The 226,878-nt window shown below is 66.7% G+C and carries 221 protein-coding genes, 3 tRNA genes and 1 riboswitch (2 of these 225 only partly in view); of the genes, 127 read left to right on the plus strand and 97 right to left on the minus strand.

From position 1 onward, the window contains the following. The 3 genes in view from FDK12_RS04725 to FDK12_RS04735 are tightly spaced (at most 50 nt apart) and all read left to right on the plus strand, a layout consistent with a single transcriptional unit that may run on beyond the window. Window positions 1–583, plus strand: the 3' portion of a protein-coding gene (locus FDK12_RS04725; protein WP_137368487.1) for a hypothetical protein. It extends 242 nt beyond the left edge of the window; only the last 583 of its 825 coding nucleotides appear in the window; its start codon lies beyond the left edge, outside the window; it ends in the stop codon at window positions 581–583. Next, window positions 580–2,190 (plus strand): DNA polymerase Y family protein, encoded by a 1,611-nt coding sequence (locus FDK12_RS04730; RefSeq protein ID WP_137368488.1) that lies wholly within the window; start codon window positions 580–582, stop codon window positions 2,188–2,190. The genes FDK12_RS04725 and FDK12_RS04730 overlap by 4 nt, the downstream gene beginning before the upstream one ends. A 50-nt stretch (window positions 2,191–2,240) precedes the next feature. Next, a complete protein-coding gene (locus tag FDK12_RS04735; RefSeq protein ID WP_137368489.1) occupies window positions 2,241–5,660 on the plus strand; it encodes an error-prone DNA polymerase in 3,420 nt (1,139 codons plus the stop codon). A 31-nt stretch (window positions 5,661–5,691) separates the two neighbouring features. Here FDK12_RS04735 and FDK12_RS04740 read toward each other — a convergent pair whose 3' ends face one another. Both FDK12_RS04740 and FDK12_RS04745 read right to left on the minus strand, forming a co-directional pair. Then, window positions 5,692–6,747 (minus strand): M14 family zinc carboxypeptidase, encoded by a 1,056-nt coding sequence (locus tag FDK12_RS04740; RefSeq protein WP_137368490.1) that lies wholly within the window; start codon window positions 6,745–6,747, stop codon window positions 5,692–5,694. Window positions 6,748–6,901: 154 nt separating this feature from the next. Then, window positions 6,902–6,984: transfer RNA gene (locus tag FDK12_RS04745), tRNA-Leu, on the minus strand. A 316-nt stretch (window positions 6,985–7,300) separates the two neighbouring features. On the opposite strand from FDK12_RS04745, the gene FDK12_RS04750 reads away from it, so the two are divergent. Genes FDK12_RS04750 through pknB form a run of 7 tightly spaced genes read left to right on the plus strand, consistent with a single transcriptional unit; the run spans window position 7,301 to window position 16,757 of the window. Then, the gene (locus FDK12_RS04750; protein ID WP_137368491.1) at window positions 7,301–8,041 is read left to right on the plus strand and encodes an FhaA domain-containing protein; all 741 of its coding nucleotides are present in this window, start codon (window positions 7,301–7,303) and stop codon (window positions 8,039–8,041) included. Next, on the plus strand, window positions 8,038–8,526 hold the full coding sequence (locus tag FDK12_RS04755; protein WP_137368492.1) for an FHA domain-containing protein: 489 nt from the start codon (window positions 8,038–8,040) through the stop codon (window positions 8,524–8,526). The genes FDK12_RS04750 and FDK12_RS04755 overlap by 4 nt, the downstream gene beginning before the upstream one ends. 14 nt (window positions 8,527–8,540) lie before the next feature. Continuing rightward, entirely contained in the window at window positions 8,541–10,139 is a 1,599-nt protein-coding gene (locus FDK12_RS04760; RefSeq protein WP_223263092.1) for a PP2C family protein-serine/threonine phosphatase, read from the plus strand. Beyond that, a complete protein-coding gene (locus FDK12_RS04765; protein ID WP_137368493.1) occupies window positions 10,132–11,556 on the plus strand; it encodes an FtsW/RodA/SpoVE family cell cycle protein in 1,425 nt (474 codons plus the stop codon). The genes FDK12_RS04760 and FDK12_RS04765 overlap by 8 nt, the downstream gene beginning before the upstream one ends. Further along, complete coding sequence (locus FDK12_RS04770; protein WP_137368494.1) at window positions 11,553–12,995, plus strand: peptidoglycan D,D-transpeptidase FtsI family protein; 1,443 nt, start codon at window positions 11,553–11,555, stop codon at window positions 12,993–12,995. The genes FDK12_RS04765 and FDK12_RS04770 overlap by 4 nt, the downstream gene beginning before the upstream one ends. Continuing rightward, window positions 12,992–14,770 (plus strand): protein kinase domain-containing protein, encoded by a 1,779-nt coding sequence (locus FDK12_RS04775; protein ID WP_137368495.1) that lies wholly within the window; start codon window positions 12,992–12,994, stop codon window positions 14,768–14,770. Before FDK12_RS04770 ends, FDK12_RS04775 begins: the two co-directional genes overlap by 4 nt. Window positions 14,771–14,807: 37 nt before the next feature. Beyond that, on the plus strand, window positions 14,808–16,757 hold the full coding sequence (gene pknB / locus FDK12_RS04780; protein ID WP_137368793.1) for a Stk1 family PASTA domain-containing Ser/Thr kinase: 1,950 nt from the start codon (window positions 14,808–14,810) through the stop codon (window positions 16,755–16,757). Here pknB and FDK12_RS04785 read toward each other — a convergent pair. From FDK12_RS04785 to FDK12_RS04790, 3 genes are read right to left on the minus strand one after another with little or no spacing between them, the layout of a single operon-like run. Beyond that, entirely contained in the window at window positions 16,754–17,398 is a 645-nt protein-coding gene (locus FDK12_RS04785; RefSeq protein WP_137368496.1) for an aminodeoxychorismate/anthranilate synthase component II, read from the minus strand. The two genes, pknB and FDK12_RS04785, sit on opposite strands and share 4 nt — an antisense overlap. A 3-nt stretch (window positions 17,399–17,401) precedes the next feature. Continuing rightward, complete coding sequence (locus FDK12_RS15020; protein WP_189636264.1) at window positions 17,402–17,563, minus strand: hypothetical protein; 162 nt, start codon at window positions 17,561–17,563, stop codon at window positions 17,402–17,404. A gap of 5 nt (window positions 17,564–17,568) precedes the next feature. Beyond that, on the minus strand, window positions 17,569–18,372 hold the full coding sequence (locus tag FDK12_RS04790; RefSeq protein WP_189636265.1) for a class E sortase: 804 nt from the start codon (window positions 18,370–18,372) through the stop codon (window positions 17,569–17,571). A 181-nt stretch (window positions 18,373–18,553) separates the two neighbouring features. Between FDK12_RS04790 and FDK12_RS04795 the strand changes: the two genes are divergently transcribed. Continuing rightward, window positions 18,554–18,802, plus strand: coding sequence for a cell division protein CrgA (locus FDK12_RS04795; RefSeq protein ID WP_104116566.1), 249 nt, complete (start codon window positions 18,554–18,556; stop codon window positions 18,800–18,802). Between the two features lie 242 nt (window positions 18,803–19,044). Here the strand turns inward: FDK12_RS04795 and FDK12_RS04800 are convergent, their stop codons facing one another. Together FDK12_RS04800 and FDK12_RS04805 are read right to left on the minus strand one after the other, a co-directional pair. Next, window positions 19,045–19,917, minus strand: a complete 873-nt coding sequence (locus tag FDK12_RS04800; RefSeq protein WP_137368498.1) for a rhomboid family intramembrane serine protease — start codon at window positions 19,915–19,917, stop codon at window positions 19,045–19,047. 4 nt (window positions 19,918–19,921) lie between these two features. Beyond that, complete coding sequence (locus FDK12_RS04805) at window positions 19,922–20,464, minus strand: peptidylprolyl isomerase (protein ID WP_137368499.1); 543 nt, start codon at window positions 20,462–20,464, stop codon at window positions 19,922–19,924. A 163-nt stretch (window positions 20,465–20,627) separates the two neighbouring features. On the opposite strand from FDK12_RS04805, the gene FDK12_RS04810 reads away from it, so the two are divergent. Further along, window positions 20,628–21,533 carry a hypothetical protein gene (locus tag FDK12_RS04810; RefSeq protein WP_137368500.1) on the plus strand — a complete coding sequence of 302 codons (906 nt, stop codon included), beginning with the start codon at window positions 20,628–20,630 and terminating at the stop codon, window positions 21,531–21,533. A 72-nt stretch (window positions 21,534–21,605) separates the two neighbouring features. Here FDK12_RS04810 and FDK12_RS04815 read toward each other — a convergent pair whose 3' ends face one another. The 12 genes from FDK12_RS04815 to dnaA all read right to left on the minus strand — a co-directional run bounded on the left by FDK12_RS04815 (window position 21,606) and on the right by dnaA (window position 34,591). Next, window positions 21,606–22,526: a DMT family transporter gene (locus FDK12_RS04815; protein WP_137368501.1), complete on the minus strand. Its 921-nt coding sequence runs from the start codon at window positions 22,524–22,526 to the stop codon at window positions 21,606–21,608. A 91-nt stretch (window positions 22,527–22,617) separates the two neighbouring features. Then, window positions 22,618–22,690 (minus strand) — tRNA-Ala (locus FDK12_RS04820). 45 nt (window positions 22,691–22,735) lie between these two features. Beyond that, a complete protein-coding gene (locus FDK12_RS15185) occupies window positions 22,736–22,852 on the minus strand; it encodes a DLW-39 family protein (RefSeq protein ID WP_223263093.1) in 117 nt (38 codons plus the stop codon). 39 nt (window positions 22,853–22,891) lie between these two features. Beyond that, window positions 22,892–22,965, minus strand: a tRNA-Ile gene (locus FDK12_RS04825). An 86-nt stretch (window positions 22,966–23,051) separates the two neighbouring features. Next, window positions 23,052–23,588, minus strand: a complete 537-nt coding sequence (locus FDK12_RS04830) for a DUF3566 domain-containing protein (protein WP_137368502.1) — start codon at window positions 23,586–23,588, stop codon at window positions 23,052–23,054. Further along, window positions 23,585–26,260 (minus strand): DNA gyrase subunit A, encoded by a 2,676-nt coding sequence (gene gyrA / locus FDK12_RS04835; RefSeq protein ID WP_137368503.1) that lies wholly within the window; start codon window positions 26,258–26,260, stop codon window positions 23,585–23,587. Before gyrA ends, FDK12_RS04830 begins: the two co-directional genes overlap by 4 nt. A 143-nt stretch (window positions 26,261–26,403) precedes the next feature. Continuing rightward, window positions 26,404–28,416, minus strand: coding sequence for a DNA topoisomerase (ATP-hydrolyzing) subunit B (gene gyrB, locus FDK12_RS04840; protein WP_223263130.1), 2,013 nt, complete (start codon window positions 28,414–28,416; stop codon window positions 26,404–26,406). Between the two features lie 268 nt (window positions 28,417–28,684). Beyond that, entirely contained in the window at window positions 28,685–29,209 is a 525-nt protein-coding gene (locus tag FDK12_RS04845; protein WP_137368794.1) for a DUF721 domain-containing protein, read from the minus strand. Window positions 29,210–29,327: 118 nt separating this feature from the next. Then, the gene (recF, locus tag FDK12_RS04850; protein ID WP_137368505.1) at window positions 29,328–30,590 is read right to left on the minus strand and encodes a DNA replication/repair protein RecF; all 1,263 of its coding nucleotides are present in this window, start codon (window positions 30,588–30,590) and stop codon (window positions 29,328–29,330) included. An 11-nt stretch (window positions 30,591–30,601) separates the two neighbouring features. Further along, window positions 30,602–31,498, minus strand: coding sequence for a phosphogluconate dehydrogenase (NAD(+)-dependent, decarboxylating) (gnd, locus tag FDK12_RS04855; protein ID WP_104116557.1), 897 nt, complete (start codon window positions 31,496–31,498; stop codon window positions 30,602–30,604). Between the two features lie 63 nt (window positions 31,499–31,561). After that, window positions 31,562–32,686 carry a DNA polymerase III subunit beta gene (gene dnaN, locus FDK12_RS04860; protein WP_104116556.1) on the minus strand — a complete coding sequence of 375 codons (1,125 nt, stop codon included), beginning with the start codon at window positions 32,684–32,686 and terminating at the stop codon, window positions 31,562–31,564. Between the two features lie 492 nt (window positions 32,687–33,178). Continuing rightward, complete coding sequence (gene dnaA / locus FDK12_RS04865; protein ID WP_104116555.1) at window positions 33,179–34,591, minus strand: chromosomal replication initiator protein DnaA; 1,413 nt, start codon at window positions 34,589–34,591, stop codon at window positions 33,179–33,181. Window positions 34,592–35,042: 451 nt separating this feature from the next. Here dnaA and rpmH point away from each other — a divergent pair, with 451 nt between their 5' ends. From rpmH to FDK12_RS04905, 8 genes are all read left to right on the plus strand, one after another. Then, complete coding sequence (rpmH, locus tag FDK12_RS04870; protein WP_022892375.1) at window positions 35,043–35,180, plus strand: 50S ribosomal protein L34; 138 nt, start codon at window positions 35,043–35,045, stop codon at window positions 35,178–35,180. Between the two features lie 91 nt (window positions 35,181–35,271). After that, window positions 35,272–35,643, plus strand: a complete 372-nt coding sequence (gene rnpA, locus FDK12_RS04875) for a ribonuclease P protein component (RefSeq protein ID WP_223263131.1) — start codon at window positions 35,272–35,274, stop codon at window positions 35,641–35,643. A 20-nt stretch (window positions 35,644–35,663) separates the two neighbouring features. Continuing rightward, window positions 35,664–35,990: a membrane protein insertion efficiency factor YidD gene (yidD, locus tag FDK12_RS04880; protein ID WP_137368795.1), complete on the plus strand. Its 327-nt coding sequence runs from the start codon at window positions 35,664–35,666 to the stop codon at window positions 35,988–35,990. A 14-nt stretch (window positions 35,991–36,004) separates the two neighbouring features. Next, window positions 36,005–36,967: a membrane protein insertase YidC gene (yidC, locus tag FDK12_RS04885; protein ID WP_137368507.1), complete on the plus strand. Its 963-nt coding sequence runs from the start codon at window positions 36,005–36,007 to the stop codon at window positions 36,965–36,967. After that, window positions 36,964–37,524, plus strand: coding sequence for a protein jag (locus FDK12_RS04890; protein WP_137368508.1), 561 nt, complete (start codon window positions 36,964–36,966; stop codon window positions 37,522–37,524). The genes yidC and FDK12_RS04890 overlap by 4 nt, the downstream gene beginning before the upstream one ends. Then, window positions 37,517–38,188, plus strand: coding sequence for a 16S rRNA (guanine(527)-N(7))-methyltransferase RsmG (gene rsmG / locus FDK12_RS04895; RefSeq protein WP_137368509.1), 672 nt, complete (start codon window positions 37,517–37,519; stop codon window positions 38,186–38,188). The genes FDK12_RS04890 and rsmG overlap by 8 nt, the downstream gene beginning before the upstream one ends. A 303-nt stretch (window positions 38,189–38,491) precedes the next feature. Beyond that, a complete protein-coding gene (locus FDK12_RS04900; RefSeq protein WP_137368796.1) occupies window positions 38,492–39,382 on the plus strand; it encodes a ParA family protein in 891 nt (296 codons plus the stop codon). A 482-nt stretch (window positions 39,383–39,864) separates the two neighbouring features. Continuing rightward, complete coding sequence (locus FDK12_RS04905; protein WP_317616712.1) at window positions 39,865–40,932, plus strand: ParB/RepB/Spo0J family partition protein; 1,068 nt, start codon at window positions 39,865–39,867, stop codon at window positions 40,930–40,932. Between the two features lie 2,510 nt (window positions 40,933–43,442). On the opposite strand, the gene trxA is transcribed toward FDK12_RS04905, so the two are convergent. The 5 genes from trxA to FDK12_RS04930 form a co-directional block, all read right to left on the minus strand. Then, on the minus strand, window positions 43,443–43,769 hold the full coding sequence (gene trxA / locus FDK12_RS04910) for a thioredoxin (protein WP_137368511.1): 327 nt from the start codon (window positions 43,767–43,769) through the stop codon (window positions 43,443–43,445). A 28-nt stretch (window positions 43,770–43,797) separates the two neighbouring features. Beyond that, window positions 43,798–44,817, minus strand: a complete 1,020-nt coding sequence (gene trxB / locus FDK12_RS04915; RefSeq protein WP_223263133.1) for a thioredoxin-disulfide reductase — start codon at window positions 44,815–44,817, stop codon at window positions 43,798–43,800. A 208-nt stretch (window positions 44,818–45,025) separates the two neighbouring features. Then, window positions 45,026–46,585, minus strand: coding sequence for an ABC transporter substrate-binding protein (locus tag FDK12_RS04920; protein WP_137368513.1), 1,560 nt, complete (start codon window positions 46,583–46,585; stop codon window positions 45,026–45,028). A gap of 73 nt (window positions 46,586–46,658) precedes the next feature. Then, window positions 46,659–48,386: a murein biosynthesis integral membrane protein MurJ gene (gene murJ, locus FDK12_RS04925; protein ID WP_137368514.1), complete on the minus strand. Its 1,728-nt coding sequence runs from the start codon at window positions 48,384–48,386 to the stop codon at window positions 46,659–46,661. Window positions 48,387–48,444: 58 nt separating this feature from the next. Further along, window positions 48,445–48,975 (minus strand): NUDIX hydrolase, encoded by a 531-nt coding sequence (locus FDK12_RS04930; protein WP_137368515.1) that lies wholly within the window; start codon window positions 48,973–48,975, stop codon window positions 48,445–48,447. A gap of 130 nt (window positions 48,976–49,105) precedes the next feature. On the opposite strand from FDK12_RS04930, the gene FDK12_RS04935 reads away from it, so the two are divergent. From FDK12_RS04935 to FDK12_RS04960, 6 genes are all read left to right on the plus strand, one after another. Continuing rightward, window positions 49,106–50,551, plus strand: coding sequence for a CCA tRNA nucleotidyltransferase (locus tag FDK12_RS04935; RefSeq protein ID WP_137368516.1), 1,446 nt, complete (start codon window positions 49,106–49,108; stop codon window positions 50,549–50,551). Then, window positions 50,548–51,198, plus strand: coding sequence for a histidine phosphatase family protein (locus FDK12_RS04940; RefSeq protein ID WP_223263095.1), 651 nt, complete (start codon window positions 50,548–50,550; stop codon window positions 51,196–51,198). The genes FDK12_RS04935 and FDK12_RS04940 overlap by 4 nt, the downstream gene beginning before the upstream one ends. A gap of 529 nt (window positions 51,199–51,727) precedes the next feature. Continuing rightward, on the plus strand, window positions 51,728–51,961 hold the full coding sequence (locus FDK12_RS04945) for a hypothetical protein (protein WP_137368517.1): 234 nt from the start codon (window positions 51,728–51,730) through the stop codon (window positions 51,959–51,961). Window positions 51,962–52,175: 214 nt separating this feature from the next. Continuing rightward, on the plus strand, window positions 52,176–53,423 hold the full coding sequence (gene mshA, locus FDK12_RS04950; protein WP_137368518.1) for a D-inositol-3-phosphate glycosyltransferase: 1,248 nt from the start codon (window positions 52,176–52,178) through the stop codon (window positions 53,421–53,423). A gap of 31 nt (window positions 53,424–53,454) precedes the next feature. Continuing rightward, on the plus strand, window positions 53,455–54,225 hold the full coding sequence (locus FDK12_RS04955) for a phosphatase (RefSeq protein WP_137368519.1): 771 nt from the start codon (window positions 53,455–53,457) through the stop codon (window positions 54,223–54,225). Between the two features lie 26 nt (window positions 54,226–54,251). Beyond that, entirely contained in the window at window positions 54,252–55,919 is a 1,668-nt protein-coding gene (locus FDK12_RS04960; protein ID WP_137368520.1) for a formate--tetrahydrofolate ligase, read from the plus strand. A gap of 114 nt (window positions 55,920–56,033) precedes the next feature. On the opposite strand, the gene FDK12_RS04965 is transcribed toward FDK12_RS04960, so the two are convergent. Beyond that, complete coding sequence (locus tag FDK12_RS04965) at window positions 56,034–57,119, minus strand: inositol-3-phosphate synthase (protein ID WP_137368521.1); 1,086 nt, start codon at window positions 57,117–57,119, stop codon at window positions 56,034–56,036. A 190-nt stretch (window positions 57,120–57,309) separates the two neighbouring features. Between FDK12_RS04965 and FDK12_RS04970 the strand changes: the two genes are divergently transcribed. The 3 genes from FDK12_RS04970 to FDK12_RS04980 all read left to right on the plus strand — a co-directional run bounded on the left by FDK12_RS04970 (window position 57,310) and on the right by FDK12_RS04980 (window position 61,510). Further along, window positions 57,310–58,803, plus strand: a complete 1,494-nt coding sequence (locus FDK12_RS04970; protein WP_223263096.1) for a glycosyltransferase family 87 protein — start codon at window positions 57,310–57,312, stop codon at window positions 58,801–58,803. 115 nt (window positions 58,804–58,918) lie between these two features. Next, complete coding sequence (locus tag FDK12_RS04975; protein WP_137368522.1) at window positions 58,919–60,028, plus strand: lipid II:glycine glycyltransferase FemX; 1,110 nt, start codon at window positions 58,919–58,921, stop codon at window positions 60,026–60,028. A gap of 42 nt (window positions 60,029–60,070) precedes the next feature. Beyond that, window positions 60,071–61,510, plus strand: a complete 1,440-nt coding sequence (locus FDK12_RS04980) for a phytoene desaturase family protein (RefSeq protein WP_137368523.1) — start codon at window positions 60,071–60,073, stop codon at window positions 61,508–61,510. A gap of 95 nt (window positions 61,511–61,605) precedes the next feature. On the opposite strand, the gene FDK12_RS04985 is transcribed toward FDK12_RS04980, so the two are convergent. Further along, window positions 61,606–62,169, minus strand: coding sequence for a TetR family transcriptional regulator (locus tag FDK12_RS04985; protein ID WP_137368524.1), 564 nt, complete (start codon window positions 62,167–62,169; stop codon window positions 61,606–61,608). An 88-nt stretch (window positions 62,170–62,257) separates the two neighbouring features. Here FDK12_RS04985 and FDK12_RS04990 point away from each other — a divergent pair, with 88 nt between their 5' ends. Together FDK12_RS04990 and FDK12_RS04995 are read left to right on the plus strand one after the other, a co-directional pair. Further along, window positions 62,258–63,742 carry an MFS transporter gene (locus tag FDK12_RS04990; RefSeq protein ID WP_137368525.1) on the plus strand — a complete coding sequence of 495 codons (1,485 nt, stop codon included), beginning with the start codon at window positions 62,258–62,260 and terminating at the stop codon, window positions 63,740–63,742. A gap of 226 nt (window positions 63,743–63,968) precedes the next feature. Further along, window positions 63,969–64,775, plus strand: a complete 807-nt coding sequence (locus FDK12_RS04995) for a response regulator transcription factor (protein ID WP_137368526.1) — start codon at window positions 63,969–63,971, stop codon at window positions 64,773–64,775. On the opposite strand, the gene FDK12_RS05000 is transcribed toward FDK12_RS04995, so the two are convergent. Together FDK12_RS05000 and FDK12_RS05005 are read right to left on the minus strand one after the other, a co-directional pair. Further along, window positions 64,745–65,812, minus strand: coding sequence for a signal peptidase I (locus FDK12_RS05000; protein ID WP_223263097.1), 1,068 nt, complete (start codon window positions 65,810–65,812; stop codon window positions 64,745–64,747). The genes FDK12_RS04995 and FDK12_RS05000 overlap by 31 nt on opposite strands. A 284-nt stretch (window positions 65,813–66,096) precedes the next feature. Then, window positions 66,097–67,128: an LLM class flavin-dependent oxidoreductase gene (locus tag FDK12_RS05005; RefSeq protein WP_137368527.1), complete on the minus strand. Its 1,032-nt coding sequence runs from the start codon at window positions 67,126–67,128 to the stop codon at window positions 66,097–66,099. Between the two features lie 182 nt (window positions 67,129–67,310). Continuing rightward, window positions 67,311–67,412: riboswitch (glycine riboswitch) on the plus strand. Window positions 67,413–67,567: 155 nt separating this feature from the next. On the opposite strand from FDK12_RS05005, the gene gcvP reads away from it, so the two are divergent. The 4 genes from gcvP to FDK12_RS05025 are packed head-to-tail and all read left to right on the plus strand — an operon-like array spanning window position 67,568 to window position 73,766. Further along, the gene (gcvP, locus tag FDK12_RS05010; RefSeq protein WP_137368528.1) at window positions 67,568–70,441 is read left to right on the plus strand and encodes an aminomethyl-transferring glycine dehydrogenase; all 2,874 of its coding nucleotides are present in this window, start codon (window positions 67,568–67,570) and stop codon (window positions 70,439–70,441) included. An 11-nt stretch (window positions 70,442–70,452) separates the two neighbouring features. Next, entirely contained in the window at window positions 70,453–71,583 is a 1,131-nt protein-coding gene (gcvT, locus tag FDK12_RS05015; protein WP_137368529.1) for a glycine cleavage system aminomethyltransferase GcvT, read from the plus strand. Next, the gene (locus tag FDK12_RS05020) at window positions 71,580–72,953 is read left to right on the plus strand and encodes an L-serine ammonia-lyase (protein ID WP_137368530.1); all 1,374 of its coding nucleotides are present in this window, start codon (window positions 71,580–71,582) and stop codon (window positions 72,951–72,953) included. The genes gcvT and FDK12_RS05020 overlap by 4 nt, the downstream gene beginning before the upstream one ends. Window positions 72,954–72,959: 6 nt before the next feature. Further along, a complete protein-coding gene (locus FDK12_RS05025) occupies window positions 72,960–73,766 on the plus strand; it encodes a methylenetetrahydrofolate reductase (protein ID WP_137368531.1) in 807 nt (268 codons plus the stop codon). Between the two features lie 76 nt (window positions 73,767–73,842). Here FDK12_RS05025 and FDK12_RS05030 read toward each other — a convergent pair whose 3' ends face one another. Beyond that, window positions 73,843–74,571 (minus strand): GAF and ANTAR domain-containing protein, encoded by a 729-nt coding sequence (locus FDK12_RS05030; protein WP_223263098.1) that lies wholly within the window; start codon window positions 74,569–74,571, stop codon window positions 73,843–73,845. Between the two features lie 282 nt (window positions 74,572–74,853). Between FDK12_RS05030 and FDK12_RS05035 the strand changes: the two genes are divergently transcribed. Genes FDK12_RS05035 through FDK12_RS05045 form a run of 3 tightly spaced genes read left to right on the plus strand, consistent with a single transcriptional unit; the run spans window position 74,854 to window position 78,106 of the window. Further along, window positions 74,854–75,849: a carbohydrate ABC transporter permease gene (locus tag FDK12_RS05035; RefSeq protein WP_137368532.1), complete on the plus strand. Its 996-nt coding sequence runs from the start codon at window positions 74,854–74,856 to the stop codon at window positions 75,847–75,849. Beyond that, complete coding sequence (locus FDK12_RS05040) at window positions 75,849–76,709, plus strand: carbohydrate ABC transporter permease (RefSeq protein ID WP_137368533.1); 861 nt, start codon at window positions 75,849–75,851, stop codon at window positions 76,707–76,709. The genes FDK12_RS05035 and FDK12_RS05040 overlap by 1 nt, the downstream gene beginning before the upstream one ends. Before the next feature lie 44 nt (window positions 76,710–76,753). After that, window positions 76,754–78,106, plus strand: coding sequence for an ABC transporter substrate-binding protein (locus tag FDK12_RS05045; protein WP_137368534.1), 1,353 nt, complete (start codon window positions 76,754–76,756; stop codon window positions 78,104–78,106). Window positions 78,107–78,213: 107 nt separating this feature from the next. Here FDK12_RS05045 and FDK12_RS05050 read toward each other — a convergent pair whose 3' ends face one another. Together FDK12_RS05050 and FDK12_RS05055 are read right to left on the minus strand one after the other, a co-directional pair. Then, on the minus strand, window positions 78,214–78,657 hold the full coding sequence (locus tag FDK12_RS05050) for a MarR family winged helix-turn-helix transcriptional regulator (protein ID WP_104116523.1): 444 nt from the start codon (window positions 78,655–78,657) through the stop codon (window positions 78,214–78,216). 88 nt (window positions 78,658–78,745) lie between these two features. Continuing rightward, window positions 78,746–79,579, minus strand: coding sequence for an alpha/beta fold hydrolase (locus FDK12_RS05055; protein ID WP_137368535.1), 834 nt, complete (start codon window positions 79,577–79,579; stop codon window positions 78,746–78,748). A gap of 102 nt (window positions 79,580–79,681) precedes the next feature. On the opposite strand from FDK12_RS05055, the gene FDK12_RS05060 reads away from it, so the two are divergent. The 9 genes from FDK12_RS05060 (at window position 79,682) to FDK12_RS05100 (ending at window position 89,458) form a co-directional block, all read left to right on the plus strand. Next, the gene (locus tag FDK12_RS05060; RefSeq protein WP_137368536.1) at window positions 79,682–80,416 is read left to right on the plus strand and encodes a response regulator transcription factor; all 735 of its coding nucleotides are present in this window, start codon (window positions 79,682–79,684) and stop codon (window positions 80,414–80,416) included. Window positions 80,417–80,461: 45 nt separating this feature from the next. Continuing rightward, on the plus strand, window positions 80,462–82,144 hold the full coding sequence (locus FDK12_RS05065; RefSeq protein ID WP_137368537.1) for an ABC-F family ATP-binding cassette domain-containing protein: 1,683 nt from the start codon (window positions 80,462–80,464) through the stop codon (window positions 82,142–82,144). Between the two features lie 188 nt (window positions 82,145–82,332). After that, window positions 82,333–83,553, plus strand: a complete 1,221-nt coding sequence (locus FDK12_RS05070) for an MFS transporter (protein ID WP_223263099.1) — start codon at window positions 82,333–82,335, stop codon at window positions 83,551–83,553. A 33-nt stretch (window positions 83,554–83,586) separates the two neighbouring features. Continuing rightward, a complete protein-coding gene (locus FDK12_RS05075) occupies window positions 83,587–84,576 on the plus strand; it encodes an ATP-binding cassette domain-containing protein (RefSeq protein ID WP_137368538.1) in 990 nt (329 codons plus the stop codon). Window positions 84,577–84,665: 89 nt separating this feature from the next. Then, on the plus strand, window positions 84,666–85,451 hold the full coding sequence (locus FDK12_RS05080) for an ABC transporter permease (RefSeq protein ID WP_137368802.1): 786 nt from the start codon (window positions 84,666–84,668) through the stop codon (window positions 85,449–85,451). A 159-nt stretch (window positions 85,452–85,610) separates the two neighbouring features. Beyond that, window positions 85,611–86,558 (plus strand): ABC transporter ATP-binding protein, encoded by a 948-nt coding sequence (locus tag FDK12_RS05085; protein WP_137368539.1) that lies wholly within the window; start codon window positions 85,611–85,613, stop codon window positions 86,556–86,558. A 2-nt stretch (window positions 86,559–86,560) separates the two neighbouring features. Continuing rightward, window positions 86,561–87,448 carry an ABC transporter permease gene (locus tag FDK12_RS05090; RefSeq protein WP_137368540.1) on the plus strand — a complete coding sequence of 296 codons (888 nt, stop codon included), beginning with the start codon at window positions 86,561–86,563 and terminating at the stop codon, window positions 87,446–87,448. Window positions 87,449–87,480: 32 nt separating this feature from the next. Beyond that, window positions 87,481–88,803: a sensor histidine kinase gene (locus FDK12_RS05095; RefSeq protein WP_137368541.1), complete on the plus strand. Its 1,323-nt coding sequence runs from the start codon at window positions 87,481–87,483 to the stop codon at window positions 88,801–88,803. Continuing rightward, complete coding sequence (locus tag FDK12_RS05100; protein ID WP_137368542.1) at window positions 88,751–89,458, plus strand: response regulator; 708 nt, start codon at window positions 88,751–88,753, stop codon at window positions 89,456–89,458. The genes FDK12_RS05095 and FDK12_RS05100 overlap by 53 nt, the downstream gene beginning before the upstream one ends. Before the next feature lie 12 nt (window positions 89,459–89,470). On the opposite strand, the gene FDK12_RS05105 is transcribed toward FDK12_RS05100, so the two are convergent. Continuing rightward, window positions 89,471–89,917, minus strand: coding sequence for a hypothetical protein (locus FDK12_RS05105; protein WP_137368543.1), 447 nt, complete (start codon window positions 89,915–89,917; stop codon window positions 89,471–89,473). Between the two features lie 90 nt (window positions 89,918–90,007). Further along, window positions 90,008–90,661, minus strand: a complete 654-nt coding sequence (locus tag FDK12_RS05110) for a TasA family protein (RefSeq protein WP_137368544.1) — start codon at window positions 90,659–90,661, stop codon at window positions 90,008–90,010. 291 nt (window positions 90,662–90,952) lie between these two features. Between FDK12_RS05110 and FDK12_RS05115 the strand changes: the two genes are divergently transcribed. The 6 genes from FDK12_RS05115 to dnaB all read left to right on the plus strand — a co-directional run bounded on the left by FDK12_RS05115 (window position 90,953) and on the right by dnaB (window position 96,179). Next, window positions 90,953–92,236 carry a M18 family aminopeptidase gene (locus tag FDK12_RS05115; RefSeq protein WP_137368545.1) on the plus strand — a complete coding sequence of 428 codons (1,284 nt, stop codon included), beginning with the start codon at window positions 90,953–90,955 and terminating at the stop codon, window positions 92,234–92,236. 156 nt (window positions 92,237–92,392) lie between these two features. After that, window positions 92,393–92,698 carry a 30S ribosomal protein S6 gene (rpsF, locus tag FDK12_RS05120; RefSeq protein ID WP_104116512.1) on the plus strand — a complete coding sequence of 102 codons (306 nt, stop codon included), beginning with the start codon at window positions 92,393–92,395 and terminating at the stop codon, window positions 92,696–92,698. 59 nt (window positions 92,699–92,757) lie between these two features. Beyond that, the gene (locus tag FDK12_RS05125; RefSeq protein WP_137368546.1) at window positions 92,758–93,339 is read left to right on the plus strand and encodes a single-stranded DNA-binding protein; all 582 of its coding nucleotides are present in this window, start codon (window positions 92,758–92,760) and stop codon (window positions 93,337–93,339) included. A 107-nt stretch (window positions 93,340–93,446) separates the two neighbouring features. Further along, entirely contained in the window at window positions 93,447–93,686 is a 240-nt protein-coding gene (gene rpsR, locus FDK12_RS05130) for a 30S ribosomal protein S18 (protein WP_005273147.1), read from the plus strand. A 15-nt stretch (window positions 93,687–93,701) separates the two neighbouring features. Further along, a complete protein-coding gene (gene rplI, locus FDK12_RS05135) occupies window positions 93,702–94,151 on the plus strand; it encodes a 50S ribosomal protein L9 (protein ID WP_043442543.1) in 450 nt (149 codons plus the stop codon). 651 nt (window positions 94,152–94,802) lie between these two features. After that, entirely contained in the window at window positions 94,803–96,179 is a 1,377-nt protein-coding gene (gene dnaB / locus FDK12_RS05140) for a replicative DNA helicase (protein ID WP_137368547.1), read from the plus strand. Here the strand turns inward: dnaB and FDK12_RS05145 are convergent. Together FDK12_RS05145 and FDK12_RS05150 are read right to left on the minus strand one after the other, a co-directional pair. Next, window positions 96,176–96,598, minus strand: coding sequence for a MarR family winged helix-turn-helix transcriptional regulator (locus FDK12_RS05145; RefSeq protein ID WP_223263100.1), 423 nt, complete (start codon window positions 96,596–96,598; stop codon window positions 96,176–96,178). The genes dnaB and FDK12_RS05145 overlap by 4 nt on opposite strands. A gap of 218 nt (window positions 96,599–96,816) precedes the next feature. After that, the gene (locus FDK12_RS05150; RefSeq protein WP_137368548.1) at window positions 96,817–97,695 is read right to left on the minus strand and encodes a DUF2382 domain-containing protein; all 879 of its coding nucleotides are present in this window, start codon (window positions 97,693–97,695) and stop codon (window positions 96,817–96,819) included. A 427-nt stretch (window positions 97,696–98,122) separates the two neighbouring features. Between FDK12_RS05150 and FDK12_RS05155 the strand changes: the two genes are divergently transcribed. Next, complete coding sequence (locus FDK12_RS05155) at window positions 98,123–98,398, plus strand: hypothetical protein (protein WP_137368549.1); 276 nt, start codon at window positions 98,123–98,125, stop codon at window positions 98,396–98,398. Then, complete coding sequence (locus FDK12_RS05160) at window positions 98,385–98,978, plus strand: cysteine hydrolase family protein (RefSeq protein WP_137368550.1); 594 nt, start codon at window positions 98,385–98,387, stop codon at window positions 98,976–98,978. Before FDK12_RS05155 ends, FDK12_RS05160 begins: the two co-directional genes overlap by 14 nt. Before the next feature lie 138 nt (window positions 98,979–99,116). Here the strand turns inward: FDK12_RS05160 and FDK12_RS05165 are convergent, their stop codons facing one another. The 3 genes from FDK12_RS05165 to FDK12_RS05175 are packed head-to-tail and all read right to left on the minus strand — an operon-like array spanning window position 99,117 to window position 101,091. Then, window positions 99,117–99,812 carry a DUF3618 domain-containing protein gene (locus FDK12_RS05165; RefSeq protein ID WP_137368551.1) on the minus strand — a complete coding sequence of 232 codons (696 nt, stop codon included), beginning with the start codon at window positions 99,810–99,812 and terminating at the stop codon, window positions 99,117–99,119. Beyond that, window positions 99,809–100,261 (minus strand): phage holin family protein, encoded by a 453-nt coding sequence (locus FDK12_RS05170; protein ID WP_104116505.1) that lies wholly within the window; start codon window positions 100,259–100,261, stop codon window positions 99,809–99,811. The genes FDK12_RS05165 and FDK12_RS05170 overlap by 4 nt, the downstream gene beginning before the upstream one ends. Continuing rightward, window positions 100,261–101,091 carry a hypothetical protein gene (locus tag FDK12_RS05175; protein WP_137368552.1) on the minus strand — a complete coding sequence of 277 codons (831 nt, stop codon included), beginning with the start codon at window positions 101,089–101,091 and terminating at the stop codon, window positions 100,261–100,263. Before FDK12_RS05175 ends, FDK12_RS05170 begins: the two co-directional genes overlap by 1 nt. 282 nt (window positions 101,092–101,373) lie before the next feature. On the opposite strand from FDK12_RS05175, the gene FDK12_RS05180 reads away from it, so the two are divergent. The 8 genes from FDK12_RS05180 (at window position 101,374) to FDK12_RS05215 (ending at window position 107,870) form a co-directional block, all read left to right on the plus strand. Then, the gene (locus FDK12_RS05180; protein ID WP_104116503.1) at window positions 101,374–102,255 is read left to right on the plus strand and encodes a manganese catalase family protein; all 882 of its coding nucleotides are present in this window, start codon (window positions 101,374–101,376) and stop codon (window positions 102,253–102,255) included. Window positions 102,256–102,288: 33 nt separating this feature from the next. Beyond that, window positions 102,289–102,747, plus strand: coding sequence for a DUF4383 domain-containing protein (locus tag FDK12_RS05185; RefSeq protein ID WP_137368553.1), 459 nt, complete (start codon window positions 102,289–102,291; stop codon window positions 102,745–102,747). A 218-nt stretch (window positions 102,748–102,965) separates the two neighbouring features. Beyond that, window positions 102,966–104,000 carry an iron-containing redox enzyme family protein gene (locus tag FDK12_RS05190; RefSeq protein ID WP_137368554.1) on the plus strand — a complete coding sequence of 345 codons (1,035 nt, stop codon included), beginning with the start codon at window positions 102,966–102,968 and terminating at the stop codon, window positions 103,998–104,000. After that, window positions 103,997–104,257 carry a CDGSH iron-sulfur domain-containing protein gene (locus FDK12_RS05195; RefSeq protein WP_317616713.1) on the plus strand — a complete coding sequence of 87 codons (261 nt, stop codon included), beginning with the start codon at window positions 103,997–103,999 and terminating at the stop codon, window positions 104,255–104,257. Before FDK12_RS05190 ends, FDK12_RS05195 begins: the two co-directional genes overlap by 4 nt. A 151-nt stretch (window positions 104,258–104,408) precedes the next feature. After that, window positions 104,409–105,167 (plus strand): LamB/YcsF family protein, encoded by a 759-nt coding sequence (locus tag FDK12_RS05200; RefSeq protein ID WP_137368555.1) that lies wholly within the window; start codon window positions 104,409–104,411, stop codon window positions 105,165–105,167. Window positions 105,168–105,177: 10 nt separating this feature from the next. After that, window positions 105,178–106,803 carry a 5-oxoprolinase/urea amidolyase family protein gene (locus FDK12_RS05205; protein ID WP_137368556.1) on the plus strand — a complete coding sequence of 542 codons (1,626 nt, stop codon included), beginning with the start codon at window positions 105,178–105,180 and terminating at the stop codon, window positions 106,801–106,803. A gap of 291 nt (window positions 106,804–107,094) precedes the next feature. Next, window positions 107,095–107,388 (plus strand): hypothetical protein, encoded by a 294-nt coding sequence (locus FDK12_RS05210; RefSeq protein WP_137368557.1) that lies wholly within the window; start codon window positions 107,095–107,097, stop codon window positions 107,386–107,388. 110 nt (window positions 107,389–107,498) lie between these two features. Continuing rightward, complete coding sequence (locus FDK12_RS05215; protein WP_137368558.1) at window positions 107,499–107,870, plus strand: GNAT family N-acetyltransferase; 372 nt, start codon at window positions 107,499–107,501, stop codon at window positions 107,868–107,870. Window positions 107,871–108,083: 213 nt separating this feature from the next. Here the strand turns inward: FDK12_RS05215 and FDK12_RS05220 are convergent, their stop codons facing one another. The 5 genes from FDK12_RS05220 to FDK12_RS05240 all read right to left on the minus strand — a co-directional run bounded on the left by FDK12_RS05220 (window position 108,084) and on the right by FDK12_RS05240 (window position 112,684). Beyond that, window positions 108,084–109,373: an ammonium transporter gene (locus FDK12_RS05220; RefSeq protein ID WP_137368559.1), complete on the minus strand. Its 1,290-nt coding sequence runs from the start codon at window positions 109,371–109,373 to the stop codon at window positions 108,084–108,086. A gap of 173 nt (window positions 109,374–109,546) precedes the next feature. After that, on the minus strand, window positions 109,547–109,834 hold the full coding sequence (locus tag FDK12_RS05225) for a MoaD/ThiS family protein (RefSeq protein WP_137368560.1): 288 nt from the start codon (window positions 109,832–109,834) through the stop codon (window positions 109,547–109,549). Window positions 109,835–109,847: 13 nt separating this feature from the next. Then, on the minus strand, window positions 109,848–110,942 hold the full coding sequence (locus FDK12_RS15190; protein ID WP_104116007.1) for a WD40/YVTN/BNR-like repeat-containing protein: 1,095 nt from the start codon (window positions 110,940–110,942) through the stop codon (window positions 109,848–109,850). A gap of 230 nt (window positions 110,943–111,172) precedes the next feature. Beyond that, window positions 111,173–111,508: a histone-like nucleoid-structuring protein Lsr2 gene (locus tag FDK12_RS05235; protein ID WP_137368804.1), complete on the minus strand. Its 336-nt coding sequence runs from the start codon at window positions 111,506–111,508 to the stop codon at window positions 111,173–111,175. A gap of 150 nt (window positions 111,509–111,658) precedes the next feature. Beyond that, on the minus strand, window positions 111,659–112,684 hold the full coding sequence (locus FDK12_RS05240) for a sigma-70 family RNA polymerase sigma factor (protein WP_137368561.1): 1,026 nt from the start codon (window positions 112,682–112,684) through the stop codon (window positions 111,659–111,661). 133 nt (window positions 112,685–112,817) lie between these two features. Between FDK12_RS05240 and FDK12_RS05245 the strand changes: the two genes are divergently transcribed. Both FDK12_RS05245 and FDK12_RS05250 read left to right on the plus strand, forming a co-directional pair. Further along, window positions 112,818–113,366, plus strand: a complete 549-nt coding sequence (locus FDK12_RS05245; protein WP_137368805.1) for a dihydrofolate reductase family protein — start codon at window positions 112,818–112,820, stop codon at window positions 113,364–113,366. A 61-nt stretch (window positions 113,367–113,427) separates the two neighbouring features. Next, entirely contained in the window at window positions 113,428–114,315 is an 888-nt protein-coding gene (locus tag FDK12_RS05250; protein ID WP_137368562.1) for a DUF4031 domain-containing protein, read from the plus strand. 57 nt (window positions 114,316–114,372) lie between these two features. Here FDK12_RS05250 and aztD read toward each other — a convergent pair whose 3' ends face one another. Genes aztD through aztB form a run of 4 tightly spaced genes read right to left on the minus strand, consistent with a single transcriptional unit; the run spans window position 114,373 to window position 118,754 of the window. After that, window positions 114,373–115,629: a zinc metallochaperone AztD gene (gene aztD, locus FDK12_RS05255; RefSeq protein WP_223263101.1), complete on the minus strand. Its 1,257-nt coding sequence runs from the start codon at window positions 115,627–115,629 to the stop codon at window positions 114,373–114,375. Window positions 115,630–115,655: 26 nt separating this feature from the next. Beyond that, a complete protein-coding gene (gene aztC, locus FDK12_RS05260; protein WP_137368563.1) occupies window positions 115,656–116,576 on the minus strand; it encodes a zinc ABC transporter substrate-binding protein AztC in 921 nt (306 codons plus the stop codon). Continuing rightward, a complete protein-coding gene (locus FDK12_RS05265; protein WP_137368564.1) occupies window positions 116,573–117,856 on the minus strand; it encodes an ABC transporter in 1,284 nt (427 codons plus the stop codon). The genes aztC and FDK12_RS05265 overlap by 4 nt, the downstream gene beginning before the upstream one ends. Beyond that, window positions 117,843–118,754, minus strand: coding sequence for a zinc ABC transporter permease AztB (gene aztB / locus FDK12_RS05270; RefSeq protein WP_137368565.1), 912 nt, complete (start codon window positions 118,752–118,754; stop codon window positions 117,843–117,845). Before aztB ends, FDK12_RS05265 begins: the two co-directional genes overlap by 14 nt. Window positions 118,755–118,807: 53 nt before the next feature. On the opposite strand from aztB, the gene aztA reads away from it, so the two are divergent. Next, complete coding sequence (gene aztA, locus FDK12_RS05275; RefSeq protein WP_137368566.1) at window positions 118,808–119,491, plus strand: zinc ABC transporter ATP-binding protein AztA; 684 nt, start codon at window positions 118,808–118,810, stop codon at window positions 119,489–119,491. A 254-nt stretch (window positions 119,492–119,745) separates the two neighbouring features. Next, window positions 119,746–120,060 carry a DUF3040 domain-containing protein gene (locus FDK12_RS05280; protein WP_137368567.1) on the plus strand — a complete coding sequence of 105 codons (315 nt, stop codon included), beginning with the start codon at window positions 119,746–119,748 and terminating at the stop codon, window positions 120,058–120,060. 109 nt (window positions 120,061–120,169) lie between these two features. Here the strand turns inward: FDK12_RS05280 and FDK12_RS05285 are convergent, their stop codons facing one another. From FDK12_RS05285 to FDK12_RS05295, 3 genes are read right to left on the minus strand one after another with little or no spacing between them, the layout of a single operon-like run. Next, entirely contained in the window at window positions 120,170–120,907 is a 738-nt protein-coding gene (locus FDK12_RS05285; protein ID WP_137368568.1) for a GntR family transcriptional regulator, read from the minus strand. A 2-nt stretch (window positions 120,908–120,909) separates the two neighbouring features. Further along, complete coding sequence (locus FDK12_RS05290) at window positions 120,910–121,404, minus strand: PTS glucose transporter subunit IIA (protein ID WP_223263102.1); 495 nt, start codon at window positions 121,402–121,404, stop codon at window positions 120,910–120,912. Then, a complete protein-coding gene (locus FDK12_RS05295; protein WP_104116017.1) occupies window positions 121,401–121,631 on the minus strand; it encodes a glucose PTS transporter subunit EIIB in 231 nt (76 codons plus the stop codon). Before FDK12_RS05295 ends, FDK12_RS05290 begins: the two co-directional genes overlap by 4 nt. A gap of 226 nt (window positions 121,632–121,857) precedes the next feature. Here FDK12_RS05295 and FDK12_RS05300 point away from each other — a divergent pair, with 226 nt between their 5' ends. The 4 genes from FDK12_RS05300 (at window position 121,858) to FDK12_RS05315 (ending at window position 125,400) form a co-directional block, all read left to right on the plus strand. Continuing rightward, entirely contained in the window at window positions 121,858–123,123 is a 1,266-nt protein-coding gene (locus FDK12_RS05300; protein ID WP_137368569.1) for a PTS transporter subunit EIIC, read from the plus strand. A gap of 31 nt (window positions 123,124–123,154) precedes the next feature. Next, on the plus strand, window positions 123,155–123,931 hold the full coding sequence (gene nagB, locus FDK12_RS05305; RefSeq protein ID WP_137368570.1) for a glucosamine-6-phosphate deaminase: 777 nt from the start codon (window positions 123,155–123,157) through the stop codon (window positions 123,929–123,931). Further along, window positions 123,928–124,815 carry a protein phosphatase 2C domain-containing protein gene (locus FDK12_RS05310; protein ID WP_137368571.1) on the plus strand — a complete coding sequence of 296 codons (888 nt, stop codon included), beginning with the start codon at window positions 123,928–123,930 and terminating at the stop codon, window positions 124,813–124,815. Before nagB ends, FDK12_RS05310 begins: the two co-directional genes overlap by 4 nt. A gap of 168 nt (window positions 124,816–124,983) precedes the next feature. After that, entirely contained in the window at window positions 124,984–125,400 is a 417-nt protein-coding gene (locus FDK12_RS05315; RefSeq protein ID WP_137368572.1) for a hypothetical protein, read from the plus strand. Here FDK12_RS05315 and FDK12_RS05320 read toward each other — a convergent pair. Next, window positions 125,321–125,914: a hypothetical protein gene (locus FDK12_RS05320; RefSeq protein WP_137368573.1), complete on the minus strand. Its 594-nt coding sequence runs from the start codon at window positions 125,912–125,914 to the stop codon at window positions 125,321–125,323. The two genes, FDK12_RS05315 and FDK12_RS05320, sit on opposite strands and share 80 nt — an antisense overlap. Window positions 125,915–126,073: 159 nt before the next feature. Between FDK12_RS05320 and FDK12_RS05325 the strand changes: the two genes are divergently transcribed. After that, a complete protein-coding gene (locus FDK12_RS05325) occupies window positions 126,074–126,844 on the plus strand; it encodes a metallophosphoesterase family protein (protein WP_137368574.1) in 771 nt (256 codons plus the stop codon). 201 nt (window positions 126,845–127,045) lie between these two features. On the opposite strand, the gene FDK12_RS05330 is transcribed toward FDK12_RS05325, so the two are convergent. Then, window positions 127,046–127,426 (minus strand): VOC family protein, encoded by a 381-nt coding sequence (locus FDK12_RS05330; protein ID WP_137368575.1) that lies wholly within the window; start codon window positions 127,424–127,426, stop codon window positions 127,046–127,048. A 186-nt stretch (window positions 127,427–127,612) separates the two neighbouring features. On the opposite strand from FDK12_RS05330, the gene FDK12_RS05335 reads away from it, so the two are divergent. Both FDK12_RS05335 and FDK12_RS05340 read left to right on the plus strand, forming a co-directional pair. Beyond that, window positions 127,613–128,350 (plus strand): GAF and ANTAR domain-containing protein, encoded by a 738-nt coding sequence (locus FDK12_RS05335; RefSeq protein ID WP_137368576.1) that lies wholly within the window; start codon window positions 127,613–127,615, stop codon window positions 128,348–128,350. A gap of 28 nt (window positions 128,351–128,378) precedes the next feature. Further along, window positions 128,379–129,179 (plus strand): GAF domain-containing protein, encoded by an 801-nt coding sequence (locus tag FDK12_RS05340; RefSeq protein ID WP_137368577.1) that lies wholly within the window; start codon window positions 128,379–128,381, stop codon window positions 129,177–129,179. A gap of 78 nt (window positions 129,180–129,257) precedes the next feature. On the opposite strand, the gene FDK12_RS05345 is transcribed toward FDK12_RS05340, so the two are convergent. Both FDK12_RS05345 and FDK12_RS15195 read right to left on the minus strand, forming a co-directional pair. Then, window positions 129,258–130,451 carry a S1C family serine protease gene (locus FDK12_RS05345; RefSeq protein ID WP_223263103.1) on the minus strand — a complete coding sequence of 398 codons (1,194 nt, stop codon included), beginning with the start codon at window positions 130,449–130,451 and terminating at the stop codon, window positions 129,258–129,260. Window positions 130,452–130,576: 125 nt separating this feature from the next. Continuing rightward, window positions 130,577–130,924 (minus strand): hypothetical protein, encoded by a 348-nt coding sequence (locus tag FDK12_RS15195; protein ID WP_223263104.1) that lies wholly within the window; start codon window positions 130,922–130,924, stop codon window positions 130,577–130,579. Between the two features lie 75 nt (window positions 130,925–130,999). On the opposite strand from FDK12_RS15195, the gene FDK12_RS05350 reads away from it, so the two are divergent. Next, window positions 131,000–132,352 carry an MATE family efflux transporter gene (locus tag FDK12_RS05350; protein ID WP_223263105.1) on the plus strand — a complete coding sequence of 451 codons (1,353 nt, stop codon included), beginning with the start codon at window positions 131,000–131,002 and terminating at the stop codon, window positions 132,350–132,352. 24 nt (window positions 132,353–132,376) lie between these two features. Here the strand turns inward: FDK12_RS05350 and FDK12_RS05355 are convergent, their stop codons facing one another. Continuing rightward, window positions 132,377–132,826, minus strand: a complete 450-nt coding sequence (locus FDK12_RS05355) for a hypothetical protein (protein WP_137368579.1) — start codon at window positions 132,824–132,826, stop codon at window positions 132,377–132,379. 245 nt (window positions 132,827–133,071) lie between these two features. Between FDK12_RS05355 and FDK12_RS05360 the strand changes: the two genes are divergently transcribed. From FDK12_RS05360 to FDK12_RS05370, 3 genes are read left to right on the plus strand one after another with little or no spacing between them, the layout of a single operon-like run. Beyond that, window positions 133,072–133,683 (plus strand): hypothetical protein, encoded by a 612-nt coding sequence (locus tag FDK12_RS05360; protein WP_137368580.1) that lies wholly within the window; start codon window positions 133,072–133,074, stop codon window positions 133,681–133,683. Window positions 133,684–133,729: 46 nt separating this feature from the next. Further along, window positions 133,730–134,107 (plus strand): hypothetical protein, encoded by a 378-nt coding sequence (locus FDK12_RS05365; RefSeq protein WP_317616714.1) that lies wholly within the window; start codon window positions 133,730–133,732, stop codon window positions 134,105–134,107. Between the two features lie 40 nt (window positions 134,108–134,147). Then, the gene (locus tag FDK12_RS05370; protein ID WP_137368582.1) at window positions 134,148–135,656 is read left to right on the plus strand and encodes an AAA family ATPase; all 1,509 of its coding nucleotides are present in this window, start codon (window positions 134,148–134,150) and stop codon (window positions 135,654–135,656) included. Between the two features lie 35 nt (window positions 135,657–135,691). Here the strand turns inward: FDK12_RS05370 and FDK12_RS05375 are convergent, their stop codons facing one another. Continuing rightward, window positions 135,692–136,237 carry a CGNR zinc finger domain-containing protein gene (locus tag FDK12_RS05375; protein WP_137368583.1) on the minus strand — a complete coding sequence of 182 codons (546 nt, stop codon included), beginning with the start codon at window positions 136,235–136,237 and terminating at the stop codon, window positions 135,692–135,694. 89 nt (window positions 136,238–136,326) lie between these two features. Between FDK12_RS05375 and FDK12_RS05380 the strand changes: the two genes are divergently transcribed. Both FDK12_RS05380 and FDK12_RS05385 read left to right on the plus strand, forming a co-directional pair. Then, on the plus strand, window positions 136,327–137,307 hold the full coding sequence (locus tag FDK12_RS05380; protein WP_137368584.1) for an EamA family transporter: 981 nt from the start codon (window positions 136,327–136,329) through the stop codon (window positions 137,305–137,307). A gap of 53 nt (window positions 137,308–137,360) precedes the next feature. Continuing rightward, on the plus strand, window positions 137,361–138,842 hold the full coding sequence (locus FDK12_RS05385; RefSeq protein WP_137368585.1) for an MFS transporter: 1,482 nt from the start codon (window positions 137,361–137,363) through the stop codon (window positions 138,840–138,842). Window positions 138,843–138,860: 18 nt separating this feature from the next. Here FDK12_RS05385 and FDK12_RS05390 read toward each other — a convergent pair whose 3' ends face one another. From FDK12_RS05390 to FDK12_RS05400, 3 genes are read right to left on the minus strand one after another with little or no spacing between them, the layout of a single operon-like run. After that, on the minus strand, window positions 138,861–141,119 hold the full coding sequence (locus tag FDK12_RS05390; protein WP_137368586.1) for a heavy metal translocating P-type ATPase: 2,259 nt from the start codon (window positions 141,117–141,119) through the stop codon (window positions 138,861–138,863). Window position 141,120: 1 nt separating this feature from the next. Continuing rightward, window positions 141,121–141,345: a heavy-metal-associated domain-containing protein gene (locus FDK12_RS05395; protein ID WP_104116054.1), complete on the minus strand. Its 225-nt coding sequence runs from the start codon at window positions 141,343–141,345 to the stop codon at window positions 141,121–141,123. A 39-nt stretch (window positions 141,346–141,384) separates the two neighbouring features. Beyond that, entirely contained in the window at window positions 141,385–141,717 is a 333-nt protein-coding gene (locus tag FDK12_RS05400; protein WP_137368587.1) for a metal-sensitive transcriptional regulator, read from the minus strand. A 134-nt stretch (window positions 141,718–141,851) separates the two neighbouring features. Here FDK12_RS05400 and FDK12_RS05405 point away from each other — a divergent pair, with 134 nt between their 5' ends. The 4 genes from FDK12_RS05405 (at window position 141,852) to FDK12_RS05420 (ending at window position 145,364) form a co-directional block, all read left to right on the plus strand. Next, on the plus strand, window positions 141,852–142,514 hold the full coding sequence (locus FDK12_RS05405) for a DUF305 domain-containing protein (protein ID WP_137368588.1): 663 nt from the start codon (window positions 141,852–141,854) through the stop codon (window positions 142,512–142,514). 127 nt (window positions 142,515–142,641) lie between these two features. Next, window positions 142,642–143,295, plus strand: a complete 654-nt coding sequence (locus FDK12_RS05410) for a DUF3105 domain-containing protein (protein WP_137368589.1) — start codon at window positions 142,642–142,644, stop codon at window positions 143,293–143,295. Window positions 143,296–143,517: 222 nt separating this feature from the next. Continuing rightward, window positions 143,518–144,258 carry a GAF and ANTAR domain-containing protein gene (locus tag FDK12_RS05415; RefSeq protein ID WP_223263106.1) on the plus strand — a complete coding sequence of 247 codons (741 nt, stop codon included), beginning with the start codon at window positions 143,518–143,520 and terminating at the stop codon, window positions 144,256–144,258. Between the two features lie 29 nt (window positions 144,259–144,287). Then, the gene (locus tag FDK12_RS05420) at window positions 144,288–145,364 is read left to right on the plus strand and encodes an alanine racemase (protein WP_223263107.1); all 1,077 of its coding nucleotides are present in this window, start codon (window positions 144,288–144,290) and stop codon (window positions 145,362–145,364) included. On the opposite strand, the gene FDK12_RS05425 is transcribed toward FDK12_RS05420, so the two are convergent. Beyond that, window positions 145,361–146,974, minus strand: a complete 1,614-nt coding sequence (locus tag FDK12_RS05425; RefSeq protein ID WP_223263108.1) for a peptide chain release factor 3 — start codon at window positions 146,972–146,974, stop codon at window positions 145,361–145,363. The genes FDK12_RS05420 and FDK12_RS05425 overlap by 4 nt on opposite strands. Before the next feature lie 126 nt (window positions 146,975–147,100). Here FDK12_RS05425 and FDK12_RS05430 point away from each other — a divergent pair, with 126 nt between their 5' ends. After that, window positions 147,101–148,357: a GAF domain-containing sensor histidine kinase gene (locus FDK12_RS05430; protein ID WP_137368591.1), complete on the plus strand. Its 1,257-nt coding sequence runs from the start codon at window positions 147,101–147,103 to the stop codon at window positions 148,355–148,357. Here FDK12_RS05430 and FDK12_RS05435 read toward each other — a convergent pair. After that, entirely contained in the window at window positions 148,290–149,900 is a 1,611-nt protein-coding gene (locus FDK12_RS05435) for an MFS transporter (protein ID WP_137368592.1), read from the minus strand. The genes FDK12_RS05430 and FDK12_RS05435 overlap by 68 nt on opposite strands. A gap of 61 nt (window positions 149,901–149,961) precedes the next feature. Here FDK12_RS05435 and FDK12_RS05440 point away from each other — a divergent pair, with 61 nt between their 5' ends. The 3 genes from FDK12_RS05440 to FDK12_RS05450 all read left to right on the plus strand — a co-directional run bounded on the left by FDK12_RS05440 (window position 149,962) and on the right by FDK12_RS05450 (window position 151,831). After that, the gene (locus FDK12_RS05440; protein WP_137368593.1) at window positions 149,962–150,507 is read left to right on the plus strand and encodes a TetR/AcrR family transcriptional regulator; all 546 of its coding nucleotides are present in this window, start codon (window positions 149,962–149,964) and stop codon (window positions 150,505–150,507) included. A gap of 108 nt (window positions 150,508–150,615) precedes the next feature. Further along, window positions 150,616–151,035 carry a large conductance mechanosensitive channel protein MscL gene (gene mscL / locus FDK12_RS05445; protein WP_137368594.1) on the plus strand — a complete coding sequence of 140 codons (420 nt, stop codon included), beginning with the start codon at window positions 150,616–150,618 and terminating at the stop codon, window positions 151,033–151,035. 205 nt (window positions 151,036–151,240) lie between these two features. Next, window positions 151,241–151,831: a hypothetical protein gene (locus FDK12_RS05450; RefSeq protein WP_137368595.1), complete on the plus strand. Its 591-nt coding sequence runs from the start codon at window positions 151,241–151,243 to the stop codon at window positions 151,829–151,831. Window positions 151,832–151,835: 4 nt separating this feature from the next. Here FDK12_RS05450 and FDK12_RS05455 read toward each other — a convergent pair whose 3' ends face one another. Beyond that, window positions 151,836–153,320 (minus strand): FAD-dependent oxidoreductase, encoded by a 1,485-nt coding sequence (locus FDK12_RS05455; protein ID WP_137368596.1) that lies wholly within the window; start codon window positions 153,318–153,320, stop codon window positions 151,836–151,838. A 134-nt stretch (window positions 153,321–153,454) separates the two neighbouring features. Here FDK12_RS05455 and FDK12_RS05460 point away from each other — a divergent pair, with 134 nt between their 5' ends. The 5 genes from FDK12_RS05460 (at window position 153,455) to FDK12_RS05480 (ending at window position 157,494) form a co-directional block, all read left to right on the plus strand. Continuing rightward, a complete protein-coding gene (locus FDK12_RS05460; protein WP_137368597.1) occupies window positions 153,455–155,062 on the plus strand; it encodes a cryptochrome/photolyase family protein in 1,608 nt (535 codons plus the stop codon). Window positions 155,063–155,070: 8 nt separating this feature from the next. After that, window positions 155,071–156,054 (plus strand): aldo/keto reductase, encoded by a 984-nt coding sequence (locus FDK12_RS05465; protein WP_137368598.1) that lies wholly within the window; start codon window positions 155,071–155,073, stop codon window positions 156,052–156,054. Between the two features lie 129 nt (window positions 156,055–156,183). Beyond that, window positions 156,184–156,435, plus strand: a complete 252-nt coding sequence (locus FDK12_RS05470; RefSeq protein WP_137368599.1) for a hypothetical protein — start codon at window positions 156,184–156,186, stop codon at window positions 156,433–156,435. A 5-nt stretch (window positions 156,436–156,440) separates the two neighbouring features. After that, entirely contained in the window at window positions 156,441–156,941 is a 501-nt protein-coding gene (locus FDK12_RS05475; RefSeq protein ID WP_137368600.1) for a hypothetical protein, read from the plus strand. Beyond that, the gene (locus FDK12_RS05480; protein ID WP_137368601.1) at window positions 156,931–157,494 is read left to right on the plus strand and encodes a 2'-5' RNA ligase family protein; all 564 of its coding nucleotides are present in this window, start codon (window positions 156,931–156,933) and stop codon (window positions 157,492–157,494) included. Before FDK12_RS05475 ends, FDK12_RS05480 begins: the two co-directional genes overlap by 11 nt. Here the strand turns inward: FDK12_RS05480 and FDK12_RS05485 are convergent. The 3 genes from FDK12_RS05485 to purB all read right to left on the minus strand — a co-directional run bounded on the left by FDK12_RS05485 (window position 157,471) and on the right by purB (window position 161,361). Then, entirely contained in the window at window positions 157,471–158,913 is a 1,443-nt protein-coding gene (locus FDK12_RS05485) for a lipase maturation factor family protein (protein WP_137368602.1), read from the minus strand. The two genes, FDK12_RS05480 and FDK12_RS05485, sit on opposite strands and share 24 nt — an antisense overlap. A 71-nt stretch (window positions 158,914–158,984) precedes the next feature. Next, window positions 158,985–159,860 carry an endonuclease/exonuclease/phosphatase family protein gene (locus FDK12_RS05490; protein WP_137368603.1) on the minus strand — a complete coding sequence of 292 codons (876 nt, stop codon included), beginning with the start codon at window positions 159,858–159,860 and terminating at the stop codon, window positions 158,985–158,987. Between the two features lie 70 nt (window positions 159,861–159,930). Beyond that, window positions 159,931–161,361, minus strand: coding sequence for an adenylosuccinate lyase (gene purB, locus FDK12_RS05495; protein WP_137368604.1), 1,431 nt, complete (start codon window positions 161,359–161,361; stop codon window positions 159,931–159,933). A gap of 123 nt (window positions 161,362–161,484) precedes the next feature. Here purB and FDK12_RS05500 point away from each other — a divergent pair, with 123 nt between their 5' ends. From FDK12_RS05500 to FDK12_RS05530, 7 genes are all read left to right on the plus strand, one after another. Further along, window positions 161,485–161,787, plus strand: a complete 303-nt coding sequence (locus tag FDK12_RS05500) for a hypothetical protein (protein ID WP_137368605.1) — start codon at window positions 161,485–161,487, stop codon at window positions 161,785–161,787. Further along, entirely contained in the window at window positions 161,784–163,073 is a 1,290-nt protein-coding gene (locus FDK12_RS05505; protein WP_137368606.1) for a hypothetical protein, read from the plus strand. Before FDK12_RS05500 ends, FDK12_RS05505 begins: the two co-directional genes overlap by 4 nt. Beyond that, complete coding sequence (locus tag FDK12_RS05510; RefSeq protein ID WP_137368607.1) at window positions 163,070–164,218, plus strand: histidinol-phosphate transaminase; 1,149 nt, start codon at window positions 163,070–163,072, stop codon at window positions 164,216–164,218. The genes FDK12_RS05505 and FDK12_RS05510 overlap by 4 nt, the downstream gene beginning before the upstream one ends. Window positions 164,219–164,356: 138 nt before the next feature. Further along, entirely contained in the window at window positions 164,357–165,574 is a 1,218-nt protein-coding gene (gene pdhA / locus FDK12_RS05515) for a pyruvate dehydrogenase (acetyl-transferring) E1 component subunit alpha (protein ID WP_189636266.1), read from the plus strand. Next, window positions 165,574–166,548, plus strand: coding sequence for an alpha-ketoacid dehydrogenase subunit beta (locus FDK12_RS05520; protein ID WP_137368608.1), 975 nt, complete (start codon window positions 165,574–165,576; stop codon window positions 166,546–166,548). Before pdhA ends, FDK12_RS05520 begins: the two co-directional genes overlap by 1 nt. A gap of 9 nt (window positions 166,549–166,557) precedes the next feature. Beyond that, a complete protein-coding gene (locus tag FDK12_RS05525; RefSeq protein ID WP_137368812.1) occupies window positions 166,558–168,192 on the plus strand; it encodes a dihydrolipoamide acetyltransferase family protein in 1,635 nt (544 codons plus the stop codon). A gap of 9 nt (window positions 168,193–168,201) precedes the next feature. Further along, window positions 168,202–168,426: a hypothetical protein gene (locus FDK12_RS05530; protein ID WP_137368609.1), complete on the plus strand. Its 225-nt coding sequence runs from the start codon at window positions 168,202–168,204 to the stop codon at window positions 168,424–168,426. A 25-nt stretch (window positions 168,427–168,451) separates the two neighbouring features. On the opposite strand, the gene FDK12_RS05535 is transcribed toward FDK12_RS05530, so the two are convergent. The 3 genes from FDK12_RS05535 to FDK12_RS05545 all read right to left on the minus strand — a co-directional run bounded on the left by FDK12_RS05535 (window position 168,452) and on the right by FDK12_RS05545 (window position 171,070). Next, window positions 168,452–168,667: an AsnC family protein gene (locus tag FDK12_RS05535; RefSeq protein WP_137368610.1), complete on the minus strand. Its 216-nt coding sequence runs from the start codon at window positions 168,665–168,667 to the stop codon at window positions 168,452–168,454. Between the two features lie 57 nt (window positions 168,668–168,724). Then, entirely contained in the window at window positions 168,725–170,020 is a 1,296-nt protein-coding gene (locus FDK12_RS05540) for a PLP-dependent aminotransferase family protein (protein ID WP_137368611.1), read from the minus strand. Between the two features lie 81 nt (window positions 170,021–170,101). After that, window positions 170,102–171,070 carry a helix-turn-helix transcriptional regulator gene (locus FDK12_RS05545; RefSeq protein WP_137368612.1) on the minus strand — a complete coding sequence of 323 codons (969 nt, stop codon included), beginning with the start codon at window positions 171,068–171,070 and terminating at the stop codon, window positions 170,102–170,104. Between the two features lie 374 nt (window positions 171,071–171,444). Here FDK12_RS05545 and FDK12_RS15025 point away from each other — a divergent pair, with 374 nt between their 5' ends. From FDK12_RS15025 to FDK12_RS05560, 4 genes are all read left to right on the plus strand, one after another. Then, complete coding sequence (locus tag FDK12_RS15025) at window positions 171,445–171,585, plus strand: hypothetical protein (RefSeq protein WP_181036303.1); 141 nt, start codon at window positions 171,445–171,447, stop codon at window positions 171,583–171,585. 86 nt (window positions 171,586–171,671) lie between these two features. Beyond that, window positions 171,672–172,646 carry a lantibiotic dehydratase C-terminal domain-containing protein gene (locus tag FDK12_RS05550; protein WP_137368613.1) on the plus strand — a complete coding sequence of 325 codons (975 nt, stop codon included), beginning with the start codon at window positions 171,672–171,674 and terminating at the stop codon, window positions 172,644–172,646. Window positions 172,647–172,687: 41 nt separating this feature from the next. Beyond that, window positions 172,688–172,879 (plus strand): hypothetical protein, encoded by a 192-nt coding sequence (locus FDK12_RS05555; RefSeq protein ID WP_137368614.1) that lies wholly within the window; start codon window positions 172,688–172,690, stop codon window positions 172,877–172,879. 233 nt (window positions 172,880–173,112) lie between these two features. Continuing rightward, on the plus strand, window positions 173,113–174,198 hold the full coding sequence (locus FDK12_RS05560; protein ID WP_189636267.1) for a Gfo/Idh/MocA family oxidoreductase: 1,086 nt from the start codon (window positions 173,113–173,115) through the stop codon (window positions 174,196–174,198). 11 nt (window positions 174,199–174,209) lie between these two features. Here the strand turns inward: FDK12_RS05560 and ald are convergent, their stop codons facing one another. Then, window positions 174,210–175,325 carry an alanine dehydrogenase gene (gene ald / locus FDK12_RS05565; RefSeq protein WP_137368616.1) on the minus strand — a complete coding sequence of 372 codons (1,116 nt, stop codon included), beginning with the start codon at window positions 175,323–175,325 and terminating at the stop codon, window positions 174,210–174,212. A 267-nt stretch (window positions 175,326–175,592) separates the two neighbouring features. Here ald and FDK12_RS05570 point away from each other — a divergent pair, with 267 nt between their 5' ends. Beyond that, on the plus strand, window positions 175,593–176,840 hold the full coding sequence (locus tag FDK12_RS05570) for a PucR family transcriptional regulator (protein WP_137368617.1): 1,248 nt from the start codon (window positions 175,593–175,595) through the stop codon (window positions 176,838–176,840). Window positions 176,841–176,872: 32 nt separating this feature from the next. On the opposite strand, the gene FDK12_RS05575 is transcribed toward FDK12_RS05570, so the two are convergent. Then, window positions 176,873–177,295 (minus strand): helix-turn-helix domain-containing protein, encoded by a 423-nt coding sequence (locus FDK12_RS05575; protein ID WP_137368618.1) that lies wholly within the window; start codon window positions 177,293–177,295, stop codon window positions 176,873–176,875. 155 nt (window positions 177,296–177,450) lie between these two features. Between FDK12_RS05575 and FDK12_RS05580 the strand changes: the two genes are divergently transcribed. Continuing rightward, on the plus strand, window positions 177,451–177,714 hold the full coding sequence (locus FDK12_RS05580; protein WP_137368619.1) for a hypothetical protein: 264 nt from the start codon (window positions 177,451–177,453) through the stop codon (window positions 177,712–177,714). On the opposite strand, the gene FDK12_RS05585 is transcribed toward FDK12_RS05580, so the two are convergent. After that, window positions 177,715–178,626, minus strand: a complete 912-nt coding sequence (locus FDK12_RS05585) for a hypothetical protein (protein ID WP_137368620.1) — start codon at window positions 178,624–178,626, stop codon at window positions 177,715–177,717. Between the two features lie 157 nt (window positions 178,627–178,783). Between FDK12_RS05585 and FDK12_RS05590 the strand changes: the two genes are divergently transcribed. Together FDK12_RS05590 and FDK12_RS05595 are read left to right on the plus strand one after the other, a co-directional pair. After that, window positions 178,784–179,566, plus strand: a complete 783-nt coding sequence (locus tag FDK12_RS05590; RefSeq protein ID WP_137368621.1) for a MerR family transcriptional regulator — start codon at window positions 178,784–178,786, stop codon at window positions 179,564–179,566. A 115-nt stretch (window positions 179,567–179,681) separates the two neighbouring features. After that, complete coding sequence (locus tag FDK12_RS05595) at window positions 179,682–180,524, plus strand: DUF1206 domain-containing protein (protein ID WP_223263109.1); 843 nt, start codon at window positions 179,682–179,684, stop codon at window positions 180,522–180,524. Between the two features lie 27 nt (window positions 180,525–180,551). Here the strand turns inward: FDK12_RS05595 and FDK12_RS05600 are convergent, their stop codons facing one another. The 3 genes from FDK12_RS05600 to rhaI are packed head-to-tail and all read right to left on the minus strand — an operon-like array spanning window position 180,552 to window position 185,312. Further along, window positions 180,552–182,036, minus strand: coding sequence for a rhamnulokinase (locus tag FDK12_RS05600; protein ID WP_223263110.1), 1,485 nt, complete (start codon window positions 182,034–182,036; stop codon window positions 180,552–180,554). Between the two features lie 13 nt (window positions 182,037–182,049). Then, entirely contained in the window at window positions 182,050–184,149 is a 2,100-nt protein-coding gene (locus FDK12_RS05605; RefSeq protein WP_137368624.1) for a bifunctional aldolase/short-chain dehydrogenase, read from the minus strand. Then, complete coding sequence (gene rhaI / locus FDK12_RS05610) at window positions 184,146–185,312, minus strand: L-rhamnose isomerase (protein WP_189636268.1); 1,167 nt, start codon at window positions 185,310–185,312, stop codon at window positions 184,146–184,148. The genes FDK12_RS05605 and rhaI overlap by 4 nt, the downstream gene beginning before the upstream one ends. A 221-nt stretch (window positions 185,313–185,533) precedes the next feature. Here rhaI and FDK12_RS05615 point away from each other — a divergent pair, with 221 nt between their 5' ends. The 7 genes from FDK12_RS05615 (at window position 185,534) to FDK12_RS05645 (ending at window position 193,564) form a co-directional block, all read left to right on the plus strand. Further along, complete coding sequence (locus FDK12_RS05615; protein WP_137368625.1) at window positions 185,534–186,565, plus strand: LacI family DNA-binding transcriptional regulator; 1,032 nt, start codon at window positions 185,534–185,536, stop codon at window positions 186,563–186,565. A 125-nt stretch (window positions 186,566–186,690) separates the two neighbouring features. Beyond that, on the plus strand, window positions 186,691–188,238 hold the full coding sequence (locus FDK12_RS05620) for a sugar ABC transporter ATP-binding protein (RefSeq protein ID WP_137368626.1): 1,548 nt from the start codon (window positions 186,691–186,693) through the stop codon (window positions 188,236–188,238). Beyond that, window positions 188,235–189,281, plus strand: coding sequence for an ABC transporter permease (locus tag FDK12_RS05625; RefSeq protein WP_137368627.1), 1,047 nt, complete (start codon window positions 188,235–188,237; stop codon window positions 189,279–189,281). The genes FDK12_RS05620 and FDK12_RS05625 overlap by 4 nt, the downstream gene beginning before the upstream one ends. A 76-nt stretch (window positions 189,282–189,357) precedes the next feature. Then, window positions 189,358–190,458 carry an ABC transporter permease gene (locus FDK12_RS05630; protein WP_137368628.1) on the plus strand — a complete coding sequence of 367 codons (1,101 nt, stop codon included), beginning with the start codon at window positions 189,358–189,360 and terminating at the stop codon, window positions 190,456–190,458. Window positions 190,459–190,518: 60 nt separating this feature from the next. Further along, window positions 190,519–191,580, plus strand: coding sequence for a rhamnose ABC transporter substrate-binding protein (rhaS, locus tag FDK12_RS05635; RefSeq protein WP_137368629.1), 1,062 nt, complete (start codon window positions 190,519–190,521; stop codon window positions 191,578–191,580). Window positions 191,581–191,725: 145 nt separating this feature from the next. Beyond that, window positions 191,726–193,195 carry an L-fucose/L-arabinose isomerase family protein gene (locus tag FDK12_RS05640; protein ID WP_137368630.1) on the plus strand — a complete coding sequence of 490 codons (1,470 nt, stop codon included), beginning with the start codon at window positions 191,726–191,728 and terminating at the stop codon, window positions 193,193–193,195. Window positions 193,196–193,237: 42 nt separating this feature from the next. Continuing rightward, the gene (locus FDK12_RS05645; protein WP_137368631.1) at window positions 193,238–193,564 is read left to right on the plus strand and encodes an L-rhamnose mutarotase; all 327 of its coding nucleotides are present in this window, start codon (window positions 193,238–193,240) and stop codon (window positions 193,562–193,564) included. Window positions 193,565–193,604: 40 nt separating this feature from the next. On the opposite strand, the gene FDK12_RS05650 is transcribed toward FDK12_RS05645, so the two are convergent. Then, the gene (locus FDK12_RS05650; protein ID WP_137368632.1) at window positions 193,605–193,847 is read right to left on the minus strand and encodes a hypothetical protein; all 243 of its coding nucleotides are present in this window, start codon (window positions 193,845–193,847) and stop codon (window positions 193,605–193,607) included. Here FDK12_RS05650 and FDK12_RS15340 point away from each other — a divergent pair. Continuing rightward, window positions 193,846–193,980 carry a hypothetical protein gene (locus tag FDK12_RS15340; RefSeq protein WP_262983271.1) on the plus strand — a complete coding sequence of 45 codons (135 nt, stop codon included), beginning with the start codon at window positions 193,846–193,848 and terminating at the stop codon, window positions 193,978–193,980. The genes FDK12_RS05650 and FDK12_RS15340 overlap by 2 nt on opposite strands. Here FDK12_RS15340 and FDK12_RS05655 read toward each other — a convergent pair. Continuing rightward, window positions 193,977–194,435 carry a Fur family transcriptional regulator gene (locus FDK12_RS05655; protein ID WP_137368633.1) on the minus strand — a complete coding sequence of 153 codons (459 nt, stop codon included), beginning with the start codon at window positions 194,433–194,435 and terminating at the stop codon, window positions 193,977–193,979. The two genes, FDK12_RS15340 and FDK12_RS05655, sit on opposite strands and share 4 nt — an antisense overlap. A gap of 237 nt (window positions 194,436–194,672) precedes the next feature. Between FDK12_RS05655 and FDK12_RS05660 the strand changes: the two genes are divergently transcribed. Continuing rightward, window positions 194,673–195,506, plus strand: a complete 834-nt coding sequence (locus FDK12_RS05660; RefSeq protein WP_137368634.1) for a GAF domain-containing protein — start codon at window positions 194,673–194,675, stop codon at window positions 195,504–195,506. Between the two features lie 15 nt (window positions 195,507–195,521). Here FDK12_RS05660 and FDK12_RS05665 read toward each other — a convergent pair whose 3' ends face one another. From FDK12_RS05665 to FDK12_RS05715, 11 genes are all read right to left on the minus strand, one after another. After that, window positions 195,522–196,277, minus strand: coding sequence for a GAF and ANTAR domain-containing protein (locus FDK12_RS05665; protein ID WP_223263111.1), 756 nt, complete (start codon window positions 196,275–196,277; stop codon window positions 195,522–195,524). Window positions 196,278–196,401: 124 nt separating this feature from the next. After that, a complete protein-coding gene (locus tag FDK12_RS05670; protein ID WP_137368635.1) occupies window positions 196,402–196,665 on the minus strand; it encodes a hypothetical protein in 264 nt (87 codons plus the stop codon). 160 nt (window positions 196,666–196,825) lie between these two features. Next, window positions 196,826–197,788, minus strand: coding sequence for an alpha/beta fold hydrolase (locus FDK12_RS05675; RefSeq protein WP_137368636.1), 963 nt, complete (start codon window positions 197,786–197,788; stop codon window positions 196,826–196,828). A gap of 64 nt (window positions 197,789–197,852) precedes the next feature. After that, a complete protein-coding gene (locus FDK12_RS05680) occupies window positions 197,853–198,959 on the minus strand; it encodes a fatty acid desaturase family protein (protein ID WP_137368637.1) in 1,107 nt (368 codons plus the stop codon). 154 nt (window positions 198,960–199,113) lie between these two features. Then, window positions 199,114–200,004 (minus strand): diacylglycerol/lipid kinase family protein, encoded by an 891-nt coding sequence (locus FDK12_RS05685; RefSeq protein WP_137368638.1) that lies wholly within the window; start codon window positions 200,002–200,004, stop codon window positions 199,114–199,116. A gap of 153 nt (window positions 200,005–200,157) precedes the next feature. Further along, entirely contained in the window at window positions 200,158–200,964 is an 807-nt protein-coding gene (locus FDK12_RS05690; protein WP_189636269.1) for an HpcH/HpaI aldolase family protein, read from the minus strand. After that, complete coding sequence (gene hpaH, locus FDK12_RS05695; protein ID WP_137368639.1) at window positions 200,949–201,734, minus strand: 2-oxo-hept-4-ene-1,7-dioate hydratase; 786 nt, start codon at window positions 201,732–201,734, stop codon at window positions 200,949–200,951. The genes FDK12_RS05690 and hpaH overlap by 16 nt, the downstream gene beginning before the upstream one ends. A 43-nt stretch (window positions 201,735–201,777) precedes the next feature. Further along, window positions 201,778–202,860, minus strand: coding sequence for a 3,4-dihydroxyphenylacetate 2,3-dioxygenase (gene hpaD, locus FDK12_RS05700; RefSeq protein WP_137368640.1), 1,083 nt, complete (start codon window positions 202,858–202,860; stop codon window positions 201,778–201,780). A gap of 31 nt (window positions 202,861–202,891) precedes the next feature. Further along, complete coding sequence (gene hpaE, locus FDK12_RS05705; RefSeq protein ID WP_137368641.1) at window positions 202,892–204,433, minus strand: 5-carboxymethyl-2-hydroxymuconate semialdehyde dehydrogenase; 1,542 nt, start codon at window positions 204,431–204,433, stop codon at window positions 202,892–202,894. Then, a complete protein-coding gene (locus tag FDK12_RS05710; RefSeq protein ID WP_137368642.1) occupies window positions 204,430–205,161 on the minus strand; it encodes a GntR family transcriptional regulator in 732 nt (243 codons plus the stop codon). The genes hpaE and FDK12_RS05710 overlap by 4 nt, the downstream gene beginning before the upstream one ends. After that, a complete protein-coding gene (locus FDK12_RS05715; RefSeq protein ID WP_137368643.1) occupies window positions 205,106–206,572 on the minus strand; it encodes a fumarylacetoacetate hydrolase family protein in 1,467 nt (488 codons plus the stop codon). The genes FDK12_RS05710 and FDK12_RS05715 overlap by 56 nt, the downstream gene beginning before the upstream one ends. A gap of 200 nt (window positions 206,573–206,772) precedes the next feature. Between FDK12_RS05715 and FDK12_RS05720 the strand changes: the two genes are divergently transcribed. From FDK12_RS05720 to paaK, 3 genes are all read left to right on the plus strand, one after another. Then, window positions 206,773–208,677, plus strand: a complete 1,905-nt coding sequence (locus FDK12_RS05720) for an FAD-binding monooxygenase (RefSeq protein ID WP_137368644.1) — start codon at window positions 206,773–206,775, stop codon at window positions 208,675–208,677. Window position 208,678: 1 nt separating this feature from the next. After that, window positions 208,679–209,425 carry an IclR family transcriptional regulator gene (locus FDK12_RS05725; protein WP_137368645.1) on the plus strand — a complete coding sequence of 249 codons (747 nt, stop codon included), beginning with the start codon at window positions 208,679–208,681 and terminating at the stop codon, window positions 209,423–209,425. Between the two features lie 105 nt (window positions 209,426–209,530). Next, complete coding sequence (gene paaK / locus FDK12_RS05730; protein WP_137368646.1) at window positions 209,531–210,862, plus strand: phenylacetate--CoA ligase PaaK; 1,332 nt, start codon at window positions 209,531–209,533, stop codon at window positions 210,860–210,862. Between the two features lie 66 nt (window positions 210,863–210,928). Here the strand turns inward: paaK and FDK12_RS05735 are convergent, their stop codons facing one another. Next, window positions 210,929–211,432 carry a tetratricopeptide repeat protein gene (locus tag FDK12_RS05735; RefSeq protein WP_137368647.1) on the minus strand — a complete coding sequence of 168 codons (504 nt, stop codon included), beginning with the start codon at window positions 211,430–211,432 and terminating at the stop codon, window positions 210,929–210,931. Window positions 211,433–211,734: 302 nt separating this feature from the next. Here FDK12_RS05735 and FDK12_RS05740 point away from each other — a divergent pair, with 302 nt between their 5' ends. Continuing rightward, on the plus strand, window positions 211,735–211,932 hold the full coding sequence (locus FDK12_RS05740; protein ID WP_137368648.1) for a hypothetical protein: 198 nt from the start codon (window positions 211,735–211,737) through the stop codon (window positions 211,930–211,932). Between the two features lie 107 nt (window positions 211,933–212,039). Beyond that, on the plus strand, window positions 212,040–212,594 hold the full coding sequence (locus FDK12_RS05745; RefSeq protein ID WP_137368649.1) for a hypothetical protein: 555 nt from the start codon (window positions 212,040–212,042) through the stop codon (window positions 212,592–212,594). Between the two features lie 50 nt (window positions 212,595–212,644). Here the strand turns inward: FDK12_RS05745 and FDK12_RS05750 are convergent, their stop codons facing one another. From FDK12_RS05750 to FDK12_RS05770, 5 genes are all read right to left on the minus strand, one after another. After that, complete coding sequence (locus tag FDK12_RS05750) at window positions 212,645–213,007, minus strand: DUF6968 family protein (protein ID WP_137368650.1); 363 nt, start codon at window positions 213,005–213,007, stop codon at window positions 212,645–212,647. 677 nt (window positions 213,008–213,684) lie between these two features. Next, on the minus strand, window positions 213,685–214,143 hold the full coding sequence (locus FDK12_RS05755) for a MarR family winged helix-turn-helix transcriptional regulator (protein WP_223263113.1): 459 nt from the start codon (window positions 214,141–214,143) through the stop codon (window positions 213,685–213,687). Window positions 214,144–214,290: 147 nt separating this feature from the next. Beyond that, on the minus strand, window positions 214,291–215,439 hold the full coding sequence (locus FDK12_RS05760) for an alkene reductase (protein WP_317616715.1): 1,149 nt from the start codon (window positions 215,437–215,439) through the stop codon (window positions 214,291–214,293). A 52-nt stretch (window positions 215,440–215,491) separates the two neighbouring features. Beyond that, window positions 215,492–216,232 carry an SDR family NAD(P)-dependent oxidoreductase gene (locus FDK12_RS05765; RefSeq protein ID WP_137368651.1) on the minus strand — a complete coding sequence of 247 codons (741 nt, stop codon included), beginning with the start codon at window positions 216,230–216,232 and terminating at the stop codon, window positions 215,492–215,494. A gap of 124 nt (window positions 216,233–216,356) precedes the next feature. Then, window positions 216,357–217,379 (minus strand): CE1758 family FMN-dependent luciferase-like monooxygenase, encoded by a 1,023-nt coding sequence (locus tag FDK12_RS05770; protein WP_137368652.1) that lies wholly within the window; start codon window positions 217,377–217,379, stop codon window positions 216,357–216,359. A gap of 205 nt (window positions 217,380–217,584) precedes the next feature. Between FDK12_RS05770 and FDK12_RS05775 the strand changes: the two genes are divergently transcribed. The 3 genes from FDK12_RS05775 to FDK12_RS05785 all read left to right on the plus strand — a co-directional run bounded on the left by FDK12_RS05775 (window position 217,585) and on the right by FDK12_RS05785 (window position 220,501). Next, window positions 217,585–218,166 carry a CE1759 family FMN reductase gene (locus FDK12_RS05775; protein ID WP_137368653.1) on the plus strand — a complete coding sequence of 194 codons (582 nt, stop codon included), beginning with the start codon at window positions 217,585–217,587 and terminating at the stop codon, window positions 218,164–218,166. Window positions 218,167–218,297: 131 nt separating this feature from the next. Then, window positions 218,298–219,998, plus strand: coding sequence for an MFS transporter (locus FDK12_RS05780; RefSeq protein ID WP_137368654.1), 1,701 nt, complete (start codon window positions 218,298–218,300; stop codon window positions 219,996–219,998). Between the two features lie 83 nt (window positions 219,999–220,081). Beyond that, window positions 220,082–220,501: a hypothetical protein gene (locus FDK12_RS05785; protein WP_223263114.1), complete on the plus strand. Its 420-nt coding sequence runs from the start codon at window positions 220,082–220,084 to the stop codon at window positions 220,499–220,501. A 443-nt stretch (window positions 220,502–220,944) separates the two neighbouring features. On the opposite strand, the gene FDK12_RS05790 is transcribed toward FDK12_RS05785, so the two are convergent. Beyond that, window positions 220,945–221,430, minus strand: coding sequence for a MarR family winged helix-turn-helix transcriptional regulator (locus tag FDK12_RS05790; RefSeq protein WP_137368655.1), 486 nt, complete (start codon window positions 221,428–221,430; stop codon window positions 220,945–220,947). A 114-nt stretch (window positions 221,431–221,544) separates the two neighbouring features. On the opposite strand from FDK12_RS05790, the gene FDK12_RS05795 reads away from it, so the two are divergent. Continuing rightward, window positions 221,545–222,336, plus strand: a complete 792-nt coding sequence (locus FDK12_RS05795) for an SDR family NAD(P)-dependent oxidoreductase (protein WP_137368656.1) — start codon at window positions 221,545–221,547, stop codon at window positions 222,334–222,336. Between the two features lie 412 nt (window positions 222,337–222,748). On the opposite strand, the gene FDK12_RS05800 is transcribed toward FDK12_RS05795, so the two are convergent. Next, window positions 222,749–223,855 carry a spore photoproduct lyase family protein gene (locus FDK12_RS05800; protein ID WP_137368657.1) on the minus strand — a complete coding sequence of 369 codons (1,107 nt, stop codon included), beginning with the start codon at window positions 223,853–223,855 and terminating at the stop codon, window positions 222,749–222,751. A 135-nt stretch (window positions 223,856–223,990) separates the two neighbouring features. Between FDK12_RS05800 and FDK12_RS05805 the strand changes: the two genes are divergently transcribed. Next, window positions 223,991–224,824 (plus strand): amino acid-binding protein, encoded by an 834-nt coding sequence (locus FDK12_RS05805; RefSeq protein WP_137368658.1) that lies wholly within the window; start codon window positions 223,991–223,993, stop codon window positions 224,822–224,824. Between the two features lie 80 nt (window positions 224,825–224,904). On the opposite strand, the gene FDK12_RS05810 is transcribed toward FDK12_RS05805, so the two are convergent. Together FDK12_RS05810 and FDK12_RS05815 are read right to left on the minus strand one after the other, a co-directional pair. Further along, window positions 224,905–226,551: a thiamine pyrophosphate-binding protein gene (locus FDK12_RS05810; protein WP_137368659.1), complete on the minus strand. Its 1,647-nt coding sequence runs from the start codon at window positions 226,549–226,551 to the stop codon at window positions 224,905–224,907. A 300-nt stretch (window positions 226,552–226,851) separates the two neighbouring features. Beyond that, window positions 226,852–226,878: the final stretch of an MFS transporter gene (locus tag FDK12_RS05815; RefSeq protein WP_137368660.1), read on the minus strand. 1,344 nt of this gene lie beyond the right edge of the window; 27 of the gene's 1,371 nt are visible here — the last part of the coding sequence; its start codon lies off the right edge, out of view; its stop codon occupies window positions 226,852–226,854.

Here is a 226,878-nt window from a genome sequence, read left to right on the forward strand (position 1 = left end):
CGTCCGGAACTCCACCACCCTCGCCATGGCCCTGCTCGCCGGTCCTTCCGCCACGGGGGCCTGGTGCAGTGTCATCGGCATGCCGGACTTCAGCGTGGAAGCGGCCCAGGGTTTCGGCATCAATCCCGATCGCCTCATCCTGGTTCCCGATCCTGGATCCCAGTGGCTCACGGTCACGGCAGCCCTCGTGGACGTCGTCTCGATCGTCCTGACGCGCGCCCCGGAGCACCTCGCCCCTACCGAGTGGGCGCGGCTCAAGGCCCGGTTGCGCCAGCGCGGAGCCGCACTGGTCACCCTGGGCGCCTGGAAGCAGAGCGATTCGACGCTCGGAGTGGCAGAGAGCGCGTGGGAAGGCCTCGGCTCGGGGTCCGGCCACCTACGGGCCCGCCGCATGAAGATCACCGCAACGCAGCCCTCGGGCAGGCTCCGCCATGCCTACGTCGGGCTGACGGACCTGCAGGGCACCGCCGCGGATGACGTCGCGTTCCACAACTCACCGGGCCCCCAGGGACTCCCGTCGGGTACCGCTCCTGCCACTACCCCCGGAACCCTGTTCGAACCCCAGCTGATGAAATCCTCATGAGCCCCACCCTGTCCGCCGTCCCCGCCGGCACGGCCCCCGCAACCCGGACCATGATGCTGTGGTGCCCTGATTGGCCCATTACCGCTGCGCTGCGCGAGCACGCACTGCCCGCCGATGCGGCCCTCGCCCTCGTGGACCGCGGGGAGGTCTTCGCCTGCTCTCCCGCAGCACGCCAGGACGGCGTGAGAAGGGGCTTGCGTATCAGGGAGGCCCAGGCCCGCAGCACGGGACTGATGTCCCTTCCGTACGATCCCTCGCTCGATGAACGCACCTTCGAACCCGTGACGGCCGCGGTGGAGACCATCATGCCCGGCGTCCAGGTCATCCGGCCCGGCTTATGCGCCGTTCTGGTCAAGGGGCCCTCGCGTTACTACGGGGGCGAGGACAAGGCAGCGGACGTGGTCTTCGGAACACTGGCGGCGATGGGCCTCACCGATGTGCGCATCGGCATCGCGGATGGTCCGTTCGCCGCCGAACAGGCCGCCAAAGCGACTGATCAGCTGGAGGACCCCGAGGCCGAACAACTCGTCATCATCCCACGTGGCAGCTCGCCCATGTTCCTCAGCAGCTACCCCCTGGAGGTCCTGGAGCTGCCGAAGCTCACCGTGCTGCTCAAGCGTCTCGGCATCCGGTCCCTCGGTGACTTCGCTGCGCTCAAGGCATCCGATGTCCGCAACCGCTTCGGTCTGGAAGGAGCTATCGCCCACCGGCAGGCGAGCGGACTCGACCACAGGAACGTCGTCGCCCGGACACCACCGCCGCACCTCGACACCGTGGCCGACTTCGAGCCACCCCTCGCCCGCATCGACCAGCTCGCCTTCGCGTTCCGGACAAGGGCCGGCGAATTCGTCGACACACTGCGGGAGGCGGGACTGGTCTGCACCGCACTCCACGTCTCACTGCACACGGAGTCGGGTGAGGTGTCGGAACGCCGGTGGCAGCACCCACGCTGGTTCGATGCGGACGACGTCGTCGACCGCGTGCGCTGGCAGCTCCAGGGCACCCAGGCATCCGACCACGGCCTGACGTCCGGCATCTCGCGGGTCCATATCGTGCCGGACATCGTCGAGGATCTCGCTGACCACGCTGACGGCTTGTGGGGAACCGGACCGGATGAGGGAATCCACCACGGCCTCGCCCGCGTACAGAGCATGCTGGGACACGGCGCCGTGCTCACCGCGATCATCGCCGGAGGGCGGCTCCTGGCGGACCGCCGCGTCTTCATCCCCTGGGGGGATGCACCGTCGTCCCCCGCGAAAGTGCCCGTCAAGGACCGCGACCAGCCCTGGCCCGGCCGCCTGCCCGGTCCGGCGCCGGCCACCGTCTTCGCCGATCCCGTACCCGCCGCGGTCGTCGACTCCAGCGGTAATCCGGTGGACGTCGATCCCCGCGGCCTCCTGAGCGCCGACCCTGCCTTCTTCAGTACAGGGTCCGACGACGGCCGGCGGCCCGTGCACTCCTGGGCCGGCCCCTGGCCCATCAACGAGCGGTGGTGGGACCCGAAGGGCCGCGTCCTGAACCGTTTCCAGTTGGTGGACCAGTCGGGTTCTGCCTGGTTGTTGCTGCTCGAGAACCATTCATGGTGGGTCGAGGCCAGCTACGACTGATCACGCGGAAATGCCGCACGACGACAACAGCAGGACAGGAAGGGAACACCATGGGCTGGAACAACCCACCCATTCCGTGGTCCGACTTCGAGCGGAACCTCTCCGGCACCCGGCCCGGCGCTCCGCCGCTTGGCGCCGATGGTGGGGACAGCCCCGCCTGGTCACGGAAGCGGCAACCCTACGCGGCTCCGGCGGAGGTCTCGGCCCCCGAGGGACCCGTGGTTCCGTACGCGGAACTGCATGTGCACTCCAACTTCAGCTTCCTCGACGGCGCCTCGAGTCCGGAACACCTCGCCGAGGAAGCCCAGCGGCTCGGCCTGTCCGGCATGGCCCTGACCGATCATGACGGACTGTACGGAGCGGTGCACTTCGCGGAGGCAGCCGAGAAATACCCCGGATTCTCGACCATGTACGGCACCGAACTGTCCTTCGGTCTGTCCAAGCCACAGAACGGCGAAGCCGATCCCGAGGGCCGGCACCTCCTGGTGCTCGCCCGCGGATCGGCCGGCTACCACCGGCTGTCCAGGGCCATCACCGAGGCCCAGCTCACTACCGACGCTGAGAAGGGAAAGCCCCGCTACGACCTCGAGAACCTCGCCGGGCATGCTGGCGGCCACTGGATGATCCTCACGGGCTGCCGGAAGGGGACGGTGCGCTCGGCCCTGGTCAGCGACGGTGAATCCGCAGCGGAGGCAGAACTCCGGAAACTGGTCGAGCTGTTCGGCAGGGACTGCGTCGCCGTCGAACTGATCAATCAGGGCAATCCGCTGGACACCGCCCACAATGACGCCCTTGCCACCATCGCGGGACGCCTGAAGCTGCCTACCGTGGCCACCAACAACGTGCACTACGCGGCCCCGAAGCAGCACAGGCTCGCTTCCGCACTCGCGGCCGTCCGCGCCCGCCGTAGCCTCGACCAGATGGATGGATGGCTGCCGGCCGCTGGATCCGCCCACCTCCGCAGTGGAGCCGAGATGGCGAGACGGTTCAGGGACTATTCCGGAGCCGTGGAACGTACCGTGGACATCGCCGCCGATCTCTCCTTCACCCTGCGTAGCGTCACACCGGGCCTGCCGAACATCGAATTGCCGGAGGGCCACACGCAGATGAGCTACCTCCGGGAACTCGTGTGGAAGGGGGCCGACAAGCTCTATGCGGGCCGGAACGATGTCCGAGAGCGTATCGAGCGCGAGCTGGAGGTCATCGAGAGCAAGAACTTCCCCGGATACTTCCTGATCGTCCACGACCTCGTGCACTATGCACGCCGCAACGGCATCCTGTGCCAGGGGCGGGGATCCGCAGCCAACTCGGCGGTGTGCTACCTCCTGGAGATCACCGCCGTCGACTCCATCAAGTACCGGCTGCCCTTCGAGCGGTTCCTCTCGAGCCTGCGCGACGAGGAACCCGATATCGATGTGGACTTCGATTCGGACCGCCGTGAGGAGGTCATCCAGTACGTCTATCGCAAGTACGGACGCTTCAACGCCGCCCAGGTCGCCAACGTCATCACCTACCGCCCCAAGTTCGCCGTCCGGGACATGGCGAAGGCACTCGGGCACAGTCCGGGCCAGCAGGATGCCTGGTCGAAGCAGATCGAACGGTGGGGTGGGCTGGTCTCCAGCGATGACCACGACATCCCCGAGTCCGTGGTGAGTCTCGCACAGGAAGTCCTGAAGTTCCCACGGCACATGGGTATCCACTCCGGGGGGATGGTGCTGACCGACAGGCCGGTCGGCGAAGTATGCCCTATCGAGCATGGACGAATGGAAGGCAGGACCGTCCTCCAGTGGGACAAGGACGACTGCGCATGGATGGGACTCGTCAAGTTCGACCTCCTGGGCCTCGGGATCCTCGCCGCCATCCAGTACAACTTCGACCTCGTGGAGCGGCACTTCGGGGAGAAATGGGAGCTGCACACCATCCCCAAGGAGGAACAGGGGGTTTACGACATGCTGTGTCTCGCGGATTCGGTGGGAGTCTTCCAGGTCGAGAGCCGCGCACAGATGGGCATGCTCCCACGCCTGCAGCCCCGTCAGTTCTATGATCTCGTCATCGAAGTGGCCCTCGTGCGGCCCGGTCCCATCCAGGGTGGAGCCGTCCATCCCTACATCAAGCGAAAGATGGGCGAGGAAGAGGTCCGGTACATCCATCCCGACCTCAAACCCGTGCTCGAGCGGACCCTCGGCGTACCACTCTTCCAGGAACAGCTTATGCAGATGGCCATGGTGGTGGGCGGCTGCACCGGGGCCGATGCCGATCTGCTGCGCCGCGCCATGGGGTCCAAACGCGGTGAGGAACGGATCGACTCGCTCAAGGCCAAGCTGTACAAGGGCATGGAATCCAACGGGATCACCGGCGCACTGGCGGACACCATTTACAACAAGATCCACGCCTTCGCGAACTTCGGGTTCGCGGAAAGCCATTCGATCAGCTTTGCCCTGCTGGTCTACGTCAGCGCTTGGTTGCGACTGCACTATCCCGGAGCGTTCCTCGCCTCGCTCCTACGCGCTCAGCCCATGGGGTTCTACTCACCACAGACACTCGTGGCGGATGCCCGGCGGCACGGCGCCGTCGTCCTGCGTCCGGACATCCTGCACTCCGGCGTGCATGCGGACCTGGAACCGCTGGAGGGCTTCGAACCTCCGGACGATCCTGGTGGACGCACCACCGGAATGGATTGCTGCACGGAGGACGAGCAAGCTCCGGTGGGTTACTTCGACCGGGACACCCCCTTCGATTCGACGGTGCACCGCCGTGACGGCAACTACGCGGTGAGGCTCGGCCTGGCCAGCGTGGAATCCCTCGGGGTGAAGCTGGCCGAGAAGATCGTCGCCGAACGTGAACGGCACGGACCCTACGAGGACATGCCTGACCTGGCACGGCGCACGGGTGTGAATGCAGGGCAGCTCGAGGCACTGTCCGCGTCGGGGGCCTTCGACTCCATGGGCCTGAGCCGGCGCGAAGCACTGTGGAATGCAGGGCCCGCATCCGCCGAGCAGGAAGGACAGCTCAAGGGGACAGCCGTCTATATCCAACCTCCGCTGATGCCCGAGCTCTCGGACATCGACAAGGTGGGATCCGACCTCTGGTCTACCGGCATCACCCCGGACGACCACCCGGTGCGCCACGCCAGGAACAGGCTGAAACGCCGCGGCGCCCTCACGGCCCTGGAACTGAGGACGGCGGAATCCGGCAGGCGGATCGAAGTCGCGGGCGTCGTGACACATCGGCAGAGGCCGGCGACCGCTAGTGGCATCACCTTCATGAACCTCGAGGACGAGACGGGGCTCGTGAACGTCATCTGCTCGGTGGGCGTCTGGCAGCGCTACCGCCGCGTGGCGCGGGAAGCGAGCAGCGTGATCGTGCGCGGCCTGCTCGAACGGTCCTCCGAGGGGATCGTCAACGTCGTGGCAGACCGTATCGAGGTGCTGCAGCTGAAGGCCACCACCAAATCACGGGACTTCCGCTGACGGGCACGGGCCCGCCAGCGGAAGCCCTGTGTCACTCGGTGTCGCGCGTCGTCTGTTCCGCCAGCGTGTCCCAGAAGGAGGTATCGGCGGAATCGATCGAACCATCCGCGATGGCCCTCGCCGTGGCGTCGAGGGTCGTCACCGTCTGCTTGATCAGGTAGCCGTTGCTCTTCTGACCGAGTACGGCTGATTCATTGCTGTGGTCCGACATCCCGCGCATCTCGAACAGCAGCGTCGAGATGCCGTACTCGACGGCGATACCGTTGCGGCTGATCGTCTCGGCGGACCCACCGACGTAGCGCCCGAGATGTCCCCAGCCCGTCGAGTCCACGGCATCGAAGACGACGGCCCCGAGCCGCTTCGATCCCTCCACCACGGCGGGTGACGCATTCTGCGTCGTCGGGTACAGGATCGAACCTGAGACGAGTTTGCCGTCCCGTTCGCTCTGCGTGCCCTGGTGGTGCAGGTCGATCATGTAGTCGATGTCGTAGGCGCTCATGACGTTCTCGTGCAGCGCCCGCGTCTCGGGCTGCACCTTGCCGACGTGATCCCGGTTGAGGTCCACCCCCACCGCGTTCGCCCGCGTCAGGTGCCTGCCCCCATCAGCGATGTAGTCGTCGAGCGGGAAATCGACATCACCCATCGCTCCATCGGGGTTGAGCATCGGCACGACCAGGATGTTGACGCCGTCCAACACGCCCTTCGTCTTCCCGGAGCCGAGATGCTTGATGAATTCGAGCGCGCCCTCGGTGGTCAGTTGCTCGTTGCCGTGCTGCTGCGTCAGGTAGAGGATGGTCGGGTTGTCCGGGTCAGTGATGTACTTCGCGAGGTAGAGGTCACGGCCCTTGACCGATTGCCCGATCACCTCCAGCTCCATCGCCTGCTGCCGGGCGTCCTGCTTCTGGAGCTCGGCGACCATCTCGTCGTAGGTGTGCAGGATCGAGGTGTTGATGGTCTCGTTCCCGCCGTAGTTCGGACCCTCACCCACCGCGATCGCGGGTGCTGCGGCCGTTCCCGATGCCAGCAGGGCTGCAAGCGATAGAGCGGCGATCGTCCTGGAACGGCGGGTGGCCCTGGTTGTCCTCATGCTCGGTCTCCTTCGAAGTGCGGATGCGATGGAGACAGCTAAACGGCGGCCGTTGCTTGTGTCAATCAAATACTTCGCATACTGGCTTTTCGGAGTGGGTGAGGATATAGGGAAGGACCCCCACCCAGTGGAGGCCCTTCCATGTACTGCACCGTGCGCGAGGGGGGATTTGAACCCCCACACCCTTTCGGATACTGGCACCTGAAGCCAGCGCGTCTGCCGTTCCGCCACTCGCGCAATTCGAGATTCCAACTCAGCGCACCAGGCGCATGAGATGTGAACAGCAGAAACAAGCATAGCCGAGCGCAGGCGCAATTACCTAAACCGCACCGCGAACACGGCTCGAGGGTGATCCGGGGCAACCCGACGAGGCCTCGATCGTTAGGACAAAGTAATGCTCCGAATGGTCGCTTGGAGCTCATTACCAGACGCTCCCAGTAGTATCGGATGGAAGATGCCCGGCTGGACCATGCCGTCCGGAGGACCGGGAGAAGCCCCGCCGCACACCGCGGGCTGGGCCCGAAACCGATGTGCGACAGGGGGAGGAGGCGAAATGGGCATTCTCGACAACGTGGAGCGCGGACTCGAAAAGCTGGTCCGCGGTGCGTTCTCCACGGGCTCCCGCTCCGAGGTGCAACCCCTCGAGATTGCCAGCGCGCTGCGCAAGGAACTCGACAACCGCTCACTCGTCCTCTCGCAGGGCCGCACCCTCGCACCCAATGTCTTCACTGCGCGCTTGTCCGACTCCGACTTCGAGCGTGCCCAGCAATGGGGCTCCGCCCTGGCCGAGGAACTCTGCGACGTCGTCATCGCCCATGTGAACGGCCAGCAGTACAGTCTGCAGGGCCCGGTCCGCGTCTCGTTCGAGCACGATCCCGAATTGAAAGCCGGAATCTTCGAGATCGATTCATCGATCGAGAAGCAGGCCGCCCCCCGGAGGCCTGCCGGCCCCGCAGCACCGGCAGCACCACGCCGTCAGCCCACCCGGTACCAGCCCATCCTCGAGATCGACGGCCGGCGATACTCGATCAACTCGGGGTCCATCGTGCTCGGGAGGTCGTCGGAGGCGGACATCCTCGTCGACGACACGGGTGTGTCGAGGCGCCATCTGGAGATCCGTGCGCAGGAAGGCCGGGTCTATGCCGTCGACCTCGGTTCCACCAACGGCAGCTACGTCAACGGGCAGCGCGTGAATGGGCAGGCCGAGTTGACGGACGGCTCCGTCATCACCATGGGTCGCTCCCGCCTGACCTTCCGTCTCGTGCCGGCGCAGAACGGGGGTGTCCAGCGATGAGTGAGGCCGGAGAGCTGACCGTCACGCTCCTGCGCTTCGGTTTCCTGATCCTGCTGTGGGCCCTCGTCCTCAGCACGGTCGGAGCGCTGCGTCGCGACCTCGCGGTCGGACGCCGCAACAAGGTCGGTACCCCTACGGCGCGCGAGATCCGGAAGAACCCCGATCTGGGGGAGGAACCGGCGCCCGCGCGGACTCCCGCCCGAAGGCTGGTCGTCACGGAGGGTCCGCTCACCGGAACCATACTGGACCTCGCGTCGAGCCCTATTCTGCTCGGCCGTGCGCAAGAGGCCACCCTCGTCCTCGAGGACGACTACGCATCCGGCCGCCACGCGCGTCTGTTCCCGCAGGGCAGCCGCTGGTTCATCGAGGACCTGGGCTCCACCAACGGCACCTACCTCGCGGGTACGCAACTCACGCGCGCACTGCCGGTCGAGCCCGGCGTCCCCATCCGGATCGGTAAGACGGTCATCGAATTGAGGCCGTAGGCGTGCCGCTTGCCATGAGGTTCGCCGCCCGCTCGGACGTGGGCATGGTGCGTGCGAAGAACGATGATTCCGCCTACGTGGGGCGATACCTCGCTGTCGTAGCCGACGGCATGGGCGGGCACGCCGGCGGTAATGTCGCCTCCGCCTCGACAGTCCTGGACCTCGTACACCTCGATCACGCCGAGCACGCCGGAGCCGCCGCGACCCATCTGGCCGACGAGATCCAGACCGCGAACTCGTTGCTCTCCGAACTCGTGGCCGCCAATCCCCAACTGGCGGGCATGGGAACCACCGTGACGGCCATCCTGCTCGAGGACGCAAAGCTGCAACTCGCGCACATCGGCGATTCACGGGCATACCGCCTGAAGAACGGGATCTTCGAGCAGATCACCAAGGACCACACCTTCGTCCAGCGGCTCATCGACGAGGGACGGCTCCGGCCCGAGGAAGCGGAGATCCATCCGCACAAGAACGTGCTGATGCGCGTCCTGGGAGACGTCGACGCGAGTCCTGAACTGGACCTCGAGGAGTTCGACGCCGAACCCGGAGAGCGCTGGCTGCTTTGCTCCGACGGCCTCAATGCTGTCCTCAACGATCGCGTGGTGGAGCAGGTCATGCGCGAGACCACGAGCATCCGTGACTGCGTCAACACGCTCGTCGACCTCACCCTGGCCGGTGGTTCGCCGGACAACATCACGATTGCCGTGGTCGAGGTCATCGAAGCGGACGACGACGGCGACGACGCGCCGCCGGCGTCGATGCCCCCTGCCCGAGAGGCGGCGGGCGAACGAGAGAAGCCTCCGGCCGACGGTGCGGATGCTGTCTCCACCGAGATCGACCAGAAGGGCGACTTCCCCGGCACCGCCATCCGGGCAGACATCATCCGACAGGACCTCCTGACAAGGCCCCACATCCTGGTCGGATCCGCCGCGCTCGCCACCGAGACGGGCCAGATCCCGATCGTGACGCAGCGATCCGCAGAACGCCGGGCAGCGATGATGCTCACTCACCGGGCCGATCCGGACAAGCCGGACGACGGCGAGGACGACACACCCGCCCGGAAGCGGCGCTGGCTCATGCCTGCGTTCCTCTCGCTGATGGCCCTGATCCTGATCACCGTCCTCGGTCTCGGCTACACCTGGACCCAGACGCGGTACTACGTTGCCGAGACGGACAACAGGGTTGCCATCTACACCGGCGTTCCCCAGCGGATAGGACCGGTCAGCCTCAGCGAGCTGTACGAGACGACGGACATACCCGTCTCGAACCTGCCCGAGTACCAGCGGTCCCAGCTGTCGAGCACGCTGCCCGCGGCCAGCCTGGAAGAAGCCGAGCGGATCGTCGGTGACCTCCGCTCCGAGCTGCGGGCCGTCTCCTGCGATCCCGAAGGCAGCGGTACGGCGTCCCCCACGGCTGTCCCCACGGCCAGCGCCTCTCCCGCTGCGGGCCCCAGCCCGTCGGCCAGCGCACCCCCCCCGGCGGATCCGACGGGAGAGCCGAGCGCCGACGCGTCCGCGGCTGCCTCCCCGGATTCCAGCGCATCGGCCGGCGCCACGCCTACCGCTGATCCCCCATCCCAGGCCATCGAGTGCGGAGGTGCAGCACATGAGTGACGTCCTGACGGTCCCTCGGTCGAGGCGCAACATCGAGCTCCTCCTTCTACTCCTCGCGCTGGCCGTCGCATTCGTCGCCAACTACCTGGCGGGAAGCGGTCGCGAGGACGGCCTCGGTGACTACTTCTGGTCGCAGGCCCTGACCCTCGGACTCATGGGTCTGTTCATCCACATCGTCCTGCGGGTGCGGGCAAAGTATGCCGACCCAGTGATATTGCCGATCGTGATCGCGCTCAACGGCATAGGGCTGGCGATGATCCACCGCCTCGATCTGTCCGCCGCCATGGCGAATCCGAACTTCACACCCGTCGCGCCGCAGCAGGTCCTGTGGACCGCGGTTGCGATCGGCGCTGCGGCGATCCTCCTCATCCTGTTGCGAGACCATCGGATTCTTCGGCGGTTCACCTACATCTCGCTGATCGTCAGCGCCATCCTGCTTCTCCTGCCACTCACTCCGCTCGGCCTGGAGATCAACGGTGCCCGCATCTGGATCTCGGTGGGGATCGGCACGTTCCAGCCGGGAGAGGTCGCCAAGATCACCCTCGCTATATTCTTCGCGGGGTATTTGTCGACCAACCGTGACCTCATCCTCCTCGCGGGGAAGAAGATCGGTCCTCTCCAGCTTCCGCGCTTCCGCGACCTCGCGCCAATGGCGGCAGCCTGGCTCGTCAGTATCGGCGTGCTCATCTTCCAGCGTGACCTCGGTTCCTCCATCCTCTTCTTCGGGCTCTTCATGGTCATGATCTACGTGGCGACGAGCCGGGTGAGCTGGGTGTTGATCGGACTGGCGATGATCGGCGTCGGCGTCTTCGTCGCTCTGGAACTGTTCAGCCACGTCGCGCTCCGGTTCGACTCCTGGATCAACGCCTTCGCACCCGAGGTCTACAACAGGGCGCCGGGCGGTAGCGCGCAGGTGGTGCAGGGCCTGTTCGGGCTCGCCAACGGCGGCCTCATCGGCACCGGACTCGGCGAGGGGCGGCCGGACCTCGTCACCTATGCCAACAGCGACATGATCATCGCCGCGCTCGGCGAGGAGCTGGGGCTCATCGGCATCGTCGCGATCGTGATGCTCTACGTCCTGCTCGTGTCACGCGGCATCCGCGCCGCACTCGGTACCAAGGACGGCTTCGGCAAGCTCCTCGCGTGTGGCCTGTCCTTCACCATCGCCCTCCAGTGCTTCGTGGTGATCGGTGGAATCACCCGACTGATCCCCCTGACGGGCCTCACCACGCCCTTCATGTCCGCCGGCGGTTCCTCGCTGCTGGCGAACTGGCTCATCGTCGCCCTGATCCTGCTCATCTCGGAGACGGCACGACGACCTGCGCCTTCGGGGCCGATGAAGGATTCGTTCCCCGAGGCCCTCGGTATGAACGGGAAGCCCGTGAAGAAGACCGCCGCCGAGGAGGCCACCCGATGAACCAGGCCATCCGCAGCGCATGGGTCGTCGCCATCGCGATGTTCGCCCTCGTCCTCGGCTCTCTGACCTACGTCCAGTTCTTCCAGGCGCAGGAGCTCAATGACAACGACTGGAACAGCCGACAGTTGTACCAGGACTTCGGCCGGCAGCGCGGGGCCATCCTCGTCGACGGTCGCGCCATCGCCGAGTCCGTCCCGTCGAACGACGAGTTCAACTACCAGCGCGTGTACAACGAGCCGGAGCTGTACGCCCACCTCACGGGCTATTACTCGCTGTCCCTGTCATCCACGCAGCTGGAGGCCGAACAATCGGAGATCCTGGCCGGCACCAGCAGCTCGCTGTTCTACGACCGCGTCGTACGAATGTTCTCGGGTGTCGACGCACAGGGCGCTTCCATCGAACTGACCATCGATCCCGAAATCCAGCGGCTGGCCTTCGATCTGATCCCCGAGGGCCAACGCGGTTCCATCGTGGTCATGGAGCCCTCCACCGGCAACATCCTCGCGATGGTCTCCAAACCCTCGTACGATCCCAACCTCCTGTCGGGCCATGACACCGCGATCATCGAGGAGAACGCTGCGAGGCTCTCCGAGCAGCCCGGTCTGTCGATCTACACGAATCCCGCGACGCAATCACTGGTTGCCCCCGGCTCCGTCTTCAAGCTGATCGACGCCGCTGCGGCTCTCGAGTCCGGTCAGTACGACGCCGATTCCGAGATCCCGAACCCACCCGCCCTGGAGTTCCCCGGCACCGGTTACGCCCTGCCGAACTTCGTCACGGGCGGTTGTGCAAGCAGGAGCACCGCAGACCTCGAGTTCGCGCTGGAACAGTCCTGCAACACCCCCTTCGCGCAGATCGCGCTGGAACTGGGGGAGGAAGCGATCCAGGATCAGGCCGCCAAGTTCGGTTTCGGCGAGGCACTGCAGATCCCCACACAGGTCGTAGCCAGCGACTTCCCATCGGACCTGGCGGATACCGAGCTGGCGCAGTCCGCCATCGGGCAGTTCGATACCCGGGTGACGCCGCTCCAGATGGCGATGGTGGCCTCGGCCATCGCCAATGGCGGCCAGCAGATGAAACCCCAACTGATCAAGTCCATCCGCGCGGCGGATCTCCAACTGATCGAATCGCCCGAACCGGAAGTGCTCCGCCAGTCGGTCAGTCAGGAAACGGCCGATCAGCTCACGGACTGGATGGTCAATGTGGTGGACAACGGGACCGCCACAGCAGCACAGGTCCCGGGTGTGCAGGTCGCCGGGAAGACCGGAACGGCCGAGGTCACCGAAACCGGTGACAACGCCTGGTTCACCGGCTTCGCCCCGGCCGACAACCCGCAGGTAGCACTTTCGATCGTGATGGAGAACGTGGACATTCCCACTGGTCAGCAATTGACCTCACCCAGTGCCAAGAGACTCATAGAGGCGGTGTTGAGCAGATGAGGCCCACGTCAGGAATCACTCTGGGCGGCAGGTTCGAACTGACCGAGCGCATCGCCATCGGCGGTATGGGCGAGGTCTGGAAGGCACGTGACCAGATCCTCGGTCGGATCGTGGCGATCAAGATCCTGAAGGAGGAGTACTCGGGCGACCCGGCGTTCCTCAACCGCTTCCGTGCCGAGGCGCGCCACACGGCGCTGCTCAACCACGAGGGCATCGCCAACGTCTTCGACTACGGCGAGGAGGGCGGATCGGCCTACCTGGTCATGGAACTCGTGCCGGGTCAGCCCCTCTCCGCCGTGATCGAGAAGGAGCAGGTGCTCTCTCCCGACCGGACGCTCTCGATCATCGGGCAGACCGCCACGGCTCTCGCCGTCGCACACCGCCAGGGCCTCGTCCACCGCGACGTGAAGCCGGGGAACATCCTCGTGATGCCCGATGGTCGGGTCAAGATCACCGACTTCGGCATCGCCCGGCTGGCTGATCAGGTCCCCCTGACGGCGACCGGACAGGTCATGGGTACCGCCCAGTACCTCGCGCCCGAACAGGCGACGGGTCAGCCGGCAACCGGCTCCTCGGACATCTACGCCCTCGGTGTCATCGGGTACGAGCTGCTCGCCGGGCGCCGTCCGTTCTCCGGCGAGTCCCAGATCGCGATCGCCCTCGCACAGGTCAATGACGCACCTCCGCCCCTGCCGGAATCGATCCCGCGTCCCGTGCGGGCCCTCATCGCTTCCATGCTGGCGAAGGACCCCGCGGACCGACCGGCCGACGCCGAGTCGCTGGCACGCGCTGTGGACGCCATCCGCGCCGGTGACATCCGGCAGGCGGAAGCAGCAGTGCCGGGCATGCTTGCGTTCGCCGCCGGTGGCGACGCTGCAACCGCGGCGGTGCCGCGCCAGGACACACAGGCGACGACGGCGGTTCCGGCGCCGACGACGTCGGCCCTGCCCACGGTTGCCGCACCTGCCGCAGCCGGCGCCGCGGCCGGTATCGCCGCATCCCGGGACTGGTCGGAAGAGGACGTCGACGCCGCAGATCCCGCACCGGCATACGGCCGGGAGGACGAAAACAGGCGGAGCCCGTGGCTCATTCCGCTCATCGTCCTGCTGCTGTTGGCCCTGATCGCCATCGCCTTCCTGGTCCTTCAGCCGCTGTTGGCCGGAGATGATAGTGACAACGCTCCCGCGACGACGACATCCGCAAGCGCCACCCCGTCCCGGTCACGGACGCCCAGCCCTTCCCCGTCGTCCTCATCGGCGACGCCCTCGCCGTCCCCGAGCACGGAGGACGCGGACGAGGTCATCATCACGCCGAGCCAGTACCTGGGCCGCCCGGAGGCACAGGTCGCCGCGGAGCTCGGAGCCCTCGGCTTCCGGGTGGTGACCCAGCGCGAACCGTCCGCCGAGTACGCGGCCGGACTCGTCTTCGCCATCGAGCCCGTCGGTACGCTGCGGACCGGTGAGACGATCACCATCACGTCGTCGACCGGCCCCGAACAGGTAACCGTACCCGCAGGGCTGCAGGGACGGTCCGCCGCCGAGGTGGAAGCCATCCTCGTGGAACTCGGACTCGTGCCCGTCAACACCGGCTCGCAGCAGTCGACGGAGCCGGCCGGCACTGTTCTCGCCCTGAACCCCGGTGCCGGGTCCGTCCTGCCGGCGGGTTCGAGCGTCGGGTACACGGTGTCCTCCGGTCCACCTCCCTCGCAACCTCCCGCGAGTCCCACGAGCCCAAGCAGCCCGACCCCTTCGCCGACCACGACGTCCGGACCATGACCCGTCTGGAGAGCCCGCGCCGGAAGGATAGGCGATGATGGCGACAGAGCGCATCCTGAACGGTCGCTACGAGGTCCGCGAGCTCATCGGCCGGGGAGGTATGGCGGACGTACATCTCGGTCACGACCTCCGGCTCGGTCGGTCGGTGGCCATCAAGGTACTCCGGCAGGACCTCGCCCGTGATCCCCTCTTCCAGTCGCGCTTCCGTCGGGAGGCGCAGGCCGTGGCCGGCCTGAACAACCCGAACATCGTCGCCGTCTACGACACCGGCGAGGAGGAGATCCCGGACCGCCCGCAGCATGAGGTGCGTGTGCCCTTCATCGTGATGGAGTACGTCGAGGGCCGCACGCTGCGTGACCACGTCAAATCCGGAGACCTGACGCCCGAGGCCAGCATCGCGTACCTCACCGGGGTCCTCGGCGCGCTCGAATACAGCCACAAGGCAGGGATCGTCCACCGGGACATCAAGCCCGCCAACGTGATGATCACGCCCGACGGTGCGGTCAAGGTCATGGATTTCGGCATCGCGCGCGCGATGGCCGACTCGCAGGCCACGATGACGCAAACGCAGGCCGTCCTGGGCACGGCACAGTACCTGTCGCCCGAGCAGGCCCGCGGCGAGACGGTGGATGCCCGCAGTGACCTGTACTCGGCGGGGTGCCTCCTGTTCGAGCTGCTGACCGGGCGCCCGCCGTTCATCGGGGACAGTCCCGTGTCCGTCGCGTATCAGCACGTGCGCGAGGAACCGCCCGTGGCGAGTAGCCTCAACCCGGCGGTCACACCGGCCCTCAATTCCGTGCTCGCGAAAGCGCTGCAGAAGGACCGCGAACACCGCTTCCAGGATGCGGCCTCCTTCAGGAAAGCGTTGTCGGACGCCGCACGGGGCGTCGTCGTCGCGGGCGGTGCCGGAGCAAGCACCGATGCGTTGGACGTAGCTGCTCCCCGTACGCGTGCTGCAGCTGTCGGCGCTGCACTGTCGACTGCGTCCCCCGACTCGGAAGCAACCGGACCGCACACACGGGCCATGACCAGTATCACGGCCGGACGCGTCGGCCAGCAGGACGTGCACGACGACCGGCTCGACCTCCTGCACGCGTCCGACGAGGCCGACCGCCACCAGGATCGGCGCCGCACCTCATCGAGGATCGCCTGGATCACGGTGTTCTTCGTCGCCGTGCTGCTCGTCCTCGCCGGGGGCTACTTCGTCCTCAACAACGTCGCCGACAACCAGCCTGCGGCGGAGGTCACCACCGTCGTCGTCCCCGACCTCGCGGGCATGACCGAAGCCGACGCCCGCAATGCGATCGTGGACACGGGGTTGGTCCCTTCCACGGATGAGGCGTACAACGCGTCGGTCGAGGCCGGCGACGTCATCAGTTCCGACCCGTCTGCGGGTGCTTCCGTGGAAAGGGAGTCGCGCGTCAACATCACGGTGTCCCTCGGACCCGCCAACGTGGTGCTGCCCGACAGCCTCGCCGGGCTCACCGAGTCTTCTGCCCGTGACGCGCTCGAGGAACTCGGCCTGCGTGGCGGCGAGATCACCGAGGAGACCAGCGCGGACGTCGCGGAGGGAAGGGTCATCACCACAAGCCCCCAGGCGGGGCAGACCGTGCCTGTCGGGAGTGCAGTGGATCTTGTGTTGTCCAACGGCAAGGTGACCGTTCCGCTGCTGACCGACCTGACCGTCGAACAGGCGCAGGCCCTCCTCTCCGATCCTGCCGTGCAGCTCCCGTTCACCGTCCGTGAGGTCGAGAACAGCGTCGTGGCACCCGGTATCGTCACTGCGCAATCCGCACCAGCGAGGTCCGAGGTGGACCAGGGAACGGAGATCGTGCTCACCGTGGCGAAAGCGCCCGCCGTCGAGCCGTCACAGGAGCCGGCGGAGAGCCCGAGCAGCGAACCCACCGAGGAGTCCGCCGGTTCATCGAATCCCCGCTCGACGCAGGGCGCCGAGAACCAACCCCGACCCACGGAGGGCAGGGACTAGCGCGCGATGAGCGGGCTGAGTCCTTTCGCCTTGGTTGCTGCACCCTCGAGGCCGAGCGATTCGAGCCAGTTCCCCAGCATCTGGTAACCGCCCTCGGTGAGGACGGACTCCGGGTGGAACTGCACGCCGCACAGGGGCGCGGTCTTGTGTTCGAGGCCCATGATGATGCCGCTGGCTGTCCGTGCTGTCACCGTGAGGTCGGCCGGGACGTCATCACTGACTGCTGCGAGCGAGTGGTACCGCGTGGCCGTGACAGGCGAGGGAAGCCCTGCGAAGACGCTGGTCGCATCGTGCTCCACGAGGGATGTTTTGCCGTGCATGAGCTCGGGAGCGTGGGTCACTGTGCCGCCGTATGCCTCCGCGAGTGCCTGATGACCCAGGCAGACGCCCAGCATCGGCTTGGCATGCGCGCCGCACCACTTGATGAGGTCCACGCAGACGCCTGCCTCGGCGGGGGTGCCCGGCCCGGGGGAGATCAGCACCCCGTCGCGCGAGGCAGCCATGTCCGCTGCCTCGGCCAGGGTCACGTCGTCGTTGCGGACCACGGTCGTCTCCGCGCCGAGTTCCTGAAGGTACCCGACAAGCGTGTAGACAAAACTGTCGTAGTTGTCGACGACGAGGATTCTGGTGGTGTGAGCCATGAGCTACGGGGAACCAATCGTTGAATCTGTGAGCGGATTGAACTGCGAGACCCAGGGAAACACGAAGACCATCAGCACTGCGACGGCCGCGAGAACGAGGATCAGCGAGAGGATGACGCGCATCCAGAGCGGACCGGGGAGGGCCCGGAATATCCATCCATACATCGCGACTATCCCTGTCCTGCTGCGCGTGCTACCTGCTCTGCGATCTCGGGTGGCGGGCCTGCATCCGAAGGACGCCATGACTCCATGACCGAATAAGCAATAATACGCTCCTGCGCACCGAAGCGCGGATTGCAGCTGGTCAGGGTCAGGATCCTGTCCACGGGCTCAGCGGCCGGATCGGTGGGGACAGGCGCGATGACGTCGGCGCGATCCGGCAGGACGATCTCGGTGTTGCGGAATACATAGGTATAGAAACCGTCCCGCGTCTGCACGTAGATGCGGTCGCCCGGGACGAGCGTGTGGATCTGGTCGAGTACCTGGCCGTGGGTCTGCCGGTGCCCGGCAAGCGCGAAGTTCCCGACCTCACCCGGAGCGCCGGTGCCGGGGTAGTGGCCGAGACCGAGGTTGTCGAGGACGTCCGTCCCTACTCCTGCCGACACCGGCCGCGAGTATTCGGCGCCGAACCGGGGTATGTAGACGACTCCGAAAGTTCCCTCGAGATCGGTCGGGGAGAGAACGACGGGCTCACCGAAGTCCCGGACCTCGACGTCGTCAGTCGCCTCGAGTCCGGAATCGATCGCGGGCGCATCGGCGAAGAATTGCTCGAGGGCCTGCTCCTGCTTGATACCCGAGTCGATGTTGGTCCACCACAATTCCCAGCCGACGAAGAGCAGGAGGACGATCCCTGCGGTGATCAGCAGCTCTCCCAGGACCTGGATGATCGACTGGAGCACCGACCGGCGACGCCTCGCCGCCCTCGGGCGCCTGGTCGCGTGTCCAGGTGCCGGATCAAGGGTTGACCTGACCACTGCCGCTCCTGCCACTCGGGATGCACGGGTATCCGGCGGTTCTTGGCTAGAATCGTTCGGAAAGCCGGGCCGCCGGATGGTGTTGTTCCCTCAGGATAGCCTGCGGGAACAGATGCCCTGCGGCAGCCCGCGAGACCACCGGCGCTGCTGATCAGCAGTCGTGCCCTGTCGAGGAGAAGTCGTGCCCGAATCGAAGCCCCGCAAGAGAGCCACCTCCGCTGCACCTGCTGCAAAGTCGTCGCAGCCCAAGCCGAACCCGGTCTGGTACAAGCCGGTCATGTTCGGCCTGATGATCATCGGGCTTCTGTGGATCATCACCTTCTACATCTCGGAGTCCACTCTTCCGGTGGCTGCCTGGGGATCATGGAACATCCTCGCCGGTTTCGGGATCGCGATCGTCGGCTTCCTCATGACGACCCGCTGGCGGTAGTCGGTACTGCTGCCCCGGAACCAGTACTGATAGGGCAAGCGCTGTGCACACGCTGTGCATGAGGTTATCCACAGATGTGCACAGAACTGTTGATGGGTCAGGAACAGGGCCGAGATTCCGGGCCACGGATATCCACAGGTGTGGAATTACATGTGTGTAAGTTATCCCCTGTGTGGATAACTGGTGTGGATAACGCAGTGGGGCCGGTACCAGGTACCGGCCCCACTGTCGCTTCGAGCAGGCTAGAACGGTAGGAGTGACACTCCCACGAAGGTGGACAGAGCCAGGAGTACGACGACGCCCCCGAGTCCGAGCCACTGCACCTGAGCCTGGCGTGCACCTTTCGGCGCATACGCGATCACGGCAGCACAGGCCGCACCGGCGAGGAGACCACCGAGGTGTGCCTGCCACGCGATGTTCGGCACGAGGAAACCGACTACTGCATTGATCGCTATCAGGACGACGATCTGCCGAACGTCGCCGCCCCGCCGGCGTTGAACGATGAACAACGCTCCGAACAGGCCGAAGACAGCACCGGATGCACCGACGACGTACTGCATGGGTCCGCTGAGCAACAGGACGCCGACAGATCCTCCTACCGCCGAGATGAGGTACAGCGCAAGAAATCGCGCGCGGCCCATGGCGGGCTCGAGCACCTTGCCCAGGATGTAGAGCACGTACATATTGAGCGCGATGTGCAGGAAGGATCCCTGCGAATGGAGGAACGCCGCGGTCACCATGCGCCAGGGTTCAGCGGGAATGACTCCCCCTGCGCCCGCGGTGAACACGGGCGCGTAGGAAAAGCTTCGGGTGATCCCAGGCAGGACGAGCTGGAGCAGGAACACCACGACGCATAGACCGATGAGCGTGTAGGTGACGATCATGGTGTTCCCGCGCGCGACGCCCCCGAACGCGTTCTTGTATGCAGGCGCACTCGCCGCCTGTTCACGCACGCAATCCACGCACTGGAATCCGACGGCGGCCGGCCGCTGGCAGTCCGGGCACGCGGGACGGCCACACCGCTGGCATCTCACATAGCTGACGCGGTCCTGGTGCCTCGGGCACACCGGAGCCTGCTGGCTGCCTGCGTCAGGCGCGGGCACACCGTAGGACATTCGGCTAGAGCTGTTCCACGGTGATGCTCTCGATCACGACGTCGTCGAGGGGCTTGTCCCTCATATCGGTCGCGATCGCATTCAGCTTGTCGACCACCTTGCGGGACTCCTCGTCCGTGACATCACCGAAGATCGTGTGCTTACCCTGCAACCAGGTGGTCGGCACCGAGGTGATGAAGAACTGGGATCCGTTGGTGCCGCGACCACCCTGGAGCCCTGCGTTGGCCATCGCAAGCTTGTAGGGCTCGTTGAAGGTGAGGTCGGGGTTGATCTCGTCGTCGAACTTGTAGCCAGGCCCGCCGATGCCCTGGCCCAGCGGATCCCCGCCCTGAATCATGAAGTCCTTGATGATGCGGTGGAAGATCGTGCCGCTGTAGAGGGGGGCGTTGCTCTCCTCGCCGGTCTGCGGGTGGGTCCAGGTGATGTCGCCGGTGGCGAGTCCGACGAAGTTCTTCACCGTCTTCGGGGCGTGGTTGCCGAAGAGGTTGACCTTGATGTCGCCCTGGTTCGTGTGGATGGTGGCTGTGGCAGTTGGGATAGCAGTCATGGGGCCATTCTTCCACGCGGCTCCTGACAATAAGCTGGAGGAGACCTATTCCGCGCACAGTGAAAGGTCCGCGAAACAGAGTATTTGCGCACTGAGCTGATAGCACCCCCTGCCCATGCAACGTAGGCTGATCAGAACGAGCAACCATCCCCTGGAGGTCTTTGTGAAGAAGAACGTACGTGTCACCCACGAACTCGAGGAGAGCGCCGCTCTTGCAGCAGCATTCGCTGCTGGAGTGGTGGCAGCCCGCGAGTGGGCATCCCCTCACGTCGACGCCGCCTACGGCTGGGCGAAGCCCCGCTGGGAGAAGGGCATCGAGACCGCCGGACCGGCTCTGCAGGAGACCGTCCGCAAAGCGGCCGAAGGTATCTCAAGTGGCATCGCCGTCGTCACCCCCAAGATCCAGGACGGAATCGACAGCGTCGGCCCGCGCATCACGCAGGTCATCGACGAGACGACTCCTCGGATCCAGGAAACGCTCGACAAGGCTACTCCCGTGCTGAACTCCGCGAAGGGCAAGGTCGTCGACGACTACCTGCCCGCGTTGTCGAGCAAGCTCGGGGAAGCCGCCGACACCGCCTCGCGATCGCTGGCTGCCGCCACTGTGCCTCCCGTCGTCGAGAAGGCAGTCACGAAGGTGACCGGCGACAAGAACACCGTCAAGAACGCACAGAAACGCCTCGTCGCCGCGACCCTGCAGGCGTCCAAGGAGCTCAACCGGAGCCAGGCGAAGAAGTCCGGCAAGGGCTGGTTGATCTTCGGCATCATTTCAGCTGCGATCGTTGCAGGCGTCGCCGCCTGGCGGGCTTCCAAGCCAGTCGAGGATCCCTGGAAGACACCGGCCCCGATCAGGACGACGCCTGCGGGATCCGGCAAGAACTCGCAGGACGCAAAGGACGTCGTGTCGAGCATCAAGGAGGCGGCAGAGCGTGCCGCGACGTCCGACAACGAGACGGGTGAGTCCAAGGACAAGCCCGCCCACGCTGCGGAAGCAGTCGCTGACCGGGCGAAGGATGTCACGGAAACCGCCAAGCATGCCGCGAAGCCATCCGACGGCACTCAGGCCTGACAGAACCGAGCATCGCGACGACGAGGACCCCCGGGCAGACGCTCGGGGGTCTTCTTGTTCCCGTACTCCGCGCTACTCACCGCCGAGAACAGGCGGGGGAGCGGCGATGCCCTCCTGGCCGAGCGTTCTCCGGCGGCTGCGCCGCCTCTGCTGTCCACGGATCACGACCGCCAGACCGACGAGAATCAGTGCGAGCCCACCGTAGGTACCGGCTGGTAGTTTCTCCCCGAGGAAGACCGCTGCCAGGATCGCGGCACCGGGTATCTCCAGCAGGATGATCATCGACACCACGAGCGGGCTCATGACAGCCAGCAGGTGGTTGAAGACCGAGTGGCCCATGATCTGCGCAAGAAGCGTCACGGCGAGGATGCCGGCCCAGGCCGCTGGGGTGAACCCGATGATCGGCTGGTTGGTCACCGCGCACATACCGAGAAGGATCACGGCGCATGCCCCGTAGCACAGGGTCGTGTAGGTGCCGGTGGACAAGGTCCTGCGGGCAGCGGCACCTGCCATCTGGTAGATACCGGCCAGCGCGCCTCCCGCCAGAGCGAGGATGTCCCCCAGCAACGCCTCACGCGACAGGGAGAGATCGAATCCGGTGATGATGACGACGCCGACGAAGGCGACAGCCAGTCCCGCAACCACCGTCCCCTGGGTCCTCGACCCGAGCAATGCGTCGAAGAGCGCGATCCACGCCACCTGGAGGCAGACGAGAGCCGTCGCCGCGGCGACCGAGGTCAGCTTGAGAGCCGTGATGAAGCAGGCGAAGTGAAGCGCGAGTGCTGCCGCTGCGATGGCGAGGCGCCGGCAGTCCGCTCGAGTCAGTGCCGCGAACTCCGCCCGCTTGCACACAGCGGCGGGTCCGCCCATCAGGACGGCCCCCAACAGGTTGCGCCAGAAGGCGATGGCGAGCACGGGAGCAGCTGTCGCAGCCATGATGGGCCCTGAAGCGGACACACCGATGACGCCGAGGATCGAAAGGAAAACCGTCACCGGGCAACCCTATTGCACACCGTTCCGGGGTCACCGACACACGTCTTAAAGCAGGGAAGTCCCGGTCGTATGACCGGGACTTCCCTTTCGGTGGAGGCACGGGGACTCGAACCCCGAACCCCCTGCTTGCAAAGCAGGTGCGCTACCAATTGCGCCATGCCCCCGAAATGAACCTCGTCCAGTATAACTGCACCGGACAACCGTTCTGGCTACGCGACGTCGTCCGTCGCATTGCTCCACACGCTCTTGCTCTTCTCGGCATCCTGCCACCGCTTGTACACCAGGACACCTGCTGCAGCAGCTGCCGCAATGAGCAACTTCTTCACAACAGTCCTCCTTGCAGGTACCTGCGAGTGGTGGATCCGTGGGCGTACCAGGACTTGAACCTGGGACCTCTTCGTTATCAGCGAAGCGCTCTAACCGCCTGAGCTATACGCCCCGATACCTCTTCGGGCCGAGATACGACTTTACAGTAGTGTCTCGCCATTCTTCAAATCGCTCTCAGGCGACGAAGAGGCCGGTCTCCTAGTCGTCGGTCAGCGTCACGCCGATTCCGCCGACCAGGGTGGACGAGATGTTGTAGAGCACCGCGGACAGCATGGCCAGCGCGGTCAGGAGCACCACATTCACCACAGCGATGATCGTGGCGAAGGACAATACCTGCGGCAGGGAAGCGAACTGGCGGAGATCGAACCCGCCACTCTCCGAACCGGCGATCTCCCGCAGAAGCTCGTTGACGCCGTCGAAGATCCCCGTCAGGTCCAGGACGGTCCAGATGACGAAGGACGCCACCACGGTCACGATCCCGAGTGCCACCGACAGCAGGAACGACATCTTGAGGACGGACCACGGGTCGACTTTGCTGACAAGAAGCCGAGCCTTGCGGGCTTTTGCCTTCGGAGCCGGCTTGACCAGTCCAGGACGCTGTCCCTGACGGGCTCCCTGTCCTCCCGCTGACGCAGGGCGCTGGGCGGGACGAGCGGGAGCATTCACCCGCGGAGGAGCAGCGGACGTCCGCACTTGTCCACTGGGACCTCGCGGGTTGGTGTTGGCCGAGCTCACTCGCTACCTCCGTGTTCCGGCGACTCAGCGTCAGGCTCAGCCGTTTCCTCTGTCGACAACCGTACTTCATCGTCTGTGAACTCCGCAGGTTCCTCCTGCGGCGTGACCGTATCGATAACGTCAACGTCGGGGCTCGCTTCGGAGGGATCCTCGATCAACCCCTCCTCGACGGCAACGCTACGCTCACTGTTGCGGGCCACGGCGATGATGCGGTCGCTCTTGTCGGGCTTGGCGAAGATGACGCCCATCGTGTCACGGCCCTTGGCGGGTACGCCGGCAACGGCGGAACGGACCACCTTGCCACCTCCCATGACCACCAGCACCTCGTCTTCCTCCTGCACGACGAGCGCGCCGACGAGGTCACCGCGTTCCTCGGCCAGCTTGGCCACCTTGATTCCGAGCCCACCACGGCCCTGGACGCGGTAGTCGTCGACCTTCGTCCTCTTGGCGAAGCCACCCTCGGTCACGATGAAGACATAGGAGTCGTCGGTGACCACGCTGGCGGCGAGCAGCTCGTCGTCATCGCGGAACTTCATCCCGGTCACGCCGGACGTGGCGCGACCCATCGGCCGCAGCGCGTCGTCGTCCGCCGTGAAGCGAAGCGACTGTCCCTTGCGGGACACAAGCATGATGTCGTCATCACTCGCGACGAGCTGTGCCGACACGAGCTCGTCATTGTCGCGGAGATTGATCGCGATCACCCCGGCGGACCGGTTGGTGTCGTAGTCCTCGAGCCGTGTCTTCTTCACGAGTCCCCGCTTGGTGGCGAGCACCAGGAACGGTGACTGCTGGTAGTCGCGCAGGTCGAGGACTTGGGCGATGGTCTCGTCCGGTTGGAAGGCCAGGAGGTTGGCGACGTGCTGGCCCTTGGCATCCCGCGCAGCTTCGACGAGTTCGTACGCCTTCGCGCGGTAGACCCGACCGAGGTTCGTGAAGAACAGCAGCCAGTGATGGGTGGTGGTGACGAAGAAGTGCTCGACGACGTCGTCCCCGCGCAGTTGCGCGCCCTTGATACCCTTCCCTCCACGCGCCTGCTGGCGGTAGTTGTCGCTGCGCGTGCGCTTGACGTACCCGCCGCGGGTGATGGTGACGACCATCTCCTCCTCCGGGATCAGGTCCTCCATGCTCATGTCGCCGTCATAGCCCATGAGGATCTCGGTGCGCCGATCATCGCCGAACTTGGCCACGATCTCCGACAACTCCGTACTGACGATGCCGCGCTGGACATCCTCGGAAGCGAGGATCCGGTTGAATTCGGTGATCATGGATTCGAGTTCGGCGTGGCGGTCCTGGATCTTCTGCCGCTCGAGCGCCGCGAGGCGGCGGAGTTGCATGTTCAGGATGGCGGTCGCCTGCAGCTCGTCGATGGACAGCAGACCCATGAGCCCGTCGCGGGCCTCATCCGTGGTCGTCGAGGCACGGATCAGGGCGATGACCTCGTCGAGTGCGTCGAGCGCCTTGAGCAGTCCGCGCAGGATGTGCGCTTCCTCCTCCGCCTTCCGCAGCCGGTACCGGGTGCGGCGCACGATGACTTCGAGCTGGTGCGTGACCCAGTGACGGATGAAGGCGTCGAGGCTGAGCGTGCGCGGCACGTCGTCCACGATCGCCAGCATGTTCGCGCTGAAGTTGTCCTGCAGCTGGGTGTGCTTGTAGAGGTTGTTCAGAACGACCTTGGCGACGGCGTCGCGCTTGAGGACGATCACGAGGCGCTGGCCCGTGCGTCCCGAGGTCTCGTCGCGCAGGTCCGCGATACCACTGACCTTGCCGTCCTTGACGAGTTCGGCGATCTTGATCGCCAGGTTGTCCGGGTTCGCCTGGTAGGGCAGCTCCGTGACAACGAGGCAGGTACGGTTCTGGATCTCCTCGACGTTGACGACGGCGCGCATGGTGATCGAACCACGCCCCGTCCGGTAGGCATCCTCGATGCCCTTGTGGCCGAGGATCTGCGCTCCGGTCGGGAAGTCGGGACCCTTGATCCGGGCGATGAGGGCCTCGAGCAGCTCCTCCTTCGAAGCGTCCGGGTGCTCCAGGTACCACTGGACGCCGTCGGCGACCTCCCGAAGGTTGTGCGGAGGGATGTTGGTGGCCATACCGACGGCGATGCCGGACGATCCGTTGACGAGCAGGTTCGGGAAGCGCGACGGAAGGATCGTCGGCTCCTGGTTCTTGCCGTCGTAGTTGTCCTGGAAGTCGACGGTCTCCTCATCGATGTCCCGCACCATCTCCATGGCGAGCGGAGCCATCTTCGTCTCCGTGTACCGGGGGGCCGCCGCGCCGTCGTTCCCGGGTGACCCGAAGTTGCCCTGTCCGAGTGCCAGCGGATACCGCATGGTCCAGTCCTGGATCAGTCGGACGAGGGCATCGTAGATGGCCGAATCACCATGCGGGTGGTACTGCCCCATGACTTCGCCGACAACGCGGGCACACTTGTTGAACGAGCGGTCCGGGCGGTAGCCGCCGTCGAACATCGCGTAGAGCACCCGGCGGTGGACCGGCTTCAGGCCGTCGCGCACATCGGGCAGGGCGCGACCGACGATGACCGCCATCGCGTAGTCCAGATAGGACCGCTGCATTTCCGTCTGCAGGTCGACCTGCTCAACGCGGTCCGTCAGGACCTCGCCCTCGAGGGGTACGTTCGGTCCGTTGCCGTTACCGGTGATGTCGTCACTCATAAGTCAGTTCCGTTCATGAAAGGTTCTCGACCACAAGAGATCACGCGGTCGCGGGCCGGTACCCGACATCTTGTGTAGGCGCTTTGATATCTGCGAGGTACGAGCAAATCTCGTTGCGCCGGCAAGATGCCGGGTAGCGGCACTCAGATATCGAGGAAACGCACGTCCTTGGCGTTCTGCTGGATGAAGTTGCGGCGGGACTCGACGTCCTCACCCATCAGCACCGAGAAGACCTGATCGGCGGCCGCGGCGTCGTCCATGGTGACCTGCAGCAGAGTGCGGTGGTCCGGATCCATGGTGGTGTCCCACAATTCCGTGTAGTCCATCTCGCCGAGGCCCTTGTAGCGCTGGATGCCGTTGTCCTTGGGCAGGCGCTGGTTCTTGGCGAGGCCGATCTTGATGACCTCGTCGCGCTCACGGTCGCTGTACACGTAGTCGTGCTTCGCGTTGGACCACTTGATGCGGTACAGCGGCGGCTGCGCCAGGTAGACGAAACCGTTCTCGATCAGGGGCCGCATGTAGCGGAACAGGAGTGTCAGCAGGAGGGTCGTGATGTGCTGGCCATCCACGTCGGCATCGGCCATCAGGACGATCTTGTGGTACCTCGCCTTATCGACGTTGAAGTCCTCGCCGATCCCCGCACCGAAGGCGGTGATCATGGCCTGAACCTCGCTGTTTCCGAGGGCACGGTCGAGGCGTGCCCTCTCCACGTTGAGGATCTTGCCGCGCAGGGGCAGGATCGCCTGGGTCTCGGGGTTCCGCCCACGGACCGCAGAACCACCGGCCGAGTCACCCTCGACAATGTAGATCTCCGAACGGGCAGGGTCCTTGGACTGGCAGTCCTTCAGCTTTCCGGGCATGCCTCCCGATTCGAGAAGTCCCTTGCGGCGCGTGGACTCACGCGCCTTGCGGGCGGCGAGACGCGCCTGCGATGCCTGGATCGACTTGCGGATGACGTCGCGTGCCGGTCCCGGGTTGCGCTCGAGCCAGTCACCGAGCTGGTCGGCCACGACGCGCTGCACGAAACCCTTGACCTCGGAATTGCCGAGCTTCGTCTTGGTCTGGCCCTCGAACTGCGGTTCGGACAGCTTTACCGAGATGACAGCCGTCAATCCCTCGCGGATGTCGTCACCCGTGAGGTTGTCGTCCTTCTCCTTGATGATGTTTTTCTCGCGCGCATACTTGTTGATCAGCGTCGTCATGGCTGCGCGGAAGCCCTCTTCGTGTGTTCCACCCTCGTGCGTGTTGATCGTGTTCGCATAGGTGTGCACGCTTTCGGAATACGCCGAGGTCCACTGCAGCGCGACCTCGACTGCCATTCTCTTGTCCGTGTCCTCGGTCTCGAACGCGATGACGTCCTCATGGATCACATCCACGCGCTTCGAGGAATTGAGATGGCGGACGTAGTCCAGGAGCCCGTTCTCGTACAGGTACTCCACGGCCCGGTGCTTCGGCTGTCCGTCCGACTCCTGTGCCTGCTCGATCTCGACCACCTCGTCGGTCTCGACCGCGTCCGCGCGCTCGTCCGTGAGGGTGATGCGGAGACCCTTGTTGAGGAAGGCCATCTGCTGGAACCGCGCACGGAGGGTCTCGAAGTCGAACTCGGTGCTCTCGAAGATCGCGTCGTCGGGGTAGAAGGTCTGAGTGGTCCCGGTGTCGGTCGTCTCCTCACCCCTCCTGAGTTCACCGACCGGCTTACCGCCGTCCGCGAACGACTGGTGCCATACATACCCCTGGCGGCGCACTTCCGTCTCGACCCGCTTCGAGAGTGCATTGACGACGGAGATACCGACGCCGTGCAGCCCGCCGGATACGGCATAGCCGCCACCGCCGAACTTTCCGCCGGCGTGGAGGATGGTCATGACGACCTCTACGGTGGGTCGTCCCTCGGTGGGGTGCATGTCGACGGGGATTCCGCGGCCGTTATCCATGACCTTGACGCCGCCATCGGCCTGCAGCGTGATCTGGATGTGGTCGCAGTACCCGGCCAACGCCTCGTCGACCGAGTTGTCCACAACTTCGTACACAAGGTGGTGGAGCCCTCGCGGTCCCGTGGACCCGATGTACATACCGGGACGCTTGCGAACCGCTTCGAGGCCCTCCAGGACGGTGATCTCGCTGGCACCGTATGCATGTTCGGTGGCTGCTTCGAGGATCGGGGATTCGCCCTCGCCGATCAGGACATCACTTGCATTCAACTCGTTCTCGTGTGCCACAGGCGTAGAAGGCTCCTCAGCTGGATAGACCAAAACAATCTGTCTCCATTCTACCCTGTGGAGGGCTACAATCCGTCACCAACAGCCCCTCATTGGCCACTAAAGCGGCTCCAGAGCCGATAGAGGGACCTTCCATGAGGACGGATACGCCGGGCGGACCCCCGATTGCGCTGAAGGCCGTCCAGCGGGGCAGTATCCGGTCGCGGTCCTACCCGTAGGTATCGCGCGGCCCGCGGCCCTTGACCGATCGTCCACCCTTGCGCCAGCTCGGCGCGGCCGGACCGATGACGGACAGGCGCGTGACGACGCCGGCCCCGAGTTCGGCTTCGAACCTCTGCAGCACCTGGGGGGTGATGAGGCGCAGCTGGGTGGCCCAGGCCGTCGAATCGCATCTGACGAGGACGGTGTCGGCATCGAAACTCTCCGGAACGCAGTGAGCCGCGATGTCGGCACCCACGATCTCGTCCCAGCGGGCGAGAACCGATCCGATGGCCACCGGCGACTTCCACCCACGTTCGGCGAGCATCTTCGAGAAGACGTTGCCGACTCCCTCGGGATCCCGTCCCCCGTACACGGGTTCCGGGGAATAGCGACGCCGCGCGGTCTTCCCCACGCGCTTCGACTGAGCCTCACGAGGGGTTCCCCTGGCTTGGGAAGCACTCCGTAGCCTGTTGAGGAGTGCGCGGGGTGCATCCTGCTCGGGGAAAGCTCCGTCGCCGGGAGACTGCTGGATTTCGTCACCCGCAGGGCCATCGACACGCTGACCGACCACATCAGCAGGGGGCCCGGTCAGCGGTTGATGCTGTCCGCGCGGCCGGCCGTCGGACTCGGGGTCGTCTGCGGATCGTTGCTCAGGCACTGGTCGCTGTCTCCGTACCCGAGGTGGCACTCACCCCGGGCGGCTCACCCGCGCCCTCCGGCTGTGAGTCTGCGATCGCACCCGACACCACGCGGAGTTGACGACCGAGCAGGGCACCGGGGATATCGTCACCCACGGCCGCAGTGACGAGCACCTGCTCGGCAGGCGCCACGATCGCTGCCAGGCGGGTGCGCCGCTGCGCGTCGAGCTCCGCGAAGACGTCGTCGAGGATCAGCACCGGACCTCCGCCCGGCGTCCGGTCCTCTTCCAGCAGGAGGTAGTAGGAGGCGAGCCTCAGGGCCAGCGCCATCGACCATGTCTCACCGTGCGAGGCGTAGCCCTTGGCCGGCACCAGTCCCAGCAGCAGCGCGAGCTCGTCGCGGTGGGGACCGACGAGCGAGATCCCTCGCTCGAGTTCCTTCTTACGGTGGCGCACCAGGGATTCGACGAACAACTCGGTGAGTGCCGGCAGGGACACGCTGCGCAGTAGCCCTTCGGGCGCGCTGCTGGTGGCTGCTGTGTCGTCATCCACATTCAGGAGGTCCGACGACGAGGACACGGTCGAGATGTAGGAGATGTCGGCCTGCTTCGAACCGTCGGTCAGTTCGGCGTAGGCGCGCTGCACGTGGGGACGGATCTTGTCGACAAGGACGATGCGGGCCGATAGCAGCCGTGCACCCGCTTCAGCGAGATGCTGATCCCACACATCGAGAGTCGCCTCATGCGCGGAGGAGAACCTGCCTCCCGCCCGAGCGGACTTGAGCAGCGCGTTCCGTTGCTTCAGGACGCGCTCATAATCGGCACGGAGGGCTGAGTGGTGCGGCAGCAACGACACCATGGCGTCATCCAGGTAGCGACGGCGGCCCGACGGGTCCCCTTTGACCAACGCAAGGTCTTCCGGAGCAAAGAGCACCGTCTTCAGGATGCCGGCGGCATCCCTCGCGCGGACGGGATTGGACCTGTTGATCCGGGCCCGGTTGGCTGATTCGGCGTTGATCTCCACCTCGACGCTCGTGCGCTGGGATCCGCGCACCAGCTTCCCCCTGATGATCGCCCGTTCCTCGCCGAATGCGATGAGCGGCTTGTCGGTGCTGACACGGTGCGAGGACAGCGTGGCGAGGTACCCGATGGCCTCGACGATGTTGGTCTTGCCTATGCCGTTGGGCCCGACGAACACGGTGATACCCGGCTCCAGCGCCGTATCCAGGTGCGCATAGCTCCGGAACCCGGTGAGCGAGAGGTGCTCAACGTACACCCGGTGCCCACTTACTCGGATGTCGGCTGTGCGGGCTTCACTGCGTGGCCGCCGAACTGGTTGCGCAATGCCGACACCATCTTCATCGACGGCGAGTCCTCCTGGCGTGATGCGAAGCGCGCGAAGAGTGCCGCCGTGATCGCAGGAGCGGGCACGGAATTGGCGATCGCTTCCTCGACGGTCCAGCGGCCTTCACCCGAATCCTCGACGTAGCCCGCGATACGGGAGAGTCCTGGGTCCTCCTGCAGCGCCTTGACCAGGAGGTCGAGCAGCCAGGAGCGGACGACCGTGCCCTTCTGCCAGGCGGCGAACGTCCCGTGGACGTCCTTGACAATGTCCTTCGCCTCGAGCAACTCGTAGCCCTCTGCATAGGACTGCATCAGGCCGTACTCGATGCCGTTGTGCACCATCTTGGCGTAATGACCCGCTCCGACGTCGCCGACATGGACGAAGCTCTCTGCGCGCTCACCCTCGGGACGAAGAGCATCGAAGATCGGCATCGCGAGATCGACGTCGTCCTGGCTACCGCCTGCCATGAGGCCGTACCCGTTCTCCAGCCCCCACACCCCGCCGGAGACGCCGCAGTCCAGGAAGCGGATGCCCTTCTGCGCGAGCAGGGTGGCATGGATCTGGTCATCGGTGAACTTGGAGTTGCCGCCGTCGATGACCAGATCACCTTCGGACAGGACCTCGGACAGGTCCTTCACGACGGCGTCGGTGATCTGCCCGGCGGGCACCATCACCCACACGATGCGGGGCGACGGAAGGGCAGCGACCAGATCGGTCAGGCTCGGCACATCGGTCTTATCGGGATTGCGGTCGAAGCCGGTGACCTCTACGCCCTTCTCACGAAGGCGCTCCCGCATGTTGAATCCCATTTTTCCGAGTCCGATGAGGCCGATGTGCATGCGCTTCTCTTTCTGACGATGTGTCCGACGGCCGGTCGGGCCGGTCGATATCCTGCCGGGAGGTTACTGGTTGGGCAACCGCACGGGCATCAGCAGGTACCTGTAATCTTCCCTGTCTTCGCCCGATGCGTCCTCCTGAGCCGACAGCACGGCCGGTTTCGGCGGTGAGGTGAAGGAGAAACGGACGAACGGGCTGTTGAAGGCGCCGAGTCCCTCACTCAGGTAATGCGGGTTGAACGCGACGGTGATGTCGTCGCCGTCCAGAGTTGCCTCGATTGCTTCGGAAGCCTGCGCGTCCTCACCCGTACCGGCGTCGAGAGTGACCTGGCCCTCGGTGAAGGCGAGCCGGACGGGTGTGTTGCGCTCGGCGACGAGCGATACACGCCGCACGGCCTCCACGAGCGCCCCGGTCTGGACCGTCGCGTGGATCGGGGTGTTGTCGGGGAAGAGCGACCTGATCTTGGGGTAGTCGCCGTCGACCAGCAACGACGTGGTGCGCCGGCCTCCCGACTCGAAGCCGATGAGCTCGGAGTCCTCGGAGAAGGCGATGTTCAGGTCTCCCGCACCGCCCAGGGTCTTGGCGACCTCGTTGAGCGTCTTCGCCTTGACCAGCGCACTCGTCGACATTCCGGGAGTCGTCGGCTTCCAGGAGACTTCGCGCAGTGCGAGCCGGTACCTGTCGGTGGCCAGGAGTGTGATGAGATCGTCCTCGATCTCCATGCGGACGCCGGTCAGGATCGGCAGGGTGTCGTCCCGGCTGGCTGCGATGATCACCTGCGAGACGGCCTGGGCGAAGGCATCTCCGTCGACCACTCCGCTGACGGCCGGAAGCTTCGGGAGCTCGGGGTACTCACCCTCCGGCATCGTCGCCAGGTTGAAGCGGCTGTTGCGGCATGTCAGGGTCACCTTCGACCCATCGGTAGCGACCTCGACGGGTGCTGACGGAAGGCTCCTGCAGATGTCGGCGAGGAGGCGCCCGGAGACGAGGATCGTGCCCTCTTCCAGGACGTCGGCAGCGATCTCGAGCCGCGCCGAGATTTCGTAGTCGAAGCTGGCGAGGCTGAGGGAACCACCCTCGGCCTTGATGAGGAGTCCTGCCAGGACGGGCACGGGAGGTCGCGGTGACAGGGAACGAGCGGTCCAGGACACAGCCTCTGCAAGTACATCCCGCTCAACTCTGAATTTCACGGAGCAGTGCCGCCTTTCGCCAGATCAAAAAACAGCCACCGGCGAAACACCGGCGGATGGTCGGTACATGTGCTGCAGCGTCGTCCACGGGGGTACCCGGGCACGGGGAACTACAACCCTACTGGCTCACAGCTTAGCCGGACAGTGGAGCGGAGCAGCAGGCGCCGTGGAGGTGGGCGAGGGTCGGCCGGAACACAGAATGTTATTTGACGAACTTTTTGAAGTTTAAGGTTCGTAGTGTTAATAACTGCTGTGGATTCTGTGGATAAGTGCCCTCACCCGGGCGTTGATGCGGATCCGCCCTGTGGACAAGGTGTGTGTCCGGAGAGCCGCGCACAGGAGCTGGTTGTGGGCGCCGCCCGTGTGATTTCGGGGATCCACAGGCAGGAGGCCGGTTTTCCTCAGGCTGACCCTCGATGTTCCCCCAGTTATCCACAGCTGTGTCCACACCTGTTAATTACGGCCCCGCAACCAGGCGGTGCCGTTGCGCTGTCAGGCCTCGCGCTGCTTGTGCTTGATCCGGTTGGTCAGTTCGGTGACCTGGTTGAAGATCGCTCGCCGCTCCGCCATCAGTTCACGGATCTTCCGGTCAGCGTGGATGACGGTGGTGTGGTCCCGTCCCCCGAGTTCGGCTCCGATCTTGGGCAGCGACATGTCTGTCAGTTCGCGGCACAGGTACATGGCGATCTGACGAGCGGTCACGAGAGTCCTGGTCCGCGACTTGCTGCACAGTTCCTCCATGCTGATCTGGAAGTAGTCGGCCGTCTGGGCCATGATCACCGTCGAGGTGATCTCCTGGGCGCCGTCGTCGGAGATGAGGTCCTTCAACACGATCTCGGCCAGGTTCACGTCGACCTGCTGCCGGTTGAGGCTTGCGAAGGCCGTCACCCGGATCAATGCTCCCTCGAGCTCGCGGATGTTCGTGGCGATCTTGGAGGCGATGTACTCGAGGACGTCGTCGGGCGCGCTGAGGCTGTCGCTGATGGCCTTCTTGCGCAGGATGGCGATGCGCGTCTCCAGCTCAGGCGGCTGGATGTCCGTCAGAAGTCCCCACTCGAAGCGGGAACGCATGCGTTCCTCGAATCCGATGAGCTGCTTGGGCGGCAGGTCGGAGGTGATGACCACCTGCTTGCTGTGGTTGTGCAGGGCGTTGAAGGTGTGGAAGAACTCCTCCATGGTCCGGTCCTTGCCCGACAGGAACTGGATGTCGTCGATCAGCAGGATGTCGACGTTGCGGTAGGTCTGCTTGAAGCTCGAGCCCTCGTCGTCGCGGATGGAGTTGATGAAGTCGTTGGTGAACTCCTCGGAATTCACGTAGCGCACGCGGATACCGGTGTAGAGATGCCGGGCGTAGTGGCCGATGGCGTGCAGGAGGTGCGTCTTACCGAGACCGGAATCCCCGTAGATGAAGAGCGGGTTGTAGGCCTTGGCCGGCGCCTCGGCCACGGCCACCGCCGCAGCGTGCGCGAACCGGTTCGAAGAGCCGATGACGAAGGTGTCGAAGATGTACTTGGGATTGAGCCTGCCGAATTCGTGCGAGTTGCTGGGAGGCGTCGGGGACGGTTTGACCTCACCCTTCGGCTCCGGAGAGATCTCCTCGGGTTCCTGCTCCGAGATCTCCTCGTCGACGGGCGTGAGTTCGGGATCGATCACGAACGCGCACTGGATGTCCTCCCGGAACACGTCCCGCAGCGCTTCATCCAGCGCTCCCTTGAGCTGGGTCTGGAGTACTTCGCGGGTCAATTCGTTCGGCACCGCGATGAGCATCGTCGTTCCGATGAGGCCCTGCGCCTGGGCAAGGACCATGAATCCACGCTGCCGAGGGGTGACGCGATCGTCCTGTTCGAGGGTCCGGATGACTTTACGCCAGGAGCTCCCGACGTCGTTTACCTCATCTGTACCCACAAAGACCCCTCTTGGCTGTGCCGTCCACGCTCGAAAAGGTCCGTCATCCACAGAGTTGTACACAAGGCGTGGATAAACGGACCATGGCCAAGACTAGAGGATCAAAACTGCGGAAGATAGCGGACTGGAGCGCCGAACACTGCCCCGTAAGAGGCCTCACTCGGTGCTGTCCGTATGCGTGTAGTGTGTTTTCGACCCCGGTTGTCCACAGGTCTGTGCCCACAGGCGGACGACGGCGAGTTTGACGCCCCTGAGCCGCGTCCCCTAACGTTATGTAGTCCAACATGTCTGCATTTCGCATGCCATCACAGATGTTCCCGGGTACTAAGAGGCCTCGGGATGTGACAGCTCCAACGCGAATGTCGGATGTACACCTTCATCGCGTCAGTCTGTTCTTCCCCCTTGTTGCAATGGGCCGGACGCATCTCAAGATCGTTCTGGAGTAACTACAGTGAGCAAGCGGACTTTTCAGCCGAATAACCGCCGTCGTGCCAAGAAGCACGGTTTCCGACTTCGCATGCGCACCCGTGCTGGTCGCGCCATCCTGTCGGCGCGCCGCGGCAAGGGCCGTACCGAACTCTCGGCATAAGCGGTTCCTCCCTCGCCATGCATCCTTCGGGTGATTGCGCCGGCACGGGGTTCCTCACGTCAGCAATGAACAGGGACCCGCAGTGCTTCCGATGATCCACAGGGTGCGAACGGCAGCGGATTTTGCACGTACCGTACGTTCCGGTGCCCGGTCAGGGCGCCGGAACGTCGTGCTATACGGGTCCAGGACCGCCGATTCCGAGCCTTCCCGAGTAGGTTTCATCGTCGGGAAGAACGTGGGGAACGCGGTCACCCGGAACCTCGTTAAACGGAGGCTGCGTCATGCCTCGGCGGAGTGGATCAGTGCACATCCCTACGGCTACGACGTCGTGGTCCGGGCGTTGCCACGAGCCGCTGAGAGCGACTGGGTTGGCCTGCAGAAGGATTTCACCGGCTGCATGGTGACCGTGGTCCGCCGGCTCGATCGCTCGGAGGCACCGGAAAGGGTAAGCGGAGTATCGTGAGGAAGGTCGCTGTCAGCGTGATGAAGTCCCTCATCGGGTTCCCTCGTCTGGCTGTGATCGGACTCCTGATCGCGTACCGGAAGGTCATTTCTCCGCTGTACGGACCGGTGTGCCGGTTCTATCCGAGTTGCTCGGCCTACGCGCTCGAGGCCGTCACCGTCCACGGGCTCGTTCGGGGAATGTGGTTCGCTGCCAGGCGGTTGGTGCACTGCCACCCCTGGAACGCTGGTGGAGTGGATCACGTACCCGCCGGTTCCAGAACCTTCCCCTCCGGGAAGGTCCCCTCGATTGTTGTGTTGAACCATCCGGTCATCCCGGCCGATGACGAAAGCCGCCCGGCGGCTTGAGGAGCTAACTGATTATGGGTTTTTTTGAGACGATCCTGGCGCCGTTCAGGTGGCTCGTGTCGTGGATCATGTTCATGTTCCACGAGGGGTTCTCCTTCCTCGGGATGGATCCCGCATCGGGCTGGACCTGGGTGCTGTCGATCGTCGGCCTCGTCGTCGTCATCCGTGCCGCGTTGATCCCCGTCTTCGTGAAGCAGATCAAGGCGCAGCGAGGCATGCAGGCTCTGCAGCCGGACCTGCGGAAGCTCCAGCAGAAGTACAAGGGCAAGACGGACCAGCTCTCGCGCCAGGCGATGACGCAGGAACAGATGGCCCTGTACAAGAAGCACGGCACCAATCCTTTTGCTGCATGTCTGCCGATCCTCATCCAGATGCCGTTCTTCTTCGCACTCTTCACTGTGCTCAACGGCATCTCCCGTGCAAGCGAGGAAGGCGCCGAGATCGGTGCGTTATCGCCGGAATCGGTTCGCCAGTTCGATGATGCGACGATCTTCGGTGCTCCCCTCTCCTCGACCTTCCTCGGCAGCTTCGGTGCCAACGGCAACATCAGCGTCATCATCCTGTCCGTGATTATGATCATCGCGATGACGGCGTCGCAGTTCATCACGCAGAAGCAGATCATGGCGAAGAACATGTCCGAGGAGGCCATGCAGAGCCCCTTCATGCGTCAGCAGAAGATCATGCTGTACATCCTCCCGTTGGTGTTCGGTGTCGGTGGTATCAACTTCCCGATCGGCGTGCTGGTGTACTGGACGACCACCAACGTGTGGACCATGGTTCAGCAGTTCTACGTCATCCGCCGTATGCCGACGCCCGGCTCGCCGGCGGCGAAAGCCCTTGCCGAGAGGCGAGCGAAGAAGGGCCTGCCGGTGGTGCCGCTCCTCGGTGAGCGGAAAACCGAACCTGCGATCGAAGCGGTACCTGAGCCCCGCGGCCAGCGAGTCCAGCCCCAGCGCAAGAAGAGGAAGAGGCGATGACGGTAGACAACGAAGAGCAGACCCCGGAGCTTGGTGATCCAGAACCTGTTGCCGAGGCCGAGGCAGTCGGAGGCAGCAAAGCTGCACGGCTGGACGAAGAAGGCGATGTCGCAGCCGATTACCTCGAGGAGTTGCTCGACATCGCTGACATCGACGGCGATATCGACATCGAGGTGCGCAGTGGACGCACGTACATCTCGATCGTGTCGGAGGATCCGTCGAACTCCGGCCTCGGTTCACTGGTGGGGAACAACGGCGAGGTGCTCGAAGCTCTGCAGGAGTTGACGCGGCTGAGCGTCCTTACTGCTACCGAAACCCGCTCGCGCCTGGTGCTCGACGTGGACGGGTATCGCGACCGACGCGGACGCGAGTTGACGAAGATCGCGCAGGACGCCGTTGAGACGGTCAGGGAAACGGGCGACGACGTCGCGCTTGCGCCCATGTCCGCCTACGAGCGGAAGATCGTGCACGATGTCGTCGCTGATCTGGGCTTCGTCAGTGAGTCCGAGGGCGAGGGCCAGGCGCGGCATATCGTCGTATCGCCCAGTGATGACTGAGACCGTTCCCTCTCATCCGGGCGGAGCTCCGGAGCCCTCGCCGGAGGAACGGACGGCCGCACAGGCTGTTTTCGGTGGTCGGTTGGATCTGGCTCGTGGATTCGTCGGGCATCTGGCTTCCTCGGGTATCGAACGAGGCCTCCTGGGGCCGAGGGAAGTCCCGCGTCTCTGGGGGCGCCATGTTCTCAATTGCGCGGTGGTGGCGGAACTCATGAGCGAGAACGCATCCGTCGTCGACGTCGGTAGCGGTGCCGGCCTTCCCGGGCTTGCCATCGCGATCGCACGCCCGGACCTCCAGCTGCAGCTCGTCGAGCCTCTTGATCGACGGGTGATCTGGCTGAACGAGGTGGTGGCAGACCTCGGGTTGTCGAATGTCAGCGTTCACCGGGCTCGTGCTGAACAAGTGGTCGGTAGGGTGTCCGGACGTTACGTGACCGCTCGCGCCGTCTCGGCTCTGAGCACGCTCGTAGGCTGGACACTGCCGCTGGTCGAACCTGGCGGGGAGGTCCTGGCGATTAAGGGACGGAGCGCGGCGGAGGAGATCGAAAAGGCGCGCAAGCTGATCCGCAAACTCAGTGGAGGAAGTGCGGAGATTGTTTCGGCAGGCGCGGAAGTGCTCGCCGAGCCGACGACTGTTGTCCGGATTCCGCTCCGCTCGGCCTGAATGCTCCGGGGGCGTGCTCGGCACGCCAGGCAGGTACGCCGGTCGCTTGCGGCTACCCTTGTAGGTAATGACGTCTGGCATGTGAGAGTGAGTTGCTGAGTGACCATCAAGGACGCCCCCGCGAAGAAGTCCGAGCCTTTCCGAGTGGCAGGATCCCCGCTCGCCGTCGGTCTCCGAGAAATACAACCAGGCGTGTTTGCGGACCCGGCGAATACAGGTGTGGTTTCACGTGAAACCACGGAGGTGCCTGCAGCAGGCGGGAAGGCGCCGGCAGCGGGTAGGCCGAGCAAGGGAAAAAGCGTGATGGAAGCGATGGACGACTCATCACCCCTCGGCCGGGAGTTGGCAAGTGAGGCAAGGCGTCGGGAGAAGCTACTCGGCAAGACCCTTCCCAAGCCCAAGAACACCAGGATCATGACCATCAGCAACCAGAAGGGTGGAGTGGGTAAGACGACCACGACGGTGAACATCGCCGCCGCACTTGCGAGTGCTGGGCTTCACGTGCTGGTGATCGACATTGATCCACAGGGCAATGCCTCCACTGCCCTCAACATCGATCATTACGCTGACGTGGACTCCATCTATGACGTCCTGATCGACGACGTACCGCTCGGTGAGGTCGTTGCTCCCTGCCCGGATGTGCCGAACCTGATCTGCGCTCCGGCAACCATCCACCTTGCCGGTGCCGAGATCGAACTGGTGTCGCTGGTGGCGCGGGAGCAGCGCCTTCGTCGAGCGATCGATGTATATGCGAAGGAACGCGAGGAAAAGGGCGAACCACGCCTGGACTTCGTCTTCATCGACTGCCCGCCGAGTCTTGGGCTTCTCACGGTCAACGCGTTCGTCGCCGCCAAGGAAGTGCTCATTCCGATCCAGTGCGAGTACTACGCGCTCGAGGGTCTCAGTCAGTTGCTGAAGAACATCGAGATGATTCAGAAGCACCTCAACGCAGAGCTCACCGTCTCCACGATCCTTCTGACGATGTATGACGGACGGACGAATCTGGCTGCACAGGTAGCGGCCGAAGTCAGGGAGCATTTCCCGCAGCAGGTGTTGAAGGCTGTTGTACCCCGGTCCGTGCGCATCTCCGAGGCCCCGAGTTATCAGCAGACCGTGATGACGTATGACCCCTCATCCAGCGGTGCGCTCTCCTACCAGGAAGCGGCGGCCGAGATCGCTTCTCGGTCCCAGTAGTCAGTACTATCGGTCCTCCAAGGACCATCACGATGTAGCAGTGGAGGTTTGCTCCACACTGTGGAAGGAAAGACATGGCAGAAAAGCGGCGCGGACTCGGTCGAGGGTTGGGAGCCCTGATCCCGAGTGCCCCTGCTGAGGATGTCTCCGAGACAGCGGAGGTTCTCCCCGCCGAGGAGGATCAGCCGAAGTCCGTTGGTGGAGGCCCTGATGACTCTCGCAAGCCTGTCGGGCGCCCTGTCGACCTGTTCTTCGAGCGCGTCACGGAGGACGACGTGGCGGAGCAGCCTCGCTCCTACTCCACCGCATTGCGGAATGGAATCAACAAGAATGTCACGGCTGCGCAATCGAAAAGAGCTGCGACTCGAGGTACCCGCAAAACTGCTGGCGCAGACGGCGGAGAGGCTCCGTCTACTCCGCGGAGTACCAACAATGCGGTAGTAGGTAAGGGCGCCTCTGGCACTGCCGCGTCCGTACCCGCAATGGATTCTCCTGGTCTGACGGGTGATGACGGTCGTGTCGTCGAGCCTGACACCACCGTTGCTCACCCCGATGCGAGCGTTACCGATGGAGACACGAGTGCCGCCGCCCATGGTGGTACTCCGAAGGGTGATCCCTCTGGAAGCACCGTCGAAAGTGATCAGGACAATGCCGTTTCACGTGAAACGACAACAGCAGAGCCGCGCCCGCCGCTTGATAGCGTGCCACGAGGCGACCAGGCCGCGCTCGTTGATGTACCCGGTGCGACCTTCGCTGACCTGCCCTTGGACAGCATCCATCCGAATCGGAAGCAGCCTCGTGTCGAGTTCAATGAGGATGAGCTAGCCGAGCTCGTCCATTCGATCCGGGAGATCGGCGTCCTGCAGCCGATTGTCGTACGTCCGTCTCAGGAGGGCGGTGATGCGAAGTACGAGCTCGTAATGGGTGAGCGGCGGTGGCGCGCTTCTCGTGAGGCGGGCATGGAGAACGTGCCGGCCATCATACGATCCACCCTCGACGATGATCTGCTGCGCGACGCCCTCCTTGAGAACTTGCACAGGAGCGCCCTCAACCCGTTGGAAGAAGCTGCCGCATATCAGCAGCTCCTCGAGGACTTCGGTTGCTCCCATGACGAGTTGGCGGGTCGCCTTGGCCGTTCACGTCCCCAAATCTCAAATACCCTCCGTTTGATGAAGCTGCCCCCACTCGTGCAACGCCGTGTGGCAGCGGGCGTTCTGTCGGCGGGCCACGCGCGTGCCCTGCTCGGCCTCGGTGAGCCCGCAGAGATGGAGAAGCTTGCTCAGAGGATTGTCTCGGAGGGCCTGTCCGTTCGATCGACGGAAGAGATCGTAGCCCTGAGCGGTGGACTCCGAAGGGCCAGCAAGCCCTCCGCTCCTCGCGATGGTGCTCGTCACGAGCGTCTCGACTACCTGGCAACATCGCTGTCAGACCGATTGGACACCAATGTGAAGATCACCTTGGGAGCCAAAAAGGGACGAGTGAGCATCGAGTTCGCTAGCGTCGATGATTTGAACCGAATCGTGGGAGTTCTGTCGCCCACTTCTGAGTAGCGGCGCGTAATGCCTCAGCAGGGCAAGGATGTTGCATGTGGAACGCTAGGCGACGTTCGACGTTAGTGGCTCGCCTAGTTAGCCGGATCGGTCGAGCTTTCGTCGTTCGGCAGACACCTCTTACTGGAGGGAGGGTGATGCCCGGGTGGTTGCAACTCGAGCCTGACGTCTGGTGAGCCGTCCTGCGGAGCAAACCGATGCTATAGCCTAGAACAGCGGGATCCCTGAAAGCCATAGGCCCCGGGAGTCATCGGTCGCGAGCGTGTGCGTGCTGAGCTCTACTGTCCTCACCAAGCGCTCGGTTGCTAGGACAGTTGAATTATTGGAGCCCTCGCGCTGATGTTCAGACAGAGCGCTGCTCTTCAGCTCGATGCAGATGATAGGAGCAGGGAGTTGCGCCAGGTGGAGGGCTGGTTCCACGTGGAACGGTACTCGCACGAAATTGCCAGCAGGTGCCGCTTTCTGGGTTCATCGGGTCCGCTGGCAAGCCATCCGCTCTGTCTGTCTCATGGCGCTGCAGAAGTTTTGTCTCTGCGGTAGCGATTTGATGAGTAGGCACTCATGCCACGAATGATGGCCTGTATCTCACCATTGACCCTCGATGTCCTGGGGACCCGTATTTATGCACTGCCGCGTCTGCGTTCCCCACGTTGTCCCATCACTTGGGGTCTGTGGGTGACCTGCGTATACGTACGAGACTGTTCGCGCCGAGGTTCCGCGCCGGTTGCTGGCTTCGCTTCGTCGGGCAGCTGGGATAGCGAACTCCGTAGAAGTCAGCAGCCCTGATCCGAGGTGGCGAAGCGTCGGTGTCTACGAGTTGTTTGCGCCATCGAATTGAGATGGTGGCGCACCCCTCCTCCGTGAGATGGGCGCTGAATTAACCAAGCGGAGGGTATGTGCTGCCATCCTCGACCTTCGCCGCAACTCAAGCGAATGAGGGCTTCTCCTGCCAACGCGGCTCATCAATCCGAGTCTGACTTCGAGTTCTCGTCCGAGTCCTAGTCCGAGCCCTGGACCGCGTCCGGGCTGAGGGGCGGCGGTAGCCTTATCCGAGACGGTGGTCGCCTGGGCGAATCTTTGAAGCGTCCCCGATGCGCAAAGCGCATAGAAGTGTTTCACGTGGAACATGAGGGTTTGATTCGGGCCTTGCGCACGCGCCTGGCGCATAGGGATCGTGTGGAACAGCTAGCGAAATCCGGCCATAACTGGAAGCAGGCTGAACAGAGCGGTTTGTCTCGTCAGGCTGCTTCCTGAAGCAGATACCCCTTCGAGCCCCTCGATCGACGTGTGCACCTTTCGGAGGTACTCCGGCCAGGAGGTGAGAATGCAAGGAGCGCGGTGTACTCCCGTCCGGCCGGGTGGCGACAGAACCGCACTACAGCTTTGGACCGGCGTTACTACTAGCTGCATTTGATGCAGCACTATCGCGATCGGCGAGAAGGCATTCCTGCTGAAGGCCCCGAGTAGTCGAAACACCGACTCGAGCGCAGGTCTGCCAGAGCCTCCGCGACTGGTCCCGGTACTCGTCTCGCGTTCACCGGTTCGTTCCACGTGAAACACCGCAACCCGGAAGGAGGCGTGTCTTGCAATAGCAGTGCGACCGCTATCACAGCAGCTCCGCAGGTCATTATGGCTCTCGCAGCAGCCGTGATGATCCCTGTGCTCTTGAAGGCGCTGCGGCCGGTGTCGTGCCGATAGCCGGAGTTTCCCACTCCCACGAATTGTCGAACCTTCTTTCATCCGTTCCGGTTGCGTCGTCACAAGCGGCCACGGCGATTTTGGAGCACAGGCCGAGGCCGAGGAGATCAGGCAGGGCGCTCTTAGAGCAGATGCTTTCAGAATCGGCGCTGACTATCCTTTGACTCCTCCAGCCTTTGGACGGGGCTCGCCTGCTGTCCTTGCACCCTAATTCGCCACGGCGTCAAGGAGCAGCGGTCCCCAAGGGCTGGGCGCGGCAGTCAGGAAGAACTGCAGAACAGCCATACGGGCGGTTGCCCCACGGGTCCGCGAGACGCGGCTGTCCGGAGGTACGCCAAGGGCCGTCCGGTCGACGGTGCGTTTCCAAGGTCGACGGTGCGGTTCCAAGGGGGTGAACGCGGCCCTGTGAGGCCCTGCTATGTGAGCTGGGGCGAGAGGCGGCGGCCAGAAGAGGGCGTAAGTTCGAACCAGGCCTCGCGGCTGCACCTTCTACTTGGAGCATTGCACAGAAGAATCAACACCGCACTTGCCCCACTCCGTTTCACGTGAAACGACCGCATCCGAAGGCCGTGCCGATAGCAGTCCATCCATTATGCGAGAGACAAGAACAGAAGGAACACCAAGGCGTGCAGCAGGTTTACCCTGATGTTCTGCGCGTACGCAGGAATGAGGGCTCCCTGGATCGGTCATGATTGCCGGCGTGTTTTCAACAGCGCCGGTACACGAGCGAATCATACCTACTGGCGGTCTCCAAACGATTCTGAGACATGAAAATGGGCCCGTCGATACCGACGGGCCCCTTTTCATCGTCTTCAGTTGATGAAGGCGGCGAACTCCTGCTCGAGTACGTGCTTGGGCTTCGCCCCGATCGACGTGGCCGCCACCTCTCCACCCTGGAACACGTAGACCGCGGGGATCGAGGTGATGCCGTACTTGGCGGCGATTGCGGGGTTGTCGTCGACGTTCACCTTGACGACGTCGACCTTCTCCGAGTGTTCCGTCGCGATGTCGTCGAGGATCGGGGAGAGCATGCGACAAGGGCCGCACCACTCAGCCCAGAAGTCGACGATGACAGGCTTGCTGGCCTTGAGGACGTCCGCGTCGAAGGACGCGTCAGTCACATCCTTTGCGTTGCTCATTCGAGTTCTCCTTGTAGTTGATGATCAATCAGAGGGAAGCAGTTTCGGAGACGGCTTCAGCCGGCGGGGTGGGCACCCGGGCAGCCGTCTGTGCTGCGCTCACCGTGTCAGCCAGATAGTGCTCGACATCCAGGGCTGCTACGCAGCCGCTACCGGAGGCGGTAATAGCCTGGCGATAGGTCGGATCGATCACGTCCCCGGCCGCGAAGACGCCGGGCAGCGAAGTCTTGGACGTGCGGCCCAGCACCGCGATGGTGCCTTCGCTCGTGAGTTCCAGCTGATCCTTCACGAGATCGACCCTCGGGTCGTTGCCGATGGCGACGAAGATGCCTGTCACGTCGAGATCGCTGGTCGTTCCGTCGACTGTGCTCGCCACCTTCACGCCGGTCACCTTGTCCGTGCCGTGGATACCCACGACCTCGGAATTCCAGAGAAACCGGATCTTGTCGTGGGCGAAGGCGCGATCCTGCATGATCTTAGAGGCACGAAGGCTGTCGCGACGGTGGATGACCGTGACCGAGCGGGCAAACTTCGTCAGGAAGAGTGCTTCTTCCATGGCTGAGTCCCCACCGCCCACGACGGCGATGTCCTGGTCGCGGAAGAAGAAACCGTCACAGGTTGCACACCAGCTGACCCCGCGACCCGACAGCCGCTTCTCGTCGTCGAGGCCGATCTCGCGGTACTCCGAGCCGGTCGAGATGATGACCGCGCGGGCCAGGAACTCCTCGCCTGTCGCGATGGTGAGTTTCTTGATCTCACCCGACAGCTCGGCGGTCACCACGTCCTCGAAGAGGATCTCGGTACCGAAGCGACGCGCCTGCTTCTCGAACTGTTCCATGAGTTCCGGTCCCATGACGCCTTCAGGGAATCCGGGGAAGTTCTCGACATCGGTGGTGTTCATGAGTTCGCCGCCGGCCTTCACCGAACTGGCGAGCATGACCGGCTTCAGGTTTGCGCGTGCGGTGTACACCGCAGCGGTGTAGCCCGACGGCCCGGAGCCCACGATGATGACGTCATGGATCTTCTGCTCGCTAGCAGAGCCATTGATTGTAGGCGTGTCCAGCTGGACACCGGTTTGCGTTGTCACGTTCTCGAAAGACCTTTCTGTCTTTTCATGCGCTGATACGGCCGAGCTGGACATATCCGCGGACACTTCCGTCAACGGGCGCACGAGGGATGTTATTCCGTCGCCCCGGTGTGTCCGTCACCTGTGCGATTGCGCGGCCCCGCTGGGCGGGGGCGCTGCCTCACTGCATCTATTCGATGCGGATCTCCGCGATCCTGAGGCCGAACGGATACTGGGCCTGGATATTGGAGAGCCGTGGCAATCGGGTGATGTTGACGATGACGTAGCGACCGCTCGCGGGACCGTCGGTGCCGGCGGGGATAGGCAGGGTGACCGTGGGTGCGGTGAAGCTTCCCTGCGCGATCTGGACAGCGCCGTCGAGGGTTGGCTGGTCGTTCACCAGGACGGAGAAGCCGCCCCCTGCCCCGTTGAGCTGATCGATAGTGACGCGAGACACAGCGGATTGCTGCTCGAGCTCGACGACGAGAGCGAGGTTCGTGGCCAGCCCGCCGAACGTGTCACTGGCGTAGACCTGGTTGCCCCAGAACGTGGCGGGATTCCCGTCGATGATGAGCGGCAGATTGACGTCGTTCGCTGCGTCGAGGGCCTGATTGTCAGGAACGAGCCGGGTGATCCCGGTGACGACGGGTGGTACTGCTTCGGGTGTCGGTTCTGCCGAGGGAGTGGGCGGCGCCACCGATTCCTCCGGCGCCGGCTCGCTCGTGGCCTGCTCGGTCCCGCCGCCCGCGAGGTCGGTTCCCCCGGAGATCTTTCCCAGTTGTGTCGCCGCGAGGACGACAGCCACCACGAGCACGATAGTGAGGACGACGCCGACCAGCACGCGGCTGAACCTGCGCCCCCCGGTGTCGGTGTCGTCGTAGTCATCCCCGTAGCCGTCGTCGTCATTCCGGCCATGGCCATCAGGGTGCTGTGTGCCAACGGACGCACTCTGGTGTCCTGACAGCGGAAAGCGGGACGCCGCCCGTTCGGGCTGCTGCGACGCCATGGCGGATGCCGCGCCGGCTGCCCCGGCACCTGCGGCTCCTGCTGCCGCTGCCGCGCGCAGGGGACGCGCGTCATCCTGTTCGGGTCCGCCGTCGCGCCCGGACGGTTGCCCGGCCGGAGGACCGCTCGGTTTCCTGCTGGGCGGCGGTGGTACGAGGTGAGGTGTGCGGCGGGGCTCGGCCACCGGCGAGGCCACGACGGGTGGGAGATCGGATGTGTCGTCCTGGCGTTCCTGGTCGGACCTCTGGCGCCCGAATCGCCGCGTCAGGCCGGAGAGGCGTGACTTCCGGTGGGGCTGCTCGTCGTCGTACTCGTCGTACTGGTCGTCGTCGTCCTCATAGGTCTCGGGTTCCATGGACCGGGGGCGGCCGAAGATCTCCGAACCGAGGGTGTCGGTGAAGAAGGGCTCGACATATGGCGCCTCCTGCGCGGGCGCGTCCTGCTGCACGATCAGGTCGAGCATGTCGGCAGCCGGTGCCCGATTGGTGACCAGGTAGGTGCCCGCTTCGGTGATCCCGAGGTCGAGGACCTGGATGTTCCCGCTGCGGTCGCCGGTCGCCAGCTCACGGGCACTCGTTGCTACCTGGGAAGCATTCCCTGCTGATGCGACGAGGATGCTCACCGAGCGGTTGAGCACCTGGTCGACGCCGTCGAGCACGAGATCCTTCTCAGCAGATGCCAGCACATAGGCGGTCACCTTGTAGCGGCCCCCCAGCACTGAACCGACGTCTACTGCTTCTGGCACGTGTTCCTCCCGGCAAACCTGGCTGATTTCTCACCATGCTACCGGTCGGTCACGCCTTTCCCGGGCTGGGACGTCAGGCGGCGCTCCGGCGGAATCGCGCCATGAGCGGCTCCAGGAACTCGCTCAGTTCGGTGATGCGGAGCAGTTTGAGCATGCCCAGGTACACGGCGGACATCAGGACTCCTCCGATCGCGAGGACGAGGAGGGCATGAAGTTTCGATTGCCAGAGGTACCCGCCGGCGTCGTATCCGCCGAACGCCCAGGACAGGGCCGTCCCCGCGAGCGCCGAGACCAGGCCCGCGATGATGAGCCGCACGTGGACGTCGAAGACGTGCCCGGCGCCATAGGATCCGATGGCGCGCTTGAGGAAGACGTGGCTGATGACGACGGCGATCACGTTGCCCAGCGTGTATGCCACTGCGAGCATCGGCACGATGAGCCGAGGATCGAACATGGCGGCGAGGAGCGCGAATGCGACCCCGACGACGGACAGGATCAGCTGGATCTTGAGGGGGGTCCTGACGTCCTCGCTGGCATAGAAGACGCGATTGAGGAAGAAGTTCGCACTGAGGAACGGCGCTCCTACGGCGAGGATCGCGATGATCACGCCGTTGATGGCAGCGACCTCGGCGGATTCGCTGAAGAGCATCCCCAGGGGTCCGGCGAAGGTGAGCAGCGCGGCAGCACCGAAGACGGTGGCAACACCGATGATGCGCAACCCCTGGGACAGCGTTGCCCGGACGGCGGCGAGGTTGTCGTCCGCATGTGCGGACGCCAGCTGGTTGAACATGACCGTCGCCAGGGACAGCGCGATGACCGCGTGCGGGAGCTGGTACACCATCGACCCGAATTCGAGGTTCGTCGAGCCCGCGATCTGCACCGGTGGATCCTGGGCGAGAAGGCGCGGCCGGGCATCGGCGGCGATCGTCGCCACACGCAGGTTCACGAGGTAGAGGCCGTTGCCGATCAGCATGGTCACGATCGTGACGGAGGCGAGCTTCCCGGTCCGACCGAGCCCGGTGCCGCGGACCCCGAATTTCGGCCGCAGGCCCAGGTTCAGACGCTTCAACGGGACGAACAGCACGACCGCCTGGATGATGATGCCGAGCGTGGTCCCGCCGGCGAGCAGCACCGTCTGCTCCGTCGTCCACGTCTCCGGGCTGTGCCGCTCCACCTGCTCGGTCCCCATGAGCATGATGAAGACCACCAGGAATGCGATGGACACCAGGTTGTTGACGACGGGCGCCCACATGTACGGCCCGAACGATCCGTTGGCGTTGAGGATCTGCCCTGTCACCGCGTACATGCCGTAGAAGAAGATCTGCGGAAGGCACCAGAAGGCGAAGGCGGTGGTGAGCGCGAGGTTGGCTCCCGTGAAGCTCGTGGTCAGCCCGACGATGACGGGAGCGGCGAGAGTCACGAGCACCGTGAGGACGAGGAGGGCCGCGGCGGCGAGCGTGAGCAGTCTGCTGACATAGTCCGCGCCCCGGTCGGGCTGCCTGCTCGCACGGATGATCTGCGGTACCAGGACAGCATTGAACACGCCGCCGGCCAGCATGAGGTAGATGAAGTTGGGAAGGTTGTTCGCGGAGGTGAAGAGGTCCGAGACCTGCCCCGAGGCTCCGATCGCGGTGGCGAGCAGTCCCACGCGGACCAGGCCGAGGATCCGCGAGACCAGCGTCCCGGCGGCCATGATCGCGCTCGAGCGTGCGGTGGAACCGCTGCTCGGGGTAGGGCGGGTCTCCCGTAGGGGCTGCCCGGCATCCTGCAGTGGTATCGAGGCTGTGTTCGTTTCAGACATCGCTCCCCATCGTCTCACCCGAGGAACGACGACGACGTCCGCGCCCTCGGCGAGTGGCTCAGAGGTGCTCGGGCAGGACCTCGCGCGCAAGGTCGGCGATGCGGCGTTCGTTGGGGAAGGACAGGCGGCGGCCCAGTTCCTGGAGAGGGACCCAGGCGACGTCGACGGCTTCGTGGTCCGGATCGTTCTCGATGGTGAGGTAACCGCCGGTGGCGATCAGCAGGAAGTGGTGCACCGTCTTGTGGACGCGGTGACCGCTGACGGTGAACCAGTAATCGATGCTGCCGAGGGCGGAGACTATCCGCCCCTCGATCCCGGTTTCCTCCGCGATCTCACGGATGGCTGCCTCTTCGCTGTTCTCGACGCCCTCCGGGTGGCCCTTGGGCAGGCACCATTCCAGGCGGCCGCCGCGGTTCAGACGAGCGATGATGGCGACGTCCAGGGAGTCCTTCGTGGTGTCGACGACGATCCCACCAGCCGAGACCTCCTCCACCGTGGGCAGCTGGTGCTGCACGGCAGGCATACCCGTGGTTCCCATTGACACTGTCAACGGGGTGCGCTTTGGAGCACTTGGAACGGGTCGGTCCATGGAGACCACTCTAACGATCTTTAAGGAGCGGCGATGACGGTGCGACGCGCTGCGCACCGGCCTGTGTACCAGCCGCGGGGGCCGGCACCGGTGTGGGAAACACGGGCTGATCTGGCACCCTTAAGGGACTATGGCGCACCTGCTGGACACTTCGACCCTTACCGCACCCCTCCCTCCCGTAGTCCTCGAGGTCGGTGAGCTCTTCGATGCAGCGGGCCATGAGCTCTCCCTCGTCGGCGGGCCGGTGAGGGACCTGTTCCTCGGCAGGGTCTCGCCCGACCTCGATTTCACGACGAGCGCCGACCCCGACCAGACCCTCGCCGTCATCAGGCGCTGGGCCGATGCCTACTGGGAGATCGGCCGGGCCTTCGGCACCATCGGGCTGCGGAAGGACGGGTTCCAGATCGAGATCACGACCTACCGCGCCGAAGCCTACGACCCGGAGTCCAGGAACCCGACGGTCGCCTTCGGAACGAGTCTCGAGGACGATCTCTTTCGCCGTGATTTCACGATCAACGCCATGGCGCTGCGGTTGCCGTCGCTCGAACTCGTCGATCTGTTCGGCGGTGTCAGGGACCTGCACGCCGGGATGCTGCGCACCCCGGGAACTCCGTCGTCGTCCTTCTCCGACGATCCACTGCGGATGATGCGCGCGGCGCGTTTCGTCTCCCAGCTGGGGGTCGCCGTCGCGCCCGACGTATCGGAGGCGATGACGGCGATGGCCGAGCGCATCTCGATCATCTCCGCGGAACGCGTCCGGGACGAACTCGTGAAGCTCATCCAGGGGCGGTCGCCCGACGCCGGGATCGACGTTCTGGTGGACACCGGACTTGCCGATCATGTGCTGCCGGAGGTCGCGGCGCTGCGCCTCGAGACGGACGAGCACCACCGACACAAGGACGTCTACCAGCATTCGCTGACCGTCCTGCGCCAGGCGTGCGAGCTCGAGACGGACGACGACGGCCCGGTACCTGCGCCCGACGTCGTCCTGCGCTTCGCCGCGCTGCTGCACGACATCGGCAAGCCCGCGACGCGGAAGTTCGAACCCGGCGGTGCGGTCAGTTTCCGTCACCACGATGCCGTCGGCGCCAAGCTGGCAGCCAAGCGGCTGCGGGCCCTGCGCTTCGACAACGACACCATCAAGGCCGTGGCTCGCCTCGTGGAGCTGCACATGCGTTTCTACGGCTACGGAGAGGCAGGCTGGAGCGACTCCGCCGTGCGGCGCTACGTGAACGACGCCGGCCCCCTGCTCGAGCGCCTGCACCGCCTCACGCGCTCGGATGTCACGACGCGCAATCGACGCAAGGCCGAGCGTCTCGCCTTCGCCTACGACGATCTCGAGGCCAGGATCGCCGATCTCGCCGAGCAGGAGGAGCTGGCTCAGATCCGGCCGGACCTGGACGGGGAACAGATCATGGCACTCCTCGGCATCCGCCCCGGCCCGGTGGTGGGCCGCGCCTACCGGTACCTCCTCGAGGAACGCATGGAGCACGGACCCCATGACCCCGCCGACGCCGAGACCAAGCTCCGCCAGTGGTGGACCGAGCAGCCCGAGTCACAGGAGAGCACACCATGAAGCCCATGACAGGCGCAGCAGCGCCGGATCTCACTCCGGCCGGGACACCGCTGCCCAGGCTGTGGCTGCTGCGGCACGGCGAGACGGAGTGGTCGAGGGACGGGCGCTACACCGGGCTGACGGATCTTCCGCTGACCCGGCACGGCGAGCAGCAGGCGCTGGCGGCCCGCGAGCACCTCCAGGACGTCGAGTTCGATCTCGTGGTCACCTCGCCCCTGCAGCGCGCGGTCCGTACGGCCGAACTGGCAGGGTTTCCCGACGCGGAGGTACTCCCGTTCGCCCACGAATGGGACTACGGGGACAACGAGGGCAGGAACAGTGCGACAGTCCGTGAGGAGAACCCGGGCTACCTGATCTGGAACGACGGCGCCCCGCACGGCGAGACCCTCGACCAGGTGTCCGAGCGGGCGGACCGTGTCATCGCGCGGGTGCAGGCCGGGTGCGGCACGCCTGCCGACAGGGATCCCGAGGCGCAGCCCGTGCAGAACGCCCTGCTCGTCGCCCACGGTCATTTCCTTCGGATCGTCGCGGCTCGCTGGCTGCAGTTCGGCGGGATCGAAGGGAGGCGGTTCGTCCTCGGCACAGCCGCGGTCTGCGCCCTCGGGTGGGACAAGCGCACCCCCGCGATCGTGCACTGGAATTTGTAGCCGGCTCCGAACCGGTTGTACGAAATTGCACGCAAAGTCCCGTCGAGGGAGAATCCATCGGCAAATTTTTCCGTGGGCTATGCCGATCAGCATTTCATGAGGTAGCTTTATCTACATGCCATTGGGCCTTCCCAACCGATCATCTCGGGAACGTCGTGGCTGGACATCAGTAGGTGCACTCAGCGAAATGGAGGTGGAGATTGTGAATACCATGCTCAGCGGAGCCTTTGCCCGCGGCGCCAATCCCGCCTTCGTCATCCGTTCGCACTAGGAAGTCAGCGCACCGGCTCCAGCCGGCTGATCCACCCATCACCCCGCGCCCGTGCGCGACTTCCTTCCGTGATTCTTGCGGCCTTTCCTTTTCAGGAATTGCCTTTTCCTGGGCTTCATCGTGCCCTTCACCATCCACTGAGAGTTTGTCATGTCCAATTCACGGGGCATTCCTGCCCAATTCACCGAACCGTCAGCGATGTCCCCCACCACTAAACCTCCTCCCGCCGGTAGGGGGTCCGTGCAGGGGGAATTCATCATGAGCGGATCACTGACACCCTCCCTGCAGGACACCGGGACAGTGCAGGACGACCCAGCTACCCCTGCCACCGCCATGCCCGGATTCCACCGCAGGAAGAAGGTGCAGCGCATGCTGAAGAGGTGGCGTCGCGGGCTGTCGTTCTGGGGCCGGATCCTGTCCAGTCCGTCCCGTGGTCCATGGGACGACTGCCATCGATTCCGGGATCCCCACCACACCATGTTCATCAAGTAGGACGCCGTGCATCGATGAACGTCGCACTGGCCGAGACAGTCGCCAGCGATCAGGTCAGCGGTCCTGGCTCGTCATCGGCCCTGCGCCCTCCGGTGGCCGGGAGAGGGGCAGTCTGCTCGGGGCGGCGTCCGGAATGTGGGGCGGGAACATCGCGTTATAGGGTCATGGGGTCAATCGACCGGGCCATCCGTCGGCCCGTCGGAAGGGAGAGGGTGTGTCCGGCGTCAGGCGCGTGGCCATGCTGTCCCTCCATACCTCGCCGCTCGAGCAGCCCGGTGCGGGCGACGCGGGAGGCATGAATGTCTATGTCAGGAGCGCCGCGCTCGAATTGGCCAGGGTAGGCATAGACGTCGAGATCTTCACGCGCGAGGCCGGCGAGGGACGCCCCCGCCGGGAGGTGCTGGGTGACGGTGTGATTGTGCATCACCTCGATGCCGGGCCCCGTCACCGGATCCCGAAGGAAGCCCTGCCGGGCCTGAGGAATACGTTCGCCGATGCGATCACCGACGTCGCCGATGCCCTCGCCGATGGACATTTCGACGTCCTGCACTCCCACTACTGGGTCTCCGGCACCGTCGGGCTCACCCTCAGCCGGGAGATGCGCCTGCCCCTGGTCCACTCCATGCACACGATGGCGAAGGTCAAGAACCTGCACATGAAGGCGCTCGGCTCCCCGGAGCCGGGCGAGAGGATCGCCGGCGAGCAGGAGATCGTGGCCGGCGCGGCACGCCTCATCGCCAACACCCGTACCGAGGCCTCCGAGTTGGTCTCCCTCTACGGGGCGGTCGCGGATCGCGTCGACGTGGTGGCCCCGGGAGTCGATCTCTCGACCTTCCATCCGGGTGACCGCGCTGCGGCCCGCGCTGCGCTCGCCTTCCCCCCGGAACGGTTCCACGTGGTGTTCGCCGGCCGAATCCAGAAGCTCAAGGGCCCGCAGGTGCTGGTGGCAGCTGCGGCGGAACTCCGCCACCGCAGACCGGACATCCCGCTCGACGTGAGCATCCTCGGGTCGGGCAGCGGTTCGGAGGCCCTCGCACTGCAGCCCCTCATCGATGCTGAAAGTCTCTCCGATGACATCCGGCTCTACCCGCCCGTCACGGCAGCGCGGCTGGCCCAGTGGTTCAGGTCAGCCGACGCCGTCGTCATGCCCTCCTTCAGTGAGTCCTTCGGGCTCGTGGCGCTCGAGGCGCAGGCCTGCGGCACACCCGTCGTGGCTGCCAACGTCGGAGGCCTCCCGCAGGCGATCAGCGATGGACGCACCGGGCTCCTGGTGGATGGTCACTCGGCGACGGGCTGGGCGGCCGCCCTCGAACGCCTGTACGACGACGTCCCCCTCCGGAAGAATCTCGGCCGGGCGGCCGCGACCCATGCGCTCGCCTTCGGTTGGCAGCGCACTGCCCTGCTGACAGCCCAGAGCTACCGCACAGCCGTCGAGCGCTTCTCCGCCGCCACCGCACACTGAGGCACGCCCGCAGGGCCCCTAGGATGGGAAGGTGAACCCGACCGAGCTCGCCGAGTACCTCGATTCCGTCCGCATCACCGGCCAGGTTGCCACTCCCCGGCAGGACAACCTCAGGCACATGCAGCTGTTCCTGGAGGGGAACGAACACCTCGAGTTCGGCGTCACCCGCACAAGGGAGTGGACGTACGATGACGTCTTCGACCTGATGCACGAGCGCGTGGGAACGAGCGCGGACCGCAGCCATACCGAGGGCCAGGACACGATCGACGCCGGCAAGTGCGTGGCTGCCCTCGACCGATTCGCCGACCGGCTGGGTTCCTCGGCCCGTCGTGGTGAGCGGATACTCTTCGCGACGGGCCATCCGGCCGGCCTGCTGCCCGTCCACGCGGCCTTCGCACGTGCGGTCGCCGCCGTCGGTGCCACGGTGGTGAGCGTCCGGGAGGGCCGGCGCTTCGGTGCCGGCGACATCCGGCAGGTCTTCGGCGTCCTCGTGTGGCATCAGCACGGCGGGCTCATGCACACGCACTTCCCAGAGCCCATGCGCCTCAGTCTCGAGACGCTCGCCGAGGCCGGACAGGGGTTGCCCGACCTCGTGGTGGCGGATCACGGGTGGGCCGGGCAGGCTGCCAGCTCGGGCATCCCGACCATTGGGTTCGCCGACTGCAACGATCCGGGATTGTTCGTCTCGGAAGCGCAGGGACAGGTGGACGTCGCCGTGCCGCTCGACGACAACGTGTGTCCGGGCCTGTACGAGCCGCTCATCGCGTACGTCCTCGAGCGCGCCGGTCTGCCCCGCCCCTGATCCCGGAGCGCTGGTAGGTTTTCCCCATGAGCGATCTCGAGATTGCCCGCGCTGCCGCGGTCAGGCCCATCGGGGACATTGCCGACGCCGCGGGTATCCCGCGGGAGGCGCTCGAACTGCATGGGCGCTTCAAGGCGAAGATCGATCCCCGCCTTCTGCCGGACGATGGCCGGATCCCGGGAAAGGTGGTCCTGGTCAGTGCCATGAGTCCCACACCCGCGGGAGAAGGGAAGTCCACCTGCACCGTGGGCCTCGCGGACTCGCTGGCCCGTGCCGGGCAGCGCGTCATGATCGCCCTGCGCGAGCCCTCGCTCGGACCCGTGTTGGGGATGAAGGGCGGTGCGACGGGCGGCGGGTATTCGCAGGTGCTGCCGATGGACGAGATCAACCTGCATTTCACCGGCGACTTCCATGCGATCACGTCAGCCAACAACGCTCTCGCTGCGCTGATCGACAATCACATCCACCAGGGCAACGAACTCGGCATCGACCCGCGGCGGATCACGTTCAAGCGGGTACTCGACGTCAATGACAGGGCCCTCCGCGAAGTGGTCGTCGGGCTCGGGGGGCCCGCGCAGGGCACGCCGCGCCAGGACGGTTTCGACATCACGGTCGCGTCCGAGATCATGGCTGTCTTCTGCCTCGCCCGGGATCTCGATGACCTGAAGGAACGGCTGGCCGCGATTACCTTCGGGTACACGTATGAACGCAGGCCCGTCACGGTGGGCGAACTGAGGGTCGAGGGCGCGCTCGCCCTGTTGCTCCGGGACGCCATCAAACCGAACCTGGTGCAGACCATCGCGGGTACTCCAGCCCTCGTCCACGGCGGTCCGTTCGCCAACATCGCCCACGGTTGCAACTCGGTGATCGCTACCAGGACTGCCCGGCAGTTGGCCGACATCGTGGTCACTGAGGCGGGCTTCGGGGCGGATCTCGGCGCGGAGAAGTTCATGAACATCAAGGCGCGGGCTGCCGACCTTGCTCCCGACGCGGTCGTCATCGTTGCGACGATCCGCGCCCTGAAGATGCACGGCGGGGTCGCGAAGGCCGACCTCGCCGCCCCCGACGTCGAAGCGGTCGGACGTGGTGCGGCCAACCTGCTCCGGCACGTGCGCAATGTGGAGAAGTTCGGTATTCCACCCGTCGTGGCCATCAACCGGTTCGGCACGGACACGCAGGAGGAACTCGACTGGTTGGAATCCTGGTGCACGGCGGAGGGAATCGATGCGGCGGTCGCCGATGTCTGGGGGCAGGGCGGTGGGGGACCGGGCGGCGACGAACTCGCGGCCAGAGTCCTCGCTGCTCTCGAACAGCCCGTCCGCTTCTCGCACCTCTACCCGCTCGATCTCTCGATCGAGGACAAGATCCGGACGATCGTGCAGGAGATCTACGGCGCCGACGGCGTCGAGTTCTCCGTTCCGGCGCTGAGACGGTTGAAGGAGATCGAGGACAACGGGTGGTCAGGTCTTCCCGTCTGCATGGCGAAGACGCAGTATTCCTTCTCCGACGACGCGAGCCTGCTCGGAGCGCCGAAGGGCTTCACGGTCCACGTGAGGGATCTCATCCCGAAGACGGGCGCAGGATTCATCGTGGCCCTGACCGGGTCGGTCATGACCATGCCGGGCCTGCCGAAGGAGCCGGCCGCGCTGCAGATGGACGTCGACGCAGAGGGAAACGCCGTCGGATTGTTCTAGCTCTGCCCGACGGCGGCGGTGGTGTCCGCCGTGATCGGCGTCAGCACGCAGAAGGGCCGGGACGGCGATGCGTCCCAGCCCTTCGATGAATCGGACTGGCGGCTACGGACCGGACTAGCGGTCGAGGTCGCCCCGGATGAAGGCTTCGACCTTCTCGTGGGCGATGTCGTCGGCGTACTGCTCGGGCGGCGACTTCATGAAGTAGCTCGACGCCGAGAGGATAGGACCACCGATGCCGCGGTCCAGGGCAATCTTGGCGGCGCGGATGGCGTCGATGATGACACCGGCCGAGTTCGGGGAATCCCACACCTCGAGCTTGTACTCCAGGGAGACGGGAGCGTCGCCGAAGTTGCGGCCTTCGAGACGAACGAACGCCCACTTGCGGTCATCGAGCCAGGCCACGTAGTCCGAGGGGCCGATGTGCACGTCGTTCGCGTGCAGATCCGCCTTGACGTTGGAGGTCACAGCCTGGGTCTTGGAGATCTTCTTGGATTCGAGGCGGTCGCGCTCGAGCATGTTCTTGAAGTCCATGTTGCCGCCGACGTTCAACTGGTAGGTGCGGTCTAGGGTGACGCCGCGGTCCTCGAACAGCTTCGCCATCACGCGGTGGGTGATCGTGGCACCGATCTGGCTCTTGATGTCGTCTCCGACGATCGGCACTCCTGCCTCGGTGAACTTGTCCGCCCATTCCTTCGTGCCGGCGATGAACACCGGAAGCGCATTGACGAACGCGACGCCCGCATCGATGGCGCACTGCGCGTAGTACTTCGCAGCGTGCTCGGATCCGACGGGGAGGTAGCAGACGAGCACATCGGCCTTGGTGGCCTTGAGCTGGCCCACGATGTCCACGGGCTCCTCGTCGGACTCGACGATGGTCTCCCTGTAGTACTTGCCCAGGCCGTCCAGGGTGTGACCCCGCTGAACGATGACACCGGTCGGGGGTACGTCGGTGATCTTGATGGTGTTGTTCTCGCTCGCACCGATCGCCTCGGCGAGGTCGTGACCGACCTTCTTGCCGTCGACGTCGAACGCCGCCACGAACTGCACGTCCCCCACGTGGTACTTGCCGAACTCGACATGCATCAGGCCCGGAACGCTGCCTGCCGGATCCGCATCACGGTAGTAATGCACACCCTGCACGAGCGATGCGGCGCAGTTGCCGACTCCAATGATTGCCACGCGAATGGGGTTCTGTCCCACAGTTCTCCTCGAAAGCCCGTTGAATATGCCCCGGCCGTCATCGCCCTGGGCGCGGTCGGCAGGAAGTGCCAGTCTACGTTCAGTTCACAACGCCGGCGGAAGCAGGTCCATTCCGTGCCCGTCACGGCCGTCGCGTCAAGCCCGCCCGTCCCACGGCATCGGGATCGGTCCCGAGGGTTAGGCTCGATGAATGACGTCGGGTACGGGAAGGCGCGGACCGTACCGCATCAGCATCCCGAGCCGGTCGGACCCGCTCCTCCGACAGTTCGTCGAGGGCGTCGGCGGCCCACTCGGCCGCCACGCGGACCCGGGCCGCGTCGCCCCGCAATGGTTCACGGTCCAACGGGTCCTCATCCTCATCACGGTGTGCTCCTCGATCCTCGCCGTCGCGGCCAAGAATCGCTGCCGACTGGGTGGGTGGTCCTCCCCGGACTACTTCTATCGCGCCTGCTACTCCGATTGGGCGGAGCTCTACCAGAGCCGCGGCTTCGGCGAGGGCGTCCTCCCGTTCGTCACCCCCGGAGCCTTGTTCGAATACCCGGTGCTGCTCGGCCTGCTGGCGTCGGGCACGGCGGTTCTCGTCGAACTCGCGGCCCATGGAGTTGCACCAGAGGCGAAGTCGCTCCTCTACTTCGACCTGAACGCCGTGGTGGTGGCCGGCGTCTGGATCATGACGGTGCTCGTCACCATGCGCCTGTCCCACCGGCGGCCGTGGGATGCTGCGATCGTGGCCTCGGCTCCTGTGATCATCCTGTCCGGGACGATCAACTGGGACTTGTGGGCGGTGCTGTTGGCGACGGCCGGGATGCTGGCCTTCGCGCGGGATCGGCCGGTCCTGGCGGGCGTGCTGTGGGGACTCGGGACAGCGGTCAAGCTCTACCCTGTCCTATTGCTCGGCGCCGTGCTGGTGCTGGCCATCCGTACGGGCCGGTACCGGCCGTTTGCAGCCGCTCTCCTGGGTGCCGCGGTCACCTGGCTCGTGGTGAATCTGCCCTTCCTGCTGCGCGATCCGAACGGATGGGCGTACTTCCTCACCTTCTCGGGCACGCGCGACGCCGGTTTCTCATCCGGCTGGTACGTCTTCAACGCCCTCGCACGGGAAGCCGGTGCCCCCGTGCTCTCGCCGGGTGCGATCAATGCGGGCGCAGGAATCCTCTTCGGCGCGTGTTGCGTCGCCGTCGCGGTGTTGGCCCTCCAGGCGCAGCGCAGGCCCCGGCTGGCGCAACTCGCCCTGCTGATCGTGATCGCTTTCATCCTCTGCAACAAGGTCTACTCACCGCAGTACGCTCTGTGGCTCGTGCCGTTGGTGGCACTTGCCGTCCCCCGGTGGCGCGTGGTCGTCGCCTGGCAACTGGTGGAAGTACTCCACTGGGCGGCTGTCTGGCTGTACCTCGGCGGACAGACCAGCGGCGGTCCGCCGGAGAACAACCTGGGGCTCGGCCTCTACGTCTGGGCCGTCGTCGCGCATATTCTGGCCACTGCATGTGTTGCCGCGGTCGTGGTGGTCGAGATCCGTTCGCCGTCGCTGGACGCTGTGCGGCGCATCGGGATCGACGATCCACAGGGTGGTCCCTTCGACCGGTCGCCCGACCGCTTCACCCTGCGCTCGGGACGGGTTCGTCGTCGAATCGGAGGCGCCCTGCCCCGCCGCCGGTACGGGCGTCGGGCGGCCAGGCTCCGATAGGCTGGCGGGACGGCGTCGACGCCACGCACTCCGGAGCGGCCGACGCAGGCGAGCCGGAGTCGCTGCCAAGTCGATCCGTCCGTGCGCCGTCGACACCTCCAGCGGAAGATCATCAGTGAGAGCAGCATCCCTTACCTACAGCAGGCTCACCAGGAGCGGCTTCGACTCGATCGCAGACGCGCACCCCGGCGTCGTGATCCCGATCGAGCAGACTCCGGACTGGGTCGAGTTCGAGCACGCGCTAGGACGGGCTCCGCTGGGTATCTGGGCGTACACGGATGCGGCCGGGAACCTCGTGGCGACCGCCAGCTATATCCGCGTGGTGCGTCGCTTCAGGGAGTCGGTCGTCGTCGTCAACGGCCCTGTGTGGTTCGCGGAGCGGACGCCGGCAGCAGAGCGGCTGCTGATGGAGACGGTACGTGAGCAGTTCCGCCACGATCCTTCCGTACATCCCCTCTACGTCCGGATGCAGGTCGCTACGCTGCAGCCCCCCGCCACCGGACCAATCGAGCACGGCTGGTACGAGCGCGAGATCGTCGTCGATCTGGGACCGTCCGAGGCAGAGCTGCTGAAGAGCTTCCGGCCGAACGCGCGGAACAGCATCCGGAGGGCACAGCGGAGCGGCGTCGAGGTGAGGCATATCCCTCGTGAGGAATGGACTGGAGTCTTCGCCACGCAGTTGTACCCGATCATGCAGGAGACCGCCGATCGGGACGGGTTCCAGTCGTTCGATTCCTCGTACTACGAGACCCTGCTGACGGTGCTGGGTGACCACGTGCGTCTTCTCGTCGCCTACAGCGATGGAGTTCCCGTGAGCTGGCTGATCACCACGGAGTATCGCGGGTACGCCGTCTACTACTTCGCGGGAAGCACCCTCGAGGCCCGCAAGACGTTCGCCCCGTACCTGCTGCTGTGGGAGGCCTTCAGGACGCTGAAGGCCGCCGGCAACACCGCGTGCGGGCTCACGGGTATAGAGAGCGAGAACTACCCGGGGCTCGCTAACGTCACCACGTTCAAGCGGAACTTCTCGAAGAACGTGGTGGTGGTGCCGACCACGTACGACATCCCGCTGCGTCCGGCCCGTTATGCAGCGGTGGCGTCCCTCCTCTCTGCGCGACGATCAGTGCCGACGGCTGGACGAGCGGCCCTGCGCTGTGCTGGTGTGCTCGTGCGGCGGGGCAGGGGTGCGCGGTCCGCAGCGGGTGTACAGAAAGCCGATACATAGTCGGAGGGGAATGGGTCCCAACGGCATAGGAGAGGAAGCATCATGGCAGATGTCGAAGTCGTCGGAGCTGGACCGAACGGCCTCGCCGCGGCCGTCGTCATGGCGCGCGCGGGCCTCTCCGTCAGGGTCCACGAGGCCGCTCCTACGCTCGGTGGCGGGTCGCGGTCGCTCGAACTGATGGAGGAGGGACATCTCCACGACTTCTGCTCCGCGGTCCACCCCATGGCGCTGGCCTCGCCGTTCTTCCGCGCCTTCGAGCTCAGCCGACGGATCGGGTTCGCAGTCCCCGACGTGTCCTTCGCCCACCCGCTCGACGGCGGCAGGGCAGGAATCGCCTACCGCAGCATGGAGCAGACCGTGGCGGGGCTGGGCGCGGACGGCGAGGCGTACCGGCGCCTGCTGCAGCCGCTGAGTGACCGGGAGCAGGACATCCTCGCGTTCACCCTGAACCATGTGGTGCGCGTCCCCGCGAAACCGGAGGCTGCTGTGCGCTTCGCCCTCGCGGTCCTCGACCAGGGTCTGCCCTCCTGGAACCGCCGTTTCAGGACGGACGAAGCGAAAGCGCTCGTCACCGGCGTGATGGCGCACCCGGTCGGGACACTTCCATCGATCACGGGAGCCGGAGCCGGCCTGGTGCTGAATCTCCTGGCGCACACCGTGGGATGGCCCATCCCGGTCGGCGGGTCACAGTCCATCGCGAATGCCCTAGCGCTCGATTTACGGGAGCACGGCGGAGAGGTGGTCACCAACAGCAGGATCGGGACACTGGCCGAGGTGTCCGATGCCCGCGCAGTGCTCCTCGATGTGGCTCCGAAGACCTTCCGGACGATGTCCCGTGGCCGCCTTCCATGGGGGTACGACGCGGCGCTGTCCGCCTTCACCTACGGGAATGCTGCCTGCAAGGTCGACTTCATCCTGTCCGCCCCCGTTCCATGGACGCATCCGGACCTGCACAGGGCCGGGACGGCGCATCTTGGCGGAACGAGGGAGGAGATCGCTGCCGGGGAGAGGCAGGTCAACCAGGGCAAGCATCCCGACAGCCCGTACGTGCTCCTCTCGCAGCCGTCGTCGTTCGACCCGACCCGCGCTCCGGAGGGTCGGCACACGCTGTGGACCTATTGCCATGTGCCACGCGGGTCCACGCGGGACATGGCCGGGGCGATCACCGCGCAGATCGAGCGCTTCGCTCCCGGCTTCCGCGACGTCGTCGTCCGCAGCCATACGACGACGGCGAGCGAGCTCGAGGCCTACAACGCCAACTACGTGGGCGGGGACTTCAGCAGCGGGGCCGTCAACCTGCGCCAGATCGTCGCCCGGCCCGTGCCGTCCCTGCAGCCGTGGGCTACGCCGATCAAGGGCGTGTACCTCTGCTCGCAGTCGACCCCTCCCGGTCCCGGCGTGCACGGCATGGCGGGATTCAACGCAGCACGGCTGGCGCTCAGGCGCGAGTTCGGTCTTCCCGTGCCTGTCCTCGGCGTCTGAGGACAAAGCCGGTCGTCCGACGAGGGTCGGGGCGAGGGTCCTGAAGCACCCGTGTGGAAGCTGCGCGCTCCGGGCGCTGACCTCGGCGGAGCCTTCTACGGCGTTGGGCGAAGGATCCGACGTGCGGCTTCGACCGCTGACGTGCGGTGGGCGGCCCGGGGGGTGTCCTGCGCGTTGAGATGTGCGACCAGAGGAGCCTGGGCCCACGCCTGCGCGACGCCGAAGAGGATGGGCAGGAGTTCCTCGGGCGCCCATGTCGGGTCGACGAGACCGAGCCGTTGCGCCTCGCGGAGAGCCGTCAGTTTGACGTCCGGGGCGGGCCAGTGGCCCGGCAGGTCGTAGTCGATGCCCTCGAGTCGCGCCCAGGTCAGCATCCGGAGGATCTCAGGGTGCTCGTGCGTATGGTCGAAGACGAGGCCTACGAAGGCTGCAACATCTGCGGGATCAAGCACGGTCGCCTCATGGAACTCGATGGCATTCACGTCGAGCACGGCCTGGAAGAGGGCTGCCTTGTCGACGAAGTGGGCGTAGAGGCGCTCCTTGCTGGCATTCGCGGCCTTGGCGATCCGATCGATGCGGGCACCTGCAAGGCCGTAGGCAGCGAATTCGCCGCGGGCAGCCAGAAGGAGGCGGGTCCGTACGTCCGTCGTCGAAGACATCCTGCCAGTATACCCAAACGAACTAGTTCGTTTGACTCCGTTGCAAGGCTGTCCTAACCTCGGAATCCACCTGTTCTTGAGGAGATCCATGACCGTCCCACCCTCGGGCCCCGCCGGCACGTCCACCCCGGGCGATGCTTCCGTCGAGGCCCCCGCGAACCGCTGGCTCGTGCTGGCGATCGTCGCGCTCGCCCAGCTCACCGTCGTGCTCGACGGCACCATCGTCAACATCGCCCTGCCGCAGGCGCAGGCGGAACTCGGTATGTCGGACAGCGATCGCAGTTGGGTCGTCACCCTGTACGCCCTGACCTTCGGTGCCCTCCTGCTGCTGGGTGGACGCATCGCGGACTTTTGGGGCCGCAAGCGCTCGTTCCTCGTGGGAATGGGAGGCTTCGCCCTCGCGTCCGCCCTCGGCGGCATCGCGACGACGGGAGAACTGCTCCTGGTGGCCCGCGGGCTGCAGGGCGCCTTCGCCGCCCTGCTGGCGCCGGCTGCGCTCGCCATCCTGTCCGTGACGTTTCCCGGCGGCAAGGACCGCGTGCGGGCCTTCGCGGTCTACGGGACCATCGCCGGAGGAGGTGCAGCCGTCGGACTCCTGCTCGGTGGGGTGCTGACCGAGTACTTCAGCTGGCACTGGTGCCTGCTCGTGAACGTGCCCATCGCGGTCGTCGCGATCGCGGTGGGTGTACCTGTCCTGCGCGAGAGCCGCGCCGAGGGAAGCACCCAGTACGATGTCCCCGGTGCCGTCCTCGTCAGTCTCGGTCTCGCCTCCGTGGTCTACGGGTTCTCCCGGGCCGAAGCAGGCTGGGTCCGCGTGGACACGCTGGGCTTCCTCGCCCTCGGCGTCGCGCTCCTGGCGCTGTTCGTCCTCGTCGAGGCCCGATCGGCGCACCCCTTGCTTCCGCTGCGCATCATCACGAATCCTGCGAGGGCCGGCGCATACCTGGCGTCGATCGCGGTGGGAGCCGCACTGCTCGGTGCGCTGCTCTACCTGACGCTGTACTTCCAGATCGTGCTGGGGATGAGTCCGCTCGTGTCCGGCCTGGCATCGTTGCCCATGACGGCAGCGATCATCGTCTGCGCCGGAGTGGTCTCGCGCCTGCTGACGACGGTGGGACCCCGCATCCTCATGACGGTCGGTCCCCTGATTGCCGCGGCGGGGCTGCTCCTGCTGAGCCGCATCACCGTCGACGGATCCTACGTGCTGGAGGTCCTGCCGGCGCAGATCCTGCTGGGCATGGGTCTCGCGTTCATCTTCGTGCCACTGCAGAACGTCGCGCTCCTCGGGATCGCTCCCCGTGATTCAGGGGTGGCGAGTGCCGCGGTGACGGCGACCCAGCAGATCGGCGGATCGATCGGTACGGCAGTCTTCACCGCGCTCTACACCGTGGGCGCAGGAACCGGCACGGCAGAGGGAGCCGCAGGCGGACCCCAGTCCCTCGTCGATGGCTACTCGGTCGTGTTCCTCGCCGCCGCCGTCGCCCTTGCGCTCGCAGCACCGATCTCATGGTTCATGATCAGGGTCGCCAGGAACGAGTTCACGACGTCGGGCGAAGCGGTCCATCTGGGCTAGGAGCCCGCTGCTCGTGGTGGCCCCGGTGCCTCCCGCTGGGGGATCCGGAGACCCTCGCCCCCGATGCCGACCATTCCCATAATTCAGCGGGTGACACGGCGGGTGACGCAGCCACCACAGCCGACGGCAGTGCTGATCGCGTGTCCGACGAGCGGATCAGCCAAAAAATCGACACAACAGTGCTGATGCACTCGGCCGTGCTCCGAACATCTGGCACTGTGTAATCATGACTTCCGACCCCGATTCGCGTGTTGCCCTCGTCATCGAAGATGACGCCGCCGTGCGGCAGCTGCTGGTCATGACTCTGGGCATGAACGGCTTCACCACCCTCGAGGCCGAGACCGGGCGGCAAGGTGTCGCACTCGTGCGCGACCGCCAGCCCGACCTCGTGACCCTCGATCTCAATCTTCCCGACATCGACGGCGTCGAGGTGTGCCGTCAGATCCGACCGCTCACGGACGCCTACGTCATCATGATCACCGCGCGTCAGGACGAGATCGATCGCCTGATCGGCCTGGAGATCGGAGCCGACGACTTCGTGGTGAAGCCCTTCAGCCCGCGTGAGGTCGGTGCACGGGTCAACGCGATGTTCAGGCGCCCGAGGAGCACCGTGCGGAACGTGTCGCAGCCCCTCCTGGGGACCGGGAGCGGTGAGGAGACCGAGGTGACGCAGCCTGCGACGGGAAGCACGCTGGTCGCCCCCCGGGACGAGCAGGTCGAGGGATCGCTGCTGCACGGACCGATCAGCATCGACACGGAGGGGCGGATCGCCATGCTCGAGGGTGTGGAACTGCCGCTCACACGCATCGAGTTCGACCTCCTGGCAACCCTCGTCTCGGGGCCGCGGCGGGTCTGGCAGCGGGAGACGCTGCTGTCGCGCATCTGGGGCGACGGGTGGGTCAATGACCAGCATCTGGTCGAGGTGCACATCCGCAACCTGCGGAAGAAGTTGGGCGAGGATACCAAGGCCCCGCGCTTCATCCGCACCGTACGCGGTGTCGGCTACCGCATGATCCCGCCGAGCGCCGACTGAAATTCGTCCCCGAGGCTGTAAAGCCGAGCAATGAGGCCCGGGTGGGCCGAGGGGTCCTCGATCTGGCGGAGTGCTGCGGACGTCGAGTCCTCGAGCCGGCTGGCGCCGACCATGGATGCGCTCACATTGAGGCTGAGCAGCGCGACGACGGCGGCATCGGTGTCCTCGGCCCTGAACGCGGACTCCACAGCCGCGATGCGCTGCGGCAGCAGCTGGACGAACGTCTCAGCGAAGTGGAGCGCTCCGGCGTGACTGGAGAGTTCGACGCCGAGGTTCTGCAGGACCTCCCGGTCCAGGACCGGGAGGAGTGGGACGTCGGTGCCCCCGGCCGTGGGCATGAGGGGTGAACCGGGACGGTCCTCGGCCGTGGCAGGCGCGGCCGAGGCGTCGTCGTCCTCCTCCTTGGGGCGTGACCAGATCATGAGGAGCAGGCTGCCGACGAGCACGGCCGGCACGCCGTACACGAGGGCCTGGCTGACGACGGGTGTACGGAGGGCGCGGATCACGTTGCCGACCTCGGGGATGGTGGCCGTTGCCTCGTAGACGTAGTCCCCCTCGAGCGTGGCGGTCCAGGGATCGGCGGCCTGGTTGGCGTCACCCTTGGTGCGCACGGCCGTGCTGCCGTCGGTTCCCCTGATGACCTCGATCACGCGGTGTGTCTCGACGCGGTGGTCCTCGACGGGGATGTGGTAGCTGATGACGTCTCCCACAGCGATGTCACTCACCGGCTGCACCGTGGTGACGACGACATCACCGGGCATGATCTCGGGGGCCATGCTGCCGGTCAGCATCGTCGCCGTCTGGTAGCCGAGGAAGCGCGGACCGATCGCGAAGAACAGGACGGCCGCGATCGCGAGCACCATGAGCAGTGTGCCCAGGAGGCTGGCGATGCGCTGGGCGACGGACGGGCGATCGAAGGTCGCACGCACTGCCCCGGGTGTCGCCGTGGTAGCCGTCGTCGCACCGTCCGTGTGCTGCCGGTTACGAGCGCTCGCTCGGAACCCGGGACCGATGGACGAAAGGTCGATCGTGGTCACGCCTGCTCCTCTTGTTGCTGCTGGTTGCCTGATCGACCGGACTCCTGCCCGGCTGAGGCTACCCGCCGGCTCCGGTGGACGGTGCGGAGCCGGCGGGAAGAGTGTCGAACTTCTGATTACTACTCTGGCGCGGGTCGCTCAAAAGTGGAGTGGCGGAAGGGCGAAAAGAAACCGAAGAAAGGGCGAAGGCGGAATCGAGGGGTCTCGTCGAGCCATGCGACGAGAACGCAGAAGTCCCCCGCACCGTCCTGGCGGACAGTGCGAGGGACTCGGGCGGGATGGTCCTAGGAGAGCATCTCGCGGACCATCGGGATGACCTTCGTACCGTAGAGCTCGATGCTGTGCATGAGCTTCTCGTGCGGCAGCGGACCCGCGCTGTATTTCATGTCGAAGCGGTCGATGCCCAGCGTCTGCGCGGTCGCGGCGATCTTCTTCGCAACGGTCTCCGGCGAACCGACGTACAGGGAGCCGAAGTCGGCCTCCTGGTCGAACTCCGCGCGCGTCGTCGGGCCCCAGCCGCGCTCACGGCCGATGCGGTCCCGCATGATGCGGTTGTCGGGCCACAGCTCCTCGCGGGCCTGTTCGTCCGAGTCCGCGACGTAGCCCGGCGAGTGGACGCCGATCGGCAGCGTGGGCTGGCCGAGCTGGGTCAGCGCCCGGTGGTACAGATCCACGTAGGGCGCGAACCGGGCCGGATCACCACCGATGATCGCGAGCATCAGGGGCATCCCGTAGCGTGCGGCACGCACCACCGACTCGGGACTTCCACCGACACCGATCCACGTCTTGAGGCGACCGCCGTCGGTCTTGGGGTACACCTCGTGGTTGTCGAGGCCGGGGCGGGTGCTCCCGGACCAGGTCACGGGGCCCTCCTTGATGAGCTCCGCGAACAGATCGAGCTTCTCCTCGAAGAGCCGCTCGTAGTCGGACAGCTCGTAGCCGAAGAGGGGGAACGACTCCGTGAAGGATCCACGGCCGAGGATCACCTCGGCGCGACCATTGGACGCGGCGTCCAGCGTGGCGAAACGCTGGAACACGCGCACGGGGTCGTCCGAGCTCAGCACTGTCACCGCGGAGCCGAGGCGGATGCGCTCGGTCTGGCCGGCGATGGCGGCGAGGACGGTCTCGGGGGCGGAGATGGCGAAATCGTCACGGTGGTGCTCGCCGATCCCGATGAAGTCGACGCCGACCTCGTCGGCGAGGACCGCCTCGGCGATGACGTTCCGGATGACCTGCGGATAGGGAACAGGGTTGCCGTCCTGTCCGCGCGTGACGTCCCCGAAGGTGTCCAGTCCGAGTTCCAGTTCGCGTGCCATGGTGCAACTCCCCGTGCTTGCCGTTCCGGCCCACCCTGGGCCTGCTCATAGAACGGAGGGCAGGACGGCGTTATTCCATGCAAAGGTATCTATCTCGGGTGGCCGAGCTTTGCCTCACGTCCCGACCGCGCGGTAAGCTGTGGGACGGCTCACACGCCGAACACCTCAACTGAATACGCCAATGATCTGCAGCGGGAGAGTTCTGCCGTCGAGACACAACCGGCAGGCGCCGTAGGAGCAAATCCTCCCCAGGAATCTCTCAGGCCCAGTACCGCTACGGATAGGCAACTCTGGAAAGCAGCATCGGGCAGGCCCGGCGCTCACCGACGGTGCAAGCAGGCGCGGAGCCCTGCGGAAACTCTCAGGTCCCACACAGAGCGGGGAGGAACCCGACCAGGCACGCGCGCACGCGCCCCCTTTCTGACCTACGGAGTTCCCCATGACCGCCACACCCGATCAGGTATCCGGCATCGTCGCGTCCACCTTCGCCGATCGACACATCGGTCCCCGATCCGCTGACGCAGCGCATATGCTCGAGGTTCTGGGCTACCCGAGCCTCGAGAAGCTCGTGGACATGGCCGTTCCCGCGAGCATCCGCCTCGACCGGGCACTCGACCTGCCCGGAGCCCTCACCGAGACGGAGGTGCTGGCGCAGCTGCGGCGCATCGCGAACCGTAACCGCACCGCCGTCCAGATGATCGGCCAGGGCTACTTCGACACCGTCACACCGCCGGTCATCCGCCGCAATGTCGTCGAGTCGCCCGCCTGGTACACGGCCTACACGCCCTACCAGCCGGAGATCTCCCAGGGCCGGCTCGAAGCCCTCCTGAACTTCCAGACGATGGTGCAGGACCTCACGGCCCTCGACATCGCCAACGCCTCTCTGCTGGACGAGGCCTCCGCCGTCGCCGAAGCCGTGCTGCTCATGCGACGCTCCGGCAAGAACAAGGGCCGCACCGTCATCGACGCCGACGCGCTCCCGCAGACCGTCGCCGTCGTGCGCGGCCGGGCAGAGGCGCTCGGTTTCGACATCGAGGTCGCTGACCTCACGGACGGCCTGCCCGACGGCGACATCAACGGTGTGGTCCTGCAGCAGCCCGGCGCATCGGGAGCGCTCCGCGATCATGCGGCCGTGATCAGCGCGGCCAAGGACCGCGGCGCCCTTGTCACGGTGGCAGCCGATCTCCTGGCGCTCACGCTCATCACGCCACCGGGCGAACAGGGCGCGGACATCGCAGTCGGTTCTGCCCAGCGCTTCGGCGTCCCCCTCTTCTTCGGCGGCCCCCATGCCGCCTACATGGCCGTCCGCAAAGGGCTCGAGCGCATGCTGCCCGGCCGTCTGGTGGGCGTCTCGAAGGACGCGGACGGCGCACCCGCCTACCGCCTCGCCCTCCAGACCCGCGAGCAGCACATCCGCCGCGAGAAGGCGACGAGCAATATCTGCACCGCGCAGGCGCTCCTGGCCATCGTCGCGTCCATGTACGCCGTCTACCACGGTCCCGAGGGCCTGAAGGCGATCGCTCGCGCCACCCATGAGCGGGCCGTCGAGCTCGCCGCCGCACTCGAGGGGACCGATGCCGCCGTCGTGCACGACGCCTTCTTCGACACGCTCCTGGTCCGCGTCCCCGGCAGGGCCGCTGACGTCGCCGACAAGGCCGAGGCCCTGGGCTACAACCTGCGGCGCGTCGACGCCGACCACGTGGGCATCTCCTGTGACGAGACGACGACGCGGGAACACGTCGCCGCGGTGGCGGACGTCTTCGGGGGTTCCACGGCGGAATCGGGAGCCGGCGGGAACCGCATCCCCGACGCACTCCACCGCAGCTCGGCGTTCATGACCCACCCCGTCTTCTCGCTGCACCGCTCCGAGACCGCGATGCTCAGGTACCTCCGCCGGCTCTCGGACAGGGACCTCGCGCTGGACCGCACGATGATCCCGCTGGGATCCTGCACCATGAAGCTCAACGCGACCGTCGAGATGGAGTCGATCTCGTGGCCCGAGTTCGCCTCGATCCACCCCTTCGCGCCGGAGAGCCAGACCGAGGGCTGGCGTGAGCTCATCACCGATCTCGAGGAGCGCCTCGCGGAGATCACAGGGTACGACCGCGTCTCCCTGCAGCCCAACGCGGGGTCGCAGGGAGAGCTCGCCGGCCTCCTCGCCATCCGCGGCTACCACCGCTCGAGGGGCGACGAGAACCGCACCGTCTGCCTCATCCCCTCGTCCGCGCACGGCACCAACGCGGCGTCGGCAGTACTCGCCGGCATGAAGGTCGTCGTCGTCGGCACCGCGCCGAACGGCAACATCGACCACGACGATCTGCTCGCCAAGATCGAGCAGCACGCGGAGAACCTCTCGGCCATCATGATCACGTACCCCTCGACGCACGGTGTGTTCGAGGAGGATGTGCGGTGGGTCTGCGAGAAGGTGCACGCAGCCGGCGGCCAGGTGTACATCGATGGCGCCAACCTCAACGCACTCGTGGGTCTGGCCCAGCCCGGGGAGTTCGGCGGGGACGTCTCCCACCTCAACCTGCACAAGACCTTCTGCATCCCGCACGGCGGAGGAGGACCGGGCGTCGGTCCCGTCGCCGTGGCCGAGCACCTCGCCCCGTTCCTGCCCGGTGACGCGAACCGGGACATCGCGACCGACGGTGGTCCGGAAGCAGCGGGCGGCACCCCGGTGTCGGGATCGATGTACGGCTCGGCCGGTGTCCTCCCCATCTCCTGGGCGTACATCGCCCTGATGGGTTCCGACGGCCTCACGAGCGCGACGGCACACGCATTGCTCGCGGCCAACTATGTCGCCGCCCGACTGACCGAGCACTTCCCCGTGCTCTACACGGGCGTCCAGGGACTCGTGGCACACGAGTGCATCCTCGACCTCCGTCCGCTGACCGCCGCCACCGGTGTCACGGCCGAGGACGTGGCCAAGCGGCTCATCGACTACGGCTTCCACGCCCCCACGCTGTCCTTCCCCGTCGCCGGAACGCTCATGGTGGAGCCCACCGAATCCGAGAACCTCGCCGAGCTGGACCGTTTCGTCGACGCGATGATCGCGATCAAGGGCGAGATCGACCGGGTCGCGGACGGTGAATTCAGCATCGAGGAGAGTCCGCTGCGCCAGGCGCCGCACACCGCACAGGTACTCGTCAGCGACGAGTGGACGCAGGCCTACCCGCGCGAGCTCGCCGCCTACCCGCTGCGATCCCTTCGCCACGACAAGTACTTCCCCCCGGTGCGCAGGATCGACGGCGCGCATGGCGACCGCAACCTGGTGTGCTCCTGCCCGCCCATCGAAGCCTTCGAAGACTAGGACCGGACTCCATGAGCGAGCAGAGCAAGCACACAGCGCTGTACACGCAGCACGAGGCGCATGGCGCCTCCTTCACCGACTTCGGGGGCTGGCAGATGCCCCTGAAGTACCGGAGCGAACTGGAGGAACACCACACGGTCCGGCGGGCAGCCGGCCTCTTCGACCTGTCCCACATGGGCGAGGTCCTCGTCAGTGGTCCCCAGGCTGCGGAGTTCCTCGACTACGCGCTCGTGAGCAACCTCGCGATCATGGCCGTGGGGAAGGCGAAGTACTCTCTCATCTGCAACGCCGAGGGCGGCGTGATCGACGACCTCATCACGTACCGCCTCGCCGAGGACTCCTTCCTCGTGGTGCCGAATGCCTCCAACGCTCCGGCTGTCGCGGAGGAACTGCGCCTGCGCGCGAAGGGCTTCGACGTCGCTGTGGAGGACCAGTCGGAGGTGACCGCGCTGATCGCGGTGCAGGGTCCCAGGGCCGAGGCGGTGCTGCTCGAGCTCTCGCGCCCCGAGGACGCCGATGCCATCCGGACCCTGAGATACTACGCCGCGGTGGAGCTCGAACTGGCAGGGCTCCCTGTCCTGCTGGCGCGCACGGGTTACACGGGCGAGGACGGCTTCGAGATCTTCGTCGGCACCAACCTCGCAGTGCGCCTCTGGGACGCCGCGCTGCAGGCAGGAGAAGCGCACGGGCTCCGACCCTGCGGACTCGCCGCCCGCGACTCGCTGCGCCTCGAGGCGGGAATGCCGCTGTACGGGCACGAACTCGGCCTCGATACCAATCCCTTCGAGGCCGGCCTCGGACCGGTCGTCAGTACCAAGAAGGCGGCTGACTTCGTGGGCCGGTCGGTGCTGGAGCCGCTCAAGGCGATCGAGCCCTCCCGACGTCTCGTCGGTCTCCGGGCGGTGGGTCGCCGGTCAGCGCGTGCCGGCTACGACGTCGTCGTCGACGGGGCCCGAGTGGGTACGGTCACGTCCGGACTGCCGAGTCCCACGCTCGGATACTCCGTCGCCCTGGCGTACGTGGATTCGGCCCATGCCGCCGTCGGCACCGAGGTGCAGGTGGATCTTCGAGGGCGGCCGGAACCCTTCACCGTCGTCCCCACCCCGTTCTACAAGCGCCAGCCCTCCGAGCCCGCGCCGTGACGATCAGCGCGTTCGACCTCTTCAAGATCGGCATCGGTCCCTCGAGTTCCCATACCGGCGGACCGATGACCGCCGCCTACCTCTTCACGGAACTGCTCCGGTCCGACGCCATTCTCGATGCCGTACGGCGTGTGCGGGTGGACCTCTTCGGTTCGCTCGGCGTGACCGGCCACGGGCACGGAACGGTCAAGGCCGTCCTGCTCGGACTCGAAGGCGAGCAGCCCCACCTCGTCGATCCGACGACGGCGGATGCGCGTGTCGCGGACATCGGCGCGGGCAGGTCCCTGAATCTCGGGGCCGAACGCCGGATAGCCTTCGATCCGGCAGCCGATGTGGTGCTGCACCGGGGCCAGCGCCTCGACTATCACACCAATGGCATGCGCTTCTCGGCATATTCGGCCGATTGCGAGCTCGTGCGGACGCGGGAATACTTCTCCGTGGGCGGCGGATTCGTCCTGGACGAGGACCAGATCGGCTCCGAGACGGCTGCGCTCAAGCCCGTACCGGTGTCCCACCCCTTCGGGACCGCGGACCAGTTGCTCGAGATCTGCCGCTCCACCGGGTGGTCGTTCTCCGACGTCGTGCTGGCGAACGAGATGTCGTGGCGCTCGCGGGACGACGTGCGGACCGGCCTGCTGGAGATCTGGTCCGTCATGCAGGACACCATCCGGCGAGGCACCACCACGGGCGGGATCCTTCCGGGCGGACTGAGCGTCCGGCGCCGCGCCGAACGGCAGCGGCAGTTGCTCGAGAAGGCCGACGACCCGAACGACCGCCTCGGAACCATGGAGTGGGTCACGCTCTTCGCGCTGGCCGTCAACGAGGAGAATGCCGCCGGTGGACGTGTGGTCACGGCGCCGACGAACGGCGCGGCCGGTATCATCCCGGCGGTTCTGAAGTACTACGTCGACTTCGTGCCCGGTGCCGACGATGACGGCGTCGTGCGCTTCCTGCTCGCAGCCACCGCGATCGGTTCGCTGTTCAAGAAGAATGCCTCGATCTCCGGCGCGGAGGTCGGCTGCCAGGGTGAGGTCGGCTCCGCGTGCGCCATGGCCGCGGGAGCGTTGGCGGAAGTTCTCGGTGGGACCCCGGAGCAGGTCGAGAACGCCGCCGAGATCGGGATCGAGCACAACCTGGGGCTCACCTGCGATCCGGTCGGCGGGCTCGTCCAGATCCCCTGCATCGAGCGGAACGCCGTGGGTGCGATGAAGGCGATCACGGCCGCCCGCATGGCCGTGCGGGGCGATGGCCAGCACCACGTCTCCCTCGACGTCGCCATCAAGACGATGCGCGAGACCGGCGCGGACATGATGGACAAGTACAAGGAGACCGCGCGGGGCGGGCTCGCCCTCAACGTCGTGGAATGCTGACGCGCTGTGGGTGACCCCTCGATCCACGTCGAAGTCATCCCGAGCGAGGGTCTCCCGGAGCGGCTGCGAGCCCATCTGCCCGCCCCCGCCGTCGTGACCGTCACGTGCCTGCCGCAGCATGGGCCGAGCGAGGCCGTACGAGCGGCGGTGGAACTCGCCGGTGCCGGGTACACGGCGATCCCGCACCTGGCAGCACGATCCGTGCACAGCCGGCAGGAGCTCGGGGAGTACGTGGACCGATGCCTGGGCGCCGGCATCACCGACGTGTTCGTGGTCGGCGGGGACGCGGCGGATGCCGCGGGACCGTACCGGTGGGGTGGGGCCCTGATGGAGGACGTCGCGGAGCTGTCCGGCGGGGCCCTCCGGATCGGGATCGCCGTGTACCCGGAGGGGCATCCGGGGACGGACGAGGAAGAGTTGGCCAGAACTCTGCTGGGGAAGCAGGAGCTGGCGTCGTGGTGCGTCACGCAGCTCTGCTTCTCGCCGGACACCCTGCGCCGCTACCCGTCGCAGCTGCGGAGGCAGGGCATCACCCTGCCGGTGTGGGCGGGGATACCCGGACCGGTGCGCATGAGCCGCCTGCTACGGCTCGCAGGAAAGATCGGAGTAGGTCCGTCCCTGGGGTTCCTCCGCCGGTCGGCGGGAAGTGCCAACGCGGGCTCCGTGGTCCGGCAGCTGCTCTCCAGCGCGTCATACGATCCGTCACCGCTGGTGGCAGCGCTCGACGACGCCGGTTACGCGGGCCTGCACGTCTACAGTTTCAACGACCTGGCAGAGCTCGCAGCCTCGGACGTGACGTTCCCCGCCCGCTGACGTCCACGACTGCCGCGGAGCCGCGGGGCCCTGATGACTCCGTCCCGGAGGCGGGTCGCCAGCGGTGACGGGACTGTCAGGCGAAATGCGTTCGGGTCGGTTCCGCTGAGATGCCGGTGACGATGCGCTCCGCGATGTCGCGGAGCTTCTTGTTCTGGGCGTTCGAGGCGCGGTGCAGCATCGCGTAGGCCTCCGCCTGGGTGCAGCGGTTCTGCCCCATGATGATGCCGATCGCGATATCGATGGTCGTTCTCGACTCCATGGCCGCCTTGAGGTTGGTCGACGTGTTGGCATGCCTGGAGACGCGGAGCACCATCTGGAGTGCCTTGGCGGCCTGGGTGGCGAAGCCCTCCGCGAGGAGCTGCGTGCTGCTGGTGAAGGTCCGTGGGCGGGCGGCGTAGAAGTTGAGGGCTGCCCCACCCTCCGATCCCAACACGAGGGGTACGCCCATCATGGCGAAGTATTCGTGGTCCGCGACGGCGCGGAAGTAGTCGGGCCAGCGGCTGTCGGTGCGCACGTCGTCGACGATCACGGTGTTGCCGGTGCTGATGGCGTGCAGGCACGGCCCGTCACCGAATCCGTACTGCAGCTCATCGAGGATCCTCGCTTCGTCGCTGCTGCAGGCCACGGTCGTCGCCAGGTTCTGGTGCCGGTACGTGACACCGCACTGCACCTCCACGGAGCCGCCGAGGATCCGTGAGGAGAGGCTCGCCAGGTCCTCGAGGAACTGGTCGACGCTCTCGTTGCTGAGCATGAGGTCCTGCAGTTGGGCTACCGACTGCGCATTCGGGTTCTCCTCGTTCACCCGGTCATCTTACGACGGTTAGTTAGATTGTCTAGCAACGCGTTGCTCCCGCGCTCGTGGCGCCTGCCGGTCGTCCGGCACGTGTCCCCGTGGGCTCCAGCCGGGCCTCCTTCGGGTGCGCTGCACCGCGGGCGGCAACGGGCAGGGAAACAGCAGATCGCCCGACTTAATGACGCGTGAACTCTGACGCACAAGTCGGCTCAGAAGCCGGATCCGGGGCTTATGGGACGGATCGCGCCCCTAGCCTTGCAGAGGTTCAGGAGGCCGAGCGAAGGGCGATCGATGGAACAAGTGGCGGACATCCCCGTGCTTCAAGGGGCGCGGGCGAATCGGACGGCGGACCAGGCACCGCCGTCGTCACCCGGGCGGGGCCCGAGCGGAACCGCTCCCGCCCGACAGCGCCGGCGGACCCCCTGGAAATCGTGGCTGCTGTTCCTGCTCTTCGCGGGACCCAACGTGGCACTGCTGGTGATCTTCACCTACAAACCCCTCATGCAGTCGCTCTACTACTCCACCCTCCAGTGGAACATCGGGTCACCCGTCGCGATGCCGGTAGGCCTCGACAACTACGTCGACTGGTTCACGGACCCCACGACGCCGGGGATCGTCAGCGTCACCGTGCTCTTCACGGTCGCGACCGTGGGCGGCGGGATGGTGATAGGCCTCCTCCTGGCACTCGTCCTGAACCGGAGGCTGCGCGGGACCGGTGTGGCGCGGACCGTCGTCGTCGCACCCTACGTCCTCTCCGGCGTCGCCGTCGGCCTGCTCTGGCTCTTCGTCTTCGATCCGAACTTCGGTGTGACCGCGGCGCTGTTGCGGTTGGTAGGCCTGGCCTCGCCCGACTGGTACAACGATCCGCAGTGGGCTCTCGTCATGGTGATCGTGGTCTACCTCTGGAAGAACGTGGGCTACGTGGCCCTCATCTACCTGGCCGCGCTGCAGTCCGTACCCCGCGATCTCGTGGAGGCGGCATCAATCGACGGCGCGTCGTCGATCAGGTCGTTCCGGTCCATCGTGCTGCCGCTCCTCGGGCCGACCACGTTCTTCCTCGCCATCACCACGCTGCTGACGTCGCTGCAGTCGTTCGACATCATCCAGGCCATGACCAAGGGCGGCCCGCTCGGCGGCACCACCACGATGATGTACCAGATCTACCAGGAGGGCTTCCAGAGTGGCCGCGCGGGGTACTCGTCCGCCGTCGCGACCATCCTCTTCGTGGTCCTGCTCCTCGTGACATTCGCTCAGGTGAGGTACGTCGACAGGAAGGTGCATTACTGATGGGTTCCGCGATCGTGCAGGCAGCGGCGACGACGCGCCGCCCGACCCCCACGCCCTGGGGCAGCTACCTGACGCTCCTGGTCGCCGTCGCCGTCATGGTCCTGCCGCTGGTATGGATGGTGCTCGCGGGGTTCAAGGAGCGCGACGAGATCTACACCTCGCCCATCCAGTGGCTGCCCGCGGCGGTGGACGGCTCGAACTACGAGACCGCGATGAGCGCCGTACCGTTCGGTAGCTTCTTCATCAACAGCGCCATCACCACGGTCATCGGAGCGGGCTTGAAGATGCTGCTGGGACTGACGACGGCGTACGCGCTCGTCTTCCTCGAGTTCCCCTTCAAGAAGGTGGTGTTCGGCGTCGTGATCTTCGCGCTGCTGGTGCCGCAGCAGATCGTCATCATCCCCAATTACACGCTCGTCGCAGAACTGGGCTGGGTCAACACGTACCAGGGCATCATCGTCCCCGGTCTCGCGAGCGCCTTCGGCACCTTCCTGTTCCGCCAGCACTTCCTGACGTTGCCCGTCTCGATCCTCGAGGCGGCAGCGCTCGACGGGGCCGGGCACTGGACGCGCCTGTGGCGCTTCATCGTGCCGATCTCCGCGCCCACCATCGCGGCAGTCGCCCTCGTCTCGATCGTGGCCGAGTGGAACGAGTACCTGTGGCCGCTGCTCGTCGTCGACCGTGCCGACATGATGACCCTGCCTGTCGGGCTCACGCTGCTGCAGAACAACGACGGCATCGCCGACTGGAGCGTGCTCATGGCCGCGACCGTCCTGGTGACCGCACCCGTCCTGCTCGCGTTCTTCGCGCTGCAAAGGCGCATCGTCTCCGGCCTCACCGCCGGTGCCGTGACAGGCTGACCAACCTCTTCCTCCCCTCAGTTCCCTACCATCAAGGAGTCCCCATGTCCCCGCGCCCGCAGTTCGACCTCGACCGCCGCCAACTCATCCAGCTCACCGCCATCTTCGGCGGCGCAGCAGCGCTCGCAGCCTGCGGAGGCCCTTCCGTCGGATCCGACGTGGCGGGAGGCGCGGCGACGGACGCCGCGACCGACTGGGCGTCCGTGACCCCGGCCAAGGAGATCACCTGGTGGAGCAACCATCCCGGCGCCTCACGCCCGGTGGAGGAGGAACTCATCAAGCGCTTCACCACGGAGAGCGGAATCAAGGTCAACCTGGTCACGGCGGGCGCCAACTACGACGAGGTCGCGCAGAAGTTCCAGGCGGCGACCGGCACCGACAACGGGCCCGATGTCGTCGTCTCCAGTGACGTGTGGTGGTTCCGCTACATGATCAACGGGCAGATCCTGCCCATGGACCAGCTGGCGGAGCACCTGGAATTCGACACCGCCGACTACAACGAGACGCTCTACAGCGACTACAGGTACGACGACGCCCACTGGGCCGTGCCGTACGCCCGCTCGACCCCGCTGTTCTACTACAACAAGGACGCCTGGGCCGCAGCCGGCCTGCCGGACCGCTCACCGAAGACCTGGGACGAGTTCACCGAATGGGCTCCGAAGCTGGCGTCGGCGTCCATGATTCCACTGGGCCTCGGCAAGGGCACGTCCTGGACCGCGTGGTGGTTCTGCAACTTCCTCTGGGGCCGGGGTGGCGCCTACTCCGACGAGTGGTCCATGACGCTCGATTCCCCCGAGGCCCTGGACGCCGCGAAGTTCGTGCAGTCCATGATCTTCGACGACAAGATCGCGGCCGTGGCGGCCACGGACAACGTAGCCGACTTCGGTGCGGGACTGACGGCGTGCACCATCGGCTCCACCGGCTCGCTGACGGGCATCCTCGAAGCGGCGAAGTTCGGGGTAGGGACAGGCTTCCTGCCGGAGGGGCCCGCCGGACCCGCCTGCCCCACCGGCGGCACAGGAGTGGCCATCAGCTCGAACCGCTCCCCGGAACAGCAGCTCGCCGCCGGCATGTTCCTCAAATTCCTCACCAGCACCGAGAGCACGGCGTACTTCTCCTCGAACACCGGGTACATGCCCGTGCGCACCTCCGCGCGGGACAGCGACATCATGGCCGAGGTCTACAAGACCTCACCCCAGTTCCGCACCGCCGTCGACCAGCTCGAGACCACGCGCGTCCAGGACTGGGGCCGCGTGTTCGTTCCGGGTGGGGACAAGGAGCTCACGACGGCCCTGGAGAGCATCATCCTGCAGCAGGGCGATCCGGCCGAAGCCTTCGCGACGGCGAGCACGGCGATCCAGCGATCGTACGAGCAGAACGTAGAGCCGTACCTCTGAGGCAGGACCACCGAGGCCTTCGTCATTAAGCCGTAACGCTGAGGAGCGGCCACCCCCGGAGGGGTGGTCGCTCCTCATGCTCGCGAAACGTCGTCGATCGGCAGGGGTCAGACGACGACGGCCGCGCTCTTCTGCCGCTGGGGGGCGAGCTCACCGACGATGCCACGAAGCAGACTGCGCAACTCGAAGGATTCCAGGCCCTCACCCACCATGAGCGTGCGCTCGATGTTCTCCGCCTTGGCAAGCGCTTCGACGCCCGCCGGAGTGATCGTGATGCGCTGACTGCGGCGGTCGATGCTGTCGCGTATGCGGGAGATGAAGCCCTGCCGCTCCAGCTTCTCGATGGTCTTGCCGATGGTCTGCGCCTGGACGTGCACCGCTACGGCGAGCTTCGCGCCCGTCATCGTGCCCTGTCGGGAGAGGACGCCGAGCGTCGTGTAGCCGGCGTGGGTGATCCCGATGTCGAGCAGGCGCTCGTTCCAGGCATGGTCGACCAGACGAGCGGCCGTCGTGAGCAGGCGGCTGGTTGACCACTCTTCCAGTTCAGACATGTGATCTTCCTCCCGAAGTCTTGGAACACCCGGTCGGTACTGGCCTACAGCACCGGCCGGGCGTCGTGCAATAGCTCCACTATGCTCTTCAATCTTCAAGTTTTACCGTTGCCCCGTCCGAAGCTTCAGGAAAGAGATCCCCGCCACGGTGGGGACGTGAGCCGAATGCGATAATTTCGGCAGCGACCTCGGCGGCCGCCGAGTGCTGGACCACATGCGGTTGCCCGGGGATCTCGACGAGGGAACCGTGCTTGGCGCGCCCTGCGATTTCCCGGCACCAGTGACGCCGGGCGACCGGGTCACGCCCGCCGCGCACCACCAGGACGGGACACTCGACGCGCTCGATCGCGCGTTCCAGCGGGTAGCGCATCATGGGCAGTAGCTGGCGCAGGTACCAGCGCACGCCGGTGCGCAGGTAGTCCGTATAGACGATCGCATTGGCGGATGCGCTCTCACGGAAGGTATCGAGGCCCAGGGAGACGGCCTGCTGGATGACGGTGCGGCGGCGCCGATCCACCACGGGCCCGATGAGGACCAGGCGCTCCACGAGTGCCGGTGATTGGATCGCGGCAGCCGTGATGAACTGCACGCCCATGGAATGCCCGACGAGCGTGCACTTCCGGATCCCCATGGCGCCGAGTGCATCGATGATCAGAGCAGCGTGGTCCTCCACTCCGAGGTGGATCCGGGGCCGGGGATCAGGTCCGAAACCGGGGAGGTCGACGAGATGCACGACGGCGTCGGCCGCGAGCTCCGCCGCCAGACGGTCGAGGTAGCGATGGGTCATGCCCAACCCGTGCACCAGGACGTACGGGCCGCGCCGAGGGTCGGAAGGAGCGACCGGCGCCGGCGTCGTGCGGATGCGGACGGTCCAGCCCCGCGCCTGCACCGTGCTCAGGGTGCTCAGGGAGATCGGCTGCATCCGGGCATTCTACGGGGGCAGGGTACCGCACCAGCAGGATTCGATCACGGCAAGTTCCCGCGTCGGGCCCTCGCGGGCGCCGATCTATGAAAGTCTTGCACCATGTCCGTTTCCGCGCCGCAGCGCACTGCGCTGATCGTCGAAGACGACCCGGATATCCGTGAGCTGCTCGCCACCACCCTGCGCATGAACGGCTTCACCGTCGTCGAGGCCGCGTCAGGGCACGACGGCCTGGCCGCGCTGAAGGAGCACCAGCCGGACCTGATCACGCTCGACCTCAATCTGCCGGACCTCGACGGCGTGGAGGTATGCCGTCAGTGCAGGGCCATCAGCGACGCCTACATCGTCATGGTCACCGCGCGGCAGGACGAGATCGATCGCCTGATCGGGCTCGAGACCGGCGCGGACGACTTCATCGGTAAACCCTTCAGCCCGCGCGAGCTCTCGGCGCGCGTCTCGGCGATGTTCCGCCGTCCCCGCACGGGCCCGGCCCCGGCTGTGCAGGAGCAGCCCGCCGGCAACGAGATGCTCCGCCACAACGACCTCGTGATGGACGTCGAGGGCCGCGTCGTCACGCTGCACGGGCAGGAGCTCGCCCTGACGCGCATCGAGTTCGACCTCCTCGAGACACTCCTGACCGGCGCCCAGCGCGTCTGGACGCGGGAGGCGCTCCTCAATCGGGTGTGGGGGGACGGCTGGAGCCAGGACCATCACCTCGTCGAGGTGCACATCCGCAACCTGCGCAAGAAGCTCGGCGAGGACATGAGCAACCCCCGCTTCATCCGGACGGTACGCGGCGTGGGGTACCGCATGATGCCGAACGATCCCCGGTCCTGAAATCCGTCGACGCAGCGGGTCCGTTCCGGATGGAACACTGGACTCGTGGCACATCTCGACGTATCAGGTATCGACTACTTCCTCTCCGACGGGAGGCAACTGCTCAACGGCGTCGCCTTCAAGGTCGGTGACGGCCATAAGACGGCGTTGATCGGGCCGAACGGTACCGGCAAGACGACGCTGCTGCGGATCATCTCCGGCGACCTCGCGCCCGACGAGGGTTCCGTGAGCCGGTCGGGAAGCATGGGTATCATGCGGCAGTTCGTCGGCCAGGTGCGCGACGACACCACGGTCCGGGATCTCCTGGTCACCGCAGCCCCGCCGGTCCTGGCCGCGGCCGCGCAACGCGTCGAGGACGCCGAGCTCGCCATGATGGAGGCCGACGACGAGCCCACGCAGATGAAGTACGCGCAGGCCATCGCCGACTGGGGCGACGCCGGCGGCTACGAACTGGAGACCACGTGGGACGAGGTCACGATGGCGGCCCTGGGAATACCCTTCGACCGCGCGCAGTACCGTGCGGCGTCGTCGCTCTCCGGTGGAGAGCAGAAGCGGCTCGTGCTGGAAGCACTGTTCTCCGGGCCCGATGAACTGCTGCTCCTCGACGAGCCCGACAACTACCTCGACGTCCCGGGCAAGCGCTGGCTGGAGGCAAAGCTCCGCGAGTCCAAGAAGTCCGTCCTGTTCGTCAGCCACGACCGGGAACTGCTGGCCAACGCCGCGACGCGCATCGTGACGCTCGAACCCGGAGTGCTGGGAGCGTCGTCGTGGACCCACGGAGGCGGTTTCGAGACCTACCTGAAGGCGCGCGAGGACCGGAACGCTCGGTTCGAGGAACTGCGCAAACGCTGGGACGAGGAGCACATCAAGCTCAAGGAACTCGTCAACATGTACAAGAACAAGGCGGCATTCCGGTCCGACATGGCCAACAGGTACCACGCAGCGCAGACCCGCCTCGCGAAGTTCCTCGAGGCAGGGCCACCCGAAGCGATCCCGCTGGAGCAGAACGTGTCCATGCGCTTGCAGGGTGGCAGGACCGCCAAGCGTGCCGTCGTCGCCCAGAAACTCGAACTCAGCGGCCTGATGAAGCCTTTCAGCACGGAGATCTGGTTCGGGGACCGTGTGGGTGTGCTGGGCTCGAACGGCTCGGGGAAGTCACACTTCCTGCGGCTCCTGGCGGCCGGTGGGTCCGATCCGGACAAGGAGCACATGCCGGTGTCGGAGGTCGACATCGCCCACGTGCCCCACGAGGGTTCGGTGAAGCTCGGGGCCCGCATCCGGCCCGGGTTCTTCGCTCAGACACACTCGCGTCCCGACCTCCTCGGGCGCACCCTCATCGACATCCTGCATCGTGGCGACGAGCACCGGTCGGGCCTGGGCCGCGAAGCCGCATCAGCGGTGCTGGACCGCTACGGACTGGCACCGCAGGCGGAGCAGCCCTACGACTCCCTGTCCGGTGGCCAGCAGGCTCGCCTGCAGATCCTGCTGCTCGAACTGTCCGGTGCGACCCTGCTGCTGCTCGACGAGCCGACCGACAACCTGGACCTGCATTCGGCGGAGGCCCTCGAGCGTGCGATCGGCGCCTTCGAAGGCACGGTCATGGCCGTCACCCATGACCGCTGGTTCGCGCGGAGCTTCGACAGGTTCCTCGTCTTCGGGTCGGACGGCAAGGTCTACGAGACCAAGGAGCCCGTCTGGGACGAGAACAGAGTCGTCCGGGCACGCTAGGGGCGCCGCTCGTCCACAGTCCTTCCACAGCCTTGTCCACAATCGGTGGATAACTTCGCGGCGGTTGGGGCGTCGATGCTGTTCCTCGGTGCCACGTCGTGTCTCCAGCCCCAGGGCAGCTGCCGTCCCGCGGGGCTGCTCGTAACGGGCGTTTGTGGTGCGACGTCACGCCCGCCTACGGTTGCAGGGTGAAGCCACCCGTCCGATCCGCCGTGTTCGCCACCTATGCCATCTTCGGACTGAATGGCCTCGTCTTCGCCAGTTGGGCCGCCCGCATCCCCGCCGCCTCCAGTACGCTCGGCCTGGGATCCGGGCAGATGGGGAGCCTCCTGCTGATCGGCGCCGTCGGCTCCGTGCTCTCCCTTCCGCTGGCCGGCGTCGTTGCCGCCCGCTTCGGTACCGCGAATACGGTCCGCCTCGGTGGAACCGCTGCCGCTCTGGGCGCGATCGCCGTCGCGTCGGGACTGGGGGCGGTCTCGGTGCCCCTCGTCGCCATCGGCCTGTTCCTCTTCGGGTGCGGCATAGCCCTCTGGGACGTGGGCCAGAACATCGAGGGAGCCGACGTCGAACGACGGCTCGGGCGCACCATCATGCCGCGGTTCCATGCGGCGTTCAGTGGAGGGGCCTTCGTGGGCGCGCTGATAGGCGCCGGCCTGTCCGCTCTGGAGGTCGGCCTGCCCGCCCACCTGGTGGCCGTCGCCGTGCTCAGCCTGGTCGTGTCGCTGTGGACGCCGCGATACTTCCTGCCCGAGGAGAAGGAAGTGCCCCAAGCCGTCGGAACGGAGCAGCAGGGGTCCAGTAGCAGGGGATTCGGTGCGTGGGCAGAGCCGCGTACCCTCCTGATCGGGCTCGTGGTCCTGGGGGCGGCACTGACAGAGGGCGCAGCGAACGACTGGGTCGCGAAGGCCAGTGTGGACGGTCTGGGGACCACCGAGAGTACGGGTGCCATCATGTTCGCGGTGTTCGTGGCCGCCATGACCTCGCTGCGATTCGTGGGCGGAGGCCTGATCGACAGGTTCGGCCGTGTCCGGGTGCTGCAGGCCAGCCTCGGCTCGTCCCTCGCGGGACTCGTCCTGTTCGTCGTGGCCCCGACCGTTCCGCTCGCCGCCGTCGGCGCCATCCTCTGGGGTGCGGGGGCGGCACTCGGGTTTCCCATGGGCATGTCCGCCGCAGCGGACGAACCCGAGCGCGCAGCCGCGCGTGTGTCCGTGGTGTCCACCATCGGCTACACCGCATTCCTCGCCGGCCCACCCCTCATCGGTTTCCTCGGAGACGTCGTAGGCATCCGCAACGCGCTGCTCGCCGTCGGGGTCGCCGTCCTGGCGTCCTTCCTGGTCGCTCCAGCCGCCCGGGAGCGCTCCGACCATGCGCCCGAAGCATTGCGGACAGGTTCTGACCGAAGTCCCTAGGAGAGCCGCCGTGCTGGTCCTACGCTGTGCAGCATGGCAATCATCGAGGCAGAAGGTCTGAAGAAAACCTACTCGTCGAAGAGCGGGCCGGTCCACGCTCTCGACGGCATGGATCTCTCCGTTCCGCAGGGCACGGTCAAGGCCCTCCTGGGGCCGAATGGCGCGGGTAAGACGACCGTCGTGAAGATCCTGACCACACTCATCCAGCCCACGGCGGGTACCGCACACATCGACGGTATCGACGTCGTCCGTGACCCCAAGGCAGCCCGTCGCATCATCGGTGTCTCCGGCCAGTACTCCGCCGTGGACGAGAACCTCACCGGTTTCGAGAACCTCGACATGGTCGGCCGGCTCTACCACCTGGGTGCTCGCGAGTCCCGGCGCCGTGCGCAGGAACTCATCGACCAGTTCGAACTCACCGAGGCCGGCAACCGCCCGGTCAAGGGCTTCTCCGGTGGCATGCGGCGGCGGATCGACCTCGCCGGGGCCCTCGTCATCAACCCGAAGATCCTCTTCCTCGACGAGCCGACGACGGGCCTGGACCCGCGCAGCAGGCTCTCGCTGTGGGGCATCATCAAGGAGCTCGTCCGGGACGGCACCACACTGCTCCTCACTACGCAGTACCTCGAGGAGGCGGACCAGCTGTCCGATGACATCACCGTGATCGACGGTGGCAGGGCCATCGCGGGAGGTACGGCGGACCAGCTGAAGGCGCAGATCGGCGGGCACCGCGTCGTGGTGTCCCTCGTCGATGCCGCCGACGCCGCGTCAGCACGCGAAATTCTGGGACGCCACGGTTCCGGGGATCCGGTGGTCGGCGGCGACGGCCGCAGCATCGAGGTGACCGTCAACGAGGGCCCACGGGCCCTCCAGTACATCCTGTCCGAGCTCGGCGAGCGCGGCATCGAGCTGCACGACGCCGGCATGAGGCGCCCGAGCCTCGACGACGTCTTCCTGCAGCTGACCGGACACCGCGCGGAGGACAACGAGGAAGCGTCGCACCAGAAGGAGCCTGCAGCATGAGCGTCCTGGCGCCGAACGACCGGCAGCCCGACAACCAGCACTCCCGCCCTGCAGGGGCCGGTGCTCCGCAGCAGCCGTCGGACGTGTCGATGTGGTTCTCTGACGGATGGACCGTCACCAAGAGGAACCTCATCAAGCTCAAGCGATCGCCGGACATGCTGGTCTTCGCCGTCCTCCAGCCGATCATGTTCGTGCTGCTCTTCAGCCAGATCTACGGAGGTTCCATCCAGGTCGAGGGGAGTGACTACACGCAGTACCTCATGGCGGGGATTTTCGCGCAGACCGTGATCTTCGGATCCACCTTCTCCGGTTCCGCCATGGCGCAGGACCTGAAGGACGGCATCATCGACCGCTTCCGGACGCTTCCCATGAGCTCCTCCGCCGTACTCGTGGGCCGGACGAACAGCGACCTCGTGCTGAACACGCTCTCGGTGGTCATCATGATGGGCACCGGAGCACTGGTCGGCTGGCGCGTCAACACCTCCCCGGCAAGCATGGTCGCGGGGATAGGGCTCCTGCTCCTCTTCTCCTACGCCTTCAGCTGGGTCATGGCGCTCCTCGGCATGTCGGTGAAGTCACCGGAGGTCATCAACAACGCGTCCTTCATGATCCTGTTCCCCCTGACCTTCATTTCCAACGCCTTCGTCCAGGCCCAGAACCTACCCGGGCCGCTGGAGGCCTTCGCGAACTGGAATCCCGTGTCGGCGTTGGTGCAGGCGGTCCGAGAGCTGTTCGGCAACACGGGCACCGTTCCCGTCCCGGATGCGTGGCCCATGCAGAACGCGGTCCTCACGGTCCTGGTCGGAGCGATCCTGATGCTGGTCGTCTTCGTGCCCCTGTGCATCAGGAAATTCGCATCGATCAGCAGCCGCTGACGAGCCGTCCTGCCCCGGCAGCAGTCGTCCGAAAGACGTACTGCTGCCGGGGCAGTGATCATCCCTGGGGGCGGTGACCGGCCGCAGTCCCCGACCTACTGTTGATGACAGGAGCCGCACCAGCGGCACGGAACGACGTCGACAGGCAAAGGACGCACCATGATCGAGGCACAGGCCCTCTCGAAGCGCTACGGCGCGAAAGCGGCGGTCGACGCCGTCTCGTTCACCGTCAAGCCCGGAAGGGTGACGGGCTTCCTCGGCCCGAACGGAGCCGGCAAGTCCACCACGATGCGGATGATCGTGGGCCTCGACAACCCCAGTGGCGGGCACGTCACCGTCAACGGCAAGCCCTACGCCCAGCACAAGGCCCCTCTGCGCGAAGTGGGCGCGCTCCTGGACGCGAAGGCCGTCCACACCAAACGCTCGGCCTACAACCACCTCCGGGCCATGGCAGCAACCCACGGGATCCCGAACAGCCGCGTGAAGGACGTCATCGAGCTCACCGGCCTCGGTCCCGTGGCGAAGAAGCGGGTCGGCGGCTTCTCCCTCGGCATGGGCCAGCGGCTCGGTATCGCAGCCGCCCTGCTCGGTGACCCCCACACGGTGATCCTCGACGAACCCGTCAACGGGCTCGACCCGGAAGGCGTCCAGTGGGTCCGCCACCTGGCTAAGGGCCTGGCAGCCGAGGGCCGCACCGTCTTCCTGTCCTCGCACCTCATGTCGGAGATGGCCCTCACGGCAGACCATCTGATCGTCATCGGCCGCGGACGCATCATCGCCGACGCGCCCATCCAGTCGATCATCGACGGACAGGGCAGGGCCCGCGTCCGCGTGCGCGCCGACCGACCCCAGGACCTCCTCGCGAGCCTCGCGGGAGAGGGCGTGACCTCGCAGGTGCTCGAGCCCGAGCTGATCGAGATCACCGGAGTCGACGCCCGCCGCATCGCGGAGGTCGCGCTGCGCGACCGCGTGCTCGTCTACGAGCTCACTCCGCTGCAGGTGTCCCTTGAGGACGCCTATATGCAGCTCACCCAGACAGAAGTCGAGTACCACTCACACTCCCTGCCCGACGCCTCCGAGGCCGTGGCTCCACTGGAAGGACGCTGACCATGGCAACGTCGACATCAAGCGCGCCGGCTCCGTCGCGGCCGCGCCAGCACCGCGAAACCGGCCCGGGCGTGAACTTCGGCCGCGTCGTGAAGTCCGAGTGGATCAAGGTCACGACGGTTCCCTCGACGGTCATCCTCATCGTCTCCACCGTCGTCGTCATGGTGGGCCTCGCGGCGCTGTTCGCCTGGTCGCTCACGATCATGGCCCAGTCCATCAACGACCCGAGTGTGCCGGCAGAGTTCCGCACACCTACCGAGGGCCCCCGCAGTCCGGGCTTCCAGGCGTTGACCACGCCGTCGTCGGGGCTCGCCTTCGGTCAGCTGCTGATCGCGTCCCTGGCCGTGGTCCTGATCGCCTCCGAATGGACCACCGGAATGATCCGGTCCACCATGGTCGCCGTGCCGAAGCGCGTCCCGGCTCTCCTGGCCAAGACGGTCATCATCGCAGTCGTCGCCTTCGTCGTGGGATTCGTGAGCGCGCTGATGTCCTACCTCGTTGCCCAGCCCATCCTGCGGGGTGAGAACCTGGACTTCGCGCTGAGCGAGGACGGCGTCCTGGCGAGCGTCATCAACACCGGTACATTCCTGGCACTCGTCGCGGTGATCTCGATGTCCATCGGCATCCTGCTCCGCAACACCGCCGGTGGCGTGGTCACCGCCGTCGGCATCTTCTTCGTCCTGCCGATCATCGTTCAACTCCTCTCCGGCATCGCAGACTGGATCCCGGACGCCGCGCGATTCTTGCCGGCGGACGCGGGGGAACAGATGGTTGCCGTCGAGGTCGCCGAGGACGCCCTGACCCAGTGGCAGGGCGGGCTCGTCATGGCCGCCTGGGCCCTCGTACTCCTGGTCATCGCACTCGTGGTCGCCAAGAAGCGGGACGTGTGAGAATCCCCGAACACCTCTCATGACTCCAGCCCATGAGTAACAGACTCTCGGTGGAGGGAATCGCGGAACGAACGGCCGCGGTTTCCTTCACCGAGCTCAACGCCCGCCGGCTGGGTCCCGTCCGGCGGTTCTTCCGCAGTCACCCGAGGGCTATGGACGCCGTCGTGGTTCTGGCGTTCCTCCTGGTGGCTCTTCCCAATGCGCTCTTCCTGATCCTCGAGGACGGCAGCTGGCTGGGGCTGCCGGGAATCATCCTCGCGGCGGGCGCCCTGGTGTTCCGTCGGCGCCATCCGATGTTCGTCCTGGCGTTCGTCGCGCTGCTCGATCCACCCGTCAGCTTCCTCACCGATGGTGCCGGCAGCGTAGCGGTCGCCACCATGATCGCGCTCTACACCGTGGCAGCGACCTATCCACTGAAGAAGGCACTGCTGGCGGCGGGCGCAGCGGTGATCCTCTCGGTGGGGGCACTCTTCCTCATTCCCGTGGGGATCTTCGCCGATGCCCCGGGAGTGATCTGGCTGCTGAGCGGGTTCGTCGTCATGTTCCTCGCGATCGCCGTCGGAGTCGGCGTCACGGTGCGGCGCGATCGCGAGCACGAGAGCGAGTTGCGGGAGTGGGCGGCCCGCAACGCCGAGCTGGCCTCGGCGGGCGAGCGGAACCGCATCGCCCGCGAGATGCACGACGTCGTCGCGCATTCGCTCACCGTCATGGTGGCGCTCTCCGACGGAGCAGCCGTCGTCATGAAGCGCGACCCGGGCCGCGCGGTCGCGGTCCTGCGGGAGCTGTCGGGCACCGGACGTACGGCGATCGCAGACATGCGACGCGTCCTGGGTGTACTCCGGGCCGAGGCGGCCAGTGAGTCGCTCGAGCCGCTACCGGCGTCGAGCTCCCTGGCGCAGCTCCTCGACGGCTTCCGTGCCGCGGGCCTGCCACTCCGGGTGACCACCAGCGGCCCGCGGCTGCCGGATGACCCGGCGTTCCAGCTGACGGTGTACCGAATCCTGCAGGAGTCGCTGACCAACGTACTGCGCTACGGCAAGGGCGTTACGCTGGTGGACATCTCGATCGCCAGAACCGGCAACACCGTCTCACTGCGCGTCGCCGACGACGGTCGCGGGGCCATGGGGCCGGTCGTCTCCCTTGGCTCCGGGCAGGGCATCGCCGGCATGCGCGAGCGGGCCGCGATCTACGCGGGCGCGGTCGAGGTCGGAAGCCGTCCCTCGGGTGGGTGGCTCGTCGAAGTGGATCTGACAGTCCCCGACAATGACGACGGGTCGGGACACGAACGGGGGAAACAGAAAGATGACAGCGCACGACATCACGCCGGATACGCCGATCAGGGTCCTGCTCGCTGACGACCAGCCGCTGCTCAGGATGGGATTCCGGCTGATCCTCGAGGGGGAGTCCGACCTGGAGATCGTGGGCGAGGCCTCGACCGGTACCGAGGCCGTTCGCCTTGCCGCTGAACTGCTGCCGGACGTCGTGCTGATGGACGTGCGGATGCCCGAGGGAGACGGGATCGAGGCCACACGCCAGATCACCGCCTCGGGGTCCTGCTCACGCATCATCATCCTGACGACGTTCGACCTCGACGAATACGCCTTTGCGGGCCTTCAGGCGGGTGCTTCCGCGTTCCTCCTCAAGGACGTCGCCCCCGAGGACCTGGTGCACGCGGTACGTGTCGTCGCCAGCGGGGATGCCGTCGTCGCCCCTCGCGTGACGCAGCGCCTGCTCGAGACGTACGTCAGGTCGTTGGCCCCGGCACACCCGGCCAGGGTGCCTGACCGCCGGCTCGCCGAACTGACGCCGCGGGAGCACGAAGTGCTGGAGGCGATCGCCGAAGGGCTGTCCAATGCGGAACTGGCCGCTCGCTTCTTCCTGTCCGAAGCGACGATCAAGACGCACGTGCGGCGGATCCTCACCAAGCTCGATCTCCGGGACCGCGTGCAGGCTGTCGTGTATGCGTACGAGAACGGGATCGTGGTGCCCGGTCCTGCCGGTCCGCACTGATCCTTTTCCTGATCATGGACAGGTGAGCACGCGCTCGAGGTTCTGTCCTGTCCAGGTGCCCACGTTCGCCCGGATCCGCAGCGTGTAGTTGCCGACGGTGCTCGACGAGCGGGTGATCGCCGTGGAGCGGGTGTTCGCCGCGAGGTTGTTGGTGGTGACCTGCCCGTTGGGTGCCGTCAGGGACACGGTGTAGCCGGTCGCGCGATTGACGGCACCGAAATCCGTCAGGTTCACCGTCATCGACAGCTTGTTCGTGGTACAGCTGAAGTTGCCCGTGACACCGGCCGGAGCTGGAATCGCGTAGGTGCCGACCGTGACCGGAGCCACTGTAGCGCCGGAGAACGCGGCCTGCGCGACCGTGGGCGCCCAAGTGAGGACGATGACTCCGAGGAGCACCTGGACGACGAAGCGAACCAGGCGCAGTGGGCCCAGCCGGCGTACGGTGCGGTGCTGGCTCATGCTCGTCCTTCCTGGTGCGGTCTCGGTCCGGCGGTGTCGTGCACGTGGCCCGGGGTCCTGGTGGGGGTCAGGACACCGGGCCACGTCTGGCTAGCGGCTGGTTGCTGCGCGCTGGGTAGCCGTGAAGGCGAAGTCGACGGTGCTGGTCAGGCCCTGGAAGGTGTTGTCCGCAGCGGTGGGCAGAGTGGCGGTGATCCGGAGGTTGTCGGCCTTGCTGCTGTTGGGGTTGGTGATCGACGCCAGGTTGGAGAGTACGACATCCGTCCCGATGATCGGGCGGGTCGGCAGAACCGAGGTGGTCACGCCGGTGCAGGTGTAGGTGTAGGCAGGCGCCGTGCCGGCTTCGGTCCAGGGCACGCTGCAGGCATCGACGGCGACCTGCAGGCCGTTGACACCGTCCGTGGTGAGCTTGGAAGCGGGAGCCGCGGCGGTGGTGCTCAGCGTCACGCCGCCGAAGTTCTGGTTGCCGGTGTTCGACAGGGTGGCAGCGCGCTGGATGGTGTCGCCGGGGATGACGCCGACGGCGGGGACCGAGAGACGGTTGGCGGCGGTGCCGGCCGCGCCGAGCTCGATCTTCACGGAGCCGGCTGTGACGGTCTCACTGGCGGACGTCGTGGACGTGAAGGAACCGTAGGTCCCGAGACCCGCAACCGAGGCAGCCACACCGAGGAGGGCGACGGAGGCGAGGACCTTACCGGAGGTGGACTTCATGTTGATTCGTGAGCTGCGGGCGGTGCGTGCCATGAGGTTGACCCTTTTCGTGAGTGCTGCGGTGGTTGGTATGCCTTCTCCGGTCTCCTTCGGATCCCGGTGCTTCTGGTACCAACTCTGGAACGCGCAGCTAAACCTGGCCCTGCGCATGCTGCGAACCCTTGCCGAAAGAAAACCGAAGACCGTGCGGAAACCGAAGGGAAAGAGAAGAAATACCGTGCCGGACATCAGAGAGCGCCGGACGCGGGACCACGGGGGCCCGAGGCCGTTGCTCGGGCGGGAGGTATCTCCGGTGGTGCGGACCCCATCTGGTTGAATCGGGGGATGAGCCCATCCACAGCGCACATCCAGGACCTCGCGGCCTATGTCACCGCGTCACCGTCGAGTTTCCATGCCGTGGCGGAAGCAGGCCGGCGCCTTGCCGCCGCCGGGTTCCGTCGGCTCGAGGAGCGGGACGCCTGGGACGCCTCGATCGGGTCCTTCTACGCCATCCGCGACGGCGCGCTCATCGCCTGGGTGGTTCCCGAGAGCGCTGGTGCCACCACGGCTTTCCACATCCTGGGTGCCCACACGGATTCCCCGTCGTTCAAACTCAAGCCCAAGCCGACCACGGGCAAGTACGGCTGGCTGCAGGCCGGTGTCGAGGTGTACGGCGGGCCGTTGCTGAACTCCTGGCTGGACCGCGAGCTCGCGCTCGCCGGCCGGCTCACGTTGCACGACGGAAGCGAACACCTCGTGGCCACCGGGCCGTTGCTGCGATTCCCACAACTGGCCATCCACCTGGATCGTGCGGTCAACGACGGCCTGGCGTTGGACAAGCAGCGCCACCTGAATCCTGTCTGGGGGTTGGGAGAGCCGGCAGACGCCGATCTCCTCGGGATGCTAGCCGGAAGCGCAGGTGTCCGTGCTGAGGACATCGGCGGATTCGACGTCGTCGTCGCCGACACTCAGGATCCTCGGGTCTTCGGCGCCCGGGGTGAGTTCTTCGCGTCCGGGCGGCTCGACAACCTCTCCTCGGTGCACGCCGGGCTCACGGCGCTCATCGACACGGCGTCGACCGGCCCTTCGGACGGGCCGATCGCAGTCCTCGCGGCATTCGACCACGAGGAGGTGGGCAGCGGCTCGCGTTCCGGAGCAAGTGGCCCGTTCCTCGAAGACATGCTCCTGCGGATCGCCCTGGGTCTCGGCGCAGGGACCGAGGAGCGCCTGCGTGCCCTGGCGTCCTCGTTCTGTGTCTCGGCGGACGCAGGACACGCGGTACACCCGAACTACGCCGAGCGGCACGACCCCGTCAACCTGCCTGTGCTGAACCAGGGCCCACTGCTGAAGATCAACGCGAACCAGCGGTACACCACGGATGCGCCGGGCGCCGCCTACTGGGCTGCACTGTGCCGGGCCGCCGGCGTGCCGTACCAGGAGTTCGTGTCGAACAACGTGATGCCCTGCGGGTCGACCATCGGGCCGCTGACCGCGACCCGGCTCGGCATCCGGACGGTCGACGTCGGGACGCCGCTCCTGTCGATGCACTCGGCCCGCGAGCTCTGCGGCGTGGAGGACCCCGGCCACCTCGCGACGGCCACGACGGCGTTCTTCCGCGCTGGACAGTAGCTCGGACCCGCCTCCATCGAATCGTCCGGTACCATTGATACGTCTGTGCCACAACCGGTCGGCGGTTCATACCGCGACGGCGGCCGGACCAACGCTAAAGAACCTCCTGTTGCGGAAGGACCGCGACCGTTTAGCCCAGAGGAGGTGGGTTCACACATGCGTGCATATGAATTGATGGTAATCATCGACCCCGACGTCGAGGAACGCTCCATCGACCCAACACTGGACAAGTTCCTGAATGTCGTCCGCAACGGCGGCGGCACAGTGGACAAGGTGGATATCTGGGGACGCCGGCGCCTCGCGTACGAGATCCAGAAGAAAACGGAAGGCATCTACGCCGTCGTCAACTTCACCGCGACTCCGGCCGTGGCTGCTGAGCTCGACCGCCAGCTGAGCCTCAACGAGACGATCATGCGCACCAAGATCATCCGCCCCGAGGAGCAGAAGGTTTCCGCCGAGTAGATTCGGCAGATTCCTCATCCACCCATCCCGCTCCTGCGGGAAGTGACTAAGGAGGCACCATGGCAGGCGAAACAGTCATCACGGTGATCGGCAACCTCACCAACGACCCCGAATTGCGGTTCACGCCGTCGGGTTCGGCGGTTGCCAACTTCACCATCGCGTCCACTCCCCGCACCTTCGATCGCCAGAGCAACGACTGGAAGGACGGCGAAACGCTGTTCCTCCGTGCGTCGGTCTGGCGCGAGGCTGCGGAAAACGTTGCAGAGACCCTGACCAAGGGAACCCGCGTGGTGGCCCAGGGCCGACTCAAGTCACGTTCGTACGACACCAAAGAAGGCGAGAAGCGCACCGTCATGGAGCTCGAGGTGGACGAGATCGGTCCATCCTTGCGCTATGCGTCGGCGAAGGTCACCCGTACCCAGCGCTCCGGCGGCGGGAACAGTGGCGGTTTCGGCGGCAACTCCGGTGGCAACGCCGGCGGTGGCGGTTTCGGTGGCAACTCCGGCGGCTCGAACTCCGGTTCGGGCTGGGGCGGTGGTGGCCAGCAGGCCCAGCAGCCCGCGGATGATCCCTGGGGCGCTCCTGCGGGTGGTAACTCGCAGGGCTGGGGCAACGGCCCCGACTCCGAGCCTCCCTTCTAGGCAGCAGGGTCCCGTTCCCGGGACCCCTGCCGCAGTTCCTCGTGGAACTGGCAATTCCCATCCCGCAGAATCGTTCTGCGGGCTCCAACAGAAAAAGGAGCACCACGATGGCTAAGGCTGAACTCCGTAAGCCCAAACCAAAGTCCAACCCCTTGAAGGCCGCTGACGTCACCGTCATCGACTACAAGGACGTAGCACTGCTGCGCAAGTTCATTTCCGATCGTGGAAAGATCCGCGCCCGTCGCGTCACCGGTGTGACGGTCCAGGAGCAGCGCAAGATCGCCCAGGCAATCAAGAACGCCCGCGAAGTCGCTCTCCTGCCGTACTCCGGCGCTGGCCGCGGCTAGGGAAAGGGACACACTATGTCGAAGCTCATTCTGACCCAGGAAGTCACCGGACTCGGTGCCGCAGGCGACGTCGTCGAGGTGAAGAACGGTTACGCACGTAACTACCTTCTGCCCCGCGGTTTCGCCCTGATGTGGAGCAAGGGTGGCGAGAAGCAGGTCGAGTCGATCAAGGCTGCCCGCTCCGCCCGTGAGCACGCATCGCTCGAGGACGCCCAGCGCCAGGCAGCCGCACTGTCGGCGAAGCCTGTCACCCTCACCGTCAAGGCGGGTGGCTCCGGCCGCCTGTTCGGCACGGTCAAGGCCGACGATGTCGCGAAGGCTGTCGAGGCTGCTGGTCTCGGCAAGATCGACAAGCGCAAGGTGGAGCTCCCGGCTCATATCAAGTCGGTCGGTTCCTACCAGGCCAACGTCCGTCTCCACGAGGACGTAGCAGCCGTCATCGATCTGGACGTCGTCGCGAGCTAGCGCTCGTTGCTCTGCCAGATCAGAACCACCAGAGAAAGCCCCCGCACAAGCGGGGGCTTTCTCTGGTTAAGGACTCTGCTCCCGCCCGCATGAGGCCGGAGCCGGATTGCTGTCCATGCCTTGTCGCGACTACTCGCGGGGGTACTCGAGCCGCCGGCGCTTTCCTCAGCCTCCTTTCAAGTACTGCTTCGTGCATACGCCCACGTCCACCGGTTCTGGTGCTGGGTAGCGCCCGGGACGGAGTGTGGCGTTGCGGCGATATGTGCGGCTAGGGAACTTAGCGAAGTGGTTTCCCGAGAGTTGTCAACAGCGCGCCTGTGGATGAGAGTCGATCAGAACTAATTCCGCTCCACAGGCGGGGGATAACGTTTCCGCAGGTCAGGGGCTACTTCGAAGCTACTGAAGATACTTGTCCACAGAGTTCTCCCCATCCTGTGCACAATACTTCCTGCTTAATCCACAGCTTATTCACACTTACCCACACCCCCTGTTGGCACCGCGCTTTGTGGTGCCCGGCAGGAGGGCTAGCGTTGCGGGAGATTCCCAATAGTGAGGGTGTCGGGTGATAGGCATGTCCTGTCGGACCCGGCCCGGGTGTCCGGCGGTGCGTTACGGCGACCGTCGCTTCGACAGTAGGAGAGAGGCCCTTCAGTGTCCCTGGCACATGCAGATTCATCATCGGACACACGCGCCCCGGAGTTCTCGCGCACGCCCCCTCAGGACCTCGTCGCGGAGCAGTCGGTACTCGGCGGGATGATGCTCTCGAAGGACGCCATCGCGGACTGCGTCGAGGTTCTCCGGGGTATCGACTTCTACCGGCCGGCCCATGAGAGCATCTACGAGGCGATCATCGACCTGTACGGGCGCGGGGAGCCCGCCGACGCCGTCACGGTCTCGGACGAACTCACGAAACGCGGGGAGATCTCGCGTATCGGCGGACCCGCCTACCTCCACACGTTGATCCAGTCCGTTCCGACGGCGGCCAACGCCGGCTTCTACGCGGAGATCGTCCGTGAACGGGCAGTCCTCCGCCGCCTCGTGGACGCGGGTACCAAGATCGTCCAGCTCGGCTATTCCAACGACGGCGAGGTGGATGACCTCGTCAATGCAGCCCAGGCCGAGGTGTACGCGGTAGCCGAGCGCCGGACAGCCGAGGACTACGTGGCCCTCAAGGACATCATCGAGGGAACCGTCGACGAGATCGAGTCCGCCGGGCACCGCGGGGAAGGTATGACGGGGGTGCCCACCGGTTTCTACGAGCTCGACGAGCTCACCCAGGGGCTTCATGGTGGTCAGATGATCGTCGTCGCGGCCCGTCCCGCGATGGGGAAGTCGACCTTCGCCCTGGACTGGGCGCGGTCGGCAGCCATCAAGCACAACATGACCACCGTCTTCTTCTCCCTCGAGATGGGGCGGAACGAGATCGCGATGCGCCTTCTGTCCGCTGAAGCCACCATCGGTCTCCAGGACCTGCGGAAGGGGACTATCAAGGATGAGCAATGGGGGAAGATCGCCACGACCATGGGTCGTATGAACGACGCTCCGCTCTTCATCGACGACAGCCCGAACATGTCCCTCATGGAGATCCGGGCGAAGTGCCGGCGCCTGAAGCAGCGGCATGACCTGAAGCTCGTGGTCTTGGACTACCTGCAGCTCATGTCGTCCGGCAAGCGCGTGGAGTCCCGCCAGCAGGAGGTGTCGGAGTTCTCCCGCGCCCTCAAGCTGTTGGCGAAGGAGCTGAACGTGCCCGTGGTCGCCCTGTCCCAGCTCAACCGCGGTTCCGAGCAGCGAACGGACAAGCGCCCGCAGGTCTCGGACCTTCGAGAGTCGGGATCGATCGAGCAGGACGCCGACATGGTCATCCTGCTGCATCGCGACGACGTCTACGACAAGGAGTCGGCCCGTGCCGGCGAGGCGGATGTGATTGTGGCCAAGCACCGAAACGGACCCACCAAGACCCTGGTGGTGGGCTTCCAGGGGCACTACTCGCGCTTCAACAACATGGCCGCCGACGGCGGGGGCTACTAGTCCTTCTTCGGACCGAGCTCCTGGATGACCGTCTTCAGCCGGTCGCGCAGGTCTTCGGACGCAAGGCCGTCCTCGGCCATGAGTTCATGCTCGATGTTCTTGGCGCGTTCCAGAGCCTTGAGCCCCGCCGAGGTGATGGTGATCCGCTGACTACGCCGGTCGGCGGTGTTGCGGAGCCGTGTCACGAGACCGCGCTTCTCGAGGCGGTCGAGGGTCCGCCCGACTGTCTGCGCCTGTACGTGGACGAGCTGCGCCAGACGTACCCCGGTAAGGGTTCCTTCCCGCTCCAGTACTCCCAATGTCGTCAGCCCTGCGTGCGTGATGCCGATGCTCAGGAGCTTCTCGTTCCATGAATGCTCGACGATGCGGGCCGCGGTCGTTAGCAGGCGGCTGGTCGACCAATCGTTCAACTCCGGCACGATGGCGTTTCCTTCCCCTCGGTTGTACGCGGTGGATGCGCTTGTTCCTTCTACTTACTCTAGACAACTTCGCCCCAAATAGACAGCAGGCTTATTATCGGGTCGCAGGGCAGTGAATGCTGCCGTCACGACCGGCGCGCGCGGCAGCCCGGCGGCGCGTCACACGGGACGACGAAGGGCCCGGAGCTGTGCCCCGGGCCCTCTACGGCATCAATCGATTACAGGTTGTTGCCTCGGCGGGTGTCATCCGCGCCCTCGATCTCGATCTCTTCCTTGCGGACCTCGCCGCTCACCGTCTCGTTCGTCGTCACGGTCTCCTTGTCCAGGCGAACGCGCTCGACGGGAACCGCCTCCTTCTCGACCACGGGGCGCTCGGCGTGGAGCGTGACCTCGTGCTCCTCCTCGCTGATCGCGGGGCCGTCGTAGGCGTCGCCGCGGTTGGCATCCGTGATGGGCTCGCGCTCGACGCGGACCTCCTCGCGGCTCACGGGTACGGTCTGGGTGACGTTCTCGCTCACAACGTACTTGCGCAGGCGGGCGCGGCCAGCCTCGCGGCGTTCCGTGCCGACATGGAGCTGCTCCTCGGAGCGCGTCATGGCGTCATCGGTGGTGGGGCCGGAGGTGTCGTGACCGACCGTGCCACGGTCAGTGCCCGAGTAGGTGCTTGTGTCGGTGTCGGTGACACCGGCGTGGCGGCCCGAAGTGGTGTCGATGTCGACGTCGCGCTCTCCGTGGCCGACGGTGCCGACCGTCGTCGTGTCGCTGTAGTCGGCGGTACCGCCGCCGATCTCGTAGTGGCGGTAGAGGCGATCCTCTTCCTCGGGGCTCAGGCTGCCGTCCGAGTCGATCCGGGGAGCGTCCTTGACCTGGTGCTTCGTGTAGGGCACGCGGACGTCGTGGCCTTCGATGTCCGCACCCTGCAGCGGGATGAACGACTCCGATGTTCCGAACAGGCCCGTCTTCGCCGTGACCCAGCTGGGCTCGCCGGTCTGGTCGTCGAGGTAGACCTGGCCGATCGAGCCGATCTTCTCCCCGTCGGAACCGAGGACGTTGCCGCCGTTGCCGAGCAGCGTGTCGATGTTCTCCTGAGCGATCATTACCTTCTCCTTCTGAGCATTCTCACTGTGAGGGGTATGGGATTCTCGGCTATAGGTTCCATGGGACCGAAGCCCCTCGAACCACCGGTCTCTAGGGTAAGCACACTTAGTAGTTAATTGGAAGCATGCTTATCGTTCCCTTCCGGATCTCGCCACGGCAGGATGGGTGCTGCGCCGTCCGCTGCCGGAGCCTGCGGCTTTCGTCGTGATCAGGGCTTCCGTATGATGGCGACAAGGTCCAGCAAGCGGCCGAATGTTCCCTGGACGAACTAGGTTCTACACCGGGGCCGTCATGCAGATTCTTATGGAACGACGATTACCGGCCGAGCAGGATGGCCTGCGCCGGGTTGACGTCCTTCGCGAAGATCACGCTTCGGGCCCGGGCAGCGCGCCTGGTTCCGTGCCCGAGCCCACCGAAAGGGCAGACATGTCAGCTACTCGTCCATCCACCATCAGCGACGTGATGGTGGCCGCTGCGGATCTGGAGGATGCCGAGTTCGAGCGCGACAGGCTCGCCATGGCCTTCGGAGAAGCCATCAGGCAAGCGCTGGCCACGGGCCATACGCACGTTCAGATCGCCCGCGCCGCGAACCTGCCCGAGGCCGAGGTTCGTCGCCTCGCGGATGTGCCGCCGACAGGAGCCGAGCCAGTCCCTGACGGCCTGTCATTCCCCACTCCGAGGACGTCCGATGCGGCAGTCTGACCTCAGCTCCGGGGCTGGCCGGACCACGCGCGGCACGGCCCTGCTCGTGATCGACATGCAGAACGCATTCTTCGAGGACGAGAAGCTCGGCGCGGCACAGGACACGCTCGTTGCCGCGTGCAACGGCCTGATCACGGCGGCCCGCGCCGGCGGCGTACCCGTGCTGCTGGCGAGGACCGAGCACCTGCGTGACCGGTCGACGTGGACCCTGTCGATGCTCGACGACGACCAGGGGTTCATCTTCCGGGGCACCCGACAGGCGGAGTTCGTGGAGGGCCTCGATGTCGAGGGAATCGAGACAGTCACGAAGACGCGCGACAGCGCTTTCTTCGGCACCGACCTCGCTGAGCGTCTTCGAGCCCAAGGTGTGGAGAGCGTGGTGCTCGCGGGAGTGTCTACGCACAATTGCGTCGCTCACACGGGAGCCGACGCTTTTGCCCAGAACTTTCGGGTGAGCTATGCGCTCGACGCCATCGGCAGCACCAACGACGATTACGCCGCTGCCATGCTGGAGATCCTCTCCGTCGAGTACAGGCAGCCAATCATCGGCCAGGAGGAGGCGGAGGCGCGGTTCGGCTGACCTCCCGCGGTCGAAAGCAGCGCTTCGCTCAACCGAGGGCTGCTTCCGCTCTGCGCCGGCGGCCGCCTGCGGAGTTCCTACCGACAACAGCGGAGGCCGCCGGGTCGTCCCGGCGGCCTCCCTTCAATCGATCCGGTATCAGCCCTGCTGAACGCTCGACTTCGCGTCCTGCGCGCTACCCTTGACGTCACTGGCTGCGTGCTGGCCCTCGTCCTTCACCGTCTGAACCGACTCGGCGGCCGTATCCTTCACGGACTGGACGGCCTCCTGCGCGGGCTCCTTGATGTCCTCGACAACCTGCTTCGCGGCTTCGGTCACCTTCTCCTTCAAGGGGGCTGCCTGCTCCTTGAGCTGGGAAGCGGCCTGCTGCTCCTTCTGGCTCGAAGGGATGAGCGAGGAGACGAGCAAGCCGGCGCCGAATGCGATCAACCCGGCGGCAAGCGGGTTGCCGGCGGCCTTGCTCGAAAGCTGGCGGGGCGCACCCTGAACCGCGTGACCGGCCTGCAGGGCCTTGTCCTTCGCGGTTCCGGTGGCCGATTGGGCGGCTCCCTTTCCACTGCCGGCTGTGCTCTTGAAGCTGTCTTTCACGCCGCCGGCCCTGTCGGACACCGAGTCCTTCACATCTCCGGCCGTTCCCATGACGGAATCCTTGACGTCCTCGGCTTTGCCCATGACGGTCTCCTTCACATTGCTGAAGCTGTTCTTGACCTTCTCGGTCTGACGGTGGGCGATGTTGGCGGGGTTCACCTTGTCCGCCACCGCATCCACGTCTGTACCCAGTTCCATGCGGGTGCGTTCGATATCTGCGCGAATCTCATCTGGTGTCTGGCTCATCGTGTGTGCTCACCTGGTTTCAGTGTCGGCGGAATCTCTTTGACGGTCTCCGCTGTCTGGGGGAGACCCTTGACCTTCTTCATTTCCTTCTTGCCCTGCATGGCCAGCACCGCGGCGATGATGCCCCAAATGACAGCTACTATGACGGCAGCCCAACCGATCGGCATGAGCGCGTCGAGGCCCCACATGAGGGCGAGAGACAGGAACAGGAGGACGAAGTGACCGCCGACCGCGGCACCGGCGAACATGCCGGCACCCTTTCCGGCATCCTTCGCCGACTCGGTGGCCTCGGCCTTCGCCAGTGCCACTTCCTGACGCATGAGCTTCGAGAGGTCCTTGGTCACCTCCCCGAGCAGCTCGCCCACCGACGCGTTGGCAGAGCGCTGCTCGGCCTCCGACGGCAGGGGAGCGGCGGCCTGGTGGGAGCCGCTCGTGTATGCCTCACTCATCAGCGCAGGCTCCCGTCATTCGGGAGGGTGCCGACGGGAGGGGTTCCCGGCGGGATGGTGGGGTAGTCGTCAGCGGGGTCCACGAAGGCAGGAGTCGGCTCGGCGACGTGCTGGCCGCGAGTGGTCTCACCGAAGGTGGCGGTGGCGGGGGTGCCGCTGTAGAGGCCGGAATCCGACTCGGAGTAGGTGGGGTAGTTTCCGGTTGCGGTCGAGTCCTGAGTGCTGCCGGAGGTGCTGGTCGACTCCCGGTTGCCCGTGAGGCCCTTCGTGAGGCGGCCGACCACGAGGCCGGAGCCTGCTGCAATGGCGAGGAAAGCTCCCGGCTTCCGGCGAGCGAAGGCCTTGACGTCCTCGAGGATGTCAGCGGCGTCGCGGCCCTCGAGCCAGCTTGCGGCGGAGCTTGTACGCTGGGAGGCCTGCTGGACGATGCTGGACACCATCTGGTTGTCCGACTTGTCCGCCATCGACTTCAACTCATCGGAGATGCTCCGGATGCCCTCGGTGATCTTCTGCTGCTGCGTGCCGGCCTGGTTCTTGACCTCGGAGGTCACCGTGCCGAACAGGTTCTTGGCCTGCGAGCCGGCTTCGGCTGCAACATTCTTCGCCTCTGAGGCGGCCGTGCCTGCCACGTTCTTGGCAGCTTCCTTGCCGTCCTGGCCTACCTGCTTGGCCTGGTCCTTCGCGACCGACGCCTTCGAGTCGCCGGAGCCCGTCGAGCCACCCGTGAACTCCGTGGTGCCGAGCTCGTGGGTTCCGAGGTCCGAAGTGGACGACTCGGTTCCGGTGGTGGAGGGAACCAGGGGATCCTGCGGCCAATTCTGCGTAGTCATGTTCATTCCTAACGTTGATATTGCCGTTGTAGCGGACGCTCCATCGTGATGTTGCGCGATGGTCCGGCATCTCGTGCTGGACTTATCTCTGAAGCTAAGCATGCTTACATTCCCCGATGCAAGCTCTTCCCGGAAATACTGCAACATCTAAATAAGTACGCTTAGTATCTTCCATAGATCCTAGGTGCGCGGCTAGCGTCGGATCAAGAGGACCCTCGGTGGCCGCTTCCAGAAGGAGCGGGGATCACCCCGGGTGGTCGCTACGTGGGGAGGTAACCACCCGTGTTTTTCCACAAGCAAGAACTTCAGTACAAGGCCAGCCCGGACAAGCCCGATGCCATCTACGCGCGCAAGCTCCAGGAGGTGCTCGGCGGACAGTACGGCGAGATCACCGTCGCGCTCCAGTACAGCTTCCAGGCCTGGAATGCCCACATCCCCGGGAAGTACCGCGACCTGCTCTTCGGGATCGGTGCCGAGGAGATGGGCCATGTGGAGATGCTTGCGACCATGATCGCGCAGCTGCTCGAGAAGGCGCCCCTGGGCATCACGGAGGATTCCATCCAGGCTGATCCCGCCATCGCTGCCGTCATCGGTGGCACGGACATGCAGCAGGCCATCGTCGCCGGAGCCGGAGCGCGCGCCGCGGACAGCAACGGCAACCCCTGGCAGGGCAGCTACATCACGGCGAGCGGAAATCTGCTCGCGGACTTCACCGCCAACGCGAACGCCGAGATGCAGGGTCGGCTCCAAGTGGCCCGCCTGTACCACATGACCGACGACCACGGGATCCGCGATATGCTGTCCTTCCTCCTGGCTCGCGACACCATGCACCAGAACCAGTGGATCGCAGCGGCGAAGGAACTTCAGGAGGCGAAGCTGGAAGAGCTGCCCGTGCCGAGCAACTTCCCCATCAAGAAGGAAGCACGCGAGGTCTCCTACCAGTACCTCAACTTCTCCGACGGCAAGGCCGCGTCCGAGGGCAGCTGGGCCTCCGGCCCGACCCCTGACGGCAAGGGAGAATTCACGTATCACGAGGGTCCGACGACGAGTGCCCCGATGCCGCCAGCCACGCATCCGGACTCACGCTTCTACGGCACCACGGAGATCCCCAACACCGTCGAAAAAATGGCGGGAACAATCCAAGATAAGCTGAACCGCGAATAACTGCACGACCAACCCGAAGAAAAGGAGATCGTCATGACAAGCACGAACAACCGTACGGTGGACCACGGCCGCACGAAGGTACAGCGCGCTGCACAGGCAATGGGCATCGTATTTCTGCTGGTGGGAATCCTCGGGTTCATTCCGGGAATCACCTCGGACTACGACACGATGCAGTTTGCCGGCCACACGTCCGAGGCCAAGTTGCTCGGCATCTTCCAGGTGTCGATCCTCCACAACATTGTGCATCTGCTCTTCGGTATCGCCGGCCTGGCGATGGCGAAGACCGTCTCCGGTGCGCGCAACTACCTGCTCGGTGGTGGCATCATCTACGCGATCCTCTGGATCTACGGCCTCGTCATCGGCCAGGATTCCGCTGCGAACTTCGTTCCCCTGAACGGCGCGGACAACTGGCTGCACTTCCTGCTGGCCGTCGCAATGATCGCGCTTGCGCTCCTGCTCACCCGCAGCGACCGCACGAAGGCCCGCGCCTGATCCAACCGGAAACCCGTTCCGAGGAGCGGATCCGAGCGGCACGAGTGCTGCTGAAATGACATGACGACGCCGGACCGGCGGTCGCCCATTGGGGCTCGATCGGTCCGGCGTCGTCGTGTTCGGCCCCTGAAGGCTCGCTCCACAGTATGGAGATACGAAGTACGCTTAGCATCAATGCCCCTCCCAGTGGGGCGCGCAGCCGAGAGAGAAGGACCTCGATGAAGCAGCCGTCACCCCGAGGAGATATCAGCGCCCTCGTCCTGGCCGTGATCAGCGGTACCGTGGAATCGCAGCAGGAACCGCTTCTCCGACTCGATCGGCTGGTCGAGAGCGCCGTCGCCGCGACGGCTGACATCCTGCACGACGACAACCTCCAGCTGGCGCTCTTTTGCCTGTACGAGCTGCACTACAGCGGGATCGACGGGGCCGGCGACGACTGGGAGTGGAATCCCGACCTCCTGCGGGTGCGGCACCGGATCGAGGCGGCCCTCGAGGCCAGGGTGCGGGACGAAGTCGTCCTCGGCAGCCTGCCCGAAGCAACGAGCGAAGCGGTCTGCCAGGAGCTGTTCCGGATGACCGGAGAGGACTCGGGCCCCAGCATGTCCCGCTTTGTAGCGAAGTCCGCGACGGAGGAGCAACTGCGTGAGTTCCTCGTGCATAAATCGATCTACCAGCTGAAGGAAGCCGACCCGCACACCTGGGTCATCCCGCGGCTGGCAGGGCGTTCGAAGGCCGCGATGGTCGAGATCCAGGCCGATGAATACGGCAACGGCCTGCCGGCCCGGATGCATTCCGCGCTCTTCGCCCGCACCATGCGTTCACTCGGTATGGATGACTCCTACGGCGCCTACCTCGATGCGGCCCCTGCAATCACCCTGGCCGTTAACAACCTGATGTCACTGTTCGGCCTGAACCGTCGGCTTCGGGGCGCGGTAGTCGGTCACCTTGCTGCGTACGAAATGACCTCCTCCCAGCCCAACCGCCTCTACTCGCGCGGGTTCAAACGCCACGGGTACGGCGAGGACGCCACGGAGTACTTCGACGAACACGTCGAGGCCGACGCCGTGCACGAACAGATCGCGGGAAGGGACATGGCCGGCGGCCTCGTGGAATCCGAACCACGCCTGCTGCAGGACGTCCTCTTCGGCGCAGCTGCCGGACTCGCCGTCGACACCCTCATGACGGTCCACATCATGGAGGCGTGGGAGTCGGGACGCTCGTCGCTGCGTCCCTCGGAATCGATGGCCTCGTGAGCGACGAGTCGCCGTCCGACGGTGCCGGCCCGGCACCGATGCGTTCCCTGAACTCGGGCGAGGCCGCCCCCGCCTCCGTTGTCGCCTGCCCGAACGGGCCGCTCCTCATCCGCGGCGACTTCGAGCTCGTCGGCCCGGACGGCGAGGAACTGCCGCGCACCCGGCGCACTGTGGCGCTGTGCCGGTGCGGCGCGTCGGTGCTGAAGCCCTACTGCGACGGGTCCCACAAGCTGATCGGGTTCAGATCCGAACCGTGACAGACCGCGCGCCGGAGCGCCGTCCTTCGACACCTCGCGTCCGCACCTGCGATGCAGTGCCGCCCGGGTGCGGCAGGAAAACCGTAGGTGCGCCCTGTTGGACAATGCGGAGCGGTCGGGCAAGCTTGGAGGCACACGGGAGGGAGGCCGGATGGCGGCGATCGATCTGAACAGCGACGTGGGGGAGTCCTTCGGTCATTGGACGTTCGGGGACGACGCCCGCATCATCGAGTCCGTGTCCAGCGTCAATGTGGCCTGCGGCTTCCACGCCGGCGACCCCACCGGTATCCGGGCGACCTGCGCGGCGGCTGCTGCCGCCGGTGCCACCGTCGGAGCCCACCCGGGATACCTGGACCTGGCGGGCTTCGGGAGGAGATTCATCGACGTCGACCCCGTCGAACTGACGAACGACGTCGTCTACCAGATCGGCGCGCTCCAGGCGCTCGCACACGCAGCCGGCACCTCCGTGCGGTATGTGAAGCCCCACGGAGCCCTCTACAACGCGATCGCGGTACACGAGCGGCAGGCCCGCGCCGTGGTGCAGGCCGTCCTCGAGGTGGACGAGTCCCTGCCACTGCTCGTGCTGCCCGACACCGTGATCGAGGAGCAGGCGCGCTCGGCAGGACTACGCACGGTGGTCGAGGCCTTCGCCGACCGCGCCTACACGCCGGATGGTGCCCTCGTGTCCCGGCGCGAGCCGGGTGCAGTCCTCCACCGCGAGTCCGACGTCGTCGATCACGTGCTGCGGATGGCGACGGAGGGAGAGGTGGTCGCGATCGACGGAACCCGGATCCGGATCGCAGCCGAGAGCATCTGCGTTCATGGAGACACTCCGGGTGCCGTCGCGATGGCCGCAGCAGTGCGGCAGGCGCTGGTCTCGGCGGGTGTGACGGTCGGTGCCTTTGCCTGAGCCTGCCGACGTGAGCCGCCCGGCGGAGCTGGTCCTCCGGCCGGTCGGTGATCGCGCGCTACTGGTCGAGCTCCCCGGCCTGCCGGAAGTGCTCAGCCTGCAGGCCCACCTCCAGGAGCATCCGGTCGAGGGTCAGGCGGATGTCGTCGCTGCTGCCTGCACCGTGCTCGTGACCGTCCGGGAGGCGCGGCAGATCGACGCCCTTGCCGCGCGCCTGCGATCCATCGATCCTTCCCTGCCGTCCGAGCAGGGGGACTCGCTCGTCACCATCGAGGTGCAGTACGACGGCGTCGACCTCGCCGACGTCGCCCGGCGTACCGGCCTGAGCGAGGAAGCCGTGGTCTCAGCCCATACCGGCACGCCGTGGGTGGCAGCCTTCGGGGGCTTCGCCCCTGGTTTCGCCTATCTCACCGGGGGCGATCCACGGCTCGAAGTGCCCCGGCGGCACTCGCCGCGGACGGCGGTCCCGGCCGGTTCTGTGGCACTCGCTGGACCGTACTCCGCTGTCTACCCGCGTGAATCCCCCGGCGGATGGCAATTGATCGGGCGGACCGCTGCTGTGCTCTGGGATACGCACCGCGCCGAACCAGCGCTCATCCGACCCGGCACCACGGTACGGTTCACGGCGGTGCGCGAGCTGGTGCAGATTTCCGCGCAGGGGATGCACGACGGGGGGCTGTCTGCCGCTCCCGGTACGGCGGATGCATCGGTCGTTCCTGGCTCCGCAGCCTCAACCCGGCCGGCCGGCGCGCAGGGAGGCCTGACCGTCGTCGATCCCGGCCTCTACAGCACCGTGCAGGACCTCGGCAGGCCAGGACTGATGGACCTCGGGGTCGCCGGGGCCGGTGCTCTCGATCGCGCAGCCCTGCGGCAGGCCAACCGGCTCGTCGGCAACCCGGCCGGCTCCGCGGTCATCGAAAGCCTCAACGGCGGTCTCGCGCTCGAAGCGGAGGAGGACCACGTCCTCGCCGTCACCGGGGCCGAGGTGGACCTCACGGTCAGCACGCCGGACGGCGTCGAGCACTCACCGTCCCTGTGCGCGCCATTCCTCCTGCGAAGCGGTGAGGTGCTGCGGCAGTCCCCGCCGGTGGCCGGATTGCGCGCCTACACGGCCGTGCGCGGCGGATTCGCCGCGGAGCAGGTGCTGGGTAGCCGATCGACGGATTCGCTGTCCGGCCTCGGGCCGCCGGCCCTGATGCGGGGAACCGCCCTGCCGGTAGGTCAGGAACGGCCCGGATCCGCCGTGGGTGGGCCGGAGGCTCCGAGGCGTGCCGGGTCCCCCGAGGTGCTGCGAGTGGTCCCCGGTCCGCGGGACGCCTGGTTCGACGACGGCGCCGTCGCTCTCCTGTGCGGCACGGATTGGGCCGTTTCAGCGCAGTCGAACAGGATCGGTCTTCGGCTCACCGGTCCTGCCCTGACGAGGATGCGCGAAGGCGAACTGCCGAGCGAGGGGACAGTGCGCGGTGCGCTCCAGGTGCCGCCGTCGGGCCTGCCGCTGCTGTTCCTCGCGGACCACCCGGTCACGGGCGGCTACCCCGTCATCGCCGTCGTCGTCTCCGCGGACCTGGACCGCGCCGCCCAGTTGCCCCCTGGAGCGCTGATCCGATTCGCCCTCGCCGGTTCCGGGAGCGCCTAGCGGGCCTGGTGGTTCCGGCCCGCGCCGCGCTCGTCGTCCCCCGCTCTCCACAAGCAATGCGAGAGGCACGGGCTGCGCGGCTACCACCGGCGACGTGATGGCGATTCCTGGTTCACCCGGCGGGGCGATTGGTACTCGACGGAGGAGCCAGTAGCCTCGGTGCATCGGGTGCGCTCGCAGCCGTGGGCGTCCATCGGAGGGCACCCCAGGCCCGTCCCCTCGTCGGATTCGCGGTCGCCTCGCGTGCAGTAGGAGAAGGGGCGGAGAGCCTGCCCCGACAAGGGAGCCGCTGTGAATAGATCGTCATTGCAGAAGAAGACCCTCGTCGCCGGGGTGGTGGTCGGCGTCGTCGGGTTCGTGCTCCTGCTGTCTCCGTACCCGCTGCTCGACGCCGTCCACCAGGATGCCCGTGTCCCGAACACGCTGTACCACTCCTGGGCGGCCCTCGTCTCCGCGGTGACCTCGTTCTGCCTGCCGTTCGGCGCCGTCCTGATCGGAGCCTCCCTCGTCATGCGGCATGCAGAGCATGTCAGGCAGGGAGCACAGCGAGCGGACCGTGCGGCGGAGGGGAACACGGGCCCGTAGGCGGGGGTGGACTGTGGGGGTCCGGGCACACGGAGTTTCGCCACCGGAAACGCTGCCGAAACCGCTGCTCCGTAGCGTGGTGACCTACACCACTTCCACAGGAGGTCGCGATGCAGACGCTGAGGGTACGACGGGTCCCCTGGACCAACCCGGTCGGCATGGGGCTGCGTGATGCGCTGCGGGCCGAGAACGACCGAGGGCAGCTGCCGGAACTCCGTCCGACCACCGACGACGGCGAATCCATCGCCGTTTTCCTGATCGCCTACGAGCTCGCGACCGGTCAGCCGGTGGGTTGTGGTGGCCTGCGGCTGCTCGACGACTCGCGCGCCGACGTCGACTACATCTACGTGCTGCCGTACGCGCGGTGGTCCGGCGTGGCCGCTGCCATCACGGAGGAACTCCTGTCCTGGGCGCGCGCGCACGGCATCGCGACGGTCGGCCCGATGGACGCTGTTGCGCAGCTGACCACGCTGAGGCTCTAGCCACGCCTGGTGCGCCGGCGCTCAGCCGATTGCCGGCCTGCGCGCCCCCGCACCGGGTTCGAGCCCTGAGTCCCATCCCGCACGCGGTGGAAGCCTCAGCGACGACGCCGGATGTCCGCCAGAGCAGACCGACGACGAGGGCACCAGGCGACCCGCCCGCAATGGCGGGGGGGGCGCCCGGTGCCCTCATGGCTGCTGCCGGGTGACGTGCGGTTACCTGCGGGGAGGAGCCCCCAGGTCCACGGGGTCTTCATCCGTCAGGTAGGCGAACTCGGAATGCGCGGAGATGTCGATGCCGCGGAGCTCGTCCTCCTGCTCGATACGGAGGCCGACCGTGCGCTGGATGACCTGCGCGATGACCCACGTGACGACGAAGGAGTAGGCGAGGACGGCCACCGTTGCGAGCGCTTGGACACCCAGCAGGTCGAAACCGCCACCATAGAACAGCCCGGAGACACCGTTCGGGGCGTCCTCGGTGGCGAAGAGCCCGATCAGGAGCGTACCCAGGATGCCGCCGATGAGGTGAACCCCGACGACGTCGAGTGAATCGTCGAAGCCCAGGCGGAACTTGAGCTCGATCGCGAGGGAGCAGACGGCACCTGCGATGGCCCCGATGGCCAGAGCGCCCATGGGGCTGACCGCCCCGCATGCCGGTGTGATGGCCACCAGTGCAGAGATCAATCCTGACGCGGCGCCCATGCTGGTGGCCGCGCCGTTGCGGATCCGCTCGACGAGAGCCCAGGCCAGCAACCCGGCGGACGCGGCAACCGCCGTGTTCAGGAAGACGACCGACGCGGAATGCCCTGCCGAGAGCGCGGACCCTGCGTTGAACCCGAACCAGCCGACCCAGAGGAGGCCGGCGCCGACGAGAACCAGAGGGCGGCTGTGCGGCTTGGCGTGGTCCGCCTTCGGCCAGCCGTGGCTGCGGCCGAGGACCAGTGACAACGCAAGGGCCGCGATGCCGGCGTTCATGTGCACCGCCAGTCCGCCCGCGAAGTCGATCGCACCGAGGTTGTTGGCGATCCAGCCGCCCACGACCGAGCCGTCCTCCGAGCTGAAGGCGAAGACCCAGTGGGCGATGGGGAAGTACACCAGCGTGGCCCAGATCCCCGCGAAGATCATCCAGGCACCGAACTTCATGCGGCCGGCAGCGGCACCTGCGACGAGTGCCGTCGTCACGCAGGCGAAGAAGAGCTGGAAGGCTGCGAACAGGATCGGAGGGAGGGGGGCGGCAGGGTCCTCGGTGAGCAGCTGGCCCATGCCTGCGTACTCCGCGATGTTCCCGATCAGCCCTGAGCCGCCCACCGAGTCACCGAAGGCCATCGAGTAACCGAAGAGGGCCCACAACACGGCGACCAGGCTCGCCCCGCCGAAGCACATCATCATCATGTTGAGGATGCGGCGGGACCCCACCATTCCTCCGTAGAACAGAGCCAGGGCCGGGATCATCAGACAGACGAGCGCGGCGCTGGCGAGAATCCAAGCGACGTTTCCTGAATCCATGGGAAGTCCATTTCCGTGAAAGCGCTTGCACGTGCCGGAGGGATCTGAGCCCGGGATCGCACTGGGGGTGGGTGGGAACCGGGAGTGGTACACCGCGCTGAGCAATGGTAGACAGCGGCACGTTTCAGCCCTCGGCGGTCGCCGTTAACTCTGTGTTACGCCTCGTTCCGGCTCTAGCCCCCGGCGACCGACTGGATGATCATGACGGTGGCCCCCGATGGAACGAGGGTGCGAAGGCCGTTCAGGCGGCGCACGTCCTCACCGTCCACATAGATGTTCACGTAGCGCCGCAATGCCCCGGTCTCCTCGCGGATCCGCTGATCGAGCAGCGGCCGACCGGCACCCAGTCCATCCAGCAGCGCGGAGACGTCACCGTCGTCGGACACGGTCATGCTGACCTCGCTCCTGCCGTCGACGTATGGGCGCAGGAGGGTCGGGATGAGCACCGTCACCGAGGACATCAGGGTCCTCCCGTCAGGCGGGGACGACGGCGGCGCGCACCGACAGCACGTCCGGCAGGTGGCTCGCGACTTCCTGGAAGGTACGGCCCTCGTCCGCGCTGGCGTACACCGCACCACCCCTTGTTCCGAAGTACACCCCTGGAGTCTCTGCCGTGTCGACGCAGGCCGCATCGCGCAGCACGGCGTTGTACTCCGCTGCGGGCAGCCCGGCCGCGCTCGCCTGCCAGGTCGCGCCGCTGTCGTCCGTCCGGTGCACCTGCAGATGCCCGTCCGGAGGGATGCGCTCGCCGTCGGCCTTGAGCGGGATGACCCACGCCGTGCCGCTCCGGTGAGGATGAGCCAGCATCACGAAGCCGAAGTCGGCCGGTAGGCCGTCGGCGATCGACTGCCAGGAATCGCCGCGGTCACTGCTTGCGTAGACGCCGTGGTGGTTCTGCGCGAACAGGCGGTCCGGGTCCACGGCGTCCCGGGCGACCTTGTGCACGCACTGACCGAACTCCGGATTCGGATCCGGCATGAAGTATGCACTGATGCCACGGTTGCGGGGCTGCCACGAGGCGCCGCCGTCGTCGGAACGGTAGACCCCGCCGGTGCTCATCGCGACGTGGACGGTCTCGTCGGCGGGGCTCGGGAGGACGGTGTGGGCCGCAGCCCCGCCGAAGCCGGCACCCCACTCGCTACGATGGGGATGGTCCCAGAGCGCGCGATTGAGCTCGAAGGTCTCGCCGTGATCCGTCGACTTCCACACCGAGATGGGCTGGCACCCGGCCCAGACCACCCCGGGACGATTCTCCGCATCCGGCTGGATCTGCCAGACCCGCTCGAGCGCCGTGCCGTCGTCCGGCCCGAAGCGGATGCTGCCCTCCTGCGGCTCCGCCCAGGTTTTCCCGAGGTCGTCCGAATGGGAGATGCACGGGCCGAAGTGCCAGGACATCCTGCCGGCGAACAGGCGCGTCCGTCCACCACGCGTGTCGATGCCCACGCTCGGGATCTCCTCCATGAGGAACTTCGGCTCCGATACTGACCAGGTCTTCCGGTCGGTGCTCGAGGCGAGCCACAGCCCCTTCTTGGTACCGATGGCAAGGAGGGTGGTTTCCGTTGCTGACATGGCTGCCCCCGTTGGCGTCAGTCCGGCGCGATACCGGCTCGAGTGGTGTCGATCACTTGGGAGAATGCCACCCGCCCTCCCGTTTGTATAGGCTCCACTACCAGTTCCTGTCCGCATCGCCGCGAAGGCCGCATCGCCGCGAAGGCCGTATTCGTCGACCAGCGACCGGGTTCACCGGGCTGCCAGAACCGCCACCAGTAGTGCAATCGCCGGACGTCGGCGGCCGGGGGCTACCGGCTCTCGTTAAAGGCGTCGATGATGGACTGCGTGATACGCCCACGGGAGCTCGGGTTGTACCCGTTCTCCTGGGCCCACTGCCGGATCTCCTGGGTATCCTCCCGCTTGCTGCGGGAGGAGCCCGCCTTCGGGCTGGGTGCCGGCTGCCTGCCGGAACCGGCCCTGCGCCCCTTGTCGACATAATCAGCGAGGGCGGCGCGCAACGAATCGGCGTTCTGTTGCGTGAGGTCTATTTCGTACTGCGTGCCGTCGAGGGAGAAGCGCACTGTTTCCTGCGCTTGTTCACCGGTGAGGTCGTCGACCAACTGAACCTGTACGCGCTGAGCCATCATGATCTCCTGTGTCGTCCGAACGAATTCATGGACCCCCGGTCACCGACCTTATCCTGCCGATCTTCTGAAGCGCCGTACCTTTCCGTCACTGTGGAAAATCGCTGCCCTTCCGCTGATCGATGCCCGCCGCGGCCCCGTGGAGGGGCGTCAGCGCTCGTCCGCGACCTGTGCGTCACGCTCGTCGATCACGAGGGGTAGCCCGAATGCTTCGAACATGTCCGGGTACAGGAAATTGTGATGCCCGATGATGCGCTCGCCGTCGGTCTCGATGACCTGGAGGGCGAACGCCTCCCACAGGCCCGGCTCCACGAGGTGGTAGTTCGCGAATCCTCCCGCACCGTTCACCGGCAGGGGGAGAAGGCGTCCGCCCTCGCACACCCTGCCTTCGCCGACGAACCACGCGCGGACGTCGTCGGGACCCCTGAGCCAGAGGTTGAAGGGTGGCATGGACAGGACGACGTCGTCCCGGAGCAACGAGACGAGCGCCGCCATGTCGTAGGCCTCGAAGGCACGCAGGTATTTCGCCAGCAGGTCCTTGTGCGCCGGATCCTCGAGCGGCATGGATGCGCTGGGCTCGTATCCGGCCATGGTCTTGCGTGCCCGCTGGAGGGCGCTGTTGACGGAGGCCGTGGTGACCTCGAGCAGTGTCGCCACCTCCGCGGCCGACCATCGGAGCACCTCGCACAGGATCAGCACGCTGCGCTGGAGCGGCGGGAGGTGCTGCAATGCGGCCACGAACGCCAGCCGGATGGTGTCACGCGCTTCGGCGACGACGGCGGGATCACCCGAGGTGTCGATGACCCTCTCGTCAGGGATCGGCTGCACGAACACGCTCTCCATGAGCGGAGTACCGAGCACCGCATCCGCCGTCCGCGTGGAGGGGCCGAGGTCCATCGGCCTGGCGCGGCGCTGGGGACTGCGGAGCATGTCCACGCAGACGTTGTGCGCGATGCGGAAGAGCCAGGTGCGCAGCGAGGACTGACCCGCGAACGATTCCTGCCGGGACCACGCCTTGATCATCGTCTCCTGCACGGCGTCCTCGGCCTCCGATGCCGCCCCGAGCATCCGATAGCAGTACCCGGTGAGGTCGCGCCGTGATGCCTCCAGAAGCTGATCGAAAGACCCTGTTCCTGGGTCGGTGACCTGTACATCGTTCGCTGCGGCGGGCTGCATGCATCGAGCGTAGCGACCGTGGCCGCCGCGCGGGAGGAGTGGGCAGCCACAAAAGCCGCCGACATCGATGAAAACCCGTCCCCGATACCGTCTACTGGTGGGACAGCAAACCACCGATCGTCGGGAGCACTCGATGCGCAGACTCACAGCAGGCCTCTTCTCCTCCGTGGACGGAGTGGTCGAATCCCCCCATCTGTGGCAGCTGGACAGCTTCGACGCCGAACTCGGCGCTGGGATGGGCGCGATGATCAGGAGGGTGGACACGGTCCTGCTCGGACGGCACGGCTATTTGGAGTGGGCGCAGTACTGGCCGGCGGCCGAACCCACCGACCCGTTCGGGTCCTTCATCAATCCCGTCCGGAAGTTCGTGGCGTCGCGCACCCTCGAGGGAGATCTCGGCTGGACCAATGCGTCACTCATGGATGCGCCGCTCGAAGAATTCGTGAGGACCCTCAAGCAGACCGACGGCGGGGATATCGCCGTCTGCGCCAGCATCTCCCTGGTCCGGCAACTCATGTTCGCCGGGTTGCTCGACTCACTCACCCTGATGATCCATCCCGTCGTCGCCGGCGCGGGCCGCCACCTCTTCGAAGGAACGGATCCGATGACCAGTCTCGAACTGCAGGAGGTCAGCACCACCAGCAAGGGCAACGTCCTGGCCTCCTACGGTCTTCGTCGGTAGTGTCCTCGCAGGAGGCGCGGGGGAAGAGTGAGGCCGTAGCCCGAGCCCTAGACTGCTGATCATGGCCGTCCTCATCGACCCACCGTCCTGGCCGGCACATGGAACGGTCTTCTCCCATCTGGTCTCGACGACGTCGCTCGAGGAACTGCACGGTTTCGCCGATCATGCGGGTGTCCCGCGCCGTGCCTTCGACGAGGACCACTACGACGTCCCTGCCCATCGCTACCAGGAGCTCGTGGACCGTGGTGCCCTGGAGGTCAGCGGTACGGAACTCGTTCGCGCGCTCATCGCGAGCGGACTGCGGGTTCCGGCGAGGCGACGGGCGCCGAAGCTCCGCATCGCCCTCCTGTCGCGCTGGGAGGCCCTCCTGCCCAGTGACCCCGAGCTGGGGCGGGAGCTACTGAACCGCTGGAGCGAGCCGCACCGCAGGTACCACACCACCTCCCATCTCCTGGGAGTCCTCGAAGCGCTCGACCGGCTGCTGGAACCGGACGACGCCGCGGTGCGGGAGGCCGTCCTGCTCGCCGCCTGGTTCCATGACGCCGTGTACCAGGGTGCAGCGGGGGACGACGAGCGTGCCTCGGCGGCCCTCGCCGTCGAACGGCTGGGGCACCGGACGAGCGGGGCGACGGCGCGCGAGGTCGAGCGGCTCGTCCTCCTGACCGTGCACCACGATCCGGAGCCGGGTGACCGCGCCGGTGAACTCCTCTGCGACGCCGACCTCGCGGTGCTCGGCGGTCGGGCGGAGGACTACGCGCGCTACGTGGCGGCGGTGAGGGAGGAATACATCCACATCCCCGACGAAGCCTTCCGGGTGGGTCGACGGGCCGTGCTGGAAAGGCTGATGGCACTCGACCCGCTGTACAGGACGGCGCGAGCCGAAGCCCTGTGGAGCGGGAACGCACGGAGGAACCTGACCGGGGAGCTGGGGTTGCTCGGCCAGGCCTGAACAGCAGCAGGGGCCGGCGCCATCGACGGCGCCGGCCCCTGGCTGGTCAGGTCGGGATCAGCCCTCGACGACCGCGATCTCGTTCGGCGTACCGGGCAGTTCCTCGGACGAGATGATCTTCCCTGTCGCGAGGTCGACCGCGTGGAGCTTCTTCGTGGCGGGTTCCGTGACGTACGCCGTGCCACCGACGACCTTGAGGGCCGGGTGCGGATCCTGCCACTCGACAGGGCCTTCCCAGGCGTCGATGACTGGCAGGGAGTCGGTGATCTCGCCGGTCTCGGGGTCCATGGAGTGCAGGGCTCCGTCGGAGGCGAGGATGAGCACCTCGTCGTTCGGGCCGCGGGCGACGTCGCGGAAGGTGTACTCGACTCCCTCGGGCAGATCGATGACCTTCATGGTCTTCGTCTCGGTGTCGATGAGCGTGAGCTGATGCAGGAGGTAGCCCTCGAGGTCGGGGTCCGACTTGTAGTCGCCGGCGATGATGGGGCTGGTCTCGCTGACGTACGCGTTGCCCATGCGGCCGAACTCGTCGGGGGCGTCGATCTTGGTGATCTCGCCGTTGTCGTAGACGAGTGCGCCGTCGCTGCAGCCGAAGACGACGACCTCGTTCTTCGCCGTGCCTTCACCGTGGACGGAGGGGCACTGGTCGCTGGTGGCGACCTCGTTGCCGTCGGCGTCGAGAACCTTGATGCCGGAGCGGCTCTCGGAATTACCGACGGTGGTCAGGAAGGTGCCGTCTTCAAGGACGATCGAGACGCCATGGTGGGCCTCCTCGCCCTCGATGGTCTCGGTCGCCGGAAGGCTTTCGGGATCCTCGAGGAGATCATCGGTCGTGTAGATGGTGGTGTCGCTGGTGCCGTCTGCGTAGAGGATGGTCTTGTCGCCGTGCTGCACCACGTGGCCAGCGGTGTCGGCCTCGAACATCAGGTCCGTGAGCTTCGGTTCCGCCTGCTGGGAGCCGGAGGAATCGGTCCACGTGCCGAGGTCCAGGACCTGGAAACCCTCGGGCACGGTGACGAGAGCGTGACGCCCGTCGCCTGCGGGATTGAGGCGCGTGAAGCCCTCGATGGGCATGTCTCCCTCGAGCTCCATCGTGGTGCCGTCGAGGACGACGATCCCGCCATCGTAGGTCAGGGCAACACGGGGCGTCTGCTTGCCGGCCGCAGCAGCCGACGTGCTGGTGGCCGGTGCAGCGGAACCTTCGGCTGCCGGTTCGGAGGAGGAGCCGCAGGCCGTCATGAGCAGGGCGGATGTGGCGACCGTGGCGGCAAGGGCAAGGCGCCGTGGGCGTTTCGTCAGAGGAATCGCTGTCATCATCATTCTTTCTGTGTTCTGGACCCTCAAGGAGAGAGCCCGGTGGCGATGCGTTCGGTATTGGTGCGCATCATGGCGAGGTACGTGTCCGCACCCTCGCCCGGGTTCGTAAGGGATTCGGTGAAGAGCTCGACGACGTCGACGTCGATGTTCGCGCCGTCCGCGAGGACCTGGACGAGCCGGTCCGGCTGGGAGGACTCGGCGAAGATCGTGCTGACGTTCGCCTCCTCGATGGCCGCGACGAGGTCGCGGAGATCTGAGGCACTGGGGGAGGCAAGGGTAGTGCCGCCCGGAATGACGGCGCCGATGATGCGGAAGTCGTACCGCTCGGCGAGGTAGCCGAACACGTGGTGGTTGGTCACCAGGTTCCGCCGGTCGGCAGGGATGGCTCCGAAGGCGTCTGCCATGGACGTATCGAGTTCGGTGAGCTCTGCCCGATATGCATTGGCGGACGTCTCGATGGCTGAAGTGTCGACGCCGTCGATTCCGGCGACGCGCTCCTGAAGTTCGTCGACGACGTTGACTACCAGTGCCGGGTCAGTCCAAAAGTGAGGGTCCAGTGCGCCCTCGGATTCGCCTTCCGTGTAGGCGAGGGGCTCGATGACGTCACCGGCGACGAGCAGTGGCACGTCTTCGGACTGAGCGCTGTCGATGTGTTGCTGCAGTCCCTCCTCGAGTCCGAGGCCGTTGGTGACGATGAGGTCGGCCTGCCGCATCATCGCGCCGTCCTGCGCCGAGATCTCGAAGGAGTGCGGGTCCGCGTTTGCTTGCATGAGAACCCGCACGTCAGCTTCCTCCCCGACAACATTCGAGACGACGTCGCCAAGAATGTTCGTGGTCACCACGATGACCGGCTCGTCCGACCCTGCGGCGGCGCATCCCGAAGTCTCGAGGAGAGTCGTGGCAGCCAGGATGAGGGCCAGATACTGCCGGCGCGTCCTGTTCATCGGCCGACCTCGACCATGTGCGCCGGGACGGTGTCGGTGTCGAAGGTGCGGGCGATACGGGCGTTGTCGGCGAAGTCGATCTCGAACAGGGTTCGCTCCGCGGGGGCGTTGAGGTATGCGCGCTGCTGGTCAGTAGTCAGCTCGATCCCGGCCAGGAGCGCAGGGTTGGCCAGGGTCTGTGGCAGGAGTGGTTCGGTAGCGGCGATTGTTGCACCGGTTTCGGCGATCAGGACGAGGACACGGCCGTCGTCGGCGAGGGTGACGACATGCCCTTCTCGGTCATCGACGGCCGAGACCTGCAGCAAGGGGACGTCGGTGGGAATGAACTGCCAGGAACGCTCCCGGGTATCGAGCAGCCATGCACCCTGGTTTCCGGCGACGGCGGCGACGGTGGGGCGGCCTTCGCGGGCCCGGAACTCCGTGGCTTTCGGAGAGCTCATTTCCGCCGGGTACGGGATGCGTTCGTAGACGACCTCGTCGGCTTCGAGCGTCGCCAGGAGCGCGCCGTCGTCGCAGCCGATGACGGCGCCGACCGATGTCGTGATGCTGCCCTGGGCGTCCGCGCAGTCAGCGGTCGCCCCGTCGATGGCTTGGCCGTCCTTGTCGTACGCCTGCACGGACGCCGCCGTCCCCGTGCTGTCCGGTTCGGTAAGGAGGGTGACGTCCGAGAGGGGGACGAGGACCCCGGGGTGCGGGTCTGTGGACAGTTCGGCGCGGACACTGATCTCGCCCTTGGCGAGAGCGTCGTTGTCGAGCACGGTCGCCTTGCCGCTGTCGGGGAAGTAGACGCCGGTGGCCGACGAGCCGGCGGTGACGATGGCTTCACCTTCACCCTTGATGGTGCCGATGGTCTTGGGCTCACCGCTGTAGTAGTGGAAGTGGTCCTCGTGGTCCCAGGTCCACATGCCGCTGTCGACGATCGTCATGGTGCCGGTGGTCGCGGACGAGGCGAAGAGGTACCGCCCGTCCGTGGAGGTGGCGCTGACCTGCGGCACGTCGCCGACCGAGGTGGTTGTTTCGTCGGCCAGGTTCAGCAGATCGATTCGGCCGTCGGTGTCCACGCTCATCAGGTGAAGCTGTGGTTCGGCGACCTCGGTGGATCCTTCGAGAGTTCCGTGGCCGTCCCCGATCTCGGCGGAAGCGGAACTGGACGCGATTGACGGATTGCCCGTCGCGTCCTTCGCGAACTCGGACTGACTGGCCGGATCGGCGGTCGAGCAGGAGGTGAGGGACAGGGCGAGCAGGGGGAAGCAGAGCAGGAGGGTTTTAGGCGTTCGCACGAAGGGCTTTCTGTGATGGACGTACCGGCACAGGACCGGCGGAACGATCGACGTTCTGTGAAGAACGGTCAAAAGAGGTGGTGCGTCGACGGGTGATACCGCGGATGATGCTCGACAGGGCTGCGCACGCGATGGCGGCAAGGGCTATCGACGCGCCGGCCGCCGAGCCGTAGTGCCAGGACGCGAGCAGCCCGAGAAGCACTGACAGCGCGCCGATCAGGGCTGCGAGTGCCATGGTGCTCGGGATGCGGGAGGTCCAGGGGGCGGCTGCGACAGCCGGGGCGAGGAGCAGCCCGATGACCAGCAGCGCGCCTACCGCCTGGTAGGAGGCGACGACGGCGAGCGTCACGAGTCCCACGAGGAGCACCTGGGCCACGCGTGGCCTCAACCCCATGACCTGGGCGATCCGGCGGTCGAACACGAGCGCAACGAAGGCCCGGTGGAACGTCGCGGCGACGAGGATCGTCAGGAGGAGTGCTCCTGCCAGCAGCCAGACGCCGGCGGACTCGATGGCGAGGACGTCGCCGAACAGGATCGCGGTCGCATCCGTGGCGAAGCTGCGTGAGTGCGAGATGATGATGACGCCGGCGGCCAGCATGCCGACGAAGAAGAGACCGATGCTCGTGTCGTGTGACAGCCGGCCCCTCCGTGCCAGGACGCTGACCCCGAGGCTCATGACGATCGCGCTCGCCGCCGCTCCGAGGATGACGGGTACGCCTGCGAGAGTCGCGAGGGCGACGCCCGGCAGCATGCCGTGGGCCATGGCCTCGCCGAGGAAGGCCATGCCGCGAATGACGACCCAGGTTCCCACGACGGCGCAGATGGCAGCGCACAGCGATCCTCCGATGAGGGCGCGCAGCATGAAATCTGCGGAGAAGGGTTCGAGGAGCGGGGTCACGAGGCAACCCTAGACGTAATTGAGTCTCATTCTCAACATGCTAGATTCGGACCATGCTCCTCGCCCGATCACACCCCGTCCTGCCACCAGCAGGGGAAGCGTGCCCGCTCGTCCTCGACGATGTGTGGTTCGACCACGACGGCGTCGAGGCACTCCGGGGCGTCTCGCTGACGGTCGATGCCGGTGCCGTCACTGCCGTGGCAGGAGCGAACGGCTCCGGCAAATCGACGCTGCTGGCCCTGCTCGCCGGGCTGCTCGTTCCACGCAGGGGCACCGTCGTCCTTCCTCGGGAGCGCAGCACGGCACTGGTGGTGCAGCGCAGCGAGGTATCGGACCGCATGCCGCTCACGGTCCGTGATGCTGTGGCGATGGGCCGCTGGGCGGACGCGGGTTTGTTGAGGCGCCTGCGCCCGGAGGACCGGCAGATCATCGACGAGTGCATCGGGCTCGTCGGGCTCGACGGTCATCAGGGGCGCCCGCTGGGGGCGCTCTCGGGCGGACAGCGGCAGCGTGCGTTCCTTGCGCAGGGGCTCGCCCGGCGTGCCGATGTCCTCCTCCTCGACGAACCCACGACAGGACTCGACGCGGCTACGCGGTCCGTGGTCGCCGACGTCCTGGTGGCCGAGAGGGCCCGCGGGGCGACCGTCGTCTGCGTATCGCACGACGACGTCGCCCTGGGTGTCGCCGACCGCCTCGTCGTGCTCGACGCCGGGCGCGTGGTCCCGGGCTCTCCCTAGGCGCTACGCCTTGACGGAGCGGCGTGCAGTGCCGCCCCTGGTCGTAGGGTGCAGGCGCATGGAGAGCCTTCACCGGGTCGACAGCCTGTTCACCCGACCTTCATCCGATGGTTCCCGGACGATCCCGGATGGCCACGTTCCCGGCCTAGATTCGGGGCTGGTGCTGGTGGAACCTCGCTTCCGGGGTGCGCATCACACCCCGTCCGGGCGACGAAGCGTTCCCCCGGTTCTCGCCGGATCGGTGGAGGAGACGAATGCCGCTGTCGGAAGAAGAGCGTCGCGCATGGGCCCAGCTCGAGCGCTCACTGGTCGAGGGTGTCTCCCGTGATTCCGGCCCCCTTGTGCAGGAGCCGTGGACCCTGACAGTTCCGTCGGAGACCTACCGGTACCTCATGCCGAGACTTGTCGTCGTGGTCGGCATCGTCGTCGTCCTGATCGGAGTGCTCCTCGGTGTACCCCTCGTCGTCATGACCGGAATCGCGGTGCTGGGCATCTGTGGTGCTCGCGCACGCCGTGCCCGAACCGCGGATGGAGCCGCTCGCGGACGCCGCCCACGCGTGACCTCCTGAGCTCACCCGCTGCCTGCCCCGCCACGAGTGATGGTGCCGGAAGCGCCGATCCCGCGTGGCACGAGCGATCACTGCGTCAGGAATGGCCGTCGCGTGGTGCAGTGGGCGACTACTGCGGACCCAGATGCATGGAGATCTGGTACCGGTCCGAGCGATAGGTGGAGATGGAGTACTCGATCGCCGTTCCGGGTTCGCCCTGCCCGCTGAAGGAACGCCGGTGGAACAGCAGGACCGGCGCGCCCGGCTCGATGTCGAGCAACCTCGCGACGGGCTCGGGCGCCGCCGCGGCCTGGACGGTCTGCTCCACGCGCTCCACCGGGTAACCACTCGCGGACAACACCTTGTACAGCGAGCCGGTGAGGTCGTGGGAAAGGAGATCGGGCAGGGGTGCAGGCGGCAGCCAGGACTCGTCCACGCTGACGGGTGCACCGTTCGCCAGTCGAAGCCGTGCCACGAGGTGGGCACGGTCGCCGGCTGCCAGCCCGAGGTGCTCGGCCGCCTCGGGGGGAGGGACGTCCCCACTGGCCGTGATGACCCGCGTGCTCGGTTCGAGGCCGGCGGCGCGCATGTCCTCGTTGAAGGAGGCGAGGTGGAGGGTCGAACGCACCATCCCGTGGGATACGAAGGTGCCCTTGCCCTTGATGCGTACCAGCGCGCCGTCCTGCACCAGGTCGGCGATGGCGCGGCGGACGGTGATCCGGGAGACGCCGAACTCCTCCTCGAGCTGGCGCTCGCCGAGCAGTGCGTCTCCGGGCCGGAGGCCTCTCGCTACGAGTTCCTGGATCTTGCGGCGAACCCAGACATGCTTCAGTTCGCCACTGCTCGCACCAGGGGATCCGGCAGCCACACCTAGGCTCCCGCGGCCGGAGCCGGGAGGGTGAACAGCAGCGACCCGGCGTCCACCGCCGTACCGGCGACGCTCGAGCCGATCGCTCCGGCCTTGGTGTCGAGGACGACGACGGGACAGCAGGGATCGAGGCCCTTCGACCTGATGAACGCGAGGTCCACGCTGACCATGGGGGCCCCGGTCGAGACGACGTCTCCTTTGGCCGCGTGCACGGTGAAGCCCTCGCCCTTGAAGTGCACGGTGTCGATGCCCACGTGCACCAGGACTGCCGGCCCGGTCGCGTGCTGCACGATGAACGCGTGCGGCATGACCTTCACGACGCGTCCGTCCAAGGGTGCGACGGCGGTGAGGACCGTGGCGTCGTCGTGCGGCACGACGGCGACGCCGTCACCGACGAGTGCCGACGCGAACACGGGGTCGGGCACGTCCTCCAGGGCGATCACGCGGCCGGGCAGGGGCGAGGCCACCTGCAGGAGGCCTCCCTCGCCTGGGCTCACATCAGATCCTGGATGTCCTCGGCGAGGTTCTCCGCCTCCGGCCCCACGACGACCTGCACCACGGTTCCGGCCACCATGACGCCGTGGGCCCCGGCTGCCTTCAGGGCCGCCTGGTCGACGAGTGATGCATCCACGACTTCTGTGCGGAGACGCGTGATGCAGCCCTCGATCTCATCGACGTTCGCTGCTCCACCGAGTGCGGCGAGGATGGTTTCGGCCTTCGACATGTCTGCTCCTTCTGGTCCGGGTCACGGTGATTGCTCGTTCGTCACCATCGCAGTTCGCTGCTCCTGTTGACAGATCCGCGCCCGAGGCTTCACAGTGATCACACTCACTGGTTATAACCAGCTGCAGCAGACTCTACTGACTCCGCCGCACCGTCACAAGTACGCCCCCCCGGACGCGGCCCCAGCACCATCCGGCCTTCCACCAGCCCCCGAAACGAGGACCACGATGACCACGGACCAGACTCCGCTGTCCGGAGGTGGCGGCGCATCGCCGGCGCCCGCCGCCACCAAGAAGAGTGACAGCAAGGCCCTGCAGAACCTGCAGCGCTTCGGTCGGAGCCTCATGCTGCCGATCGCCGCCCTGCCCGCGGCGGCACTCCTGCTCCGCCTCGGCCAGGACGATCTCCTCGGCAGCTTCGAATCGCTGACCACCGTCGCCGCAGTCATCGGAGCCGCAGGTAACGCGCTGTTCGCCAACCTCCCGCTGCTCTTCGCCGTCGGCATCGCGTTCGGCTTCGCCCGGAAGGGGGACGGCTCGACGGCACTCGCCGCCGTGGTCGGCTACCTCGTCATGACCGGCGTCTTCGAGGCCATGGCACCCGTGGTGCTCGGAGCGCCCGCGGACGGCGAGGATCCACCCGTCATCAACTACGGCGTGCTCGCCGGCATCATCATGGGCCTCACGACCGCGCTGCTGTGGCAGCGCTACCACCGCATCAAGCTGCCGGACTGGCTCGGTTTCTTCGGTGGGCGCCGCTTCGTACCCATCATCACGTCCTTCGCCGCCATCATCATCGGCGTCGTCCTCGCGCTGGTCTATCCGATTTTCAACAACGGCCTCACGGCGGTCGGCAACTCCGTCGCCGAGAACACCGTCGTCGGCAGCGGCGTGTATGGTTTCCTGAACCGGATGCTCATTCCGCTGGGCCTCCACCACATCCTCAACTCCGTCGTCTGGTTCATCCTCGGTGACTATGAGGGCACCAGCGGCGACCTCAACCGGTTCTTCGCCGGGGACCCGTCGGCCGGCGTCTTCATGACCGGCTTCTTCCCGATCATGATGTTCGCCCTGCCCGCCGCGGCGCTCGCGATCTGGCAGGAGGCCCGCCCCGGGCAGCGCAAGATCGTCGGCGGCATCATGCTCTCCACCGGTCTCACCGCCTTCCTGACGGGAGTCACCGAGCCCCTCGAATTCTCGTTCATGTTCGTCGCCTGGCCGCTGTACGTCATCCACGCCGTCCTCACCGGCACCTCGATGATGCTCGTCAACGCCCTCGATATCCACCACGGGTTTGGATTCTCCGCAGGGGCCATCGACTACCTGCTGAACTTCGGCATCGCGGAGAAGCCGCTGTGGCTCATCCCGATCGGACTGGGATACGCAGCCGTCTACTACGTGCTGTTCCGCTTCGTCATCCGGCGCTGGAACCTGAAGACGCTGGGCCGGGAGGACGAGGGCGCACCGTCCCTCGCCACCCCCGACGCCGGCTGACGGTGACCGTCGGAACCAGGAAGGACCACGCGTGCAGATCATCCTCTGTGAATCGGCGGAGCAGGTAGGGCGGCGGGCCGCCGACATCATCGAGGCCCGGGTGCGGCAGGACCCCGCCGTCCTCGGCCTCGCGACCGGCGGCTCACCGGCGTCGACCTACGCGGAACTCATCCGTCGGCACCGGGAGGAGGGGCTCCGGTTCGGCGACGTCACGGCCTTCACGCTCGACGAGTACGCAGGACTGCCGGCCGATCACCCGCAGTCCTACCACTCGACGATCCGCCGTGAATTCGTGGACCACGTCGACCTCGACCTCTCGAACCTGCACACGCCGAGGGGCGACGCCGAGGACCTCGTGGCCGAGGCCGCGCGCTACGACCGCGCGATCGTCGGAGCGGGGGGTGTCGACGTACAGCTCCTCGGCATCGGGGCCAACGGACACATCGGCTTCAATGAGCCGACGTCGTCGCTGCGCTCCCGGACGCGCGTGAAGACGCTCGCCGTGGCCACGCGTACCGCCAATGCGCGGTTCTTCGAGGGCGACGACGAGGAGGTGCCGAAGCTGTGCCTCACGCAGGGCCTCGGCACCATCGGCGAGTCCCGGCAGGTCGTACTCGTGGCACTCGGCAGTGCGAAGGCAGCCGCCGTGCAGGCGATGGTGGAAGGACCCGTGAGCGCGTTCTGTCCGGGCTCCGTGCTGCAGCTGCACCCCCGGGCCACCATCGTCCTGGACCCCGGAGCTGCCTCCCAGCTGACGATGCTGGAGTACTACCGCGATGCCCAGACCCTGAACGACGGGCTGCAGTGACAGCTCCCACGTACCGCTGGTTCCAGCCGCAGTCCCTCTCCGTACCCGGCGCCCTCGTCAACGAGGACGCGGTGGCGGTGTCGGCGTCGTCGCTCATCATGATCGACGGCGCCACCGGCCTGGCCGCCGGACGGCGGACGGGATGGCCGAGCGACGCGCAGTGGCTCGCGCACTCACTGGCCACTCTCCTGACGGAACGGCTCGACGGTGATATCTCGATTGCGGACGCGCTGGGACAGTGCCTCGACGAGCTGCGCATCGAGTACGGGGACGACGACGACGGGGGCCTCGGCCCGTCCGCATCCGTGCTGATCGCCCGCATCACCGGATCGGAACTCGAGGTCTATTCGCTCGGGGATTGCCTCGCGCTCGTCGGCATGGCCGACGGATCAGTGGCGTCGATACGGGACGGTGCGGTGGGAGAGCTCGACGCCGCCGTCCTCAGCCGCCTGCAGGAGCTCCGCCGAGGCACCGACCTGGCGATCGACCAGGCACGCGCGTTGGTCCAGGACCTCCTCATCGGCAACCGGAAACTGCGGAACCGGCCCGAGGGCTACTGGATCGCTGACCTGAGCGCTGCCGGCGTCGGGCACGCGCTGACGCGTACTCTCCCGGCGGCACAGGTCCGCGACGTCGCGCTGATGACGGACGGCTATGCAGCAGCCCTCGACGTCGCCCGGCTCGTCGGGACGGCCGGCGCATTGCTCCAGGAACTCCGTCGGAGCGGTCCGGTGCCACTGATGGGCGCCCTGGTGGCCCGGCTGTCCGACGACCCCAGATGCACGGCATTCCCCCGACTCAAGCCGATGGATGATAGCTCGGTGGTCATCGCTCGTCTCCTGGGAAACACAGATGCCGTCGATGAGGCGACAAGTCTCCCCTGAGCTGCGCGTCAGTGCCAGAATGGTCGGAACGAGGGTGCACGGCGAAGCCGGTGATCCTCCAGACAGTCAGGAAGCCGGCCGCTGGAGGTACCTTGTTGCGCTGCCCACCGGGTGGTGGCTACCGAGCGGCTTCCCGCCCACGTCCGGGCCGCCCGAAGGAAACTCCAGATGCAAGGCTTGCACACCCACACCGCGATGACGCACGCGAACCTCTCCCTGACGATCGTCCACGACCACTTCCTGAACATGGGAGGGGTGATCGGGCACCTCGAACTCGACGCTTACCTCCACGGCATGCTGACCCTGCCTGACGACGAATCCGACTTCGTGGCGCAGGCGGTGAACGAACTGCTCGACGACGGCGCCAGGAACGGAGACGTACCCTGCTGCCGCGCTCCCTATAGCGCCATGTGCTCCGACGAGCCGCACAGCCCCATCGCGGTGCGTGCGTGCACGGCTAGCGGGCGTGGCCGCGTCCTGCAGGCACCCGGCGGAACGGATGGACCTACCGGGACTGCAGGGCGTCGAGTGCCACGGCCATCGCCGCTGCTACCCGCCCATCGATCCGTGCGCCGGGAACGGTGACGAGGTACCTGTCCCGCAGCGACTGCCCACGCTCCGACGTCAGCACGACCTCTCCCGCCTGGTCGACGAAATCGAAGTGGAAGCGGAACGGCGAGGGGATGGCTTCGAGAACCGGGAGCATCTCCCAGAGCCGACGGCCGAGGGCCACGCCCATGCTCCGCTCGCTGCCCGTCGCCCGGACGCCTGGAGCATCGAGATGCCACGTCGATCGCAGCAGCGAGGCGCCGAAATCCTTGCGGAAGCTTCCGATCGGCTGGCCGGCAGCGTCCAGGACGTCGTACGTCGCTCCGATGTCGAGCCGTTGCCGTGCCGTGAAGGAGAACAGGGGCATCGCCCTCGACTCGTCGCTGTAGAACGTCACGTGTTCCCTGAAGGCGGTGCGCTTCTGCTGGGCGAAGGCCAGAAGAACGCCGGGCCTGCCGTCATCGCCCGCGGTCCGTATCTCGTAACGGTTCACCATCATGGTGATCTTCTGCGTCACCGTGAAGATCTCGACGCCCTGTGCCAGATCCATGCTGTCCTGTCCCTCGTGTTCAGGCCGGCCTGATGCCCGGCCTGCTCCACCGAGCGTATCCAGCGGCCGGCCTGCGCACATCGCCCGCAGGAGTGATGCTCCTTCAGCCGATGTGATGACGGGGAGATCAGGAACCAGAGCCTGCGATAGCCTGACGGAATGGAACGCGTTGCGGTGATCTCCGACCTCCACGGAAATGCCACGGCGTTCCTGGCCGTCCTCGAGGATCTGCGTCGCAGGGGTGTCACCACGGTGTACAACCTGGGCGACGTGGCCGGAAAAGGCCCCCGCGGTTCGGAATGCGTGCGATTGAGCCGCCTGCACTGCGCGGTCACGGTGCGGGGCAACTGGGACGACTTCCTGCCCAGCGAGACGCCGGAGTGGCGGGACGACGCCGGCTGGTGGTGGCACAACGAGCTGACTCCGGAGGACCGTTCCTGGCTGCAGTCGCTTCCGCTGTCCCACGACATCATCCTCAGCGGGCGGCGCGTCCGGATGTTTCACGCGTCGGCGAAGAGCGTCTACCACCGCGTGCATGCCCGCCACGATGACCGCGCCTTCGAAGGCATGTTCGCGGCGACGGCCCTGACGGGCAACGGCCCGCCGCCGGACGTCGTCTGCTACGGAGACATCCACGACGCGTTCGTGTCGACCTATCGCAGCCGGACGCTGATCAACGTGGGAAGCGTGGGCAACCCCCTGGACGAACCGCAGGCGTCCTACGTGGTTCTCGAGGGGGAGCCCGACGGCGAACGGAGGGATCCGTTCGGAATCCAGTTCGTGCGGGTGGCGTACGACATCGAGGCGGAGATCGCCGTCGCCCAATCGCTGGGCATGCCTGCCCTGCAGCCCTACGCCATCGAGTTACGAACGGCGGTCTACCGCGGGCAGCACGCCGCCCTCGGCCTCCTCGATGGCGTTTCGTCGTAGCAGTCGGTCGGGAGCCGGCTGCTTGACCCCTGGCCGACGACCCATGTCCGTGCGAGCACGTCGATGTATTCAACGTCGGTCCCCGACGGGTCCGGGACGGACGTTGCGTCCTTCCAGTGTGCGTCGCGCTACCCGGTGCGCGGGGTGAACAGCGTGCGCCGACCCCGGGTTGACTTCGCGGGTCGCGGCGGCAGGGTCCGCCTACTGCAGGAACAGGCAGAAGGGGTGGCCCGCCGGATCGAGACAGACGCGCACGTCGTCCTGAGGTTGGTAGCCCGCGAGGTCGGCACCCAGGGACAGGGCGAAGTCGACCGCTGCCCGGAGATCGTCGACCGCGAGGTCGAGGTGCATCATCATCTGCTGGTGGTCGGGTTCTTCGGGCCAGGTCGGCCGCGTGTACCGGTCCTCCGTCTGGAAGGACAGGCCCGCCCCGCCGTCGGGGGGCCCGAGGACGACCCACCCGGGCTCGTCCGTCCTCGTGTTCCACCCGAGGAGCCGCTGGTAGAACGCAGCCAGCTCCTGGGCATCGGGCGCACCGAGCACGGTGGATGACAACGAAAGAGCGGGACGTTCTGTGGCCATGTGCTTTCCTCTCGGGGTGACGGCACGGATGTGTCCATCCAAGACGCACCGGACGTCCACCACAAGGGCCCCGACCTCCGTCCGATTGGGTAATATCATCTAGGTCGTTTAGCAGCAGGCGGCACTCACCTTCCCCTTGCCCGCATTACGCGTCATCGGCATCGGGTTGATGCAAAGGCTTATCCGTTGGTTGATCATGAAAACGACAAGAGCCCGGCGGTTCCGGGCTTGCTCCAGGACGTCGTCCTCGACAGCCAGGACGTCGAGGAGTTCCTGACGAAACTGGTGACGATCGCCGGTCACACCCTGTCCGCCGAACACGACGAGGTCCTGTGCGGTGTGACGCTCCTGAGGGCGCGCACAAAGACCACGGTCGCGAGTAACAGTCCGGATGCCCAGAAGATGGACGAGGTCCAATACGAGTACAACGACGGCCCCTGCCTGCGGGCGGCCCGCCTGGGGACTGTGCACTACGTCTGTGACTTCGATGCCGAGGAGCGCTTCCCGGAGTACAGCCGTGCGATCGCGGACCACGGCATCAAATCAGCCCTCGGAGTTCCCATACCGCTGGAGGGAGAAGCAACGGCCGCGCTGAACTTCTACTCGCCTCTCGTGGACGCGTTCAAAGAGGACGCCATCGAGGCCGCGCAGCATTTCGCCGAGGAAGTGTCGGCGTCACTCCGGCTCGCGGTGAGGATCGCGAAACTGACCGAATCGAGCGAGGACATGAGGGCCGCGATGGAGAGCAGGACCACCATCGACCTCGCCGTCGGCGTGATCATGGGCCAGAACCGGTGTTCGCAGGACGAGGCGATGTCGATCCTGAAGACCGCGTCGAGCGCGCGGAACATCAAGCTCCGTGACGTTGCGGCCTCCGTGGTGCAGTCACTGGGCCAAGGACCTGCGAAGACGCACTTCGAGTAGGACCCGCTCCAGGGAATCAGGAGGAGCCATGGACGAGTTAGGCCTGCGGGACCGTATCGCCGGAACGATGCGGCAAGCTGATCTGTCCCTCGCTGAGGTATGGATCGAGTATTTTGCGATCGGCGGTTCGCTGTCGGAGCTGGAGATCGACGCCTATCTTCGCGGACAGGCGGAGCTGCCAGTGCTCGAGGGCGAACTCCTCGCGGAAGGTGTGCGGTCAGCCGCGGACGATCTCGAAGCGATCAGCGACCCTGCAACGGCGGATCCGTCCTGCGACCAGCCTCCGTCCGAGATCGTTCGGCAACTGGGCGCGGCGGGTGCGGTCCTCCTGGACGCGACGACGGCCGAACGCGAGCGGCTGTGGTCGCTCGAGCAGCTGGCATTGGTGGGTACACCTCCGGAGCACCGGTTCGATCGCATCACCCGACGTGCTGCTGAGCGCTATGACTGCGAGGTCGCCACGCTCGCCTTCATCGGCGACGACCGCCAGTTCATCAAGTCGGTCGTCGGCGAGGCGCACCAGGGACTCGAGCGCGCCAAGGCCTTCTGCAATGCGACCATCCGGTCGGCTGGTCCGCTGGTGTTGACCGACGCGAGCCAGGACGATCGCTTCCGATCCAATCCCTTCGTCGCCGGGGAGCCGTACATCCGGTTCTACGCCGGCTATCCGCTGCGCGGGCCCGGCGGATGGACCGTGGGCACGCTCTGCGTTATGTCCACCTCGCCCCGGACGTTCGGCGATACCGACCTCAGGGATCTCGAGTCGTTGGCACAGGAGATGCAGCACGAGGTGTATCCGGGTTGGAAGGCGTGGAGCCTGCTTCCCTAGACGGCGGCCTACGGCGGTCGACGCGCCGTCACTGTGGGCTACGAGCTTCGAACGGACCTCCTGCGTGCGGCCGACCGATCAGCCGCGCGCGGCGGGGCGGTCAGTGAGCCGGACGTCCACGCTTTTCGTGTCGGAGCCCCTCCTGGTCTCGACGGAGACCGTCTCGCCAGGCTCCCGCTGGCGCAACGCGGCGAGCAGGTCTTCCGGCGCTGACAGTTCCTCGTCCCCGATCCTCGTGATGATGTCGCCAGGCCGGATCCCGGCGGCATCGGCGGGTCCGCCCTCGGAGACGGACAGCACCACGACGCCGGTGGTGTCACGGAGGTTCAGCTGCTCGGCGATCTGCGGCGTGATGGCACCGGGGCCTACACCCATGAAGGCGTGTTCCGCCGTGCCGTCCTCCCGCAGCTCCTCGGCAATCTCGGTCGCCGTGGGAGCCGGGATGGCGAAACCGAGTGCGACTGCGCCCTGCGAGGGCGGAATGTACGCCTCGCTGATGCCGATGATCTCGCCCTGGCCGTTCACGACGGCGCCGCCCGAATTACCCGGGCTGATCGCCGCGTCGGTCTGGATCAGGTCGACGAGCGACTGGCTCGTCGACGCCGAGCCGGGAATCTCCCGGTGCAGGCCGGAGATGATGCCCGACGTCGCGGTGTTCTCGAAACCGAGCGGTGACCCGATGACGACGGCGAGCTCGCCGATACGCGGAAGACCGGACTGGAAGGTCGCCGCGGGAAGATCGGTGCGGTCCGCCTGCACGAGTGCGAGATCGGACACCGCGTCCACCGCCTCCACCGTCCCCGACACCCGTTGTCCGTCGGCGAAGGCGACTTCGACGTCGTCGTTCCCGCGCACCACGTGTTCGTTCGTGAGGATCAACCCGTCCTCGGTGTAGATCACCCCGCTGCCGAGGCCGCCCTCGGTGAAGATGGTGACCACGGAGGGCTGCACCGCTTCGACGATGTCCGGAATGCTCATGTCGCCCGACTGAGAGCCGGACTCCCCTGATACCCCCTGCGAGGACCGATCCGACGGCTCCGACGACGGCTCCGACGACGCCGTGCTCCCGTCGCCGCCCTGCACCTGGGCGGGTGCGCTCGATCCCGCATCGCTCGTGCCGGTGTCCGTGCACCCCGTGACGGCGAGGAGGAGGACACCGATGAGTGCGGCAGGTGTCGCGATCCGGGCTTTCGGCATCATGATCGGGTCCTCCTGGGCTGGTTGGTCATCGGGAAGCATCGTGACCGTAGGACCAGGGGTGCGTGCAGTCACTGTACTGACCGTACGAAGCACGGAGACGGCAGGACAAGGAGGAGCAGCGGACCGATCAGGGGTGGACACGCGCGGCGAGCGGCGTAACCATGACGCCACCGCGGACGCCGTGGAGTCTCAGGAGGTCACTCCGTGTCGCGCTCCGGACGGCGCAGCGGGTGCTTCCGCCACGAGTCCTGATCGGAAGGACCGGGCCCGTACCCGGGCCGCATCAGGGGCTCGTCCGGGTCGTCCTCGGGATTGCGCTTCCGGGGCGCTCCCCGTCGGTGCGTGAGCCAGTAGCCCCAGGCGATACACGCTGCCGCGGCCAGGATGATGAGCAGACCGATCGCCAGGAGCAGCGGCGCCTCGGCGGACGCCGGGGTACCCGTGGATTCCGCCCTGGCGAAGTCGGACACGGCCTGGGGGACGAAGAGGGTGCTGATGAACAGCAGGACCAGTCCTGCAAGGTACTGCCTGACGCCGAGTTTCATGTCTCCCCTGGGGCCTTGCGCTTGTCGGATCCTTTCCAGCTTAGGCCCCGCCGCCGACGCGCCTACGCTGGACGGGTGCACGAGACACTGCCCACCAACCGTCAGCTCAGCCGCAGCATCCTGCGACTCGCCGTCCCCGCCCTGGGAGCCCTTGTCGCCGAGCCACTGTTCCTCCTGGCCGATTCGGCGATCGTCGGGCACCTCGGGGTCGATGAGCTCGCGGGCGTCGGCCTCGCCTCCACCGTCCTGCAGACCGCCGTCGGGCTGATGGTCTTCCTCGCCTATTCGACCACTCCGGCGGTTGCCCGCCTGCTCGGTGCTGGGCGGCTGCCCGATGCCCTCGCGGCCGGCCGGGACGGCATCGGGCTCGCCGTCGTGCTCGGCGTCCTCCTGTCCGTGGTCGGCTGGGCTACGGCGCCCCGTCTGGCCTCCATCATGGGCGCAGAGGGTCAGGTGCATGCTTTCGCCGTCGATTACCTGCGCTGGTCCATGCCCGGTCTGACCGCGATGTTGATGGTGCTCGCGGCCACCGGAGTATTGCGTGGCCTGCAGGACACCCGGACCCCGCTGATCGTCGCGGGCGCCGGGTTCGGCGCCAACATCGTCCTCAACTACCTGCTCGTCTACGGAGCCGGCATGTCGGTGGCGGGGTCTGCACTCGGAACGAGTCTCGCGCAGTGGGGCATGGCGGCCGTGTACCTCGTGATGATCGTGCGTGCTTCCCTGCGTGAGCAGGTTTCCCTGGCACCGTCGTTCCGGGGCATCCGGAGCACGGCGAGCGTGGGGTCCTGGCTCATGCTGCGCACCCTGTCGCTCCGCGTGGCGATCCTCGCCACTGTTTTCGTGGCGACGGCGCAGGGTCCACTGGGTCTTGCCTCGCACCAGCTGGTCATGACCGTCTTCACCTTCCTCGCCTTCGCGCTCGATGCACTCGCCATCGCAGCCCAGGCCCTCATCGGCAAGGAATTGGGATCGGGCAATCGTCCGCTTGCACGCGCCCTGACTCGGCGGATGGTCATCTGGGGTGTGGGTTTCGGCGTCCTCACCGGGTGCCTGCTGGCCGCCGTGGCACCGTTCATCGGCTGGGTCTTCACCACGGATCCTGACGTGCAGGCGGCGTTCGCCGCCGGCCTGTGGGTGCTCGCCGCGTCGCAGCCGGTATGCGGCTTCGTGTTCGTGCTCGACGGCGTTCTGATCGGCGCGGGTGACGCTCGGTACCTGGCCATCGCCGGCGTCGTGAATCTCATCGCCTACCTGCCGCTGCTGGCCCTGGTCGGTCGGGCGGAACTGACCGGCGGCGAGGGCATCGTCTGGCTGTGGGTCGCGTTCGGGATCGGGTACATGGTGGCGCGGGCTGTGACCCTGGGGTGGCGCGTCCGCGACGACCGCTGGATGGTGACGGGAGCGACGCGGGACCACGCTGGGTGACTCGACGAGGAACACCATGAGCCTCTACATCAAGGGCTCGCAGAGAGCAATGACCTCCTTGCTGGCGGACTTGAAGCGTTCCGGGTTCAGGCTGAACCTCCTGCCGTTCTCGTAGGCGGCCTCGAGGTCGTGGAACGGTTCCTGCATCACCGTCAGGAGGTTCCGGAACCGCGCAGAGGAGGTGTCGGCAACGCCTTCGAGGGTGCCTGCAAGGCGTGCTGCTTCCGTGGCCGTCGCAGCGTTCATCTCGGACACGTTGGTGAGGAACTCGGCGGAGTCGGAGATCAGGCCGCCATCGGTGCCGATGAGAGTCTGACATGTCGCTGCGTCAGCTTCCTCGACGGCAGTCCTGGGTGGAGCCGACGTCGAGCTGGCAGCCTCGGACTGGTTCGCGCCCTCGACCGCGCCGTCGGAGGGAGTGGTCGTGCAACCCGTGAGGAGGAGCGCGCAGGCGAGGAAACTCAATTTCTTCATCTTCAGTCCCGGCTAGATATGAAGAGACCTACCACCACCGTCGCTTCCCCTGGTGCGTGACGGCTGTCACTCACCATCCTACCCACCACCCGTGCGGGGCGAACAGGAGTCCGGTGTGGGCGGCACGCGACGGGAGCGCCCTCGAAGAGCTACCGCAAGAGCTTGTTGCAGCACGCCCCCGATCCTCGAGGTCTACACTGGACACGCCGGAATCCGCCCGGCCACTTTCAGTCAGGGAGGCCTTGATGGCTGCCGCGTCGCCCGCCGCCGGAACCGGTTCCGACTCCACCGAGCTACAGCTGTGGAAGCCGTTCCTGGTCCGCGCCGTGGTCAGTGCCCTCTTCGGTCTGCTGACGATCTTCTGGCGTGAGCCGTCCACGCTCGTGATGTCCCTCGCTGGAGGCCTGTACCTCCTGCTGGTCGGCAGTGCGTATCTCTGGACGCACCGAATGGCGCACTGGGGTTCGAGTTCGAGATTGCTGACCGACATCGGCGGCGGCCTCCTGCTCGGCGCGGGTGTCGCAAGTCTCGTGTTCATCGACGACCGCAGCTTCGCCTTCGCCGGCGCCGTAGCACTGATCGTCGCGGGCCTGGCCGAACTGGTGCGCGGCCTCGCCGTGCACGGTCATCCGGCGGCGCGTGACCTCGTGATCGTCGGTGTGGTCGGCACGGCCACCGGAGCCATCCTTCCCTTCGTGGAGCAGCTCGGCGCGCATGCGCTGCTCGGCGTGACCGGGGGAGGAGCGCTGGTCACCGCCGTCGTGCTCGGTATCGCGGCCCTGAGCTACCGGCACGATTCCGCGCTCGGCGCATCGCCCACTTCCGGCGTCCGCGGCGAGCCGGACCCCGTAAACTAGGTGCTCTACGTTCCGTAGAAATATCGCATCACTGGAAGGAGTGCCCGTGGCCAAGCGCCAACCGGGGAAACCCACACAGGGACGATTCCGCCACGGCATCAAGGCTCCACTCGTCTTCTCCGCCGTCCTCGCGGTAGTGGCGGGAGTCGCCACGTCCATCTTCGCCACCGGAGGCGGTGCCAGGGAGCTGCGCGTCGATCTCGGACTGACTGCCGCGGGGATCGCCTTCATCACATCCCTCGTGATCTGCGCGATGCTCATGATGGCTGAAACGCCGAACGCGGAACATCTCAGCAAGGGTTCCGGCATCAATCGCTCGTCCGCCAGACCGGACGTCCAGAAGCGGCCTGCCAAGCCTGAGCGGGATCCGGAGGCCGACGACGAGCCCCGCTACGGACAGCGCCTGCCGAAACAGGACACCTAGACCGCTGAAGACCTCTTGACGCCCCTGCTAGCCTCCCCCCATGGGGGAAGAACTAGCAGAATTCGTCAGGAACTTCGGCACGATGGTCCGTCTCGCACAGGAAGCGCAGCAGGGTTCTGCAGCCGGACGCGAGCTCGCCGATACCCTCTCCGCGCATCTGGGTGCCACCGCCGACACGGTGCCCATCGTCGTGGAAGAGGTTCCGGCCCACCGCTTCATCGATGCGGACATCGTCCTCGAGGGCATCACGGGTCAGGACGCGCGGCTCGTGGGCATCGGCGGCGGCGACCAGCGCCACCACATGTCCCTCAGCGACATGCTGCAGCACTCCCAGGTGTACCCGAGCTTCCCGCTCTCACAGCCGGACTATGCGAACCTGCCCATAGGGCCCGACGAGCAGCGCCAGACAGTCGCGCTCGGACTTCGGCTGTTCCGGCGCGACGGCGTTCCCGTCGCGCTCCTCCAACGCTCCGCAGAGCCTCGCTACGGTCGGCAGACTGCATCGGTGGAGGTCCTGTGCACGGAGGCCGAGGTCACCTCTGCCTTCCTTGCCGACTTCCGGCGGCGCATGCAGAGCGAGAGCGTCCTGAAGGGCCAGATCCTGTCCTACAGCACGGACGCCTTCGGGCCGAGCAGCGCGGGCGTAACCTTCCACCATCGGCCGAGCATCAGTGCTGCGGACGTCATCTTGCCCGCGGGGTTGCTGGACAGGGTCGAGAAGCATGCCCTCGGCATCGCGGCACACCGCGAAGCGCTCGTCGCCGCCGGCCAACACCTCAAGCGCGGCATCCTCCTGTACGGTCCGCCGGGCACGGGCAAGACCCACACGGTGCGGTTCCTGCTGAGTGCGAGCGAGGGCACGACGGCGATCCTGCTGTCCGGCGGCACTCTCGCCCATGTGAGTGAGGCGGCTCGCATGACACGGGCCCTCCAACCATCGATCGTCGTGCTCGAGGACTGCGATCTCATCGCGGAGGACCGCAGCTTTGGGCACGGCCCGCAGCCCCTGCTGTTCGAGGTGCTCGACGCGATGGACGGGCTCGACGACGACGCCGACGTCACCTTCGTCCTCACCACGAACCGCGTCGACATGCTCGAGCGGGCGCTTGCACAGCGCCCCGGTCGAGTGGACCTGGCCTTGGAAGTGCCGCTGCCTGCGGAGGCCGAGCGCGCAGCGCTCCTTCGGCTCTACGCAGGCAGCCTCCCGTTCAGCAGGGAGACGATCGGAACGGTCGCCGGCCGGACCGAGGGCACCACTGCGTCCTTCACGCGCGAACTCGTGCGCCGGGCCACGCTCGCCGCCGCCCTGGAGCAGGTGCCGGTCGCGGATGAGCACCTGCTCGCCGCGGTGGATGAATTGATGTCGGACGGCGCCTCCCTGACCAGGAGCCTGCTCGGCAGTAACGGCCCGATCGAGGACCTCCGTGCTGGGGGCACCGCGATATCGCCCGGTTATGGTCCGACCGCGACGACCTACGGCCCCGCGTCCCCCTACGGATCCACCCTGACGCTGTCATCCGACGAGCAGGAGCCCGACGACCAACGCTAGTGCTGCCCCGCTCGGTCCTGCGCGATGCCGCCGCGTCAGGCGCCCATGGCCTTCCGCGCGCGGTATGCCTTCACGTGGGTGCGGTTCGCGCAATTGCCCGTGTCGCAGAATCTCTTCGACCGGTTGCGGCTGAGGTCCAGCACGACGCCGTCGCAGTCCTCCGCGGCGCAGGACCGCAGGCGGTCGAGCTCATGTCCGCGGATGACGTCGGCAAGGGCCATGGCCGCCTCCGTCGCCATCCGCTCCTCCAGTGGCGCTTCCGGTGCGGTGGCGTGCAGGTGCCAGTCCCACTCATCGTGGCGCACGAGCTGGGGAAGGGCGTTGGCCCTGCGCAGGATCGCATTGACGAGCGCCACGGCGTCGTCCTCCTCCGCGAACCAGATCACCTCCAGTTCCGATCGGAGCGCCCGGACCGACTCCAGCTCCGACTCCGTGTGCGTGCGGGAGCCGGAGAATCGCTGCTCCGTCAGGAACCGGTCGAGGCCGTCGAGTGTGTCGAGCGGGTCGACGTCCTCCTTCCCGGTGTTGATCAGGGCAGCCGCGGACGAGAGTGCCACCTCCGTGTCATAGGTGAAAGACATGTTGACTCCTGACATTCCGCACCACTAGTGTCACGACCATAACCACTTGTCACCCCTGACACCAATCATCGACCCCGAAGGGAACGGACGTGACCCTGCGACCCGCCACCGGCTTCTGGATTGCACTCCTCTCCGCTGCGACCTTCGGCGTCTCCGGACCCTTCGCCAAGTCGCTCCTCGAGATTGGCTGGAGCCCAGGAGCGGCCGTCGGGCTCCGCATCGGCGGTGCCGCCCTCGTGCTCCTGATTCCGGTCCTGATCGCTCTGCGTGGCCGATGGTCCACGATGCGCGGTAATGCGCTGACCGTCACGATCTACGGCACGACGGCGATCGCGCTGTGCCAGCTGTTCTACTTCAACGCGGTGCAGCGCATGTCCGTCGGTGTGTCGCTGCTGCTCGAGTACCTGGCACCCGTGCTGATCGTGGGCTTCCTCTGGCTGCGCTCGCGGAAGGCGCCGAACCTGCTCACGATCATCGGGTCGGTCACCGCGATCCTCGGACTCCTGCTCGTCCTGGACCTCGCCGGGGACGCTCGGCTGGACCCGGTCGGCGTGCTGTTCGGCCTCGGCGCGGCCGTCTGCCTCGTGGTGTTCTTCCTGATGTCGGCGAAAGTCGACGAGTCGCTCCCGCCCCTCGTGATGGCAGGCGGCGGGATGGTGGTCGGCGCACTCACCATCCTGGTGCTCGGCCTGGTGAACATCATGCCGTTCCGGTTCGTCTTCGCCGACGTCTCACTGGCGGGCAGGACCTACAGCTGGATCGTGCCCGTCGCGGTCCTCGTCCTGGTGGCGACGGTGGCCGCCTACGTGACGGGCATCCTGGCTGCGCAGCGACTCGGGTCCAAGGTGGCGAGCTTCGTCGCGCTGACCGAGGTGATGTTCGCTGTCCTGGCCGCCTGGCTGATCCTCGGTGAGCTCCCCGGCGTCGTGCAGCTGCTGGGCGGCCTGCTCATCGTCGCCGGCGTGGTGTGCGTGCGTCTGGACGAGGTCCGCTCCGCGAGCGACGACGACACCGTGACTCCGGCGGCTCTCGGTGGGGCGAACCCCGTGGAGCCGGTTCCGCGCGCCTGACCGACCGGTCGCCCCCCTGTAGCCGGCCGACCGATGTCAGTACACTGGGGCGCATGACCGGGCAGGATCCGGCCCCACCCGGGGCCGCTGCGGGTCCGCGCGGCAGTGCGGGCCCGTCCGAGAGCGCCGCTGTTCTTCAGCCCGGTGACGACGGCGGTCCGCGCGAGGAGTCGGCGGCCATCGACCCGGTGCTGCGTAGTGCGGCGGAACGGTCCCGCACCTTCCGCGGCATCCTGGTGAACACCGGCGTCGCGAACATCACCACGAGTTATCTGTGGTTCGCACTGACGTTCTGGGCGTACCTCCAGACCCGCAACGTCATCGCCACGGGAGTGATCGGCGGCGCATACATGCTGCTCATCGCCCTCTCCAGCATCAGCTTCGGGACCTTCGTCGACCGCTACCGCAAGCTGGCCGTGATGCGCTTCGCCGGCGGCTTCACACTGGTGATGTTCGTGCTGTCCGGGGTGATGTACCTGCTGACACCTGCCTCCGTCCTGCTGGACCTGCGACAACCGTGGTTCTGGGTCTTCACCCTGATCATCCTGATCGGCGCGGTGGTGGAGAACATGCGCAACATCGCCCTGTCCACGACGGTCACCATCCTCATCGAGCCGGACCGACGCGCCAACGCCAACGGTCTGGTGGGCATGGTGCAGGGATTGATGTTCATCATTACCTCGGTGCTCTCCGGCCTGTCGGTCGGGCTGCTCGGCATGGGCTGGACGATCGTCGTCGCGATCGCGCTGACGGCCCTGGCCTTCACGCATCTGCTCACGCTGCGCATGCCCGAAGAGGTGCGGGTAGCCACCACGGACGCGCACGGAGGGTTCGACCTGCGTGGCTCCTTCGCAGCGGTGCTGGCGATCTCGGGGTTGTTCGCGCTGATCCTCTTCTCCACGTTCAACAACTTCGTGGGCGGCGTCTACATGGCGCTGATGGATCCCTACGGTCTGGAACTGTTCTCCGTGGAACTGTGGGGAACCTACTTCGCGCTGGGTGCCACGGGGTTCATCGTGGGCGGCTCCCTGATCGGCAAGTTCGGGCTGGGGTCGAATCCGCTGCGCACCATGCTGCTCGCCGTGATCCTGATGGGAGTCGTGGGGGCGGTGTTCACGGTGCGCGAGTGGGCCTGGCTGTATGTCGCCGGGATCTGGCTCTATCTGGTTCTCGTGCCATTCGTCGAGGCCGCCGAGCAGACGGTGATCCAGCGGGTGGTACCGCTGCACCGGCAGGGGCGCGTGTTCGGCTTCGCGATGGCGTTCGAGTCCGCGGCCGCGCCGATCACCGCGTTCCTCATCGCGCCGATGGCCCAGTTCTGGATCATCCCCTACGCGCGGTCCACGGACGGCGCAGCCCATCTGGCGCCGCTGCTGGGCGAGGGCACGTCCCGCGGCATCGCCCTGGTGTTCCTGGTCGCCGGCATCATCATCATCGCTGCCGCGGCGCTGGCTTTCATCACCCCGGTCTATCGCAGGGTCTCGGCGTCGTACGCCCAGACGGCTGCAGAGGTCGGGACGACGGCGACTCCGTAGCCTCGTCCCCCACGGGAACTACCTGCCGAAGCTGCGGAGCCTGAGCGAGTTGGCGACGACGAGCACCGAACTCGCCGCCATGGCAGCGCCGGCCAGCATCGGATTGAGCAGGCCGAATGCGGCTATCGGTATCCCTACGGCGTTGTAGAAGAATGCCCAGAAGAGGTTGCCCTTGATCGTGCCGAGGGTGCGGCGTGAGAGTTCGATGGCCTGGGCCACCTGCTCCAGGCTGTTCCCCATCACCGTCAGGTCCGCGGCTTCGATCGCCACGTCGGTGCCGGACCCCATCGCGATACCGAGGTCCGCCTGGGCCAACGCCGCCGCGTCGTTGACGCCGTCGCCCGCCATGGCGACGGTCGCCCCTGCCGCCTGCAGTTGGCGGACGGCGTCGACCTTGCCCTCCGGAGTCACGCCGGCGCGGACGTCGGCCGGGTCGATGCCCACGGTCGCGGCCACCTGCAGCGCGACGGCGCGGTTGTCCCCGGTGAGCAGCACGGGGCGTAGCCCCAGCGCGCGAAGGCGCTCGATGGCGGCGGCCGAGCCGTCCTTGACGGTGTCGGACAGCGTGATGAAACCCGCGATCACGCCGTCGACTGCGACCCAGACCGCCGTCGCCCCCGCTTCCTCGGCCGCAGTGAAGGATTTGACCTGCGGGGCCGTGGCGCGGACCGAGTTCCGCTCCAGCCAGGAGGCCCGCCCAGCCACGACGACGGCGCCGTCCACCTCTCCCCGGACACCGCCGCCCGGAGCACTCGAGAAAGCGGTCGCATCAGGGAGCTCACCCTGACCGGCGGCCCGCTTGACGATGGCCTGGGCGATCGGATGCTCGCTGGCCGCCTCGACGGCGCCCGCGAGGCGCAGCACCTCCGCTGCGGGAAGGTCGGACAGCACGACGACGTCGTCGACCGCCATGGTGCCGGTCGTGACCGTCCCGGTCTTGTCCAGGACGATCGTGTCCACGGTCCGGGTGTCCTCGAGGACCTGCGGTCCGCGGATGAGGATGCCGAGCTGGGCGCCCCGGCCGGTACCGGTCAGCAACGCGGTGGGCGTGGCGAGGCCGAGGGCGCACGGGCAGGCGATCACCAGGACGGTGACGGCGGCCGTGAAGGCGGCGTCGAGGTCGCCGGCCAGCACGAGCCACAGGATGAAGGTGATGATCGCGAGGACGAGGACCACGGGCACGAAGACGGCGCTGATGCGGTCGGCGAGCCGGGCGATCCTGGCCTTGCCGCCCTGGGCCTGGCTGACCAGGCGGCCCATCGACGACAGGACCGTGTCGGATCCGACGCGGGTCGCCCGCACGACGAGCCGGCCGGAGGTGTTGATGGTCGCGCCCGTGACGGCGTCGCCTGCGGCCACCTCGACCGGGAGGCTCTCGCCGGTCAGCAGTGCGGCGTCGACGGCGCTGCTGCCTTCGAGGACGACGCCGTCGGTCGCGATCTTCTCACCGGGCCGGACGACGAACTCGTCGCCGGGGATCAGGGCGTCGGCAGGCAGGGTGACCTCGACGCGCCGGCCGTCCACGGAGCGGAGCACGTTGGCTTCCTTCGCTCCGAGGCTCAGCAGCGACTTCAGGGCGTTGCCGGCGCGTTGTTTGGCGGACGCCTCGAGGAAGCGGCCGAGCAGCAGGAAGGTCACGACGACGGCGGCCACCTCGAAGTAGAGGGAATGCTCCGTCATGTCCATGCCCGCCATCCCGGCATGCTGTGTCATGGCTGGATCCACGATGAGTTGCCAGGCCGAGAACAGGAAGGCCGCCGTGACGCCGATCGAGACGAGGGTGTCCATGGTGGAGGAGAGGTGGCGCGCATTGATGGCCGCGGCCCGGTGGAACGGCCAGGCCGACCACGTGACGACGGGCAGGGACAGCGCGAGGACCACCCAGCCCCAGTTCGCGAACTGGAGGGCGGGCACCATGGAGATCAGCAGCACCGGCACGGACAGGATGGCGGCGAGGAGCAGCCGGACTCCGAGCAGGGAGGGCGTATGGTCGTGTTCGCCTTCTGCGGGGTGCCCTGCATGATCGGGATGCACGACGTGCGCCCCGTACCCCGTCGCGACCACGGTGTCGACCAGGTCCTGATCGGTGATGGACGCGGGAACCCGCACGACGGCGCTCTCCAGTGGCAGATTGACGCTCGCCTCGACGCCGTCCAGCTTGCCGAGCTTCCGTTCGACGCGGCCCACGCACGAGGCACACGTCATGCCCTGGATGGACAGCTGAACGACGCGTTGCTCCTGCTCGATGCCCTGTGCCGGCACCTGCTGTGTGGTCATGTCAGGACCTCGCGGGAACCACGGTGTAGCCGGCTTCGGTGACGGCGTCGCCGATCGCTGCGGGGTCCAGCGGCGCGGAGGACGAGATGGTGGCGGTGGAGGTGCCGCCCTTGACGAGGTCGACGTCGACGGAATCGACACCGGGCAGCCCGGACAGCTCATCGGTGACGGCACTGACGCAGTGGCCGCACGTCATGCCGGCGATGGTGATCGTGGTGGTGGTCATGATGATCTCCTCAGGGTGTGATTGTTCTGGGGATCCGGGTCAGCGGAGCAGGCGACCGATGGCCGCCGTCGCTTCCTGGACCTTCGTCTGCACTGCCTCGGTGTCGCCCGAAGCACTGGACTCCTGGGCGGCTCCGACGACGCAGTGCGCTATGTGTTCCTCGAGGAGTCCCATCGACACGGCGTGGAGTGCCTTGTTGACGGCTGCTACCTGCGTGAGGATGTCGATGCAGTACTTGTCATCGTCGACCATGCGGGCGATGCCGCGCACCTGGCCCTCGATGCGGCGCAGGCGCTTGAGGTAGGCCTCCTTGTCCGCGGTGTAGCCGTGCGGTGCGCTGTTCTCCGGGTGATCGTGTGCTGTGGTGGTCATGATGTGGCTCCTCGCATGGAATTCACTATACCCCCCGGGGGTACCGTTGACCAGGCCACCGATGGTCTCCAAGCAAACATCCAGCGGAATGCCGTAGGTTGGCTCATCGGTACACTTCCACTCCAAGGACCTCCATGACCCTCTCCCTGCCCGGTTGGCAGAAGCGAGTCCTCCTGATCCTCGCCGGGATCGCGGTACTCGCGCTCTTCGCGCTCGCGTTCACCGCCGGACGCGTCTCGGCCGGCCCTTCCTACCCCGCCTCCAACAGCGCCGACGCCGGATTTGCCCGCGACATGCAGGTCCACCACAACCAGGCCGTCGAGATGTCCATGATCGTGCGCGACAACGTCGAGGACGAGACGCTGCGCGCGATCGCCTACGACATAGCCCTCACCCAGCAGCAGCAGGCCGGCCAGATGTACGCGTGGCTCGAGGAGTGGGGGCTGCCGCAGAGCAGTGCCGAGCCGCGCATGGAATGGATGGCATCCGGAGCGGGCAACCATGACGGGATGGACATGGGTGCGGGGAGTGGGGCCGGCTCCATGCTCACCCCCGAAGGGCTGATGCCCGGGATGGCGACCGAAGGGCAGCTCGACGAACTGCGCGCCGCCCGGGGCGAGGACGCCGAGCGGCTCTACCTGAATCTCATGATCAGCCACCACGAGGCCGGCGTCGAAATGGCCGAGGCAGGTGCGGAGCTTGCGGACACGGAGCAGGTCCGAACGCTGGCCGCTAAGATCCAGTCGGGCCAGCAGGCCGAGATCACGCTCATGCAGACCATGCTCGACGCCCTGTAGATGGCACTCCAGCCCACCGTTCCGGCGACCGGTTGAAGGACCGAGGGCACCCACCGGTACATTTGTTTCCGGCGCACCCCGAATCGCGGCGACCGCCGCAGCCACTCCAGCACTGAAGGACACCTCGTTGAACAAGAAACGGTCACAGGAGAACCAGGACCGCCAAGCGCGCCTGGCTGCCATCCAAGCCCAGCAACGGGCCGGCGAGCGCAAGCGCAGCGCCCTGATCTTCGGCGGCATCGGTGCCGTCATCCTGGCGATCATCATCGCGGTGACCCTCGTGATCGTGAACCAGGTGCAGGTGAACCGGGATCGCGAAGCGGCCGCCGCCGAGCCGATCCAGGACGTCCAGGAGTTCCCCGACGTCACGTTCAACCACGTGGAGGCTCCGGTGCAGTACGAGCAGTCGCCGCCCGTGGGCGGGGACCACAATCCTGTCTGGACCAACTGCGGCGTCTACACGGAACCTATCCCGAACGAGAACTCCGTCCACTCGATGGAGCACGGTGCCGTCTGGGTCACCTACAACCCCGACATCGGCCAGGCCGAGATCGACAAACTGACCGACCTCGTCGGGAGCCGCTCCTACGTGCTCCTCAGCCCCTTCCCGGGCCTCGACTCGCCCGTCGCCGCAAGCGCGTGGGGCCTGCAGCTGAAGGTCGACTCCGCCGACGACGAGAGACTCACCACCTTCCTCGACAAGTACATCCAGGGTGAGCAGACCCGCGAGCCGGGTGCTGCCTGCTCCGGCGGGCTCACGCCGGCCGGTCGCGCCTCCTAGATCCCCGCACCGCGTCGAACGGCGCGATGGGCCCTCCGGCCTGTCGCGTCGTCGTCGTTCCTGCTGCACCGCGTCCTGTCGCGCTTCCCGCTCGGTCCGCCACTTTCCGCGCGGTCCGTTTCCCTCCGCGCCGTCCGCCGCTTTCCGGGCCGGGCGCCGGGCCGGTAATGTGGGACCACGGGCCGCTTGCTGCGGCCCTCTACGAGCAGAAGGTGGAAAGCTGTGGCTGACAGCCAGATTCTCGGCGAAGTGTCCCTTCCGGGGATGCTGCAGGACATGGTCCTGGACAGTGCGGACGTGAACGAGTTCCTCGAAGGATTGGCCAAGGTGGCTGCCAGTGAGCTCTCGACCGAGGGCCGCGAGGTGTTCAGCGGCATCACGCTCCTTCGGCCGCGGTCGAAGGGCTCGGTGGCGAGCAGCTCGGAGCAGGCGCAGCGGATGGACGAGGTGCAGTACCAGTTCGACGACGGCCCCTGCCTGCGTGCCGCACGTGAGGGCCAGGTCTACACGGTGTCGGACTTCCGCACAGAGCCGCGCTTCGGCAACTACACGAGGGCGATCGCCGAGCACGGCATCCGCTCCGCGCTCGGAGTTCCCATCCCGCTCGACGGGCTCGCGGCCTCCGGGCTGAACCTCTACTCGACGAGACCCGATGCATTCGACGACGCGGCGATCGCCGAGGCCGTCGAGCTCGCCAGGGAGGCCTCGAAGTCGCTGCGGATGGCCGTGCGGATCGCCCACCTCGCCGACACCGCCTCGAACCTCAAGGCCGCGATGAACTCGCGGACCACCATCGACGTCGCGGCCGGCATCATCATGGGGCAGAACCGGTGCAGCCACGAGACGGCGATGACCATCCTCAAGGCTGCCTCGAGTGGTCGCAACAAGAAACTCGCAGACGTCGCTGCGGCAGTGGTGACGTCGATCGGCCAGCAGGTGCCCGAGACGCACTTCGACGCCTGAGCGGGCTCGTGGCTCCGATCCTGACCGGTGTGCCCACGCCGGCCGTGGTCGTCGACGCCGATGTCCTCGGGCGCAACATCAATGCCATGGCCCGCTCGGTGCAGGAGCGCGGACTAGTTCTGCGGCCGCACGCCAAGACCCACAAGATCATCGAGATCGCCCACCACCAGATCGCAGCGGGCGCCATCGGCCTGACGGTCGCGACCGTTGGCGAGGCCGAGGTATTCGCCGCCGCCGGAGTCGCCGATATCTTCATCGCCTATCCGCTCTGGGTCGACGAGCGTGCCGCCGGGAGGCTGTTGACGCTCGCCGACCATGCGCACATGACGGTGGGCGTGGATTCAGCCGAGGGGGCGCTGCGGCTGGCGCGCAGCCTCGGCGCGTCGGCGTCGCGCGTCGATGTGCGGATCGAGGTGGACAGCGGTCACCACCGCAGCGGAGTTCCACCGTACGAAGTGCCCGAGGTGGCAGCAGCGGCGTCTGCCGCCGGCCTCCCCGTCGTCGGCATCTTCACCTTTCCCGGCCACAGCTACGGACCGGGAGCCGCGGAAGCCGCCGTCGCTGACGAGGACAGAGCCCTGTCCGTTGCCGTCTCTGCCCTCGAGGACGCGGGCTTCCGTGACCTCGAGGTGAGTGGTGGCTCGACGCCGTCGGCCCGTCTCTCCTCCGGCAGCATCATCACCGAGCTCCGCCCGGGAGTGTACGTCTTCGGTGATGCGCAGCAGTGGGAGCTCGGCCACTGCCGCCCGGAGGACATCGCCCTGACGGTCGAGGGCACGGTCGTGAGTCATCGGCGCGGCGCGCCGGAGCAGCCCGGGCGCTTCATCGTCGACGCGGGCAGCAAGGTCCTCGGCAGCGACCGCGCGCCCTGGGCGACCGGCTACGGGCGCCTCCTCGATCACCCCGAGGCGCGCATCGTGGCGTTGTCCGAGCACCACGCCACCGTCGAATGGCCGTCCGGTGCCCTTCCGCCGCTCGGTGCACGGCTGCGGGTCGTCCCCAACCACGTGTGCCTGGCGGTCAACCTCGTCGATGAGGTGCACGTGGTGCGCGACGGCGTCCTGAGGGAGCGCTGGACCGTCGCCGCGCGCGGAAGGAACAGCTAGACGTCGACCGCGGCGCCGATCGGCTCGAGCACGACGTCGGGGTAGTCCTTCCTGAAGTGCCCGACCTTCCACTTGTCACCGAAGACGGCCACGATCTCGCCGTCGGACCGGAACAGGATCTCGCCGCCACGGAAGGTCTCCGGCACGCCCTGGCTCTCTGGGGCCACGCGCATCGCGAGTGTGTAGGACAGGTGGTCGAGCGAGGTGGGCGCGTTGAACTCGGTGCCCAGCCGCTCGGCGGCGACCTCGAACTGCAGGGCTCCGACGGCGGCGAGGACGGGCGCCTGGTCGCCACGCAGATCGGAGCGCAGGACCTGCACCACGCCCTCGTGCTCGAGCTGCTCGATGCCCCGGCGGAACTGCTTGTACCGGCCCGGATCCTTGGCACGCGCGACGGCGAACAGCTCGGGTGAGAAGCGCGGGATGTCGGGGAACTGCACGGGCTGCTCGGCGAAGAGGCTGTCGCCCACACGGAGGCTCGTCGCGTTCACCAGCCCGACGACGTCGCCCGGCCATGCGGTGTCCACCACCTCGCGGCTCCGGCCGAGGACACGGTGCGCGTACTTCGTGGCGAAGGGCTTGCCGGTGCGCTGGTTCGTGATGACCATGCCGCGCTCGAAGGTGCCGGAGCAGATGCGCAGGTACGCGATGTGGTCGCGGTGCGCGCTGTCCTGGCCCGCCTGCACCTTGAAGACGAACCCGGACATGGGCGCCTCGATGGGCCTCGGCTCGTCCTCCTTCGAGGGCCGGGGGGACGGCGAGGGGGCCACGTCCACGAGGATGTCGAGGAGTTGCGAGACACCGAAGTTCTTGGCCGCCGCCGCGAAGAGGACCGGCGTCTGGCGTGCGGCCTCGAACTCTTCCCGGTCGAAGGAGCCGTTGGAGGAGATGACGAGGCCGGACTCCTCGCGGGCGTCGAGCCAGGCACCGGCGTCCCGCGGGTCCAGCGCGTCGATGTCGACGGTCGTCTCCTCCGCAGCCTGCGCCCCGGCCTCCACGGCCTCGAGCGAGATGGCGCGCTCTGCCCGGAGGTCGATCAAACCCTGGAAGTGACCGGCGATACCGGCGGGCCATGTGAGCGGCACCGGGGTCATGCCGGTGCGCTCACCGACGTCGTCGATCAGGCCGAGCGCGTCGAGGCCGGGCCGGTCCCACTTGTTGATGACGGTGATGATCGGGATGTTGCGCTGCTTGCAGACGGCCAGGAGCTTCACGGTCTGCGGCTCGAAGCCTTTCGCGGCATCGATCAGCATGACGGCCGAGTCGACGGCGGCGAGGACGCGATAGGTGTCCTCGGAGAAGTCGGCGTGCCCAGGGGTGTCGACGACGTTCAGGATGGTGTCCCGGTAGGTCAGCTGGAGGGCCGCGGAGCTGATCGAAATGCCGCGTTCCTGCTCGATGCCCATCCAGTCCGAGACGGTCGCGTGCCGGCTCGACTTGCCGTGGGTGACCCCGGCGTCCTGGATGGCCCGTGCAAGGAGGGCGAGGGCTTCGGTCAGCGTCGACTTTCCGGCGTCGGGGTGCGATATGACGGCGAAGGTACGACGACGCCCGGCCTCACGGCGGACGGCATCTGCGTCGAGGACGGGGGATTCGGTAAGCAGGGCCACACCACCATTGTCCCCGATCATAGAGACCAGCAGTCCGGGGGAGGCACGTGTTCGCTGTGCGCGTGGGCGTTGGCGATTACCCTAGGAGGCAGATCACAGCAGGTGGGCACCGGGAGGACGAGGCGCATGACCGATCAGGCATCCGTTCGACGAGTGGGGCGGGGCTCTGATCACGCGGAACTGCTCTCGCAGTACGGGCTCGGCGTGGCCCTGGGTGAGGTGGCGCCCGCCGGTTCCACGCCGCAGCCGGCCGCAGCGGCCGACGCGCCCGCCGCGCTGCAGAACCTGGTAGCCCTCGCGGTGCAGCTCTGCAACGCGAAGTACGGTGCGATCAACGTCATCACCGAGGACGAATTCCACCAGATCGCGGCGCTGGGGCTCGAACCACTCATGTGCGCGCGCGACGATTCCCTGTGCGGACAGGTCTTCCAGTACGGGCACACCGTGGTGGTGCCGGATTGCAGGGAGGACCCGCGGTTCCGTTCGAACCCCTTCGTCGACGGACGCTTCGGCGAGGTCCGCTTCTACGCGACCACTCCACTGCTCACGAGGGACGGTGTGCCCCTCGGCACCCTCTGCATATTCGACGAGGTGCCGGGGGACCTCACCGAGCAGCAGGTCACCGGGCTCGAGACGCTCGCGGCGCAGGTCGTCGACGTCCTCGACCTCCAGTTGCGCACCCGGCAGCTGGACGCCACGGTGTCCGAGCTGCGGCGCAGCAATGAACTCCTGGGCGAATTCGCAGGACGCATCAGCCACGACCTGCAAGGGCCCCTGACCAACGTCGTCGGCCTCGCCGAACTCGCGGAGGACGAGCCCGCGCTCCAGGAGGGCCCCGCGGGCACCTACTTCAAACGCATCGGCGCGAGCGCCCTGCGCATGGCTTCGATGGTGGAGAACCTGCTCGGGTACTCCCGTGTGGGCGGGGCAGCGCACCCCCGAGTCGTCCCGCTCGCCGAAGTGGTCGGGGCCGCCGTCGACGATCTGGGTCACTCCGTCGACGGCGTTCGGATCACGGCGGATGACTTCGAGGGGAAGGCCGACCGCGAGCAGCTCCGTGTCCTGATCCAGAACCTCCTCACGAACGCCGTCGCCTATGCGCGGCCCGGGGTGCCGCCGGAGGTGCGCATCACCGGAACGGGCACACCGGAATCCTGGCGGCTGGACGTCGCGGACAACGGCAAGGGGATACCGCCCGAGGACTACGATCGCGTGCTCGAGCCGCTGGTCCGCCTCGAGCGTGAGGGGGACCCTGCGGGTACCGGTATCGGCTTGGCGACGTGCGTCCGGATCGCCCAGGCGCACGGTGGGCGCCTCACGTTCGATCAGACGCCCGGGGGCGGGCTGACAGTGCGGGTCTGGTTCGGCTCACGCCCGAGCTGAGGCTCCACGCCGCCAGCACCGATGCGCCGATCATGAGCAGCGCGGCGATGCCCGACGTGACCGTGACACCACTGTCGAATGCATGGAACGCCGAATCCCGCAGGAGCGAAGCGCCGGTCGCGTCAAGCTGTGCGGCGACCTCGACGGCCCCGCCGAGCGTTTCCGTCGACCTCCCGGCCTGTTCTGTGTCGAGGCCTGAGGGAAGCACGAGGTTCCGCTGATAGGACGCCAGGAGGATGCTGCCGAGTACGGCGGTCCCGAGCACGGAGCCCACCTCGTACGCGGTTTCCGACACAGCCGATGCCGCCCCTGCCTTCGCTGCAGGCACCGTCGACAGGATCAGGTCGTTGGACACCGTTTCGGAGGCGCCGACCCCGACTCCCAGAATGACGAAGGCCACCATCAGGAACCCTGCGGACCCGCCCTCGCCCAGAAGGGCGATCATCGCGTAGGCGATTGCCGAGAAGAGCAGTGACACCGAGACGACGGCGTGTGGCGGTAGCCTGCGGGCCAGTGGAACGACGGCGAGCCCCGCGACGATCGTCACGAGGAGCCCCGGGAGGAGCACGAGGCCCGCGTCGAGCGGCGAGTAGCCGAGTACCAGCTGCAGGTGCTGCGACACGAAGAACAGGAAGCCGACGAGCGAGAAGATCGCCAGCAGGTTCACCAGGACAGCGCCGCTGAAGGCCCGGACGGTGAACAACCGGACGTCGAGCATGGGGTCATCGCGTCGGAGCTGACGGACGACGAAGACGACGCCGGCGGCAAGGCCGATGAACGCAGCCGTCACCGAGACCAGCAGCGGTCCACCCTTCGCCAGGTTCTTGATGGCGTAGACGACCGGGAGCATGGTCGCGATGGACAGGACGATACTGGCGTAGTCGACGCGTCCGGGATGCGAATCCCTGGACTCGGGCACGACTGCGGGAGTCAGGGCCAGCATGAGGATCAGGACGGGCACCGCCAGGAGGAACACGGATCCCCACCAGAAGTGCTCGAGCAGGACGCCACCGAGGAGGGGCCCGAGGGCGGCTCCTGCAGAGAAACCTGCTGCCCAGACCGCGATCGCAACCCGGCGCTGGTTGCGATCGGTGAAGATGTTGCGGATCAGCGAAAGCGTCGAGGGCATGAGCATGGCGCCGAAGACGCCGAGGCCCACGCGAGCGGCTACCAGGGAGGCGGCAGTGGGGGCGAAGGCGGCGACCACGGAGAAGGCCGCAAAACCGGCCGCGCCGATCATGAGCAGACGGCGTCGACCGAAGCGGTCACCGAGACTCCCCATGGCGACGAGCAGGCCGGCGAGGACGAGGGGGTAGCTGTCGACGATCCAGAGCAGTGTGGTACCGCTCGTCGCGAAGTGCCGGGAGATCTCCGGCAGGGCGAAGCTCAGCACCGTGTTGTCGACGGAGACGAGCAGCACCGGCAGCATCAGCACGGCGAGGGCGAGCCACTCGCGGCGGCCGGCAAGGGAGGAGCGGGAGGAAGCAGCGGCTCGCGGGTTCACCCCGGACACGCCTGCGGAAGCGGAAGGTGTTGTGGTCATCCATCCAAGCTATACCGTCCAGCCGGTACAGTACAACAAAAGTGACCGGTATCATCAGGAGGTGTCCAGTTCCCGCGAGCGCATCCTCGACAGCTTCGAAGACGCGTTGATCCGCGACGGGGAGCGGGCCGCAACCATGGAGGCGGTCGCTGCGGCGGCAGACGTCTCCAAGGGAGGCCTGCTGTACCACTTCCCTTCCAAGGAAGCCCTGGTCGATGCCCTGGCCGAACGACTCCGCGGACTGGCCGAGAGGGATCGCGAGATCATGGTCTCTGCCCCCGACGGAGCAGCGCGCTACTACGTCCGCACCTCCGTGTTCGAGGACAGCGCCCTTGACCGTGCGCTCGTCTCGATGGCGCGTCTCGCCCAGCAGAACCACCCGACGGCGAAAGCCTCGCTCGCGGAGATCCAGGAACGGTGGCTCGACGCGCTCGAGTCCCAGCTCGGCGATCGCACGACCGCGCGTGCCGTCAAGCTGCTCGGCGACGGCCTCTACTACGACGCCGCGTTCTTCGCATCGGCAGACACGGGCCGCACGAGTGCCGACGACATCGAGGAACTGCTCGGTGTCGTGGACCTGATCGTCGCCGGTCGACCGCTCCGGTAGGTCCTGGGTGCCGTGGTCGATGCAGGCCCAGTTCCGCGGCGCCCCCGCTGCCTCATGCGGGTTCTTTCTTCCACCACGTCCGTACGACTACAGATCGGGAGATGATCGATGATCAGGGGTTTCAGGGATTTCATCATGCGGGGCAACGTCATCGAACTCGCCATCGCCGTCGTGATCGGCAGCGCCTTCACCGCGCTCGTCACGTCCTTCACGAACAGCATCATCAAGCCGATCATCGCTTCCGCCGGCGAGATCGACGCTGCCGGTCTGGGTTTCCAGATCCGGCGGGGCAATGAGGCGACGTTCGTGGACATCGGCGCCGTCATCACGGCGGCGGTGACCTTCCTCATCACGGCAGCCGTCGTGTACTTCCTGTTCGTGCTCCCGATGAACCGCGCCAATGAGCGGCTCCGTGCGCTGGCTGCTCCCCAGGAGGCGGCGGAGACCCCCACGCCGGTCGACATCGCCCTCCTGACCGAGATGCGGGACCTCCTGAAGGAGATCTCGGCGCGGGACGCGCGCCCGTAGGTCGGTGCGTCCTCCGTCCTGAGCCCGACCACCATCACCCGCCCCGATGCGGTCACGCTCCCTGCCCCACCTTCCGGTGCGTGAGGCGAAGCACGGTTCCGGCGGTCCGGGCGGGGCGTCACGGTCCGCACAAGTACTGGCCCGCTGGCTCCGGTACCTCTATCCTGTGCGCAAGGAGCATTGCGCGCTCCTGAGGCGGTGCAGGGTGTTGGTCTTCAAGGTCGATGTCGAAGCAGTTGAGGACGGGTTCGTCGTCAAGTGTCCAGACCTCCCTGCGCTTCGTCTCGGTGTCGGCTCGCTCTGGGACGCCTGCGCAGTCCGCTCCGTACTCGCCGCCCGCGCGCGCGTCCCGGACGACCTCGTCTGGTTGCAGATCCGGGCCCGCACCGGTGCGGTCTCGGTCATCTCGGACATCCATCCGCTGCACTGGGTGGCATTCCATACCGTGACGTGTCCGGCACATCCGGCGTTCGACCGATCGAACCTCGTCTTCGACCACGCGCTCAATGCCCTCCAGCACGAGGCGAGCCACGCAGAGTCGCAGCAACGCCCTGACCCGCAGGTGAAGTTCATCCTGTCCTTCCTCGACGGCACCAAGGCGCAGGTGCCCCGCGTCGGAGGCTACTTCCTGCGGGACGTCGTCGAGGGGGCACGTTCCTCGGAGGGCCTGAGCCCCTGGCTGAAAACGAAGCTGATGCGCGACGTGGTGCCGGGAGCGCCGTGGCACGCGCCCGTCATCGGCCTTCAGGTCGGCATCTACGGCCCCGAGACCTCGTCGTCACGGCGGTACCGATAGCCGACTAGCGGCGCGTGTCCGCCAGGTCCGACGTCGACGGGCCCTCGAGCAGCTTGCCGTCGGCGGTGAAGCGGGACCCGTGGAGCGGACAGTCCCAGGAGCGCTCGGCGTCGTTCCAGTTCAGGATGCCGCGGAGATGCGGACAGACGGCAGAGACGCGGTGCTGTACGCCGTCGACCGTGCAGATCCCGATCGGACGGGCGCCCTCGCGGACGACGTGTCCCTCTCCCTCGGCGGGTGCGGAAGCGCCCGTTCTCGCAAGGCCCGAAATCCATCCGGTCACCAGGTCCATCCCGACGACGGCATTCGCCTGCGCCGTCTGCAGCGCGTCGGTGGCGCTGACCTTGGTGCGGTAGAGGGTATCGGCCCACGGCATGTTCCCGCCGAGGATCTCGCCCGCGAGGGCAAGGGAGGCCGCGACGGCGTTGGTCATGCCCCACTTGTTGTAGCCGGTTGCCGCGTATAGGTGGCCTCCGCCCGCGGGCACCTTGCCCACGTAGGGCACAGCGGCGGCCGGGGTGTAGTCCTGGGCAGACCACGCGTAGGCGGGCCGCGCCGTCGGGAAGTATTCCTGCGCCCAGCGCGTGAGGTCGTCCACCTTCGCCTGGGTGTTCGAGCTGTGCCCGACCTTGTGGCCGTTGCCGCCCACGATCAGGTACTTCGTACCATCAACGAATGCGGTGCGCAGTGACCGGGTGGGGGAGTCCACGCTGAGGTACATGTCCTCGGGGACGTCGTCGTCCACCGTCAGCGCGACACAGTAGGAGCGCATCGGCTGCAGGACGGCGAAGTATCCGCCCCGGTCGAGGATGGGGATACCGGTGGCGAGCACGACGTTCGACGCCGTCACCGCGCCCGCGCTCGTCCTCAACTCGACGCCGTCGGCCCCGGTCTTGGCGACGCCCTCGACCCGGACGCCCTCGATCAGGGTGCCGCCGTGGCGACGCAACTCGGAAGCCAGCCCGGCAAGGACCTCGAGGGGGTGGAACTGCGCCTGGTTCTTCAGGCGCAGCGTCTTCCGGACGGGGAAGGGGAGGGTTGCCGCGCTGCCGAGCTCCGTGTCGAGCCCGGCCTCGGTGCAGGCCTCGTGTTCGGCAGTGAGGGTGCGGGCACCCGTGTCGGTGGTGGCGTAGTTGACGGCATCCCTGGTCTCGTAGCCGATGCCGTGGTCGTCGCAGAAGCGGAGCAGCCAGCTCTGCCCTTCACGGTTGCCGGTCACGTAGGCCCGCGCCAGGTCGGCGTCGTGGTGCTTGAGGATCGTCGAGATGCTCGTGCCCTGCAGGAGCGAGAGCTTCGCGGTCGTGTTTCCCGTGGTCACCGCTCCCGTCGTCCGCGACTCGAGAACTGCCACGCGATGGCCGGCCCGCGCCAGCAGGAGCGCCGTCGTCAGGCCTGTGAGCCCTGCGCCCACGACGACGGAGTCGAAATCCCGTCCCTGCAGGGTGTCGGACGGTATGGGCGGAGCAGTGGCGAGCCAGAGCGATCTCATGGTGGTCCCTTCGCGAGCCGGTCGGTGCTCCCCACGGAACCACTAAGCATGCTTACAGTCAAGCGGCGGGTCGCGTGTCGGTGGCGGGGGCTAGGGTGGCCGGACGGTCGTCCCCGCTCAGGAAGGCACCCCTCGTGCACGTCCAACTCGTCCTGCCGCACCAGCTGTTCGAAGAGCACCTCGACGCGCCACCGGAGACCCGCTTCGTGTTCCTCGAGGATGATCTCCTGTTCCGCAGCCTCCGGTTCCACCAGCAGAAGCTCGTTCTCCACCGCGCGGCCATGGCCGTCTTCGCGCAGCGGGTCTCGGATGCGGGCCATCACGTGGACTATGTGGAGACGTCGGCGGAGCACACGAGCCAGGACCGCCTGCGTGACGTGCTCGGGGACCGCGGCGCAACCGTCGTGAGCTTCTACGACGTCGTCGACGACTGGCTCCACCGGCGGCTCACCCGCACGATCGCCGATGCCGGTGCGGAGGCGCGCGTCCTCGAGACGCCGCAGTTCCTGACACCTCGGAGCGTCGTCGACACCTACTTCTCGTCGTCGAACTGGCGCATGCAGACCTTCTACGAGTGGCAGCGCAAGCGGCTCGGGATCCTGGTCGAGCCGGGCGGCTCGCCCGTCGGCGGGAAATGGAGCTTCGACGCCGACAACCGCAAGAAGCTGCCGAAGAAGATCGAGCTGCCGGATCTGCCGACCTTCGAGCGGTCACCCGAGGTGGAGGACGCGATCGCCTGGGTTCAGTCCGCCTTCCCGGACAATCCCGGCAACGCCGAGTCCTTCAACTGGCCCGTGACCCACCGGCAGGCGTTCGACGCGCTCGAAGCGTTCCTCACGGAGCGGTTCGAGCTCTTCGGGCCCTATGAGGACGCGATCGCAGAGGGCCGGACCTACCTTTTCCACTCCGCCCTGAGCTCGAGCATGAACACGGGGCTTCTGAGCCCGGCCGTCGTCGTGGAGCTCGCCCTCGACTTCGCTGAGCGCCATGACACCCCCATCGCGAGCGTGGAGGGGTTCATCCGGCAGGTCATCGGGTGGCGCGAGTACATGCGCGCGTCCTACGTGCTCCGGGGGCGCGAGATGCGCACGGGCAATACGCTCCATCTGACGGCCGACCTGGCCGGCGGGTGGTGGACCGGCGAGACCGGGCTCGAGCCCGTGGACTCCGTCGTGACGCGCATCCTCGACACGGCGTACGCGCACCACATCGAACGCCTCATGGTGCTCGGCAATGCCGCACTGCTCGTGCGGGCGAGGCCCGACTCCGTCTACGAGTGGTTCATGGAGATGTTCATCGACGCCTATGACTGGGTGATGGTGCCGAATGTCTACGCCCTGAGCCAGTACGCGGCCGGGACCATGATCACCACGAAGCCGTACGTGAGCGGCAGCAACTACATCAAGAAGATGAGTGACTTCAAGGACGGTCCCTGGCGCTTCAGCTGGGATGCGCTCTACTGGGAGTTCATCGGCGACCACCGGGAGCTCTTCGCGCGCAACCCGAGGTCCCGTATGAGCGTGGTGCTCTTCGACCGGATGGACGCCCAGCGTCGCTCGGAGCTGCGGCAGGAGGCCTCGCGGTGGATTCCTCGCACCGGTTCGACGGCGGCCGGGCGTACCCCGATGGCAGCTGGACGGACCTCCCTCGAGCAGCGGGCGCCGCTGGAGGATCAGCCGTCCGGGACGAATGAGTCGGCCGTGACGGCGCCGATGCCGCAGCCGACCCTGCCCGGCTTATAGTCGGAAGTATGGAACAGAGAACCCTTGGAAGAACCGGCCGTCCCGTCTCCGTCGTCGGTCTCGGCACCTGGCAGCTCGGCGCGGACTGGGGCGAGGTCGCGGACAAGGACGCCGTCGCAGTCCTCGACGCGGCCGTCGAAGCGGGTGTCACCTTCTTCGACACCGCGGACGTGTACGGCGACGGGCGCAGCGAGACCACGATCGGGTCCTTCCTCGCCGACAACCCCGACCTCGACATCCTCGTGGGCACCAAGATGGGCCGCCGGGTCGACCAGGCGCCCGAGAACTACAGCCTGGCGAACTTCCGGCAGTGGATCGACCGCTCACGGAAGAATCTCGGCGTGGATGCCCTGGACCTCGTGCAGCTGCATTGCCCACCGACCGCCGTCTACAGTTCCGACGAGGTGTACGACGCCCTCGACACACTGGTGAGCGACGGCGTCATCAGGAACTACGGCGTCAGCGTGGAGCGGGCCGACGAGGCACTGGCCGCGATCGCTCGGGGAAATACCGCGAGCGTGCAGATCATCCTGAACGCCTTCCGCCTCAAGCCGCTCGACGAGGTCCTGCCGGCGGCGAAGGCCGCAGGCGTGGGGATCATCGCCCGCGTTCCGCTGGCGTCGGGCCTGCTGTCCGGCAAGTACACCAAGGACACCGCATTCGCCGAGAACGACCACCGGAACTACAACCGGAACGGCGCTGCATTCGATGTCGGCGAGACGTTCTCCGGTGTCGACTACGAGACGGGGTTGCAGGCGGCCCGCGAGTTCGCCGAGCTCGTGCCCGAGGGCGTGAGCACCGCCCAGGCCGCGCTCGCGTGGATCATCGCGCAGGACGGCGTCACCACCGTCATCCCGGGTGCGAGGAACCCGGAGCAGGCGCGATCGAACGCAGCGGCAGCAGATCATGTGGCGCTGGGCTCCGAGATCAGTTCCGCCGTCACTGCGATCTACGACCGTCATTTCAGGGCCACCGTCCACCCGAAGTGGTGACGTCCTGAGGGGAACCCGCCCGTGCCTCGGGCGGGTTCCCGCGCCGTTCCATGGCGGCTAGGGTTGGCTCTGTCGGGCCCGTACGTCCGACGGGATGGCATGCAGGCAGCGCACGACGGAGGGATCGACATGACCGACGACACCCGGCGCGTTGTTGCCGACGACTCCAGCCCCCGGGGGAGCTGGGTCGATCTGGCGGACGAGGTCTGGTCCTACCTGACCACCAGGGGCGCTTCGATCGACTACACGCTCCAGGACATGACGGTGGAGGTGCCGCGGGATGTCGGGCCGGACGCTCCCCGCGCCACCTGGAGGCTCAACGGCACGTTGCGCATCAGCACGAACGACACGGCCAGTGGGCCCGACTCCCCGACCCGCTGACGTCCATGCATTCTCTCCGGCTCGACATCGACCTCCAGTTCTCGCTGCGCGAGCCGGATGCCGGAGCAGGGCCGGGAGCAGGGTTGCGCGGAACCGTCCGTGCCGCAGGAACGGTCATCGATGTCTTCGTCGACAACCCGGCGTCCTACCGCGGGGTGCTGCCTACCCTCGATCAGGCCCGCGTCCTCGCCCGGGAACTGGCGGTGCGCGGCATGACCGTCTCGGTCATCGGGCCCCGCGGTCTGCTGGTGAGCCTCGGCCGGGTGAAATCCTCCTTGGCTCAGCGATTGGTCACGGGCTCGCCGCACATCCGCCTCGGATCTCCGGCCACGCTGGCGCCCTTGCTCGACGTCGCCCGCCGTGCGCTCGAGCAGGGTCGATCTCCCTCGTTCCCGCCGTCCACGCCGTTTCCGCCGGCACCGACCGTGGGGTGGGGAGGACTGCGAGCCCGATCCGGTCCGCCGGCATCCGACCGAGCAGGCGAGGGCAGCCGGCATGGCCGATAGCGTCGAACTCCTGCTGGATCCGGCGTCCGACCTCTTCATCCTCGAGGACTGGGCGGCGCTGGAAGCCGAGGGCGTGCCCAACCAGTCGCGCCATCACTCCTCGAGCAACGCTCCGCACATCACCATGGCCGCTGCCGCGAGGATCGACGACCGGTACGACGCCGGCCTCGCCGCTGCCGCGGAGGGCGGTCCGCTGGAGCCGGTGACCGCGGGCTTCCTCGTCTTCCCGACGAGGCGGAAGTTCGTGCTCGCCCGGCAGGTGGTGGCCGACACGCCCCTGCTGAACCTGCATCGGCGCCTCTGGTTTGCGCTCGAGGGCGTGCCGGACGCGGTGCCTACGACGGTCCGGGGAGCGTGGACGCCGCACATCACGCTCGCCCATGGACTCACCGCCGACGAATTGGCCGCAGCGCTCGGCATCCTGCGGAATCGGCCGCCAGAACGACTGGCCGCAGGCATCGTGAGGCGCTGGGACGCGCGGGAGAAGCGGCTCATCCTGCTCGGCGGTGGCGGGGTGGAGTGGCCGGGCTCAGGAGGCGTCGGCGCGCAGTGACGCCGGATGCACCAGCACCCCCTGCGGTTCGCGGATCCACCACAGCCCCGTCTCGCGCTTCTCCTGCCGGGTCGTGAACCGGTAGAGGAAGATCCGCGCACGGACGTACCGCGGGCGGGCGCCGTCGAAGGGATCGACGCGCAGCAGCTTCAGGATCAGGGGATCAGCCTGCAGGAGCTTGACCAGGAACGGCGTGAACCAGCCGCCCTCGGAGCCGAGGGCGAGGAACCACATCATCCAGTCCAGCCGCAGGTGGTACGGCGCGAACTGCCGTGGCATGCGCGCCGGGTCGCCGGGCTTCCCCTTGAACTCGTACTCGTGCCAGCGCGCACCCGGTCCGACGTCGTCGAGCGTTCCTTCCACGATCACCTCGTATCGCACCTTCGTCACGCTTCCGAACGCGCCATAGGCGTTGCCCAGGTGCCAGCGATTGAAGCTCGCGTTCATCAGCTGGTGACGGGCGAACAGGTTCACGAGTGACGGCCAGCTCAGGTAGGCCAGGAGCAGCATGGCGAGGACGACGACGATGGTGAAGTACAGCGGGGTCGGCTGGTAGGCGCCGGAGGCGTCGAGGGCTGGGAACACCGCTGCGTAGAACGAGTCGGGAACGGCGCCGAAGGCCAGGACGATGGTCAGCGTATTGAGCCAGGCGAAGTTGCCGGAGAGCACCAGCCAGCCCTGCGTGACGATCATGACGAGTGCGGCGAAGCCCGCGACAGGCTGCGGGGCGAACAGCAGGAACGGCACGACGAGCTGCGTGACGTGGTTCCCCGCAACCTCCAGTCGGTGCAGGGGCTTCGGCAGGAGGTGGAAGAAGCGGCTTGCCGGGTTCGGCATGGGCTGGGTCTCGTGGTGGTAGTACAGCGCCGTGAGGTCGCGCCAGGACCGGTCACCCCGCATCTTGATCATGCCCGCGCCGAATTCGAGTCGGAAGACGAGCCAGCGGATCATCAACAGGACGAGGAACGGCGGAGCGACCTCGTTGGACCCGAGGAACGCGACGATGAATCCCGCCTCGAGGAGGAGGCTCTCCCAACCGAACCCGTAGAACGACTGGCCCACGTTCACGATCGACGTGTAGAGCCAGAAGATGGCGAGGAACGCCACGAGCGGCACCCACGGCGGTCCGGCCTGCGGGAGCCCGAGCACGAGCAGCGCCGCGATGAGGGCGCCCGACCAGGCGACGATGAGCAAGAGACGATTGGAGTAGTGCCTGTGGAAGAGCGACGGTCCGGCTCGCCTGCCCGCACGTTCGAGGAACACCGGGACGGGCGTCAGTCCCTTCTCGCCCAGGAGCGCAGGGAACTGCGCGACTGCCGACAGGAAAGCGACCAGGTAGACGGCCGCGACCCCCCGCTGCAGGATCTGCCGGCCCACCTCGTACTCCTCGGCAGTCAGGACACCGGTCAACCACTCCATCGGTCCAGCGTCGTGTCGCCGTGGAGCCGGCGTCAAGGAACCGCCGGAGAGCCACGCCTGCGTGCGTCGTGCTAGCGGCCCCCGACCGGATGCAGGACGGCCGGCCGCGACGCAATGTCGACGAGGGCCTGCACAGGCACGTGATCACTCGCGTACCTGCCGTCGAGCGTGGACGTGTTCACCGCAGCTTGCCGGACCAGAACGTCCGGGGTCGTCAGGATCCAGTCGATCCGGCGTCCCCCCTCCACGGGACGCCCGTAGCGCGGGAAGGTCCCGAAGCCCGGGGTGAGGTGCTCGTCGGCGAGAACCCAGGCGTCGCCGAGGACTCCGGACGTGACGAAGCTCCGATAGGCCGGGGATGATCCCGCTTCCGAATTGAAGTCGCCCATTACGATCGCGGGCAGGCGGGGACTGAAGAACCGCACGAGATCGAGCACGGCCGCGGCGCTGCGGGCTCGTGCGACGTCGGACTCGTGGTCGAAGTGCGTGTTGGCCAACAGCATCTCGCGATCGGTCGCGGTGTCGCGGAACCGGCCCCAGGTGACGATGCGCGTCACGCCGTTGCCCCACGTGGAGGAGCCGATCAGCTTCGGCGTGTCCGAGAGCCAGAACTGATCCCATTCGAGGAGCTGAAGGCGGCCGGCGTCGTAGAAGATCGGCGAGTACTCGCCGCGGCTGCCGCCCTCCCTGCCGGCGCCGATCATCCGGTATCCAGGAGGCAGGGCCACCTCGATGGCCGCCAACTGGTGATGCAGGGCTTCCTGCACGCCGAGGATGGATGGCACCTCGCGGCGCAGGAGGGCCTGCAGGGGCGCGATGCGGTCCGGCCAGTAGTCGACGTCGCCGGGTCGCGAGGCCGGGCGGTCGTACCTGATGTTGAAGCTCATGACGTGCAGGAGCGTCGAACTGGTCCTGATGAGGGGAGGTGCTGCTGACGTTCGTGGCATGACGCCTTCCGGTGCTGCAGGTGGTTCGGGGCGGCTGCTCGGCGCTGCCGCCCCGCGCTGTGGGCGCAGGTCAGCCCAGGTGGTCCACGAGGCGCGATGCGATGCCCGTGTAGCGTGCCGGGGTCAGGGCGAGAAGCCGCTGCTCGGCCTCGGCACTGAGCCCGAGGCTGCTGACGAACTCGCGCATGCGGTCGGCGTCGACCCGGTGGCCGCGCGTGAGGTCCTTCAGGCGCTCGTAGGGGTCGTCGAGGCCGGGCACGCCGGCAATGGCCTCGGCCCGCATGACCATCTGCACGGCTTCGCCGAGGACCTCCCAGTTGCCGTCGAGGTCCGCCGCCAGCACCTCGGCCGCGACGTCGAGGCGGGCCAGGCCCTTGGCGACGTTCGAGATGGCCAGCAGGGAATGGCCGAGGGCGACGCCGATGTTGCGCTGGCTCGACGAGTCCGTGAGGTCGCGCTGCCAGCGGGAGGTCACGAGGGTGGCCGCCAGGACGTCCAGCAGCGCGGAGGAGATCTCCAGGTTGGCCTCCGCGTTCTCGAAGCGGATCGGGTTGACCTTGTGGGGCATGGTGGAGGAGCCTGTCGCCCCTGCCACCGGGATCTGCGCGAAGTAGCCGATGGAGATGTAGCTCCACACGTCGGTGCAGAAGTTGTGGAGGATCCGGTTGAACCGCGCGACGTCGGAGTACAGCTCCGCCTGCCAGTCGTGTGACTCGATCTGCGTCGTCAGTGGATTCCAGGTCAGGCCGAGGCCCTCCACGAAGGAGCGGGAGATGTCCTGCCAGTCGGCCTGGGGTGCGGAGGCGTAGTGGGCCGCGTACGTTCCGGTGGCGCCGTTGATCTTGCCGAGGAATTCGGTGGCCGAGATGCGGTCGAGCTGCCGGTTCAGCCGGTGCGCGACGACGGCCAACTCCTTGCCGAGGGTCGTGGGAGTGGCCGGCTGCCCGTGGGTGCGCGACAGCATCGGGGTGTCCCGGGAGGTCCGTGCCAGGTCCGCGACGGACGCTACGAGGTCCCGTGCCGCGGGGAGCCAGATGTCCAGGACGGCGCCCTTGATGCCGAGGGCGTAGGAGAGGTTGTTGATGTCCTCGGAGGTGCACCCGAAGTGGACGAGGGGCTTGAGGTGGTCGATGCCTATGCCCTCGAGGCGCCGTCCGATGTAGTACTCCACGGCTTTGACGTCATGGACCGTGACGGCCTCGATCTCGCCCAGTTCCGCCACCGAATCCGCGTCGAACGTCGCGACGATGGAGCGGAGGGCGGCCTCCTGCTCCTCGGTCAGGGGCTCCGTCCCGGGGAGGACGGCCCGCCGGGTCAGGTGGAGCAGCCATTCGACCTCGACGTGCACGCGGTCCCGGTTGAGGGCGGCCTCGGAGAGGAAATCGATGAGGGGGGCTACCGCCTCGCGGTATCGGCCGTCGAGGGGACCGAGGGTCAGCGACGTTCCCTCCCCTCGGGACAGTGCAGCGAATTCAACCCGGGGGAGTGCGGAGTCAGCCATTGCCCCATCATTTCATGAGCCGGGTCGGACATCTCACGCCGCTGTCCACATAGGTGTCGGCCCGCCCGGGCCGCACCACACGCACTCCTAGCGTTGCAGCATGGCCAGGAGAGGGGAAGGCTGATGGACAGCCGGATGGAAGCCGATGCCGGGCCGGTGTGGCCCCCTGCGAGTTCGGACGTCGCAGCGATGGTCGCTGCCCTTCAACGGCACGCTCGTCGGCTCGAGGACATCCACCGGCACGCGCTGTCGGTCACCCTGCTTCCCTGGGACTCCCCGGCCGGAGCGAATTTCAGGTCCTACCTGTCCGAGCGATGCGCCGAAGTGTCCCGGACCGCCGACCTGCTGGAGTCCGCGGCCCGGCAGCTCGCCGACTACGGGCGACTGATCCAGGACGCCGAGATGCAGCGTCAGGCCGGCCTGTGACGGACCGGCTGCATCCGGTGGCGGGCGACGACGGTCTCCTGGTCGTCCGCGGCGGTGTCGGCGGCATCCGGTTCCAGTGGGAGGAACTGGAGGAGGCCGCCACGGTGCTTGCGGTTCTGGCGGCCGACACGGGGGACGTCGCCGTCGCCCTCGGGTACCTCGACCACGATCTCGGCGAGTTCCCCTGGCGGATCATGCACCTGCAGCCGACAGGAGGAGTCGCGGGGCCGCTGTACCAGGCCGCGCGCGCCGACCTCGACGCCGCGTGGACGTCGGCGCTCGACAGCGGCCGCACCCTGGCGACGACCGGAAACCGGCTCAGGGCAAGCCTGCGCGCCTACCGGGCGGCGGACGGCGCGGCCGTCGCGGCGACGGAGGCGGCCAGGGCCACCAGCGGGGCCACTGCCCGTGCTGCGGCGCGTGCAGCCATCGAACGCGGTGTTCTCGACGTCGGGCCCATTGCGCTCCGGAACCGATCAGCCGGCGCGGTGGTGCCTTTCGACGGAACGGTCGCGGGTGTCGTGGGACGCCTGGCGGCGGTCGAGTCCGAGGAGCCGGGCACCTTCGAGGTGCTGCGCGCCGGGACGGACGCGGCACCGGTGTACGTCGTCGTTCTCCCGGGCACCCAGTCGGGACTGGTCGACGGGGCGGCTGGAAGCAACCCCTTCGACGCGGGTGGGATCGCCGAGGCACTCGCCGCCGAGAGCCGCTTCACCGAGGGCGCCGTGCTGGAGGCCCTCAGGAGGGCCGGGGCCGAGCAGGGAGACCCCCTCGTGATGGCGGGATACAGCCAGGGCGGCCTGCACGCCGTCAACCTCGCAACCTCCGAAGGGCTGGGAGGACGGTACGACGTCCGGGTGGTGCTGACGGCAGGTTCTCCCACGGGGTGGCACGAATCCGGATCCGCCGAGTACCTCCACCTGGAGCACCATGCCGACGCTGTTCCCGAGCTGGATTCGACGGACAATGCCGACGGGCGCAACCGGACCACCGTCACGCTGGGTCATCCGGTTCCCGTCATCGGGACGAGGGAGGACGGGTCACGCGAATCATGGGGCCTCGGTCCGGCACACAAGCTGGAGAACTACGCGGAGGGGGCGAGGCTCATCGACGACAGCCAGGCACCATCCCTTGCGCCCGCAGCAGCCCTCCTCGCGACAGCAGGCGCGTCCGGTACCGCCCGGCGCTACTCCTTCACCGCTGTCCGGAACCCGCAGCCGGCGGAGGGTCCGGGAGCCAGGGGCACGCGCGGGGTGCAGCAGGGCGGGTCTAGGCTACTGCCATGACGTCGATCGATGACCTCCCGGCCACACCTTCCGATGATGCTGCCCGCGCTGACGCCGGCGTTCGTCCACGCGGAGTGCTCGGCAGACTCCCACGCTACGCAGCGGGCAAGCCGCCCGTCGTCGTGCAGGGTCTCGAGAGTTTCAAGCTCTCGTCCAACGAGAATCCGCTACCGCCCCTTCCGGCCGTGCTCGAGGCGATCGCCTCGGAGACCTCCATCAACCGTTACCCGGATCCGATGACGACGGCGCTCCGGACGGAACTGGCCGGGTACCTGGGCGTTCCCGCCGGCGACATCGTCACGGGCGCGGGGAGCCTCGGCGCACTGAATCAGATCCTCGCCACCTTCGCGGGCCAGAACGACTACGACGCTCCGGACGAGGTCGTCTACGCCTGGCGATCCTTCGAGGCCTATCCCATCAGTGTCGGGCTCGCCGGTGCTGCCGGCGTGCAGGTGCCCGTCCGTGCGGATGGCACACACGACCTCGACGCCATGGCGGCCGCCATCACCGACCGGACGCGTGTCGTCCTGCTCTGCACTCCCAACAACCCGACGGGGCCGATCCTCACGCGTGAGCAGGTGGTGGAGTTCCTCGCGAGGGCGCCGGCGAACGTCGTGGTCGTCATCGACGAGGCATACCAGGAGTTCGTGCGGCGCGCCGACGCCGTCGACGGTATCGAGCTCTACCGGACGTACCCGAACGTCATCGTGCTGCGGACGTTCTCGAAGGCCCACGGACTGGCGGGGCTCCGCGTGGGGTACTCCGTGTCGCAGCAACCGCTCACCGAGCACCTGAGGGTGAGCGCCGTCCCGTTCGCCGTATCGCAGGTCGCCGAGCATGCCGCTGTCACTTCGCTGCGGCATATCGACGAGGTCGAAGCGCGGGTCCAGTCGATCGTGGACGAGCGCATCCGTGTCGTCGGGGGCCTGCGCGAGCTGGGCTGGGCGATCCCCGAGGCCGAGGGGAACTTCGTCTGGCTGTCCCTCGGGGAGCATACGCAGGACTTCGCCGCCAAGGCCGCTGAGGAGGCCCTGTCCGTGAGGGCCTTCGGCGCGGAGGGAGTGCGCGTGTCCATCGGTGAAGAGGCCGCGAATACGCGTTTCCTCGAGCTGTGCCGGGGCTATGCGCATCGCCCGGCTCTGTGAGCAAGGAGTCTTAAATAGGCCTGCACGCGCGCGCTGACTAGTCTTGACCAGTATGTCGCCGGAACATATGTTCACCGGTGTATGACTTCCAGCATACATTCCTCGAGCGGAATGTACAGCGTCGGGTGAGGAGCAGGAATGAACAGCAGCCGTTTGCCGGCAGCAGAGTTCGAGGTCGAGGAGGTTCTGCGCGCCGCGCACGCAGCGGAGGAGGGCAGCCGCACGGAGCCTGACCTCGACATGCTGCAGGTCCTGGCCGCCGACGGAACCATGGCGAGCCGGCTGGCCGCGGAGATCGCCGGGACCACGGTCGATCTCGGGCCCTACCTTGTACAGGACGCAGACCACCTGCGCTCGCTGTACCACGACATGTTCCTCATCCGTCGCTTCGACCAGGAGTCGACGGCGCTGCAACGCCAGGGCCAGCTTGCGCTCTGGGTGCCCCTCACGGGTCAGGAGGCGGCACAGATCGGCTCCGGACGGGCCCTGCAGCCCCAGGATTATGCCTTCCCGACCTACCGGGAACACGGCGTAGCGCTGACCCGCGGTGTCGAACTGTCGCAGATCCTCCGCCTGTTCAGGGGCGTCACCAACGGAGGGTGGGATCCGCGGGAGCGGAACTTCCACCTCTACACGCTGGTCCTCGCGGCGCAGTCCCTCCACGCCGTCGGCTACGCGATGGGCCTGCAGAGGGACCAGCTGGCCGACCCGTCCCTGCCGCCGGCGGCGTCCATCGCCTATTTCGGCGATGGAGCGAGCTCCGAGGGTGACATCCACGAGTCGATGGTGTTCGCGGCGTCGTTCAACGCCCCTGTCGTGTTCTTCTGCCAGAACAACCAGTGGGCCATCTCCGTCCCCTCGAGTGTCCAGACCAGGGTGCCCCTGGCCCAGCGGGCGGAGGGCTACGGCTTCCCCGGCGTGCGGGTCGATGGGAACGACGTCGTCGCCGTCGAGGCCGTGACGCGCTGGGCGCTGGAGCACGCCCGATCGGGCAGGGGGCCCGTCCTGATCGAGGCCTACACCTACCGCATGAGCGCCCACACCACCGCGGACGATCCGACGAAGTACCGGTTGTCCCGCGACGAGCAGGAGTGGCAGCCGCGGGATCCCCTGGTGCGTCTGGAGACCCACCTCCGGTCAGCAGGCATGGCCGACGACGCCTTCTTCGAAGAACTCGCCGCCGAAGCCCGCGCCATGGCATCCGAGCTGCGCGAGGCAGTGCTGTCGATGACCGCCCCGGAGCTCGCCGAGCGCTTCGCCACCGTGTACGCGGAGCCGCACCCGCTCGTGCAGGAGGAATTGCGCTTCTTCGAGCAGTACGAGGCCGGTTTCGCCGAAGAAGGGAAGCACGCCTGATGGCGACGATGACTATTGCGCGGGCGATCAACGAGGGACTGCGCGCATCCCTGACGAACGATCCGAAGACCCTGCTGATGGGCGAGGACATCGGTGAGCTCGGGGGCGTGTACCGCGTGACCGACGGTTTGAAGCGCGACTTCGGGGCCGTGCGGGTGGTCGACTCCCCGCTCGCGGAGTCGGGCATCATCGGAACCGCCATCGGATTGGCGCTCCGCGGATACCGTCCCATCTGCGAGATACAGTTCGACGGTTTCGTCTTCCCCGGTTTCAACCAGATCACCACGCAGCTCGCGAAGCTCCGCACGCGGAGCGACGGCATGCTGAGCGCTCCGGTCGTCATCCGTATCCCGTACGGCGGCGGTATCGGTAGCGTCGAGCACCACTCGGAGTCACCGGAGGCGCTCTTCGCGCACACGGCCGGCCTCAGGATCATCACACCCTCGAATGCCCAGGACGCCTACTGGATGATCCAGCAGGCGGTGACGTGCGAGGACCCGGTGATCGTGTTCGAGCCCAAGCGCCGCTACTGGCTCAAGGGCGAGGTGGATACGTCCGCTCCCGCGGGTGACCCCTTCTCCGCCCAGATCCTGCGTCGGGGAACGGACGCGACCATCGTTGCCTACGGGCCGCTGGTACCCGTCGCCCTGGCAGCTGCGACCGCAGCGGAGGAGGACGGCCGCAGCGTCGAGGTCATCGACCTTCGCTCCATCTCGCCGATCGATTTCGACACCGTCACCGAGTCCGTGACCCGTACCGGCCGGCTGGTCGTCGCGCACGAGGCTCCGACATTCGGTGGCATCGGCGGTGAGATCGCTGCCCGGATCTCCGAGCGTGCGTTCCTGTCGCTCGAAGCTCCCGTCATGCGCGTGGGCGGATTCCACATGCCGTACCCGGTGGCGCGGGTGGAGGAGCAGTACCTGCCGGACATCGACCGCATCCTCGAGGCACTCGACCGTGCCTTCGCATACTGAAGGACCATGATGACGCTCAATACGTTCAATCTGCCGGATGTCGGTGAGGGCCTCACGGAGGCCGAGATCGTGCAGTGGAGGGTCGCACCCGGGGCAACGGTCTCGGTCAACGACATCATCTGCGAGATCGAGACCGCCAAGTCCCTCGTCGAGCTGTCCTCGCCCTACGCCGGAACCGTGTCCGAGCTGCTCGTGGCCGAGGGAGAGACCATCGAGGTCGGCACGCCGATCATCTCCGTGGAGGATGCGCTCGCGAGCGCTGCTGGAAGCGGGGACGACGGCGCGGGTGCTGGGGCGAATCCTGACGGCGGAAGCCCCCGTTCCTCCACGCCGGCGCGAGGCGCCAGCAGTCCGGCGGTCGAACCTGACCCTTCGAATGGAAGTGACGACGCGCCGGTGCCGGTTCCCGAGATGCCCGGGGAACTCGCCGGGCCCCGGGGCGAGGACGCCGTCGGTGCTGCCGCGCCCGGCGCGGCCGCTCCCGAAGGCACACCCGGTCCGCTCGTCGGCACGGGACCGAAGGCTGACGCCGTCAAGCGCCGCCCGCGGAGGGCTGTCCCAGGTCCGGACGCTCGCGCGGGTGGGTCCCCGAGCACGAACGGTGTGCATCCGGGCGCGACCGTCACCGGCGCCCCGGACCATGCAGGTTCCCTGACCGCAGCGTCCCGCCAGCGGGCGGGGCACGCGCCAGCGCCTGCACAGGCGCACGCACCCGCGGAGGCCCCGGAAGGTCCGGCCCGGACCAGCCCGCTGAACCAGCTGATCAACCGCGTCCTGGCGAAGCCTCCGGTGCGCAAGGCAGCGCGCGACCTCGGCATCAACCTCGCCGACGTTCCGGCAACCGGGTCCGCCGGTGAGGTCACCAAGCAGGACCTCATGAGCTACCAGTCCCAGCGCGACGCCGAGCAGGACGGCGCTGATTCCTTCTGGGCCGATCGCAAGCTCCTCGGTGGAGACCGCATCGAGCGGATCCCCGTGAAGGGCGTCCGCAAGGCCACGGCGAAAGCCATGGTGCAGAGCGCCTTCACGGCGCCGCACGTGAGCATCTTCGTGGACGTCGACGCGTCCCGCACCATGGAGTTCGTCAAGCGGCTCAAGGCTTCCCGCGATTTCGAGGGCGTCAAGGTATCGCCGCTGCTCATCCTGGCGAAGGCGGTCATCTGGGCGGCGGCACGCAATCCCTCCGTCAACGCTACCTGGACCGACGACGAGATCCTCGTGAAGCACTTCATGAACCTCGGTATCGCAGCGGCCACTCCACGCGGCCTCATGGTGCCGAACATCAAGGACGCGCAGAACCTCTCGCTGAAGGAACTGGCGCTGGCGCTGAACGACCTCGCGACCACGGCGCGGGCGGGCAAGACCCAGCCGGCACAGATGCAGGGCGGCACGCTGACCATCACCAACATCGGCGCCCTCGGCATCGACACCGGCACTCCGATCATCAACCCGGGAGAGGTCGCGATCGTGGCGTTCGGCACCATCAAGCAGAAGCCCTGGGTGCTCGACGGCGAGGTCATTCCCCGCTGGATCACCACGCTGGGCGGATCCTTCGACCACCGGGTCGTGGACGGCGACCTGAGCGCGCGGTTTATGGCCGACGTCGCGTCCATCCTCGAGGAGCCCGCCCTGCTGCTCGACTAGGCTGAGGGCATGGATCGCCAGCCACCCGGCGGGAGGGCCGAGCACAGACCGCGTCCGCGCTATCCCCTGGGCAGGCTCCTGCTCGTGGTGGTGATCGGCTTCATCGCGTCGAGCGTCCTGCAGCTCGCTTTCCCCGGGCTGGGCACGATTGCGCGCCTGTCCCTCCTGGTGATCGTGGCCGCACTCATCTCGATAGCGGTGACGATGCACCAGCAGAAGCGGCCACCGCGCTGACGATCAGGGTGCGGGTGGGTCCGGGCTACTGCTTGCCGTACTTTCGGTGGACTGCCTGCTTCGTCACACCGAGGCACTGGGCAATGGCCTCCCACGAGAGCCCTGCCTGGCGGGCGCTGCGAACGAGGGCCGCCTCCGTGCGTCCGACCTCCCGATGGAGCTCGGCGACCAGCTGCAATGATTCCGCGGGCCCCTTACCGTCCATGGATCCTACGAGTGTCTTCAATCGTCCCACCTCCATTCGTCAACTGTAGTTGACGAGCAGAGGTGGGACAAGAGCTGGACGCCGGTCCTCGGGCTACGCCCGGTTCTCCTCGATCGCCGTGCGCAGGATCGGTGCGAGACGCTGCACTCCCTCGACGATATCCTCGGGTGCTACCGCGCTGAAGGCCAGGCGCAGCTTGTTCGACGGATCATCGGACGGCGTGAAGGCGGCGCCGGGGATGAACACGACGCCGGCGTCGATCGCCTTGTACAGCAGGGGGTAGGTGTCGATGCCCTCGGGCAGCGTGACCCACACGAAGAACCCGCCGTCCGGGGTGGTCCAGTGCACCCCGTCGGGGAGCTCCTCCGCGAGGGCGCCGAGCATCGCGTTGCAGCGCTCCCGGTAGAGGCTGCGCATGGCGTGCAGGTGTCCGCGCCAGTCGTACTCCGTCAGGTACGCGGTCACGAGCATCTGCGTGAGCGGCGACGGGCACAGCACAACGGCCTCGCATGCGAGGTAGAACCGACGGTAGAGGTGTTTGGGCACCAGCGCCCAGCCGAGCCGCACGCCCGGGGCGAAGATCTTCGAGAAGGAGCCGAGGTAGATCACGTCGTCCGGGTTGTCCGCCCTCATGGGCTTGAGTGGTTCACCGTCGAAGCGCAGCATGCCGTACGGGTTGTCCTCGAGGACGAGGATGGTGTGGTCACGGCAGATGTCGACGACGCGCTGGCGGCGGTCGGCGGTGAGCGTGATGCCGCTCGGGTTGTTGAAGCTGGGGATCGTGTAGAGCAGCTTGATGGAGCGGCCCTGGGCCTCGAGCTCGCCGATGATCCGCTCGAGTTCCTCAGGGATCAGTCCGTCGTCGTCCATCGGGACGGTGACGACGTCAACCTCATAGGCCTCGAAGGTGTTCAGGGCCCCGACGTAGGTCGGGTCCTCACACAGGATCACGTCGCCCGGATTGCAGAACACCTTGGCTGCGACGTCCTGGGCCGATTGCGAGCCCGTGGTGATGACGATGTCGTCGGGGCTGGCGCCCTCGATGCCCTCGGCCGCCATGACGTCGCAGACGAGGCGGCGGAGCTCCTCCATGCCCTGGCCGCCACCGTACTGCAGGGCTTCGAGGCCATGCTCGGCAATGATCTTCTGCGCAGTGCGCCCGAGGTCCTCGAGCGGGAGGGACTTCAGATAGGGGCTGCCGCCGGCCAGGGAGACCAGCCCGGGACGGATCGAGATGTCGAAGACGTCGCGGACGGCGGATTGCTTGATGTTGGCTGCGCGCAGCGAGAACAGCGCGTCGTGTCGGTTGGCGGAATCGACTGCTCGTTCGAGGGCGGCTTCGGTCTCGGCGGGCAGGAAATCGGCGGAGGCTTCGCTGGAGGACGTCACGCCCAGAGTCTAGGCGGGGGTTGACCAACAGGCAACAGGTGTTGCCCTTCGGTGCTTCCCGAGGGAGCGCGGTCGGTACGCCTAGACCCAGCCGGCCTCCCGGGCCTTCAGCGCCGCCTGGAAGCGGCTGTCAGCACGCAGCGTCTCCAACATCCAGGCGATGTGGCGGCGACAGGTCCTCACGTTGATATCGAGGCGCCGGGCGATCGACTCGTCGGACAGCCCGTTGGCCAGGCCCTGGATGATCGATCGTTGCAGGCTGCTCAGGGGGGATTCGACCCGATCGGGTGCGAGGAACGACTCGCTGATCTCCCAGGCGATGTCGAAGAGGTGCGTGAAGATGTTGATCAGGCTGTGGTCGCGGATCACGAGGGCGGCCTTGTCGTCGCGCGTCAGCTGGCGCCCGACCAGTGCGAGCTTCTCGTCGAAGATGAGCATGCGCAGCGGAATGAAGGGCAGCACCCCGAACTCTCCGCCGCCTGCCGCAATCGCTTCCACTGCCTTGCGCGTCGGGACGTGGTCGCGCGTGCTCGTGTCGTAGAGCGTCCGCCGCCGCACGCCGTTCTCCAGCAGCTGGAGGTCCTTCCGGACGCTCTCCTCGTGGACGTCCGCCGTGGAGCCCTGCCCGGGCTGCGCTATGTAGACCCTCTCCGTCACGTCCCGCCCGTAATCGATCAGCACACGGTGGATGAGGTGGGGGTCCTCGAGTGTCTCCACGGAGGTGCTGGCGAGGACGCTCTTGCGCGCTTCGAGGAACGTGGGAAGGAGGCTGGACAGTTCGCGCCGCTGGCTGCTGATCCGCGCCTTGAGGTCCTGAACGGCGCGCTCGTCCGCGTCCACCAGGTCGGCGAGGGCGACGTCGGGCGAAACGGCGATCAGGCCGTCCTGACTGCCGGCCTGGGGGCTCAGCAGGCGGCGGTCGGACAACGCGCCGATGGCCTCGTCGATGCGCCGCAGGGTCAGACCGAGTGCGTCCGAGGCCTCCGCGCGGGTCCAGCCCGGGTGCCCGACCGCGTACCGGTAGACCTCGAGCGACACCGCATCCAGCATGAGCAGTCCTTGTCCCGTCCGCTGGTTCAGCTGCGGATCGCTTGCACGACGATGAAAAACATGACATGTCCAGTTAATGACAGAACCGCAGGGCATGCAATCCGTCGACGACGGAAGCACCGGATCTCCCCGAAACAGGCCCGATTCCGGGCCACGACGGGGCTATTCTCCCGCGCAGGCCGTACGACGGCGTCCTTTTGACGCCATGTCCGCAAACGGCCAGCCCTACTGCTGGACACTACCTGCTGGTGCCCGACATTCTGGTGAAGCCGGTTCAGCGGGAACCTCGAAAGGGCTTTCCCGGACACGGGCGCTGCGGATCAGCAGTGCGGAACAGCTCGACCTCCCGGACGCCGGGCAAGGAAAGGATCGCCATGAAGAAAGTATTCGGCGCAACTGCAGGCCTGCTGATCGTGGTGGGAGCTGTTCTGCCGGCAGGACAGTCCGTCGGCGCAGCAAGCTGGGACTGGCCCAAGGGTCAGCCGACAGCGAGCAGCTGGGACTGGCCGAAGTAAACAGGAGACCACCGGCCGAGAGCCCCGGTGGTCCCGCCCAGAGCCCGCCCCAGCGGGGGTAACCACAAACCCTGAAGGAGAGAGCCATGAGTCAACTGACAGCCGTCCGAACCGCCTCACGGGCGGTCGTCAGCACTCGCTGGTGGCACCTCTCCTTCTCCACGGGTGGCTTCGATGTAGCGGACGGCATCATTGAAGAGCTGGTTACCCCGCTGGTGGCGCAGGCACAGGCACTCGGCGCGAAGCGATGGTACTTCACACGGTGCGCGGACGCGTCGACGGGAGTGGTGAGTCAGGTCAGGCTCAGCATTCACGCCCATCCGCGGGTGCTCGAGAGACTGCGCTCGTTCCAGCGGGCCCTGCAGGTGCGCAGCACGCAGACCCTGCCCCTCCTGGCAATCCGCCAGCAATTCACCGCACCCGCGAACAACACGTACTACTCCGGCGGCCAGGAGATGGCCGATCCCCAGCTCGAAGCGAACCTCGTGAAGTACGGCGGGGTGGAGGGCCTGCACCTCGCGGAGGAAGTCTTCGAACTCAGCTCCGAGCTGGCCATCTGGGCCAATCAGCGATTCCCGCGCATGCAGAGCCGCTCGGCGCTCGGGGCGCTCGTCCTGTTTGACGCCGCGCAGAGCATGATGCGCGGTCCCCGCTCCGCCGGATGGCCCGATCGGCGCCGGCTCTCCTGGGACTATTACTGGGAGAGCCACCTGCGCACCTGCACCGCAGACGTCGGTCCCCGTGCATCCGCAGTCCGTGAGGCGATGGCCGTACAGGTAGCGTCCAAATCGACCGGGTTCCACGCCCTCATGGCTGCAACGGCCTCGGAATCGGCGGTACAGAACTGGCGACGTCGCTGGTTCCGCGCACTCGACACCTACCTGTATCGGGCGGACAAGGTACGCGTCAGCCGCAGCGCACAGCACCTCACCGTCTACCAAGCCCACATGACGCTCAATCGCCTCGGGTTCGTGGCTCGTGAGGAGGCGGCGCTGGGACTGTATGCACGGAGCTGGCGCCCGCAGGCAGTCCTCGTCAGCGGAACCCGGAACCCTCGGTAGGCCCGCGACCCGTAAGTGCACCCCAAGCAAAGGACCGCACCATGAACGCCAGGAACACCATCGTGCTAGCCGTCGATGATGCCGACCTCTCCAGGGCGCTCGGCTGCTCGTCCGAGGCCGTCGAGTCCATGCAGAACGACGGCGTGCTCGAGTCGCAGGGCCAGTTGTGGGAGATCGGCCCGGCGCGCGACTACCTGCGGGACGCCGCCTGGGCCGACAGCCTCTGGCACTGATCACCCTCTGGCACTGATCGGACTGACGGGGTGACGGAGGGCGCGACGACCCCCGTGCCTCTCGCGTCGTCTCCCGGACGGGATCTCTCGCCTCTCCCGGACGGGATCGGGGTGCTCGAACGGTCGGCTTGTACACTGTGGGGCAATCGCTGGCAGTCCGGCCACGTGGTCGTGAGGTGGTGCGCGGTGCGGAAGCCAGGGCAGGCAACTCCCGGTGTCGAGAGGTCGCGGCTTTGATCGTCCGCGACAGGACGCCCGCCACTCCCGCCAGGCCGGTGAGGACCGTGCTGATCGGGTTCGGCCACGGGGGCCGAGTCTTCCACGCCCCGCTGCTCCACCACGATCCGCGCTTCGACCTCGCCTCCGTCGTGACCGGCAGCCTCGAGCGCCAGGACGCGGCGCGCGCCGCGTACCCGGATGCCGTCGTCGTCCCGGGACTCGATGAAGCACTGCAGGCCGTCCCCGATGTGGAGCTGGCCGTGATCGCCACTCCCAACGCGACGCACGCAGACCTGGCGAGCGCCGCACTCAGCAGGGGACTGCACGTGGTCGACAAGCCCCTGGTCGTGCGCTCCGGCGAGGGCGAGCGCCGGATGAGGGAGGCGCGCGCCGCTCAGCGGCTCCTCGTCCCGTTCCACAACAGGCGGTGGGACGGCGACTTCCTCGCCGTGCGCTCCATGATCGGCTCGGGGCAGCTGGGCCGGGTCCGAGTGTTCGAGTCCGCGATGGATTCGTGGAAACCGACCATCACGAAGCAGTGGAAGCGGGAGGCGGGGCCGGGCGATGGCGGGGGAGTCCTCTACGATCTCGGTCCGCACCTCATCGACCAGGCCCTTGCCCTGTTCGGTCCAGCCACTGCCGTGTTCGCGGAACTACGCCGCGACCGCCGCGGTGCCGTCGCGGATGACAACGTGTTCCTGGTGCTCCAGCATGCGGCGGGAGTGACCAGTCACCTCCACGCCGGGACCCTCGTTCCGCAGGCCCGGCCCCGGTTCCGGGTCACCGGCGACGCCGCCGGCCTGACGATCGACGGGACGGACCCCCAGGAAGCGCTGCTGGCAGCGGGAGTGGCGCCCTCCGAGATCCCAGCGACGGCGAACTCGCGCTCGGAGCGGGAGGGCCCGCGTGGGCTGCTGGGGCGCGACGGCGACACGGAGCCGATTCTCATCGGACCCGGCGCGTACACGTCCTTCTACGCCGGCCTCGCCTCGGCGATCGACAGTACAGGGCCGGTCCCGGTTCCGGCGGAGGACGCCCTCGCCGCCGTGCGCATCATCGAGCAGGTGCACGCGTCCTTTCCGGTCCTGCCGCCGACGTAGGCCGGCCGCGTTCAGTCGACGAGCGCGGACCAGTCCTCCGCGAGCTCCAGCCCGTGTGCCTCGGAGACCGAGTGGTGGGCGACCGCGCCCGCGGCAACGTTGAGCCCGTGGGCGAGGGCGGCATCGGCCTCGAAAGCGCCGCGGACGCCCCTGTCGGCGAGGGCGAGGGCATAGCGGAGCGTCACGTTGGTCAGCGCGTAGGTCGACGTGTTCGGGACAGCGCCCGGCATGTTTCCCACGCAGTAGAACAGCGAGCCGTGCACGGTGAAGGTGGGGTCCTCATGGGTGGTCACGTGTGAATCCTCGAAGCAGCCGCCCTGGTCGACGGCGATGTCGACGAGGACGCTCCCGGGCTTCATCCGCGCCACGAGGGCATTGGTGACGAGCTTCGGTGCCCGTGCTCCCGGAATGAGGACGGACCCGATGACCAGATCGGCCTCGAGGACGGATTTCTCGATCTCCAGCGCGTTGGACGCGACGGTCTTGATGCGTCCGGCATACAGGGCATCGAGCTCGCGAAGCCGCGCGATGTTGATGTCGAGGATGGTGACCTCCGCGCCTGTCCCGACGGCCATCGCCGTCGCGTTGGTGCCCGCGACACCGGCTCCGAGGACCACCACCTTGGCCGGACGGACGCCGGCGACGCCGCCGAGCAGCAGCCCGGGCCCGCCCGCCGGGGCTGTCATCACCTGGGCGCCGACCTGGACCGAGAGTCTGCCGGCCACCTCGGACATCGGCGCGAGCAGGGGCAGGGCGCGCCCGTCCTGCACGGTCTCATAGGCGATCGCGATGACGCCGGCGTCGAGCAGCGCCCGGGTCAGTTCGGGTTCCGCCGCGAGGTGCAGATAGGTGAAGAGGATCAAACCGCTGCGGAAGCGGTGGTACTCGGCAGCGATGGGTTCCTTCACCTTCAACACCATGTCGGCGCGGGCCCAGACGTCGTCGGCCGCGTCGACGAGTTCCGCGCCGGCTGCCTCGTATTCGGCATCGGTGATGCTCGAACCCACGCCCGCGCCTCGCTCGACGAGCACGGCGTGTCCATGCGCCCGGAATTCGTGGACACCGGAGGCCGTGATGGCGACGCGGTACTCGTTGTTCTTCACTTCTTTGGGGACGCCGATGATCATTGGGTTCTCCAGGGTGCGATCGGGCGGACGGGGATAGCTCCAGAATAGGGACGGCCTTCGGGCACGGGGAGGATTTTCTGCGCGGCCGTCGAGGGGGCGGCATCTCCTTCGGGACCGCCCGCCTGCCCGACCCCTGATGTTTCAGCGGTTGACGAGGGGTGTGAGCTGCGCCACTAGCAGGCGTCGTCACATGCCGCTATCGACAAGTGTCGAGTTCAGCAGCGTCAAGTGTCGGCCTGAAGGGATCGGCCCATCTACTGTTGGGGTGTGCAGAACCAGGTCATCGAAGACGTCGTCGAGTCGATCGCGCAGGCGGTCGGTCGCGGCCTCTCGCTGGAGGACCCCGACGGCGTACTCCTCGCCTACAGCAGCCACCAGACATCTGCAGACCGTGTCCGGGTGAACTTCCTGCTCAGCAAGAAGGTGCCCCCGGACGTCAACGAGTGGCAGTTGCGCCACGGGATCGCCCAGGCCGTCCGCGCCGTCGCCGTGCCGGCGAACGAGGAACTGGGCATGCTGGGCCGGATCTGCGTGCCGCTGCTCGTGCGCGGCTTCCGCGTGGGCTACCTGTGGGTGCAGCAGCGCTCGGGGGAGGACCCGGCGGCCGGCATCCTCGCCTCCCTGGCAGCGGTCCGCCCGTCGATCGATCGCCTTGCCGAACTCCTCCTCGAGACGGACTCGGCGTCGTCCGAGCGCCGGACGCAGCGGGAAGCCGCGTTCCTTGCGGCCTGCCGGGGAGCAGCGCCCGCCGTGGAGGAGCTGCGAGGCTGGCGTGATTTCGGAGCACACGGACCATGGCGGGTCGCCGTCGTGCATGAGGTGTCGGATGGGGGCGGGCAGGCACGGCCGGACGCGACGAGTGACGCCGAGGATCCACACGAGGCAGCCCTCCTGCACCGGACCGTCGCGCTCCAGGCGACCGTCGGCGTCGTGCCGGTCCTGTTCAGCGCGGGCGCCTCGGCCTTCTCCGTCCTGCTGTGCGCTCCGGGGATCGGGCGCAGCGCGCTGCAGGAGGTGCTCGACCGGTACGGCGCCCAGATCGCCAAGCGCGCGGGTCGTGCGGCAGGCCGTCTCGTCGTCGGGCTGAGCGAACCCGCGCCCGATGTCCGCGATCTGGCGACGGCCTTCGTGCAGGCGCAGCATGCAGTGCAGGCCGCCGTCGTCGACCCGGGTCTGGGCGAGGTCACCGCATATGCGGGGATCGGGGTCTACCAGTTCCTCGGCGCCCTGGGCTGGCAGGCGCCGAGGCATGGCAGCGTGCACTTCGGCGAGTTGAGCGAAGCGGAGCGCGTCGATGAGCTCCTGCCCGTCCTCGAACTGCTCTACGACAAGAACGGTTCCGTCCAGGACGTAGCCGCGCAACTCCACCTCCACCGCAGCAGCGTGTACAACCGGCTTGCCCGGGTCCGGTCGATCATCGGAGTCGATCCTCTCGCCGGATCGGTGCGGCTGGAGCTCCACCTGGCCCTCAAGGCCAACCGCTGGCGACGACGTCCGCGCTTCGAGCAGACGTAGCCCGATGCCTGGCAGGCAGGCCGCCCTGCAGCCTAGGAGGGGTCGGGCAGGGGGCTGGGTGCAGGTGCTGGTTCGGCGGAGGAGGACTGGCGGCGGAGCTGGCTGCGGAGCCAGTCCTCGACGTCGGCTCTGCGGATACGTCGATGCGAGCCGCGGTACTCGACAGGGAGGATGCCCGCGTCGGTGAGCTTGCGCAGGTAGCTGTGCGAGATGCCCGCCAGTTCTGCCGCCTGCGACGTGGTGAGCAACTCGGCGACAGAGGTCACCTGTACGGCATCACCGTCGGACAGGCGGGCGAGGAGGTCGACGACGGCGGCCCGCGCCTCGGACGGCAGGCGGTGGGCGGTGCCGTCCACGAAGACCGTCACATCGGCGCTGCCCGAGAGTGCGCGCCGCAGGGGCCCTGCCTGCTCGGGAGGAAGTGCTGCGGTGGATTTCGGGGGTCTGGCCGTCATGGGCCCATTCTGTCAGCCCCGGTGTGCACTCGTGCCGGGCCTGGCTTCCACGACCGCCGTCCTTCCGCGAGCCCTGGCCGAGGTCTATATTTGAGGTATAAGTACCCTTACTACCTGCGTCCGACGTCGGCTGCAGGACGGAAACGGTGATTCTCATGACAACAATCGATCACGGGAGAAGCCTGCGCACGAGCAGCTTCCCCATCTCGCTGGCGGAAGCGGGCGAAGCACCCTTTTGCCCCCAGTGCCGTACCGACGAATACCTGATCTTCGAGGAGTTCGTTCCAGCGCGGCAGGCGGAACACTCGACCGACCTCATGCCCGCCAGCGCCAGTTACACCTGCTCCGAGTGCGGCACGTTCAACGCGCACGCGGTCCCGGCGTCGTGGCGTCCGCCGCAGTGGTTCTGGTACAGCTGACTAGCTGACGGACGGCGCGGAGCCGCCGGTCCGCCCGCCCCGGCGGTTCCCGTCCCCATCCACCCCGGCAATCCCACTATGGACGTCCCTACCAGGTTCGAGTTCGTCGTCGCGGAGGCTCGGTACGCCCAGCGGTGACGCATCCGCTCTCGGCGGTTCCCCACCCCGGTCCGCCGGGGTGATCCGGTAGGCCGTGCCGCCGTCCACCCTGCGGTACTCGAGGAGACTGAGGAGCGAGGCCACGCAGAGCGCGAGGCCCGACATCTCGAGGGTCTCCTCGATCAGGGTCAGGACGAAGAACGACGGCGCGGCACCCTCGTTGATCAGGGTCACTCCGGCCAGCGACTCGGCACCGACCGACCCTCCGACGAAGACCAGCCCCGACGCCACGAGTCCGAGCGTGACAGCACGCGGCAGCGACAGCACGAGCCGGACCAGGAAGGCGCAGAGAACAGCCGCGATCAGGACGCCCGGCAGCACCCATGTGAAGCCGACCGTCACGGGTAGGAAGCGCGCTAGCTCGTTGCCGAGGACGTCGAGGCGTTCGTGCAACTCGAGCGTCTCGTCCAGCGACAGGAAGAACGCGAGGAAGGAAAAGAAGCCCCAGGAGAAGCGGAAGCGGACGGCGTGGCGGCAGTAGTACGCGGCGAGCAGGCCGATCACGATCCACAGCCCCGCGCTGAACCACGTGGGAACGTTGATCTCGCGCCCTACATCAAAGAAGTAGAACCAGAAGTGGATGTCCGCGTACGTCTCGGGCGTGGACACTGCGATGGCGCGCCACAGAAAGTAGCTCGCACCACTGAGCACGGCCACCGGAACCATCAGGACGAGGAGACATCGCACCAGTCCGATTTGTTGCCACGTCCGGACCGCGGCCACCGTTGTCTCTTCGTCCGTCCTGTCGCGCATTCTTCCAGCCCTTCTCCTCGCAGCCCCGGTGCTGCCTGAGTAGCGTAGCTGTTCCAAGGAGGCAGCACCGGGTAGTCCGCCCTCGCTTGACCTTGACGTTGCGTCAACTTCTACTGTGGTTCCCATCGGCGCACAATGCGTTGCAGGGAGGAGCCAGGTGGACTACCCGATCACAGCCGTTGCACGACTTGCGGGCACCACGAGCCGGACGCTGCGGCACTACGCCGACGTCGGCGTACTGGAGCCGTCCCGGATCGGGAGCAATGGCTACCGCTACTACGACTCGGCAGCCCTGGTGCGGCTCCAGCGCATCCTGTTGTTGAGGTCGCTCGGCCTGCCGCTGCCGGCTATCAGGGCAGTGCTCGACACCGAGGGCACCGAAGGCACCCAAGGCACCGATGCTTCGGCGCCGGCCCTGCGGGCCCACCTCGAGCACCTCCGCGGCGAGCAGCAGCGGCTCGACCGTCAGATCACAGCGGTCCTCACCACGGTGGAGGCCCTCGAACGAGGAGAGGAACCGGTGCCCGAGCACATGTTCGACGGGTTCGACCACACGCGGTACAGGGAGGAGGTCCAGGAGCGCTGGGGGCACGAGGCCTACGCGCACGGCGACTCCTGGTGGCGTGGCAGGTCCGACGCCGATAAGGAATCGTTCGGGAAGGAGCTCGCCGGGCTGAACGCCGATTGGGCCGCTGCCGCCTCGCGGGGCGTCGAGCCGACGAGCGCCGAAGCCCAGGATCTGGCCCAACGGCACATGACCTGGCTCTCGAGCGTACCCGGCGTGCCCCGCACGAAGAGTGGTTCCCTGCCCACCGGATACATCCGCGGGCTGGGCGTCATGTACGTGACCGACCCCCGCTTCGCTTCCAACTACGGCGGCCGGGGCGGGGCGGAACTCGTCCGGGATGCCCTGGCCGAGTGGTTGTCGCGATCGTCCTGACGTCCAGGGTCACTCCCGTGTGCAGCGGTCCGGGTGGTGCTCCTATGCTGGATCGAGCACCCTCCGGGCTCTGTCCCTGCTGGGTGGTCATGGAACCGTGCCGGGAGGTCGAGCAGTGACGACGGACAGCAGCGCCGACCCACAGGGACTGGCGAGCCGGGCCGCCGATGCCGCCGAACGCGTGTCCGATACACGCGCGCTCGACGTCGTGGCACGCCTGGGCTTCGCGGCGCTCGCCGTGGTGCACATTCTGATCGGGATCATCGCGCTCCGCCTCGCTTTCGGCGGCAATGGGGAGGCCGAACCGACCGGCGCGCTCGAGGAGGTCGCAGAGGGGCGTCTCGGGGCGCCGATCATGTGGGTCTGCGCGGCGGGATGCGCGGGTCTCGCGCTGTGGCAATTCAGCGAGGCGACGCTGCGCGCTCGCCACCTCACCACCGGACAGCGCATCGGCAAGCACATCTCGTCCGGATCGCTCGCGATCATCTACGGATCCATGGCTGGCACGTTCGCGCGTTTCGCGCTCGGTGACGGTCCTGACTCCTCGGAATCGACGGTGGACTTCACCCGGACGCTGCTGGCATCGGGGTTCGGCGTGCTCCTCGTGTTCCTGACCGCCGCCATCATCCTCGGGATCGGCCTGCACTTCGTCATCAAGGGGGTGCGGCGCGCCTTCCGGCCAGAACTCCAGGCGTTCGAGGACACAGCCCACGGGCGCGTCATCGAGGTCCTCGGCGTCGTGGGGCACGTGGCGAAAGGCGTCGCGCTGCTCCTTGTCGGCGGGTTGTTCGTCGTGGCGGGCCTGGACCACGACCCGCAGGAATCGACAGGACTCGACGGCAGCCTGAAGGCCCTCCAGTACCACCCCGCCGGTGTCCACGTGCTCACAGCGATCGCCGTGGGCCTGATCTGCTACGGGATCTTCGCCATCATCCGATCCGTCTTCGGCCGGATGTAAGTACTCGTCCCGGGCACGCCGGAGCCTCTACGGCCGGTACGCCGGGAGCAGGGGCTGTTGCTCGCCGGTCACCAGGTGGGCAGGTTCGTAGCGGATCGTCCGTGCAGCGGCACGGGCCGCTGTCCTGATGCCTGCAAGTCCGGCTCCGTCGGCGAGGAGGCCGGCAGCACGGGCCTGGACGAGGACGTTGCCGAGCGCAGTGGCTTCCACCGGCCCCGCGAGGACGGGAAGTCCCGTCCGGTCCGCTGTCAGCTGGCAGAGCAGGGCGTTCTGAGAGCCGCCACCCACCACGTGGATGACGTCGATCCGTGTGCCGGACAGTCGCTCGGCGTCGCGCAGAGTGCGCGCGTAGGCGTTCGCGAGGCTGTCCAGGATGCACCGCACCACGGCTTCGCGTGACGACGGTACAGGCCCCCCTGCTGCCCCGGCGGCGCGACGGATACGGGACGGCATGCCGCCAGGCGCCAGGAACTCGGTGCTGTCGGCGTCGACCGTCGGTCCGCCCGGAGGCAGGTGTCCCGCGCCGGCGAGCAGGTTGAGGAGGTCGGGTTCGGGCCCCTCGATGCTCCACTCCCGCAGGCACTCCTGCAGGAGCCAGAGACCTCCGGTGTTGCGGAGGTACCGGATGGTCCCGTCGACGCCCCGCTCATTGGTGAAGTTCGCGGCGCGGCTCTCGGCGGTCAGGATGGGCGCCTCGAGTTCGACGCCCACGAGGGACCACGTGCCGGAGGAGATGTAGGCGAAGTGCGGTGATTCCGCCGGAACGGCGGCGACGGCGGATGCGGTGTCGTGCGACCCCACGGCGACGACGGCGGTCCGCTCCGTGAGGCCCGTCGCCTCCGCGGCCGCGGGGGACAGGCGCCCGATGACCGATCCGGGCTCGACGAGCGGCGGGAAGAGATCCGGTGACAGGCCGAGTGGTGCGAAGAGGTCCGCCGCCCAGGTGCCCGTACCGGCATCGAGCAGGCCCGTGGTCGATGCGTTGGTCGATTCGGTACGGCGCACGCCCGTCAGTCGGTACGCGAGCAGGTCCGGGATGAGCAGGGCCTGGACGCCGTCCAGCGAGCGTTCGGCGGCCAGCTGATAGACCGTGTTGAAGGGCAGGAACTGCAGCCCGGTGCGCGCGTAGAGCTTCTCCGGAGGTACTGCCGCGTGGACGACGCCGATGGTCGACTCGGTCCGGGCGTCGCGGTAGCTGAAGGGAAGGTGGCGCAACCGGCCGGCGTCGTCGACCAGTCCGTAGTCCACGGCCCAGGTGTCGATTCCGATACTCGTGACGGTGTCGCCGGCCGCGGCCGCCGTTCCGGCGGCGGCCGCGAGCCCGGTGAGAACCTCCTCGAAGAGTGACTCGATGTCCCAGCGCAGCGCACCCCCCAGGAACTGTGCGCCGTTCGGGAAGCGGTGGACGGTGCGCAGCTCCGGACCATCCTCCGTCAGCCTGCCCAGGATCACGCGTCCGGAGGAGGCGCCGATATCGACGGCGGCGAACACCTCCCTCTGGGCCCCATTCATCGCACCGGCCATGTCAGCGCAGGAACGCCGCGGCGACGCCGGCGTCCACGGGGATGTGCAGGCCCGTGGTGTGCGAGAGTTCGGCGGAGGTCAGGACGGCGACGGCGTTGGCCACGTTCTCCGGCAGCACCTCGCGCTTGAGGAGCGTGCGCTGCGCGTAGTACTCGCCCAGCTTCTCCTCCTCCACGCCGTAGACGGCAGCGCGCTTGGCACCCCACCCGCCGGCGAAGATGCCGGAGCCGCGCACTACGCCGTCGGGGTTGATGCCGTTGACGCGGACGCCGTAGCCGCCCAGTTCGGCGGCGAGCAGGCGGACCTGATGTGCCTGGTCAGCCTTCGTGGCGCTGTAGGCGATGTTGTTGGGCCCCGCGAACACGGAGTTCTTGGAGGAGATGTAGATGATGTCCCCGCCCATGTCCTGCTCGATGAGCACCTTCGCGGCGGCCTGCGACATGAGGAAGGAGCCCTTCGCCATGACGTTGTGCTGCAGATTCCAGTCCTTCTCGGTCGTCTCGAGGAGGGGCTTGGAGATGGACAGCCCTGCATTGTTGACCACGAGGTCGAGTCCGCCGAAGGCCAGCACGGCGGCCTTCACGGCCTCCTGGACCTGGGCGGGATCGGTGACATCTGCCTGGACGCCGATGGCGACGTCGGACCCGCCGAGTTCCTCGGCGACGCTGTTCGCGCTGTCGATGTTGAGGTCCGCGATGACCACGCACGCGCCCTCGGCAGCCAGCCGTGTGGCGATGGCCTTGCCGATGCCCGACGCCGCCCCGGTCACGAGGGCGATGCGCCCGGCGTGCGACTTCGGCTTCGGCATGCGCGCGAGCTTGGCCTCCTCCAGGGCCCAGTACTCGATGCGGAACTTCTCGACCTCGTCGATGGGAGAGTAGGTCGAGATTGCTTCCGCCCCGCGCATCACGTTGATCGCGTTCAGGTAGAACTCACCGGCGACGCGGGCGGTCTGCTTGTTGGCGCCGAAGGAGAACATGCCCACGCCCGGTACGAGCACGATCGCGGGGTCCGCGCCGCGCATCGCGGGTGACTCGTCCGTGGCGTGGCGGTCGTAGTACGCGGCGTAGTCCGCCCGGTACTCGGTGTGCAGTTCGCGCAGGCGTAGCAGGCAGCTCTCCACGTCGGCATCAGCCGGGAGGTCGAGGACGAGCGGCTTGACCTTGGTGCGCAGGAAGTGGTCGGGGCAGCTCGTTCCGAGCGCGCCGAGACGCGGATGGTTGGTCGAGGCGAGGAAGTCCAGGACGCGGGGATCGTCGGTGAAGTGGCCCACCTGTGCCTTGTCGGTGGAGGCGAGCCCGCGGATCGTCGGGGCCAGGGCCGCGGCCTTGGCCCGGCGCTCCTGCTCGGGGAGCGCCGCGTAGCCCTCGAGTGCGGGGCCGAAGGGCTCCGTCTTGCCGTGCTCGGCGATGTACCGTTCGGCCGTCTCGATGATCCAGAGCGAGTTCGCCTCGGCCTCGGCGGAGGTGTCGCCCCAGGCCGTGATGCCGTGGCCGCCGAGGATGGTGCCGATCGCCTCGGGGTTGGCTTCCTTGATGGCGGCGATATCGAGCCCGAGCTGGAAACCGGGACGGCGCCAGGGCACCCAGACCACCTTGTTGCCGAAGATGGTCGAGGTCAGTGCCTCCCCGTCGACAGCGGTGGCGATGGCGATGCCGGAATCGGGGTGCAGGTGGTCGACGTGCGCGGCATCGACGAGCCCGTGCATGGCCGTGTCGATGGACGGGGCGGCGCCGCCCTTGCCGTGCAGCGTGTAGTCGAACGCCGCGACCATCTCGTCCTCACGCTCGACGCCCGGGTACACCGAACGCAGGGCGCGCATGCGGTCCAGCCGCAGCACGGCGAGGCCGGTTTCCTTGAGCGTCCCGAGGTCCCCGCCGGAGCCCTTGACCCAGAGCAGTTCCACGTCCTCGCCGGTGGCCGGATCGAAACCGAGGCCCTTGGCGGACGTGTTGCCGCCGGCGTAGTTGGTATTGCGCTTGTCCGCGCCCAGGCGGTTCGACCGCTCGATGAGGTCCTGCACCGTCTGGTTGCCGGTCTGGTTGCCGTTCTGGTTGGTGGAGGTATTCGTGGCATGCCCCGTCGTCGTCGTCACTGTCATGCTCCCCATCCGGCCTGCTGGCCGCCCTGTCGTTCGCTGTTGATCCGGTCCTGGTACCCACTGGCGCGGTACGCCTCCATGGGATCCGCCGGAAGTCCCTTGGACTCGCGCCACTGCGCCAGGCCCGGGCGGACGTCCGTGTAGAAGGCGTCCATCATGATCGCGTTGGCGGCGAGGACGTCGCCGGACTCCTGCGCCGCGGTGAGCGCCGGCCGGTCGATGAGCAGTGCACGCGCCGTCATCTCCTGGACATTGAGCACGGAGCGGATCTGCCCGGGGATCTTCTCCTCCAGGTTGTGGCACTGGTCGAGCATGAGGGCGATCCCGCTCTCGGGTGCGAGGCCACCGCCGCGCACCACCTCCGCCATGATGCGGAACAGCTGGAACGGGTCGGCCGCGCCGACGATCAGGTCGTCGTCCGCGTAGAAGCGCGAGTTGAAGTCGAAGGATCCGAGCTTCCCGAGGCGGATGAGCTGCGCCACGATGAACTCGATGTTCGTTCCGGGGGCGTGGTGACCGGTGTCGAGACAGACGAGGGCCTTCTCGCCCAGTTGCAGGCAGTGCGCGTAGGAGGTGCCCCAGTCGGGAACGTCCGTGTGGTAGAACGCCGGTTCGAAGAACTTGTACTCGAGGACCAGCCGCTGGTCCTCCCCGAGGCGGTCGTACACCTTCCGCAGGGATTCCTGCAGCCAGTCCTGCCGGGACCGCATGTCGGCTTGGCCGGGGTAGTTGGAGCCGTCCGCGAGCCAGATCTTGAGGTCGCGCGAACCGGTGACGTTCATGACCTCGATGCACTCGTACATGTGGTCGATCGCCTTGTTCCGCACCGCGGCGTCGCTGTGCGTCAGGCTGCCGAACTTGTAGTCGTCGTCCTGGAAGGTGTTGCTGTTGATCGTGCCGAGCTTCACGCCGTTCTCGGCGGCGAAGTCAGCGAGGACACCGTAGTCGTCGACCTTGTCCCAGGGGATGTGGAGGGCCACGCTCGGGGCCAGCCCGGTCAGGCGGTTGACCATGCCCGCGTCCGCGATCTTCTCCTGAACGGTACGAGGCGTGCCGGGGGTGGCGAAGACCTTGAAGCGTGTTCCGGAATTGCCGTAGGCCCAGGAGGGCACCTCGATGGCGAGCTGCTCCAGCTGCGCCGCGATGTCATCGATGACAGTCATGTACTCTCTCCAGCGTGGTGGCGGCCGGGTGCTTCGTCACACCTCGGACGGCGGTTTCTCGTGGGTCTTCCCGGCATCGATCGTGCCGGGAGGGTGAAGTGCAGATGGCGTGCCTTTGAATCGTTTCAGTGACACGTTTCAAAGTTATCCTTGCTTGAGACCGAGTGTCAACAGTCCTGTCGCCGCCTTCCGTGCGCCGGGGCCTGAGCGTCGAGGAAACCATGGACAGCCGACCAGTCAGCATCAAGGACGTTGCGGATCGCGCGGGCGTTGCCATCGGCACGGTGTCCAATGTGCTCAACCACCCCGCCCGGGTCTCCGCCGCAACGAGGGAGCGCGTGCAGGGCGCCATCGACGAGCTGAACTTCGTCCGCAACGACGCCGCCCGGCAGTTGCGCGCAGGCCAGAGCCGCACCATCGGCCTGATCGTCCTCGACGTCGGCAACCCGTTCTTCTCGTCCCTTGCCCGCGCTGCGGAGGACTGCGCATCGGAGAACGGCAGCACGGTGGTGCTGGGGGACAGCGGGCAGGACGTCGTACGCGAGGCGAGGTACATCGACGTCTTCGAGCAGCAGCGCGTCCAGGGCATGCTCATCTCGCCCGTCGGTGATGTGGGCCCAAGGGTGGAGGCGCTCCGCAAGCGGGGCATGCCCGTGGTCCTGGTCGACCGCGTCGATCCGCAGCGGCGCTGCAGTTCGGTGTCCGTGGACGACATCGCTGGAGGCTACATGGCCGTGCGGCACCTCCTCGAGGCCGGGCGGAGGCGCATCGTCTTCGTGGGGACGAAGGCCGACTACCGGCAGGTGGCCGACCGGCTGACGGGCGCTCGCCAGGCGGTCGAGGAGTACGACGACGCGGTGCTCGAGGTCGTGGAAGCCGACGCCATGACCGTCCTTGCGGGCCGGGATGCCGGTGAGGAGATTGCGCGGCGCAGGGGGAGCGGACTTCCGGACGGCATCTTCTGCGCCAACGACCTCCTCGCCATCGGCGTCATGCAGGCAGTCCTGCTGATCCGCGGGCTCCGGATCCCCGAGGACCTCGCCCTCATCGGGTACGACGACATCGACTTCTCCGCCTCGACGGTCGTTCCGCTGACGACCGTCCGCAAGCCCACCGAGCTGATGGGGCGGACCGCCGTCGAGCTCCTCCTGGAAGAGATCGAAGCACCCGCTTCCCGGCGCCGGCAGGTCATCTTCGATCCGGAGCTGGTCGAACGCGGGAGCACGACGACGTCGGTCCGTGCCGGGGTCTGACGATCAGGCGGAGAGCCGACCGAGGTCACAGGTCAATTTCGGGCGGTTGACGGTGATGTGGGTCACGCCTACTATTCGAGGTGGACCGTTGCTCTGAAACGATTCATTTCCTCGGAGGGATTGCAGTGACGCACTTTGATGGTGGCAGTGTCGCCACCGACCCGGCAGCAGCAGGGACGCCCGTGCTGGCCCTCCGGGGGGCACTGAAGACCTTCGGGCCGGTCGTGGCGCTGGCCGACGGGACGATCGAGCTGGCGGCGGGGGAGATCCACGCACTCGTAGGTGAGAACGGCGCCGGGAAGTCGACGCTCGTCAAGATCCTCGCCGGCGTGCACCAGCCCGACGCCGGGGAGTTCGTCGTCGCAGGGCAGGCCGTGAGCTTCCGGAACGTCGCCGACAGCAAGGCTGCCGGCATCTCCGTCATCTATCAGGAGCCGACGCTCTTCCCCGACCTCACAGTGGCCGAGAACATCTTCATCGGCCGGCAGCCGAGGGGCCGCTTCGGGCTCATCAGCCGCGTCGAGATGCGGCGCCGTGCCAAGGAACTCTTCGACCAGCTGGGCGTGCCGATCGACCCCGACCGTGTGGCAGAGGGCCTGTCCATCGCTGATCAACAGATCATCGAGATCGCGAAGGCCATCTCCCTGGATGCCCGCATCCTCGTCATGGACGAGCCGACCGCCGCGCTCAGCGGCGTCGAGGTGGACCGGCTGTTCGCCGTCGCCCGGCGACTGCGCGACGGCGGCAGCGGGATCCTCTTCATCTCGCACCGCTTCGACGAGGTCTTCGGTCTGTGCGACCGCATCACGGTCATGCGTGACGGCACCCACATCACCACGCACGACACCGCCGCGACCTCCGTCGAGGAGATCGTCCGCGAGATGGTGGGCCGCGACATCGACGCCCTCTTCCCCAAGACCGAGACCGAAACGGGCGACGTCGTCCTGAGGGTCTCGGGGTTGACGCGTCCGGGAGTGTTCCACGACATCGACTTCGAGGTGCGGGCGGGCGAGATCGTCGCGCTGGCCGGACTCGTCGGAGCCGGGCGGACGGAGGTCGCCCGGGCGGTGTTCGGCATCGACCGCTACGAGTCGGGCACCGTCGAGATGTTCGGACGTGCGCTTCGCCGCAAGGACCCGCGGGCCGCCATCGACGCAGGCATCGGGTTCGTCCCCGAGGACCGGCGCAAGCAGGGACTCGTGATGGACCTGTCGGTGGAACGCAACGCGGCGCTCACGCTGCGCCATTCGCTCGCGAGGTTCGGCATCATCAGCGGCAAAGCCGAGCGGGAAGCCGCCGAGACCTGGGGCAAGCGGCTGCAGGTCAAGGCCGGCTCACCGGAACATGCCGTCTCCACGCTCTCGGGCGGTAACCAGCAGAAGGTGGTCCTCGCGAAGTGGCTCGCGACCGACCCGAAACTCCTCATCATCGACGAGCCGACGCGCGGAATCGACGTCGGGACCAAGAGCGAGGTGCACCGCCTGATCTCGGAGCTCGCAGGGCGCGGCATCGCGATCCTCATGATCTCCTCCGAGCTTCCCGAGGTGCTCGGCGTGGCGGACCGCGTCCTGGTCATGCGCGAGGGCCGGATCACCGGCCGGCTGGACCGCTCGGAAGCCACTGCCGAAACCGTCATGCACGCCGCCACCGCATCCCTGGAGTCCACGCGATGAGCCTCGACAGCAGAAGTGCGGCGCCCGCACACCCCACTCCCGATCATGGGCGGACGTCGGCGCTCGGCTCCCTCCTGAAGCTCCGCGAACTCCCCGTCGTGCTCGCGCTCGTGGTGCTGGTCGCCGTGACCGCGGCCATCAATCCGCTCTTCCTGAGCGAGCAGGGCATCAAGGACCTGCTGCTGAACGCGACCATCCTCATGATCCTGGCCGTGGGGCAGACGCTCGTGATCATCACACGGAACATCGACCTCTCGGTCGGCTCGATCCTCGGACTCGTGGCGTTCTCGACGGGCAGCCTCTTCGTCGCGGCACCGAACCTGCCGATCGTCGCGGTGTTCTTGCTGGGCATGCTCTTCGGAGCGGTGCTCGGCGGCCTGAACGGCCTGCTCATCACCATCGCCAAGGTGCCGGCGCTCGTCATCACGCTCGGTACGCTCTACATCTTCCGCGGCCTCAACAACGCCTGGGCGGGCGGCACCCAGTACTTCGCGGGCGATCGGCCCCAAGCGTTCGGCAACCTCTCGGTGGATACGGTCCTCGGCTTCCCCGTGATCACCCTGATCGCCGTCGTCGTCGTCGCGATCGTCGCCGTCTACATGCTCGGCACGCGCCCTGGCCGCGACCTCTACGCGATCGGTTCCGATCCCGACGCCGCCCGGTTGTTCGGCATCCCCGTGACGCGCCGGGTCCTGCTGGCCTTCGTGGTGAACGGCCTGCTGGCAGGTCTGGCCGGGGTGCTGTACGCGAGCCGCTTCAACTCGGTCGGCGCGACGACGGGAGCCGGACTCGAACTGGACGTCGTCGCGGCGGCGGTCGTGGGCGGTGTCGCCATCTTCGGAGGCAGCGGCACCGTCGTGGGAGCCGTTATCGGCGCACTGCTCCTGACGACGATCACCAGCGCCCTGACGGCGCTGCGTGTCGACAAGTTCTGGCAGCAGGCGATCGTGGGCATCCTGATCCTCGCCGCCGTCGTCATCGACCGGATCGCCGGCGTGCGGGCCGCCCGCAAGCTCCGGATCGCGGAGGCCCGCAATGTCTGACCCCTCAGGTCCACCCACTGTCGTCCAGCCCGAAGGGCACCAGCCGCGTACCGGCTCCACACCGAAAGGCAGGCGCATGGCCGCAACAGCCGGGAGCACGAAGCCCGACGCCCAAACGGGCCGGAAGCCGGGCCGGTTCGGCTCGGGCAAGGCCGATACGTCCACGGTGCTGGCCGTCCCCAAGGGTCGCACGGGTGCCGCGCGGATCCTGCTGGGGCGTGACGCCGTGATGATCTACGTGCTGCTGGTGGTCGTGCTGTACGCCGCCATCGTGATCCCGCGCTTCGCCTCGCCTGTCACCGTCGGGTTCCTCCTGCTCGACGTCATCCCGACCCTGCTCATCGCCCTGCCGATGACACTCGTCATCATCTCGGGCGAGATCGATCTCTCTGTCGCGAGCATCGCCGGACTGACCAGCGCCCTCATGGGCGTGTTGTGGCAGGGCGGCATGAACATCGCGCTCGTCCTGGTGATCTGCGTGCTGGCCGGTCTTGTCGCCGGTGCCTTCAACGGCGTTCTCATCGCCTATCTCGGCCTCCCATCCCTCGCCGTGACCATCGGTACGCTCGCCCTCCTCCGGGGCCTCGCCCTCGTGGTCATCGGTGACAACGCCGTCGCGAACTTCCCGCCCGGGCTGACCGCTTTCTTCACCTCGAAGATCGGCGGCACCGGAATCCCGACCGTGATGATCGGCGTCGTCGTGCTGATCATCGCCTTCGCCGTCGTGCTGCACTTCACGCCGTTCGGCCGCGGGCTCTTCGCGCTGGGCTACAGCAAGGAAGCGGCGACCTTCGTCGGTATCGACGTCGCCCGTTCGAAGTTCCTGCTGTACCTGGCCACGGGCACCGTGTCCGCGCTGGCCGGTATCTACTGGACGCTCCGTTACTCCAGTGCCCGCAGTGACAACGCGAGCGGCCTCGAACTCGCCGTGATTGCCGCCGTCCTGCTCGGCGGGGTCTCGATCTTCGGCGGCAAGGGCTCCATTCCCGGGGTCCTGGCAGGAGTACTGCTGATCGGCACCATCAACTATGCCCTCAAACTGGACCGCGTCTCCGAGGTGGTCCTCATCATCGTGACGGGCTCGCTGCTCATCATCTCGGTGGTTGCGCCGAATATCGCATCCGCTATCAAACGGGCACGCCATTCCAGGCGTGTCCGCACCGCACCACTTCCCTAGGCCGTCCCCCTAGGGTTGCACCCGGCGACTGGTTCCCAGCGCCCATCGAAAGGAAAAACAATGAGGTTTATTTACTCCGGAACCCGACGGCGCGCAGCTCTCGCGGCCCTCGCCACGAGCGCCGCCCTGGTGCTCAGCGCGTGCGGTGGCGGTGCGGCTTCCGAAGGCGGCGGCAGCGAGGGTGGCAGCGGATCCGACGGCGAGCAGACGATCACCTTCATCCCCAAGCAGCTCAACAACCCTTACACCGACGTAGTGCTGGGCGGCGGCGAGGACGGCGCCTCGGAAGCGGGGTTCGCAAAGTCGGAGGTCGTCGGTCCGCTGGACGCGAGTGCTTCGAGCCAGGTCTCCTTCATCAACGCCGAGACGCAGCGCGGCACCAATGTCATCGTGATCGCTGCCAATGATCCCGACGCCGTGGGCCCTGCCCTCGAGGAAGCGCGCGCGGCGGGCTCGAAGATCGTCGCCTTCGACTCCGATACGAATCCCGATTACCGCGACCTCTTCGTGAGCCAGGTCAACGCCAAGGACGTGGCCCTGGTCCAGCTCGAACTGATCTCGGAGCAGATCGGCGGAGAGGGCGAGATCGCCATCCTCTCCGCCACTGCCAACGCCACCAACCAGAATGAGTGGATCAAGTTCATGGAGGAGGAGCTGGCGTCGAACCCGGACTACGCCAACATCGAGCTCGTCGCGAAGGTCTACGGCGACGACGACGACACCAAGTCCTTCCAGGAGGCGCAGGGCCTGCTGCAGGCCTACCCCAACCTGAAGGGCATCATCTCACCCACGACGGTCGGCATCGCCGCCACCGCCCGGTACCTCTCCACCTCCGAGTACAAGGGCAAGGTCGCGCTCACGGGCCTCGGCCTGCCGAACGAGATGCGTCCCTTCGTGAAGGACGGCACCGTCTCCGAGTTCGCACTCTGGGATCCTGCACAGCTCGGGTATGTCGCGGCGTTCGCGGGCAAGGCACTGGCCGACGGCGACATCACCGGCGAGCCGGGTGACACCTTCGAGGCCGGTGAGCTCGGCGAGCGCGAGGTAGGCGAGGGCGGCATCGTCCTGGTCGGTCCGCCCACGCAGTTCAACGCAGAGAACATCGACGACTACGACTTCTAGCCGGTGAAGGGCGGGGCGTCCTCGCGGGCGCCCCGCCCTTCCCCGTCCAGCGTCCTGGCCCGGTCCCGTTCGCCGTGGCCGCCCGCATTCCTACCCGTTCCTAACCTCATTCCCGCCGTTCCTACCCGCCGTCCGAGGAGCACCCTTGACCGCCGATGCCACTGCCGGATCCGCCGGCCCGCTGGCCGTTCCTGAGCAGCTCGAGCCCATCCGCCGCCGTCCTACGCGCCTCGGTCTGGTCTCCGGCGGGCTCGGTGCGTACTGGCCGCAGTTCCCCGAGCTGCTGCCGCAGCTTCAGGAGTCGGCGCGCTACGTCACCGCCAGGCTCCGCGAGCTCGACGCAGAGGTCACCGACGTCGGCTTCGTCTCCGATGCCCGAGAGGCGGCGACTGCCGCGGAGGAGTTGCGCCGTGCGGACTGCGACCTGATCGTCATCATCCTGACCACCTACCTCACGTCCTCGATGGTCCTGCCGATCGCACAGCGGTCGGGGACGCCGGTCCTCGTGATCGACCTGCAGCCCACCGAGGCGATGGACCACGCGAACGTCGATACCGGCAGGTGGCTCGCCTACTGCGGACAATGTCCGGTGCCCGAGGTCGCCAATGTCTTCAGGAGGGCAGGAATCACGTTCCGCTCGGTCTCCGGCCACCTGAAGCAGGAGTCCGCGTGGCAGCGCATCAACCAGTGGGTGCACGCTGCCGGAGTGCGCGGCAGGCTGCGACACGCGCGCCACGGGCTCATGGGCCACGTCTACCCGGGCATGCTCGACGTCTCGACCGACCTCACCACGGTGTCGACGACGTTCGGTTCGCACGTCGAGGTCGTCGAGTTCGACGACCTCCGCGAGTTCGTCGCCGAGGTGACCGACGAGCAGGTGCGCGAGCGCGTGGCTCTGGCGCGGGACCTCTTCACCGTGGACGCATCCGTCGTCGACGAGGATTTCGCGTGGGGCGCGAAGGTGTCGGTCGGGCTCGATCGCCTCGTCACGGAGTTCGACCTGGATTCGCTGGCCTACTACCACCGTGGCCTCGCGGGGGAGCAGCACGAACGCCTGGGCGCAGGGATGATCCTGGGCGCCTCGATCCTGACCGCGCGTGGTGTTCCCATGGCGGGCGAGTACGAGCTCCGGACCTCCATCGCGATGCTCGCCGCCCACACCATGGGCGCGGGAGGCTCCTTCACAGAGATCCAGGCGCTCAACTTCCTCGACAACGTGGTGGAGATGGGACACGACGGTCCCGCCCACCTCGCCGTCAGCGCCGCTGATCCACTGCTGCGCGGACTGGGTGTCTACCACGGCAAGCGGGGTTGGGGCGTCTCCGTCGAATTCGACGTGCGCCACGGTCCCGTCACCACTTTCGGTATCGGGCAGGATCCGGACGGGTCCTACGTCTTCATCACCTCCGAGGGCACCGTGGTGCCCGGGCCCCTGCTGTCCATCGGCAACACGACGTCGCGGGTGGATTTCGGCGGAGACCCGGGCCTGTGGGTGGACGAGTGGAGCCAGACCGGTATCGGCCACCACTGGGCCCTATGCGTGGGGCACCGAGCGGCCGACGTGAAGGCGGCAGCGAGCCTCCTCGGCGTCGAGCACCGTCACGTAGCCCTCTGACTCCATCAACCAGCTCTCCAAGCAGCGAAGGAACCGATATCAATGGAGCGTGTGTGCTTCCAACTACAGGTCCGGGCCGAGCGGATCCCGGAGTACCGCGAACGGCACGCGGCGATCTGGCCCGACATGGCGAGGGCACTGAAGGCGACGGGGTGGAACAACTACTCGCTGTTCCTGCGCCCGGACGGTCTGCTGATCGGATACGTGGAGTGCGAGGACTTCGCAGCATCCCAGTCCGCGATGGCCGACACGGAGGTCAATGCCAGGTGGCAGGCGGAGATGGCGCCGTTCTTCGTGGCCCTCGACGGGCGCCCGGACGAAGGCTTCGTCCGACTCGATGAGGTGTTCCACCTGGAGGACCAGCTGTAGGGGGAGCGCGCCCGGGAAGGGCTCCTTCCACTCCCGCAGGTCAGGCGGAGTAGGTGTAGTACCCGCCGGAGGGTCGAGCTGCCGACGACGTCGAGACGTAGCTGCCGCGCGTGGCGGGTACGGCCCTGCCGGTCGTCACATAGGTGCCCTCTGTCTGCTCGTGGCCCGTTGCGGGCGTGGAGACGGTGACGTACCTGCCTCCCAGGGGGGCAGGAGACCGGCGGTCGGACGCTGCTGTCGAAGGCTTGTGTGTGTGGGGCAAGACGCGATCGAGGAGTGTCATGAACTTCTTTCTGCTGGTGGAGGGGTGCCTGCAGGGGGATGAATCAGGCACGCCGAAGGTAGGGTTGTCGGTTTTCGATTGGCGGCCGCTGCTGACCACGGCACCCGTCGCACGGGTGTCGCTGGTGCCCTAGCCGGTTGGGGGTACGGTCTCCCGGCACTGCTCGCACAGTCCGTTGAAGGTGACCTCCGCTGCGATCACGGTGAAACCGTGCGCGTCCGAGGGGGTCAGGCAGGGGGCCGCACCGATGACGCAATCGACATCCCGGATGGCTCCGCAGGAGATGCACACCAGGTGGTGGTGATTATCGCGGACCCTGCACTCGAACAGCGCCGGCGATCCGGCTGGATCGAACCTCCGCACGAGGCCTGCCTCCGTGAAGGCGGCGAGAACCCCGTAGACCGCCTGGGTCGACGTGCCGGGAAGAGCATCCCGTACGCTCTCGAACACGTTGTCGGCGCTCGAGTGCGGCCTGCTCTGCAGCGCCTGCAGAACGGCCACCCGCGAAGCGGTGACCTTCAGGCCCGCCGCCCGGATGGATTGCCGCAGCACCTCCGGATCGGCGGGGGCGGAGGGAGAGAGCGTCACAGTGCAAGCTTACTGGTTGTTTTGATTAAGTCAAAACAACTGGATGGCATCGAGGACTCATGCTGCCGGGCAAGCGTGGCATGTTGGGCAGATCATCCCCCGACCCGTGTCATCGAAGGCGCGGCGCGCTAACGTAGGGAAGTAAGCCTGCTGACGGTTCGACGTCTTGCCGGTCGAAGCGGTAGCACTGACGACGATCAACGGCGTGGGCGGGCTGTCGGCATGGAAGGTACTGGTATGAGCACGCAGGCACGGCTTGAGCAGCTGAGGGAGGTCCTGTCGGCGACAGGGCTGACCCTCGAGGACGTGTGGGTTAGTTACTACGGTCGGGGCGGAGCGGTGTCGCGCTTCGAGCTTGAGGCCTACGTGTCGGGGATGTTCGAGCTGCAGGACATCGAGTGCGACATTCTGGCTGATGCGACGAACGAGCTGCTGGCGGGGGTCGGCGCGAAGGACCGCATCGAGCGTTGTTCGGTCGATGTGCCGCACCAATCGTCGAAGGATTCCCGGCGAGCCCTCGGTGTCGCAGGATCGTTCCTTCTCACCCCCGAGGAGCAGGAGCAGGAACGCCTGGATGCGGTCACCCGGACACACCTGCTCGACACGCTGCAGGAGGAGAGATTCGACCGGATCACGCGGCAGGCGAAGGACTACTTCCAGGTCAGCTCGTCCATCGTGGCGTTGATAGACGATCGGCGCCAGTTCCTCAAATCCGTGATCGGGCCGGTTCAGCAGAACATGCCACGAGAGATCTCGTTCTGCAATGCGACGATCCGGAATGCGGGCCCGTTGATCGTGCGGGACGCGCTTGAGGACGAGCGGTTCAAGGACAATCCGCTCGTCCTGGGGGAGCCCTACATCCGCTTCTACGCCGGCTATCCACTGCGAGGGCCTGGAGGGTGGACGATCGGTACGCTGTGCGTGATCGACCAGCTACCGCGGGAATACTCGATGCGGGACGGTAGGAAGCTACGAACGCTCGCGCGACAGGTCGAGGACGAGATCAACGGACCCCGCCTCGTGCCGGACGACCCTGACGAGGCACAGGCAGGGCAGGTTCACGAACCCTAGCGGGTACTCCGACGATCAGGCGTCGAAGTGGGTGCGGACCGTTCCCTTCTGACCCAGGGAGGCCAGGAGCTCCACCGCGAGGTCCCGCAGCTTCATGTTGCGGCCCTGGGAAGCAGTGCGCAGGATCGCGATCGCTTCGTCCTGGCTGCAGCGGTTCTGGCCCATGACGGCGCCGACGGCAAGATCGATGGCGGTTCGGGATTCCATAGCTGCCTTGAGGTTTTGCGAGTTGTCGCTCAGCGTTGCGATCCGGACCGCCAGCCGTAGGGACTTCGAAGCATCACGGGCGAATCCCTCGGCAACCGCGATGCTCGTCACCGAGAACGCGGCCGGTTCCGTCGAGTAGAAGTCCAGGCCGGCGCTCGCGCCCGCGTCCAGCCGGATGGGAATCCCCAGCGCCGATCGGATGCCGTGGCTTGCGATGGCCTCACGGTATTCGGGGAACCGGGACTCACTCAGGAAGTCAGGAATATGCACGGTGTAACCCTCACGGGCGGCGCGAAGGCACGGTCCGTCGTTGAACCCGTACTGCACCTCATCCATGACCTTCGCCTGGTCACTGCTACTCGCGACGGTGACCATCGACCCCGGACGCAACAGGGTGACACCGCAGAACACTTCTCCCTGCGCGCCGGTGAACGCCTTCGCTGCGACCGTCACGAGCCCGTCGAGGAATTGCTGGACGTCGTCGCTGTCGAGCACCATGTCCTGCAGCAGGGAAATGGTCGTGTTCTCCGCGGCTTCTGCGGCAAGTTCCCTTTCATCAGGCACTGCGGTAATTCCTCACCGACTCCAGCAGGAGCCACTACAACGACCAACGGACGGAACAGGGAAAGATTCGGCCGCCGGCACGTGGCTCGCCGACAGCGGTTCGGCTCGGCATCCGCCAGGAATGCTAGAGGTGGCGAACGTCCCCGCCCGCGGGAAGGAACGCCTGAGGGGACACGGCCGACGGCGCGGTAGCCGCTGCATCGCGGCGGTCGAGCTCCTGGATCAGTTCCTCGCTGCGGAACTCTGTCTCCGGATCGACTTCGCCGTCGTGCACGTACGCGTGCGCCAACTCGCGCTGGATCTTGCTGTTGAGAACCTCGACCTCCGGAAGATCGAGGCCTCCAAGGTCTTCGGGAAATGGCTCGGAGGAAGTGAGTCTGGTGTTCATGGGACGCCTATCAACTGGAAGGGAACAGGGACCAACCCCGGGCTCTCTTCTGAACCGCTACCGACAATGTCAGCAGGACCTCATCCTACTCAATCCGCGGCTCACGGCCGCCACCCTTTTCGAACGCGGCGCCGGGGAACAGGACAGGAAGGCCGTGGCGCTATCCCACGCGATCCGCGGACGGGCGGACGCGAGAGTCCTCGACGAACCGCAGAATGGCACCCGCGACGAAGCGGGAACCTGTACGGTGCGCAGCGTGGGGCTGGCCGGGCACCTCCGCGATGCGTCCGTCGGGAGCAGCCGCGGCCAACCTCCGACACCACGTGCGGCCTGCTACCGGATCCAGCGCGCCGCGCAGCACCAGGACGGGCTGTGCCACCACGGCGAGCCGTTCGTCCAGGCGGTAATCCAGCATCACCGGTAACTCCTTCAGGTACCAGCGGATCCCGCACCGCAGGTAGGCTGCCCCTACCAGGAGGTTCGTGACCGGACGTTCCAGCAGGGTGTCGAGGGCCAGGGCGGCGGCGTTCCGCGCGGCGGTCGGATGGGACGTGTCCGTGACCGGACCGATGAGGACCACGGCCGACACCAGGTCAGGACGGTTCACCGCGAGCTCGGTGACGAACTGTGCGCCAATAGAATGACCGACCACCACGCACGATTGACGCCCTGCGTCCACCAGTGCCGTCGCGATGACTGCCGCGTAATCGCCGACGCAGAGTTGCGAAGCCGGCCGGGGTGTCCCCCCGAAACCGGGAAGGTCGAGCACCAGGGTGTCTCCGTAGGGCACCAACTCCGCCCGCAACCGGGCGAAGTAGCGGTGCGACATGCCGATCCCGTGCACCAGGACGAAGACCGGACGAGCCGGATCGTCGCCGGTCCGGCTGGACCATGAGTGGACGCGGTACGACACCTCCCGGCGCGATCCGGTCGCTGCATCCAGCGTGGTCCTCACCATGCCCGTGCAGTCGTGGACGACGGCAGCCTCGCCTGCCGGGTCCTCGCCGTCGGACGGGCGGCGAAAGGACGCGTGGCGGGAAGTCGGTGGCCACGAGGAGGGACGGCGGAGAGCCATCTGCTGGAGGAGGGCAGGCAGGCGCCCGGTCGAACGATGGGATGTCACTGCGCGCAGGATCGCTTTCGTGGGCGGGCGCCGCTTCGAAGTGCGGCGGGCGGGGGGCCGGGTGTCAGGTTCGGCGGTAGCGGTTGAGGGTCGGGCAGTCGAAGGGGTCACGGGCTGCGAGTCCTACCCGGTTGAGGTAGGTGACGACGGCCGCGTAGGAGGCGGTGACGCCCACTTCGGTGTAGGGCACGCGCAGGCGCTCGCAGTGTTCCTTGACGATCACGGCGGCGCGGCGCAGGTGGGGGCGGGGCATATCGGGGAAGAGGTGGTGTTCGACCTGGAAGTTCAATCCGCCGAAGGCGTTGTTCACGAACGAGCCTCCGCGGATGTTGCGGGAGGTGAGGACCTGCTTCTGGAAGAAGTCGAGCCTGCTGTCCTTGGGCACGATGGGCATGCCCTTGTGGTTGGGCGCGAAGCTGGCGCCCATGTAGATCCCGAACACCGCAAGCTGTACACCGAGGAACGCGAAGGCCATGCCGACGGGCAGGAACCAGAACAGGATGCCCAGGTACGCGCCGAAGCGGGTCGCGAGGAGGGCGAGCTCGACCCAGCGGCCGGTGATGGCCCGGCGGGCGAAGAGGGTGCTGATGGAGCGCGCGTGGAGGTTGATGCCCTCCATCGTGAGCAGGGGGAAAAACAGGTAACCCTGGCGGCGGGTGATCCAGGCGTGCAGCCCTCTGGCCTTCGCGGCATCGTCCTCGAGGAAGGAGATGGTGTCGACCTCGATGTCGGGGTCCTTGCCGCGGGTGTTGGGATCGTTGTGGTGGCGCGTGTGCTTGTCCATCCACCACGCGTAGCTGATCCCGACGACGCCGGCGGCGAGGATGCGCCCGGACCAGTCGTTGGCGCCGCGGGTCCTGAAGATCTGGCGGTGCGAGGCCTCGTGGGCCAGGAACGCGACCTGGGTGAGGACGACGCCGAGGACGGCGGCGATGAGGAGTTGGAACCAGGTGTCACCCAGGAGCGCGAAACCGGTCCAGGCCGCCCCCATGACCAGGGCGAGGATGGCGAACACCGAGACGTAGAAGCGCCGCCGCCGGTTCAGGAGGCCTTCCTTGCGGACCTGCTTCAGCAGCACCGAGTAGGAAGCCACGACGTCGTTGGGCTTCGAGATACGAACAGTGCGAGGGGCAGCAACGGGCGCGGCCGGTGGGGTGGCGAGATCGCTCACGGTTGTCCTTTGGTGGGGGTGACGGCCACGCGGTGCTGGTCGGCGGCGGGGCGTCGGAGATCGGGTCCAGCTGGGCGGTGCACGCGGTAAGCGCCGGGTCAGGGGTACTTCCTGCCAGGAGTACTTCGTACCGGTGGCCCGTTGTGATGGGCGCTCAGCCGAGGATGGCGAGTGCCCGGGGAACGCTGTCGATCGTGATGTCCGTGGCAGCTTCGACGGACTTCACTTCGCCGTCGATCTGGTAGGGCATGGGCTTGAGCGTCGAGAACCGGTACTGCGTGTAGCTCGGCTGGTCGCCCAGCCCCTTGGTCGTGGCGCGGAGGGCGGTGAGCAGGATCCGCCACTTGGCCATGTGGGGGAAGGTGATGACCTCGAACTTCCCGTCTGCCGGGTGGTCCCCGGCTTCGCTCAGGGTTGCGTACTTCGCCATCTGCGAGATATTCGCGAAGACGAGGCTGTCGAACGAGCGTCGCTTGCCGTCACTCTGCCGGATCTCGAAGGGCTTGAACTTGGAGAAGGTGCGCACGACGGAGAACATCTCCTTGATGGCACCCTTGCTGCCCTTCTCCAGATCGATCGCGACGACCGGCGTCAGGCCGAAACCGATGTACGAGTGCGCGTACACCGGGTCAGCTCCCGTCTCGTCCATGCTGATGCGCAGAAGGTCGATGCGGCGCACCTGCCCCTCCGTGATGGCCTCTGCCAGGGGCTTGCGGCCCGTGACGCGGCTGTGGTCGTTCGCGTTGCCCGCGGCCAGCACCGCGCAGACCGCATCATCGCTGCCACTGGCCATCACTCCGTTGACGACCTCGTTGTACCCGCCGTCACCGCTGACCGACACGACCAGGGCATTGCCTGCCGCCGCCGCCTCGCGAGCGAGATCGATGGCGTGCCCGGCGTGCTCGGTGGGTCGCATGGTGACCGTCGTGTCGGGCAGCGCGGAGGTCAGATCCTGCAGGAGCTCTTCGGCGAGCTTCGGGGCATCCCCGGTGCTGTTCGGGTTGAAGATGATCGTGATCGTGTCGAACCTGCGCGGTGATTCCATGGTGTACCTCTCCTGGTCGCCGCCCCACCGGCAGACATAACGGCAATACCTGCCTCTTTGTATCGTAAGGGTCCTGTGCACTATCGGCGTACAGGGCAGCCTTTGCGACGAGCTTTCGGACGTGGCGGTCCCCTTCGCCGGCCGCCCTGTTCGTCAGTAACCCGTCGCGGTACCATCGCCGTCGGCGGCCGGGACGAACTGCGCGGCGAGGGCTTCGGAACCCCGCGCGAGCAGGGCGACGTCGGCCCCGACCAGAATGAACCGCGCTCCGCTCCCGAGATAGTGGCGGGCCGTCGCCGGGTTGAAGGCGTTGACGCCCGCCGGGACGCCGGCACGTGCGGCCGCCGCAAGGCAGTGCTCGACGGCGGCGCGCACCTCAGGGTGTTCCTGCTGCCCGAGAAGGCCCATGGACGCCGCGAGATCGGACGGCCCGAGGAAGATGGCGTCGATCCCCTCGACGGCGAGGATCTCCTCCACGGCGTCGACGGCGGCAGCCGATTCGATCTGCACCGTGACACTGATCGTGGCGGCAGCACCGGAGAGGTAGTCGGGCACCCTGTTCCAGCGGGCCGCTCGCGCCAGGGCGGAACCGACTCCGCGGATGCCGTCCGGCGGGTAGCGGGTGGCGGCGACGGCGGCCCGTGCGTCGTCCGCCGAGTTGACCATCGGTATCAGCAGGTTCTGCACGCCGAGGTCCAGGTACTGCTTGATGACGACGGGCTCGTTGACCGGCGGACGCACCACCACGTGCACGGGGTAGCCGTGGGCGGCCTGGAGCTGGGCGAGGATCGATTCGAGGCCGTTGGGGCTGTGTTCGGCGTCGACGAGCAGCCAGTCCAGTCCCGATCCTGCGCAGATTTCGGCGACCAGCGGGCTGCCGGAGCAGACCCACATGCCCGCGAGTGGACGATCGGACGCAGCGAGGCCGGTGCTGAAGGTGGGTTCTAGACGAAGCGGCATGTCACAGCTCCCAGTGGCCCGTAGTCGGCGTGGACGGTATCGCCCCTGTGCACCCGGAGCGGCCGGGTGAAGGACCCGGCGAGGATGATGTCGCCAGCCTTCAGCCCGTCATCGTGCGCTGCGATCTTGTTGGCGAGCCAGTGCACTCCCGCGGCGGGATGGTCGAGCACTCCGGCTGCCACGCCGGTCTCCTCGACGACCTGGTTCTTGTAGAGGATCGCGGACACCCAGCGGAGGTCGACGGCGTCGGGCTGCACGGGCCTGCCGCCGACCACCATGGCGCCCATCGCAGCGTTGTCGGAGATGGTGTCAACGATCGTGCGGCCCTCCATCTCGATCCTGGAGTCCAGGATCTCCAGGGCCGGCACCACGTAGTCGGTGGCGTTGAGGACGTCGAAGATCGTGCACCCCGGCCCGGTGAGGTCCCTGTTCAGGACGAAGGCGAGTTCGACCTCCACCCGCGGCTTCGTGTAGCGCTCCCACTCCACGGAGCACCCCGTCTCCAGGACCATGTCGTCGAAGATCGCCCCGTAGTCGGGCTCGGTGATGCCGGTGGCCTCCTGCATCGCCCTGCTGGTCAGCCCGATCTTCCTCCCTACCAGCGTGCGGCCGGCGTCCTCGTTGCGCTGCCGCCACAATCGCTGGACGGCGTAGGAATCCTCCACGGTCATGTCGGGGTAGCGGGCGGTCAACAGGGGCACGGGCGTCCGGGTCCGGGCGGCCTCGAGCAGTTCATCGGCTATGCCGCTGATCGTCTGGCTGTCGAGCATCGGTGTCCTTCGCTGGAGGGGTGAGGTGTTCGCGGTGGCACCGCTACAGCTGTGTTCCGAGCTTGAAGCCCTCGGCGGGAGCGCCGCCGTCGTCCCTGCGCGTGTAGGAGAAGCCGTCCGCACCGACCGTCACGGCCTGCTCGCTCCTCTCGTCGCGCTCGACGACGTCCTGCGGGTTGCCGTCGAGGTCCAGGACGAGGGAGGCCTCGGAGTACCAGGAGGGAACGACGGCGTTGCCCCACCAGTCGCGGCGCTGGTTGTCGTGGACGTCCCAGGTGATCGTCGGGTTGTCGGGATCTCCCGTGTAGTAGTCCTGGCAGTAGATCTCGATGCGGTGGTCGTCCGGGTCGAGGATGTAGAGGTAGAACGCGTTCGAGACGCCGTGGCGACCGGGTCCGCGCTCGATGCGGTCGCTGATCCGCAGGGCCCCCATCTTGTCGCAGATCTGGATGATGTTGTGCTTTTCGTGCGTCGCGAAGGCCACGTGATGCATCCGGGGACCGTTGCCGCCGGTGAGCGCGGTGTCGTGCACGGTCTGCTTGCGGTGCATCCAGACGGCGTAGGTGACCCCGTCGGAGTCCTGGATGTCCTCAGAGACGCGGAAGCCGAGGTCCTCGAGGTACTGCCGTCCCCGCGGCACGTCGGGCGTGACCTGGTTGAAGTGGTCGAGGCGCACCAGCTCGCCCGCGGAATAGAGGTCGTAGCGCTGGGTGAGCCGCTCGACGTGCTGCACGTCATAGAAGAACTCGTACGGGAAGCCGAGGGGGTCCTCGACGCGGACGGAATCGCCGACACCCTTGGTGAAGCCGTCCCTGCGGCGCTCGGTGCGGCAGCCCAGTTCGCGGTAGTACGCCTCGGCGGCGTCCACGTCCGCCGGTGACCTCACGCGGTAGGCGAACGCGGCGACGGCCGCGACGGGTCCCTTCCGGAGGACGAGGTTGTGATGGATGAACTCCTCGAGGGACCGCAGGTAGATCGCCTCGTCGTCCTCCTCGGTCTCGTGCAGGCCGAGGACGTCGACGTAGAACGCACGGGAGCGCGCGAGGTCGGTGACCACGATCTCCATGTACGCGCAGCGGACGATGTCCGGGGCGGGGAGCGACGGCGTCGGAATGGGGTTGGGCATCGGATTCTCTCCTCGTCGAGCGAAAGGGGTGTCAGCCTTCATTGGCGGCCGAAGCCTCCACGCTGCCGAACCTCGGGATGTGGACGGTACCGAGCGTGATGTGGACCGCCTGCTGGTCCGTGTAGAAGTCGATGGAGCGGTAGCCGCCCTCGTGTCCCAGGCCGGAGGCCTTCACGCCGCCGAACGGGGTGCGCAGGTCACGCACGTTGTGGCTGTTGAGCCAGACCATTCCGGCCTCGACGTCGGAGGAGAACGTGTGTGCCCTCGTCAGGTCCTTCGTCCAGATGTAGGCCGCGAGGCCGTACCGGGTGTTGTTGGCGAGGGCCAGGGCTTCGGCGTCGGTGTCGAAGGGTGTGATGGCGACGACGGGGCCGAAGATTTCCTCCTGGAAGATCCGCGCGTCGGGGGCGACGTCGGCGAACACCGTGGGGGCGATGTAGTTGCCCTCCGGCAGGTGCTCGGGGCGTCCGCCGCCGGCGAGGAGCCGGCCCTCGGTCTTGCCGATCTCCACGTAGGCCGCGACCTTCTCGTAGTGCTCGGGATGCACGAGCGCGCCGACCTCGGTCCTCGGGTCGTGGGGGTCCCCGACGACGATGGTCCTCGCCCGGGCTGCGTACTTCTCGCAGAACTCGTCGTAGACCGGCCGCTCCACCAGGATGCGGGATCCTGCCGTGCAGCGCTCACCGTTGAGCGAGAAGACCCCGAACAGGGCCGAGTCGATCGCCGCGTCGAGGTCGGCATCGGCGAAGACGACGCAGGGCGACTTCCCGCCGAGTTCCATCGACAGCCCCTTGAGGTTGGCTGCGGCGTTGCGGAAGATCGTCTGGCCCGTGGTGGTCTCGCCCGTGAAGGAGATCAGGGGGACGTCCGGATGTTTCACCAGGGCGTCGCCCGCCTCCTCGCCGAGGCCGTTCACGAGATTGAAGACGCCGTCGGGCAGGCCCGCGTCCTCGAAGATCCGAGCCCACAGGGAAGCGGACAACGGCGTGAATTCCGCAGGCTTCAGGACCACGGTGTTGCCCGTCGCCAAGGCCGGAGCGAGCTTCCAGGATTCCAGCATGAACGGTGTGTTCCACGGCGTGATCAGGCCGGCCACGCCGATGGGCTTGCGGTTCACATAGTTGATCTGTGAGCCGGGGACCTTCATGGCGTCGTCGAACTGGGCCACGATCAGGTCGGCGAAGAAGCGGAAGTTCTCGGCCGCCCGGAGGGCCTGGCCCTTCGCCTGGGTGATGGGCAGACCGGTGTCGAAGGTCTCGAGTTCGGCGAGGCGATCCTCCTGGGCCTCGACGGCGTCGGCGATCCGGTTGAGGACCCGCGCGCGTTCGCGCGGTTTCATCCGCGGCCACGGCCCGTTCGTGAAGGCTTCGCGGGCGGCACGGACGGCGGCATCGATGTCCTCCGTCTGCCCCGCCGCGGCCGTGGCATAGGTGGAGTTGGAGACCGGATCGAGGACGTCGAAGGTCCGCCCGCCGACCGAGTCGACGAAGCGGCCGCCGATGTAGTGCTGGATGGAGGTCGGCAGGTCCTGCGGCACGTGGTGCCGCGGTGCGGTTCCGGCAGGGCTGGTCATGGCGTTTCCTCACTGGGACGGGCGCCGGACTGCGCGAGGTAGGCGTCCAGGGTGGCGCTGCGGTGGAGTCGGGCGGCGTGTTCGATGGTGTCGGCGTCGGCCCCGGATTCGATCAGGCGGAGCAGATCGTCATGTTCCTCGACCGACTCGCGCGCGCGGCCGGGAACGAACCGGAAGGTGGAGGAGCGCAGCGACGCGAGACGATTCCACCCGCGGTGCACGAGATCGAGGATGTGCGGGTTCGGGCAGTTCTCGAACAGGACGCTGTGGAAGTCCTGGTTGAGGCGCGTGAAGCGCACCGGGTCGAAGTGCTCGAGGCAGGCACGCATCTCGTTGTTCACGCTGCGTGCGCGGGCGATGTCCGCAGGTCCCATCAGGGGCGAGGAGAGGGCAGTAGCGGCACCTTCGACGACGCTGAGGGTCTGCATCGTATAGAGATACTCGGTGGGGTCGATGCCGGCGACCGTCGCTCCGACGTTTCGCTCGAAGGTGACGAGGCCTTCGGCCTCGAGCCGTCGAATGGCCTCACGGACCGGCACCACACTCACACCGAGGTCCTCGGCGATCTTCGCGAGCACCAGGCGGTATCCGGGGGAGTAAGTCCCATCCACGATGCGTGCCTTGACCGCCTCGTAGGACTGCTGCGACTTGCTGCCGGCCGCCGTCTCCGTCCTAGCCACGGGAGTCTCCCGAGACGTGCTCCTGGTAGCGGGCGCGCCACTCGGCATTCATCGGGTACAGGCCGTCCACGCCGTGCCCCTCACGGACCATGTCGGCGATGAACGCCTCCTCGTTCTCCTGGGTCACGGCATCCTCGGCGAGTTCCTCCGCCAGCGCCGGCGGGATCACCAGGATGCCATCGGCGTCGGCCACGATGATGTCGCCGGGCTGCACGGTGGTGCCGCCGCAGGCGATCGTGACGTCGGTGTCCCAGGGGATGTGCCGGCGCCCCAGCACCGCCGGATGAGGATTCGCGTAGTAGGTGGGGATGTCCATGGCGGCGACGGCGGAGAAGTCGCGGACGCCTCCGTCGGTGATGATCGCCGCGGCTCCGCGCACCTGGGCGCGGAGAGCGAGGATGTCACCGATGGTGCCCGTTCCCTTCTCGCCCCTCGCCTCCATCACGAGGATCTCGCCCTCGTTGATGGAGTCGATCGCGCGCTTCTGGGCGTTGAATCCGCCGCCGTGTGCCTCGAACAGGTCCTCGCGGTTCGGGACGTACCGCAGCGTGCGGGCCAGGCCGACCACCCGGCAGTCCGGGCGCGTGGCCTGCAGGCCGTCGATGCTGACGTTGTCGAGGCCGCGCTTGCGCATCTGCGCGGACAGCGTGGCCGTGGCGACGCCCTCCAGCTTCGTCCTGAGCTCGGGGGTGAGCGCCGGTCGTGGCACGGCGAGCCCGGCGGCTTCCCGTGATCCGTAGGCCTCCTCGCGCTGGGCGTCGTCCGCCTTCGGCTGGGCACCGAAGTCGGCGAGCGACGTCGTTCCCTGCACCACCCGGGTGCGCAGGCGGCCCGTCGAGAGCGTGCCGTCGAGGGTGGACACCTCGACGTCGACGACGTCGCCCGGGTGCGCGACCGAGGCGCCGGCCGGGGTGCCGGTGAGGATGATGTCACCGGGTTCGAGTGTGAGGAGCTGCGACAGGTCCGCGATGAGCCGCGTGAAGGGGAAGAGGAGGCCCGCCGTCGTGTCGTCCTGCACCACCCCGCCGTTGTGCCAGGTACGGACCCGGAGGCCCGCCGGGTCCACGGATGCGGCGGGCAGCAGCTTCGGTCCGATCGGGGTGAAACCGTCGCCACCCTTGGAGCGCAGGTTCGACCCCTTGTCCGCATAGCGCAGGTCGTAGACGCCGAGGTCATTGCCGGCAGTGACCCAGGCGACGTGGCCCCAGGCGTCCTCGGGTGGGACCCGGCGCGCGGGGGCGCCGATGACCAGGGCGATCTCTCCTTCGAAACCGAGGAGTTCGCAGCCCGCCGGGCGCTCCACCTCCGAACCGGAGAGCGCGAGCGACGAGGATGGCTTGAGGAAGTAGGAGGGCTGGTCGGGCGTCCTGCCGCGCTGCGCGGCCCGGCTCGGGTAGTTGAGGTGCACTGCGATGACCTTGCGGGCCGCTCGCAGGATGCCGTCGTCTACCTCGTCCACCGTTGCTCCTCATCGAGTACGAAATCGTATACGAACCCTAGGGGTCGGTTCGTCCACGCGTCAAGGGCGCCCAACGGAGGGGATGCGGCGTCCTTGATCGGCGGTGAGGGGCGCAGTAGCATCGCCGGACAACAGTAGAACGAGCCGTTCGATAATCGAACGGGATGCAGCCCGACACCACGATGAAGTGAGGTAGGCCCGTGCAGTTCCATCATCATGGATACGTCTCCGGAGACCCGAAGATCCATCCGGCTGCCGGGGTCGGCATCGATCGCCCCATGGAACTTCCTGACACCGTGGACGTGCTGGTCGTGGGAACCGGCCCGGCCGGCATGATCGCCGCAGCGCAGCTCTCACAGTTCCCGGGTGTCACCACGCGCATCATCGAGCGGCGGCCGGGGCGGCTCGCCATCGGCCAGGCGGACGGGATCCAGGCGCGCAGCGTGGAGACCTTCCAGGCCTTCGGGTTCGCCCAGCGGATCACCGACGAGGCGTACCGCATCGTCGAGATGGCGTTCTGGAAGCCCGACCCGGAGGACCCGTCCCGCATCGTCCGCACTGCGCGTCCCGAGGACGACCCGACGCAGATCAGCGAGTTCCCGCACCTCATCGTGAACCAGGCCCGTGTGCTGGACTACTTCGCCGAGTTCATGAGGAACGCCCCCACCAGGATGGAACCGGACTACGGGTTCGAGTTCGTGCGGCTCGAGGTCGACGACGACGCCGAGTATCCCGTCACCGTCACCCTCGTGGAGACGGCGGGTGAGCGCGAGGGTCGGCAGCGCACGGTCAGGGCACGGTACGTCGTCGGGGCCGACGGTGCCCGGAGCAAGGTACGTCAGGCCATCGGGTGCTCCCTCGAGGGGGACGCGGCCAACCACGCATGGGGCGTCATGGACATCCTCGCCGTCACGGACTTCCCGGACATCCGCCGGAAGTGCGCGATCCAGTCCGGCAGTGGCGGCAGCATCCTGCTGATCCCGAGGGAGGGCGGCCATCTTTTCCGCATGTACGTGGACCTCGGGGAGACGGAGCCGAGCGGACGGGGCGCCGTCCGGACCACGACGATCGATCAGATCATCGCGAAGGCCAACGCCATCCTCAGCCCGTACACGCTCGACGTCCGGGACGTCGCGTGGCACAGCGTCTACGAGGTGGGCCACCGGTTGACGGACAGGTTCGACGACGTCCGGCAGGAGGACGTCGGAACGCGGACGCCGCGCGTCTTCATCACGGGCGACGCGTGCCACACGCACAGCGCCAAGGCCGGACAGGGTATGAACGTCTCCATGCAGGACGGCTTCAACATCGGCTGGAAACTCGGGCATGTGCTCGAGGGCCGCAGCCCCGAGAGCCTGCTCGCCACCTACTCCGCGGAGCGGCAGGTGGTTGCGAAGGACCTCATCGAGTTCGACAAGCAGTGGTCCACGCTCATGGCCAAGCGGCCGGAGGAATTCGAGGATCCCTCCGAACTCGAGGACTTCTACGTGCGGACCGCCGAGTTCCCCGCCGGGTTCAGGACCCAGTATCGAGCGTCGATGCTCGTCGGTGAAGCGACGCATCAGGACCGCGCCACCGGGTTCCCGCTCGGCAAGCGATTCAAGTCCGCGCCGGTCGCGCGCGTGTGCGACGGCGTCCCGATGCACCTCGGGCATCACGCGACCGCCGACGGCAGGTGGCGCATCTACGCCTTCGCCGATGCTGCACCGGCCGGGGCGGCATCGAAGGTCGCGGGATTCGCGGACTGGCTCACGACGTCGTCGCGCTCGCCTCTCGCCGCCACTCCGGAGGGCTCCGACGTGGATGCGTGGTTCGACGTGAAGGTGGTGTACCAGCAGGACCACACGGCCGTCGATATCGGCCTGGTCCCGAAGGCGTTCCTGCCGTCCGTCGGTTCGTTCCGGCTCACCGACTACGAGAAGGTGTACGCCTCGACCCCGTCCGCGGACATCTTCGGGTTGCGGGGACTCGACCGGGACGGCGTCGTCGTCGTGGTCCGGCCTGACCAGTACGTCGCTGCCGTCCTGCCGCTCGACGCGACCGGGGAGCTCGAACAGTTCTTCGCCGGGTTCCTTGCGCCGACCCGCACAGTGCAGGCCTCCTAGCGTGGGATCGACGAGCGCGCGGGACGCCCCGGCGCCGCAGGCGACGACGGCGTCGCTCGCGCCCCAGAGCCAGACGCTCTCCCGCGGTATCCGGGTGCTCGAGATCCTCGCGGAGGCGACCCACGGCATGACGATCGCGGATGTCGCCGCAGCACTCGGAGTCCACCGGTCGATCGCCTACCGCATCCTGCGGACACTGGAAGCCCACGCCCTCGTACTGCGGGACGCGGCTGGCAGCTTCCGCATCGGGCCAGGGATGGCGGCGCTCGCGCGCGGCGTGGCACGGAACCTGCAGTCGGCGGCGTTGCCGGAACTCACGGCGTTGTCGGCCTCCCTGCAGATGACCGCGTTCATCGCCGTGTGGGACCGCCGCGAATGCGTCACGCTGGTCGCCGTCGAGCCCCCGCACGGGGAGGGGACCCTGGTGCAGCGGCCTGGATCCCGGCACTCCTTCAGTGCGGGCGCGCCGGGAATCGCGATCCAATCAGCACTCAGGGAGGACGAGTGGGAGCGCCTCGCGCCCGGCGAGCCCTACCGCACGGAATCGCGGCTCGCGGCGAGGACCGGCTACGCGCTCAGCCACGACGAGGTCATCCCGGGCGTCAGCTCCGTCGGTGCGGCGGTCCGCGTCCCCGGTCAGCTGCCGGCCGCGCTCGCCGTCGTCTACCTGAGCAGTGATGTCCCGACCGCGGACATCGGCGCCCGGGTGGCGCGCTCGGCGGCGACGATCGAGCGGAACCTGCGGTAGGCGATGACGCCAGTCGCTGCGCGCAGCCGGGAAAAGTGAACGATCGTTCGGTAATGTTGGCCTGACTGGCCGTCCGGCCCGGACACGTGTTGCGAAGGAGCTCCCATGCCACGCCTTCCACTGCGAGCCTCGGCAGCAGCTCCCTCGACGCTGGACGTGGAGGAGACCTGGTCGCGGGACCAGCTCGAGTCCGCGCAGCTCGAACGGCTGCAGGCCACGCTCGCCCACGCCTATGCGAAGGTGCCGCTGTACCGCCGGAAGTTCGACGACGCCGGCGTGCATCCTGGGGACCTCCGTGATCTGCAGGACCTCGCCAAGTTCCCCTTCACCACGAAGGAGGACCTCCGCAGCACCTATCCCTTCGGGATGTTCGCGGTGCCGCAGGAGCGGGTTGCGCGCATCCACGCCTCGTCCGGGACCACGGGCCGGCCGACCGTCGTCGGATACACGACCGGGGACCTCGACAGATGGGCTTCACTGGTGGCGCGCTCGCTGCGTGCCTCGGGTGTCCGGGCCGGCTGGAAGGTCCACAATGCCTACGGTTACGGCCTGTTCACGGGTGGCCTCGGGGCGCATGCCGGCGCGGAGAAGCTCGGCTGCACGGTGATCCCCATCTCCGGCGGGCAGACCGAGCGGCAGGTGCAGCTCATCCGGGACTTCGAGCCCGACGCGATCCTCGCGACACCGACCTACCTGCTCACCATCCTCGACACGATGGCGGCTGCGGGCATCGACCCGCGCTCGACGTCCCTGAAGACGGGCGTGCTCGGAGCGGAGCCGTGGACCGAGGGGATGCGGCAGGAGCTGGAGGGGCGCATGGGGTTCGACGCCTGCGACATCTACGGACTCTCCGAGGTGATGGGCCCCGGTGTGGCCGGCGAGTGCGTCGAATCGAAGGACGGCTCGCACATCTGGGAGGACCACTTCCGCCCGGAGATCATCGATCCCTTCACGGAAGCCGTGCTCGACGACGGCGCAGCGGGTGAACTCGTGTTCACCTCGCTCACCAAGGAGGCTCTGCCCATCATCCGGTACCGCACCCACGACCTCACGCGGCTGCTGCCCGGCACCGCGCGGCCGGGGATGCGGAGGATGGCCCGGATCACCGGCCGCAGCGATGACATGGTGATCGTCCGCGGCGTGAACCTGTTCCCGACCCAGGTCGAGGAGCTCGCCCTCGGCATCCCGGCGCTAAGCCCGCACTTCCAGCTCGAGCTCACGCGCCCCGAGGGGCAGCGCATGGACCGGCTCACCATCAAGGTGGAGCCACGGGAGGGCGTCAGTGCGGCCGACGCCACCCTCGCCGCGGAAGAACTCCGGAACCTGATCAAGACCCATATCGGCTCGACCTGCACTGTTGCCGTCGTCGAGCAGGGCTCGCTGGTGCGGTCCACCGGGAAACTCAAGCGGATTTACGATCTCCGTCCGCGCACCTGAGCGCCTGCAGGCCCAAACCGCGGGTTCCCTGGTGTCGCCTGCAGGTTGACGACGGAAGGTGCCCTGCTACAGCTGCTCCGGCTCCTCCAGAGAGCGGATGTCGGCCGCGTTCGCGCGGATCGCCGCCCGGTACCGCTCGATCTCCGGGGTACCGACGAACTCCACCACCACCTCCAGCAGCGATGCGAACGCGCCGTTCGGCGTGCCCGCAGCGTGCTGCGTGATGGCCTCGAAGACCGCCGGGGCCGGCGATCCGGGAAAGGCCGAGCGGGCCCGCCGGAAGATGTCGCGTGACGCCTCGTACTCGCCCAGGTTCCTCAGCGTGGACCCGTACTGGACGTAGCACCGGCGCAGGAGGTCCCCCTCCAGCCCGGCGGCGAGAGCCCGTTCGTAGAAGCCCCGCGCCAGCTCCTCCTGTCCCGCCGTGTCATAGGCTCCGCCCACCTCATAGAGCACCCGCGCGTTCTCGGGATGGGAAGCGAGAAAGGGGAGCAGCGCATCGATCGTCGGCTGCATATCATCGCGGTTCCGGCGTGCGACGATACCGTCGAGCTCTTCGTCCAGGGTCATGCCGTCCACTGTCGCACACGGCCTGGGACGTGGAACCGGCGTGGGCCTGGCACTGCCCGAGACTGCAAGGGACACTCTGATGGCTGTCTTCGCCTCTGCAATGGACATATCCGTACCTGACGAGGGGCCATCGACGTTGCTCCTCACTGGTCTCCGCTCTGGCAACGCTCCTGCGAAAGCCAAGGGCCGAGGCAAGAGCGGCACCAAGGCGAAGAAAGCGCGTACGGGCAGCACGGCGGTCAAGGCCGCCATGCGTCCAGGCCCCGTGAGTTCAAAGGCTGTGTGCGTTCGGGGTGAACCCGATGATCCTCGGGGACATCAAGGGCGAGCACATCGACATGATCGAAAAGCTCGGCGGCAAGGGCCTGCCCCTGGGCCGCGGTATCGGGCACATCAACCCCCTCGATGATGCCGGCGCCCTGGAAGCGGCGACCCGGCTGTCCCCGGTGAACTGCTCACCGAGCTTCACGCACGACGTCGCGGACTCATCGCGGCCCTGATTGCCATCCTGCGCAAGAAGCCCCTCGATGAGCGTGAGGAGGCGATCCTCGACCGATGCCTGATGGTCCTCGAGGCTGAGCACAACCCTGCGGGCACGGTTCCCCTGATGGACGATCTGCGGGCCGTTCCTAAGAGTCGTCCGGCGCAGGTACGGGAAGTTGCTTTGGATCGTGGCAGCGACGAGCGGTACGACACGATCACCGAGGGCCTGGAGTCCTCGCTGAACTCACTGTGTGGGGCTGGCGTGTTCGGGGACATGTTCTCGAAGGCGTCCACGCACAAGATCGACGCGACGACGCCGATGGCGTTCGACCTCTCCCGGATCTCGCAGGCCGAGAACGATCTGCGGGCGGCAACACTCATGGCGTGCTGGTCCGCTGGGTTCGGGACCGTCACGACCTCGAACATGCTCGCTGACGACGGCGTGATCGAGCGCCAAAGGTTCCTGGTGATCCTCGACGAGCTGTGGAACACCCTCGCGGCCGGTCCCGGCATCGTGGATCAGGTCAACGCGCTCACCCGTTTGAATCGTGAGTGGGGCGTGGGTCAGATCATGGCCTCCCACACCCCGTCTGACCTCAAAGCGGTCAAGGACGAAGCGGACCGCGGCCGACGAACTAGAGGCGGCGCTTCGGTGGACGTTCGAAAGCTGCGCGGCTGACCGAATCTTACATAGCTGTACCGGTCCTCATCAGTGCCATTGGATCACAACTATTCGATCGCTGAAGAGTTTCGAGCAAGGCGTTCAAGAGGCTGACGATCGAGGGTGGATATTGTGGGTAACATCAGATCGTCCTGTTCGAGGAAGGTTAGCCTGGTCGAGTCCGCTTCGAGCTTGTCGCCGACCTGTACCAGAGCAAGTGAGAGAGCTTGAAGGGCGTCGATACCGAGGGCTCTGCCTTCAATCATGTTGTCCTCAAGACCTGCGATTCTGTAAGCGCAGAACCAGTCGTTTGGAGCGTCAGGCATCCTTTCAGGGGCACAGAGGTCGATGGTGACTTCTCTTCCTGATGGAGTATGCAGTGTTCTGCTTCCGATGATCGCTGTGGCAGCGAACTCGTACGTGCTAGACATCAAGGCCCCTCCTAACCGTGTATTTTCGAACGTTGATTCTATGCGATTCTCGAGACCAGTTCCCAGTGTTAGTTACGGGGTTCGCAGCCTCTGATGCATTGAGCAGTTTGCTTGTTCATCGAATTGGTTCCAGCGTCCTAATGTCACTATTCCAGCTCATGAAAGTAGCTGGTTCGCCACCCGATGTAAAGATTGAGTCAAGTCGCTACGGCCTGCTCGGGTCGTCAGGAGGATTCCATCGCGCAGGGCACAGCGGGCGGATGCTCTGCCTGCTGGATCTTGTACGCCCAGCCTCTAAGCCGCCTTGGTAATGGAGCCGGCTTTGGTATGTCAGTACTGTTTCCTGGATTCAAGGTTCTGAGTAGTGTTGGGTTGCGGCGATGACAAGGACGTTGCCGAGCGAAGGATGATCGGGGTTGGAGCTAAAGGTCACTTTGCTCACTCCGGCGGCTGCGATGACGCGGTCCGCACTGACAGGGCGTGGCCTTTCTTCGAGAAAAGCAGGTTAGCCCCTTCGAGGATCTTGCTGGCGGTGTGGGCAGTGATGGGGCTTGGCGTATTTGACATGACAAAGTTTGGTCGGGAACGGTTGGTGTTTTGTTGGGAGCGCATGGCGGCACCTGATGGTGAAGCTGGCCGCGCGCTGCAGGATGGACCAGCGCATCCATCGTGTTCCCCTAGTCGAGGTGGGGAATAATCTTGCTGGCTAGTGCCACGAGTTGAGTTTGTTCTCTTGCGGTGAGGCCTTCGATAGTTCGACGTTCGAGTTCTGCCCAGACGTCGCGTGTTGGCTGCTTGAGTGCTTGCCCTGCCTCGGTCAGGAACACGAGTGTGGCGCGTCCATCGGTGGGGCATTTCTCGCGCCGTACAAGCCCTGTGCTCTCGAGACGGCGGACTGATTTGGCGATGGTTGAGTGATCGAATCGTTGTGTTTGCCCGAGGGCTTTCTGCGACTGGCCGTCTTCGTCCCACAGTTGCATGAGGATCAGCTCTTGGCTGGGGAAGAGCCCGAGGTCCGCAAGCTTTACTGTTGCCAGGGCCCGGTGCGAACGGGCCAGACTGAAGATGGCCCAGCTTGCCGGGAAGTCACGGGCGGTCGAGAGCTTACTTTCCGCGAATTGCCGTGGCGGTTTCACTAGGAGCCCCTCTTGTCCGTTTCGTTGTCGCACAGATATCTGCAGCGACACGCAGTTCTTGGCCTGTCCCTGATAGGGCGGCTCAACCTTAGCAGCACGCCGGTCGGCCCTGAATCGCCTTGCCCCGATTCAGGGCCGACAGAGGGTTTAGCGGCCGGCGGCTGTCTCTAGGGTGGGATAGTCGGTGTAGCCTGCTGCACCACCTCCGTAAAGGGTGGTTCGGTCGCATTTGTTGAGTTCTGCACCTGACCTGATCCGATCAACGATGTCGGGATTTGCCAAGGCCCACGAGGCGATCGGAGCGATGTCTGCGAGGCCTTGTTCGACGTCCATGGCGAGATCCTCGCGTGCTCGGCCGGGACGGATCACGAGTAAAGCGGTGGGCCAGGCTTTGCGGAGGTCGCCGAGCAGTTCCTCGTTCCCGTCATGGACTAGGTGCAGGTATGCGAGGTTCAGGGGTGCGAGCTGATCGACGAGGTATCTGTACAGGTCGGCGGCCTCGGGTCCCTCATCGAGGCCGCCCAGTGTTGAGTTGGGCGAAATACGGATGCCGGTGCGTTCTGGGCCGACCTCGGTTGCTACGGCTGTGGCTACCTCGATAGCCAGGCGGGCTCGGTTGTTGATTGGCCCACCGTAGGTATCGGTGCGTTCATTGGCGTTGGGGGCGAAGAACTGTTGCAGCAGGTACCCGTTCGCTGCGTGGATCTCGACGCCGTCGGCTCCTGCTCGGATGGCAGCTGCCGCGGCTATCCGGAAGTCCTGGATCGTGGCTTCGATCTCGGTCGTCGTCAGCGCTCGGGGTATAGGAGTGTCCTGCATCCCGGTGGGGGTGAACATGGGGACCCTGGGTGGGATGGCTGATGGGGCAACCGGCGTCCTGTGGTGCGGCGTGTTATCCGGCTGCGACATCCGACCGACGTGCATTAGCTGCATGAAGACGTATCCGCCAGCGTCGTGGATTGATGTGGTGATGCGTTTCCATCCCTGAATGTGAGCTTCTGTATAGATGCCCGGGGTGTTCATATAGCCCTGTCCGTCATCTGATGGCTGGACTCCTTCGGTGATGATCAGCCCCAGGGATGCACGCTGGGTGTAGTACTGCGCGGTCAGTTCGTTCGGGGTGCCGTCCGGATGGGCGCGGCTGCGGGTCATGGGGGCCATGGCCAGGCGGTGGCTCAACTGCATGTTTCCTACGGTGATTGGGTCCCAGAGCGTTGTCATGTCGTGTCCTGGCTGTAGCGGTGTTGTATCTGTCGTTGCGTTGAACTTGTTGTGGTGAAGCCGTTGCTGCTGCATGAGCGGTGGCCCGTCTGAGAGTTGAGCAGTTTTGGTGGGCAATTCCGGAAACTCAGTACATGTAGGCGCCGCCGTCGACGTTGAGTATCTGTCCGGTGATGAAGGCAGCATCTTCCGATGCGAGGAAGAGCGCGGGACCGGTGAGGTCCTCGGGGTTCTCGTCGCGGTGCAGTGCGCGGGCGTCGCGCTGTGACTGCAGGACGATGTCGGGAATGGTGTCACGGACTGTTTGAGTGATCGTCAGCCCTGGGACGATGACGTTGACGGTGATGCCGTAGCCTCCGAGTTCACGGGCCAGGGATCGTGAGAAACCGACGATGCCGGCTTTGGCGGCGCCGTAGTGGGCCTCACCCGGTGCTCCGTCGAAGACGGATCCGGATCCGAAGTTGATAATCCGGCCAGCTCCGAGGTCCTTCATCAATGGAAGGACGGCCTGAGTCATGAGGAAGGCGCCGGTGAGATTCACCTCGATGACTTCACGCCACTGTGCTGAACTCATGTTCTCGACGGTTGCGAAGGGAAAGTAGCTTGATGCGTTGACCAGGATGTCCACGCGTCCGACCCAGGTTCGGGCGAACTCCGCGATGCGGGTTACGTCTTCATCCGATGTCGTGTCGCCAGCGATGACGAACAACCGTGCATCTTCCTCCCATCGCCGGCGCCACTGCACAAGCTCGTCGGCGTCCGTATCAGTGGCCATGACCACATCGCCATGGGCGAGGAACCGATCGACAAGGGCGGTTCCGATGCCGCCGGTCGCACCGGTGATGAGAACTGCGCGGAGGGTGTTCATGTGGTTCTCCTTTTGGGGGTGTCACCTCATCAGGTGACCGATCGAGCGACCAGAGTGAGGGCGGTGTGTTGTTGTGGGGCTGTCTTCTTGTGGTGTGAGTCCCTGGGGTTCAGGTCGATGCTGGTTATGCGGGAACGTCAGCCAGTTCCTTACGGAGGGTCGGGACGACGTATTCGCCGAGGAGGTCGATCTGCTCGAGCGTGGTTTTCAGGGGGACCCCTCCGATTTCCAGTGCGAAGAGAATGCGCTGAACGTTGCCGGTGTAGTTGCGGAAGGAGAGGGTCTTGTCGATGACCTGTTCCGGGCTGCCTGCGATGGTCGGAGTTTGGGCCATGTAGTCCCTGAGTGCTGATCCGCCGGGAAACATGGGGGCGTTGTCGAAGTACGGCTGGAACTCGCGCAGGGCGTCCTGGGAGTTCTTGCGGATGAAGGCGTGCGCACCGATTCCCACGATTGCTTGGTCTGCAGTCCCGTGACCGTAGTGCTCGAACCGTTCCCGGTACAGGTTGACCATGCGTGTGGTGTGCTGCGGGGGGCCGAAGATGTGGTTGGCGAAGAAGCCGTCGCCGTAGTAGGCCGCTTGCTCTGGGATTTCCGGGCTGCGCACCGAACCGTGCCAGACGAAAGGTGCAGTGCCGTTCAGGGGGCGTGGCGTGGACTGGAAGCCCTGCAGGGGGGTGCGGAAGCGGCCCTGCCAAGTGACCCGGTCCTCGTCCCACAGCCGGCGGAGAAGAGCGTAGTTCTCGATAGCCAGATCTATACCGTCCCGCGTCTCCTTCCCGAACCACCCGTACACGGGTCCGCTGTTCCCTCGGCCCAACATGAGACTGACTCGGCCGTCGGATAGGTGCTGCAGCATCGCGTAGTCCTCGGCAATCTTCACCGGGTCATTCGTGGTGATCAGGGTTGTCGAAGTCGACAGCTGTAGGCGACTCGTCTTGGCAGCAATGAAGCCCAGCAGGGTCGTGGGCGAGGACGAGATGTAGGGAGGGATGTGATGCTCTCCCGTGGCAAAGACATCCAGCCCTGCCTGCTCTGCCCGGACTGCGATGTCGACCGTGCCCTTGATGCGTTCGTGCTCCGTTGGTGGACGCCCCGTCGCTGGGTCTGCCGCCCGGTCACCGACACTGAAGATTCCAATTTCCATAGCTGTTTCCTTTTAAGCTCGTTCTCCGCTGCTCCGTACCATCCAACTGAGCAGGAGGTACATCTAGATTAGGTTGCCTGCCACATAACTCGTTGTCGGTCAAGTTCATTCCCAGCGAGACAGTGGCGGAATTGTCGGAATATTTCTCGCTACTTGGAGACTGAAGTATGTGGCCGGCAACGTAAATTGAGAAGATGGAGCAGTGATGATGACTCGACAGATCCTGATGGTGTCCGCCGGATTGGGAGACCCGTCCTCTCGTCGCATGCTTGGTGATCAGGTTGCCGAAGCAGTAGTGGCAGAGCTGGAGGCGCTGGGTACACCTGCCGTGGTGAATGCGGTGGAGGTGCGCAACCATGCCCTGGATATCGCCAAGAACTTCATCACCGGATATCCCGGGCCAGATCTTGCAGCAGTGCTGGACGAGGTGGGGCGGGCTGACGGTTTGATCGTGGTGAGCCCTGTCTTCTCAGGTTCGTTCAGCGGGCTGCTGAAGTCAGTTTTCGACGTTCTCGATCAGAACGTCCTGCATGAAACACCCGTCCTGATGGGAGCCACCGGCGGGAGCGCACGCCATGCGTTGATGCTCGAACACGCCATGCGACCGCTGTTCAGCTACCTGCATGCAGTAGTCGTTCCGACCGCTGTCTACGCAGCACCGGAGGACTGGGGCGGCAATTCTGCTGCAGGACCGCTCGAGCAGCGGATTCGACGCGCCGCCCGCGAACTCGCCGCAGCAGTACACGCCTCATCCCGTCGAGCAGATCAAGCCAGGTCAGCGGCTTGATCTCCTTCGACGAGCTCCTGAGATCAGTCAGGAACACCTGACGCAATGCTTACCCGGCCTCCCGCCGTCGGAGCCAGCCCACCACATACCGGCTCTCCCGCTTTTTCGACCACCTGAAAGAAGGCATAACCATGAATGACCAAAGTCCGCCCACAACTATCAACCGCAGTAGTGTCCTGCCCACCCCCAGCAGCACCGAGATCCCTCAAAAGCAGGTCCTGCAAGCGTTGGCAGGGCTGTTCACGGGGCTGTTCACTGGCGTGCTGAGCAGCACCATCGTCACCAACGCGCTTCCAACGATCATGACCGATCTTCAGGGGTCGCAGACCGTATTTGCCTGGGTCGTGACAGTCGCCCTGCTTGCGGGCGCTGTGACTACACCGATCTGGGGGAGACTGGCCGACCTGCTGGACAAGAAACTGCTGGTGCAACTGAGCATCCTCGTGTTTATCGTGGGTTCGGTCGTCGCAGGGCTGGCCCCCGACATCCCGACCCTTCTGACAGGACGCGTCCTTCAAGGCATCGCGATGGGCGGGATTACCGCCTTGGCGATGGCGATCGTCGGGGCCCTGGTGTCGCCGCGTGAACGCGGGAAGTACAACGGCTATCTCGGCGGTGTCATCGCTGCAGCCACTGCTGCAGGACCCGTCATCGGCGGGATCATCGTCGACTCACCACTCGGCTGGCGATGGACCTTCCTCGTGACGGTCCCCTTTGCTGCGGCAGCCCTCGTCCTGCTGCACCTGACTCTGAAACTAGGCCATCAGCCGCGCCGCATCTCCATCGACTGGCTCGGCTCGATCCTCCTTGCCTCTAGCGTGGGTCTGTTGCTGATCTGGGTGTCCTTCGCCGGTAGGGCAGGATTCTACGATTGGGTCTCCTGGCAGAGCTTGCTCATGATCGCCGGCAGCATTCTGCTCGGAGTCCTCCTGACGCTGGCGGAAGCCAGGGCAGCCGAACCGGTCCTGCCACTGGGTATCATCACTGATCGCACCACGGCATTGGCCATCGTGGCGTCCATAGCGGTGGGCGTTGCTCTGTTCGCGGCAACGACGTACCTAGGCCAGTACTATCAGGTGGCCCGTGGCGCCTCCGCCACCGAAGCGGGTCTACTCATGCTTCCCTTGATCCTTGGAAACCTGCTGGGCGCAGTGGTATCCGGCCAGCTCATCTCCCGGTCCGGGCGCTGGAAACGATTCTTGATTGCAGGATCGGTCCTCCTCGTCCTGGGATTCGGTCTAGCTGGAAGCGTCGACCACCGCACCGACCTCGCACTCGTCGGACTGTATCTGTTCCTCCTCGGCGGTGGCCTTGGCCTGTTGATGCAGAACCTGGTGCTGGCAGTTCAGAACACGGTGCCGTTGCGGGACGTCGGCGCTGCCAGTGCCGCCGTGTCAACCTTCCGGACCATCGGTGGGGCCGCCGGTGTTGCAGTCCTTGGCTCTGTCCTGGCACATAAGGTCGCATCGGACACAGCAGCAGGTTTGCGTCATGCCGGCCTCCCCGCAAATACCTTGCTCGCAACCGAGGGAACGCCCGAGGTGGAAAGCTTGCCCGCTGCCGCCGTGGATATCGTCCGGAGCGCTTATGGCACGGGCACCGGCACTATCTTCCTGATTGTCGCCTTCACGGCTCTTCTTGCCTTCGCGAGCGTCGTCTTCATCGAGGAGACCGCGCTGCGCCGCACCGTGGACGTGCCAAGAGAAGAGCCAAGACGAGCACCACAACCGTCATCGCCGGACAGGAACAACGAGACCACCGGGGCGCTGACACCTGACACCGCAGGGCAACAACTCCAGCCTCTTACACACGCAGCCTTTCCTCGTCCGTAACCGACCACGGAACCGCCGCACACCAACTACCGATGAACATGCGGATCTCACCCCGAGGACCACACCAATCGAAAGGAGCAGACATGAGTACCGAGCTCGCCCACCGAACGGAACACTTCACCGTGACCCAGACGGTCACGATCATGGTCAACCGCTACGAAGTACGTTCCGCATCGAAGGACGGACAACCGGGACGCCTGCTGGCGTTCGCACAGCAGAAACGTGCGGCCTTCAAGGAGCAGGTGACGTTTTACCAGGACGAGTCACGCACAGTCCCTGGTTTTCCTTCCAGGCCCGGCAACGGCTGGATCTCGCATCCACCTACGACGTTCTGGACGCTGAAGGCAACACACTGGGGAGCTTCCGGAAGGAATTCGGCAGGTCGCTCCTCAGATCGACATGGCACCTCGAAAGTTCCAAGCTTCGGGCTACCGGCCGCGAACGAAGCACTAGCGTTGCTGTCGGTCGACGACTCTGGGACGCATTACCGCTCGGTGAGGTGATTCCGTCGCCTTTCCTCTTCCATTTTGACTTCGTGGATCCCTCGGGACAGGTGCTCATGACTCCCGAGCGAGGGCGCTCCCTACGCAATCGCTACCTCGCTTCCCTCCCAGGACAGCGGGTCGACGGTCGGGTAGTAGCAGCCATGGCGGTGGCTCTCGACGCACTTCAGTCCCGGTGAACCGTGGTGGAACCACTCCTCCTGGCTATGAGTCGCTATGGCATCAATGAAAGCTGGACCAGGGGATTCCGGCTCGCTATGCCATTTCCCGCGGCCGCCGGCGGGAAATGACTGGTGTTCGCCCTTCTTCACCAGCGCCACCGCCGGCATCGGGGAGTAGTGGAATCAACTCTCGAACAGCATGGTCGTCATCCGAGGAGCTCCGCTTCATGTCGGCGCCGACCGTACTGAACAAGAGGCTCACGGTGACGCTTCTGAGTTTTCCTATGACGGCCGCCAGGCCTCCTGCGTCCTGATCGCGTGCTGAATGCGCAAGGTTATCTGGCGAAGTTGACGCAGCTGAGCTGCCGTCAAGGGATCGAGGACCAATTGCCTAACGGTCCTTGCATGCACGGGAGTCGCCTCTACGAGCAGCCCGGCCCCGGCCTCGGTGAGCTTTGCTCGCGTCGATCGCCCATCCAGTGGGTCCTGCAGCCGCTGAACCCAGCCCCGTTTCTGCAAGCGGGACACAGCTCGAGACAGTCGCGAGAGTGAACTGTTGGCGAACCCAGCCAGGTCACTCATGCGCAAGGATCGATCCGGAGCGTCTGCCAGGGCGAACAGGATGCCGTATTCGAAATGCGTGAGATCGAAGTCCCGCACCAGCGGGGCATCAAGAGCGGGCGGCAACCACTCCAAAACCGTCGCCAAGCCCGCCCACGACTCAAGGTCATCCCCGGCTAGTTCTACTGCCGTACGGTCATCTGTCATGGCACAAGACTACGCCTAAGAGCCCTCACAGCAGGACTGACGTTATTTGACCAAGCAACTATTAACCCTTAGAATTTGGTTTCCCAGGAAAGTAAAAAAGAGGTGTAACAAGCAATGGACATGCAGCTTGAAGGTCGACGAGCGTTCATCAGTGGATCCACGCAAGGCATCGGGTACTCTATCGCCCGTGCTCTGCTCCTTGAGGGCGCGACGGTCGTGATCAACGGGCGTAGCGCGAACGCAGTCGACAGCGCGGTACAAGCCTTGAAGACCGAACTGCCCAAAGCCCGTGTTTCAGGCATCGCAGCCGACCTCCAGATTTCTTCAGATGTCCAACGCCTGCTTGATGCGGTCGGCAGCGTCGACATACTCGTGAACAACGTCGGCGTGTTCGGAGTCAAGCCCTTTGGGGAGATCACTGATGACGAATGGGTCCACTACTTCAACGTGAACGTCATGAGTGGCGTGCGGCTGTCGCGCGCGCTGTTGCCCACGATGATCGATAACGGCTGGGGTCGCGTCATCTTCATCAGCAGTGAGTCGGGCGTGAACATCCCTGCGGATATGACGCACTACGGAGTGACGAAAGCGGCCATGCTCGCCCTGGGTAATGGGCTGGCAAAACTCACTCGTGGAACCGGAGTCACGGTCAACACCATCCTTGGTGGACCTACCTATTCAGACGGTGTCGCCCAGACAGTCACGCAGATTGCCGCGGCGCAGCAGGTGGCTCCCGACGACCTGAAAGCCATGATCATCGGAGGAAATCAGACATCTCTTCTTCAACGTTTCCTGGATCCTACGGAAATCGCCCAGTTGGCGGTCTTCCTTGCAAGCCCGATGTCATCGGCTACCAATGGAGCCGCACTACGCGCTGACGGGGGTGTTCTGACCGCCATGCTCTAGGCCGTCTCGTCAGACCGTGTTCTCAACATCAACTGGACCAGAATCGGCGGGAGTTCCGTGCTCAAGTACTTCCTCTCGCCCAAGCTAATCGCCACCTGGCACCTCATGCTCCTGACAACAGTGAGCGGCGGTGCCGCGATATTTGTGCAGTCAGGGTCTGCACACGGATCGTCACTCAGGTCAAGCACGGTCCAGGCACCTAGATGAGTCCGGGTTCACCAACAGACCGGCCTGAAGGTATAGGACCACTTGAAGGCGCTGGTGACCGTCGCACCGGTGGGGACTGGGGTGCGTTCGTGTCCACGCGGGCGGAACGAAACCCGGACGTCGGTGCCGTCTCGACCGTCGAGGGCGCAGCAATCAGGCCAGGCTCGCTCGGAACCGGCGAGGGCTCACGCTGGTTCCACGAGCATCAGGTCCAGTAGAGGAGCCGAGCTGCCGGCAGACGCCGCTCCAGCTCGTCGGTGAACCACTCGCGCATCTCCGTCATGGTCTGCTTCGGGTACACATACTTGACGCCGCCGAACTTCGAGCGCTTCTGGCTGCGTAGATCCTCGTCCATCTCGAGCTTGGTCCTCGGATACCAGCCCAGCAGCACCTCCTTGCTCGCGGGCGTGAAGCGGTGCGTGATGATCTCGGCCGTGAGATCGAGGTCGGGGATGCCGGCGACCGCCGCGGCGACGTCGTCCAGCAGGGCGCCGTACTGCTCCCGCCAGCCGGGTACGGGCATGATGGGCGCGATGGTGAGGCCCACCCGATAACCTGCCGTCGCGACCGCGCGCAGGGCCGCGAGCCGAGCAGGCATCCGGGCAGTGCCGCCTTCGAAACGATTGGCGACCTCGGCAGCATTGACCGAGAAACGGATGCGCGTCCTACGACCATGGTCGAGGGTCACCAGCTCGCCGACGTCGTCGAACTTGGTCGTGAACCGCACCTGCACGTCGTCCCCGAACTCACCCGCACCCACGCGGGAGATCGCGGCAGCGAGCGAACCGGTCACGCTCTCGATGCCGAGGGGGTCGGTGTAGCAGGACATCTCGAACGTCGTGCCCTCGTTCCCGCGCTCGAGCGTCCCGCGGGTGACCGAACCCCGGCCGGCGTGGGTGCGGATGCCGTCGAGAACGTCGTCGATATTGGCGTACACACGCGTCACCGGGGGCCCCTGCAGGGATCCCGCGAGGTAGCAGTACTGGCAGTGGGCGGGGCAGCCCTTGGCGAGGTCGATGCGCCAGTCGGCGCTCGGTGGGATGGGCTGCGGCTTGAGGGCGCTCGGTGGGGCCACGACGACCGCGAGCGTGTTCTTCGCGGCAGCGTAGGTCTCGCGCTCGGTGGCGCCGCGAAGCCCAGTCAGGGCATTGCCGGGAAGAACCCGGATGTCGTCGACCCCGGCCAGCTCGGCACGCCTGATGATCTCTGCGGTGTGCGGCAAGTCAGCTGCGGCCCGCGTGATCATCACGTGTCGGGGGACCCACAGACGGGTGGGGGAGAGAGTGGTCAGGTCCAATTCCTGGGCTGTCATCATTACTCTGTACAACAACGATTCCGGTCCCGATGTTCCGCCGAGGACGCTATCCACGCGACGACGGACCAGGACTTATTTGTCCCGGAACCGGCGGGCAACGTCAGCGAAACGGACGGTGCGCACAGTGGAGTCATGACACGCTCCACTGGTTCCACAGCTGCTGCACTGCGATGCGACTCCTGCGGGCAACTGCCCGAGCCCGGCAAGGCCCGGCTGACTCTCGCGAATGTCGCCGTCATGCTGCCCATCGAACTGGCCGTCCATGCCGCAGTGGTGCAGACCGAGCTGAGCTATCCGCTGAAAGTCCTCCTCCTCGCCCTGACGGCGACCGCGCTGGTGATCTGGGTGGCGGAGCCATCGGTCATGCGCTTCCTGCGGGCCTGGCTCCACGCTCCGGCCCTGAGGCACCGCACACGGCTCGACGCCGCACCGAACCTGTGGCGGGCACGCGTCCTGGTCGACGACGCCCCCGGAGCGCTGGAACGCATCACCCACCAGCTGGCCCGGCGCACCGTCAACATCCTGTCGCTCCACATCCACCCCGGCGCGCAGGCGAGCGTCGACGAATTCGTCCTCGCCGCACCCGCAGGGGTCGACGAACAGGACCTGCTGCGGGCACTGACGGCCGGCGGTGGCACGTCCGCCCGCGTGTGGCCGTCCACCGCGCTGGCGCTGGCCGATGGGCAGACGAAGGCACTGTCGCTCGCGTGCCGGGTCGCGCAGAACCCGGCCGAGCTACGCTACGCCGTCGCCGAACTCCTCACAGCCACTCCCGTGGTGCCGCCGCCTCCGGCCGTCAGGTCCTTCGTCGAGGGGTCAGAGCTTCTGAAGGTGCCGACGCCGGTGGGGGAGCCCATGGTGTTCTCGCGGACCGGCGAGCCCTTCACCGCGGCCGAGTCCGCCCGTGCGCACCGGCTCGCCGAGCTCGCGGCCCTGTCCACGCGCTGCGGGGGACCTGCCTCCTAGGAATCCGCGTCTCGGCCCGGCGGGCATACCGTTCGGTTCCCCTTCGGCGTGCATCCTGATCGCTGCCGGCGCAGGACGGGTCACCGGGCTCCTGTTGCCACCGCCACGATCTCCTGCATGTAGGGCGCCACGACCTGTTGCGAGATCTTGCAGTCGAGCAGCAGGACGCCGTCGTTGTCGGACGCCAGCCAGCCCTCCACCGCCCTGAGGTCTTCGAGCGTCCTGATCGTCCGGCTCATGGCGCCGAGCGCGGTCCCGACGGCGGCGAAGTCGACCTCGTCGATCAGCATGGGACCGGAGTCGATGCCGCGCACCGCGTACTGGTGGATTTCGGCACCGTAGGCGGCGTCGTTGAACACTACGATCACCGCGCGCCGTGCCGTCCGGATGACGCTGTCGAGGTCCGCGAGCGCCATCAGCCCTCCGCCGTCGCCCGTGCACAGGACGATCGTCGAGTCCGGCAGGGCGCGGGCCGCACCGACCGCGCTCGGGAAGCCGAGGCCGATGGTCTGGTAGGCCGTTCCCACCATGATCATCCGGTTCGGTGCCGCAGCGTGCAGGTAACCCGGGGCCCAGCCGATGAAGTGCCCGCCGTCCTGCACGATGGTCTTGTCCGCCGGAAGCAGGCGGTCCAACGTGCGGCACAGGCTGCGCGGGTCGAGCCGGCCGTCGGGGGCGAGGGGGTCGCCGTCGTGCCTCTGGTCGTGGGCGTTGCGGGCGTCGTCGACCGAGGCCGCGCTCCACCGCGCGTTGCCCTCGTGGGGCCGGACGGCGGCGAGCAGTGCTTCCGAGGCGAGCCGCGCGTCGGACCGGAGGAAGTCCGTGACCGCAGGGGAGGTGGGCGCGGGGCTGGTGTCGACCTGGATGACTCGCGCCCCGTGCCCGAAGGCATGACCGAAGCGCAGCGTGAACTGGTTCAGTCGCGCCCCGAGGACGAGCACGACGTCGGCCTCGCGGATGAGCCGTGCCGTCCGCTCGGACGCCCAGCCGCCTGCGACCCCGAGGCACGCGGCGCTGTCCCCGAAGAATCCCTGCGCCAGGCCGGATGTGGCGGTCAGGGCACCGATGCGGTCCGCCAGCTCGCCTGCCGCCTCCTCCGCCCCACTCAGCCAGGCACCCCTGCCGGCGAGGACCAGCGGCCGCTCGGCCGAGGACAGCAGGGAGGCGACACGCTCGATGTCGGCACGTGCTGGTGCATCGGGGGGAGCGGGCACGAAACCGGTGACGGCATCCTCTTCCGCCGCCTCGACACCTGCGATGTCGTACGGGATGGCGAGGACGACACCCGTGCGGTGACGCAAGGCGTGGCCGATGGCCGCCGTCGTGATCGCGGCTGGTCGGGTCGCGGTCACGGTGAAGGTCGTTGCGCCCAGGGCCTGCGCCATCATGGTCTGGTCCACGTCCCACGGTCGCGGGCCGGTGGTGGGGGCGTCGCCGACGACGAGGACCAGCGGAATCTCGGCCTGCACCGCCTCGGCGAGGGGCGTCAGGGCGTTGGTGAAGCCTGCACCGTAGGTGGTCGTGGCGACGGCAAGGCGTCCGCAGGCCCGGACGTAAGCATCCGCTGCAGCGACGGCGCCGGCCTCATGCCGCACCGCGGTGTAGTGGAGGGAGGGGGACGCCATAACGGCGTCGAGGAAGTGGGCGTTGCCGTTACCCATGACACCGAAGACGTCGGCGACGAGTGGGTGCAGTGCGGAGACGATACGTGCGGAGACGGTGGCCATCAGGAATCTTTTCGTGACGAACGCCGGCCGACTGCAGTGAGGACATGCACACGGTCAACCCGGACGACGCTGGTGGGTGGGTTCCGTATGTGCCTCGGGCAGCTCCGCCCTTATTGCCTCTTTTTCAGGCACGGCGCCCGTGGCGCCCGACGTCAGCCACTATAGCGGCCTGCCGCTCTCCTCCGCGCCGGCGTCAGCTGGTCAGCCATCGCCGTCCGGGCCTGCCTACCGTGCGCGTGCACGGCGGGCAGGCCCGGCAGCCTGGCCGGGCTGCGTCCGCCGGGGGGAGGAGCTGCTCGGTCAGGAGCGCTGTGCCCGACCGACGCT

The sequence above is a fragment of the Arthrobacter sp. NamB2 genome, assembly GCF_005281365.1.
GTDB lineage: Bacteria > Actinomycetota > Actinomycetes > Actinomycetales > Micrococcaceae > Arthrobacter_D.

Coding starts and splice junctions, on each gene's coding strand:
- FDK12_RS05040 (WP_137368533.1), top strand. CDS start 75,849: ATGGGTTCCGCGATCGTGCAGGCAGCGGCGACGACGCGCCGCCCGACC.
- ald (WP_137368616.1), bottom strand. CDS start 175,325: ATGATCATCGGCGTCCCCAAAGAAGTGAAGAACAACGAGTACCGCGTC.
- FDK12_RS04755 (WP_137368492.1), top strand. CDS start 8,038: ATGAGTGAGGCCGGAGAGCTGACCGTCACGCTCCTGCGCTTCGGTTTC.
- FDK12_RS05105 (WP_137368543.1), bottom strand. CDS start 89,917: ATGAGCCAGCACCGCACCGTACGCCGGCTGGGCCCACTGCGCCTGGTT.
- rsmG (WP_137368509.1), top strand. CDS start 37,517: ATGACTGAGACCGTTCCCTCTCATCCGGGCGGAGCTCCGGAGCCCTCG.
- FDK12_RS05235 (WP_137368804.1), bottom strand. CDS start 111,508: ATGGCTCAGCGCGTACAGGTTCAGTTGGTCGACGACCTCACCGGTGAA.
- FDK12_RS05325 (WP_137368574.1), top strand. CDS start 126,074: ATGGAACGCGTTGCGGTGATCTCCGACCTCCACGGAAATGCCACGGCG.
- rpsR (WP_005273147.1), top strand. CDS start 93,447: ATGGCTAAGGCTGAACTCCGTAAGCCCAAACCAAAGTCCAACCCCTTG.
- FDK12_RS04985 (WP_137368524.1), bottom strand. CDS start 62,169: ATGTCTTCGACGACGGACGTACGGACCCGCCTCCTTCTGGCTGCCCGC.
- FDK12_RS15020 (WP_189636264.1), bottom strand. CDS start 17,563: ATGTATGGATGGATATTCCGGGCCCTCCCCGGTCCGCTCTGGATGCGC.
- FDK12_RS05220 (WP_137368559.1), bottom strand. CDS start 109,373: ATGGATTCAGGAAACGTCGCTTGGATTCTCGCCAGCGCCGCGCTCGTC.
- FDK12_RS05550 (WP_137368613.1), top strand. CDS start 171,672: ATGAGTCAACTGACAGCCGTCCGAACCGCCTCACGGGCGGTCGTCAGC.
- FDK12_RS05525 (WP_137368812.1), top strand. CDS start 166,558: ATGACGCTCAATACGTTCAATCTGCCGGATGTCGGTGAGGGCCTCACG.
- yidD (WP_137368795.1), top strand. CDS start 35,664: ATGAAGTCCCTCATCGGGTTCCCTCGTCTGGCTGTGATCGGACTCCTG.
- paaK (WP_137368646.1), top strand. CDS start 209,531: ATGCCACGCCTTCCACTGCGAGCCTCGGCAGCAGCTCCCTCGACGCTG.
- FDK12_RS05280 (WP_137368567.1), top strand. CDS start 119,746: ATGCCGCTGTCGGAAGAAGAGCGTCGCGCATGGGCCCAGCTCGAGCGC.
- FDK12_RS05430 (WP_137368591.1), top strand. CDS start 147,101: ATGACCGATCAGGCATCCGTTCGACGAGTGGGGCGGGGCTCTGATCAC.
- FDK12_RS05500 (WP_137368605.1), top strand. CDS start 161,485: ATGGACAGCCGGATGGAAGCCGATGCCGGGCCGGTGTGGCCCCCTGCG.
- FDK12_RS05185 (WP_137368553.1), top strand. CDS start 102,289: ATGACAAGCACGAACAACCGTACGGTGGACCACGGCCGCACGAAGGTA.
- FDK12_RS05370 (WP_137368582.1), top strand. CDS start 134,148: ATGGGGGAAGAACTAGCAGAATTCGTCAGGAACTTCGGCACGATGGTC.
- FDK12_RS05710 (WP_137368642.1), bottom strand. CDS start 205,161: ATGCCGAGTGGCGCGCCCGCTACCAGGAGCACGTCTCGGGAGACTCCC.
- FDK12_RS05250 (WP_137368562.1), top strand. CDS start 113,428: ATGGCCGTCCTCATCGACCCACCGTCCTGGCCGGCACATGGAACGGTC.
- pknB (WP_137368793.1), top strand. CDS start 14,808: ATGGCGACAGAGCGCATCCTGAACGGTCGCTACGAGGTCCGCGAGCTC.
- FDK12_RS05355 (WP_137368579.1), bottom strand. CDS start 132,826: ATGAAGAAATTGAGTTTCCTCGCCTGCGCGCTCCTCCTCACGGGTTGC.
- FDK12_RS05395 (WP_104116054.1), bottom strand. CDS start 141,345: ATGACCACCACCACGATCACCATCGCCGGCATGACGTGCGGCCACTGC.
- FDK12_RS05690 (WP_189636269.1), bottom strand. CDS start 200,964: ATGCCGCTTCGTCTAGAACCCACCTTCAGCACCGGCCTCGCTGCGTCC.
- FDK12_RS05650 (WP_137368632.1), bottom strand. CDS start 193,847: ATGACACTCCTCGATCGCGTCTTGCCCCACACACACAAGCCTTCGACA.
- FDK12_RS05115 (WP_137368545.1), top strand. CDS start 90,953: ATGAGCCCATCCACAGCGCACATCCAGGACCTCGCGGCCTATGTCACC.
- FDK12_RS05330 (WP_137368575.1), bottom strand. CDS start 127,426: ATGGCCACAGAACGTCCCGCTCTTTCGTTGTCATCCACCGTGCTCGGT.
- FDK12_RS05575 (WP_137368618.1), bottom strand. CDS start 177,295: ATGACGGCCAGACCCCCGAAATCCACCGCAGCACTTCCTCCCGAGCAG.
- FDK12_RS05215 (WP_137368558.1), top strand. CDS start 107,499: ATGCAGACGCTGAGGGTACGACGGGTCCCCTGGACCAACCCGGTCGGC.
- FDK12_RS05765 (WP_137368651.1), bottom strand. CDS start 216,232: ATGAACACCCTCCGCGCAGTTCTCATCACCGGTGCGACCGGCGGCATC.
- hpaH (WP_137368639.1), bottom strand. CDS start 201,734: ATGCTCGACAGCCAGACGATCAGCGGCATAGCCGATGAACTGCTCGAG.
- FDK12_RS05080 (WP_137368802.1), top strand. CDS start 84,666: ATGTGGTTCTCTGACGGATGGACCGTCACCAAGAGGAACCTCATCAAG.
- FDK12_RS04890 (WP_137368508.1), top strand. CDS start 36,964: ATGACGGTAGACAACGAAGAGCAGACCCCGGAGCTTGGTGATCCAGAA.
- purB (WP_137368604.1), bottom strand. CDS start 161,361: ATGGCTGACTCCGCACTCCCCCGGGTTGAATTCGCTGCACTGTCCCGA.
- FDK12_RS05775 (WP_137368653.1), top strand. CDS start 217,585: ATGATGACTCGACAGATCCTGATGGTGTCCGCCGGATTGGGAGACCCG.
- FDK12_RS04775 (WP_137368495.1), top strand. CDS start 12,992: ATGAGGCCCACGTCAGGAATCACTCTGGGCGGCAGGTTCGAACTGACC.
- FDK12_RS05190 (WP_137368554.1), top strand. CDS start 102,966: ATGAAGCAGCCGTCACCCCGAGGAGATATCAGCGCCCTCGTCCTGGCC.
- FDK12_RS05320 (WP_137368573.1), bottom strand. CDS start 125,914: ATGGATCTGGCACAGGGCGTCGAGATCTTCACGGTGACGCAGAAGATC.
- FDK12_RS05060 (WP_137368536.1), top strand. CDS start 79,682: ATGTCCGTTTCCGCGCCGCAGCGCACTGCGCTGATCGTCGAAGACGAC.
- FDK12_RS05805 (WP_137368658.1), top strand. CDS start 223,991: ATGACACGCTCCACTGGTTCCACAGCTGCTGCACTGCGATGCGACTCC.
- FDK12_RS04900 (WP_137368796.1), top strand. CDS start 38,492: ATGGAAGCGATGGACGACTCATCACCCCTCGGCCGGGAGTTGGCAAGT.
- FDK12_RS05175 (WP_137368552.1), bottom strand. CDS start 101,091: ATGACTACGCAGAATTGGCCGCAGGATCCCCTGGTTCCCTCCACCACC.
- FDK12_RS05760 (WP_317616715.1), bottom strand. CDS start 215,439: ATGCAGCAGCAACGGCTTCACCACAACAAGTTCAACGCAACGACAGAT.
- FDK12_RS04905 (WP_317616712.1), top strand. CDS start 39,865: ATGGATTCTCCTGGTCTGACGGGTGATGACGGTCGTGTCGTCGAGCCT.
- FDK12_RS05535 (WP_137368610.1), bottom strand. CDS start 168,667: ATGGAGGTGGGACGATTGAAGACACTCGTAGGATCCATGGACGGTAAG.
- FDK12_RS15195 (WP_223263104.1), bottom strand. CDS start 130,924: ATGAAACTCGGCGTCAGGCAGTACCTTGCAGGACTGGTCCTGCTGTTC.
- FDK12_RS04735 (WP_137368489.1), top strand. CDS start 2,241: ATGGGCTGGAACAACCCACCCATTCCGTGGTCCGACTTCGAGCGGAAC.
- FDK12_RS05385 (WP_137368585.1), top strand. CDS start 137,361: ATGACCGGGCAGGATCCGGCCCCACCCGGGGCCGCTGCGGGTCCGCGC.
- FDK12_RS05240 (WP_137368561.1), bottom strand. CDS start 112,684: ATGCAGCCCGCCGCAGCGAACGATGTACAGGTCACCGACCCAGGAACA.
- FDK12_RS05795 (WP_137368656.1), top strand. CDS start 221,545: ATGGACATGCAGCTTGAAGGTCGACGAGCGTTCATCAGTGGATCCACG.
- pdhA (WP_189636266.1), top strand. CDS start 164,357: ATGAACAGCAGCCGTTTGCCGGCAGCAGAGTTCGAGGTCGAGGAGGTT.
- FDK12_RS05295 (WP_104116017.1), bottom strand. CDS start 121,631: ATGTCGAAGGCCGAAACCATCCTCGCCGCACTCGGTGGAGCAGCGAAC.
- FDK12_RS04740 (WP_137368490.1), bottom strand. CDS start 6,747: ATGAGGACAACCAGGGCCACCCGCCGTTCCAGGACGATCGCCGCTCTA.
- FDK12_RS05315 (WP_137368572.1), top strand. CDS start 124,984: ATGCAAGGCTTGCACACCCACACCGCGATGACGCACGCGAACCTCTCC.
- FDK12_RS05035 (WP_137368532.1), top strand. CDS start 74,854: ATGGAACAAGTGGCGGACATCCCCGTGCTTCAAGGGGCGCGGGCGAAT.
- FDK12_RS05090 (WP_137368540.1), top strand. CDS start 86,561: ATGGCAACGTCGACATCAAGCGCGCCGGCTCCGTCGCGGCCGCGCCAG.
- FDK12_RS05685 (WP_137368638.1), bottom strand. CDS start 200,004: ATGGAATCACCGCGCAGGTTCGACACGATCACGATCATCTTCAACCCG.
- FDK12_RS05165 (WP_137368551.1), bottom strand. CDS start 99,812: ATGAGCCAGACACCAGATGAGATTCGCGCAGATATCGAACGCACCCGC.
- rnpA (WP_223263131.1), top strand. CDS start 35,272: ATGATCCACAGGGTGCGAACGGCAGCGGATTTTGCACGTACCGTACGT.
- FDK12_RS04800 (WP_137368498.1), bottom strand. CDS start 19,917: ATGTCCTACGGTGTGCCCGCGCCTGACGCAGGCAGCCAGCAGGCTCCG.
- FDK12_RS05375 (WP_137368583.1), bottom strand. CDS start 136,237: ATGTCTTTCACCTATGACACGGAGGTGGCACTCTCGTCCGCGGCTGCC.
- FDK12_RS05785 (WP_223263114.1), top strand. CDS start 220,082: ATGAGTACCGAGCTCGCCCACCGAACGGAACACTTCACCGTGACCCAG.
- FDK12_RS05600 (WP_223263110.1), bottom strand. CDS start 182,036: ATGAATGGGGCCCAGAGGGAGGTGTTCGCCGCCGTCGATATCGGCGCC.
- FDK12_RS05810 (WP_137368659.1), bottom strand. CDS start 226,551: ATGGCCACCGTCTCCGCACGTATCGTCTCCGCACTGCACCCACTCGTC.
- FDK12_RS05585 (WP_137368620.1), bottom strand. CDS start 178,626: ATGCGCGACAGGACGGACGAAGAGACAACGGTGGCCGCGGTCCGGACG.
- trxA (WP_137368511.1), bottom strand. CDS start 43,769: ATGAGCAACGCAAAGGATGTGACTGACGCGTCCTTCGACGCGGACGTC.
- FDK12_RS05340 (WP_137368577.1), top strand. CDS start 128,379: ATGGACGAGTTAGGCCTGCGGGACCGTATCGCCGGAACGATGCGGCAA.
- rhaI (WP_189636268.1), bottom strand. CDS start 185,312: ATGACTGTCATCGATGACATCGCGGCGCAGCTGGAGCAGCTCGCCATC.
- FDK12_RS15190 (WP_104116007.1), bottom strand. CDS start 110,942: ATGTCAGCAACGGAAACCACCCTCCTTGCCATCGGTACCAAGAAGGGG.
- FDK12_RS05360 (WP_137368580.1), top strand. CDS start 133,072: ATGGCTGCCGCGTCGCCCGCCGCCGGAACCGGTTCCGACTCCACCGAG.
- FDK12_RS05520 (WP_137368608.1), top strand. CDS start 165,574: ATGGCGACGATGACTATTGCGCGGGCGATCAACGAGGGACTGCGCGCA.
- FDK12_RS05005 (WP_137368527.1), bottom strand. CDS start 67,128: ATGGCACGCGAACTGGAACTCGGACTGGACACCTTCGGGGACGTCACG.
- FDK12_RS05735 (WP_137368647.1), bottom strand. CDS start 211,432: ATGACCCTGGACGAAGAGCTCGACGGTATCGTCGCACGCCGGAACCGC.
- FDK12_RS05085 (WP_137368539.1), top strand. CDS start 85,611: ATGATCGAGGCACAGGCCCTCTCGAAGCGCTACGGCGCGAAAGCGGCG.
- FDK12_RS04805 (WP_137368499.1), bottom strand. CDS start 20,464: ATGACTGCTATCCCAACTGCCACAGCCACCATCCACACGAACCAGGGC.
- rpsF (WP_104116512.1), top strand. CDS start 92,393: ATGCGTGCATATGAATTGATGGTAATCATCGACCCCGACGTCGAGGAA.
- rhaS (WP_137368629.1), top strand. CDS start 190,519: ATGAGGTTTATTTACTCCGGAACCCGACGGCGCGCAGCTCTCGCGGCC.
- FDK12_RS05530 (WP_137368609.1), top strand. CDS start 168,202: ATGGATCGCCAGCCACCCGGCGGGAGGGCCGAGCACAGACCGCGTCCG.
- FDK12_RS05670 (WP_137368635.1), bottom strand. CDS start 196,665: ATGAACACCAGACTCACTTCCTCCGAGCCATTTCCCGAAGACCTTGGA.
- FDK12_RS04940 (WP_223263095.1), top strand. CDS start 50,548: ATGAAGCCCATGACAGGCGCAGCAGCGCCGGATCTCACTCCGGCCGGG.
- FDK12_RS05400 (WP_137368587.1), bottom strand. CDS start 141,717: ATGACCACCACAGCACACGATCACCCGGAGAACAGCGCACCGCACGGC.
- FDK12_RS15025 (WP_181036303.1), top strand. CDS start 171,445: ATGAAGAAAGTATTCGGCGCAACTGCAGGCCTGCTGATCGTGGTGGGA.
- FDK12_RS05475 (WP_137368600.1), top strand. CDS start 156,441: ATGCATTCTCTCCGGCTCGACATCGACCTCCAGTTCTCGCTGCGCGAG.
- gnd (WP_104116557.1), bottom strand. CDS start 31,498: ATGCACATCGGCCTCATCGGACTCGGAAAAATGGGATTCAACATGCGG.
- FDK12_RS05050 (WP_104116523.1), bottom strand. CDS start 78,657: ATGTCTGAACTGGAAGAGTGGTCAACCAGCCGCCTGCTCACGACGGCC.
- FDK12_RS04760 (WP_223263092.1), top strand. CDS start 8,541: ATGAGGTTCGCCGCCCGCTCGGACGTGGGCATGGTGCGTGCGAAGAAC.
- FDK12_RS05095 (WP_137368541.1), top strand. CDS start 87,481: ATGAGTAACAGACTCTCGGTGGAGGGAATCGCGGAACGAACGGCCGCG.
- FDK12_RS05170 (WP_104116505.1), bottom strand. CDS start 100,261: ATGAGTGAGGCATACACGAGCGGCTCCCACCAGGCCGCCGCTCCCCTG.
- FDK12_RS04970 (WP_223263096.1), top strand. CDS start 57,310: ATGACGTCGGGTACGGGAAGGCGCGGACCGTACCGCATCAGCATCCCG.
- FDK12_RS05625 (WP_137368627.1), top strand. CDS start 188,235: ATGAGCCTCGACAGCAGAAGTGCGGCGCCCGCACACCCCACTCCCGAT.
- FDK12_RS05480 (WP_137368601.1), top strand. CDS start 156,931: ATGGCCGATAGCGTCGAACTCCTGCTGGATCCGGCGTCCGACCTCTTC.
- FDK12_RS05455 (WP_137368596.1), bottom strand. CDS start 153,320: ATGAGATCGCTCTGGCTCGCCACTGCTCCGCCCATACCGTCCGACACC.
- FDK12_RS04765 (WP_137368493.1), top strand. CDS start 10,132: ATGAGTGACGTCCTGACGGTCCCTCGGTCGAGGCGCAACATCGAGCTC.
- FDK12_RS05110 (WP_137368544.1), bottom strand. CDS start 90,661: ATGGCACGCACCGCCCGCAGCTCACGAATCAACATGAAGTCCACCTCC.
- FDK12_RS05125 (WP_137368546.1), top strand. CDS start 92,758: ATGGCAGGCGAAACAGTCATCACGGTGATCGGCAACCTCACCAACGAC.
- FDK12_RS04770 (WP_137368494.1), top strand. CDS start 11,553: ATGAACCAGGCCATCCGCAGCGCATGGGTCGTCGCCATCGCGATGTTC.
- rplI (WP_043442543.1), top strand. CDS start 93,702: ATGTCGAAGCTCATTCTGACCCAGGAAGTCACCGGACTCGGTGCCGCA.
- gcvT (WP_137368529.1), top strand. CDS start 70,453: ATGAGCGAGCAGAGCAAGCACACAGCGCTGTACACGCAGCACGAGGCG.
- FDK12_RS04995 (WP_137368526.1), top strand. CDS start 63,969: ATGACTTCCGACCCCGATTCGCGTGTTGCCCTCGTCATCGAAGATGAC.
- FDK12_RS05100 (WP_137368542.1), top strand. CDS start 88,751: ATGACAGCGCACGACATCACGCCGGATACGCCGATCAGGGTCCTGCTC.
- FDK12_RS05245 (WP_137368805.1), top strand. CDS start 112,818: ATGCGCAGACTCACAGCAGGCCTCTTCTCCTCCGTGGACGGAGTGGTC.
- gcvP (WP_137368528.1), top strand. CDS start 67,568: ATGACCGCCACACCCGATCAGGTATCCGGCATCGTCGCGTCCACCTTC.
- FDK12_RS05225 (WP_137368560.1), bottom strand. CDS start 109,834: ATGTCCTCGGTGACGGTGCTCATCCCGACCCTCCTGCGCCCATACGTC.
- FDK12_RS05750 (WP_137368650.1), bottom strand. CDS start 213,007: ATGTCTAGCACGTACGAGTTCGCTGCCACAGCGATCATCGGAAGCAGA.
- FDK12_RS05555 (WP_137368614.1), top strand. CDS start 172,688: ATGAACGCCAGGAACACCATCGTGCTAGCCGTCGATGATGCCGACCTC.
- FDK12_RS04990 (WP_137368525.1), top strand. CDS start 62,258: ATGACCGTCCCACCCTCGGGCCCCGCCGGCACGTCCACCCCGGGCGAT.
- FDK12_RS04785 (WP_137368496.1), bottom strand. CDS start 17,398: ATGGCTCACACCACCAGAATCCTCGTCGTCGACAACTACGACAGTTTT.
- FDK12_RS05075 (WP_137368538.1), top strand. CDS start 83,587: ATGGCAATCATCGAGGCAGAAGGTCTGAAGAAAACCTACTCGTCGAAG.
- FDK12_RS05510 (WP_137368607.1), top strand. CDS start 163,070: ATGACGTCGATCGATGACCTCCCGGCCACACCTTCCGATGATGCTGCC.
- yidC (WP_137368507.1), top strand. CDS start 36,005: ATGGGTTTTTTTGAGACGATCCTGGCGCCGTTCAGGTGGCTCGTGTCG.
- FDK12_RS05300 (WP_137368569.1), top strand. CDS start 121,858: ATGACCACGGACCAGACTCCGCTGTCCGGAGGTGGCGGCGCATCGCCG.
- FDK12_RS04935 (WP_137368516.1), top strand. CDS start 49,106: ATGGCGCACCTGCTGGACACTTCGACCCTTACCGCACCCCTCCCTCCC.
- FDK12_RS05800 (WP_137368657.1), bottom strand. CDS start 223,855: ATGACAGCCCAGGAATTGGACCTGACCACTCTCTCCCCCACCCGTCTG.
- FDK12_RS05470 (WP_137368599.1), top strand. CDS start 156,184: ATGACCGACGACACCCGGCGCGTTGTTGCCGACGACTCCAGCCCCCGG.
- FDK12_RS05390 (WP_137368586.1), bottom strand. CDS start 141,119: ATGACCACACAGCAGGTGCCGGCACAGGGCATCGAGCAGGAGCAACGC.
- FDK12_RS05435 (WP_137368592.1), bottom strand. CDS start 149,900: ATGACCACAACACCTTCCGCTTCCGCAGGCGTGTCCGGGGTGAACCCG.
- aztC (WP_137368563.1), bottom strand. CDS start 116,576: ATGAACAGGACGCGCCGGCAGTATCTGGCCCTCATCCTGGCTGCCACG.
- FDK12_RS04945 (WP_137368517.1), top strand. CDS start 51,728: ATGAGCGGATCACTGACACCCTCCCTGCAGGACACCGGGACAGTGCAG.
- FDK12_RS04930 (WP_137368515.1), bottom strand. CDS start 48,975: ATGGACCGACCCGTTCCAAGTGCTCCAAAGCGCACCCCGTTGACAGTG.
- FDK12_RS05485 (WP_137368602.1), bottom strand. CDS start 158,913: ATGGAGTGGTTGACCGGTGTCCTGACTGCCGAGGAGTACGAGGTGGGC.
- FDK12_RS05780 (WP_137368654.1), top strand. CDS start 218,298: ATGAATGACCAAAGTCCGCCCACAACTATCAACCGCAGTAGTGTCCTG.
- FDK12_RS05660 (WP_137368634.1), top strand. CDS start 194,673: ATGAGCACGCAGGCACGGCTTGAGCAGCTGAGGGAGGTCCTGTCGGCG.
- FDK12_RS05405 (WP_137368588.1), top strand. CDS start 141,852: ATGACCCTCTCCCTGCCCGGTTGGCAGAAGCGAGTCCTCCTGATCCTC.
- FDK12_RS05150 (WP_137368548.1), bottom strand. CDS start 97,695: ATGATCGCTCAGGAGAACATCGACACGCTGCTCGGCAACGGCGGCAAC.
- murJ (WP_137368514.1), bottom strand. CDS start 48,386: ATGTCTGAAACGAACACAGCCTCGATACCACTGCAGGATGCCGGGCAG.
- FDK12_RS05740 (WP_137368648.1), top strand. CDS start 211,735: ATGATCCTCGGGGACATCAAGGGCGAGCACATCGACATGATCGAAAAG.
- hpaE (WP_137368641.1), bottom strand. CDS start 204,433: ATGACCAGCCCTGCCGGAACCGCACCGCGGCACCACGTGCCGCAGGAC.
- FDK12_RS05770 (WP_137368652.1), bottom strand. CDS start 217,379: ATGGAAATTGGAATCTTCAGTGTCGGTGACCGGGCGGCAGACCCAGCG.
- FDK12_RS15340 (WP_262983271.1), top strand. CDS start 193,846: ATGAACTTCTTTCTGCTGGTGGAGGGGTGCCTGCAGGGGGATGAATCA.
- FDK12_RS05615 (WP_137368625.1), top strand. CDS start 185,534: ATGGACAGCCGACCAGTCAGCATCAAGGACGTTGCGGATCGCGCGGGC.
- FDK12_RS05580 (WP_137368619.1), top strand. CDS start 177,451: ATGACAACAATCGATCACGGGAGAAGCCTGCGCACGAGCAGCTTCCCC.
- FDK12_RS05155 (WP_137368549.1), top strand. CDS start 98,123: ATGTCAGCTACTCGTCCATCCACCATCAGCGACGTGATGGTGGCCGCT.
- FDK12_RS04960 (WP_137368520.1), top strand. CDS start 54,252: ATGAGCGATCTCGAGATTGCCCGCGCTGCCGCGGTCAGGCCCATCGGG.
- FDK12_RS05490 (WP_137368603.1), bottom strand. CDS start 159,860: ATGCCACGAACGTCAGCAGCACCTCCCCTCATCAGGACCAGTTCGACG.
- FDK12_RS05645 (WP_137368631.1), top strand. CDS start 193,238: ATGGAGCGTGTGTGCTTCCAACTACAGGTCCGGGCCGAGCGGATCCCG.
- FDK12_RS05465 (WP_137368598.1), top strand. CDS start 155,071: ATGGAACAGAGAACCCTTGGAAGAACCGGCCGTCCCGTCTCCGTCGTC.
- FDK12_RS04730 (WP_137368488.1), top strand. CDS start 580: ATGAGCCCCACCCTGTCCGCCGTCCCCGCCGGCACGGCCCCCGCAACC.
- FDK12_RS05160 (WP_137368550.1), top strand. CDS start 98,385: ATGCGGCAGTCTGACCTCAGCTCCGGGGCTGGCCGGACCACGCGCGGC.
- FDK12_RS05790 (WP_137368655.1), bottom strand. CDS start 221,430: ATGACAGATGACCGTACGGCAGTAGAACTAGCCGGGGATGACCTTGAG.
- FDK12_RS05200 (WP_137368555.1), top strand. CDS start 104,409: ATGGCGGCGATCGATCTGAACAGCGACGTGGGGGAGTCCTTCGGTCAT.
- FDK12_RS05605 (WP_137368624.1), bottom strand. CDS start 184,149: ATGACAGTGACGACGACGACGGGGCATGCCACGAATACCTCCACCAAC.
- mscL (WP_137368594.1), top strand. CDS start 150,616: ATGATCAGGGGTTTCAGGGATTTCATCATGCGGGGCAACGTCATCGAA.
- FDK12_RS04750 (WP_137368491.1), top strand. CDS start 7,301: ATGGGCATTCTCGACAACGTGGAGCGCGGACTCGAAAAGCTGGTCCGC.
- FDK12_RS05545 (WP_137368612.1), bottom strand. CDS start 171,070: ATGCTGGATGCGGTGTCGCTCGAGGTCTACCGGTACGCGGTCGGGCAC.
- aztA (WP_137368566.1), top strand. CDS start 118,808: ATGCTCCTCGCCCGATCACACCCCGTCCTGCCACCAGCAGGGGAAGCG.
- FDK12_RS04980 (WP_137368523.1), top strand. CDS start 60,071: ATGGCAGATGTCGAAGTCGTCGGAGCTGGACCGAACGGCCTCGCCGCG.
- FDK12_RS05630 (WP_137368628.1), top strand. CDS start 189,358: ATGGCCGCAACAGCCGGGAGCACGAAGCCCGACGCCCAAACGGGCCGG.
- FDK12_RS05045 (WP_137368534.1), top strand. CDS start 76,754: ATGTCCCCGCGCCCGCAGTTCGACCTCGACCGCCGCCAACTCATCCAG.
- FDK12_RS05055 (WP_137368535.1), bottom strand. CDS start 79,579: ATGCAGCCGATCTCCCTGAGCACCCTGAGCACGGTGCAGGCGCGGGGC.
- gyrA (WP_137368503.1), bottom strand. CDS start 26,260: ATGAGTGACGACATCACCGGTAACGGCAACGGACCGAACGTACCCCTC.
- hpaD (WP_137368640.1), bottom strand. CDS start 202,860: ATGCCCAACCCCATTCCGACGCCGTCGCTCCCCGCCCCGGACATCGTC.
- aztD (WP_223263101.1), bottom strand. CDS start 115,629: ATGACAGCGATTCCTCTGACGAAACGCCCACGGCGCCTTGCCCTTGCC.
- FDK12_RS05745 (WP_137368649.1), top strand. CDS start 212,040: ATGGACGATCTGCGGGCCGTTCCTAAGAGTCGTCCGGCGCAGGTACGG.